The following is a 230,686-nucleotide window of genomic DNA, read 5'->3' as shown; positions in this document are numbered from 1 at the left end:
GCGTTTAGATATGAATTCAAATCGTTGAAAAATTTCTTTTTTTACTTAGTAGCTTCAGGAGCCGGTGTAGGAGGAGTAATCTCCGGAGCCTTGGTCTCCTCGGCTTTAGGAGCCTCTTCCTTGCTCAATTCAGGGAAGCTAAATTCTTTATCTAGATATTTTTCAAGATCGAACTTATCGTTATGTTTGATAGCGACAGTTTCTTTAATTCTATCTAGAACAGATTTATAAACTTCTTCCGATTTTCTGCCTTTGATCTGAGCTCTTGCAGCATCATAACACTGCTCCAAAGTTAGAGACTCTGCTTGTTTGTATTTAGTACGGAGTTCTTGGCAACCTTGGTTTAATTCTTGCTCGGTGATCTTAATTCTGGATTCGATCTGCTCGGCGATATACATTCCGTAAATCAACTGCATCTCTTGGAACTTTAAGATTTCTTTAATATCGGATCTTTTGCTGAAACCACTTTTGTCTGCGGCCGATTTAACAACCATCATCTCATGATAACGATCGAAAAACTTTCTTTTTCTGAACTCGTTTCTGAGTTGAAGAAAGCTTTGAGGAACTTTGCTTTCTTCTTCGGTTAAAAATTTAATAACGTTCTTTTTTTCGATGTTTTGAGTACGGCTTAAAGTATCTAAAGCTGTGTCGAATGCACTTTCAAAACCTGCAGTAGTGATCTTATTGCCGTCGATGGACTCGATAACCGGAGTCCCGTCTCCACAATAAGCGAATGAGAAAAAAGATAAGAGTAAAGTGAGTGAGAAATATAGCTTTTTCATCTGTGTTGGAATTCCTACGCAAAAAATAGGAGAACCGGGCCTGGCGTCCATTACTTTTTGTCGGGTAACATTTCCGTTAAGAAGTACACAAGTTTCACAAGTTTGTCCTTTTGATTGGCTTTCCCCGGAACATATATTAGGACATTCGGTTCTCTAGGATTCATGGTAAGACCCATCCGAGCGGAGATCAAGTTTACGATTTTGTCATAACTGCCTAAGAAATGTGTTCCTAATTTTAGTCGGATTTCCTCCCCTAACTCGGATACAGATTCAAAGCCTAAAACAGACGCCAAGGTCCTGATCTTCTCCAACATTAAGAAAGTTTTCGCCTCTTCCGGAGGCTCACCGAATCGATCCGTCATTTCCTGGGTGACTTCTTCTATTTCGTCCAGGTCTCTTGCGCCTTCAAATCGTTTGTAAAATTCTATTTTCTGTCTTGTATCCGGTATGTAAGATTCAGGTATGAAGAAGTTAGAATCCAAATTGATAGCAGTACGAACTTCGATTTTGACTTCTTCTCCTTTGATCCTGGCGATCGCTTCTTCCAACATCTGCACATACAGATCGAAGCCCACTTCCATGATATCACCGGATTGTTCTTTGCCTAAAAGATTTCCCGCTCCCCGGATCTCCAAGTCTCTCATCGCAACCTTAAATCCGGAACCTAGTTCTTGGTATTCATAGATTGTGTTCAGACGTTTTTCGGCATCTTCCGTTACCACTCTGTCTTTAGGAAGAAGAAGGTATGCAAACGCTTTTCGGTCACTTCTTCCTACCCTGCCTCGGATCTGATACAATTGAGAAAGACCGAATAGATCCGCTCTTTTTACGATCAGAGTATTCACATTTGGGATATCAATCCCGGATTCTATGATGGTAGTGGTGACCAGAATATCAAATTTACGCGCGTAAAAATCCACCAAAGTTTCTTCGATCTCGTCCTCAGTCATCTGGCCATGAAGAACTCCGATGGCTGCCTCAGGTACGATCTCGTTTAATCTTTTAGTCTCTTGTTCAATAGATTCTACTCTATTATAAAGATAGAATACTTGTCCTTCTCTAGCAAGTTCCGTGCGGATTGCGTCTCTTAGGACCTCTTCGTCCTCTTCGATCACATACGTTTCCACACTTTGTCTATTCTTAGGAGGAGTCGCAATGATAGAAAGTTCTCTAATCCCGGTCAAAGCCATATGAAGCGTGCGCGGTATCGGAGTCGCAGTCAAAGTCAGAACATCCACAAGGTTTTTGATCTTCTTTATGGATTCCTTATGGTTCACTCCGAATCTTTGCTCTTCATCTATGATAAGTAATCCCAGATTTTTAGGTTGGACTGAATTTGCCAAAACCGCATGAGTCCCGATGAGCATATCCACTTTTCCGGAAGCAAAACGTTTCAGAACGTCTCGAGTCTCCGCCGCAGTCCTAAGTCGAGAAACGAGTTCCACAGTGATCGGATAGTTCTCAAATCTCTTTTTCATATTATTATAATGTTGTAAGGCAAGGATTGTGGTAGGAGCAAGCATCAGAATCTGCTTGCCAGCCATCGCCACCTTGAATGCGGCACGGATAGCAACTTCCGTTTTTCCGTAACCTACATCTCCGCAGATCAGACGATCCATAGGTTTTATAGATTCTAGATCTTTTTTAACGGCTTCTATCGCTTCAATCTGATCAGGGGTTTCCTCGTATTCGAATTCAGCTTCGAACTCTTCTTGGTAAATTGTATCGGGAGGAAAAGCATACCCTTGTAATTTGATCCGATTGGAATACATATGGACCAAATCTTCCGCGAGACCTTCGACCGCTTTCTGGACTCTGTCCTTTGTTTTTTTCCAAGTACTTTTACCAAGACTGTCTAATCTTGGTCTCTCGGTCCCACCTATGAATCTTTGGACCAAAGAAATCTGGTCCAAAGGAACAAATAACGTGTCACCGCCATAATATTCTAATTTTAGAAAGTCCCTTTCTTTTCCGCCCGCATTTACTCTTTCTATTTTGAGGAATTTTCCGACCCCGTGGTTTACATGAACCACGAAATCCCCTTCTTTCAGGTCTAGAAAACTTTGGATGGCCTTGCTGTTCTGTTTTTTGAACCTGGTCTTACGTTTGTATTCCCTTCCGAATACATCATTCTCCGATAAGAATAAAAGTTTTTCGTCTTCCCATAAGAAACCGTTTCTTATTTCAGAAACCGCTAAATACACTTCTTCTTTCGATTTATTAGGGAGAAGAATAGGTTCAGGTTCGGAAGCTTCCTGGTTTAATAAACGAATTCCTTCCGATTCGAAAAGTCCTAATAATCTTTGGGTTTGAGCCTCGAATGAAGAAGTAAGGATGATCTTCCATTCGCCTTCCGTTTTCAAATCTTTCAGTTTTTCCCGGACTTCTCTAATCTTTCCTTTAAAAGAAGGAGCCTGATGCAAAGGACAGACCAGATCTTCTCCCTTACTTGGTGGAAGTTGTGTAAATTTAATACCGGTTAGGTTTTCTAAAATTTCAGATTCGTCTTTATCTCTTAAAAGAAAAGAAGGAGGAGCGCATAAGATCTCTTTACTTCTTTTTTCGTATAAAGCATCATATTCTCTCAATAGATGAGAATATCTTTCTTTTGCCCCATTAGGATCCGGAAAAATTAGGCCAGGTTTAGATTTAAAAAAAGATAATATTCCCTTGTTTTCCCGGACCATCGGAATCAATTCTTCGTAATAAGTCCCGCCTGCATCATCCGGGATCTCAGGTAAATGAAGAGATTTGTCTGCATTTGTGATCAGATTTCTATACTGCTCTTTTTGAGAATCCGTCAGAATAAATTCATCTGCAGGAAGTAAAAATGCTTCTTCCAGATTTTCCAAAGATCTCTGGGTTTCCGGATCAAATGTTCGAATGGATTCTATTTCATCTCCGAAAAAATCGATCCGAATAGGATCAGCGGAGAAGGAAGAAAATACATCCAAGATTCCTCCCTTCAAACTAAACTCACCGAATGCTTGGCACATATCCACTCTGTGATAGCCAAGTCGGATAAGATCTCTCATTAGATTTTCAGGTTGGATCTCCTGCCCTAATTTTACGGACAAAGACCTTTCCATCAAGGCGGAAGCTTCCGGAAGAGTTTTCAAAAATCCGGAAACAGAAGTGAATACTAAAACTTTTTCTCCGGATAAGATACGAGCGAGAGCCTGTATCCTCTCTCTTTTCATTTCCCCCGGATACCGCATATACTCGTAAGGCAAAACTTCCTGGCCCGGAAGATAACAAACCAGATCCGGCTCTAAATAACTTAAAGATTCCCTATATAAAAACTCCGATTCTGTGTTCGTGGGAGAGATTACAATTTTGGAATTTTTCTGGGACTGGAATATAACGGAAGATAGAAGAGAGTGAACTGAATTAGGAACGGAAGAAATTTTAACATTCTCTTTTGCAGAAGAGAAAAGATCCTCCAGAGATTTTTTCCAATCGGATTGAGTGGAAACAGACTTAGCCATATTAAATCAAGATACCTTTACGGTTATATTATCGATCAATCTTATCTGCCCTAAAAAGGCAGCTACAGCGAGAAGCACTTCTCCCTTTAGAATAGAAAGTTCTTCTAATGTATTCGCATCCAATACTTCCAGATAATCCGTTTGTATTTTAGAAGAAGAATCTAAGACATCTTTCATCACTGTCAGAACTTCTGCAGGATCTTTTTCCCCTTGTCGGATCAGGCTTTCACCCAAACGTAAAGCTCGGATTAATAGTAATGCTTCTTCTTTTTCAGGTCCGGTCAAACGAGCGTTTCTGGAACTAAGTGCCAAACCTTCCGGGGAGCGAACCGTATCCACTCCTATGATCTCCATAGGAAAACCGAGTGCTCTAACAAAATCTTTTACAACCAGATATTGTTGGTAATCCTTCTTACCGAAATAAGAACGATCCGCAGGAATTATATGGAATAAACGAGAAAGGACCAAAAGAACACCTTCAAAATGTCCAGGCCTAGTAGTAGCATCCAGATTTTTCATCAAATGAGGAATACGTAATTCTACTTTAGGGATCCCACCCGGATACATCGTATCCTTGTCCGGTAAAAATACAAGATCCACCTTGGATGATTTACAAATTTCTAAATCACCTTCCGTATTGATCGGATATTTTGCATAATCTTCAGGATCGTTGAATTGAGCGGGATTTACAAAAATAGAAACCACTGTTTTGGAATTTTCGGAAGCCGAACGAACGAATAAATTCGAATGCCCTTCATGCAAAAATCCCATGGTAGGAGCAAAACCCACTGAAAGTTTTTCGGACTTCCAGGAGAGTATTTGGTTTCTGACTTCGTTTGGATCCTTGGATACGATCATGGTTTACTATTTTGAGAAAGACGCACTTTTACTGAATTTCCATGTTCTTCATCCAAACCTTCGAATTCGGAGAGAACTTTTACGTACGGATATAATTTTTCTAAAGAGTCCCTGGTCACCTCTTGGTAGGTCACTCTTTTTAAAAAAGTAAGAACACCTAGGGAAGAAAAGATCCTACTTCCCCCTGCTGTAGGAAGAATATGATTTGTTCCGCTAATATAATCCCCCATGGCAACTGGAGAATAAGGCCCTAAAAATACGGAGCCCGCATGTTTGATCTTTTTGAATAATTCCTGATAATTTTTAGTTTGGATCTCCAGGTGCTCAGGAGCATACAGATTAGAGAAGTTTACACATTCTTCTAAATTAGGAAAAACTAATATCCAACTTTCATTTTCTATCGATGCTCTTTTGATAGATTCTCTTTTAGGTCTTTCTTTTAATGCCTTATCTATTTCAGCAGAGACTTTTTTTGCAAATTCCAAAGAATCAGTGCAAAGAATTGCTGCGGAATCCTCTCCATGTTCTGCTTGGGAAAGTAGATCTGCCGCTACCCAATTTGGATTTGCAGAATCGTCTGCGATCACAAGAACTTCACTTGGACCGGCGGGACTATCTATTCCGATCACACCTTGTCCGCTTAATAAAACTTTTGCAGCAGTCACAAATTTGTTCCCAGGTCCGATCACAAATTCGGAACGAGGGATCGTTTCCGTTCCATAAGATGCGGCCGCAATTCCTTGCGCACCACCCACAGTTACGATCGCATCCGCGCCTGCAATTTTTGCGGCAGCATACAATCCGTCAGGGATCCCATCTTTTTGTGGAGGAGTAACTATCTGAATATGTTTTACACCCGCAATTTTCGCAGGGATCACTCCCATCAAAATGGTAGAAGGATATAATGCTTTTCCACCGGGAGCATATACCGTCACAGACTCTATTGGAGTATAACGAATTCCTAATGTATTTCCGGAGACATTTACATCTAGGTTGGGAGGAATTTGAGCCTTATGGAATGTTTCAATATTCTCTTTGGCCTTTTCTAATGCGGCCTTAAGCTCCGGGTCCACTTTTCCATTCCATTCCGAGACTGGATGAACCAATTTTTCAGGTTTGAGTCCGTCGAATTTTTGGGTGAGCTCATAAACTGCCTTATCCCCACCTTCTTTCACTTGGTCCAAAATGGGACGTACCAGGGCCAAAGTATCATTTAGATCCTGCTTTGCTCTCTGGAGAATGGGTTCTAAGGAAAAATCCTTGCCTACTTCCCTGATACGAATGCTCATACGGACATTTTTTTTCTTTGCCCGGACTTAGCATCCCGAAAATCCTGGGAACTCTTAAACGCCTATGAAAGTTTTCTGTCTGAACTGTAATGGAATCCGATCCGCCTGGGGTAAGGGCCTAGGGGATGTAATCTCTTCCGAAAAACCCGATTTTGTATGTTTCCAAGAAACAAAGGCACAACCGGACCAACTCAGTTCGGAAATTTGGGAAAAACTGGGATACAAGGCATACTTCCATTCCGCTGTTAAAAAAGGTTATTCTGGAGTTTCTATTTGGAGCAAACAAGAACCTAAAAAAGTAACGTATGGATTGGGCCTGGATGAATTCGATAAAGAAGGAAGAAGTGTCCTCGTCGAATTCGATTCATACGCTATCTGGACAGTATATTTTCCTTCTGGAACCACAGGTGACGTAAGGCAAGCTGCCAAGATGAGATTTTTGGATGAATTCCTAAAAATTTCCGCAAAGTTAAAAAAGAAACATTCCAATATCATTCTATGCGGTGATGTAAATATCGCTCATACTGAAATAGATATACATGATCCGAAAGGAAATGCAAAGAATAGCGGTTTCCTTCCGGAAGAAAGAGCCTGGGTGACTAAATTTCTTTCCACAGGTTGGGTAGACAGTTTTAGGGAATTATATCCGACTAAACAAGAATATACATGGTGGACTTTCAGAGCCGGAGCAAGAGGGAATAATAAAGGTTGGAGGATCGATTACTTCTTCGTGACTCCCGAGCTTAAATCCAAACTCAAAAAACTCACAGTGAAAAAAGATCCTATTCTTTCAGATCATGCGGCGATGATCTTAGAAGTAGATCTTCCTAAAAAGTAAAATTACTTTTTAGGAAGTGTTAGATCTATCTTTGGAAGATTCTTTTTTAAAAATTCAGAAAGTTCCGATTCGAATACCAAAACAGTATCCGTAATCCGTTCAGAAGATTTGGATTTTACCACTTTCTTATCCAAAAGTTTTCCGGAGAATAATAACGGTTCCTTCCAAAAAGGAACACGTATCTCGATTACAGCGTTGCTTCCTTCCGGATCCGGATGAAAACGATCTAAGGTAAAGCTAAGTGCCGTACCTTGGATGCCCTCCCAAGTAGCTTGAAAATCTCCGGAAGAAGAATGCACCTGCACCGGAACCTTTACGGTTTCAAAAAACCTAGTTTTGAATTCCTGTACTATTTTATCCAATATAGCCATTTCTATCTCTATATATCGTTTATTAAGTTATAAGACTTAGTGCGATGCAAACAAATTTCCAATTTTAGGAAAAAAATGAAGAAGATTCGTTACAATCTAAGAAAAAAAGATGAAATAAGACCCCGGTTGGTCCTAAGCCCAATGGTTTAATCTTTGAAGACAGTGCTTCTATTTCTTCCATCTTCTTTGGATTTATAGAGTGCCTTGTCTGCTTCTTCCAAAAACTTTTTGCTTTCTTTATCTTTTCCGGACATACGAGTGCTGATCCCGATACTCACGGAAACAAATTCGGAAGTTTGGGAAGCTTCATGAGAGATCTTTAGTTCTTGGACGCGAGTTCGGATATTCTCCGCCACGATCATCGCTTTCTCCGAATCGGTTTCAGGCAAGATCACCGCAAACTCTTCTCCACCATAACGAGCGGGAAAATCCCCTGCTCTTCTTGCAGTATTTTTTAAAACACCTGCAACCTGACGGATACATTCATCCCCAGCTTGGTGACCGTATGTATCATTATACTTTTTGAAAAAATCTATATCTAATAAAAGTAAAGAGATCGGTTTTTCGGAACGACATGCTCTCTTCCATTCTACTTCTAAGATCTCGTCGAAAAATCTTCTATTCCAAATTCCGGACAGACCGTCTGTTCTAGAGACTCTAAGCAAAGTTTGATACGCTTCCGAAAGTTTGTCCGTAATCTCTTCTAGGTCTCTTTCTCTTTGTTTTCTTTGGAGCATCTCATGACGAAGTCTTAAAGTAGATCGAACCCTTGCTCTTAATTCATGAGCATCAAAAGGTTTTGTAACGTAATCGATTGCACCTAATTCAAAAGCGGACTCCAAGGTTTGTGTATCATGGATTGCAGTGATGATAATAACAGGTAAGTCCGAAAATTCTTCCTTAGAACTTAAGGTACGAAGAATGTCCAAACCGTTCATTCCTCCAGGTAGAAGAATGTCCAAAAGTAAAAGTGAAATATCTTTTTTGTTTTCAGGGTTTCCTTGTAGGCCTAACCATTCCAAGGCGGTTTCGGGAGATTGGGTGGAAATCACATCCCCGTATCCTGCTTTTTTAAGGATCCTTTCTACGAGCTGGCAGTTTTCAGGTGCATCGTCCAGAATGAGAATTTTGTCCGATTCGCCAATCGTCGCGGATGATTCGCTTTTTTCTTTCGTGGGTCCGAACATTTTAACTGGCTTAATTCATCCGACGAGTCTTTTCAATTAGAGCAACTTAGCTGGAAGAATTTTCCAAACCTTTTCTAAAAGTTCCGAAAAGAAAGCGGTTTTTTTAGGGTTTTCAACCTATTTTCAGGCGACGAAAAGCGGATTCTGGAATAATTTAGAGCACCGAGGGAGGTTCCTTTGGAACAGAAAATATCTAGAAAACAAATCCTTGGCCTGGGTGCAACTACCATGGCTCTACTTGCAAGCTCCTCCGTTTTAGGGCATGACCACGGAGATAAAAAAACTTCTAAAAAGAAGAAGGCCGACAAAATTTCCGTGCCTGGTTCCGCGATTGAAGCCTCCTCTGCTTGCATTTTAAAAGGCAGAGTTTGTATCAATATGTGTGTGGACATGTTGGCAGAAGGTCATAAGGAAATGGCGGATTGCCTTAGATCTGTAGAAGAGACAGTGGCACTTTGCGACGCATTCGTTGTATTGTCTTCATTAGGTTCTGCTTCTACTAAAAAATTAGCGTCCATCTGTTTGGAGTCTTGCGAAAGATGTGCAGTTCAATGTGATAAACACGCAGACCATCACGAAGAATGTAAGGCATGTTCCGAAGCCTGCAAATCTTGTATTTCCGAATTCAAAAAGTTGCTAGCCGCTTAATACGAGAACTCTATTTGGAATCGGGTTCCTGGAGCCGAAGTATTGATGTCCAATTTTGCCTTCAACTGTTTGGATAAGATCCGGATCAGTTGTAAACCTAAGGTTTCTTTGGCTTCAATCTGAGGATAATCCGGGATCCCCTTTCCATCGTCCCCGACCTCTAAATGAAATATCCCATTTCCGGATTTTGCTTTTATATAGAACTGACCCTTTTTCTTTTCTGAATAAGCATACTTAATTGAATTTGTAGCGATCTCATTGATCATCATTCCGATCGGAAGTGCTTTCTCCACCGCCAAACTTAAATTTCCTACATCTACTACTCTTCCGATCTCTGCACCTATTCCATAAACATTCCAAAGATTATCCAATAATTTATCCACATAAGAACCTAGGCCGATCTCTGCCAGATTTTTAGAATTATAAAGTTCGTTATGAACTAGAGACATGGAATAGATCCTACTTTCGGTATCCCTAAGTTCTCGAGTTACTTCTTTGTTCTTTGCGTAATTCGCTTGGAGGTTTAGAAGGCTCGCCATGATCTGGAGATTGTTTTTTACTCTATGATGGATTTCCTGGAGAAGAGCTTCTTTATCTCTCAATGATTGTATTAAATTATCTTCGGACTGTTTCCATTTAGTCATATCCACTAAGATTGCAAGGACCACTTCTTTTCCTTCTAATCTGAATCTATAAGAAGTAATCTCCATTAGGAGCGGTGTTCCTTCCTTGGATCTATGCACATGTGTTTCCGGAATATTTTTACCGTTATGAAGAGCTAAATACTGCCTACGCTCTCCGGAAGAAGTTCCAATAAACAGATCCGAAAATTTCATATGAAGTAATTCTTCCCTATCATAACCATAAATACGTTCAGTTTCTTGGTTTAGATCCAAAACACTTTCGCATTCATAATTATACAAAACGATCGGATGAGGATTATGTTCGAATATAAGCCTATATCTTTTTTCATTTTCTTTAATCAAGAACGCCTGCTCTTCCAATTTGGATAACATGTCCTGTCTTTCTATTGCATAAAGAATAGATCTAAAAAGAAGATGAGAATCGAATTTTCCTTTGATCAGATAATCTTGGCCACCCGACTGTAAGGCTTCCATCGCAACAGTTTCGTCCTGGGTCCCGGAACAGATCACGATAGGTATCTTAGGATGAGATTTTTTAATAGCTTCGAAACCATCCAAACCGAAACTATCCGGCAATGTCAGATCCAAAAGAATACAATCTATCTCCTCTCCATGATCTTTCAATACTTCTAAAGCATCAGCAACTGTAGGAGAATGTTTCAAACGTACCCCGGAAGGGTCTGCTTCTTTTAAAAATATCTCGAACAAACGGGAATCGTCCTCGTTGTCCTCTACTACTAAAATTTGTTTTACCCGAACGGATACTACTCTTGCATTCATTTTGGTGGTAACCTCGAAGTTTTGAACCAATAGATGCGTAACGTATCCATTGCTTCCAAAAAATTATCGTATTCCACCGGTTTCTGTATATATGAGTTCGCGTGTAAATTGAAAGTGGCTATAATATCCCTTTCAGATCCGGAAGTAGTCAATACCACAACAGGGATCCTTTTGTATTCAGGATCCGATTTAAGTTCCTCCAAAACTTCCAATCCGTTCTTTTTAGGAAGGTTCAGATCTAAAAGGATCAGATCAGGGCGCCTTGCTCCTACGAATTCACCTTCTCCTTTTACGAAGTCGATCGCTTCCTCTCCGTCTTTTGCTACAAAAAGTCTTTTTTCCGATTTAAGATCGTTCAATGCTTCTATGGTGAGGCGAACATCCGCAGGATTGTCCTCTACCAAAAGAATATCAAAATATTGTTTAGAAGAAGCACTCATAATTAAACCTCTGGCAGGGAGAAAAAAAACTCGGACCCTTTTCCAACGGAAGACTGGACCCAAATTTTTCCGCCGTGATTTTCTACGATTTTTTTGCAAATAGACAACCCGATCCCTGTTCCGGGATATTCCGATCTTGTATGCAATTTTTGGAATATGATAAAAATACGATCGAAGTATTTGGAATCCATACCTATCCCGTTATCGGCAACCGAAAACACGTTAGCGCCGGGGACATTTTTGACTTTGATCCGGATCTCCGGACTTCTAGTTGGAGAACGGAACTTGATCCCGTTGGAGATCAGATTACTGAATAAACGCCTAATCTGGTCTTGGTCCGCATACACTTCCGGAAAAGGACCTTCTAAAACCAGATTCGCCTTGGTTTCCTGTATTACGGAAGAAAGATCCTTTTTTATCTCGTCCAAAATCAGATTCGTATTCCCTTTTGATTTTTTTACGGAATCGGAACCCACTCTGGAATAACTCAAAAGGCTTTCGATTAACCCCTGTTGTCTTTTTGCGGCTTCTACAGATACATGGATGAATTCCCTCATCTCGGGTTTTATTTCTTCCGAAAATTTTCTCTCCAATAATTGCAGATAACTTGCGATAGTCCTAAGCGGTTCTTGTAGATCGTGAGAAGCAATATATGCAAATTGTTCCAGCTCTTTATTCGTTTTCGCTAAACCATAAAGTGCTTCTTCTAGGGATTTTCTGGATTCTATTTTTTCGGAAATGTCCCGATTTACCATGATAAGCCCCGGAACCAGATAACCTTCTGCATTAATCTTTTTGAAATTACTTTCGATCGTGATTTTTCTACCGGATCTTAAGGTATGGATCAGCTCCCTTTTGGAAGCTCCAAGGTTTTTCCAATCTTCCATAGCGGATTTGTAATTTTCCTCGGAGATCCAATCCTCTTCAAAAAGAGAAGTATAATGTTTTCCTAAACATTCCCCCTCTTCTACCTCGTACATTTTCGCGGCATAACTATTATAATAAGTGATTTTCATATCACCGTCTAATGCGATGATCGCATCGTTGATTTGAGAGATAACTTCCAAATTAAAACGATTTTCTTTTGTCATCTTAACTCTTTCAGAAACATCGATTGCGGAGGCCAGAACCGCCTCAGTTTCTTGGAATTGGATGGGGGATGAAACTATATCTAAATAAATGATACTTCCGTCTTTTCTAATATGTTTCAATTCTTGGAAGAAATTCAGACCGGTTTTTAGTCCCTTGATCTTCTCCCTCATCGACTCCCTATCTTCCGGAAGCCTAAGATCCGAAACGTCTTTTCCAATAAATTCTTTTTCAGAATATCCATAAGTCTGGATAGCTGTTTGGTTCACCGCCAGTATCTGAAGAGAAGATCTTTCAAATACGAACATGATCTGAGGATTATTTTGGAATAAATTCCGATACTTCTCCTCGTTCTTACGAATTCTATCCTCGTATTCTTTTCGATCGGAAATATCATAAACAATTCCTAATATTTCTTGGATACGACCGTTCTTCCCTATCCTTGGATACATTCTCGTTTCCAAGAGAAGACCATTCTGATTCGTATGATAGATACTCTCTTCTCCCTGAAGAGATTTAGAGAATGCTTCCATGACCTCGGGTCTATTCCCTGCCCGTTCAAAAATGGTTTTGCCTACCACTTCCTTAGGATTGATCTTTAATCTTTCTAATCCTTTTCCGTCGGCGAGTATGATCCTTCCTTCCGGAGAAATGGAAAATACAACAACCGGTAACGCACCTATCAGTGTCTGAAAATCTACAGTACGTTTTTCTAATATGTCTTCCGCGATCCTACGATCCGTAATATCTAAAGAAACTCCTACGAGTCCTCTTATGTTTCCGTCATCCCCGATCGCGGGAGAGATCCTTACGGCAAAATGCCTTCCTAAAAAAACCGTTTCTGCACTGATCTCTTTCCCTGAAAGTACTAACCTTAGAGCGTCCGTTTGTTCCAGACTACGGACAGTCCCGTCTTCTTCCCTTAATTCTGCGTTCCATTCATGTTGTACAAAGTTAGTCCCTATGAATGCGCTTGAATCCAAACCAAGCATGTCTAACGCCTTGCCCGAGGCGAAGTTCATGAGCCCGGTTTCGTCAGCGGAAAATAATACGATGGGAGAATTGGAGAGGATATAATCCAGTAAGGACTTGGGATTGCCTGGGCTTGAATCTGAAATAATAGTAGAACGAGAACCCATAAATAGATCCGCCCGGAATAGATATTCCGGGCAGAGGCCTCTAATTATGGCGAAATATAGATATTTTCAAGCATATTTCGACTTTTTATGGAGTTTGTGGAATTGGTATCCCACAAGGGATGCGTTAGATGATCTCTATCGTCTCAATTACCACTGGCTGGAGAGGACGATCTCCTGGAGCGGTAGGAGTTTCGGAGATACTTTGGACTATGTCTTCTCCCTCACTCACATGGCCAAAAACCGCGTGGCGATTGTCTAGATATAGATTGTCTCTCACATTGATGAAAAACTGAGAACCACCAGTATTCGGTCCTGCGTTTGCCATGGAGATCGTATACTTTTTGTTTTTAAGTTCTGGATGAAACTCGTCTTGGATCTTATACCCCGGTCCACCAGTTCCGGTTCCTTGAGGGCAACCGCCTTGTATCATAAAGTTTGCAATAATTCTGTGAAAGATCAGGCCATTATAAAAGCCTTTTTGAGCCAATTGGATGAAATTCCCGGCAGTGATCGGAGCCTTCTCATCTTCCAATAAAACGGAGAAGGTCCCGCGGTTGGTGGTAAACTTAGCAGTTGCCATAAATATCCTCAAAGTCCAAATTCTCAACAATGTCCGTATAAGCAACCAAATAGGTATCCTAGATTAGGAAGAACGCATTCGACTTGTTTTCAATATAGAATGCCGTTGTTCCGATAATTTAACGGAGGATTTCCAGAATCTACTTTCCGCTAGACGGATCGATTTTTTAGCTTTCTAAAAGAGAATTTTTATTCCGGAACTTCCTTAGGAACAAAATGCCATCATCTACAAAATACATTCCGTTCGGACCAAATGGTGCGGTCGCCTTCTGGGCCAGAGCAAAGGATCAGGTTCAAAACCAGGACGAATTAAGAGCCTGGGCAGATCTGGGGATCAAAACTGTAGTCTGCGTATTCTCGGAAAAAGGTTCTTCATTAGTTACTAATTTAGAAGAAGTTTTGCATGCAGGAGAATGGAAATTATTCGCATTAGAAATTCCTCCCGGACCTGAAACAAACGAGTCGGTATTCTACTCTGCTTGGAAATTAATCTCAGCAGCAGCCAAATCTAATATCTTATTTTTAATCCCCGAAGAATTAGAAGAAAGATGGGAAGTGATACTTTCCAAAATGGTAATTTCTTCTTATCCACATATCGCCTCCGGTGAGTTAGGTGCTTGGTTTCCTAGCTTACAAGGAGAAGCAGAGGCGACATTCTTAGGAGAATTTAAAACCTATGCTTCCCGCAAAAAAGCTCCTAAAGAAATTCCCGATTCTAGCAGAGGAGAATTTTCTCTTTTTCTAAAAGAACTTCCTTTGGCAGTTTCCGGAATCGAACTAGGAGTTTTCAAAAACGGTCATAAAGATTCCAACGGAAAGAAGAAGGTCCCGAAATTCCAAGAGGCAGAGAATTTCCGCACACTAGAAAGTAAGCCTGTAATTTCATTTGATACGGTATTCTCGGGAGAAAAACAGGAGACTGAAACTACGGAGACTGTTTCAGAAGCACCACAACCTCCTGTAATATCAGAAAAGAAGAATATTCCAAAAAAAGAATCCACCCCCAACCCTTCTGCGGATATGGGAGATTTAGCAACGACCGCGAAATTCCCTCTTCAGCTAAAATTGATGGCGGTGATCTCTCTTTTACTCACTGTTACGGTTTCCACGGTTATTTTATATGCGTCTAGCGAGTTCAAAAAGAATTACGAAGTCAGAGTATTAGAGACTAACTTTTCTTTGGTGAATATTTTAGGGATCAAAGTAAAATCGGATCTAAAAGATATTCGAGATAAAGGAAAAACTCTCACGGAAAAACTTTTGGATCCGAAGGGTCCAGGTGCTTATGCGGATCTATTTTTCAGGAACGAACCTGATTTCCTTTTAGCGGGGATTTATTCCGCAGAAGGAGATAAGCTTAAAAAAAGAACGGTTCTTTATAATGATTCCTACTTGGAAGGGATTTCTTCTAATAGAGATGAATTAGATGCAGCAGTTTCCCAAAAAGAATCTTCTTTTTTAAAGACGATCCAATCAGGCGGAAGAATAGACAATCTCACCGCTAATTTTAAAGAGCCTACTTTTTCTATTTCAGTATATGATTCCCAAAGTAAGTCTATTTTACTCTATATCATCAGAGCAGAGAGACTATTATCCGTATTCCAAAAACAAGATATTAACGTGCCATTTTTGATCAACGGAGACGGAGATCTCATCGCACATTACGATCTCCAACTTCTTGCGGCCCAAACAAATTGGTCGGATCTCCCTATTTTCGAGACCATGCTTTCTTCCGTAAGAGAGGACAGCCAACAAACTAGATATGAGGATTCAACTAAGACTAGATATTACGGTTCTTACCAAAAACTAGGTTTTGGTGGAGCAGGAGTAATCGTATCCGTTCCGGAAGAAAAAGTTTTTGAGATGGTATATCGTATCCAGACCAAAAACCTTTTAATCATGGCGATCGCACTTTGTGTCGCACTTATCATCGTATTCTTCTTAGCCAGAACCATTACCATTCCGGTATTAAAACTTCTGACTGCAACGGTAGAGATTGCCAAAGGAAATTTCAGGATAGGGATCAAGTCTTCCACAAGGGACGAGATCGGCGTTCTAACGGATTATTTCGTAAGTATGGGAAAAGGTCTGGAAGAAAGGGAAAAGGTGAAGGACGCACTTGGCCGTTTCGTAAACAAAGAGATCGCCGAAATGGTCCTGAACAAGGAACTCACTCTGGGTGGGGAAAGAAAGATGTGTGCTATCTTCTTCTCGGATATTCGTTCCTTCACAGCTATATCGGAAAAACTACAACCGGAAGAAGTAGTAGAATTCTTAAACGAGTACATGACCGAGATGGTTCGTTGTGTGAACGATACCCATGGGATTGTGGATAAGTTTATCGGTGACGCGATCATGGCAACCTGGGGAGCAGTTCGCACCTCGGAACAAGACGCAGAAAATGCAGTGAACGGCGCACTTTTAATGAGAGCGGCACTTATTAAGTTTAACGAAGGAAGAGGCGGAGATAAAAAACCGATCATCCGTATCGGTTGTGGTCTTAATTTTGGACCGGTGATCGCAGGTCAGATCGGTTCGGAAGAAAGATTAGAATATACCGTAATCGGTGACGCAGTGAACCTCGCCTCTCGAGTGGAAGCGTTGAACAAACCGTTTGGTACGGATATTTTAATTACACAAGATCTACTGAATCATGTAAAAGATATTTTTGCGGTCGAAAAAATGCAATCTATCAAGGTGAAGGGAAAAGAAGAACCCCAAACCATTTACGCAGTTCTAGGTAGAAAAGACGATATGGATCGCCCGAGGGATCTAAATGATCTGAGAAGAAAACTCGGAATAGAATACGAATCTAAGAAAAAAACAAAAACAGGAGATGAAGAAGAGGAATTAAAGTATGAAATACTTGAATGACGGCAGAGTCGTCGTTACTGCTTTAGTTCTACTACTGTTCTTTTTTTCGGGACTATTATATCTATATGCCAATGCAGGCCCTAAAACAGGGACGAATAAGATAGTTGGCGAACTCAAAACGAAACAACTCAAAATATTAAGAAAACTTGATTCTGAAGTTATCTGGGAAGAATTGGATGAGTCTGATCCGATCAGATACAGGGATACAATTCGTACAGAAGAAGGTTCCGAAGCAGTATTACTTTTTACCGATGGTGAAAATACTGCGGAGATCAGGATGGATGAAAGAAGTATGATCCTTGTGGAAGATACGGACAAGATCAGTTTTGTATCAGGTTCACTTTCAGCTACCGGTGGAGGTTCCGGCAGTCTGCAGATCAGCTCCGGAGATACTAAGATCTCTTTAGGAAATTCCGATCTAAAAATTTCCAAAGACGAAAACAACAAGGGCCTAAATCTGGAAGTAAAACAAGGAGAAGCTAAAGTATCCTCCTCATCCGGAGAAAATACAGTAGGTAAAAATCAGTCTGCAGATCTAAAAGACGGAAAAGTAGAAGTTCATACATTAAATCTGGAAACCGTCTCCCCTCCGGATAAAGCTTATTTCCCTATCGCTGCGGAAACTTTACCTGTTAGATTCGAATGGAAAAATTCCCCAACGGTTAAAACTTTCAGATTGGAAGTCGCCAAAGATTCCGGATTCAGAACAGGTTTAAAAAAATTGAATGCAGGCGGAACAAACGCCTCCATTTCCCTTCCTAACGGTTCTTATTATTGGAGACTTGCAGGCAAAAATCCCGAGTCGGGCAAAGACGAGTTCAGTTCTTCAAAAAACTTTAAATTAGTTTCCTGGAATAAACCAAGACTGGTCTCCCCTACCAATAAAGAAACATTCTCCTATACTGAGGCTGCGCCGCCTGTCCGTTTCCAATGGAATACATTCGATTCTCAGACAAAATATAAACTAGAAGTTTCTTCAGACACGAACTTTAAACAAATCGTATATACCGGGGATTCTTCCGCAGGATTTTTAAAATGGGAGCCTAAGAACGAAGGCCAATTTTTCGCCCGTGTAAAAATGAATTCCGACAAACAAGGATTCACCGAACTGAGTTCGGATACAATTTCTTTTGTTTTGCGTAAATCTGAACAAGCGGAACCTCCTAAACTTCTTAAACCTTTGCAAGGGGAAGAAATAGGAATTCGTATCTTTAAGGTCGGTTCCTTCTTCAGTTGGAGTTCCAACAAGGAATTTAAATCTTATTCCCTGGATATTGCCGCTGATTCCGATTTCAAAAATATACTTTTCTCCAAATCGACTAACTCCAATTTTATGAAACCTGATCTGGACTGGAAAGAAGGTACGTACTTCTGGAGAATTAAAGCAAGTTCCAATTCGGAAGAGGCAATTTCTTCTTCTGTTGGTAAGTTTATATTAAAACCGCTTGGTTCAATTCGACTCTCTTTCCCTAAAGACGGATCAGAGTTAGGTCATCCTGTGGACGGCAAATTACAATTCAGATGGGACAGACCGGATCCAAGCGGAACTTATAAATTAGAAGTTTCTAAAGATCCTAATTTTGCTTCTAAAATATTCGAAACGTCCGTACGTTCAGGGCAAAACTCAGTGCCACTTGCGGGTCCTGGTGATTATTATTGGAAAGTTACTCTTCTTTCTCCTGAGGGAGAGGTTTTGACGAGCAGCCCTTCTTCCGGATTTAAGACCTCGGATTCTGCACCTTTTGTCTCTCCTGTATATCCAAGGGATAGAGATAAGATAGACCTGGATGAGAAAGCAAGTTTGTCTTTTTATTGGGAAATTGAAGGCAAATCCGAGGCATACATTTTGGAGCTTTTAGAAGCAGACCAAAAAACCCTAAAAACAGTATTTAAAAAGGAAATTAAGGGAGAATCCTTCGACTATCGAGAGTTGTATAAGTTAAGGGAAGGAAAATACCAGTGGAGACTGAGCGCAAAATACAGGGACAGCTCCGGACAAATCCGCACCACCCTTCCTCTAACCAGGGATTTCGAAGTAATCATGTCCGCTACTTTCAAGGCACCGGAGATTTTGACTCCTAAGGAATTCTATGTTGAGTAAAAGATTCCAAAAATCTAATACGATTGCAGTCCTTTTGGTCGGATTCCTTTTATTCTCCCTTCCAATTTTTGGAAAGGAAGAAGGTGTCAAATTAGAATGGAAAGCTATTCCTGATGCCGGCGGTTACCAGGTAGAGATCAAAGATTCTCGCGGAAAGGTGACCAGGGAAAAAACAAACGGAACCCAGATCCAAATAGAATTACCACCAGGTGCTTATGAACATAGGATAGGTGTATTAAATAAGTACGGTAGAGTTTCCGTATTCTCCGCTTGGATCCCGTTCGAGGTCATTCTTTCCCAAAAACCTGAAGTAATCGCTGCCGAAAAGAATAAGTTCCTGACTAAGGACATGCCAGAAACTTTCGAGATCAAGGGTAAACATTTTACGGAAGCCACTAAAGTAATATTAAAAGATTCTAAAGGGAATGAGATCCCCGTTAAGTCCGTAGATCTCAAAAATCCGGAAACTATGGTAGTCACTATAGACAAGAAGAAGTCTCCGGAAGGACCAGTCACTTTACGTTTGGAAAATCCTCGTAACAAGTCCACAGAAAGGGAAAATTATTTCCTAGTAGCGGACACAGAAGATGAACTTGCCGCTTTAGACTCCAAGTCCTCTTATTCCGGATCTAGTTCCGGGTCTTCTTTCTTTGATCTGGGAGCTGCCGCAAGATCTGCGGTCCTTCCTGGATGGGGACAATATTACCAAAAGAAGTCTACATTTAGAACAGCAATCTTTCCTAGTTTGATCATTGTTGCGGGCGGTTATGCAGCCGCAAAAGGAAATTCATATCTGAATGCAACTCACGAATTGGATGCAGCAAGACAGAGTAATATTATGTATAACTCTGCATTTTTACAATCCGGGAACCCTGCACTATTCAGCCTTGCTTTATATAATTATTCTCAAATCTCTCCTAAATATTCTAATGCTGTTGGAGAATATAACCAATTAGGAGTGGCATTAGGAGTATTAGGATTCTTTTATCTAATCAATGTGCTCGACGCAGGATTTTTCCCAGGCCCTAAACAAGTAAAGGTAGAAGGAACTAATACTCCTGTGACTGTCTCTCCACTACTAAGAAATGCGAGGGAGTCTGATAGAGCAGCTACATTTGCTTCCGGAAGTTCTTATCTTCTTCAACAAAGAATGGAATTAGGAGTGGAATTCACATGGTAAATCTCAAGAATTTTCTCCCAAAATTATATTCAGCTCTGCTGATCCTATTCACTTTGAGCACGATGGGTTGTTATACCCGTCCTAAAAAATCGGGCATTTTAGATTTTATGAATATATCTAATTTTGTGTCCTATTTAACCGGTTCTTCCTTTCCGTTAAATGTACAAGTAAATGGACTTACTAACTCAGGCGTTTTGGTAGTAGAATTAGCAAGCACTGGAGAACAACTTACATTCTCCGCTGCCGGAACAGACTCCTTTTCCGGTTATTACGATCCGAATATCGTTTATACTTTAAACATTATAACCCCACCCGCTACACTTCCTACTCAGACCTGTATCATCAGTAACCCGAATCTCACTCTTACTTTTGCAAGCACAACCTTCGTGGTAAACTGTGCGGAAAATTGGTACAAAGCAAATGTAGCAGTTACAGGGATCGACAGTACAAATACAGTCGATTTAGAAGTTCTAAATAATGGAACAGAACTCAAAATGAGGAATTCCAACGGAACCATTAGTTTTGATGTGGGAGATGGACTTCCTTATGATATCACTATAGGCGCCGTTCCTACAGTACCTTCTACCCATATCTGCCAGGTGGTTACTTCTCCAGCAAATGGAACTATTGCAGGTGCAGACGTAAATCTACAGATCAGTTGTTTGAGTCTGATGAAAACAAGTGTGCCTGCTGCAGGTTCCTTCTTCCCTGCGACTAAGGCCATGAATTTTACATTCTCCGGTCCTGTAACAGGTTGTGTCTTGGACGCAACCGGAGGTGGTCCTCCTTATTCTGCAGGAACTGCTAGTGGAAGCCCTGGCATAACTTATGTTGGAAATACTGCGAGAGTAGCACCTACTGCTCTGCCTTGGTCTTTCGGAGCATTGACCTTCCCTCTAAATGTAGTATTCATACTCACTGGATGTAAGGATGCTGTGGCTCTTGCAAACGGTGGAGCAACCATATCTCTAAATGTTAAGATGATGGAAGGTGATGTTTATTTCATAAGCGATACTTCCGGTAACGATAGTAATAGTTGCACGGACCCAAGCGATTCTTGTAAGACCATCCAAACTGGCGTAAATCAATGTAATTCTGCAAGCGTTTGTACTGTGTTTGTAGAAGGTGGAAACTATATCATTTCAGGAGCAGCATCTCCGATTTCCATGACCTCGTCTGGAGGAGTTCGTCTTGTGGGAAGTTTCGACTCTTCATTTTCCACTCAGGATTTGACAGGTACTCCAACTAGGATCTTAGATAACCGAACTGTAATTCAATGCCCAGGAACAGTTTTAAGCTCGAATGAGTGTGCTCCGATCACAATTACTGCATCCGGAATGGCCGGAGATACGACTAAAGCTCATACAATCCAAGGCTTTAGTATATTTGCCGACGAATCAAAACCTAACGCTTTTGCGATTCGGATCCTCAATGGGGATGCGAATAGTTATGTATATATCTATGGAAATTATATTTCTGGCGGAGAAGGAGGACTAGGAGTCGAGGATGCTACTGGAACTCGGGGCGGGATCTACCTTCTTTCATCTCGTTCGAATAACCAGATTGATACAAATGTGATCAAGGGCGGCTTCGGTGCATTAAGCTCTTCGGCAGTTTATAGTTATAATTCTAACGTATATTTACTTCGAAATAGGATCAGCGGAGATAAGGCTGTAAACGATTCTCATTCTGTCTTACTTGTGAATTTTATAGATTCGTTAGTAGCAATCATAAATAATACGATGAATTTCCGCCAATACTCGGATGCTTCCGTAACTTCTCAGTTTACATATGGAATTCGTAATGAAGAGAGTACGGCTCTAATTAAGCACTATATAGCAGGAAATACGATTTACTCTAACAGAGCTACTACAGGTTCAAATTACGGTATATATATGCTGGGAAGCGTTGCAACAAACGCTCAAATTGCGAATAATATCGTCCAGGCCCCAGGAAGTAATGGAATCTGTGCTTCCTTCAATACTACTCCGAGTGCCAGTGCAATATTCCGCGGTAACGATTTAGATTGTAACACTGGTAAGTACATTACAGTAGGTGCAACCAATTATGCATACTATTGTTCGGATGGAACTTTTAACTCTTTCAGTCTTCTTTGTTTGGTTGGTAATACATTCTTAGATGCAACCAGAGGAAGTCAAAATTTTACCAATACTCCGTCCTTTAATGGATACCCTGCCCTTCAACCATGGTTAGCTTTAAGTCCTGCCAATGGAGGTCCATGTAATATCGCTTTCGGCGGAGTGGAGACTTCGGCGTATCTGAATAGCTTTGATCCGATTTATAAAGTAGATGCAGTCATAGCCGCTCCTGTAACTAGAACAACATCCTCAGGCGGAACCACTCCTTCCGGCTCCGCAGGTTATTCTATAGGCGCATTCGAGTTGGACGATTCAGGATGCGCCCCTTAAATTGGGTGATCTATTATTTTTTATTCAAAGCAGTTTAGATTTTAGCTACACAAACAAAACTCCCGACTGAAGTCGTTGAAGGGGCTGTAGTAAAGAACCTCTGGGTTGCATTCGCATATGAATTTACAATGCTATATGAAGTCGTTTGCGTAGTAGACCAGGAACCTCCCACTCTGACTAATGATTTTTTGGTTCCAAAAGAACTCAAAGCGAACGGAGTGGTTGCGGAATATAAGGAAAACAATTGTATCGAATCAGGTAATCCCCAATCGGAATGACCTGCAAAAGTTAAACTATTGCAGAATGATTCTGCCTGAGCAAAAGTAATATTAATATCATCGGATGTAGGTGTAGAGGCGGCATTACAATCTGAGGAAGTATAATCGTATTTCAAAATGGTTCCAGAGGAATTGTATCCAGTGCATAAAGTCCATAAAAAATGATTCGCGGTATCCGTTACAGTTCCATTATCATTATCTACTAAAGCCGCCGATTCGCAGTTATTCCCGCCCAATGCAGTGACAAAAGCATCATTGTTTACATTTGCAACATAGCTATTTGGGCTAGTAGAAAAACCTACATTCACCGGATTTGCTACCGTCTGACCGCAATGGAAAGAATTACCTCCACCGCCACCTGCTAATAATAATAGCAAGCCGCTCAAATCATCTTGTTTCGGACCTGCGCAGTTTAAAATAGAGATTATAGAAAAAAGAAGTATTGCAGATAGATGTTTCATAGGAAGGAAGATGCACCTAGTTCTTTTCCCGTCAAGCATCGAGTGACACTAAGGAACAAAAATCATAGAATTAGGAGCATTCAATAGTGAAAACTAATCACTTTGGATTAGTTCGTTTAACACTGTTTAATGCGGGTATAAGATTTACATAATCATTACAGAATGTTTGGTGATTATAGATTAGAGCAAATTCTATTCTTTAGAAGCAAGCTCTTCCCATTCAGTGACCTTCTTCTGTAATTCGTCCTGTAATTGGGTTAAACGTTCTCCTGATTTTCTGGAAAGTTCAGGGTCAGGCGATTGTAGGTTTTGGACCAGCTCCTTCTCCTCTGTTTCCAAGGAAAGGATCTCCTTTTCCAAGATCTCCAGTTTTCTTTTGTCTTGGTAGCTTAGGCCCTTCTTCTTATTGTCCGTTTGTTTTTCAGTCGGTTTAGAAGAACTAGCTTTGGTTTCCTTTTCTTCATATTCTCTGTATTCCAGATATTCCGAATAGTTGCCTGGGAATCTATCGATCTTCCCTTCACCTTTGAATACGAATAGATAATCTGTGACACGGTCCATGAAGTAACGATCGTGGGAAACGACGAGCACCACTCCTGGAAAATCATCCAGGAATTCCTCAAGTACTGAAAGTGTAGGAATATCCAGATCGTTTGTAGGCTCGTCCAAAACTAAGAAGTTCGGATTTCTCATAAGAAGTAGAATTAGATAAAGTCTTTTCTTTTCGCCACCTGAAAGCCTTTCAATCTTAGTTTGTTGCAATTGAGGTGGAAACAAAAACCTTTCCAAAAACTGAGATGCGGTCCAGGAAGATCCATCGTTCATCTTGATCGTAGGCGCAATTTCTTCTTTAACATAATCTATTACTTTTTTAGGACCAGGGAGTTCCTTTCCAAGCTGGTCGAAATATCCGAAACTTGTGTTGAGACCTGCCGCTACATCTCCAGAATCCGTTTTTTCCCTTCCTGTGATCAGATTCAAAAGTGTGGTTTTTCCTGCGCCATTAGGTCCCACAACTCCGATCCTTTCTTTACCCTTAAATACATAGGAGAATCCGGAGATCAGTTCTTGTTTAGTATAAGATTTTTTAATATTCTTTAATTCTAATATTTTGCCACCTAACCTTCTGCCAGAAACGGAAATATCCAGGACGATATCCTTGCCCGCCTTCTTTCTTTCCATTACTTCGATCACACGGTCCGTTCTTGCTTTTTGTTTGGTGCCTCTTGCCTTCGGTTGGCGTTTCAGCCATTCGAGTTCCGTTCTAAGAAATGATTTTCGTTTTGCTTCTTCCTTTTCTTCTATTACCTGCATCTCTACTTTTTTTTCCAGATACAGATCATAATTTCCTGGATATACTCTGAAGTTTCCTCGATCTATTTCTAAGATACGATTTGCGATCTCTTCCAAAAAGTATCTGTCGTGAGTAACGAGTAAAACCGCTTTGTCGGTACTTTTTAAGAAGTCCTGGAGCCAAAGGATTGCATCTATATCCAGATGGTTAGTAGGTTCGTCTAATACCAAAAAATTGGATTCGTCGGTTAGAGCCTGTGCCAGGGAAACTTTTTTAGCCATTCCTCCCGAAAGTTCTCCCATTTTTCTGGAAAGATCAGGTATATTCAGTTCTCTTAATATATTTTTGAGTTTGGATTCCAGTTCCCAAGCCTGTTTGGAATCCATTTCTTCCATTGCGAGATGGTATTCTTTTTCGGCTTCTTCTCCGCCTTTTTCCAATTCGATACATGCTTTTTCGTATCTTCTGACCGTATCTAAAAGAATTCCTGAGCCTGAAAGTATATGTTCTAATACAGTTTTATCCGGATCGAACTCCGGAAATTGAGATAAAAATGAAATTTTGAGTTCTCTGTTTCGGACTACTTTGCCGGTGTCCGGCTCTTCTATTCCGAGTAAGATCCTAAGTAAGGTGGATTTTCCGGATCCGTTGATCCCGAGTAACCCTGTTTTTTCTCCCTCGTCTATTCCGAAGCTCAAACCTTGGAAGAGTTGTTTTTCGCCGATGGATTTACCGACCTTATCTATGGAGATTAGATTCATCGCTTCCAGCCTTTTTGAAACCAGATGAGAAGCAATTCTTTTAAGAGACTATTTTGGGATCGGAAGTTCTATTTTGTATCTGGTTCCTATTTCTACTGTTTCTAGTCCCCATTTTGCTTTTAGCTTATCCAATAACATTCCTACCAATTGTAATCCGAGTCCTTCCGACTTTCTAACATCCACTGTTTTAGGAAGTCCTACTCCATTATCTCCTATTGAAATGGAAAGCCCGTCTTCCTTTTTGGAAATGGAGATAAATATCTCTCCATTTTGGTTTCCAGGGAATGCGTATTTTAAGGAATTTGAAACTAGTTCATTGAATACTAATGCAAGTGGGATCGCAAAATCCAAATTTAAACGTATATCTTGAGATTCTATAGAATAACCCACTCTTTTGTTTGCACCGAATGATTGTACGAGTGCCACAAGTAGATTGTTTAAATATTCGGTGAAGTCCGCATCCGCGATCGTGTCATTTTGATAAAGTTCCTTATGAACGAGAGCCATGGATTGGATCCTTCTCTCACATTCTTTCAGAATAGAGACTAGTTTCGGATCATCGGTAAAATCCGTTTGTAAACTTAAAAGGCTGGAAACCACCTGTAGATTATTCTTAACCCTATGATGGATCTCCTTCAACATTACTTCTTTTTCGTCCAAGGATTTTCGTAAGGTTTCTTCGTATTGGTATCTATCGGTTACATCCCGGATGATCTGAGTAGCACCTATCATATTATGGCTTTCGTCCCTAATAGAACTGTAATTTATCTCAAGCACGATGGAATCTTTGACTAGGCCTGAAATTTTTCTCTCCATTTTGAAAACTTCACCGGTCAGGGCCCTACTCCAATTTCGGATAATCCTTTCTCTTTCTTCCGGATTATCGATTGCGATATCCCATATCGTTTGGCCGACTGTGATCCTTTTTCCATATAATTTCCAAACCATAAGTTCAAATGCGGTATTACAAGAGATGACTCTTAGATCCATATCCACAGCACATATGGAATCTTTTACACCTTCTATGATCGCTTGTAATCTATCGTTTGTTTGTAGGATCTTTTTTCTTAGTTCTCCTAATTCGAGTTCCGCCTTTTTTCTTTCAGTGATATCTCTTACAATCACCTGCATTAATTTTTGGCCTCTTTGCTCGAATGCGATTCCGGAAACCTCTACAGAGATCTCCGTTCCGTCCTTACGGATGAACTTCTCCTCTATCGGTTCCAACGGTTCCGATTTGAGCATTGCTTTGAGAACTCTTTCTGCCACAACCTGTCTGGATTCAGGATGTATAAATTCTACAATTGGTCTTCCTTCCACTTCTTCCAAGGTCTCATAACCGAGCATTTTAAGACCGGTCTGGTTGATATAGAGTACTTTTCCGTCTGCGTGAAGACCAATCGCATCCGGAGATACTTCTACCAATTTTCTATATTTCTCTTCGCTTGCAAGTAGCGCTGTTTCCCAGACAGTTCTGAGAGTTACGTCTTTTAGGAATATTACGACTTCTTTAATTGCCCCTTCTTTAGATAAGGGAGCGAAAGAAACTTCTAATTCAGAATTAGGCTGAACAGGAAAAAGTTTGGAGAAATGCCATTTGACCTTTGCTCCGGAAAATGCCTTATTTAATTGTGCTTGGAAAATTTCCTTATGAGTTTCTGAGATCAAGGATAAGATCTTAGAATCAGGAAGTAATTCTATTCCGAATTGCCTTCTTACCTCGGATCTTCCGGAAGAATTTACATATTGTATTTTCCCCGCTTGGTTTACCCGAATTACCCATTCTTCCGTACTATCCAACAGGATATTCGTGTAGGAAAGTTGGTCTTGTAATACAATTTCACTTTTTCTTAATGGAGTTAGGTCCTGGACCGAACCGTAGATCTGAGCCACTCTTTTTTTGACAGGGTCCCAAATTGGGTGAGCATGGTCTCTCAACCATCTAATCTGTCCATCAGGACCATAAACTCTATATTCATCCGCCCTAGGGGAACCGGATAATAAGGACCGTGTCCTTTGTTTAATTAAATCATGGTCGTCAGGATGAAAGTATTTTGGATCCGCAGCAGGCCATGGATTATTCAGATCATCTATACTGATGCCGCAGAATTTTAAAAATCCTTCGTTTGCCCAGCTTAATAGTAGATCTCCATTATCTAATACATCTACTCTGTAAAGATAATCGTTAAATACTTCGGGCGCGAGGGCACGGATTTCTTTTTCTATTTTTTTTCGAAGATTCCGATTTTGAAACCATTTTAAAAGTTTGGCAAGAGCCATCGCAACTCCGAACAACTCATAAGAAAAACAAAGTTTTCTTAGAGATTACTTCACTAAAAATTCTTTGTAAGTATTCGCTACTTCTTCAGGTCTTTCCAGCATAGGAACATGGCCCATATCTTTCAAGATAACCTTTTTAGATCCTTTGATACCCTTCTCCAATACTCCAGCTCCGGAGACACTCAATACTCTATCAGTATCTCCCCAAAGAACTAAGGTTCTCGCTTGGATCTTATTCATATTTTCCTGCAGAGGAAATCCAGTAGATCGGATCTGTTTAAATATGTATTTATTAAATTCGGAATTTTTGATAGCCTTCTCCGCAAAATAAGAAGCTAAAAAAGAAGGAATCGGAGGAGGAGTTACAAAAATGAATTTCATCAATTCTTGAAATTCTTCTGCGTTAGTCGCAACTAAGTTATTCTTCCCCTTCTCCAAATTTTTGGACAATTCACTTTTTTCGGGACTGTTCACACCGGAAGGAGCGAATAATCCTAGAGATATAACCTTTTGAGGATAAGTTGCTGCATACACTCCAGAGATTGCTCCGCCCATAGAGTTTCCTACGATATGGAACTTTTCCCAACCAAGTTTAGTAACGAACTCATCCAATCGTTTTACTTGCTCAGCAATATTATAATTCTGATCCGCAATTCTATCATTTTCCCCAAAACCTGGAAGATCCACAGCTACTACAGTGTAAGAAGGTGTAAGCCATTTGGAAAATCTAGTCCAATTGTCTTTATCTCCTCCGAATCCGTGGACCATCAGGATTTTTTCGCTACCTTGTCCGCCTTCTAAATATACCCAGTTCCAAGGTTCTAACTTGGTTTGTTTTTTTTCGAGGCCCGCTTTCCATCTTTCATAACCGATGCCGGTTTTGACGAGGGTCTCAGAACAATAGGTTAGCCCGAATAATATTAGAAAAAGATAGATTGGAAAAAATTTGCGGTTCATAGTCAGATCACGAATAACGTTTTTTTAATTCTCTAGCGTAAGCCAAGTCATGAGTCAGAAGTCTCATTCTTTTCACCAGATAATTGGTGATCCCTTTATAAAACTTTAGAGCGAGTTCCTTATCTGAATCCAAGATATGTTGTAGATGGTCGAAAGGAATTTCCAAAAGTTCGCAACGTTCCATTGCTTCCACTGTTCCGGCTCTTTTCCCCTGGTCCAAAAACGGGAATTCTCCGAAATGATCGCCTGTTGCAATCGTGGTTACGTTTACATCGTCCCCTTTTTCAGTGGAGGTCAAAATTTTCAGAGTTCCGTACATTACCACATAGAACGCTTTTGCTTCGTTCCCTTCTTGGTAAACCGCGTCCCCTTGTTCAAGCACCTTGTATTTTGTCTTCTCAGCTATTTTAGCCAATTCATCCATAGAGAAGCTGGAAAATAAATAAATCTGGTGTAGGATTTCTTCTGTAGTGTGTTGCATGTGTTCCTTACCAAAGACCGAGTATTGAGCCTAGAAAAAAACCATCAAGCTACTTTCCTGGATTCCGGTCCGGAATTCTAAGACGAAAAACAACTCCATTTTCCGAAGTAAATTCCGAGTTTGCCTTAAGCTGCCTGGATAAGATCTCTATGAGCTGGATACCTATGGTCCCGGAGCCGTTTTGATTTTCTTTTTTAAAACCCACCCCGTCGTCTGAGTATGAGAAGACGATATTCTGATCTTCCTTAAAGATCTTAACTTGTATTCTTCCGGAACGATCTTCCGGAAACGCATATTTTAAGGAGTTGGTGAGAAGTTCATTTAAGATCAGCCCGAGAGGGATCGCTCTTTCGATACTTACTTCCAAAGAACTTAGGTCCAGCTGTAGTTGGATTCGAGGAACTCCTCCATAAGCTCTGATCAGATTAGAAGAAACTGTGGTAAAATAATTCTCCAAGTCGACTGCCGCAAAGTTTTCAGACCTATATAATTCAGCGTGAACAAATCCCATGGACTTGACTCGATTCTCACATTCCTGCAGGATCCTTTTTAGATTTGGATCTTCCGTATTCTCATATTGCAGGCCAAGAAGGCTAGAAATCACTTGTAGGTTATTTTTGACCCTATGATGGATCTCTTGGAGCATAGCCTCTTTTTCTTTTAGGGACTTTTCCAAAGTTCTGGTCATAAAATTCCTTTCTGTTACATCTCTTACGATCCCCATATAGCGGGAATCATCAATCCGGACGGCGTTTACCTCTGCTTCTATAATTTTTCCCGATTTAGTTTTGAACTTCCTGTTCAAAATAACAGGTTTGCCTATTTCTAAAGATGGAATTCTATAAATTGCATCTGCATAACTTTCCTCGTCTAGAATATCTTTTAAGGTGAATGTTTGGAGTTCTTCTTTGGTATACTCCAAAAGTTCGGACATTCTTCGGTTCACTTCTAAAATTTTAGTTCCAAAATTTGTAATGATGATGGAATCAGAGGCGCTTTCCACTAAAGAACGATATCTTCTTTCACTTTCTTCTAATGAAGAGATCGCTTTCACTCTTTCTGTGACATCGTATAAGATAGAGAATAATACTCTTTTACCTCCGAACTGCAAAGGCCCGCTATAAACTTCCATCTCGCGGATCTCTCCACTTTTTAATTTATGCCTAAATCTGAAATATTGTCTAGCCTCGATTGCAGCTTGTCTCATCTCTTCGAAAATTTGTTCTTTCGTAAAAATGTTAATATCAGTGATCTTCATTTTCAGGATTTCTTCTTGGCTATATCCGTAAAATTGGCTCGCTGCTTGGTTCGCGTATAAAATATCTCCTGAGTCGGGATCTAAGATCCATTTGATGGCTTGGTTGGTCTCGAATATTTGTCGGAAAGGTCGATCGCTGGATAAAAATTCTTTCCAAAAAGAATTTTCAAGAAGAGAAGCGGAACCTTCTTCCATCGGTTCCATCTTGATCCAAAACATCCCGTGTGTAAGCGACCAACTTGCGAGTAATACGGTGCTCCCCGGAAATGAAAGAGGGCTTTTTCCTGGCTGCCAAGAAAGTACAGCACTTCCGTTCTCCCCTTCGATCTTCTCCGTTCCATGCAAAAAATAGGAGAGAGGATTTTGTCTCCAGGAATCCAGAGGAAGATTGGTCTCAACGATCAATCCGGAAGGATCCATTAAAATACACCAGTATGGAAAGAATGAGGACTTCATATTTCAAAACTTGGGAGGACCATTCCTTAGGTATTATTCGACTCTGAAAAATCTTTTTTCAAAACCAAAGGATAAGATCCCAAAAAGTCGGGAAAAATAACTTGCAGTGCACTGGGTCGAAAAGGACTTTGCAATAGAACCGAATAGTATAGCGCACGCTACAGGAATTGAAAATATGGATCTGTCCTTCTTCAGTCAAAACAAAGAATTGATCGGGATCATCATGATGCCTTTCACCTACGGATTCGTGGGTTGGTTTACCAACGTGGTAGCCTTAAAAATGACATTCTACCCATTGGAATTTGTAGGAATTCCTCCTTATTTAGGATGGCAAGGTATCGTTCCGAAGAAGGCCCAGAAATTGGCCCTAAAATCGGTGAATATCATGACCGAGAGGCTGATCAAGGTAGAGGATTTTTTCTCCAAAGTGGATCCGGATCAATTAGAAACCGAGTTCCAACCAGTTCTAAACGAACTAATCCCTTCTGCCACTCATGAAATAGTCCATCATATCAATCCAGTTCTTAGAAAACATTTAGAGAACGGACATGGAGAAGAGATAGTAAGAGCCGTCCAAGAAAAATGCGCTCATACTGTTAAGAATATCATGACCCAAGTGAAGGAGAATGTATCCTCCGTTTTCAATTTCAGATCTTTGGTATTACGTAAACTTACTGGTCCGAATGTAGAAAGGATCGTAAACATATTCGAAGAAGTCGGTTCTAAAGAATTCAAATTTATCGAACATTGCGGCTGGGCTCTCGGTGGTGCGCTCGGGATCGCACAGGCATTCCTTTGGAATTATCTTCCTATCTGGTGGACACTTCCTATCCAAGGGATTATCGTAGGATATATTACAAACTGGGTGGCACTCACAATGATCTTCCGCCCTCTTTATGAAAAAAGAGTGGGACCGATCAAATACAGAGGTTTATTCATCGCAAGACAAGAAGAAGTTTCTAAAAAATATTCAAACGTATTCGCAACCCAAGTTCTAACTGCAAGAAACGTTTTAGAAGAAATTTTATACAAAAGAGCCGCAAGAACTCTTGTCGAAACTATCCAAGCAGAAACGGAATCGGCTGCTTCTCGCCTAAACTTAGGCGGACAACTAGATGAGGAGAATAAGGGAGAAGATTCGGATTTCGAGAATACTAAAAAAGAAGTAATCCGCAAGGTAAGCGATTCATTGGCAGGAAGTTCCACTAAACTAGAAACTTATATGGGAAGAGCAATGAGCATAGAAAATAATATGTTCAAACGTATGAAGGATCTCCCACCTGAAGAATTCGAACCAATCTTAAGATCCGCTTTCCAAGAAGACGAGTATGTTCTTATCCTGATCGGTTCCGTTTTAGGAGCAATCGTAGGTCTTATACAAGGGATCTATATGATCGCGGTGTAATATGAATCTGATCAAGGTTACAGATTCTGATCCTGACTCTTTCCTTCGGAAATTAACCAAAGCAATCGCCGGAGGAAGATTGGGTGAAATTACAAAATTCGATCTAAAAGAAGACGATTTTTGTATTCGATTTTCAGGCTTAGGTGAATCCAGGATCTGGTTTAAACTACAAAGAGAAGGTGAAGGATTTTCCGCCGTCAAAAAAAGGGAAAAGATTGCTTTACTACATTTAGCTCTTAGATCAGAAATGGAAAAAAATTTGGAGAATATTCTGATCCGACTAGGGGCAGAAGTTTCCTAAACATTTCAGAATGTTACAATTCGGTTCGGATTCCAAAATAGCAACTCTACCATCCGGAATCCGAATCTCCTATCGGATCTTTCCAGGCAAATCCAAAGTTCCTCTTTTCTGTGTTCATGGCTTAACGGGAAATCTTAAAAACTTCGAACCGATCGCTCAAGGACTCTCCAAAAAAGGGATCACCGTAATCGTATACGATCTAAGAGGAAGAGGAAATTCAGATAAACCGAAAGAGGAATATTCCGCGAGAGTCCATGCCCAGGACCTAAAAGAACTCTCTACTATATTAGGATATTCTAAAATATCTATACTTTCCCATTCATTAGGGGCCTGGATTACCCTTAGATTTGCGGAGAAGTTCTCAAGTTTCCTAGAAAAAGCGGTTTTGATAGATGGAGGAGGAGAACTTTCCATCAAACGTAAAATTTCCAATTTACTCATGATCCAAGGTTCTTTGGCTCGTTTGGGCAGAAGGATCCCCAGTAAGGAAACGTACCTGCAAGAAGCTAAAAAATCCCCTCTACTTTCCGCATGGAATACGAATATTCAGAATTTCTTATTATACGAACTGGAGCCCATCGGAACACTTTCCCCCTCTTTAATGCCGGAGAATACTTTTTACGGACCGGTGCTTTGTTCCATTCCACCATTTGTGATCGATTCCGAACTAAAAAATATGGGCGGGGCAATGAAACCTGCCGGGATCCTAACGAGGCTTTTTAAAGATCCGAAGGAATTTTTCAAAACCCTAAAAGAAAACAAAGTAATGCCATATTCCGCATTACGTTGTCCTGTTCTTGTGATACGTGCTTTAAAACCGAATTTCAAACCTGGAGATGAACTTTTACCTTCTACTGCAATCGAGAAGATGAAAGATAAGATCCAAAACCTGAAAGTTTATGAACTCCCGGATAAAAACCACTACGAATCGGTATTATTGGAAGATAAGGAAAGGGACCAGGAAATATTCAAATTTTTGAGATCTTAAAGAGATTCGTCCCTATCGTCTTCTTCTATAAAATGGTCTCTTTTAAAGAACACATACAATAGTACTAAAATCCCAGCTAAAACAATAGTTGCTAACCTAAGATCATATTCCGATCTTTTGAATATCTTACCTTCTCCAATTTCCGGGATCTTTTTAGGTTGGATTGTAAATCCATTTTGAATTGCAAGCTCTTCTACTCGAACCAAATGAATAATCGGAATTCCTAAATTTGCGAATCGCCTCATGACAGAATCTCTTCCATCTCTAATAACCGGCTGTTTTAGATTTAGACCTGGGGAAAATTCTGCAGAATTCTTCTTAGTTCCTACGGAAACTGTTCCACCACCCACATTGATATAAGCTTTGTATTCAGAAAGAGGGATAACTGCAGAATACAGACGTATTCTTTCTTCCAGGCTTTCCGAGTAATTCTTGGAATGGAGCATTGGGAGTGAATTTATAGAAGCGGAATTTTGTAGGTTCTTCGACCCTTCTTTAGGAATCCCGAATGCTTGGTCTTCTATTCCACCCCAACTATATGCCAGGGACTGATAAGGAAAAATCCGTCGAGTATAGAGCCACTTCTCCATATCTGGCCATAAAAAATCCGGATCATTCGCTCCCCATTGAGAAGAAGTCATACTAGAAATGATTACAAGTTTTAACTCCAAGGTCTTAGCTGCAGAATAAACTGCAATATTCAAGGCAGGAAAAGAACCGGAAAGAGAAACTGCGACTGTATCCCCCTTTTGAATTCCTGCTTGGATTAAATATTCTAAAACCAATGCACCAAAATTCGGATTGATAGAACTTTGTTTTGCTCTAAGTACACCTAAATTGCTCGTAACAGGCGTAAAAAATTCACCGATCAAACCTGAACCGGAAGGATCAAAATCCAAATTAATCTTTTTACCTTTGGATTCTTTATATTGTTTAATCTCCTCGAAAGCTCTTAGAGTGAATTTGGAGGCTTCTATCTTTTCGGAATAATGCTCCTGCATATTTTCGGAACGAAAATGTTCCACCAAATACATTCCAAAAAGTGAAAATACTGCTAAAACCAGATAATAAATAACGGATTTGTTGGACGATTTCCAATACATCCCCTTCAAGGTAGTAACTCCTTTCCAAGAAATAGGATTAGGATCAAACGAACAATTACGGAAGCAGCGAGCAAAGACGCAAGAGTTTCCAGCCAACCCTGCCGATCCATCCAAACGGAGATAAGTCCCGGAATAATATGACCGATCGCTTTTACTTCCGATCCTAAATGGATCATGTCCTTAAAGATTAATGGAAATATCCACTCGTTACCGATCGCATCCAATACGAACCCGAGTAAAAGTAAAACCGCAGTTCGTCTTTTCCCATATAATATTACGAATCTTGAAATTAGTTTTCCTAAACAGAAAACACATAGACTCACGAGTAAGGTAAGAAGGATGCTGATTGGATTTTGGAGCTGTAATGCGAAATATCCCGGAACTACGAGCCCGCCGGCAATTCCGAAAAATTCGGAAAAAAATAAACTGATCCCGAGCCCTAATCCGATGGAAATACTCAATAAATCCATATCAACCTTTCGACATTTCCTTTTGTTTTAAACATTCCAGAAGTTCTAAACCTAATCCGCTTATATTTCCAAGACCAACCACCATTGAATTAGAAGGTAGGGATCTTTCTAAAAATCCTAATACCTCTTTTGCATTCAGATATTTCAGATCTTCTAATTTAGAATTTCCTAAATTTAATTTCGAACAGGTCTTTTTGAATACTTCTGTTTCTTCTCCAATAATCACAATTAAGTCCGGAATATTTTTCTTCCAGGAAAGGATTTCTTTAGCCATTTGTTCGGATCTTTCCGGTCTATCCTTTCTACAATTTACAAGAGCGACTTTATAATCATATTCAGGAAACTCTAAGCTCGCATTTTCCCAAATGCTAGCGGCAGATTTTGGATCGTTTGCTGCAAACCCATTTGCAAACGCGATCTTCTTCTCTCCCAAATCGTATTCTGCAAAAAAGGTAGCTCCTAAATCCGGAGAATGGGACCACATACCACTAATTGCAGTCTCAGGACCTACTCCCAAAGATTCACATACAGCCAAGGCTAAAACTACGTTTTCAGGATGTTCATAATAGGCAAAACCTTGCATATAATCTAGATCAGAATATTGTTCCAGACGAGATGAAATGATTTCCGTATTTTTTCTTTTGCATATCTCTTGGAAGAATGGATAAAATTCCTTTTCCGAAGTGAATAATTTTTGGGACTCCGGAATGGAACCGCTTAAGGCCAATGCTACGTCCTTCTTCTCCGGTCCCATGATTTCCAAATGATCTTCTTTTACATTTGTGATGATCGTATGTGTAGCCTTGATCAATTTCTCTTCTGAAACCTTTTGGTTGAAGGGAACAAGTGCCATACATTCTAAAACGATAACATTTGCTTTTCGTTTAACCGCTTCTTGGATCGCAAACTTCTGTTCTAAAATATTGGGAGCACCATATCTGATTATATTCTTTTCGGAACCGTCGGGCAATATCAATCTTGGAACGGTTCCCGTTGTTTTAGCGAGAACCTGAAACCCACCTTCCTTCAAACCGGAAGCGATCAATCTTGTAACGGAACTTTTTCCTCTTGTTCCGTTTACATGAATGCGGATTGGGATCTTGTTCCTTCTGGAAACATGAAAAATATATTCTACAAATCCGAATCCTAATAAAACCAGAAGTAACGGAAATAGTATGAGAAATTCGGACACGTAAAGAATGTCCTTCTAAATAAGTTTTTAGGTCAACTGAGATTAGGTCAGGTTCAGAGAAATCAGAGTGATATCATCCTGGGGTTCTTTTTCTCCCAAGTGAGCTTTCATTTCTTTTATAATTTGGGAATGTAGCTCTAATCCACTCAGTCCGGACTCTCTGTAAATTTTTTCTATCCTTTCTTCGCCGAATGGATTTTGTTCTGAATCGAATTCTTCAAAGATCCCATCCGTTAACATCAGTATGGAGTCCCCTTCCGAATATTCGTATTCTTCTTCCAAATATTCCATTTTCGAATTCAAACCCAAAAGAGATCCCGTTCTTTCTAAAGGTTTGATCCCGGATTTGGATTTCCATAAGAGTGCCGGATGACCTCCGGACGCGAATCGGATCTTTCTCTCTATCGTATCTATATCCAGGATAAAACAGGAAAAATACATCTGAAGATTTTTGAAATTCCTGCAATAATCAGTATTGATCCCCTTGATCAGTTCCAAAGGAGAATCCGCCAAATATTTTATAGGCTCGTAAACTCCCTTGATTGTCATGGTTACAAGTGCTGCTTGGACCCCGTGACCTGTAGCATCTGCCAAGATCACTCTAAGAACGCCGGGACGAAATTCGAATACATCGAACCAATCGCCCCCCACTTCCATTACCGGAACATAATTTACGAAAGTTTGAACTCCAGGAATGGAATAATCGATCGGAGGTAATAAACTATTCTGTACTCTTTTCGCAAGGTTCAATTCTTCCTTCATCAAACGATAAAATCTGGTAAGTTCATTGGAACGGGACTCCACTTCCGCTTCCAGATTTTGTAGGAGATCCAACCTCTGTCTGTCCACCGTCTTGAGTTCTTCAACGGTTCCTCTAAGTTTTTTTTGGATAAAAATCCTGTCAGTAATGTCCCGTAGTATAAGAGTATAACCTTTTCCGGAAGAGGTATTTACCTTGGAAACGGATGCTTCTAAAATAGGTTCAGTTCCATTTTTTCGCTTGGCCCTAAAAGGTCCGAAAATCCCTCTATCAGGATTTTCTCCTATCTGATACAATACTCTGGAAATATATTTCTTACGTCTTGATGGGAATAGTAAATCTAATGATTTCCCGTTTACTTCCCAAGAGGAATATCCTAACATCTTCTCCGCTGCCGGATTCATCATTACAATTTCCATAGATTCATTCACGGAAAGTATAGAATCCAAAGAAGTTCTCACTAGTTCTGAAAGTCTTTCCTCTGATTCTTTGAGTTTTACTTCTCCTTCTTTTCTGGCAGTTACATCACGCAGATAAACCGCAATATCCTCGATAGAAGGAAAGATACGAACCTCGTACCAGATATTCTCTTTTGGATCCAATATCTCCAGATCTTTCGGAAGTCCAGTGTGCATGGACTCTATCATCGCAGGGAATAAAGAAGTAAAATTAAATTGGGGAAGTATCTCGGGTAATCTTTTGCCCACCAAATTTTCCCGGATAATATCCAGAAGTTTTTCGGCCTCAAAGTTTGCGTATAAGATCCTAAGTTCCCTATCCAGGGACAAGAATGCGTCCGTAATTCTTTCTAAGATCCGAATTACGTCTTTTCTAGAAGCGGATTGGAATGGTGCTCTGGTTCCGGAAGTTTTTTCCTCTGCTTCTGACATAGGAGATCAAAAGTATCTCCTCACCTAAAGCAAGGTCAAGAAATCTTTTCCGAAGCTGGGATCATGATATGAAATGTGGCGTATTCTTCTTCCGAGCTTTCGACCTCTATGTCTCCGCCCATTTCCCGGACGATCTCATAGCTGACTGAAAGTCCAAGCCCGGTTCCGACCGTGGTTGGTTTTGTGGTGAAGAATGGATCAAAAATACGATTCAAATTCTCCTCACAGATTCCTAATCCCCAATCCTTAACGGTAATCCGAACGAAACGAGTATCTCCTCTCTCCAAAATGGACTGAGAAATCTTGATCTTCTTACGATCCGTCTCGAAAGGATATTTTTCGTTCAACGAATCCCTTGCATTCGTGATCAAGTTTAGAAAAACTTGTTTTAGTTTTTGCGGTTCTCCGATCACAAGCGGGATCTCGGAGTCTGCATCTACCAAATTTTCCATTCCTTCTATCTGGATCCCGTCTCGGACCAAAAAAGGTAAAAGAAGTTGGATAGAAGAATATAAGATCTCCCCGGTGGAAACATGGGCCTTGATACCTTCTTCTTTATGAGCAAAACCTAATAGACTTCTTACAATCCCGGAAATTCTCTCGCTCTCCCGGATAATAACTTCCATATTTTTGGAAAGGGATTCGTTCTCTTCTACTTGAGTGCGAACGATCTCGGCATAATTTAAGATACCTGTAAGAGGGTTATTGATCTCGTGTGCAACACCTGCGGCCAAAGTCCCAAGGGCTTCCAATTTTTGGCGATGCCTTTGGGATTCCATTCTTCTCAAACGATCCGAATCGGATTCTTTTTGTTGAGTAGTATCCGAGATCGCAAGTAAGATCGCACTGATCTCTCCCTGTTTTGTTACGGGAGAAATCCTAATATAATAATGGCTTCTTTTGCCGGTAAAACTACTCCATTCTTCGAACGCTTCCGGCTTTCCTGTATTCGAAACTCTGGAAATGACTGCTTGTAGTTTTAATGCATCGGATGTTTTTAATACTTCGAAAAAGTTTTTACCTTGGATCTCATCTGCGGGAACTCCTGTGAATGTTTTATTGATGAATAATACATTCCCGTTCAAGTCCATGATAACCACAAAATCCATCCCTTCCATCAGAAAGGAGCGCCAACGATAATCTGAATCTTCTAAAGAATAATCTTTTAGCAGACCTTCTTCATCTAGTTCTTGGATTTGAACGAGCACTCTACTTTCTTCCGTTGGAATACGGTTAGCTCTTACATATACCTTTTTATATCCGCTCGCTGAAAGTAATCTTGTTCTTGCAGAAAACACTTTTGGGACTTCATTTCTAAATCTGTCCATAAATGCATCAGTCAGACTTTCGGTATCATCCGGATGTGCGAACTGAGACCATTTCATTCTACCTTGGATATCGGATTTTTTTCTTCCGGAGATATCCTCGAACTTCTGGTTTACTAGGGTGATAGTCCCATCTGCTTCTACCAAAAAAGCGGCTAATGGTTGGTGTTCGAATAGTGTACGATATTGGGAAGAAGTTGTACTAGTTAATGTGTTTTCTTGATTCAAAACCTTCTTCCTCCCTATAGTAAATGGGAAGAGTAGGCTTGTTTAAATATTACAGTTTATGAAAAAAAAGAAGAATTAAGATGAGCTAGGATGCAGGTTTGTCGTGAATTGAAGTAAAATCGTGATATTTTTCTACTGTTGCTTCCGGTCCAAAAGAACAGAAGCAACAGATTTAACACAGAAATGTCAGTAAACTTTGAGCAATTCTACTTCAAAAATCAGGGTAGAATTAGGAGGAATACTTCCACCAGCTCCAGCGCTTCCGTAGCCTAATTCAGGAGGGATTGTCAATTTACGCACTCCGCCTTCTTTCATACCTTGGACTCCTTTGTCCCAACCGCGGATCACTTGTCCAGCACCCAAATCAAAACGGAACGGAGTTCCTCTGTCTTTGGAGCTGTCGAATTTTTTTCCGTTGGTAAGCCAGCCGGTATAATGTACGGTTACGTTAGACCCATTGAAGGCCTCTTTTCCTGTTCCCTTTTTGATGTCTTTAATCACAAGACCATTTTGAGCAAATACACCTAGGCTCAAAACGAATGCTGAGATTAAAATTGCAGTTAATATATAGATTCTTTTTATATTCATTTTCCTCTACCTCCAGTACGTCTGACGGAACTTCCAAAACCTCCCGTGGTCTGGCTACCCTGCACCTTATTGTGATTCGGCCCGCCTTTTACGGATTGTTTTTTATCGAATTCTTTTTTCCATTCGTCGGCGTCTACCACCGTTAGAACTTTTCCGGAAACCTCGTACTTGTTTAAAGCTTCCAGGGCTTTTTTTGCCGCTCCATCTTCCATTTCTAAAGAACCGTAACCCAGAGACCGCCCTGTGAGTTTATCCTTTTTGATGGAAATATGTTCGACCTTTCCGTATTTGGAGAATAGTTTTTCCAAATCTTCTTCCTTCCATTCCTGGGGAAGATTGCCCACTGAAATCTTCATACCGCCTCCTTTTGTATATCGTGACGATTGATTAATCGGTCTTCTGCTTTCTAAAAAACCGGTTAGATCACCCATTCTTTCAGGTCGGGGAGAAATCGAAAGCCCATTTCATAATCCATATTTTGAAAAAGAAACTCGCGGAAATTTAGGTTGAGGCTCCTACTTTGCCTTAAATACTACCCAAATCACCCTGCCTGGGGTGCTCTTCTCCAATAATTCCAGGAAATAAGAACATGGATATTTTCTTAATCATAGTAGTCGTCATGGCTGTACTCGGGGTAATGGACTTACTCGTCGGGGTTTCCAATGACGCAGTGAACTTTACGAATTCAGCAGTCGGTTCTAGAGCGGCCTCCAGAAAAATCATCCTAATCGTTTCCGCATTTGGTATCTTACTCGGGGCCTTAAGCTCCAGCGGAATGATGGAAGTTGCAAGAAAAGGGATCTTTCATCCTGAATTTTTCAGCCTAGCGGAGTTAATGTTCTTATTCTTGGCGGTGATGGTCTCCGATATCATCCTTCTGGACTTATATAATACGTTAGGACTTCCCACCTCCACTACCGTGTCCTTAGTTTTTGAATTATTGGGCGCCTCCTTGGTGCTGGCAATTCTCAAAGCAGATTCATTAAACGACGCATTTAAGATCATAAACTCGGAGTCCGCCTTAAAGATCATCTTTGGGATCGCATTGTCTGTGATACTCGCATTCTTTGCGGGACTTATCCTTATGTTCTTTTTCCGACTCATCTTCAGTTTCCGATTGGAAAAAACGATGAAATGGTTCGGTGGGATTTTTTCAGGACTTGCGGTTACGGTTGTGATCTTCTTCATTCTTCTTACCGCAATGAAAGGATCCACTTTCTTAAGCAAAGATGTATTAGCTTGGATCCAAACCAATTTTAAGACCATTCTTGTTTTGAGTTTTATAGGATTTTCTATCCTATTCCAAATCCTGATCTTATCTAAAATTAATGTTCTGAAGATCGTAGTATTATTCGGAACCGCAGCACTTGCAATGGCATTTGCAAGCAATGACTTAGTGAACTTTATTGGAGTTCCAATCGCAAGTTTACAAACGCATGAACTGATCAAAGCGGCAAACTGGGATGCAAATACGATGGCATCGGGTTTAGGAAAAGAAGTTCTTACGGACAATAGGCTTCTGATAGGCGCAGCACTCATCATGATCATTGCGTTATTCAAATCCAAGAAGGCGGAAACCGTAACTAGAACCGAAGTAAGTTTAGGCTCCCAAGGTGAAACCGTAGAAGCTTATCAATCTAGTCTGGTCGCAAGAGTATTCGTTCAGATCGCAGTGGGGATCTATTATCCCATAAAAAGATTTTTACCTTCTATACTCAGAAATTGGATCTCTTCCAGGTTCAAACAAAGTGGAACATTGGAATTAGTTCGTTTGCATGAAAGTGATGCTTTCGATTTACTCAGAGCTTCCGTAAACATACTTATCGCTTCCGCACTTATACTCATCGGAACCATTGAAAAACTACCACTTTCGACTACATTCGTAACCTTCATGGTGGCAATGGGAACCTCTCTCGCAGATGGAGCCTGGCAGAAAGAAAACGCAGTCAATCGTGTAAGCGGAGTTTTAACAGTTGTAGGCGGATGGTTTATGACCGCGGTATTCGCTTCCTTTACAGGTGGATTTATCGCTGCCCTATTCTATTATTTCGGATTTGCAGCGGTAGTAGTGGTCTTAGTATTTACATTCTTCTTGGTACTTGCATTCAATCGAATCCATAAAAAAAGAAAGGCGGAATATGATGAGAATTTGGAAAAACTACTTCTACTTTCCAAACATCCGGAAAAGGCACTTTCTAAATCACTTTCTTCCCTTTTAGGAAATCTATTATTAGAGAAGAAGGCGATGAATACACTTTCTTCCGGTTATATCGGAGGAAAGAAGAAGGACTTCAAACAAGCCTCTAAAATATTAAAGAACTTAAAGAAAAATTATGAATCTTCTATCTCCGGTTTTTTAAGTCTTGTAGATAGACATTTTGACGAGTCAGATTTCCAATCCATCCACCCATTCACAAATGCACTTGGTTATATTGATCGTATCGCAGAAAATCTTGCAAACATCCATAGGAACACTTCCGAAAAGATAGATCGTTTCCAAACCGGACTGACCAAGGATGAAAGAGAAGATCTAAAAGAACTTCGTAAACTCGCAGAAGATCTTTTTGAACTTTTGGCTCAATCCGACAAGGTACCCGGTTTAGTGGAAAAGGCAAGATCAGGCAAAAAAGCAAAAGAACTTTCGGATATCAAAGTCCGTATCTACAAAAACCAGATGAAACGTATCCGCAAAGGTGATAGCAAATTAAAATCCAGCGTGGCCTATTTCTTAGTGGTAGAAGAGCTTGTAGATATTAACGAAAACTTATTTGCTCTGGCTGAAGAATTAGTTTGGGTTCTACCTTGGATTGAAACCAAGAAGAAACAATTTGCGAAAGGTAATTTCGGTCCTTCTAAACTGGAATTCCCAAAGTCAAAAGGTAAGAAAAAAAAGAAGAAGTAAGACTTCTTGGAAATCCGATGTAGGAGTTCCTACATCGGATATTTAATCAACTCTGCGGCTTTTTATCCGGCGTATTTAGAATACAGGATCGGCCCGAAAGCGGTCACAAGCAAGGTAAGTGTTAGAACAATAATCGGAATTACGATATGTTCATGCCTTGCAAAGAAACCTTTTCCTTCTAAACTTTTATCCTCTACTAGTAAGTCTCTTACTACGTGTTTCGTCAACAAGTGGTTGAGTGCAACAGGCGGAGTCAAATAACCCAACTCGAAGGAAACAAGGGCAGTCATCCAGAAATTCAAAGGATGAATACCGTTTGCCTTAGCGATCGGATACAAGGTTACTGAAACTAAGATCACGGCTCCATACGGGTCCATAAGCATTCCAATGATCACAAGAGCAAATGTCAAAATCAACATCGCAGACATTGGAGAACCTAGTTGAGTCGGGAATAGATTGATCACTTCCGATCTTTCAAAAACCCCACCCATACAAGCGGATAATCCCATGAGGAGAAGAAGTGCTCCTAAATGTGAACCTGCATCATAAGAAGTTCTGGAAAGTTCCACTTCTTCGTTATGAGTTTCTCCTTTTTCCAATTTTTCCTTTTTGGAAATTTTATAATCGATAAACAGAAGCGCCAACATCGCGATCGGCAGGATATACGGTGCAGTTCTTTCATCGAAATGGGTTCCAAGTGCAAGAACGATCGTAAGAACGATTGCAATGGAGATCACCAAATACACTGAGAAAGATTTGAATGCCAATAAAGATTTTTTAAATGCATCTTGTTCAGGCTTGATCTTCCAGGATTCGGTTCTACTAAACCAACTAACGATCAAGAATAAAGTGGAAGAAAGTGCAAACACCCTCCAACCCCAATGGAATAATTCGTCAGTAGTCACTTCTAAGTTCAAAGAAGCAACGATCACCACGAGTAAACATGGAGGAAGAACTACTCCTAAACTTCCTGACATTGCAGTAGCAGCGAGTGCTCTCTCTTGGCTTGCACCTGCTCTTCTCAATTCTTTAAAAATTGTAGCACCTAATGCTAAAACCACGATCCCGGATGCGCCGCTATAAGCTGTAGGAAGAGCCGCGACAACAACGATAATCACCGCCAATAATTCGGAAGGAAGTTTCCATGGGTTCAAAAGATCGAAAAATCTTTTTCCTAAAGAAGTATCTCTTAAAAGAATTCCAGTCCAAACATAAAGACCAATCTGGATATAAAGCTGAGCGTGTGCCGTCAATTTTTGCAGATAGATCGCAAGTCCAGCTGGATGTTTCTCTAAAATAAAGAAGTACAATCCGCAAATCAGCGCCATCCAAGCATAAAGAGGAACGCATAATAATGCATTGGAAAGTTTAGTGTTCTGCTTACCTTCTCCGTTTTTAAATACAGGATTTTTTAAATTATAAAAATTTAATCCTGCTAAAAGTATAAGCCCACCGACCCAAAGCACTTGGATCTGAGCTTCCACACCTTTTTGAAGAGGATACATGAATGCAGCGGACACCATAATGATCGTATTCGCGATGATCTGGCTCCACTCCGTGATCTTTTCCTCTTTTGAGTTTTCAGGATTCCTAAGAGCAATATGGTATCTTCTGGTAGTGGAAACAGTTCCAGCTACGATCAGTAGAAATACCATTGTCATTGGAATATAATCTATGGCCGAGATAGTAATCCAAGAAAGCCTACGTTCGAATCCGCAATATAATTTCTGCCCTGTAGTTAGGGAGCCGGCCAGCTTCTCTAACTCTAATTGGGTCTCAGTAGGTCCTGTTGGAACTCCTACATTCTTCCCACCGGTTGTATCTCCAAGACCGATATCATCCAAAGCGTCCATATCCGCTTGGCTGACTTCTGCTTTTGTATCTGCTTCCGCATTCGGATCCGCGATACAAACATTTCGGATCATTGCATAATTCGGCCAAATACTGCCGCCTAAGCCCAGTAGCCTAGCTTGGACTAACTGGCTTCCACTTTGAACAAGGGGTACGAATAAAAAGAATAATACCGCCCAGGAAACGATTTTTCTCCACATAGAATATCCTCTGGAATCTGCGATTGATTGATATAAGAGTAGCGGGAAAGATTTTTCCCGCCTTTTTTGTGTTAGTTTTAGAAATTATTCCAGGTTATCCGCGCACTCAGCGGCTTCTTTATCCGCGCTGCAACGAACCCTTTTCATTAATTTCAGAATGGTAGGATGATATACTTTTTTGTCTCTCAGCCTAATTCTAACTTCTCTGAATTTTTCGAAATAGTTCTTTTGAAGATCTTTAGGAACTTCTATCCAAAACTTAGCCGGAATTTCTTGCTCAGCCTTTTTGGTAAGAGAAAGCATTGCATCAAATTGAGTCGCTGCCCATGCTCTAGAAGTATTTCCGAAACCCTCTGCAAAATCTTTATGACGAGCCACGATCTGGAAAGTCAATTGTCCGATCGGAAAACGAACGATTCCACCATTCGGAGAAATTCCTTTCATTAGTTCCAAAGGTTTGATCCCGATTGCAGGAGAATAACAAGCATCCGCTCTTCCGTTATTGAATATACCGGCAAAAGTAGCAATCTCAGCAGGAACCATAGAAGCTCCTACGATATCCACCATGGTAGTGGCAGCTTGGTCATAAGTTAAAGTAGCGATCTTTCTACCGGCCAAGTCCTTGATATCTTTCAGGTTCTTGTCTCTTAATAAAAGATAAACGGCTCCGCCAGGGAACATAGCCATGGTTTCGTAGTCGCCGTCCGTATTCAGTTCTCTTACTTTAGGATTTGATAATGCTTCGATTGTTTTGCGGAGAAGGTCATAACTTGGCAATGCACCGATCGCTTCGATGGATCCTGATTCATGCACATAACTTCTTACTCTAAGAGAAGTTAAGAATGCCATATTACATTTTCCGGCTTTGAAGTCGGAGTTTGCCACAACTTCGTCAGTATAAGCTTTTAGATCCAGACGGATTCCCCATGTTAAAGCTTGTGCTTGGTATCTTTGTGCCGCTTTAAACACGTCTCCGTGTGCTCCGGAAGGATCGAATACACACATGGATCGATCCACCGTCTCCGCTGCTCCCACACCTACGGACATCCAAGTCCCGAGAATGATTACCGATAGAATGAGAAACTTCTTCATATAGTTTTTTCTCCTTAAGGTCCCTTTTTTTTCGTTTTCCACCCAAGAACCCGCTCAAAGATCTTTTAACAGATCGTCTTCTTCTTTATTGTTTTTCTTTTTTCCCGGGAAAGAGGAGAAGTTAATCGGTCCTCTATGTCCGGTCTCTTTCATCCAAATTTTATCAGATTCATGACGTGATAAATTTTCAGCAAATGCTTCCAAGAAAAGATATTCTTTCTTAGCAGGGATTTGGCTTATAACTTTAGAATGTTCTAATATAAGTTTTTTGATCTTCTCCACATCACCTTTTCCGGCAGCGGCTTGGATCTGGAAGGCCCTGGACATACGAACTCCAGCTTGGTCGCCCTGTTTGACAGCTTCTTCCATTTGTTTATTAGCATCTTTTCCTTCAGGAGTCGCACCCGGAACGGAAAGCCATACAACAGCTTCTAATGCTAAAGGAGTTCCCCACCATTTTTTAGAATCCAAACATTTGGATCCACCTGCTACAACGCTAGGTACTTCACGAGTGATCCCCGCATATCCTTGAGAAGCAAAATCGTGAAGAATTGCTAGTAATCCGGAAGAAAGTCCCACTAAATAATATAACTCTTCGTCTTCGCTGATAGAAGGACATTTCCCTTTCCATTCTCCGAAGTATTGAAGGAATCTATTATGTGCGTCCCCGTATCTTTTGGCAGCAATCCCATGGTAACGGATCTGTCTTGCCTGGTTATCCAGTGCTTCTTCTCCCTTACCTTTACGAACTGCTGCGATATATAAAAGTTCAGCCTCTTGTGCTTGTTTCTCTGCACACATCCCTGCTCCCATTTGCGCTACCATAGTGGCCAGTTCCACAGAAGCTCCTGTCCTTTCGAAAGAAGCTACTAAAGGCCCGAGTGCAGTTCCTCCAGTACAGATCGCATCCAAATCATCGGAAGCCAGATAAAAAGGAACCAAATGGTCTTGGGCGTAAGAGTTTAAAGTTTTACCGGTAACTCTATATACGATGGAACAGTTTGCCAGGGTAATTGTAACAATCGTTACAAAAAAAAGGATTCGTTTATTCATTTTATTTCGGGGGTTATTTTTTACTTAGAATATGGGGGATTCTGGAAGAACGTACAGAAGGGATTTACTTCGTCCAATATTTTTTTTCTAATGAGCGTTTTATTTTATAGTGCAGCGTTTCCAAAACAATCAGCTCACTGGAGAAGTAACTCGTATCTTTTCAATGAGTGAAACTGTCTCTTGGTCAGGTTCCACGCCTAATTCTTTTTTCAGGATCTTCTTCATATCCTCGAATTTGCGTAGAGCTTCATTCTTACGATCAAGAGATTGTAAAGATTCGAAATGGAATCTCCAAGCTCTTTCATCCAGATCATCCAGACGGATCCAGCTTTCCGAATCGGAAAGTAGAGAATTTGTATCTCCTGATTTCTGAGAATATTCACATAAAATTCTATAAATTTCGATCAGGTTCTTACGTAGATATTCACGTTTTAATTCCGATTCCGGGAAATACAGATCGAATTCGAAAAAGTCCCCAGTATATAGTTCTTGTGCTTCTCTATAAGATTGCACCGCTTCTTCTTCTTTTTTGTTTCGAAGAAGTTTCCCTGCTGCCTCGAATTTTTTCTCGAATTCCACAAAGTCGGCTTCTACCAGATCAGAATGGAAGAATAATCTATCCTCAGCAAATACAACCGCTTCCGGATTTCCGAGTATCTTGCGAAGACGGAAAAGTAATGCATGCAAACTGTTTAGAGCATTTTTCTCGGACATCCCAGGCCAAAGATTCTCTAATAATTCTTCTTTATGGACACCTTTGCCAAAACGAACTAATAATAGTTTAATAAGTTTGAGAAGTTTTTTCTTACTGGAATATTCGGCTGCAGGGATCTTCTTTCCATCCAAATCCAATTCTAACGGACCTAAAGCTCGAACACTTAACTTTTTAGGATTACGGCCCTTCTCATTATTAACCTTAGATTCGGAACCTTCTCCGCTTGTGTTCTTTGTTTGTGAGCCAAAAGAAGAAGTTTCCGGCTTAATAAGCCATTTGGAAACCGATTCCTTGAATTCCATTCTGACTTCCCTTTCGGACTTATTTACCGTAAGGAAACTATCCACACAGAACATCAGGATCAAAAAGCTAAAATGAGAAGTATAAGGAATTCCGATTATATCGCTCGCAACCAAGATATCCGCGATCAAACTCGCGAAGAATAATACCAATCCGTAAAATAAGAAATGGTTCCTGAATCGATTCTTGCGAAATTGATTCATTACCTTGATTAAAGTCCATATAATCATCAAAATACTAGAAAGGAAGATAAATTGCATGCTAGTAGGCTGGTCTGTTTCGTAGATCACGATGCCTAAAGAAGGAAAATGTTTAGGATGAGCAACGCTCATCGTATACGCGTTTGGATCCTGTAAAAGTATCCCTACCAGGATCAGGTTCATAAACACGTAGAGTAGAATGAAATCTCTGCTAAAAAGTTTTTTATAATTATTCACGAATAACGCGATAAACGTGGCAAATACTACTGCTGTAGCATTCTCCACCCTTTCCCAGATCAGAGCCTTTTCAGGGTTGTCTACGTTGATGGTTTGGATAAAACAAAATAGATAGGCGCCATACGCAACTTGTAGTAAGGCGAAGTATAGAAGGTATGACTGTTTCCGATTTCTAAAATATAAAACTAAATTATGAATCGTACGGTATACTAATACAGTCACGACCAAATAACATGAAAGCTGATAATACGTCATATCCACTTTTCGTTTCCTATCTTATCCGGATTCCTGCAACCCATTTATGAAAACGGGACAAAAATTGTGACTAAATGCTCACTATTTTTAAATGCAAGTATTTGAATGAGTTTCCTTTTCTTTTTTATAAAATTATATAGCACGTTCTAACGATCGTTATGAAATAATGAATGCCGTTCGATAAAAATCGAACGAAAACTTTTGCGAAACTGTAGCAAAAGAAAATCAAAATTACACAATCCTAATTGAGTGAAGACTCACTCATAAGCTTTTTCTAATTTAGTAATCCAAGAAGCTCCTTAAAAAAAAACCGAAAGGGGAAACCCTTTCGGTCATTTCGACATCTAGTTTTTCGAAATAGCTAGGAGTGTTTAAGGGCAGACAATCAGAGATGCAGGATCTGTTACAGCTTGTCCTACAAATCTCATTCCTCCTAACAGATACGGATCCGCAACTTGAGGAGTAGTCAAGGTGAAGAATTGTACCTTATCACTCTTCGCACTGATCGCACAGGATTGAGTTCCTGCAGGGTTGATCAATTTAGGGAAGGTGATATCCGGAGGCATAGGTATCTCTTTCATAATACTGTTTACCATTGGAATTACCAAAGTGGTGACTAACGGAGCGATCACCGACTTAATACCTTCAGGATCCAAACCGAATGGATTGTAAGTTTGTCCTTCCAAAACTTCTACTGCATAATCCAAGTTATTCACTGGATCCAAGATCACCTGAAGTGCATTCAAGTTAGCAAATGCAGGGTTATTGGTCGGGTTAGAGAACATTTTGAAACGGAAGTCTGCATCCGCAGCAAAACTGATCCTAACTGTTCCAAGAGTTTGTTGGTAACCGTTCGCTCTTGTATCCGCTTGGCATTCGGTAAGTTCGGAATCCACAAGCCCTGTGCAGGAAGTCGGTTTTTTAGCGACGATCTGTAATTGCATTTCAGTGAAATACAATCTCATCTTAGGTACTCCAGCGGAAGTCATAGGTTTGAACTTCACGTTAGGAGCATGGATTGGAGACATCACCATATCGATATCATCAAAAGATTTTACCGGAGGTGCAATTGCGTTAGAACCATTTAGACCTTGTAATTTGTTTCTTCCTGGCACGAGGATCGTAACCAAAGGAGAAGCTTTTAAGAAGGAAGTCGTTAACGCAAATAGAGGGTCAGCACCTGCAAAAGCGTTCATTCCATCAATGAATGCTTTATTCAGAACGATATCCAATCCCCTTCTCTGCCATAAATGGAATGCAGCCTGAGAAATTGTATCAGTATGCATGGAGATCAAGAATCCAGGGTTCGCAGCGGATTGACTGAACTGATAAGTAGAAGGCGGTGGATTCGCAGCAGTCCAAGTCCTGGTCGTAACCATTCCGGTTTTTCCGGATTGGGTCCTTAGTCCGCCTGGCGGGTTATAACCGCTTGTGAACGCGAAGTCCAGAGAAGTTACAAGTCCTTTATTCGTTCCATCATGTTTGATAGAAGCATCCGTATTTAACTTAAACTTCACAGTTAATGGGAAGTTTCCAAGAGGTGCAGGAAGATAACTTGGTAAAGTGATGGTCACTCCAGTATCTCTTAAGTCTGCAATTACAGAGTTCAGAACGTTCGGAGCGATCCTTTGTACTATATCTCTCAACATGTATTGAGTGATGATCTGTTTCACCTGGTCCACAGTCAAGTTCGCCATATTACTCAACTCTGCTCTACCTACGAGTGCTTCGATGATAGTGTTAAATCCTTCACTACCATGAATATAGGTCATCGGTTCCGTATACATAAAGTCAGAAGTATCTTCTCCAGGATATAAACCCGCTAAAGACATATGTAAAGGGTTTGCCCATGGACGAATGAAGAAGTTATTCGTATTCGAAAGTATCTGAGCTATGCTAGGATTATCAGGGAAATAGTCATCATTTACTGTGAAAGGAGTTTTAACGGTCATATTGATCAAACCGTCGGAAGTCACAGTCATATTATTACGAGTACGAGCTAAGGCCAAACGAGGCTTAGAAAGTTTGACGTCGTTCCAATCGTAACCTGCCGGGTTCAACACTCCTTCTACTGCAGGATCCCAGTTCAACTTAGCAGTTGTTCTGAATACAAGCAAAGCTCCCGGTCCGTTAAATGCTCCATACCAGTCTTCGAAACGAGATACGACTAAAAGATCCACCTCTGTGTATCTGGATTTTAGATCCAGACCTAATCCAGGATTTACTCCTCCAGAACCAGGGTTCACTTTTAAGTCTGCAACAACGTTTCCTAATTGGGTTCCAGTTCCTGCGGCACAACCATGAGTTGCATTATTCGAACCGCAACGAACTAATTTAGGAAGTCTCATATCCGTTACGTATACGTCTAATGTGATCGCCGCACTTCCGTCCGCAATTCCACCGGAAGCTACGTTTAAGATAGCACTGTATTTAGAGAAAGGTCCCGGAGCTATTTTTTCGATATGATATGAATCGAAGAAACATGCAGGGAAGGCACAATCTAATAGGTCTTCTCCTGCCGATCCGATATCCCCTTCCGGTCTACCGAATGGAGAGAATACTGTAGAAGTATATCCACCGTTCTTATAAGACTTCACGTCGGTAGGATAATGGCAAAGACTCCAAGCAGCCTCGCCCCAATGGAATAAGTTCTTACAAGCCTGAGGATAATTCGCGTTATTCTGATTTTGGCCGCAATTATTACTATTGTATATATTCCACCATTGGTCTCTATCGATCCCATTTCTTTTTTTAGGGTGATAAGGAGGACCGTTATCCGTAACACAATCAGGGTGTCTTACCCAACAATATCCCCTTCCTGCACCACCGGATTTAGCTCCGAACACAGGAATATAGTCGAAATCTTTAAATGCCGCTACGTTCGCATCCCCAGACATTTTAGCGTCTTGTCTCATACAAGCTTCGCCGATAGTCCATGCGTTGTTCTCGAAAAATTTCTTTTTAGGAAAATCTGGCATTCCCAATAAGAATTCTTGGAAGGTACGAGGTGTTCCGTTTGAATCTTTTACTTTAAAAGCGCCTGTAGTATATTTCTGGATGGCTTTCCCTAAGAATGGAAGCATTTGTGCCTCATCCATTACGCCGTTTGCTACGTAAGGAAGAACACCATTCGCATTCTCCAATTTACCGTAGTTAAAGCTGAAATACTTGCGGAAAGTTTTTCCGTTAGCAGTAATAATCTCATAATAGTAGGTATTCCCACCAACGGTAGGAGGAACCTGAGAAGTATTTAAGTTCAAAGAGATTGTAGCACTCATTGAACAAGGAGGAGTGGTACAAATATCTTGAGAATTATTAGAACCGACCTTTTTCAAAGAAACCGATTGGATGTAATTTTCACCTGTTACCGGATTTACGTAAGTTGAAGCCAATTGTAATACAGCAGACTGATCGAATGTCATATCATTCGATCCATTTAGAGTATATTGGCTTCCTTGAGTAATTTTATTAGTCAGACTATAATCAGCGGTCGTTCTAAAGTTAATATTATAATTTTCTAAAGCAACTCCTGCGATAGTAGCCGCATTCGGATTAATTGTAAGAGTATAGGTCTCTGTAGGTTTTAACTCGCGATAAGGGTTAAAGAATAATCTTTGCGGACTTTTCCAGTAAAATTCTCCACCTGGATTAGGCCCGATCAAATTCCCTGAATTCCCTGTAATCGTAAAATTTTGTTCGACAGTGGTCTTATTCATCGGATGAGAAAAGCGGATCTCTAATTCCTTGTATCTGTCCACATTCTCGACGGAATTAATGAATAAGGTAGCCTGAGGACTGGTAGAGCCGAAATCTACCGGAAGAACGGCGGTATCATTATCCACACTGTTATACGGAGGTTGAAGATTAGGATTCGCATCAAATATCCTTCCCCCAGAAAAGAATCCCAGGTCGAATACATCCGACATTGCAAATCCTTTCATTTTCTCCGGGCTACACCCTAGGACTACCGCCCACAAAATAGAAAGGATTGCGAGTTTGATTCCCTTATCGACATTAGAAACTTTTATATTTTTCAGATTCATTTCCAGCCCTCGACTTATTTTTCCCAAAAAAATTCTCTTCATTATTCTCACCGGGTGAATACCGTAACGAACCTATCCCAATAGGTGTCCGAGTTTTCATCTTCGTTAAATCTGTCGTAGAATACGAATCCATCCGGGAATTGTTTTTTACCCGTCGAAGCAAGATCCGCAAAAATACCCATCAACACTCCTGCCGTATAGATCAGTGAGCTTTCGTCTTCTCTTTGTGTTTGTATCATATCCGACACCAAAAGTCTTTTAGCGTCTTTGAATATGGATTTGAGTGAATGAGGACTTCTCATGTCCGTTTCTAAATAAGAATAGAATTCTCCGGTCTTAACGATCCCCATCAACACTCCCACGGTGCTTCTTCCGTAAGGTGCGGAGACTTGCGCCAAGTCAGCCGTATCTACACTTAATAAATTCGTAATTAAATAATCCTGGGTATTGGTATTATCACGAACAAGTCCTCCCAAAAGATCCACAACAGAGGTCAATTGAGCGTTTGTAGGAACATTGTCTATGATCATATCCATAGAAAAATCCAAGGTGGAGATAAGACTATAAACGGAATCCGGATCGAAATAATCTCGGATACGGACCGCCCATACTCCTAACCTATCCCATTCCGGATCATAAATATTCACCACTCTCGAATCAGGGAAAGCAGCGACCATATCTCGGATCTCACCCAGATACGCTTGCAGATTGAATTGGATCGGAGTAGGACTTTCGTTTGAAAGTTTTATCTCCCCTATCAGATCTGCAATCGCTTGGAAAGTAATTTGAGCTCCGCTTGCTCTTTCCGGTTTTCCCATTTCAGCCAGCATTTGCACAAAAGTGCTTAAAAGATCCGTTCTTGAGATAAGATTCAAAAGACCGTCTTGGTATCTTCTTTCATTCTCGGCGAGGATAGAAAGAGGAGAACGTACCGGTTTACTTGTAATTGGATCCAAATAACGGAAGAAATACTCTCCTTCGGTAGAGGAGTTACTTCTTATATCAGAATCAACATTGATTGTTTTCACAACGTCGATCGTAGTATTCGGGGTACTTGATGAAGGATCTTGGATACGAGCAAGTAAAGGTCTAGTTAAAGCAGCACTCAGCCCTGTTAAAATTTGGAACGGATTTTTATTCAAGCTTGGACTTGCTTGGTCATCTAGAGTCCATGCAAGAGAAAGTATCAAAGGTAAAAGTCTATTTCTCTGTTCCCAAGATTCATCTACCGATTTTCCATATAGAGCTACATTTGGTCCGGAAGGTAAAATTTTGTCCGGAGACAAAAAGGATAATCTTTCCATAACGGCGAAGTTTGCCGCAATTACCTGAGGTAGAACACCGTAACCATCCGGATCCGGATAGAAGATACTATAAACGGAAGCATCTCCTAAGCTATTGAATGTTAGAGAACCGGTTCCGCTTGTACCATAATCCCAAGCTTCCAAATAGAATAGGCTATCACCAGGAACATCTGAAAAGTTTTCTTGGAGAATTGGCACCCCAGGAGCTTTAAAGTCAGGCTTACTTGCCGGAGTTGCACATCCAGGTTTTAAGAATGCATTCTTAATTTTCCAAATCGCATTCAGATTGTCCGAACAATTTGATCCACTAGCTAAAACCGGTCTTGCGTTCATTAAACCAGTCAACCCGTTTGCAATCACGGTCACGAAAGCAGCCATCTTGTATGGTACTCCAGTGCCCAGGGAGGCACGAAGAGGGATTACAGCTACCATACGTTTTTCATGAAGTAACCACTGGAAGTTCTTATAGATCGCTTCCTCGTCTGTGTTTACTGCTCTTTCCGTAGCATTATCTTTTGCAATTTCCCAAACAGGAATGCTCCATCCTTTCACGCCGGAAGCATTTACCCCTGCAGCAACCTGAGTGAAAGAGTTATTTGCTACAACCGCGTTTGTTTCTCTTCCTCCAGGACCTACCCATTTACAAATTGTTCCACCAGAACAAGAACCGTTTGCAGTATTGGATACTTTGATCCTATATTCTGAGGTATTCCAAGATTCTTTGTAGATCTGATCTATACCGTTCGAATCTTTATATAACTTTCCATCGATGGTAAACACGTTTCCATTCGAGTCTGTGCGATTTTTATTATAATATGGACCACCGCCGGAAATCAAAATCGTCCGGATTAATTTCATAATAAATGGAATTGTTTTAGTATAAACCGGATCGTTCGCAGCAGGAATAATGTTTGGATCCGGAGCTTCTAACAGAGTTAAAGTGGGAGTATTCAAACCGATTGTCAAAGCTGAAGGAGTACTTGCATCCCCGTTTTTGAAAACGGCTCCGTCATTCGCACTTTGTTTCATGAATTCTTTGATCCCGATCGATCCAGTCATAGCAGAATTCATAGAATGAATACTATCACCTACAGTGAGAACACCACCTGTCATCGGTCCACCATTCGAACCATTCGTTTCCAATGCTTTCGTAGTGTTATCAGTTAGGTTTGCCCAGCGATATCCGTATACATCCGACAAAGTCAGAATGAACATCAAAGATTCAAGAGCAGTAACAGGGCTACTGGTTATATTCGCTGGATTAGATCTATCCAAGCCGTTTGCATCTAATCGGATTAACTCTCTTAAAGAGTGGTCCACACCGGTAATGCTAGTTGCGAAATCAAACTTCGCGAAATTTTTAGCCATCTCTAAGGAAAGAAGAACATTCGGATCTGCAGTAAAGTTTCCGCCCTTCCCAAGCATTGGTCTTAAATAACGGAATGATTCGGATAGAATGGAAGAAAGTTCTGCCGGGTAAGTAGCATCCCTATAATCTGCAAAGGCAGGATCAGAGTATAAGTTTACGTCGTCGCCAGTTGGCGCAGAAGCAGTAAAATAATATTCTAAATTGACTACTAAGTTCTTTAATACTGTTTCAGAAGACTTAGCGTCGCTAAATCCTGCTCTTTGGCGAAAGGACTTTCCTATCGCAGAGATCATCTGAATCAATTTTTCTTTCATTACTCTATCAGCAATGAGAGAAGGATCCACCATCCCTTGAAGTAATCCTTTAATCGCGGCTTTCGCATTCGCGTTTTGGTTGATCGCCTTGTCTAGTACATCCTCTAATTCCACAAAAAGGATCTTAATTTCAGGATCTTTTAATATTGTAGAAACCTCTTTAAATTTGGTTTCCATAGCCTCTTTGGAATAAGTAGTATACATATACTTCAAAGCGGTCTGGCTAAGTGGTGCCATATTACGAAGTACAGGTTTACGATAATTACGTAATGCTTCCAACCAAGGTTGAAGTGTATCGAATGCGTTATTCGGTGCGTTCTCTATACGATCTAAAAGAGAATGAACTCTAAGGAGAGACTGACGCACATGAGCTTCCGGCTTAAGAAGAAGATCTCCGGAAACTCTTAAAAATCCTACGATATCCTCTCTATAAGGAATAGTCATAGAAGATTCTAATTTAAGATTGAAACTAATAGGTTCTAAACTTTGGAAACCTGATTTGATAGAAGGATAATCATCGAACAAATTAAAAAGGCGAATTCCCTTATAATCGATATTATCGTAAAAAGTATCCGCGCTTGATTTATCTCCACCTGCCTGACAGCCCATCCCCAGAGCCAAACAAAGCAAGAAAAGAATGTGTGCTTTCTTTATATTCATATCTATTAGCTTATCCTAACAGTTTCTTTCCAAGTGTGGACAGCATAGCGATCGCTACATAAAGCGGGCTTATATCAGGCTTATATTTCCGGCGCATTTGAAAAAAAATAAGCGAGACTCTATAAAAAGTTTCCGGCTGGTTTTCGGTTCTTTTTAAAATAACAATTGTTATTCAATATAGCATTTTTCGATTGGAGGTCTCAATCTATCTTTTGAGACTTCGATTTTGTCCATTCGAATTAAAACTATATTACAAAAAACGAAACTACCCTTCTATCACTTGGGAGATGGGTTAAACAGAACGAGTGTTTTATAAAATTTATTCTAGATTTCGTTCTAAAATATAGAAGGTACTACAAAATTCATCCCAGTCTGAGCGGCTCTATATCGCGAATGGAATCCTTGACAACTTGCTCAGTTTTTTTCATTCTCCCAGCCATGCCTCCAGATGCAATGGGAAGTCATAGTTTGTACAATCCAGGAATTTGGTTCCAGATCCTTTGGGCGATCACCCAATTCGGAACTGCACTTGGAATTCTAATGTCTTTAGGGCAGCTGGTTATGGAGAATAAATCAGCTCTAAACAGACTTTTGGCCCTGATTTTCCTGATCTTAGGCCTAATACAAGGAAGCTTCCTTCTATTAGTTTCCGGTTTATACGTAGAATTTCCCAGGATTTCTCTTATCCAATTCCCGCTGATTGCATCTGTAGGCCCTATCCTATTCGGGATCCATAATGTAAGCCAGGACAGAGACTCGGAAGAAGTCTCCTATTTGGGATTTGCGAATAAACATCTGATTCTGCCTGGTCTTGTTTGGGTCGTATATTTTCTGGCAGTGTTCCTTCTTCCCCAAGAATGGATCTTAGAAAAGATCTCGGTTTTTTTGAAAGAAACAGGCTGGAATGAGGGGGAAATTCTACTTTCTTCTCCTATTCTAATCCTGGTATTTTATATTTTACTCATCCTAAAAGGAAGTTCCGACCTGCTTAGATGGGAGGTACTACAAGAAGAATGGACCGCCAGGATCTTGGCGTTCATGGTAATTTCTACATTCGTGAATCTTGGGTTCGGTGCGGTATACTTATCCAGTAAGTCGCCTATCTTCCTTCTCGCTTGCTCCTCAATGATGGGGATAAGCCTTTGTCTTGCCTATCTGATCGGGCATAAACGACCGGCATTCTTCCAGGTTCTCCAAGAAGTAAGCCAGGCCACCAGGCAAAAATATGCACGTTCCCTACTCTCAGGAGTGAATCGACACGCACTTAGAGATAGCCTTACCCAGCTTATGGAAAAAGAAAAATTATATAGGGACGAGAAGTTGGGACTTGCAGATCTCGCAGACGAACTTGCACTTTCTACCCACCAGGTCTCCGAATTGATCAACCAGGAGCTTGGAAAAAATTTCTCCGCGTTTGTGAATGATTATAGGATCAAGGAAGCATGTGAACTTCTACAAAAAGAACCGGACAGATCCATCTTGGACATAGCATTCGAAGTTGGATTCGCGACTAAGTCCTCATTTCATAGAGCATTCCAAAAACATACAGGTAAAACACCTTCCGAATTCAGAGGAAGCTAATCAGTTTTATGCCAAACTAAACACTACTTTTGTTAGAAAGATCGGTAAAAATTTATAGATTGGGACGAAATCCGCAGTTGCATTCGATCAATTGAGACGACCGTTTTCAAAAATTCCCGTAAGATATGGACAACCGAAAACAAAAACGGAGGAAACCGATGATCGCCATTGCCGAAAGAGCAACCGCACAGGTTCCAACCAAACTTTATACTAGATTGTCCCAAAAAGAAAAAAGTAAGAAGATCATGAAATGGATCCGATTCAGGGACAGAAAACTACGCGGTAAATTCGAATTCTTAAAACACCAAGATGAATTAGGTCTAACGATCACTTTAGGTTCCGCTGCAGGTATGATCTTATTCGCAGGACTTTATATCGCAGGGATCATTCCTGCTTGGGCATGTATCGTTGCGAATGGAGTCCTTGCTTCCATTCTTCATGAGGTCGAACACGACTTAATTCATAATTTATATTATAAGGATAATCTAAAGGTCCAAAACTTTATGTTCTGGATGGTTTGGATCTTTCGTGGAAACACAGTAAGTCCTTGGTATAGAAGAATGATCCATACTCTTCATCATAAGGTTTCCGGCCATAAAGAAGATATAGAAGAACGTTTGATCGGAAATGGAATGAAATTCGGATTAAAACGTTTTATCACTATGATGGACGGGAATATGTCCTTCTTATTCCAAGCTCATATTCTTCGCAGAGAGGCTCCTAAATTTAAAAGAAGCGAGATCACTCGGTCCAGCTGGCCTTATCTTGTGATCTATTTTCATCTCTGGTATAATTTCCTATTCATCAATCTTTTCTATATCGGAAATGAATTATTAGGAAAACCTGTAGAAGTCCCTGCTTGGTTGGATACTGTACGTCATCTATTGAATATTTCCGCAGTGGTTTATACGATCCCTAACTGGATCAGACAAACAAGCATTCAGATCGTTTCTTCTAATATGCATTATTATGGAGATGTAAAGGGACTTCATGAGCAAACGCAAGTGTTGAATCGTTGGTTCTTATTCCCTCTTCATCTATTCTGTTTTAATTTCGGAAGCACTCATGGAATACATCATTTCGTAGTGAACCAGCCTTTTTATCTCAGACAAGCGGTGGCACCTTTTGTTCATCCTGCTATGAAACGTTACGGGATCAGATTTAATGATTTCGGAAGTATTTTCAGGGGGAATCGTTTGGGGAAAGAGGAAGTCTTAGCAGCGGCTTAAATCAGAATCTTCTTTGGTATGGGATTCGGGTGCAAAGCCCGGATCCTTCTTCTTTTTAGATTATTACAAATCATTGAAATCATTTACAAAGTAAAAGTAATTCCTTTCCGTTCCGAATAGGCATCCGAAATTAGTCCTGCCAGATGCAGGAAAATAGACTTAGAACCTATCTTGAATTCCAAGTTTCCCAAATTTTGATCAGCGGGAACGTATTATTCGCCCAGGTCCTTTCTTATTCCCCTTCCCTCATTACTTGGGGAAGAACATTATTTGCAGCAAGTCTATTAGGTTTCGTTCTTTGGTTTAGAAAAAGGCCATTCTTCTTCCCCACCAAAAAAGAAAATTGGATCTCATTTTCTTTGGGCGTCTTACTCGCTTTTCATTGGGTTACTTTTTTTGCATCAGCACAAGAAGCGACTATAGCAGTGGCGGTTCTTACTCTATTCACTCATCCTGTCTGGACAGTATTACTTGAACCTTTGTTTTTTCCTTCTAAGATCAGAAGCCTGGATCTTGGACTCGCAGTCTTAGTTCTTTTTGGAATGTGGATACTTGTCCCAAGTTTCGACCTAGACAACAAATATCTTTTGGGAGTGGGGTTAGGACTTGCATCATCCTGGGCAATGGCATTCAGAAATATTCTCACCAAAAAATATCTCTCGGGGCATGGATCCACTCAAGTAATGTTCCATCAAACAGCTATTACTTGTTTTGTTTTAAGCCCAGTCTTATTTTTTGAAGATCTATTTGTTACTCCTAAGGATTGGGGACTAGTCATTCTTTTAGGAGTATTTTTTACTGCAGTAGGACATACATTCTATATCAAATCAGTATTTAAGATGAAGGTGAAAACCGCAGGATTATTATCCACCGTTCAGCCCGTATATTCTGCAATCCTTGCCTGGGCAATCTTACACGAAGTTCCCAGAAAAGAAGAATTTATAGGAGGGGCACTGATCTTATTTGCAGCTGCTCTAGAATCATTTAGATACAGGAAAAAAACGGAATAAAAGAATGTTTGCTCTTGTAGACGGATCTGCTCCTTTCTTTCTGGAATCCAAAGAAAAACACCAGAATTGGTCCAAGGCGCCTTTAGCACATTTAGAAAAGTCTTCCCTACCTTCTAAGAAAAAACATAAAAGAGTCAGAGAATCCTTTTATAGATACACTAAAAGAATTTCTAAATTAGGATTTAATGCAGTCAGCCTGGATGAGCTATGTTATCTTTCCGAAAGAGATTTTTATCCGGAAGATCTAAAACGTAAGATCTCTTCTTATCGCAAAAAATATAAAAAACTATTTAAGATCGCTTCTTCTCAAGGATTGAACGTATTTATCACCACGGATTTTTTTTCCATCAATGATTCCATTTTAGAACATACGGACGGAAACTTAGACAAGATCATCCGGCTTTTTAAAGAATCTTTAGAAGATCTATTTTCTAGTTTTACGGAAATTTCAGGAATAGTACTTCGTATCGGTGAATCGGATGGAGTAGATGTTACCGGAGATTTCAGAAGTAAACTTCTTCTAAAAAACCCGAAACAGGCAAACTCATTCCTGAAGGAAATATTACCGGTTTTAGAAAAACATAATAAAACATTAATATTCAGGACCTGGACCTTAGGAGCCTATGAAATAGGAGACCTGATCTGGAATCCAAAAACATATCGTAAAGTATTCCAAGACATAGAAAGTAAATCTCTTATCATTTCTTTAAAATATGGAGAAGGAGATTTTTTCAGATATCTTCCTATCAATCCATTATTCTTCGAAGATGATAAACCTAAACTTTTAGAATTACAGGCCAGAAGAGAATATGAAGGTTTTGGAGAATACCCAAGCTTTGTAGGATGGATGTATGAAAAATACAGATCCGAACTTTTAGGAAAAGCGAATATCGCAGGGATCAGTGTTTGGACACAAACCGGAGGATGGTCTTCCTTCAAAAATATCACATTTTTAAAACGTTCTTCTTATTGGAATGAATTGAATACATTCGTTTCCGTTCAGTTATTTACAAAACCGGAAAGAAGTTTAGAGGAAATACTTCTTAAATTTTATGGCAAAAAGAATTCGGATCTATTTTTGGAATTTTTAAAACTAAGCGAAGAATTGATCTTAAATCTTTTGTATGATCCCGGATTTGCTAGACAAAGTTTTTATATGCATCGTGTTCGGATCCCCCCTATTCTTCATATCACCTGGGACAAGATTACGGTTTCGGATCCTTTCCGGTCCTTATATTTTTTCTTAAATTCGGATCCAAAACAATCATTACAATTAGGAGAAGAAGCTTTTTCAAAACTTTCTAGGATGAAAAAGATTTCCGAGAAACTGGATCTACCTTATGATTCCCAATTCCAAAAAAAGACATTTAGGCTCATCCTAAACGCAAGAAAACTACTCTACACAGAAAACTCAGGCCTATTAGCCGAATCCAAAAGACTCGCAAAAGAATATCATAAGAAATATCCTAAAACTTTCCGCTTCCAGTTCCAGGCATCCAAGTCCAAACCTTCCCCGTTTTTAGGATTTATACTAAAACTATTTTTGAGAAATAGAAGCCGCTACAGGATACGTGACAAAATCTTATTTCATCCTGTTTTGCGTAAAATCTACTATTTGGTATTTTTAGGGATTAAAAACAAACTCCCCGATTTTATCAACCGCCAGGGAATGCCTGTCAGAGAATTATTACAATGAAATCGGATTGACGAATCTAAGTTTAGGGTCAAAAATTTTACTATGGCTCGAATTTTCACAGGTTCCTTAATTCCTATTTTCGCATTTTTTATAATATTCAACTGTTCTTCCGCGGAAACAAAGGATTCTTCAGAATCTTCCGGCAATACGAGTGCAAGCTCATCCAGATCGGAAGGTTCAAATTCCGCTTCCAATAGATCCTTCAGTCCGGACCAAAATACCGAAGATGGTCGTTGCGAAACCGGCGACTGCGAAAACGGCACAGGCACCTATGTATATTCTACGGGAGATATATATACCGGTGGATTCAGTAGCGGGATGAGAGAAGGTAAAGGCAAATTCGTTTACAAAAACGGAGACAAGTTCGAAGGAATTTATGTAAATGATCTGAAAGAAGGAGATGGAATGTATTTCTACTCCAACGGAACCGTGATCCGAGGAAATTTTGCAAAAGGTATCATCAAAGGTTCCGGAAAGGTCACATTCACCGATGGAAGTATTTTAGTGACCGAGTTTACCGACTCCAGCAATTCGAATCCCGGGCCTTATACCAAAAAAGACGGAACAGAAACCGAATGTTATTTGGAAAATAAGGTTTTAGTCTGCGTAAAACCGGACCCTGCTGCCGCACCTAAAACCCAACAATAGAATATTCTCATTCATCTGAATGAGAATGTGTTCCTGAATTACTCCATTCTTTCGCCTGGCTTGGATCAACCCTCACCAAAGTATGAGTGATCTGGAATGGATCACTCGCCCAGTTTGGCATTGTACGAATTTCTACAATTCTATACCAAACAGAACCGGGTTCCACTTGGAATAAATGATTCACACAAAGACATTTGAATTTAAAACCGAAACCGAACTCGGGTGGATTCACTGAATGAGGTGCCGCAAAGAAGTATAATTTTTCCTTTGTTTCATTCTTATATACTAAAGCAAACTTACGGGTTTCTCCCGGACCCAAAATTAATTTTGAATCTTCTATCAAACTAGAAATCGGAGCCTGATTCAGATCCGAAACTGTATTCGTATCCCAGAGTTGAACCGGCCTCTGAGAAGCCAGTTCATAAATTTTCATTTCTCCAGGAAAACCTTTATAGATCCAATCTATACGTACCGGAACTCCCCCCTTTTTCCCGGATAAATTCAAGGAAAAAGAAGGATCGGAAGTTTTATCTTTTTCGCAATAGCTGAGGCTCAAAACGAAAAGAAGAAGAGTAACTTTCTTAAACAAAACTTATTCCTGAACCAATTCCAAAGTAGCAAACTGGAAAACTTTTCCAGGATTTTCATTCTTTATGAAAAGTTTATTTCCGGATTTACGAAGAAGTATTTGTTCTTGGAAAATTTTCTCCCCATTTTCCGAATCCTGGCTATTATTACAGTCTCTTCCACAACCATTACAGTCTCCGCCGTAATAATCTTCGTTATATTCTTTTTGGGTCATTTTACGAACAAGGCCGAATATACGAAGTTTCAAACCGTCAGGTTTGGCTTCTTTCACTTCATAATTTCCTAATGCAAAGAAACTTTTATTAATCTGTCCATCTCCGTCCGTTTCGGTCGTATTTCCTTCAAAAAAAAGACTTCCGTCGGATCTCAAACGTAATGTCCAGTTAGAGGATATAAGACCGGATTCAGGTGTTTGTTCTTCTCCAGTATTTCCTTCTGCGGCTGCTTCAGTATTCACTGCAGGTTGTTCCACATTTGTATTCGTAGAAGTGGGAGCATTTCCAGTATATTCCCCGCCTACGTAACTCCAGTTCAGAACATTATCTATATTGGCCGCGGAGAATTGGAAAAAGTTATTTTTTGCGATCTTCTTCACTTGTTCCATTGGATTCGGTAAGATCCAATCATCTCCGTCTGAAAAACGGATCTCGCTGATTACGAGTCCTTTATAATCTTTTCCTGTATAAATAGAATCTACTTTAAGTTTTAGTTTTTTACCTTCGAAAGTTTTGGAGAACTGGATGGTCTGAGGTCCCATGATATCCGCTACTTCTATCTTCTCCTCGAAACCATTATCACCTGTGAGAGTTGCCACTTTTAATCTTCCGTTTGTCTGGCAATGTCTATCCGATCTTTGGTAACCGTTCCAGATCTTGATAGATTTTATCTTTTGTGTTTCCTTAAAGTCGAAATCTAAAGTCACTCCCGGTCCTTTTTTGTCGGAAGCCCAAGCATATTCGTATCTAGAATCGAATAAGTTCATCACATCATAGGAAAGATTCGGCTTAGCAGTTTCGGATGCGGCAACAGTTGCTTCTACAACCTTTGGTCCCTTCCATTTCATTTTGGAACCTTTGTCATCGTAAAAGTTTACTTTTTGGACACATAAATTCGCATTTTTATGAAAATTGAAAGTCACAGAACGAGTGCTCTTAGGAGCATCAAAGGAAACCGCAGCAGTGGATCCGGTAGAAAGATCCTGGCTATATTCATCAAAGTTAATATAGGCTGTGATTGGATCCGAGAAGTCCCCGTTACAGGATTCAACTTCTATCTTGGATAATAAGAAGGTCTCATCCGGATAAAAATGAAGTTTAACAAATTTGGCACCCTCTTCCGGTCTCCATTTTTTTCCGTCCAGGATCTCGAATGGAAGCCCGCTATCCATGGAAGTGGCGGTGATCATGGAAACCGGCAATTTTTTACCGCAGTGAAAAAAGAACAATGCCCCTACTAATAGAGTCGAATATTTGGCGAACATAGGATTGCCTCCGAGAAATTGCAGAAATCAGAAATATATTTCTTAAACCAGGGGAAAACGAAAAAATAGACTCAAATTTGTTTTTTATTCCCTGTCAGGAGAAGTTCCCGGATATTTCGGCCGTCTGAAAATATGATTGGCGAATCTATTCATATCGCTCAATATCAACTAAGGGGGGAAAGATGTCGATTCCGAGCAGATATTCTATTGCGATCCATATTCTTTCCTTGATCGACAGGGACGGAGAAGAAGCCAGTTCTTCTCAAATTATGGCCGATAGTATCGGAACCAATCCGGTTGTAGTCCGAAACCTATTGGGAAAATTAAAAAAGGCGGGCCTTGTGGTTTCCAAACAAGGTGTGGCGGGAGCAAAACTCGCTAAATCTCCGGAGGAGATCCAACTTTTACAGATATACAAGGCAGTGGAAACGGAGGCTCCTCTATTCTCCATCCATGACAAGCCAAACCCTAAATGCCCTGTGGGTAAAAAGATCCAAACCACTTTGACTGGAATTTTCCAAGAGGCTCAATCCGCTCTCGAGGCAAAACTAGGAGAGTTCCATCTTTCAGATGTGCTCTTCCAATTGGATTCTGAAAAGAAAAAACGAGCTTAAGCACTGTTCATTAAAGAAGAACTCGGTCTAAATCCTCATATTTATTCCAACAAAAATCCTTGCCTCAAAATAAAGGGTTCCTAATATTCTTTTCGTCGCTCATTTCAATCCGCAAAATAATTGGAGAGAAGGATGAAAAAAATATTCAAACGGGTTTCGATTGGCCTAGGTGCTGTGCTTATCGCCTATTTGGGGATCTATTACGCTACATTTCCCAAATATGAATTCCACCCAAAGGCGGACTTAACTCAAAGTTTCGATTCGTTTTATAAAACCAAGTTAGAAGAGACTAAATCACTTCACGGTAGACCGGGCTCGGAAGAAAAACTGATCCGTTATTCTCCAGGTAAAACAGAATATACAATTCTTTACATACATGGTTTCGGCGCTTCCCGCGCAGAAGGAGAAGAAACTGTAGATAAAATTTCCGCCTCACTAAAAGCGAATACATACTACTTAAGACTTCCCGGTCATGGAACCAATAATGAAGATCATAGAGACACTCCTTTTACCGAGTATCTGCGCGTAGCAGAAGAAAGTCTATTAATGATGGATAAATTAGGAAATCAAACTATACTTATGGGAACCAGTATGGGTGGTTTAATCTCAGTTTATCTGGCAGGAAAATATCCGGATAAGATCAAGGATCTGGTATTATTCTCTCCATTCTTTGATTTTGCAGTTCCACTGGCTAAAATATTCTTTTATCCGGGTGGAATGACATTTGGAGAAACAGTCCAAGGAAAGATAAGAAAATCCCCTCCAAAAACACCTGATGATGGAATTGGAGAACATTATTACGAGCATTGGTATAAGGATCAATATTTAGGCGCAATCCAACACGTAAGTAATGCAACTAAATTCGTCCTAAGCCAACATAGCTTGGAGAAGATCAAGGTCCCTACTCTATTAGTATATTATTATAAAGATAAGGATCACCAAGATAAAACCGCAAGCGTTCCTGCGATGCTAAAAGGTTTTGATAAAATAGGCGGAGATACTCCTAATCCACTCAATACAAAGGCTCAAATCGAAAACGGAAGCCATGTTCTAACTTCTAAACATGTATTTTCCGACAAGGAGAAGGTCCAAAAAGAAGTTTTGGACTTCTTACATAAAACCGGAGTAAAATAAGATCTTTACCTTCTTCCTTTTAAAGGGAAGAAGGTATTCTCTCCAATCCCCATTGTTTCGCGGATCTTAAAATTTCCTCGGCAAGTAAGGCAAGTCCCGGTCCGGATTTTTTGCGATAACAAAGATAAAATTTCCTTTCAGTATTCCATTCTTCGAATTTTATTTTTTTAAGTTTTGGGCTAATCGAATATTCGGATAAAAACCCGATCCCAAGCCCTGCTTCCAAAGATTTGATAACCGATTCCACACTTCTCAGCTCCATTGCGATCTTAGGACCGAATTCTTTAGAGAAAGATTTGATCCTCTTCTCCACTGCCTTTCTAAGAGCGGAACCAGGATGGAATAATACAAAGGATTGTTTTTTCAGATCTTCTATCTTTATTTTCTTTTTTAGAAAAATTGGATGATCCTTGGAAGCCACGGGAAAGATCCGATCGGAAAGAAATTCTAAAACATTCAAACTTGGTTCTGAAATAGGGCCAGTTAAAATTCCTAGGTCCACTTCTCCCTTTAATACCGCGTCCTTTGTTTCTTGTGCGTCTCCTTCTCTCACGGAAAGTGAAAGTCCCGGCCTTTTTTTCAGGATCTCTTTTAAGATCTGAGGTAGGATCCAAGCGGAAACGGTTCCTCCCGCTGAAATGGAATAATTTCCTTTTAGCTCATTCTCTCCGGAAAAACCGTCTTGTATCTCTTCCCATAATTCTTTCATCCGGATCGAATATTGGTAGAATCTTTCTCCTTCATGAGTGAGTCGGACAGACCTTCCTCCTCTTTCCAAAACACTAACGCCTAATTCTTTTTCCAAAAGATAGATCTGTTTGGAGAGAGCCGGTTGTGTTAATCCCAAACGAGAAGCTGCCTTTTGGAATGTGCCGGATTCCGAAATTTCCAGGAAATAAACGATCTGTCTGAATTCCATAAGTACATATAACTTTTAGTTATATATTTTATAAAACCAATTTATTTGCATTATATCAGTAAATTTGATACCTTCTTTAACAAGAGGGAAATATGGGACAAACTTTATACGACAAAATTTGGGAAAGCCATCGGATCTCGGAAAATTCCGACTCTGAATCCATTTTATATGTGGACCGTCATATTCTTCATGAAGTGACTTCTGCCCAAGCATTCGAAGGTTTAAGGACTAAGAATAGAAATGTAAGAAGGACAGATCTTACATTCGGAGTTGTGGATCATAATGTTTCCACAAGGGACCGTAAAAATAGAGATGCGGCAGGACCTGTCTCCAGAGTGCAGATAGACACAATGGAAAAAAACTGTGAAAACTTTGGGATCCGTTTATTCGGGCCGGAAGATCCTGAACAAGGGATCGTGCATGTATTGGGACCTGAATTAGGATTTACTATTCCAGGTTCAGTAATCGTATGCGGAGATTCTCATACTGCAACCCATGGAGCATTCGGTGCATTGGCTTTCGGTATTGGAACAAGCGAAGTGGAACATGTGCTTGCCACCCAAACTTTAAAACAGGCAAAAACAAAATCAATGTTGGTACGTTTTATAGGCAAACCGGGTTTTGGCATCACTGCAAAAGATATAGTCTTAGAACTGATTTCAAAGATCGGAACCTCAGGCGGGAGAGGTTTCACCATGGAATATAAAGGAGAATGGATAAATTCCCTTTCTATGGAGGGAAGAATGACTATTTGTAATATGAGTATCGAGGCCGGAGCAAGAGCAAGCCTGATCGCTCCGGATCAAATCACTTTCGATTATTTGAAAGATAGAAAATTGATCCCTAAAGGAAAAAGTTTCGATCAGGCGGTTGAATATTGGAAAACATTCTTCACGGATATAGACGCAGTATATGATGAGATTATAGAATTAGATATTTCTAAAATAGAACCTCAGGTTACCTGGGGGACAAATCCTTCTCAGTCTTTATCTATCGGAGCTGTGGTTCCAAACCCGGAAGAATTCCAGGATGCCAGAGCAAAAGAAACCGCAATGAATGCATTGGAGTATATGGGTTTAAAACCTGGAACACCAATCTCCGAGATCAAAATTGATAAGGTATTCATAGGTTCCTGCACGAATTCCAGGATAGAAGACCTAAGATCTGCGGCAGAAGTTGCCAGAGGAAAAAAAGTACATCCAGGTGTTCAGGCATTGGTCGTTCCAGGTTCCGGTTCAGTAAAACGTCAGGCGGAATCGGAAGGTTTGGATAAAATTTTCAAGGAAGCGGGATTCGAATGGAGAGAGCCGGGTTGTTCCCTTTGTCTTGCAATGAACGACGACGTATTAAAGCCGGGAGAAAGATGCGCTTCTACTTCTAACCGTAATTTTGAAGGAAGGCAAGGAAGAGGAGGAAGAACTCATTTAGTAAGTCCTTCTATGGCAGCGGCAGCAGCGGTAACCGGAAAATTTTCAGACGTGAGGAAATTAGCATGAGCTCAAAAATTTGGACAATACATACTGGAGTTCCGATCTCCATTCCAAGAGAGGATATTGATACCGATCAAATCCTCCCTAAACAATTCATGAAATTGATAGATAAGAAAGGTTTTGGAAAACATCTATTTCATGATTGGAGATATTCTGACTTAGAAGGAAATATTCAAAATCCTGAATTCATTTTGAACCAAGAAGGATTTAAAAATGCAAGTGTTTTGATAGCCGGGAAAAATTTCGGCTGCGGTTCCAGTAGAGAACATGCGCCTTGGGCACTTTCTGATTTCGGATTCAGGGCGATTTTAGCACCTTCTTTCGCGGATATATTCTCCATCAATTCGGCAAAAAACGGGATCGCATTAGTTCGTTTGAAAGAAGAAGAAATCAATTATCTAAACGAATGGGTTACCAAAAACCCGGGATCTCAAATTAGGATCAATTTGGAAAATTTGGAAGTGCAAGCGGGAGATAAAACATTCTTCTTTCATTTGGATTCCGCTTCCGTAAATCGGATCCGAGAAGGTTTAGACGATATTGATATCACTCTGAAAAATGCAAAAGAGATCTTGGATTTCGAACAGAAACGTAAGAAAGAAAAGCCGTTTTTGGAAGTGTATTGGTGACCTTCTCCCAAAAATTTTCTCGACGGTGCTCCGCACAATAGATCTTAAAAAACCTTTTATTAGCTGGAAAAGAATTCGGGGAAAATTAATATGTTCGTCATTCTTTCGCTTCTAAAAGGAACCTAGAGTGAGTTTAACAGAATCCATTCATGATAAGATCACAACACCTATAGTTAAGATCCCTGATTCAGCCCTGAAAACGGGGATCTTCGACTTAACCAAGGATGAGCTGGGACGCAGAATTGAACTAAGGGAAGGAGTTTCCTTAAGATATATCACTCCTCAAAATCGCAGAAGATGGCTTTTAGATCGGATCTTACTCGGTTCGGATCTTACATTTTTATACGGATACTTCCGACAGATCATGATAGCGAGGCAGACTGCCCTTAATGGAAAGTTTTTCGATCCTCGTTGGATTGAATTATCAGGCGGGATCCTAGACTTGATCGAAGGTTGCCAAGGGAAATTCCAAATAGAAAATTTAGAGAATGTTATCTCCCCTAAGGGACCTGTGGTTTTTGCGGGAAACCATATGAGCGTTTTGGAAACTTTCGTATTTTCCTACTTTTTAGTACCTCATAGAAGACTCACTTATGTAGTTAAAGAAAGTTTAATAAAAGGTTATTTCGGCCCAATCATGAGAAGTAGGGATCCGATCGCAGTAGGACGCGACAATCCAAGAGAGGACCTAGTCAAGGTTTTGGAGGAAGGTGCAAATCTCCTGAAAAAAGGGGTTTCTATCGTAGTATTTCCTCAAAGTACAAGAACTAGAACGTTTAACCCTGCGGAATTCAATTCGATCGCCGTTAAACTTGCATCCAGAGCTGGAGTTCCTGTTGTTCCATTCGCGATCAAAACGGACTTTTGGGAGAATGGTAAGGTCTGGAAAGATCTAGGTAGTCTATACAGAGACAGAAAAATCCATATGAAGTTCGGCCCTCAGATAGATACCAAAGATGCCAAAAAGGCCCAAGAAACACTTTTGAATTATGTATTAACTAATTTAAAAGAATGGAATGTAGAAATTCTTTCCAGTAAAGAATAGATCAAAGAAGACGAATCCGATAAAAGTCGGATTCGTCTGATTAGAAGAAGAGAGAATTTTAGATCAATATCCTCCGCCCCCTCCTCCACTTCCCCCACCATAACCACAAGCACCAACGGCTAATAGATATTGGGAAGAACATGCAGTATTCGCATATCCCGGGTTTTCGTTAGAGCAGCTTAAATACAATGCGGCGGCGGCATTACAATTTTTCTTATCACTCTTATCATTTCCCCCGGTTCCGTATAAATCGTTATATGTATTACAATTTATAAAACCGAGCGAAGATAGAACCAATAGTAAGATCAAAATCCTTTTTTTAGTTCGCATAAACATTCTCCATAATATGGCAGATAATTTTTTCAAATATTATCTCATTGATAGGGGATCGCAATGGTTTTAGGATTAGATCACTATTTTTCGGAATCAACAATACAATTTCCGAAATAAATGGGAACCTAGCTAGGGTCATATGGTTTTATTAGGATCGTTAAGTTATGATTTCTAAGAATAAAAACTTACTCTTACTAAAACTCGCCTTAGGGATTTGTTTTTGTATTCTAATCGGTTGTATGGCGTCCCAATACCAAACCAGGGAATACGAACTCGTTTGTTACGATTCTTATTACGAATGTAATCGAATCAACTCATCTAGTGGAACAGGGCGTTATTACAGATCCTCAGGAGGATTTTATCCTTATAGGAATTATCAGAATAATTATTCTTCTCCTACAAGATCCGGGCATAACCCTTTATATATTCCCGCAGGAAGATTTCATAATGTTGGAAGACCTTCCAAATGGAAACTATAGAATTATAAATATAGATACTATCTAAACCAGAATCTATCCCCATCCAAAAATCTCTGCACTCCCTGCTTAGTGCTTTCGCTTTCCATTACTGGAAAAGTATTTCTGGCTTCTAGAGTCAAAGCTTCTTGTAAGGGAAGATTCCAACCTTCTAAAGCGGAATTCAAATCCGCGAACATTGCGTCTCTAGGTTGCCTACAAAGTTGAGTTGCATAAGAAAATGCTCTCTCTAAACCTTTTCCTTTTTTTACTAGTTCCCATACTAAACCTAATTGATAGGCTCTTTCCGCTCGGATCCTTTGTCCCGTTAAGATCAATGGTAATGCGGATCCCCATCCGAGTAATCTAGGAAGATACACAGTCCCTCCGTCTACAAGCGGAACTCCCCATCTTCTACAAGCAACCGAGAAGATGGCCTGAGGTTCAGCAATACGTATATGTCCATGACAAAATAATTCTAAACCTCCTGCATACGTATAACCATGAGATACAGAAATCACAGGTTTTTTCTGGACGATCCTTGATCCGCCTAAGGGTCCAGGATCATTATTAGCATACTCTTCTCTTTCTTCCTGATTTAAATACAAATTAGCCATTTTATCTAAACCGGAAAGATCCGCTCCGGAACAAAATGCCTTATCCCCTGCTCCATGTAAGATAGCTACTGTAAGTTCAGGATCTTTTTGGAAAGTTTTCCATGCTTCTACAAACAGATCCGCCATCTCCTTATTCACTGCATTGTGAACATCCGGGCGATTCATTGTGATCTGGAAAATTTTACCTCCCGCAACTTCGTGAATATTCGTAATTAATGGAAGATCTGACATGCCAAGATAAGGAACTAGATCCATAATTCTGAAAGAACTTTTTGATAACACGAAAACTTACGTTTTCGCAGGAATTCCAACCTTATAATAGGTTCTTGATCCTATTTAAGAATTAAATGTTCCTTTTCATCCGATTTCTTCGAATTCGATCAAATTTCAATTTTTGGAATATTCTATTTATTTTCAAAAGAAGACGAATCAGGTTGCTCCTTTCTTCAAAAAGATCTACACTTAAGGAATGGACAATAGAAGCCAGAAGTCGGACCAAAAGTACCGAATGAGAACCCAGCCGGGCGGCGTCGTGATTCATTCAAGAGCCCAGCCCCAGAAACCAATCAAATACAGAACAGGAAAACCGGAAGAGGAAGAAATAACCTCCTTTTGGGTATTTTATCTTTTCCTATTTATAGGATCGTTAATCCCGATCGTAGGAGTATTCCCTGCGTTTATCCTGTTCTCGTTTGCGAAAAATAAGTTTTTTAAATTTCTACCGCTTGTTTTGAGTATATTAACCAGCAGTTACGCTCTATATATAAGAGCACACTCAGGTTCAGTATTCCAACAACTTAGAAATCTCGTTTACTAATTCGAAAAAACGAATAAGGGCTTAAATTCTTCTTTAGAAAGAATCAATAAGTCCTAAGCAAACTTTATCTTTCTTTTAAAAGCCGGCAAAACCGGCTCCTATCTGCTCATCCTATCAATCAAAACTTTTTACGGCTCCAATACTGAAGGAAGGAATAGCGGCTCTTGCGTTATAAGAATAACCCGTTAGGTTCGCGTTACCCACACTTCCCACAGCATGGGAAAGGTCCCAATCAGTTCCTTTTCCACCTTCTATCGTTTTTCTAGGGATATTATAACTTACCGCCAAATCCAAACTCCAGCTATCGAATAAATAACTGAAACCTGCGGAGACAATATCCGTAAGAGAGAAAAACCCTCCGGTAGTTCCCCCAAGAGCATTACTTTTCACTAATGGAGAATTATAAGAATATCCTCCTCTCAGTATCCAGGAAGAAGAAGCCTTATACTCCACTCCTAAAATGACCGCCCATTGATCCCTGAAATTCAAATGTGCATCTGCAGATCCCGTTTTCCCCAAAGGAGTAGGAAGCCACGGATCTTCCAAAGTCTGGTTGGCTTTTCTTAGATAAGAACCGTAGTTGGTATATACGAAATCCAATGCGAATTTTAGATTTTCCGGTCCGAACGCGAATCCTAATACATGTTTTTCAGGAAGATCGAAATTATAAGAAACTCCGGTTTTACGATAATAATTCGGATCGTTTGTTCCAATCGAATACCCACCATTCAGTGGAATTCCTACATGGGATTGGTACGCGTACGCGATCCTGAAAGAATCCGAAAAAGAATAATTGGCACCTAAAATCCCACCAACAGCAAAAGCGTTTTTGGAACTTTCATAATAATAACCTTGGCCAGGGATCTCGATATTACCTGTGATATCATAATATTTTTGATTTAATTTCTGGGTTCCGTAAGCAAGCTCTACACTTCCACCCAAAGATAAATTCCCAAACTTAATAGAAAGGCCGTTTACTAATTTAAAAACCGCAAACGTATTCGAGTTAGATTCTTTAATCTGTTTAGAATTTCCAAGTGGTCCGGGTAAATTGACATCCGCCCATTGATTTACTGTTTCTCCAGTCGGAGTATTTCTCGTAATCTTATCTACTCCACCGGAAGCTCCTCCCGGCACATAGAATGTTACGCCGTAATTGATAGTTTCAGTAACCGGAAGTTTAAAAGCGATATAAGGACCGGGACCTACTACATTTGTAGACTTATCATTTTCGTAGACCAGCTCCGGGTTCGGATCTTGAAAACGGTCCCTGTATCTGTTTTGAATAATAGAAGCGCCCAAGCCGAATTCCAATTTTTTACCTTTGACCAAAGATAAATTTGCAGGGTTCAACGCAACGTCTACCGGAGAGCCACCGAGTGCATAACCTGCTCCAGCAAGACCTAAATATCTGGAATTGATAGCGTTGAAGTATAATCCATCAACCGCCAAAACTTCTCCGCTCCCAAAAACGAATAGTAAGAATATTATAAAAACCGAATACTTATTTCGGACAAAACCTCTTTGCATTTCTGTTTCCTCCCATGGACCCTGAATAAACAAAAGTCTCCGAAGAGTTTCCGTCATAGCACTCAAAAATTCCAATAAAACGAATTCAAATATCTAAAAGAGACAAATATATTGAGCAATTATCTCATTGTATTAAACCTATTTACGATATTCATACAATTAAAACAGAATTAAATTTAATATATTAAAATAATTCTGGATTTTATAGAATTATGGTCTAAATATATCTATTATAGCAGATTCAATTTTAAAAGGAATCTATTGGGAGAATCTTATGGGAATCCAAGAAACTAACGGAACATCCAAAATCGATCCAAACTTGGAAGATAATTACCGTAATTTCCTGGATTCTATATTCAAAAAACAGAATGAAGATCCTCATCGTTACGGTGGAAGGCAGGTAGCAGGACAATTCGTCCAAGAACTGTTTGATATTCTTTTTGCAGGATTTTTCTCTGATCTAAATTTTAGAGATCAAACTCAGGTAGAAGATAGTATCTCCCGTTTCCTCTTGGACGCAAAGAAGAAGTTACAACCTTATTTAGTAGGAACCAACGGCCCCGAGATAAACTGGGTTCTTTCCGAATTCAAAAAAGAATTACCATTACTATATGATCTGATCTGGAAAGATGCAATCGCAGCTTATGAAGGTGATCCTGCTGCGGAAAGTGTAAAAGAAGTTATACTCGCCTACTCTGGTTTTTATGCGATTGCGGTCCATAGGGTCGCTCATGTATTACATCGTTTGAGAATTCCGATCTTTCCTAGAATGTTGAGTGAATATGCTCACGAAAAAACAGGGATAGATATTCACCCCGGAGCTAAGATAGGAAAATCATTTTTTATGGATCACGGGACCGGGATCGTGATCGGAGGGACTTCCGAAATAGCGGATAATGTTAAAATTTATCAAGGTGTAACCTTAGGAGCATTATCCGTTAGTAAGGATCTGGCCAGTATCAAAAGGCACCCTACGATCGAGGAAAATACGATCATTTATGCTGGGGCCACAATACTAGGAGGAGATACTGTGATCGGAAGAAACAGTATCATAGGAGGAAACACTTGGGTCACACAAAGTGTTCCTCCTTATTCCGTAGTGTATCAGAAAAACGAGATCCGGGTCAGGAATTCCAAAGAACTGGACAATGTGATCGATTTTTCTATCTGAAAAATATTGATCGGATCTTGTTTTATGAGCCGACCCTCAAAGAGGGCCGGATGTCCTTCCACCTTTCAGATCATAAAGAGCTCGGATCAGAGCGTCTATATCTTCGCAAGTATTATAAAATGCTAAAGAAGGTCTGACAGTACTTTCCAATCCGAATCTTCTCAAAATGGGTTGAGCACAATGATGTCCTGATCTGACGGCAATTCCTTCCTGAGCTAAATATCTTCCTACGTCTTCTGTTTTAAAACCTTCCAACACGAAAGATAATACCCCCGCCTTATCAGGAGCAGTTCCGATCATTTTCAGGCCGGGAATTTTTTTAAGTTCCTTGGTCCCGTATTCCAAAAGAGAATGTTCGTATTCTGCAATACGAATCATCCCGAATTTGTTTAGATAATCGATAGCCGCACCTAAACCTACTGCATCCGCGATATTACCTGTTCCTGCCTCAAAACGGAAAGGAGCCGGTTGATAAACTGTTCTTTCGAAAGTAACATCTTGGATCATATTCCCCCCGCCTTGCCAAGGAGTCATTTGATCTAAAATTTCTTTCTTACCGAATAAAACCCCGATTCCAGTTGGAGCGAAAACCTTATGGCCTGAGAACACATAAAAATCGCAATCCAAAGCTTGCACATCCACAGGCATATGTGAGACTGCTTGGGCTCCATCCAATAATACCTTGGCTCCTTGTTTGTGAGCCAGTTCTATCATTGTTCCAGCAGGTGTAACAGTTCCTAATGCATTAGAAACTTGAGTGAACGCAACTATACGAGTCTTAGGAGTGAGTAATCTTTGGTATTCGCTTAGGATAATCTGCCCTGTCTCGTCCACCGGAATTACTTTTAATTTAGCTCCTTTCTCAGAACATAACATCTGCCAGGGAACAATATTCGCATGATGTTCCAACCAGGAGATGAGTATCTCGTCGTCTTTTCCTATATTCTGTCTTCCCCAGGTTTGAGCGACTAGATTGATCGCTTCCGTAGCACCTCTGACAAATACAATCTCCTCGGTAGAAGAAGAATTCAGAAAACCCTTTACCTTCTCCCTGGCAGCCTCGTACGCGTCAGTCGCTCTTGCAGCTAAAGTATGGGCTCCCCTATGAATATTGGAATTTTCATGTTTGTAAAAATAAGAAAGCCTATCGATTACTGCCTGAGGTTTATGAGTGGTAGCAGCATTATCCAACCAAACTAAATTTCTTCCATTCACCTTCTCTTCTAAGATAGGAAAATCTTTTCTGGCATAACTCAGATCAAAATTCCCGGAAGATATATCTACGGAAGGGACAAGACTAGGACTAAAACTGAAAGGATCGGAAATTTGAATATTCTGAGCCTTCGAATCGAAGGATCTAAACTCATCTAAAAAAGAGAATGGAGAGTTCTGCCCGGGTAAACCTTGACCTGCACCCGGGATATTTAATCCTCCCGGATACGTAGGAACTCCAACGCCTGATAATCCCAGATCAGGAACTCGAGTATATCCGGCTCCGGATGTGGAAGTCCAAAAATTTTCTACAGAAGCGGATTCTGCCTGAGAGATAGCTCCCTGGCTATTCGCTGGGATCTCATTCGGTATTTTGGAAGAAGAAAGAACCAACTCGTCCACGTTAGATCCACTTGAAAGAGGTCCAAAAAATTTCTTGGACCATTCTGCGATCAAGTTAGGATCTACAGGAGGAGAAACATCCTTCCTGGAAAATTCTCCGGGTAATTCCGGAGAAAAATCACTTGTACTCATAATAATTGCCTACATCCACGTTTTCTAAAACGGCGATAGCATCGTCGGTAAGAACAGCGGCGGAGCAATAAAGAGAGATCAGATAAGAACCGATTGCAGAACGATTGATCCCCATAAAACGAACGGAAAGACCAGGAGTTTGTTCTCCAGGCAAACCAGGTTGGTATAATCCGATCACACCTTGTTTCTTTTCACCCACTCTTAAAAGTAGAATATTGGTAGTTCCACCAGGAGCCTTAGGAGCAGTCTCTCCTCCTACTAAAAGTTTATCCGTAGGAATGATTGGAAGTCCTCTCCAAGTTAAGAACTGTGCTCCGAAAAGAGATACTGTAGCAGGCGGAACTCCTCTGCGGGTACATTCTCTACCGAAAGCTGCAACCGCTAATGGATGAGCCAAGAAGAAAGAAGGTTCTTTCCAAACTTTAGAAATGAGTTCGTCCAGATCATCCGGTGTAGGAGCCCCTTTTCTAGTTTGGATCCTTTGTTTTTTTGGAACATTCTTAAGAAGGCCATAATCTTCGTTATTGATGAGTTCGTTCTCTTGGCGTTCTTTTACACTTTCTATAGTAAGTCTAAGTTGTTCCTGGATCTGATCGTGAGGATTGCTGAATAGATCGGACACTCTTGTATGAACATCTAATACGGTAGATATCGCGCTTAATGTATATTCTCTAGGTTTTTCTTCGTAGTCTACGAAAGTTTCAGGAAGAGGTTGCTCGTCCTTCTGTCCACAAAGAACTTCTACCGATGTATTATCCTTTACTCGGTTCACTCTTAAGGTCCCGGATTCTAAAGGTTTCCAATCCAATAAACGAACTAACCAACGGGGAGTGATTAAATCATATTGTGCATTTGTTTTAGTTGTATTTGCAAGTTTACGAGCTGCGTTATCTCCCAAAGAATGTTGCGGAATGCTGTTTTCAGCCATATTTAAAACTCCTGATTAGCGGAACGTTCCGATCCCTTGTATTTATTTATCGTTTAGAAACGAATAAAAGGATCCAGATGTCGAAATAACCTTGTTTAATATAATTTAATCATTTATAAGTATATTAAACAAATCAAATATACTAAGATAGATCGAAACATTCGTTCCTGTTGGTATTCGAGAAGTTATGAAATTGGGAAATACTTTTTTATTCTTTTGGGAAATTAATAAAAATAGATGTAGTGTGATGAGTTCAACAAGAGCAAAGTACAATAAAACGAAAAGAAATTTCCAGACGATAAAATGAATCCATTTAGATGGATATTTCGGACAGTTTATTCTATAAAATGCGCCATATTTCCGCGAAAGAAATCGTGAAAATAAAAGTTTTCCAAATGTTTTTTAGTTCCCATCTAACGTTCTTCACTTATTACTCCTAACTACCCTATGGCGAAATATTTCAGGAGATTAGGCTGCCTTTTTCTACTTTTATCCTTCTCCATTTCCTGCTCTTCCCTTTTAAAAAAAGAAGATTACGCTCCTGCAAAAAAAGACTGGTCCAGCCAAAATCCTAAATCCGCCTTAGAAAGTTTCCCTTCCGGCGAAAAAGGGACCTTTATTACGGCTCTCGAAAAGGCAATCATAGGGTTTTATACCCCAAATAATGATATTTCCAAATTGCAAGAAATAGCGGAAGAGAATAAATCCAGGCTAAGATTCAGTGCAAGCAGAGAATTACGTTCCTTCTTCTATTCTGAAACTCCTGAAGGTTATTACGCATCAGAAGCAGAAGTTATTTTCCTTCATATACTTTTAGGTTTTTATTATGCTAAGAAGGAGCAGTATGAAGAAGCTTTAGTAGAAGCAAGATATGCGTCTAACTTATTAAATGGAGAATGGAGTGCGGAAGGACAATTTGATGATCCTAATTTAAGAATATTACTCGCTTCTCTCTGGACTGCATGTGGAGATTGGCAGGAAGCTAAAATAGACTTAAGAGCTGCTTTAAAACTTTCTCCTAAATCTGCTTGGCTCAGACAATATGCTTATTTGGAACAAGCTCCCAAAAATATCTTTTTGGTTTTGGGTGGTCCAGGACCGGAACCTTTTATGGATCCCGAAATAAATTTAAATTTTGTAAGAGGACTTAGAAAGTTAGGATTCGAGTTTAAGGGAGAAAGAAGTGAACTTTTATGGGTTGATCTGGAAGGAAATCAAGGCAAATTATATTTAACACCTTCTACACAAAATTGGTATCAAAGACATTTAGACAGAGATAATTCTATTCATGAGATAATCGATGATTCTAAATATTTTCAGTTGGTTACACTTAGCACTACTAAGCAGGCTTCTATTTTAGCAGCAAAAGTTACAGGGAGTATTCTGACGGGAGCTACTATCGTGGCCTTAGGAGCAGGAATCACATATTTAGGGGTGCAAGCAAATTCATCCGAGATCGGTGGGGCCGGGATCATCATTGCAATATATGGAATCGAATTGGCTGCAAAGATGATAGATAGTTCGATCGAAACTTCTAAAAAGGAATTTTCGGAAGACCTGGATATTTCTTCCAATTATAGATATGTTCGTTTTTTACCCGAGTATCTTTGGTTTGGGACTTCTAAAGATAATTTAAGATTTCCTAAAATAAAAGATAAACAATCGGGAAAAGAAATCTTACGAACCTCCACATTCGGAAAAATTCCCGTAACTATAGGTTTTTATCCGGATATAAAAAAGGAAGATTAAAGTCCGTAACCTTCCGTATCACTTATTTTCAGGAATTTTTTGTCCGTCTGCCAAACGATTTCATTCGATTCTACACTTGTCAGACGAAGAGTGATAAGGATGTATTGAATCTTCTTCCCTTTTTCGTAATTTACTAGATCATTCAATTCTCCACTCAAACGGTAACTTGGAGATTTTAATTTTCCAAAATCCAGTTTGGTGTCAGAAGTGGTGATTCCCGACTTATTCAAACTGATCTCGTCCAAAGATGCCTTTCTTTGGGAAGTATCCACAAATGGGATCTTATTAGAAGTTAAGTTAGTAACAATCTCATTTGCCAAAATTTTAGTATCAATATGTTCTGAAGTATTATTCTTGAATTTTTGAAGTTCTATATAACCTTTAACGGAGTCCTTCTTATAAAAATCGGAAAGTGAAATGCTCATATTCTGAACAGTTTCTCGGACTTCCCTCACCCCCCATTGTTTTGTTCCTTCGATCTGGCTTGGGTCTCGGTATTCCACACTTGCGCAATAATAAAAACTTAATATGATAAATATAGGAAGAAGATAGAATTTCATCTGAGTTAAACGGTATCTTTGCCCAAAAATACGAAAAGCAAAAAACAAAAATCTTGCCAATCTCTTTAAAATGGTGAGTCTAACACAAAACCCGAGAAAACCTATGAAACGTTCCATCATATCCAGAGAAGGGGTCGGACTCTCGGCCACAGTGATCCAAAGAAGAGAATTATATCTTTCCAGAGTAGTCTCCGACTTGCCCACACTTGTATTCGTAAAAAAAGGGATCAAAAGTCTAAAACAGAATGATCTGGAATTGGATATCAAATCGGGAGAGGCGGTAGCGATTGCTGGAGGCCAAGCATTCGACGTGATCAATCGACCGGATAATGGAGAATTTGAGGCAGCATGGATCGCATTCCATCCAAACGTGATCCGAAATTATAAACCCAATATCCAGGATTTGAAAGATATAGAGCCAGCATTCATTTTTTCTAATATAAGCTCCGGATTTTCGGACGCATTCCGACTCGCAAGAGAATCTATTATCACTGACAAATTGATCTCCGACCAAGTTGCGATCCATAGAGCAACAGAAATATTGATCTGGTTAGGAGAATACGGTAGAAAATTTAAGATACCTTCTACTGATAATATATCCCAAAAGGTCCGAGCCTTCTTAAGCGCAAATCCTGCAAAAGATTGGTCCGCCATAGAAATTGCGGAACGCCTGGAAATGAGCGAAGCCACTTTAAGAAGAAGACTATCTTCCGAACTTTCCTCATTTTCGGAAATACTGATCGATGTCAGAATGTCATTGGCCCTTTCCCTATTACAGGCAACGGATCGAAGTATCGGGGAGATCGCAAGGGAAGCAGGATATGATTCAGCTTCCAGATTTGCGGTCCGATTCCGGGACAGATTCGGATATTCTCCCACAATGTTAAGAAGAGAAACTAGTCGTGATCGGAACGGCACAATCCTTGATCGGGTCCGGACATAAGACCCAATTTTTCATAAATTAGGAATGATTACTTAAGCTTCCGGTGTTATTCTGCAACGCGTAGAACTCGGAGGTTTTATGAAGAGATTCCTATCGTTTCGAAACGGTATATTACTTTGTGCTTTATTCTTTGCCGGATCCGCGTTTGCCGGGGACCTAAAAGTCACTAGCTCCGCCCTCAAAGAAGGAGGAACAATCACAAACACTCATGTGTTTTCTGGATTTGGATGTTCGGGAGAAAATAACTCTCCAGACTTACAATGGTCAGGTGCTCCTAAAGAAACTAAGTTTTTCGCCGTAACCGCGTATGATCCGGATGCTCCAACCGGAAGCGGATGGTGGCATTGGACTGTGATCAATATTCCTGCTACTGTCACAAGCCTTCCTGCAAAAGCGGGAAATGATAAAGGACCTCTTCCTGCAGGCGCAGTCCAAGGTAGAACCGATTTTGGTAAACCGGGATATGGTGGACCTTGCCCTCCGAAAGGAGACAAACCTCATCGTTATATCTTTAAGGTATTTGCATTAAAGGATAAGATAGACTTAGATGGCGAAGCTTCCGGCGCGTTAGTCGGGTTTTACATCAATTCCTTAAAACTTGCAGAAGGAAAATTGACCGCGAAATACGGAAGATAAACTTTCTCTCCGAAGTCGGGTGAGCCCGACTTCGGATCTTATATTTTATTTGTAAGTATTAGAAAAACAAAAAGTGAACTAATAAAATTATTCCGCATTCAATAAAGTAAGCGCGATCTCTTTAGAACAATCGTATGCTTCTATATCTAGTACGAAATCGTCTCCGGAAGTGATATTGGTAAGGATCTCAGTCCCACTACTTCTCAATTCTCCGGTGATTACATGATCTAATTGCATGTATTCTACATTACCGATCCCGAATGTATAACCGTGCTCGGTAAGTATGATCATTTTATTCGACTTCTCATTGATGCCGGCAATCCTTCCTTTCATTATTCCTCCCTAATGAAACTAGATAGTAGTGATTACAAATATAGACGGATCTTATAAAAAATCCCTACACTATGTCTTACGATTTAAAAAAATTTCGCAAAAAATATTAAGTTAAGTGTTAAGTAACCGACCTATGCCTATGAGTCTCTTGAGTAATAGATCAACTTTTTATCCTAAGATAGAATATCATAACGCGATCCTAAAATAAAACGTTATGCGTGCTTAATATAGATACATTAGTCCGAATTCCTTTCGACTATATCTGCTTACTTTTCCTCCTTCTTCTTTATTCGTTGGTTGTATAAAAAAAGTTTGACTCATTCCTCTCTTCGAGCACTTTCTGTTATATTATAATATAGTTCAATATGTTAGATATATTACTAGATATATTAGCCGATCCTTCCGATAAGGGAAATTTGGTCTGGAACCAGGAAAAGCGAGTAGTGCATAATCCTCGCCTGGGCTTGGACTACCCTTTCCTGAATGGTTTCTTCCATCTGACCAAACATGACGCCGTCCAAAGTGACGATATCCGATCAGAAGCGCGCTATGAAGGTTTGGCAGAATGGTATGATTCCATTATGCAAGACCAAAACAATCGAGGGGACCTGGCAAATTCTGCGTATTCAATTTTGAGATCCTTGTTAGGTAAAGGAGAAGGGATCGTTTTGGATATAGGATGCGGCACCGGGCTTGCCGCGGATATTACCAAAGAGTTGGGATACTCTCCGATCGGGGTGGACCTTTCTCAAGACCAATTGAGGATCGCAGCAAAAAGACTTCCTGTGGTTTTAGGCGACTCCGCAGAGCTTCCTATCTCGGATCACTCCGTTCATCTCGCATACAGCACTTTTACTACTACCGATTGGGAAAATCTGGAGAGATCCGCGAAGGAAATTTTCAGAGTTTTGGCCCCCGGAGGAAGATACATCGATATTGGAGTTCATCCTTGCTTTTACGGAGCTTATGCAGAACCTCTTTCTCAAGGTGAAATTTTGCAAAAACCGGGATATAATAAGTCCCAGTTCATTGAACCGAATCTTTTGAAAGGAACAGTGAGAAGTAAGGTGGGCGCTTGGCATAGACCTGTTTCGGATGTGATCAATACTTTCTTAGCCGCAGGTTTTAAATTAGTAAAAGTGGTAGAAGGTGGACAAGGAGATCTTCCCCAACTTCTCGCATTAAGCCTACTGAAAGAATAGTTCGTATTAATTTTAAGTTTTTATTATATTAGGAGAATAAAATATGACAACCGCTTCTTTGACCCAAAAAACCTGGCCCTCTCCCGACGTGGTCTTCGACCTGGCGGAAGTCCGTAAAAACGCACCACTCACTCATGTGCTCACAAATATCGTGGTCACGAACTGGACTGCAAACGTCCTTCTGGCCGCAGGTGCCTCCCCTGCAATGGTGATTGCGGAAGAAGAAGTTTCCGATTTCGCTGCGATTGCCGGTGGAGTGCTGATCAACGTAGGTACAATCAATAGTTTTGATGCAAAGGCAATTAAGGCAGCCGCGATTGCTGCTCAAAAAGCAGGAACTCCTTGGGTATTAGATCCTGTAGCAGTTGGTGCTCTTAGATACAGGACTGAAATTGCAAAAGATCTTTTACAATATAAACCTACCGTGATCCGAGGAAACGCTTCTGAGATCTTAGCACTTGCAGGCGCCGTAGGAGGAGGCAAAGGTGTGGATTCTACTGCTGCTTCTTCCGATGCAGTTCCTCTTGCTAAAGAATTAGCGATTAGTACGGGAGCTATTGTTGCTATCAGCGGAGAAGTGGATTATATCACAGACGGAAAGGAGACAATCGCAGTTCCTGGAGGTCATATTCTGATGACCAAGGTCACAGGAGTTGGATGTTCGTTAGGAGCTTTGATCGCTTCCTTCTTAGGTGTTCAAAAAGACTCATTACGTGCCGCAGTTTCCGCATCCGCCGTATTTGCAATTGCAGGTTCCAGAGCCGCAGAAAGATCTTCCGGTACCGGAAGTTTTGCCGTGGCATTTTTAGACGAACTAAGCACAATTTCTGCATGAGTATCACTGTAGCAGTTCCTACTGGAAATATTGGCAAATTCCTTCTACCAAAACTTTTGGAAGAAGGAAAAGATATTACAGTCCTGACAAGAAGCCCGCAGAAATTAGATGTAACTGTCCGAGAAAGAGTGACAATCCGACAAGGCGCCTTGGAAGACGAAAATTTTATCTTAGAAGCTACCAAAGGAACAGAGGCCCTTTACTGGTTGAACCCAGGTAACAAAAAGGCGGAAGATGTTCACGGTTGGTATCGTCTTTACGGAAAGAGCGTGTCTAACGCAGTCCAAAAGAATCGGATAGAATATGTGGTAAATATCTCTACAATCATTCCGGAAGTAGTAGAAGCAGGCGTGGCGGACGGGATCGTCCATGTGGAAGAATACCTGAATAGGACGGATGCAAATGTTGTACATCTTCGTCCAGGTTTCTTTTTGGAAAATCTACTTCCTCAAATTTCGGAACTCAAATCCAGAGGAACGATCACCTTCCCTATTCCTCCGGATAGAGAAGTTGCATTCATTGCCACTTCGGATATCGCGGATGTGGCCGCGGATTATCTTTTAAATAGGAATTGGAAAGGAAAGAAGATCCATGTTTTGCACGGTGGAGAGGACTTAACCTTCGAAGCTGCAGCGAAAAGCCTCGGTGATGCGATCGGAACCACATTAAAATATAATTATATAAGTTTGGAAAATTTTTACAAAGACCTGGTTGCAAAAGGTGTGACAAAGGCTGCCGCAGAAGGTTATACTGATATCTACCGTTCCATGCATCTCCCCAGAGAAGTAGAAGGGATACGTAGTTCTGAGACAACTACTCCCACCACTGTGGGGCTTTGGGGGAAAAGGATATTAAAACCTAAATTGGATTCTTTATGATCGTTAGTTCCGACTGGCTTTATAGGCGCTTAGGTGACCCGAATATCAGGATCGTGGATATACGTGGAAGAGTAGAACATACCGAACCCAGATACCATTCCGAACCCGAACTTTATGCAAAAAGCCATATCCCAGGATCGGTTTTTATAGATTGGACCAAGGATATAGTGGATTTGAACGATCCTGTTCCGGTCAATATCGCCCCTCCTGAAAAATTTTCCGAATTGATGGCCATATTAGGAATTTCTAATGATACTACAGTAGTTGCATACGACGATCATAATCGGATGTTTTCGGGTCGTTTAGCCTGGGCCCTCAGGTATTACGGAAATAACAAAGGACTGGTTTTAGACGGTGGTTTTACAGGCTGGGTTAAAGAAGGGAAACCTATCGATTCTATTTTTCCTAAATATGAAAAAAAGAATTTTATAGCGATTCCTCATCCTGAATTAAAACGAAATGCGGATGAAGTACAATTCAGGTCATCTAATACTCTTTTGCTAGACGGCAGACGTCCAGAAGTTTATGCAAAAGGTTTTATACCTGGTGCGATCAACGTTCCTCATACAAGTTTAACGGATCCGGAAACAGGCAAATTTCTTTCTAAAGACGAACTAAAAGTTTCGTTTAAAAACGCTGGGGTGGACATAGATTCTCTTCCTGAAAAGATCATCTGCTACTGTAATGGAGGAGTTTCTGCAACTGTTGTAGTCACAGCTTTAGGAATTTTAGGAATAGAAAATATTCCAGTCTATGATGGTTCTTGGAACGAATGGGGGAAGGACGAAAAACGACCCAAGGTCCAACCCCCCAATTTCGGATCGTAAAAAAATTAAGGTAATAATCCTATATCACTCGCCTTTCTTACCAATTCAGCCCTATTATGCACATTCAGTTTTTTGTATATATTCTTCACATGATGCTGGACTGTATATTTACTGACTTTTAGGAATTCTGCCACTCTTCCGATGGTTTTTCCTTTTACCATTTCATCCAGGATCTGTTTTTCCTTAGGAGTCAGTTTAAATTCCCCCGAATAATCCTTTTGTTTAAAACTGTTCAATACGCGAAAAGCGATTGTAGGAGTGATGATTGCTCCTCCCTTTAGGACCGTGTCCACTACGTCTGCGATATCCTTCAATTCCGATTTCAGGATATAACCGATCGCACCGTTCTTTAAGGATTCATAAATTAGTTCGTCCGAATTCATATTAGAGAGCATAATTTTGGAGATCTCCGGATCTCTTGCGGAAATTTTCCCTGCAAGCTCTACCCCATTCATCTCAGCCAACATGATATCCAAAAAGATAATATCTAAGGATCTTCCCTTTTCATCTTCCCAAAAGGATTCCGCAGATTCCCAATGGAAAACTCCACCTATCTCAGGAATAGATTCTAAGGTTTTTAGGATCTGATCCTTAAAACTTTCGTCGTTTTCTACGATTCCTACTTTGATATCTGAATTTTTCATGATCGTATTCACACCTTTCTTATTTTACGGAAAAATTTCCGATCGGGATATTTATTTTTATTTTATATATGTTTTCGACTAAGGACATTTCCACTTTTCCCCCCAGGCCGGATATCCTATAGATCAGATTTTCCGTACCTCTTCCTGTTTTATGTTTTTTTAGATGATAAGAAGATTCCCCATTCATTTCCGTGATCAGATCTCCGTTTTCCAAATAGAAATTCCATTTGGCGACTCCCTGTCCGTATTTTAGATCATTATTCGTGATCTCATTCACAATACTATAAAGTTCGATGGTAGAAGTTTCATTTCTTCCTTCTTCAAAAAACTGAAGTATCTCGTCCTGGCATTCGAACTCTAAATCCCTTTCCACATCGGAATATCTTCTGAGTAGGACTAAGTTGATACCGGTGATAAAATTCTCAGATAATAAACCTAAGTCTTCTATCTTCAACATTTGTTCTCTAAGTATATGGATAGATTGGTTCACTGCCTCATTGATCTTTCTGAAGATTGGTTTGTCTTCTTGGTTTTGAGAAAGTAATTCTTCCGACAAAAATTTTAGATCAGTGAGCTTTCCGCCCAGGTGATCATGTAAGTCAATATTGATCCTTTGCCTTACATTATTTACAGCCTCCCTTTTCTCATTCTCCTGATTTAAACGACTTTTATGACCATCCGCTAAAGCGAGCAAATTATTGATCCTTAAGATCAATTCTTCAAAATCGAAAGGTTTGAGTAGATAATCATTTGCACCATTATTCAACGCGGCCATCAGGTCCTTGTCCTGATTTTTTGCAGTCAACATTAAGATAGGAAGTTCCAGCGTACTAAGTGTTTTACGGATCTCCCTGGCAGTGTCTAAACCGGACATTTTAGGCATCATCACATCTAAAATAACAACATCGAAAGCCTTATCTTTTTGTAATATTTCCAAAGCTTCCATTCCACTTTTAGCAGTGACAGAAGAAATATTCCGTAAAGAAAGATAGTTTTGTATCACCTGTAAGTTCACAGGCTCATCATCTACCACTAGAATTCGTGCATTTTTTTCCGAATCCGAAGGTTTATTGTGAAGATCCACAGTCGAACTTGGATGATTCCCTTCTTTATAATTTTTTAACTCTTTTCCGTCCGATCTTGGGATTTTTCCGGAAACCAATGGGATCGTAAAATAAAAACGAGAACCTAAACCTGTGTCGGATTCTACTCCAATTTCTCCACCGTGCAATACAACCAATGCTCGGCTGATAGAAAGTCCAAGTCCTGCACCTGAACTATTTTTGGAATCCCCCCTTTCTACCTGTTCAAAAAATTCGAATATCTTTTGGTGTTCCGAAGGATCTATCCCTATCCCTGTATCTTTTACGCTGATCTCTGCGATTCCAAGCGCTTTGATCCGAGCACTGACTACGATCTCTCCCTTTTCCGTAAATTTAATCGCATTACTCACTAAGTTTTGTAAGATCTGCTGTAACCTATTCTCATCAGCAAGTAAATCCGGAAACTCAGGTAAGATCGCATTAACCAATCTTATCTTAGTTTGGTCCGTAGAGATCCTATTTAATTCCAGAGTGAAATTCACAGCTTGGTATAAATCCACCGATCTTAAATTTAGATTTAAATCTTTATGTTTTAATTTAGAAAAATCTATAATATCATTTACTAAACTAGAAAGTCTTTGCCCGCTTGTGACGATCATCCCTAATTGTCTTTCCACAGACTGGGATAAGGGACCGCCTACCCCTCTTTTCAAAGAATCCGCAATACCGATGATCCCTTGTAAAGGAGTTCTCAACTCATGAGAAGTATTCGCTAAGAATTCATCTTTCAGTTTATCCAAAGAGATCAATCTCTCATTGGAATCCTTTAGATCATAAGCTAATTTTTCCGAAAGTTTATAGGCACTCGTAAACCTCTGAGATACCATAAATGCTTGGGCAACAAAAAAGGAAGCCACTCCATAAGAGGAAAAGTATGCGGTATTTATGACCATATTCGCATACAATATATCATTGGTCACTACTGCAAAAAATAGAAGAAAGAAGAATAATCCTACGTCCGCTCCTAACTTCTTATTTCGCATCGCTTTCCAGAAAACATATACTAAATAAAAGCAAGCTATAGTTACTAAAATCCCAAAAACGGAAATGGTCTTGGAGTATATGACTAAAGGAGTGAATAATACTATAAAAGAAAGACCGATAACGATACTAATTAGAAACCGAATAATTTTTTTATTTATCTCATCCGGATATAAGGTTCGGATAAATAACGGAAAGAATATGGCGATTAAAAAGCTAGCTAGTAATTCAATTCTATATCCCCATTCGAAATCAAAATTCGGAAAAATGGAATATAATATCCTTTCCCCAGTGATCAAAATTCGAATGGTGGAACAGATTGTTAGAATTCCATAATATAGTGTGGAAGTTTCCCTTCTTAAGAATGCGAATAAGCTTAGGTGATATAGACCTAAAACAAAAAGTCCTCCGCCTACGAATAGATCCAATCGAACATTACTTTGGCGTATAGTAACCAGATCTTTTCTTTTTCCTATGAAGATCTTTGCCCAAGGTCCTCCTTTAAAATGGGAAAAATTGGAGATCTCTATCGCAATTTCGTTCTCAACCCCAAGGTCGAAAATTTCACTAACTCCGGGTCTGTATAAAGGTTTGCTTGTCTCGGGAGTTTTCCCAACTACTCCGCTGGAGATTACCTTCTTTCCATTTACATAAAGTGTATAAGATGTGGAGGCCTCCAACATCTTGATCGCCATATCGGTTTCCGGTTTTTCTAAACGAACGAGTATCTTATAAGTTGCATATCCGAAACCGGGATACTTTTGGTCTTTGTATTCATTCCAAACATTCGGAACATCTCCGAATTTGATCAGCTCTTTCGATTTCTGAGAAGGATCCAGATCTGCCTTTAAAGGATTTTTGATCTCCGAAAATAATTGGGACCAATAAAACGCCCAATCACCTTCTATACTCAAGGGTTCTTCCTTTCCGAAATCCCAATCTTTGCTTAGGTCTAATATTCCATTTTCTACTCTCGGTTTTTTCTTAGAAGAAGTTTCTGACTCGCAACCCAAACTAAAAACGAGCAATGAGATCAGTAAAACTCCTTGGATTTTTTGAGAGAAAATGGAAACCATCTACACTGATTCTTCAGACCATTCCGGATTTATAAACCTTTTTAATATTCCAAAAGACTATTCGGGGAATAAATAGAAGGAACAAAATTCTCCCTTATTCTAGGGATTTTTTGGATCCAGCGGACCTTCTTCTTATATTCTTTTTAAAGGCAAAAACTAAGAAATATCAATACGTTCTCCCGAATTTTGTCCCTTGACTTTTACTTGGTAAAAATCGGAAAATTATTTCGATATGGATTTACATTTTGTTTCCCCGAAAGAAGCAGTTTCAGAGATCAAAAACGATCAAAGGGTTTTCATCCACAGCGTATACGCTGCTCCAAAACTTTTAATAGAAGCATTAAGCGCCAGAGCTTCCGAATTACAAAATATCGAGATCGTCCATATTCATACGGAAGGAGAAGTTCCATATGCACAAAATGGAATGGAGTCTTCTTTCCATACAAACGCGCTGTTTGTAGGTGCAAACATGAGAGAAGCAGTGAAAGAAGGTAGAGCGGATTATCTTCCCATTTTCCTAAGCGAATGCCCTTCTCTATTCAGAAAAAAGATACTTCCCTTGGATGTGACTCTAATCACAGTTTCTCCTCCTGACAAACATGGATTTTGCTCCTTAGGAGTTTCCGTAGATACAAGCAAGGCTGCAGTGGATTCCGCGAACGTCGTGATCGCTCAGGTGAATCATTTTATGCCTAGGACCCATGGGGATGGGATCATTCATATAAACAAAATCCATAAATTAGTAGAAGGTAATATTCCGCTATTAGAAGCGAAACATACCGAACCGGACCAGGTGGAAGCTAAGATTGGAGAATATATTGCGGGTCTAGTAGAAGACGGAGCCACTCTGCAAATGGGAATCGGCGCTATTCCGGATGCAGTTCTATCCTGTTTAAAAAATCATAAAGATCTTGGAATTCATACGGAAATGTTTTCTGACGGAGTTATTCCTTTGGTAGAAAAAGGAATTATCACGGGTAAAAACAAAAAGATCCATCCGGGAAAGATCGTGACCGGATTCGTGATGGGGACTAGAAAACTTTATGATTTCGTGGATGATAATCCGGAAGTTGTATTTTTAGATATTGGTTATATCAACGATACCGCAAATATTCGCAAAAACCCGAAGGTAACTGCAATCAATTCGGCGATCGAAGTAGATCTTACCGGCCAAGTATGTGCTGATTCTATCGGAACCAGACAATATTCCGGCGTGGGAGGACAAATGGATTTTATCCGAGGAGCTTCTCTTTCAGAAGGAGGAAAACCGATCATTGCACTTCCTTCCGTTACTTCTCACGGAAAATCCAGAATTGTTCCAATACTACAACCCGGCGCAAGTGTAACTACCACCAGAGCCCATGTTCACTACGTAATCACTGAATACGGTATTGCAGATCTTTATGGCAAAAATCTGAAACAAAGAGCGAAACTTCTTACACAAATTGCCCACCCGAATCACAGAGAATCGTTAGAAAGAGAAGCATTCGAAAGATTTAAAGGATTTTAATTCTCAAAATCGAATATCACTGCGCACTCATAGTATATTATAATTTAGTTAAGCACTAATTTATTTACAATAGCTCTCACCTCTCCATTCCCCAATTGACAATTATCAAGACCGTTTTGAGGGAAGAAGAAGTCGGATTCCTTGCGTTTCGACATTCCAATCTAAATGTGGAATTATCCTTCACGGAAAATACCGGAGAGATCAAGAATGAGTTCTTCAGAACAAAAATATAACGATACGATCGTCAAAGGATTTTTGATATCGGGATTGGTTTGGGGTGTGGCTTCCATGCTTGTAGGAGTATGGATCGCTTTCCAAATGGTATATCCTGAATTGAATTTCGGACCCTACTTCACTTTCGGCAGGCTAAGACCCTTACATACGAATGCGGCAATTTTCGGTTTCGCATTAAGTATCATATTCGCAACAGCTTATCACACGGTACAAAGACTTTGTAGAGTAAGGATTTGGAGCGACAAGCTTTCTAACTTACACTTATTTCTATACAACCTTACAATAATAGCTGCAGCTATCACTCTACCTTTAGGTTTAAACCAATCCAAAGAATACGCCGAATTGGAATGGCCTTTGGACCTTATGGTCGTGATCTGGTTTGTGATATTCCTAATCAATTATTTCGCAACGATCTTTACTCGTGAAGAAAAACAATTATACGCTGCGATCTGGTTTTATATCGCGTCTTGGGTCACCATCCCGATCCTATTTATAGTAAATAACCTTTCCATTCCTGTAAGTTGGATCAAATCATATTCGGTCTATTCCGGTGTATATGATGCCAATATCCAATGGTGGTACGGACACAACGCAGTCGCTTTCGTTCTCACTACTCCTTTTTTGGGATTGATGTACTACTACCTTCCTAAACATATCAAACAACCTATCTACAGTCATAGGCTCTCCATCATTCACTTTTGGAGTTTAATCTTTCTGTATATTTGGGCAGGTCCTCACCACCTACTTTACTCTCCTCTTCCTGATTGGTTACAAACAACAGGTATGGTATTCAGTATAATGTTATGGATGCCTTCTTGGGGTGGAATGTTGAATGGATTTTTAACTCTCACACAGGCAAAGGAAAAAATCAAAACGGATGCTACGTTGAAGATGTTACTCGTTGGACTTACGTTCTACGGTATGTCCACATTCGAAGGTCCACTTCTTTCCATTAGAGCCGTTAGTGGTTTAGGTCATAACACCGACTGGATCATAGGACACGTTCACGGTGGAACCTTAGGTTGGGTTGGAATGATGTCGTTCGCAGTCATCTATTACCTAGTACCAAGATTATGGAATACGAACCTATTCTCTGAGAGACTTGCCAACACTCACTTCTGGGTAGCGACACTCGGGATCTTATTGTATATCGTATCCATGTGGGTATCAGGTATCAGCGAAGGTTCTATGTGGAGAGCGATAGACGAAACAGGTGCCTTAAAATTCCCGAACTGGGTGCAGATCACTGAAACTCTGAAACCTTATAGATTATTCCGAGGTATCGGAGGTGGTTTATACCTGATCGGACTACTCATCATGATCTATAATGTTGTCCGCACTATCCTGAACTCCGGCTCCGGATTCAAGGAAATCGATCTAAGGATCGGATCAAAAGAGGAGAAAGTTGTATGAATTGGTTCGACAAATTATTGGATTGGTTCTCCGGTTTTACCGATCAGTGGGAAAAACACGGAGTTAAATTCACCTTATATACCACGATCGCTATCTTAGCCGGAGGATTATTCGAACTGGTTCCTCCATTCTTCCTCTCAAAAACGGCTGAACCTATTCAGAATGTAAAGCCGTATAACGCATTGGAATTAGCAGGGAGAGACGTTTACCAGAAAGAAGGATGTAATAACTGTCATACTCAGATGATACGTCCTTTCAAATGGGAAGTGGATCGTTTCGACCCGCAACATTCTTACGGAAAAGACGGATATTCCAAAGCGGGAGAATATGTTTACGATCACCCTTTCTTATGGGGATCCAAAAGAACAGGACCGGATCTAGCGCATGAATCCCAGATCCAACCCTCTGCGGAATGGCATAAGACACATTTGATCAATCCAAGAGATACTGCGAAAGGGTCAATTATGCCTGCTTATCCTTGGTTATTCGAAGAATCTTCTATCATAGATGCTTCTAAGATCGCGGACCATATGAGAGGACTCCAAAAGATAGGAGTTCCTTATACCGAGGAAGATATCTCTTCTGCTTCTAGCCTATTGGCGGGTAAAACAGCCGGAGATGCATTAATCGCTTATCTTCTGAAATTGGGAAGAGATACCGCCGAATTGTCCAAAAGTTTACAGTGAGGTACAATATGGATCTAGACACATTACAAATCTATAAATCATTAAGGCTTCCGATCCTGGTGCTTTCCATATTTACGATTATCTTATACGTATATAGAAGTTCCAGAAAGGAAAGAATGGAAAAACCAAAATTCAGAATGTTGGAGGAGGATTAAGATGAGCGACCCAAACAAGGAATTCGACGGGATCAGACAGGCAGACAATCCTCTTCCTGAATGGTGGAAATGGGTGTTCTTAGGATGTGTAATTTTCGCAGGAATTTACGCGGTATACTTCCACGTATTTTCAGATTGGGGAACAAGCGAATATTACGCTGCCCAGATCCAAGAATACGAGAAAGAATTTCCGAATCGTAACGTTGCAGTCGAGTCCACTGATGGCTCCAATCCATTCAGAGGAAACCAAGACGCAATCAATGCAGGACAGAAAACATTCCAAACCTATTGTGTAGCCTGCCACGGTCCAACAGGAGAAGGTTTAGTAGGCCCGAATCTAATGGATAAAGAATGGTTACATGGAAACACCGACAAGGAACTTTATGAAACCGTTATGAAGGGAATTGCTGTAGAAAGAGCTAAACTAGGTAGAGGACCAATGCCTGCACACGAGAACTCTTTAGGTTCCGAAAAAGTATACCAAGTACTGGCATGGTTGGCCTCGAAAAATCCGGAGCTTAAATCTTCCAAATAAATTCAACCGTCTCAGAGGATCCTAAGGAGGAGCAATGATCATTTCAAGGCCAATGCAAGGAAAGATAAGGACTGCCAGAAATTACGTCCAGGTATTCTTAGTTCTTCTCTTTTTTATAACCCCTTGGATTCGCTGGGACGGATTTCAAGTTATCCGATTGGATATACCGGATAGAAAGTTTTTTCTATTCGGTCATATTTTTATTCCTCAAGAAGGATATTTTCTTCATCTATTCCTGATTGCAGCAGGACTTTGCCTCTTCTTCTTTACGACCCTAATCGGCAGAGTTTGGTGCGGATGGGCCTGCCCTCAAACCATCTACTCCGATATTTTCGATTGGATAGGAAGAAGGATCCAAGATTCCAAATATGGAAAACAAGACGCAAACCGAGCATTAGTAGTTTTAACTCATCTAGCTTGGATCTTGGTCAGCTTTGCTGCATCTTTCGCTTGGATCTCATACTTTGCCGATCCATTCAAAATGATCGGTTATTTCCAAAATCCTAATTCAGAATTCCCTACCTGGTCTTTATTTCTAGGATTTTTTACGTTCGCTATGTATGCGGACATTGCCTTTATACGAGAACAATTCTGCAAGTACGGATGTCCATATGCACGTTTCCAAACAGTGATGATGGACAATCATTCGGTCAATATCACTTACGATTACACAAGAGGAGAACCCAGAAGAAAGGGAAAAACCAAGATCGGGGACTGCACTGCTTGTAATATGTGCCTTGTAGTATGTCCTACAGGAATAGATATCAGAGATGGAGCCAATCCTTGGTGTATCGCATGTGGAAAATGTTCGGATGCATGCACAAAACAAATGGCTAAAGAAAATAAAAAATCACTAATAGGTTATTGGTCGGAAAACCAGATCTCAGAAAAAGGGTCCCCCATCCGCTGGGTCCGCCCAAGAACGATTATTTATGCACTTTTCCTAATACTTACGATTTTTTCCATCGGGTTCTTATTATCTAAAAGAGTGCCGCTCTATCTTTCCGTTCTTCCGGATAGGAATATACAACCTATGTTGGTCCAGGACGGGATTGTGCGGAATTTCTATGAAGTACAAATGCAAAACCTGACTTCTAAGGATAGGACCTTAAAATTTGAAATAGAAAACTCAGATCTTCAGGGAGAAAGAAGAATACTCGTCGGTGGAACGGAAGAAGCTACAGTAGAACTAAAAGGTAATTCTGAAGAAAGATACAGACTTTTTATAGAGCTTAAAATAGCGGAACAAGACGCCCAAAAAAGAAGTCATGATATCAAGCTAAAAGTAATAGATATTCAGGATTTTGAATATTCCAAATCCGAAACAGTTCCGTTCCTACTTCCGGTTTCTATATCCGGATGGAAATTACCAAATGATGAGAGGATAGTCCATGGACGTTAGTTTAAAAAGAGCATTTTGGGTGATCAAGATCGCATTTCTGGCATTATTTGTAGCTACATTTTACACTGTAAAACTTGCATTATCAGGACATACACCGGCAATCGACTCGAATTATTACGAAAAAGGACTCAAATACGAAGAGTCCATTCTATCTCAAAGAAAAATGATAGAGGCCGGCTATGGATTCCAAGCGGATTGGATCCAAAAACCAAGTATACTCCAATCAGGAAAACAAGAACTACAGTTGGAATTCAAACATGGACAAGAAAAGATCAAAGGTGCTCAGATCCAAGTTCAGTTAGATAAAACAGCTACCGAAAAATTTAATGAAACGATTACTTTAAAGGAAATAACTCCGGGAAAATACAAAGGAACACTCTCCATTCCGTTTCCGGGAGAATGGAGAGTTTCAATTTCCGCCAAAATCCCGGAAGGAACCTTGGAAAAAACCGTATCGGCTAAGGTAATCCATTGAAAGTATTAGAAAACAAAACATTATGTTTTCATTGTAATACTGAAATTGACGGGATATCTATAATCAGAAAGGAACATGGAGTTGAAAGAGAATATTGTTGTAACGGCTGCTCAGAGATCTCTCATTTATTACTCGAAAACGGATTAGACCAATTTTACCAAATCAGAGGAACACAGTCCTTAGAACCGATCGATAGAGAATTTCAAAAAAATTCTCCTGAAGAATTGGATAATGAATCCGTATATTCGGAATATTTAGAAAAGAAGAATGGTCCGGATTCAAACGTATATATAACTGTCACCAACCTACATTGTTCCGCCTGTGTATGGCTGATCGAGACAGTTCTCACAAAAAAGGAAGGTATCCAAGAAGCCAGGATCAATTTTGGGACAGGAAGACTAAAAATAGGCTTCGATCTTTCTAAGATCACACTCGGAAAAATAATCAAAACAATCGAAAGTTTAGGATATAAAGCCAAACTATATTCTCCATTAAAAGCGGAATCGAAAGTGGAGAAACCGTTTAGAGAACTGAGCATTCGAATGATAGTCGCAGGCTTCTGTTGGGGAAATATCATGTTATTCTCAGCTAGTCTATACGCCGGTTATTTTGAAGGAATGGAATTAAATATTAAAAATTTATTCCATTATATTTCTTGGATATTTGCCACTCCCGTTTATTTTTACTCAGGTTATCCCTTCTGGAAAGGAGCCTATGAATCCTGGAAAAGAAAACTACTGGGAATGGACACATTATTATTCGCAGGAGTCAGTCTCGCCTACTTCTATAGCATTTATGTAACCGTCTCAGGCAAAGGAGAAGTTTATTTCGACTCCGTTTGCACAATCTACTTTTTCATTTTACTCGGAAAATATTTCGAGGCAATGATCCGATACAAAGCAGGCGCCAAAATCGGAGAATTACTCTCCCTTCTACCCGAAGAATACGAAGTTTCCAAAAAGGGAGTTTGGTCCAAACATTCTGCTTCTTTTATTGAAAGAGGAGATTTAGTCAGATTGTCCTTGGGAAGTAAGGCACCTGTAGACGGGATCTTAGAATCCGAAACTGCATTTTTTGATGAATCCGTTTTGACAGGAGAAAGTAAACCGATCCGAAAATCAAGGGGAGCAGAAGTCAAAGCAGGCTCGGTTTCTCTTTCCACCGACGTGAAATTCCAGGCGAAAGGAAATACGAACGAAAGCTCTCTTGCACAAATAGGTAGAATATTAGAAGATTCTTTATTAACAAAACCGAAAATCCAAAGAAGTACCGACAAACTGGCTGCGGTATTTATTAAAATTGTACTATTTGTCGCGATAGGAACATTTATCTATTGGTTTCAATTCCATTCCACAGAAGATGCTATCTTAAATACGATCAGCGTATTGATCGTAGCCTGCCCTTGCGCGTTAGGTTTAAGTGTCCCTGCAGCTCTAGTGATCAGCCATCTACTCCAATCTAAAGAAGGAGTACTTGTCAAAAATCCGGAATCGGTAGAAATTTTAGCAAAAGCAAATCGAATTTTCTTTGATAAAACCGGAACCTTAACTACGGGCAAATTAGAATTAAACGCAGAGAAGTACTTCGTATCAGACAAAAATCCTTCTAGGTTCAGAGAAATCGCAATCAGATTAGAATCCAGATCTTCTCATCCGATCGCAAAATCGATTATAGAAGCGTTCGCAAACCAAACGCCCGAGTTCTTAGAGGAAATATCTACGGATATCATTGCCGATAATTCCTCTAACAATCCCCCTGATTGGACCTCCTACAAAGAAATTCCAGGAGAAGGAATGGAGGCAAAATTTGCAGGCAAAACTTACAGGATCGGTAAAAAGAACTTTGCCTGGGAAAATAAACCCGAAAACGACGGATGGGTTCACCTAGCTGAAAATGGTATTCCTTTAGTCGCCTGGGAATTTAGGGATAAAGCCAGACCGGAAGCAAAAAGTTCCATCCAAGAATTAAGATCATTTTTTTCTAATATGGAAATTTTGTCCGGAGATATTCCATCTAAGGTGGAAACACTTTCCAAAGAACTCGGGATCCAAAACTTCAAAGCAAATCTAACTCCTATCCAAAAAAAAGAAAGGATAATCGAGGCCCAATCTTCCGGAGAAGTGGTTCTAATGTTGGGAGATGGAATTAACGATTCTGCATGTATCGCCCAGGCAGATTTAGGCATTTCCATGGGAATGGGTTCCGATCTTTCTTTGGATAAATCGGATATCATCCTAGTCAAAAACAGATTGGATTCACTCCCAAAATCAGTATTAATCGCCAGAAAAACAAGAAGTGTCATTTTACAAAATATATGTCTTTCTTTAGTTTATAATTCCATAATGATCCCTCTGGCAGCAGGAGGATTGATGCTCCCGGTGATCTGTGCAGGCTTTATGACTTTGAGCTCATTGACAGTAGTATTAAATTCAATTTCTTTAAAACATAGGGTATTTACATGAACGCTTTGTATCTGACAATTCCGATCGCACTTATGATCTCCTTCGGAGCATTTTACATATTCCTACTTAATCTAAAGTCGGGACAATATGAAGATATCGAGGGCCCTAAATATAGAATATTATTCGAAGAAGATAAACAGGACAAATCTAATTAGGAGTTTATTATGGAATTGGTATCTGCGATATTATTCGGATCCTTTTTAAACGGTCTAACAGGTTCTTTTCACTGTTTGGGAATGTGCGGTCCTTTGGCAGGAAGTTTAAATCTTACAATCTCCCCTTCGGATAAAAAGACAAGTTCGGTTCTATTACAAACTTTATATAATCTAGGAAGATTGGTCTCTTATACTTCCATAGGTTTAGGCTTTGGATTTTTGGGGAAGGTTACAAACAAAAGCCTTTCCCTATTACTTCCTGCTCAAGAATTTGCAGCATGGTTCGGTGCAGCGTTTATTCTACTCTTTGGACTTTCCATTATCTTCCAAAAAGATTGGACCCAAAATAGATTTTTCTCCAAGATTTTTTCTAAGCTAGGATCTAAACTTTTAAGATCCAGAGAAAACAAGAGCCCAAGTTTTCAATTAGCGATCGGTTTTATGTTCGGGATGATCACAGGTTTTTTACCCTGCGGGATATTATATCCTGCATTCGTAATGGCATTTGCAACAGGATCTCCTGCATTCGGCGCTTTGAGTATGTTCTTTTTCTTTTTAGGGACCTTCCCTTTACTATTCGGATTCGGATTCGGTTTAGGATTTAGGATGATCTTAACAAAATTCGGAAAGGATAAACTCAAACTCGCAGGTTTTGCGATCATTCTTCTTTCGATTTCCTTGATGTTATTCAGAATGAATCATACTCATAACCATTCTGAACCCGGAGTGAAAATGGAAGAAGGTGGCCATCATCACCACCATCATTAAATTTTAAAATTCGGAGAATTCTAAGGATCTTTTTTCAGGGAATAAATACCATCTTTGGATTGCTTCCGATACCATAAACCATTTGGTATTATCTTCAAAATGACTGGGAGAGCCAGGCACAAAATAGACTTTTTTAACCGTGCTCTCTATCTTAGAAAAAATAGAACGATTCACTATTCTTCCCGTAAAATCAAGCTCTCCTAAAATATTCAAAACGGAAAGGTTTAAAAATTTGCCGTTATATTCCTGGAGGCCATTTCCTATCAGGATTAAACTTTCGACCGGGGAATCCGAACTTCCAGCTGCACGGAACATTCTACCGGCAATTACGGAAGAACCTATATAAGAAATTTTTAAAGAGTCCGCGCCTTCTATATTTTTGATCTGTTTAGTGATCTCTAAAAGACGATCGGATAATAGATTTATATCAGAACGATTTGCGTGGATCTCCCTTTCCTCTTGGGTCAATAAACCTTTTAGAAAAAGAGTGGCCACTCCCCTTTCATTCAGAAAATTTCTCATCTTAGAAAACCGATCCGCAAATTTGTCGTCCTTCTCATCCAAAACCAAAACCGCCAAAAAGGCGGCCTGGCTTGGAATAAAAAGTTCTCCTTTTAGTTGGACCCGATTTACTTGAAAGTCGAGAGTGGTTTGAAAATCATACCGGACCATTTTATAAAACTGTAATTTTCGATTTAGAAAAGGTTCGGATGTTTAATCCAGCAAACGAAGAAGAGCCTCTTCATTTTTAATCACTATTTTTCTTTTGTCTATTTCCACCCAACCTCTGCTTTTAAAATCAGCCAAGGCACGAACCAAGGTTTCTGTAGTCACACCGATCATAGATGCCATGATCTCGCGAGTGAATGGAAGATCTTCTTCCGAGTCTTGGGATTCTGATAATTGTAGTAAAAATTCCGAAAGTTTTGCGTGAACCTGACGAGTTCCTAAAGAATAGATCTTATTCTCCGATTCCACTGCCTCGATGGTAACTTGTCTAAACACTGAGTTTTGAAATTGTGAATCGGAGTTTAGAAGCCTGCGAAGTTCTTCTTCCTCTACGAACAGAACTGTGGATTCAACAAGTGCAACTGCATGGTGCAGATAATTTCCGCCTATAGCCGCATCTCTGATCCCTACCCAGTTACCCGGATGATAAATTTTGAATGTATGCTGTTTTTCTCCGGAACCTGAAGTTCTATAAGATCGGATGGAACCGGTCTCGACTATATAAAATCCGTTGGCCTGCTCTCCTTGGGAGAATAGTATCTCACCTTTGGAAATTTTCCTACGGGTAAAATTAAGTTCATGGTGGTGGAGAAGGTTTTCTTTTAGAAAAATTTCCCTTGGTAAAACTCGGTTTGTTTCAGTTTCGATTTTTACTGCGCTGGTCATGTTTAAGTCCCTTTTATATCTCGATGTTCTTACCATACGTGAGAATAAAGCAAAGGTCAAGGGCCGGTGGGAGATCCTACCGATTGGGGCGGTTTCCTGCGGATTTCCAGGGTGAAAATTCCCGACCCCAAATCATGGATTATACTTCGAATTCGAAAACTTCTCCCCTTTGTGGGATCTGTGTATCCCAACCGTATTCTTTGCGGATACGATTTCCCAAGATCTTGCTTGCGTCTTCTTCTCCATGCACAATGAACACTTCTTTGGGCGGAGTTTTGATCTTGGATAACCAATGAATAAGCTCTGTTTGGTCTGCGTGAGCTGATAAGCCGTCTATATTTTGGACATCACATCTGACTTCGTGATATCTACCTCGGATCTTGATCTCAGTATCTCCTCTGAGCAGTTTATTACCTCTGGTTTCTTTTGCTTGGTAACCTACGAACAATACTAAAGAGTTAGGATCTCCTAAAGAATGTTCCAAATAGGAAAGAACTCTGCCTCCTGTGGCCATTCCACTTCCGGCAATCACAATTTTAGGACCTTTTTTGTTTGCGATCTTTTTAGTCTCAGAAGATTCGGTAATGCAGAATATATCCTCTTTAAGTTCGGCTAATTCATCCTCCTTTAATTTATGCCATTCACTTCCATAAATATTAAATAAATCTAAAACTTTGGAACCCATAGGGGAATCCATATAGACGGGAATATTCGGGATTTCGCCTTCCTTCATCAATTTCCAGATCAAGTACATGACTGCCTGTATTCTCTCTACAGCAAAACATGGAATGATAATAGTTCCTTTAGAAGTGGAGAATTCATGGATCAACTGAGCCAAACGTTTGATTGGATTTCCTCTGTGTATCCGATTTCCGTAAGTGGATTCTATCAGAATAATATCACCTTTCTCCGGCTTTTCAGGAGGAAATAAAAGAGGGTCTTCATCCCTTCCGATATCTCCTGAAAAAATTAGAGTTTTATTACCGATCTTTAATTCTATAAAACTAGCTCCTAAAATATGACCGTTATATCTGAAACGGAATTTTATATTTGGATCTATATCGAACCATTCTCCAATCTCTACCGCATGAAATAGTTTGATAGTCTTCTCCGCATCATCACTATCATATAAAGGAAGAGCGGGCTTATGTTTTGAATATCCCCCGGAATTTGCAAGTTCGGCATCTTCTTCTTGTAATTTTGCGCTGTCTTTTAGGACTATATTAGATACATCTAATGTCGGCTTAGTCCCGAATATTTCGCCTCTAAACCCCTTTTTGACCGCTCTTGGTAGATATCCGCAATGATCCAAATGTCCGTGGGTTAGAAGAATATGATCTATTTCAGTCGGGAAAAATTGGTCGGAGTCCCAATTTAGAAGTCTTAACTTTTTCTCTCCCTGAAAAAGCCCGCAGTCTATCAAGATCGTTTTACCGAAAGCTTTTACGAGATATTTTGAACCTGTAACAGTTCCTACTCCTCCTAAAAATTGTAAACTAGCGAGACGATCCTCTTTCTTGTTTTCCACTTTATATTCCCCTTTAGATACGATTCTTCCCGGTTTGCGGGAAAGAGAGGAGGATATATAAATTTCTTTCTTAAGTCAACGGTTGGAATGGGATACGGGGAATTCCGTTCTTAAACGGTAAAATTACAGGGAGAAATTAGAGAAGTTCTTTGATCTTGGAGATATATTTTCTTCCAACAGGAAGTTGTGTTTCGTCCTCATCCTTTAAATGAACCGAGTAATTTCCCATATTATCACTTTGTAAATGAGATAACTTTTCCAGATTAATTATGTATTGTTTATATATTCTTAAAAACTTGGCAGGAGGAAGTTTTTGTTCCAGGCTTTTTAAGGATTTATAAGTTACATACTGTCTTTTTTCGGTATGGACCACGCTAAAATTATCTCTGGAAGAAATGTAAATGATCTCTCCATAGGGAATTAGAAAATGATTTTCCTTTTCTAAAATAAAAAGCCCATGTTCGTTAAAAACATTTTTGGAAGGTTTGTCCGCCTCATTCCCCAAAATTTCCAAGGCCCGATCCACAGCCTTAAAAAATCTTTCTTTAGAAAATGGTTTGAGTAGATAATCGATTACACCAAATTCAAATGCTTCGATTGCCTTGTCTCTTAATGCAGTGATAAAAATGATATAGGGAGGATTTTCTAGTCTTTCTAAAATATCCAAACCGGAAAGAATAGGAAGATTGATGTCCAAAAATGCGAGATGGAACTCTTCGTTCTGTAAGTATTCGAGAGCTTCCTCTCCGTCTTTTGCGACTTTTACTAATTTTAATTCAGGTCGGGCTAAACAATAATTTACGAGTAGTTCCCTGGTAGGCGCCTCATCCTCAACGATTAGTGTTTTCCATTCTGCCATACGTTATTAATTTTTCGCGGATTTAAAACCGATCGTGACGATTGCGCCACCCTCAGGATGATTTTCAATTTTTACTTCCGAATCGTAAAGATAAAATTTCAGACGTTCCGAGATGTTCGCGATACTTCTGGAATGAATATTTGCATCACTTAGGCCTTTTCCATTGTCTCGGATGGTCACTAAAGTTTTTCCATCTTGGATAGAAGCTTTTACGCTAATCTTTCCTTTTCCTTTTCTATCTCTTAAACCATGGATATAAGAATTTTCCACAAGAGGTTGCAGGGTTAAAGGAGGGATTTGGCATTGTTTAAAATTTCCCAATTTTTCGGATTCCACTTCCAAGAAGTCCGAAAATCTAAGCTTTAGAAGTTGTAGATAGTTCTCCATAAATTCCCATTCTATATCGAAAGGGACAAGTTGTTGGTTCGCTTGATCCATTAGAAATCTATAATTATCTGCAAGCATCAAAATGGCGGAATCCGCAAGCCCGGGATTTGTCTGTAGATAAGAATGGATAATACTCAAAGTATTAAAAAGAAAATGAGGGCTCATCCTATCTTGTAGGATTTTCAGATTATTCTCCGCGTGCCTGGCCTTCTCCTCGGTTTCCTTTCTTTCCGTGATATCGTTCCGAATGGCAAGGTATTGGTACGGTTTTCCATTATCGTCCAAAATTGGAGAAATGGTCGTATCCACCCAATAATATCTTCCGTCTTTCGCTTTGTTTTTAATCTCACCCTTCCAAATTTTTCCTTTCGCGATCGTCTTCCAAAGATCTACAAAAAATTCCTTAGGATGATAACCTGAATTGATGATACGATGGTTATGGCCTAAAAGTTCATCTCTTGAATAACCGCTTATATCGCAGAAGTTCTGATTCACATAAATGATCGTACCGGCTCGATCCGTGATCGCAACGATAGAAACCGCATTAAGTGCAGTTTGAAAATCGGAAAGTTCCTTTAATGAACTTGTTAACTCTCTTTCTATCTCCTTGGTCCTGGTAATATCCACGCCTACGAACCAATTCGTGGAACCGAACAACGGGAATTCCGACGAGATATTCGAAAGGGAGACTAACTTTAATTTTCCCTCCTTAGAAATTAGGTCCAACTCCCAATTCTTGAATTCGGAATTTAAAAGTTCGGGATTAAAACCGGAAGATTCCCCTTCTCCTTTTACCTGGATAAGATTTTTGAAGGAGAAGTTTTTATCGTTTAAAATTTCTTCGGAAGAAAATCCCAAAACTCTTTCACATTCATAGTTCCAGGAAAGAGGCCTAAAGTTCTCATCCAAGGAAAAGAAGAGGATAGGCATATTATCCAAAACTTTTTTCATTTTTACTTCGCTTTCCATAAATCCAGAAACCTAAGGTGTATTAGATCAAGTCTTCATTAAATCCGAAAGCCCGGTTCTTACTCAATCAAAATTATACGTGGATATGTCCTGAAAAAGATTCGAAAACATATCCATAATTACTACATCTATCTTAAGATTTGGACAATTCTAAAATATCTTCCACTTCTACAGTATTCTTACTAAAACCATTTTCACTCGCACGGATCATCGCAACTGCAAGTTGTTTCAAAGTAGAAACTCGTTTTGGGAAAATTGCTCTTAAGATCGGAAAACTCCAACCAATATACTTATAAGCGGACAAAGTATTTTTTGCTCCTGGAGTTGGGTGCATATAACCCGGACGGAAATTATACACCTTCGAAAAAGGAAGTTTTAATAGATCATTTTCAGTTTTTCCTTTTACTCTCGCCCACATTGTTTTTCCCTTTTCAGTGCTATCCGTACCTGCACCTGAAATATAAGAAAAACTCATATTAGGATTTAAAGAAGCCAAGGTACTTGCCACATGTAATGTCAATGTATGAGTTAGTTTAAAAAATTCTTCCTCACTTAATCCTATGGAAGAAACCCCGGAACAAAAAAAACAGGTATTATACCCTTTCAATTTGTCTTTGATTGCGGAAATATCCGAAAAATCGGAATGTAGGACTTCCTCCACTTTAGGATGAGAAATTCCATACGACTTCCTATTCAGCAAAAGTATCTTTTCCACATTTGGATCTTCTAAACATTCTAACAAAACACCTTCTCCCACCATTCCTGTGGAACCTGTGATAATTACTTTTAATTTCATTTGATTACCTCGCACTCGCAGTATTTTCTTCCAGTTGGCTGGATAAGATCGGATCTTCTTTAGCGGAATTATAAGGAAGTTTAGGCCACCAGGCTATATAATCTTTTTTTAAACCAGGCTCCGCACTTTCTCCCGGCTTAGGAGTGATCACAGTAACTCCAAGTTCTTTAGATTTTTCTAAAACTCTTTCTATAGGTTCCGTCCATCCATGAGAAGCAAGAGCAAACAATCCCCAATGGATAGGAAGAAGGACTTTTCCTTTCAGTTGCGAATGAGCGATCACTGCTTGTTCCGGCCCGATATGCCAATCAGGCCAAGCTTGGTTGTATTGCCCTGTTTCTATCATTGTTAGATCGAAAGGTCCGTATTTTTCTCCGATCTCTTTCATCTTAGGGAATAAACCCGTATCTCCCGAAAAATAAACTCTATGTTGATTCCCAAGAAGTGCATAACTGGACCAAAGTTTTTTATCATTATCTAAAAGATATCTACCGGATGCATGTCTTGCTGGAGTACTTACTATTTCAAGATTTTTGATCTTCTTAGTTTCCCACCAATCTAACTCCACTATCTTTTCTGTAGGAACTCCCCAATAGGAAAGATTTGCCCCTAAACCGAGTGGAACCACGAATAATATATTTCTATCTTTGAGTTTAGAAATGGTTCCTAAGTCCATATGATCATAATGATCATGAGAAATTAATACTACATCTATTTCAGGAAGATCTTCCAAAGAGATCAAAGGAGGATACCATCTCTTAGGACCGATCCAAGAAGAAGGTGAAGTTCTTTCCGACCAAACAGGATCTGTTAAGACTCTAACTCCATCCAACTCTATCAAAGAAGAAGAATGTCCAAACCAAGTAACCCTCAAGCCTGAGCTAGGTAATTTAGAAAATCTTGATTTTTCTACAAAAACTACAGGAACAGGATCTTTGGGACTTACATCCACACTTTGTCGGAACATACTTCCTAATGCCATCCAGAAATCGTTGATCAGAGGTTGAGGATTTACGAATTGTCCATCCTTCCATTGAGGAGAGTCTTGCATTCTGATCAATCTTTCTCCTTCTGCTTTTTTACCCATTGCCTGGCAGGTATAAAAAAATGACGCTCCCAAAGCTAAGACCAAGACAGGGAAGAGCCATTTTCGAGAACTGTGTACCTTCTTCATTTTTTATTATTTCCTTACATTTTGACAATTTTAATCTAACTTGTCAATTTTTCAGACCTGGGAACTCAGATAAAGTTGACATTTTTTTATAAATTTGTCAAATAATCTTATGACTCGAAAGGTAGTTCTTCCGGACGAAGATAGAAAAAAGGAAATTTTAGAAGCCGCCTTATATTGTTTTCTTCAATTCGGGTATTCCAAAACTTCAATGGATGATATCGCTAAACAGGCGAATTTGTCCCGCCCACTTCTCTATTTAAAATTTAAGAACAAAGAAGATCTATACGAAGGAATTTTCGATTATACCTTGGAAGGAAGTTATGAAGAAGCGGAGAAGGTTTTAAGCCAAAATATTTCCGCTAAACAAAAACTTCTTCGAGTCTGTGAATTGATACTGATCGAACCCTGGGCCAAAATAGAAGGAAAACCTAAAACTTCCGAGTTTTATGAAACCTGTTCTAAATTATCTCCAAAGAGCACTCAAAAATACGAACGCCAAATTATCAAATTCACAGAACAGATATTAGGGGACAGGGAGAGTGCAAAAGTGTTCTTCTTGGCTTTGGAAGGACTTTCTGCGGACCTTCCGAAAACGAAAGTTTTACGCAAAAGAGTGGAATTGCTCACGGAAAGATTTACACGTTAAGAGATATTTTCGGTTTTCAATAATTTTCCGACCTTTCCGGGTCGAAAATTACAATCATGCTACGTCTTAGGATTTAGCTCTTGCCAATAAATCGGGGTATTATACCCTGCAGCAGACTTTTTACAAGAATCGTAATGACCAAACTGAAATTTCTCATTCCATCTAATTTACACAGATTTGTCTCACAAAAACTTCTTATATTCTGCCTAGTTTTTTTCCTTGGTAATTGTGAGAGAGCCTCTTGGATCGCGGAAGATTCTATTCTCTCCTTGAATGGAGAATGGGAATTTATCTCCGACAATAATACAAATCCCGATTTCAAAAAAGGAACTAAGATCACTGTTCCGTTTGATTTTAGTTCGGATGATGTTTACCAAAATTTTGATGGATGTATTTCTATACGTCATGCGCTACCGGAGAAGATCCGCGCATGGATGAATCAGCAGACCTCGGTTGCAATCGACTCAGGTCATAGTTCTGACTTTGCGGAATTTTATCTAAACGAAACTTCTAAATTAGGTTTAATCGGAAAAACGGGAAGAAGAGATCCTTATCTTTCAGGACAAGACGGAAGGATCGTATCCGTACTTCCTGCTGCTGCATTCCGTCCGGGCGGAGAAAATTTTATATACGCAAAGATCTGCAAGATCCCTGGAAAACCTTTCCATTGGAGCGGGCCTAAAGTTTCCTTAGGACTTTCGGAATCCATTTTTAAAAAATTCGGATTAGAGCTGAGTGTAGCATTTTTACTAGCTGCAGTTTATATCAGCGTAGGACTTTATCATCTTCTTTTAGCGATCAGAAGACCGAGCGATATATTCAATTTATATTTCGGATTGTTCGCGATCTTCTTCTCCATATTCCATCTTACTAATAATTCCACTGCAGAGATACTTTTCGGCTCCCATAGACAATTGCAGTCTAAGGTGGATCAGTTCTCACTCATGATGTTTATAGGAAGCCTTCTATTATTCATTGCAAGGTTCTTCCAAGGAAAACATCCTAAATTTGCGGTATATTCAGCCGCCTTATACGGAATTGTTGGCCTTCTGGATATATTCGTAAATCAATATATTCGGGATTTATTACTTACAATCATTGCGGGACTCACAGTAGTATTTGTTCTTCCTTATATTTCATTCATTACGGGGAGATCCGCATGGAAAGGAAACTCCGACGCAAGATTACTTTTAGGTGGAGTTGCATTGATAGCTCTCGGCGGTTTGCACGATTATGCTGTCACAAACAGACTTATCAATTCGGCACTTATCATGCCTTTTACATTCCTGGCATTTATCTTAGGAATAGCGTTTATATTGGCAAATCGTTTCGTTCGTGTTCACAACGAAGTAGAAGAATTAAACGCTAGTCTCGAGGAGAAGGTCCGTCAAAGAACAAATGACCTTCAAAAAAGCCTAACCGAGATCAAAGAGCTTAAACACCAACAAGACGGGGATTATTTCCTAACTTCTCAATTAATGCAGCCACTCGCCGGAAACTATGGGCATAGCGATATAGTAAGAGCGGAAATACTTTGCCGACAAAAGAAAAGATTCCAGTTCAGAAATTGGCAAGGAGAATTGGGCGGAGATTTATGTGCTGTATATTCCTTAAAATTAAAAGGAAGACCAGTATTAGTGTTCTTTAATGGGGATGCAATGGGTAAATCCATGCAGGGAGCAGGTGGAGCTCTCATCATGGGAACCATTTTTAAGACTATAGTCACAAGAACCCAAAATACTTTAGAAATGCAGGAACTTTTCCCGGAACATTGGCTCAGAAGATGTTACCATGAACTAAAAAGTGTATTCGTGTCTTTTGACGGAAGAATGTTGATCTCCATGGTAGTGGGGATCGTGGACGAAGAATCAGGTCTAATGTATTTTGTGAATGCAGAACATCCTCAAGTAGTGATGTATAGAGACGGAAGAGCAGACTTCTTATCCGAAAATGGAATGTTAAGAAAAGTCGGAGTTGAAGATCCGGAAGAAGTTTTCGTAGTCCAAACACTCCAACTCAAACCGAATGATGTAATCTTAATAGGTTCCGACGGAAGAGACGACGTTCAACTCGGCATCAACGAAGACGGAAACCAGATCATCAACGAAGACGAAAGAGCATTCTTAAGAGACGTAGAAGAAGCTAAAGCAGAACTATTACAGATAGAAGCTCTGATCCATTCCAGAGGAGATATCATAGACGACTTAAGTCTTGTCCGAATTTCTTATAAGGAAGAAATGACTTCTGTTGCGGATATTTTAGACGATCCTTTCCAAAACCAGCAAGCCCCCGATGCAATTTCCGAAAAATCGAACCGAAGAAAAGCACTTAGGAATGCTATCGAAGAGAAGGATTATATCTACGTAGGATCGGAAGGTCAAAAATACCTCGAAAAATATCCGGATGATAGTGCAGTCTATCTCTGGGTTTCTTATGCGCTTGCAAGACTTGGAAATTATGAGAAGGCGATCGACTTCGGAGAAGTTCTTCTAATGAGAGATCCTAACCACTCCAAAAACTTGGAACACTTAAGCAAATTACATTATAAAAATGGAAACAAGGTAAGAGCGGAAGTTTTATTAGCAGCATCTAAATCTAAAATAGATTAAGAAACTGAGACTTCTTTTAACATACTTTTCAGGATTGTGGTTACTTCCAAACGGCAGCTTCCACATCCTGTTCCAGCCCCGGTCCTTCTTCCAATTGCTTCCAAGGTCCTTTCTCCGCCCTGGATAGCTTCCCTGATATTACCCTCTCCTACTCCATTACAGGAACAGACAACTTTTCCTTGGAGAGGTTTCATTATCTCTCCATCATTCAATAAATGTTTCCTGCGATCTCCCAATTCAATCCCGGAAGAAACCCAGTCTTTCATTCTACTAAAAGATGATTTGTCTCCGATCAGTATCGCGGCTACTAATCTGTCGTTTCGGATAATACATTTTTTATAAAAACGTTTTTTACGATCTAAGAATATGATCTCTTCGAATTCTCCCCTTTTGTCCTTAGGGATTTCCATCGGAACATCAGGTAGTCGAATAGTCGCCAGTTCCAAACCTGGAATTTTCAAAATATGTGCATGCAAAGAACCGGTATATTCGTTAAACGCATAACCGAATAGATGCTGAGCGGCAATTTTTGCCTGGTCATCTACAGCAGAAATATTTCCATAAGTTCCGGTTTTATGTTCCGCAATCTCCCCGATACAATATACATCCGGATCACTGGATCTTAAGAAAGAATCCACCAAAACTCCGCTATCACAATCCAATCCACCTTTCACCGCGATCTCAAAATTCGGTTTGGTCCCGATCGCAAAAATGATTCCATCCGGTTCTATAAAATTCCCGTTCGTAAGTTGTACTTTAGAAATTCTTTCTGTTCCTTCTATTTTAGAAATCTCGCATTCAAATATTAATTCTATTCCTCTTGCGAGAATCTCTTCTTTTAAGATATCTGCTCCGACTGAATCCAGTTTTTGGGACATCAAACGGTCCGATCGAACAAGAACAGTCACCTGCACTCCTACACCTTTTAAAGCAGCGGCAAGTTCTAATCCTAAAAGTCCTCCACCTACGATCAATGCATGGGATTTTGGTACAAAAAAACCTTTGATACGATCTGCATCCGCTTTGCTCCTTAAACTGAACACTCCTAACATTTCAGGAGGGACCTTAGTAGGCAAAACAGGAGAACTTCCCATCGCAAGAACGAGTTTATTATAAGAATATAATGTTCCTTCCGTATCACGGACCTTCTTCCCTTCCGTATAGATCATCTGAACGGATTTATTCGGGAACAGATCCAAATTCCAGGATTTGACTTCCTCAGGATCCGCAGGCATCAGATCGTCAAATTCCTTTTCCCCTCCTATATAATCAGGAAGAAGCACCCTATTATAAAACGGATTTTCCTCTCTACACATTACGGTGATATCGTCGCCAGGTGCAAGATCCCTATATTGTTTTAAGAATGCATAAGCTGCAGTCCCGCCGCCAACGATGAGTATTTTCTCTTTGGGTTTTTTATAAGGAGTGATACGGACCGCAGAAATTTTAAAACCTGGCTGCTTGGAAAAAGGGTCGGAAGCGGAACTTGTAAGGTTATTAGATCTGAATATATCTGTTCCATTCTTTCTTCCCCAATGCATGGGTAAAAACACGACACCTCGTTTGATTGATTCGGTCAGAAGTGCCTTTGCCCGAACGGATCCTCTTTTACTCGAAATGGTCACCACCATTCCATCTTTGATATCGTATTTATAAGCATCGTCCAGATGGATCTCTAAAAAAGGTTCAGGCCTATGTTCTCTTAATTTTTTGACCTTACCGGTCCGAGTCATCGTATGCCATTGGTCTCTGATCCTACCTGTGGTAAGTACCAAAGGAAAATCCTCGTCCGGTTTTTCAGAATCGTCTTCCGATCTTACAGAATGAATCTTAGCCTTTTCATTCTTTCTATAAAATTTTCCATCCTCGAACAATCTTATATTATCGGAATGTCCTTTTTGAGGATAAGGCCATCTTACAGTTCTATGTTTACGAATTTCTTCATAATCTAAACCTAATATATCTATCTTAGTTCCTTCCGTTAATCTACAATGTTCCAGAAAAATTTCTTCTTCATCTGAATAGTTAAAAGAAGGACCAAATCCCATTCGTTTTGCAAAATCTTGTATGATCCAAGAATCCGCTCTTGCCTCCCCTGGAGGTTCTAAAATTTTAGAAAGAACCGAAATACTCCTATCGGAGCTTGTCATTGTGCCCTTCTTCTCCGCCCAACCTGCTGCAGGCAGAACAAGATCCGCAAAAGGGATCACACTTGAATCGGCGGAAATATCCTGAACAACCACAAACTCAGCCAAACGAAGACCAGACTCTGCGGATCTCACATCAGGAAGACTTACGGCAGGATTCGTACAGATGATCCAGATTGCCTTCATCCTTCCGGAAGCAAGCTTTTCAAAAATTTCGGTCGCACTATAACCCGGAGTCTCCGAGATAGAATCGACTCCCCAAAATTTTGCGACCTCCTTTCTATGCTCCGGATTTTCCAAATCTCTATGTGCAGGAAGAAGATTACAAAGTCCGCCAACTTCTCTTCCTCCCATTGCATTGGATTGCCCTGTTAAGGAGAATGGACCCGAGCCGGGTTTACCTATATGGCCCGTAAGAAGGGAAAGATTGATAAGAGCTAAATTTTTATTTACTCCGACCACACTTTGGTTCAAACCCATGGCCCATAGACTGATAAAACCTTTTGCTTTAGAAATATATTCCGCAGTCTTATAAATGAGTTCGGAAGAAATTCCGCAGATCTCTGCAGCCTTAGAAACGGAAATTTCAAAAACTTTTGTTTTTAATTCTTCGAATCCTTCCGTGTGATCCTGTATAAACTTAGGATCTATCCAATCCTTCTCTATTAGAATTCTCGCAATTGCATGAAATAAATAAATGTCTGTCCCTGGAGCTATTTGCAGATGAATGTCCGCGTGCTCGCAGGATTCAGTCCTGCGAGGGTCTACCACGATCAACTTAATATTCGGATTCTCTTTTTTTCGAGCTTCAATTCTTCTGAATACGATCGGATGGCACCAGGCAGGATTTGCACCGGCTACCAAAAAACAATCTGCAAGATCCAAGTCCTCGTAACCGACGGGAACTGCATCTTCTCCGAATGCCATCTTATATCCGGTAACCGCAGAACTCATACATAGCCTGGAATTCGTATCTATATTATTTGTTCCGAGAAAACCCTTAGTTAATTTATTTATAATATAATATTCTTCCGTTAGAAGTTGTCCCGAAACATAAAAGCCCACTGAGTCAGGTCCAAATTCTCGAATAAAACTTTTGAATTTTTCCGCGGCTAAGTCGAGAGCCTTGTCCCAACTAGTTCTTTTCAACGTAGCAAAACGATCTTCCCTCATCATGGGGAAAAGAAGTCTGTCCGACCTGTCCATGACGGAATAATGCAAGTTCATCCCTTTTGAACAAAGCATTCCTCTGTTTGTTGGATGATCAGGATCCCCGCTCACGGAAATATCCAGAGGACCGGATTTTTCCACCTTCAGGCCACAACCCACCCCGCAGTACGGACAGGTAGTCTGAAAGGTTTCCGGGTTTTGCATGCCTATATTCATGCAATTATCACGCCAGACCTTGGATTATTTGGAAAACTGGACAAATAGAGGCTTCTGGAATCTGTTTTGAAAGGAATCAGACTATCTTATCCTCAGTTCTAAAGCAGTTTGTGTAGAATTTCTGCAATGTAGTATCTTCGACAAAACACTTACAGCCAAGATTCACGATCCCCTTCCGATCATACGTGTAGAATATACACTGGAATCAGGATTCAAAGAGGCCAGAAACGAATTGCCTTTCTTTTTTAGATCTGGCATTTATCCTGCATATAAAGAAATGGTATCTCTTGGATACCGACGGGTCCCCCAGGCTCGAACCCAAAAAATGAAAGAGAAGAACGAGCATGAAATTTTGTTTTTTTTCTATTCCCAAGCGGATTTTTTAGAAGAAGTCTGGGCGGAATATAAAAGATCTCCCGCAAAACTTTCCTGCTTAAATCTTGTGAATTGGATTTTTGCTGCCTTTCCGATCTATGAAGACATTTCTAAACTTCTCCCTTCCGTGATCTCAAAAACAAAACAGGCTTCCGAAAATGGACACGATCCCGACTTTTCTTACGAATTAAAAAAAGTAGATATAAATGTAAAAACTCCGAGCGAACTTGTTTCGATCCATAAAAGAGTTTCGGAAAGCAAACAAACGGATAAGAAGAAGTCCCTCCAAAACAGTAAATACTTCTGGAATCTTCAAAAAGAAATCCAAGAAGGAAGAAAAGGACCCTTAGTAATTTCACTGGAAGAAACCGCCAAGAGTATAATTCGCTTCAATAACGAACTCGAACTGGAATTGATAGAACATTACGGATTCAATTTCCGTAAAAAACTGAATATAGACATCATCTCTTAATCAGCAAATTTTGTGCCAATATCAGAAAATTTTCAGAAATAGTAGCTTCAAGTGCCGATTCGACTCTATCTAAGAAGTGTCGAAGATACTACAAAAGTATTTTTCCTAGAAAACGTACCTAATTTATACATAACGTATATTTCTAGATCGTATACAAAAGAAAATACTCGAATCGCATTTCAGCAGATTGTTCTAATTCGCCAATTTATTCAACATTCAGATATTTTTATATTATTGGCACGGTAATTGCTAAAAGTTTTAGAAAGATACTTTTACTGTGGGTTGCTCCTGGATGAATGTTATTCCGAAACCGAAATTTAATTTCATACTTCTCTTAATAACTATCGTTATTAGTATTCCAGCATATTCGGAAGAAGATCCGAATAAGAATACGAAGGAAACGATACAAAACCCTCTGCCCCCTTCTTCCGATACGAATAAGGTCGAAGGCACTGACCCAAAAACTAAAAAACAAGAGCCTAAGTATAATTCTCCTTGGAAGGGAAATATTCCGGTAGATCATCTGCGAACTCTTTTGGTCACTCCTGAACAGATGAAGGATACCCAAAAATCGGATCTGTTTTGGTTGGATAATTTGAAATTAGGAGTTTCTCTTCGCCCTAGATTCGAAGCCAGAGAAAATCCTGACTTCAATAAGAAGACAGATGATTACAGCTCTTTTGTGGGACAAAACACCCAGCTTTGGTTCTTATTCGATCCTTCTCCCTATTATGCAATCAAGGTTACCATGCAAGACAGTAGACTTTGGGGAGGAAGCCAAACTCCTCAAAACGCCGGTAATTGGACTTACGGGCTCAGCACCGGCGCCGGAACCACTTTGACTCCGGCTACTTCTACCAATACGAATATTAGGAATAATACTGATATTAGAGAAGCTTATATAGTATTCAAAAAAACTGATAAACTTCCTGTTTCCGTTTTTGTAGGCAGACAGGTATTCGCTTTCGGGGATCTTAAAATTGTGGGTCCATTAAATTGGCTACATACAGGTTTTGCATTCGATGGTGTTAGATTCGTCCATGATTCACAATGGTTTAGATCGCATGTATTCGGAACAATTTTGTCTAACCAATACGACGCGCCTTACGGTTTGACAACAAGCAACGGAAGATCCAAAGGATCCATAGACCAGGCTTATTTTTTCGGCGCATATAATACGATCAAGTTCGGAGAAGAAGCTCACCTGGATCTATATATGTTCGAAGTTTCTAAAAAATGGATCCCTAACGCAAATCCCACAGACTTCGATAATCGTTTAAAACAAAGGGACGATCTATTGACCACAGGTTTCAGATTCACCAATAGAACGAATAATAATCTTTTACCTGCAGGAAAGATCTGGGACTGGACAATAGAATCGGCTTGGCAATCAGGAATGACCGGGGATAGAGTAAAGGCGGATTGGGATATTTTAGACCAAAAAGCGGCTAATGGTAAAAACATTTATACGGAGAAGGTTCAGTATGATACAAAACTTCTCTCTTTGGATACTGGGATCAAGGTTAACGATTGGATCCGCTTAGGTTTAGGCTACACATACGCATCAGGAGATCCTAATAGATCGGATTCCAAGGTGGGAACGTGGCAGAGTTTATTCCCTCAGATCGCAGGCTCTTTCCCAAATTGGAATACTATGAACGGCCAATCTTTAATGGCCGGGTTCGAAAATATTAAATCTTATTCAATCAGGGCAAATCTCAAAACGGAATATGGAATGTTCATATTTGCGATTTACGATACTCAAAAAGCAAATTTGCAGGATGCTTGGTATAAGGTTTCCGGGGTTCCGAATACCGGAGCGAGTACGGAAAATTATTCCAACGATAAGTTCTCTTATGAGAATTCTAGATTAGGAAGAAGATTATTCTATCAGTACGATTTTACCTGGATCTATAATTATACTGAATCTGTTTCGATCTGGATGGGGATTTCTCTTGTGAAGGCTAAAGAGGCGATCGGGAATGAAAGAACAAATCCTTATGCTTCTAATCCTGAGAAGAGATATACATTCGATGATACTTCTAAGTTCTTTTATCTCATGGTCTCCGCCTCCCTATAAGGCAATCCTTTCCTTGGGAGGGGTCGAAGTCTCGACCTCTCCTTTCTTTTTTAGGAGAAGTCGAACTTCTTCATATTCTCTAGAGTAATTTAGACTATGATTTGTTGCTAAATGGATTTCAAAAAAGCTACATAATTTATTAACAATAGTTAAGATGAAAACCTTCACGCTCTATGTCTTAATTAGCATGGAAGAGAAGGTTATGCAAAACTGCGATGAAATTCCTCCAAAAATAAACAAGCCCTCCGGTTATTTAGAGAAGGACTTTTTACCTAAGGAGATGGGCTGGGATGAATGGTACTGCCAGGCGGCACAATTCAAGAATATACTTTATCATTCTCCAAACGGATTTGCGATCATATCCCTGGAAGGAAGGTTTATCAGTTCTAATCCTGCACTTTCTCAAATTTTAGGTTATTCAGAAAACGAATTGGTCGGAATGAGTTTTGATTATATTACTCATCCTGATGATTTGGAAGAAGATCTCCGATCCAGAGACCAATTTCTAAAAGGGCAAATATCTTTATTTAAAAGGAAAAAAAGATACATCCATAAAGACGGACACCAACTCTGGGTTCAGGTGGATGCAACCTTAATACGAAATAGAAAGGGAGATCCGAATTATTTTGCGGCTCAATTCCAAGATATTACAAAACATCATGAATTAGAAAAACAACTCATTCATTCTCAAAGAATGGAATCAATCGGCTCTCTTGCCGGTGGAGTTGCCCACGACTTCAATAATATTCTAACTGTAGTTTTAGGCTACACTACCCTTTTAGAAAAGAATTCAGGACATCCGGAAAAGATCCTACAGTATTCTGAAATTATTAAAAAAACGGCGGAAAGAGGATCTTCGTTAATCAAACAACTTTTGACCTTAGCGAGAAAGGTCGAATCGGATCTCAAACCTTCTATCTTGAACGATCTATTATCTGAAGCAGCCCATATAGCCTCTTCTACTTTTCCTAAATCTATTCGAGTAGTTTCGGATCTTCCCCAAGATCCCATCCTGGTACAAGCCGATCATACTCAGATCCACCAAGTGTTTCTGAATTTATTTTTAAATGCGAAAGATGCAATGCCGAACGGCGGCTTACTTTCCATCAGATTAAGAATGGAAGAAGGAGAATTTATTTCTCCGGAAAAAATCCAAAAAACCGCAGTAATAGAAATTTTAGACAGCGGAACGGGAATAGACAGAAAGACGATCCGTAAAATATTCGATCCATTCTTCACAACCAAAGAACCCGGTAAAGGAACCGGGCTTGGACTTTCCATCGTTTATGGTATTTTAGAAAATCATAAAGGAAAGATCAAAGTAGAAAGTGAACTTGGATCAGGCACAAAATTTTCCATTTATTTTCCGGTTCTGGAATAGAAAAGATTTCGGCTACTTCTACCCTTTAGAAAATTTATAAGAAGTTCATTTTTGTTCCTTCCAGATCCTATTTCGGATCCTACTCAAGGAAACAGGAGTGATCCCCAAAAAAGAAGCAATATAATGTTGAGGGATACGATTCGCGATATCCTGTTGCTCTTTGATAAGATTCAAATATCTTTGTTCCGGACTATCCCTGATCCTGGACAAAAACAAATTCATATAAGTATCAAATCTTTCGGCAACATATTCCAATAAAAAACCTCGGACGTCTTCGTTTTCTTTATAAATAATCTCAGCATCTTCTCCGCTTAAGATCAATAATTCCGTGGGTTCTATACTCTCCACACTAAGTTGGCTATCTTTATAAGTTCCTCTATAACTATGGATAGAAGTGATCGCTCTATTTTCGGGAAAAAACGCGATTGTGATATCTCGACCCTTATCTTCGAATTTTAACCGCAGGCATCCTTTTTTAACGATAAATATGTTTTTGGTATAAACACCTCTTTTGATCAGCACGGTTTTTGCCGGGACCTTCTTTTCTTTTAACATGGAAGTATAACGGTCCCAATTTTTTTCCAAACTTGGGATCTTCTTCCTTAGATTTTCCAGTAATGGTATCTCATGCATCTTGGAGCCTTGAATTCTCCCGTATTCAGTAGTATAGGAATGAAAAGGCAAGATTTGTTTTGGTACCAAACCAGGAATTTATGATTTTGGAGCAAGTTCTCCAATTCTTTATACGAAAAGTTTCGAATTAGATTGAATAGTTTCCTAAAAAGGGAAACCTTGCCCGCATCGAAGAGAATTTTTCAACATGTCATTCAGCAGATACAAAGGTAAAAAAGTATTTATTACAGGCGGTTCCGCGGGTATAGGCAAAGGAATTGCGATCCAATTAGCGAAGGCAGGAGCAAGTGTAATCGTTTCCGCCAGAGGAAAATCCAACTTAGAAAAAACCGTCCAGGAATTAAAGGCAGTAGGAGCTCCAACAGCAGTATTCGGATTCGCAGTCTTAGATGTTTCAGATAAAAAGGCCATCGAAAAAGAAGCCAAAAAGGTAATCCAGACATTAGGAGGATTGGACATTTTAATCTGCAGCAGCGGTTTTGCAAAAGCAGGAGAAGCTTCCGATCTAGACGACGAAGTTTATAGAAATCTAATGGATGTAAACTTTTTCGGCCACGTGAATAGTGCGCTTGCATTTAGTGATCATTTTTCCAAACAAAAAAGTGGTGAGATCGTATTTTTAGCATCCACCCTTGCGTTTTTTTCCATCTACGGATACGGAGCTTATTCGGCTAGTAAGTTTGCGATTGTAGGTTTTGCCCAAGGTTTTCGCCAGGAAATGATGCTTCATGGAGTAAAAGTGAAATTATTCCTTCCTCCTACAACGGATACTCCTGGTTTGGAAAAGGAGAATACCGACAAACCTGAATTGAGTAAGGAAATTGAAATGGGTTCCGCATTAAATAGAATTCATACAATTGATTCCGTAGCAAAGGCCATCCTAAAATGGATACCGAACAAAAAGTTCATCGGTTATACAGGCTGGGATTCTTGGCTCCAATATTTTCTATTTAGACATTTTCCGGAATTCAGCATTAAACTTACCGATTCCGAATTAAAAGCGGCCCAGTCTAGACTGGATAAGAAAAAACAAAAAGTATAACTGTGGATATTCTTAAGGAGACTCTATGAAACCGATTAGCAAGGACTGGAAGGAAGATATTTCCCCGGATGAAGAGATTCGTTTTGCGGAATATGTAAAGGCATTCCAAAAGATCCAAAAAGTAAACTCTTCCAAATTCGGAAAAGGTCGCACATTACATAGAAAGCAGATCTTAGGGCTGCAGGCAAAGTTTGAAGTTTTATCCAATATTCCTGATTATACAAAACAGGGTTTGTTCTCCACTTCCGGCACAAAGGATGTTTGGATCCGATTATCCAGCGGGAGTATGAAACTACAGCCTGATACCACTGGAGACATCAGAGGATTTGCATTAAAAATCCTAGGAGTAAATGGGCCAAGCGCTTTACAAAACGGTAATACTTCTGCCCAAGATTTTCTACTGATCAATTTAGAAGCATTCTCTTCTCCTAAAAGTGAGGAGTTCGTAGGTGTTGTTACCGCAGCAGCTAAAGGAGGAGGTCCGTTATTAAAATATCTTTTTGCCACTTACGGATTTTTCGGTGCATTTGCCAGGATCAAAAAAGTATCAAAAAGTTTTAATAAACCTTTTAGCGGATTTGCAACGGAACCTTTTTATAGCGCGGCACCAATAGCCTTCGGCCCCTACGCTGCGAGAATTAGACTTCTTCCTCCTTCTGGTATAACTCCAAACAAAGATGCCTCAAAGGATTGGGCAAATGATATTAAATCAAAACTTTCAAAAGGTCCTCTGGTTTATACATTCCAAGCCCAATTTTTCACGGATGAAAAAACAACTCCAATCGAAGATGCTTCCGTTGATTGGCCTGAATCAGAAGCTCCTTACGTTACTCTCGCTACTCTTACAATTCCAACTCAAGATTTCGGATCCGAGCCCGGTCTATCTTTGCAAAAAAAGATCGAAGATACAATTTTTGATCCTTGGGAAGCTTTATTAGAGCATAGACCTTTAGGAGATGTAATGAGAGCGAGAAAACATGTATATCTAGCGAGCCAAAAAGGAAGAGGCGCAGTTTAGAGAATTTTGTTAGATTGAAAATAAAATACTATGCAAAATCACTCACCTAAATAGATCCTGAAATCTCAGACTATTTTTGTAGGAACATAGATGTCTCCATCTATGGGAAGACGGTGCAATTCCGTCACGGTACCCGCCGCTGTAAGAGGGACAAAAGGCACAAGATGTCACTGGGTGTAAAAACCTGGGAAGACGTGCTGAGTAGGACGATCTCGAGTCAGAAAACGACCTTACAAAAATCCTGAAGCTACGTGATCCAGTCTCGGATGTAAGACGGTTACGTAACTAAACTCAATTTTTTTCATACGATACTTTGGCTCATTCTTTTGTGCCTTAATATCGTTTATATCTTGTTAGGTGAAGATCTCTTAGGAGGGATTTTTATGCGCTCGATTTCCGTTTCGAAGGATTTTTCAGGAGCCAAATTATGGCTTAGAGCTTCCGTTCTGGTTTTTGCAGGATTTCTTGCTTTTTCTACGATCTATGCAGTAGGCCTGGAACCAATGGTGTATTTGCACGATACTTTTCATGATATAAGACATTCCACAGGATTTCCATGCCATTAAGATCAGAGTTTTCTGATCTTCTGCGGACAGGGATATTTTCCGGTCTGGTGTCAGGTCTTGTTTTAGGGATCATGGTCTGTGTTTGGAATCTTCCGTTGATTTTAGAGGCGGAAAAGTTTGAAGCAAAATCTGCATCAGAAAATTTGAATACAGGTCATACACATGTTCACTCCCATACCCATGGAGAACGCCATTCCCATACAAAAGTGGAATCCGCTTCTTCTGAAAAGATTGAGAGTGATAGTCTCTGGCAAAAAAGAAATTTAGGAACAATCATAGGTTCCGTTCTATTAGGAATTTCTTTTGGAGTTTTGGTTTCCCTTTGGATGGTATTTTTTCCTCCTAACGGCTTTTTAGAGAACCCTTCCCTATCCAAGGCGATCTACCTTAGTATCTTATTTGCAGTCGGTGGATTTCTAATCTTCTTTGGAATTCCATATTTAGGGCTTCCTCCCGAATTACCTGGGAGAGCCTCCGGAAGTTATGATTACCCGGAAAGACAGGCCTGGTGGTATCTTAGTGTTGGGTCCAGCTTGGTCGGTATTTTAGGATCTAGGATCCTTCTATCATATTTAAACATTCATAATTTGCTAAAATGGGCTTTTGCTTTAGTAATGGTCCTATTCTTTTCGGGACTTCCATTCTATATCGGTGTGCCTGATATTTCGGAAGATTTTGCGGCTCCAAAAGAATTAAGGAACCAATTCGAATATGTGACCTTGCTCACGAATCTGATCTTCTGGTATTTATTATCCTCTTTATTTTTCATATTCTGGAAACCAAAGCAGGTATTAGGATTCAAATGAAACCTAAAATTGCGGTTCTGGTGTTGGGTCATGGAAGTAGGGAAATAAATTCCAATCTTGAATTCGTTTCTCTGGTCGAGGCCTATTCCCTTACTCGTCCGGATCTGAAAATTTCACATGCTTATGTAGAACTTGCCAAACCCGATCTGGAAACTGCATTAAGAGAGCTTAGCAAAGAATATTCTAATATAATAATATTTCCTCTGTTTTTATACACTTCAGGTCATATCAAAAACGATGTTCCGATCGTTCTGGATCGAATTAAATCAGAGTTCCCAAGTCATTCTTTCAAAATGGCGAATAGTTTAGGAGTCCATTCTAAAATGGTATCCTTACTTAGAAACCGTGCAGAAGGATTTATACCTCTAAACAAAGAACAATCCTCTAAAACTGGAGTAATCATAGTAAACAGAGGCTCTTCTGATCCTGATGCGAATGGAGACTTCTATAAAACGGTTCGTTTATTCCAAGAAGGAAATCATTTCTCCTTTGTTCTTCCTTCCTTCATAGGGATCACCAGCCCTCTTCTTCTGGAAACTTTGGAGATGGCTTCCAAATTAAGACCGGAAAAACTTCTGGTGGTCCCCTACTTTTTATTCGGAGGACTATTGATCCAAAAAATTTCCTCCTTGGTCAAAAACTTTTCAGAAAAATTCCCTTGGATCAAAACGGAAATGTCCTCATATTTGGGACCGGATCCTGAATTAGTTTCAGTCATGGACGAAAGGATCCAAGATTGTATCTCCGGAAAACTTTCTCTTCCATGTGATACCTGCGAATACAGGGCTCAACTTCCGGGTCTTTCTAAAAAGGTAGGAGGACTTAAGGCTCTTCTTTGGAGCATCCGCCACCTGGAAACTCATAACCAAGCTGCTCCTCATCTATTTCCCCATCGTAATTTACAAAAACATATATTTGTTTGCGATAATATAGATTGTGCAAGCAAAGGAAGTTCGGCTTTAGTCGCTCGAATGAGATCTATCTTGAAATTACAAGGACGACATTTGGATTTTAAAATTTCCCGTTCTTCCTGTATGGGAAGATGCGGAGAAGGCCCCGTAGTGGTGGTCTATCCGGACGGAGTCTGGTATCAAAAAGTAAGTGTAGATGATGCAGAGGATCTTGTTTCAGAACATCTTCTACAAGATAGATTGGTTTCTCGTTTAGTCGATAATATTATGCAATAGGAATATAGTATGGCATGTCATGAAATTGCAGCTTTAAGATTAGGAATGATGAATGTTCTTGGGATAAAGGATGAATCCGTCATTCAACATGAAAAGAATGAAATAGGACCGGAAGCTTTGTCTTCTCCCGGACCGATCCAGTCTTTGACGAATGCGAATAATTTCGAGGATTTGATCCGATTTTTTGAAGCAAGTCTCGTAGAATTAGAACAAACAATTTCGAAGTTAGCTTCCGAAGATCCTAAAACAGGATATTATACTTCTCTTCTGATACTTACCAAAAAAGTGGAATTGGATCTGAAAAATTCCGCTAAGTCATTCCAAACCTTGTATCTGGATTTAGAAGAAATGCATGATTTCGTGCATGAGATCTATCCTTCTTAGGAGGAACATTGAGCCAAAAACTTCTCAAACTAATCCATAAAGAAAATATAAGCGCTTCTTCGGATATATACAGTTTTAAAAAATCGGACGGTTCTCCTTTTGAATTTGTAGGAGGACAATACGTTATCCTAAACGCCGGAATTGACGAAGACGGAAAAGTTATTAAAAGAGCTTATTCCATTTTATCGTCCGATTCTAAAACGGATTCTTTTCAGATCTGCGTAAAACGTTTAGGAACCGGCAAAGCATCTAGCATTCTCCCTGAATTAATATTAGGATCAGAATTAGAATATTCGGGTCCTTGGGGAAAATTTGTGGGAGATCCAATATGGCCTTCTCCAGGTTTTTCTTTGATCCTGGCAACGGATACTGGAATTACCTCTCTTGCAGGACTTCTTCTTTCCAAAAAATTCTCAGGCCGTTTGGACAGCACAATAGCAGTTTGGCTCAAAACAAAAGAGGAAGATTTTCTTTCGGAAAGTGAATTAGCAAAGATCCTCTCAGGAATTCCCAATCTTCCGAATATATTCCAGATCCCACCAATTTCCGATCAGAATAGAATTTCAAACGCATTAGAAATTTTGAAATCGATCTTAGGAGATTGTACCGTTCCCGAGAATGTATTTTTAAGCGGAGATGGAAATGTTTTAAGGGAAGTAAGATCCGAATTAGTTCGTTTAGGAACCTTAGAATCCAGGATCGGAATGGAAGCGTTCTTCAATACACAAAGAAATACTTCACCGGCCATAAGTCTCGGATAAATTTTAATGGCAACCAAGGAACTAAGAGAAGGATTTACCACCGGAGCATGCTCTGCTGCCGCGGCAAAAGCCGCCACCAGAGTCCTGATCTTAGGCCAAACCATTAAAGAAATTGAAACTACCCTTCCTAACAAAAGAAAAGTTACCTTCGAACTAAAACGTTGTGAGATCTCTGATGATAGTGCGGTTTGTAGTATTATCAAGGACGCAGGAGATGATCCGGATTGTACTCACGGTGCGGAATTAACTGCATTAGTAAAACTAAATCAAGAAAACAAAATTATATTAAAGGGTGGAGAAGGAGTAGCTGTAGTTACTAAAGCGGGACTCGGCTTAGAGATCGGAGAACCTGCTATCAATCCGGTCCCAAGAAAAAATATTACTGAAATGATATTAGAAGAACTGATAGGTTCCGCATTCTCAGGTGCGGAAGTTACGATCAGTGTCCCGGGTGGCCAAGAGATGGCCAAAAAAACAATGAATGAACGTCTGGGGCTCATCGGAGGGATCTCGATCTTAGGTACAACCGGGATCGTAAAACCGTATTCCACTGCAGCATATAAGGCAAGTGTAATACAGGCCATACAGGTCGCTAGAGAATACGGAGAACATAGTATTGTTTTAACTACGGGAGGAAAATCGGAAAAGTTCGCAATGGACCTTCTCCCGAACATGAATGAGATCTCATTTATACAAGTCGGTGACTTTATAGGAACCGGTATCAAGACCTCTATTAAAGAAGATATCCAGCATGTGATCATTGTAGGAATGATCGGAAAACTCTCCAAGATGGCCGACGGGGTCATGATGACCCATAGAGGAGGCTCTTCCGTAAATACAAAGATGCTCGCAAATATTGCAAGATCTTTGGAGATCCCCGAGGCGGTCTGCACTAACATAGAAGCGGCAAACACTGCAAGACATGTATTAGATATTTGTAAAGAATCCGGGCATTTTTATATCACTACCAGGATTTGTGAGATCGTCTCCGAAAATTGTTCAAAACATGGATTGGGCCAAAGAGTATCCACTTATATGGTGGATTTTGACGGAACACTATTAGGAAAGTTTGAAGCTCCCGAAGGCTGGGGAATCAAAGGAGAAGTGGAACAATGAACGATATGAGACAAATGACTTCCTTAGGAAGGGAAATCGAAAATAGCTCGTTTGCGATCATAGATGAAGAAGCGGGAAATCATTCTCATCCTCCCGGCGATTGGGAAGTTGTCAGACGGATTATACATGCCACTGCAGATTTTGAATATAGGGATCTGACTAAGATACATTCGAATGCAATAAGGGACGGGATCCAAGCATTAAAAAACGGATGCCCTATTATTTGCGATGTTCAGATGATCATTGCTGGATTAAACAATGAACGTTTAGATTCGTATGGCTGTAAAACTTATAGTTTTATTAGCGATCCGGAAGTAATCCAAAGAGCAAAAGAAAATAACTCCACAAGAGCAATAGAGTCCATGCGTAAGGCATCTAGTTTAGGACTCCTGAACGGAGCCGTAATCGCGATCGGAAATGCTCCCACTGCACTATTAGAGATAGTAAGACTTGTGCAAGAAGAAGGAATTCGTCCTTCTCTTGTGATCGGAGTTCCGGTTGGATTTGTTTCCGCTGCAGAATCTAAGGAAGCATTATTAGATATCAAATTCCAATCCGAATATTCCATCCCTTATATCCTTACGAGAGGAAGAAAAGGTGGAAGCACAATCGCTGTTTCCATCATACATGCACTTCTACTTCTTTCGACGGAGAAAAAATTTTGAAAGCGGTTACCGTTATAGGGATAGGAGACGATGGTTGCGTCGGACTCTCGAGTAAAGCAATGGGCGCTGTTGCAAGAGCAAGGATTCTCGCCGGAGGAGAAAGACATCTGGACTTCTTTCCTCAATTTGATGGAGAAAGGATCATCATCAAAAATGATGTAGTTAAAACTGCGGAGAAGATCGCTGAACTTTCTGCAGAGCATACGATATGTGTACTTGCCTCCGGAGATCCCCTGTTTTTCGGGATAGGAAATTTGATCTTAAAAAAAGTAGGAAGGGATCATGTTGAATTCATTCCGGCTCCAAGTTCGGTGCAAAATGCTTTTTCCAAAATTGGGGTTAAATGGGATGACGCTTCCTTTCTTTCTCTTCATGGAAGACCGATAGAAGGGTTCATTACAAAACTACAAAGTTTATCAAAGGTAGCCTGCCTTACTGACGAGACGAACTCTCCTGCCAATATAGCTAAATATTTATTACATTATTCTGAAATAGATTGGAAAGTATTCGTTTGCGAAAATTTAGGAGGAAAAGAGGAGAAGGTCCGTGAATTTGAACTGGAGACCTTAGCGGAAACCCCTAATATTTCCGATTTAAATGTACTTATCTTCATTAGAAAAGATCCGAATTGGAAACCTTCTCCAGTTCTCCCTTTTTTGGGAGAAGATGAATATGCGAAACGTCTTCCTAAAAAAGGGCTGATCACCAAAAAAGAAATCAGGATACTTTCTCTCTGCGCGTTGGAAATCCGACCAGACTCAGTGGTATGGGACATTGGAGCCGGCTCTGGAGCAGTTTCAATAGAAGCGGCCAGGATCGCAAGAGAAGGAAAAATATACGCCGTCGAAGTAGATTCGGAAGGAATCGAAATCTGCCAACAGAATATTCTCTCTCATAAAACGGATAATGTTTTTTTAATACATGGAAAAGCACCTCAGGCATTGGCCGACCTTCCCTCCCCAGATTGCGTATTCATAGGAGGGTCCAAGGGAAATATGAAAGAGATCATAGAGCTTTCCTGGAAAAGATTAAGCTCGGGCGGATGTTTAGTAGCGAATGCAATCACCTTGGATAATGTGTCCGAGGCTTACAAAACTTTCAAGGACATGGAACTAATCCCGGAAGTAAGCTTAATCAATATCTCCAGAGGCCAAAAACTCGCCGATTACCTCAGATACGAGGCATTAAACCCAATCCATATTTTTAAAATTAGGAAATCTTAATACATTTTATGAATGTAAAAACTAAATACGGAAAATTATACGGGGTCGGAGTTGGCCCTGGGGCAACCGACCTAATCACTCTCAGAGCGGTCAATGTACTCAACACAGTCCCAGTGCTTGCCATTCCAAAAAGTAGTGAGTCACTTCCCTCTTTTTCTTGGAGAGTTTGTTCCCCAGTAGTTCAGGAAAATGAAACACAAGAGAAATTATTTTTACATTTTCCGATGACCAAAGATCCGAATATACTTATCCCGGCTTGGGATAAGGCATTCAAAGAAATAGGTCTTCGATTGGAAAAAGGTTTGGATGTTGCATTCATCACACAAGGAGATCCTTCCGTATATAGCTCCTGGAGTTATCTATTAGATGAGGCACCGGAAAGATGGCCTGGTATCGAGATAGAAATTGTTCCGGCCGTTTCTTCTATTACCGCTATCCCAGCAAGTTTACTTACTCCTCTTGCAGACGGAAGAGAAAGATTCTGCGTTCTTCCTGCAACCTACGGTTTAGAGGATTTAGAAAAACTGATCCAAGATTTTGACACTATCGTTCTCACAAAGGTAGGACAAGTAGTTCCGGAATTAATCAGAATATTAAAAGAGCAGAATATTCTAGAAAATGCAACCTATGTTTCTTACGGAACGACCGACCGCCAAAGGATCGTAAAAGATATAGAATCCATCAAGAATGAAACTTGCGATTATTTCTCTATGGTTGTCATTTCCATCAGAAGACGAAAAGGAGTTCTAAGGGGGATTTCGGATGATTCAGAGTAGAAAACCCTACGCAATCTATGTAATCACCAAACATGGTTTAAAAACGGGAACAGAATTATTTCATTCTCTAAAAGGAGCGGATATATTCGTTTCTCCCAAATTTATCTCGGAAGCTCCTAAAGAATCCAAACTTTTAAGTCTTCCTATGGAACCTACACTTAGGGAAACTTTTATGGAGTACGATTGCCATATTTATGTGATCAGTGTAGGTGCAGTAGTTCGGATGATCTCTCCACTTTTGGTCAGTAAAAAAACGGACCCGGCAGTTCTTTGTATAGATGATCAAGCAAAGTTCACTATCTGCGTTTTGTCCGGCCATGTTGGAAGAGGCAATTTTTTTACTCAGAAAATTTCCGATCTTTTGGAAAATATTCCGGTAATCACAACAGCTTCCGACGTTTCAGGAACTTTGACTGTAGATATTTTGGGCAGAGAGTTAGGCTGGAGTTTAGAGGACCAAGACAGAAATGTAACCAGGGCTTGCGCAGCAGTAGTAAATGAAACAAAGGTTTTGTTCGTACAAGAAACTGGTGAACCGAGTTTTTGGCCCTTAGAAAAAGATCTGCCCAAGGGTGTAGAATATTCTATTAATTTAAAGAATGTAGATCCTAAAGATTATGAAATCCTTTTGATCTCGAGCGATAGAACGGACATTAAAACAAAAACTCCGGAAATATATTCGAATTCCGTGATCTACAGGCCAAAATCCCTGATTTTAGGCTTAGGTTGTGATAAAGGAATTCCAAAAGAAGTAGTAGAGAACGGGATTATAAAAGTATTAAAAGAATATAATCTATCTATTGAATGCATAAAATCTATTGCCAGCGTAGATGCTAAAAAAGAAGAACCTGCGTTTTTGGAAGTTTCAAAAAAATACGGCTGGGATTTTATAACCTTCTCCGCTGAAAAATTGGACCAGGTGGATGGAATTTCAGAAATTTCTAAAGCGGCGTCTGAATATGTCGGAACTCGCTCGGTAAGCGAAGCCTCCGCACTTCTTCTTTCCGGATCAGATAAATTACTCGTTACTAAACAGAAATATAAAGAAACGGAAGGTGGAAAAAATCTAACGGTTGCAGTTTCAAGAATACCGTTTGAAACCAGATCAGAAATCCGCGCTGAAAGTTTGGAGAAAGTATGAACGAAACTCCAAAAGGAAAATTGAATATTGTAGGAATAGGTCCGGGAAACGATTCACATATTACTCCTGCGGCATTATCCGCTATCAAAGAAGCCGATTCCATAATAGGATACACAACTTATATCAATTTAGTAAAACATCATCTAAGCGGAAAACAAGTCACTCGAACAGGAATGACAGAAGAGATCACTCGTGCACAAACAGCTGTAGAGTCGGCAAAGTCAGGACAAACCGTAACATTAATCTCTTCCGGAGATGCAGGCGTGTACGGAATGGCAGGTCTTGTATTTGAAGTTCTAAGAAAGACAGGCTGGAAAAAAGGAGACTCTCCTGAGATCAAAATGATCCCGGGAATAAGTGCCGATAGCTCCTGTGGTTCACTTGTAGGTGCTCCGATGGTGCATGATTCAGCAAGAATTTCACTTTCCGATCTTTTGACTCCTTGGACCGTGATCGAAAATCGTATCGAGTCAGCTGCCAAGGGTGATTTCGTAATCAATCTATACAATCCGGCCTCCGGCAGAAGACAAAGACAGATCGTAGAAGCTGCTCGTATTATCAAAAAATACAGATCTGGTAGCACTCCGGTAGCACTGGTCAAGAGCGCATACCGTAGGCAAGAGAATGTTCAGTTTTCGGATCTGGATCATTTTTTGGAATTCGAGATCGGAATGAATACTACGGTTATTATAGGTTCTTCTCAATCTTTCGTATATGAAGGATTTTTCGTAACTCCGAGAGGATACGGAAATAAATACTCTTTAGAAGATGGATCATTGAAACCAGGACAAAATAGAGCCGTTTCTCTAAGAACGGAAAACGACCTGGCCAGCAGAATACCGAAAGAATCACCTTCTCCTAATTTAAATATCACTAATATACAAGGTGCGTTCGTTAAAACAAGCACCACAGTTTTCGAGCAAGAAAAAGAAGAATTAGTCGAGCACCTGGACTCCTCCGTTTCTACGGCACTAAAGGTTTTGCAATTTTTAGATACAACGCATCAAAAAAAAGATACTCAGATCCCGGAATTAAGATCCGAAGAAAAAATCCAACAACTAGGACGTATAGGCGGATCTATTCTTTACCAAAATGATAAGAACTATTATCTGATTGGAAAATTAAAAAGACCTACCGACCTGGAAATATTCGGTTTTTATAATCCAACCGAACAAGATCAAAAATGGGTACGACTAAACATTAAAGATCATTCTACCCTTTCTCGAAATCAATTCGATGTTCTGATCTCTTTCCCCTCGGAAGGTTCTCCGGAAGAAATTTATGATCTATTTTCCATTTATCGGAATTCATCCATTAGCGAAAGGCTTTGGAATTACGTATTGGATAATAGTAAAAAGACCATCTGGGAAAATAAGAAATATGCGGATGCAAGATGGTTGGGGCATTCTCCCAAACAAGTTTGGTCCTCTTTCAGGGAAAATATTTTAAAATGCGATTGAGAGTAATATTATGAAAGTATATATTATTGGCGCTGGGCCGGGAGATCCTGATCTAATAACTATCAAAGGTGCGAGACTTGTAGAAACCTGTCCTATCGTTCTTTATACCGGTTCTCTCGTACCACAAAGAGTGATAGAAAGAGCCGCATCGACGGCAACAGTATTAGATTCATCTAAAATGACCTTGGAAGATATCATTTCTATCTTAGAGGAAGCTAAGAAGAAGGACCAGGATGTTGCGAGAGTCCATACAGGAGACCCGTCTATTTTCGGGTCCACTGCCGAACAGATGAGAAAAATGGATGAATTAGGAATTCCCTACGAAATAGTCCCGGGAGTCTCCTCGTTTACAGCAGCTGCGGCGATGCTTGGTAAAGAACTCACTCTTCCTGAAGTTTCTCAATCAGTAGTGATTACAAGGGCAGAAGGAAGGACTCCTATGCCGGAAAAAGAAAAATTAGAAACTTTCGCTTCCACTGGAGCCACCCTAGTATTCTTTTTAAGTGTTTTACATATTCGTAAAATTACAGAAGAACTTATTCCTCATTATGGCAAGGATTGCCCTGTATCCGTCGTGCAAAAGGCAACTTGGCCGGAGCAAAAAATAGTAACAGGGACCTTAGAAACTATAGTATCTAAGGTGAAAGAAGAAAAGATCACTGCAACCGCGATCATCTTCGTAGGAAAAGTATTAGACTGCCACGATTTTGCGGATTCCAGACTTTATGCTTCCGACTTCTCCCATAAATTCAGAAAGGCAAACAAGAAAGAAATTACTCGGAAAGCGCATGAATCCCTCTCCTGAAAAAAAAGGACTCATCTTAGTATTTACCGGCCCCGGAAAAGGAAAAACCACTGCTGCTCTCGGAATTCTATTCAGAGCATTAGGAAGGGGAATGAAATGTGGAGTCGTTCAATTTTTAAAAGGAAAATGGGAAACCGGAGAGAGAAAATTCGCCAAAACAATTGCGGATCTGGACTTTCATGTAATGGGATTAGGATTCACTTGGGAAAGTGACGATCTGGACCGGGATAAAAAAGCGGCAAGATTAGCTTGGGAAAAATCATGCGAAATGATATTTTCAGAAAATTATAAAATACTCATATTCGATGAAATTACTTATGCGTTCCATTATGGATGGCTTACTCCGGAGGAAGTTTCGGAGGTCTTATCCAAAAAACCGGCAGACCTACATATTATTCTCACAGGAAGGAACTGTCCTAATCTTTTAACGGATATGGCGGATTTAGTTACTCATATAGAATCTCCGAAACATCCTTATAAAAACGGGATCCCCGCCCAGATCGGGATAGATTATTAAAAAAATATGATACAAGAGATCAAAATACCTAGAATACTGATCTCCGGAACAGGAAGTGGTACGGGAAAGACCACATTTACAATAGCACTTACCAAGGCATTACAAGCTAAAGGTCTAAAAGTTTCTGTATTCAAATGTGGACCGGACTATCTAGATCCAGGCTATCATTCTTTCGTTACAGGTAAAACCTGCCAAAATCTGGATGGATGGCTGATGGGAAAAGAATCCGTAATTTCCAGTTTTGTAAGCGCAAGCCAGGGATCGGACATTTCCATCATAGAAGGAGTGATGGGATTATTCGATGGCCATTCACCCAATTCAGAAACAGGCTCTACTGCCGAAATTGCTAAATGGTTAGAAGTCCCCACAATAATATTGATAGATGCATCGGGAATGGCGGCGACTTTTTCAGCAATTGCTTCCGGTATCAAAAATTACGATCCTCAAGTTCCCATCCAAGGTTTTGTTGCAAATTTTATAGGAAGTAAAAGCCATCTTTCCATTATAGAAACTGCAAGTATTCCTTTACCTGTTTTAGGTGGATTTCCGAAATCCAATGATTATTCCTTTCCTGAAAGACATTTGGGACTTCGCACTGCCGGTCCGGATATTTTAACCGAAGAAAAACTTTCTTATTGGCAAAATTTATCGGAAGAGTGGCTGGATCTAAATAAAATTTTAGAAATTGCAAATTCTGCTCCCCCACTTATAGCGAAAGAATTAGTCGAGACTCAAACAAAGACGAAAGATTGTAAAATCGGAGTCGCCTACGATGAAGCATTTCATTTTTATTATGAAGAAAATTTTAAAAAATTGAGAGAAGAAGGAGCAGAACTCGTCTTTTTCTCTCCACTAAAAGATACTAAACTCCCGGAAGTAGATGGATTATACTTTGGAGGAGGATATCCGGAACTATTCGCAGATCCTTTATCGAAAAATAAAGGCCTAATACAAGAGATCAAAAATTTCGCAAATTCGGAAAGACCTATATATGCAGAATGCGGAGGACTGATGTATCTTTCCTCGGAGATCCAAACGTTAGAAGAGAAAAGTTTCCCCATGGTAGGACTTATTCCTGGCAAAGCGATCATGGGCCCTAAACTCAAAAGTTTAGGTTATGTAGAAGTTCATACCGAAAAAAGGACCATCCTGGGGGAAGCCGGCATCCGATTTAGAGGACATCAATTCAGATATTCCGACCTCATCTTAGAAAACGAAGATGAGTCATTATTCTCCTATCATATCAGAAAGCGAAAATCGGAACAAACAACTAAAGAAGGTTATACCGTTTCAAATGTTTTAGCAAGTTATGTGCATGCGCATTGGGCATCAAATCCTGAAATACCGAAAAACTTTATAGCTTCTTGTAGGAGATTTAAAGTTTGAACTTTTTTCAAAAAGATCAAATCAGAGTTTCCGAAACTTGGCTGGAACTCCAACTTTCGCAACCCCACTCTTCTTTAAGCTGGGCAGTGGTGGGAGGAGGATATTTAACCACGAATAAAGTCTACTGGTTGAAAGTCTCCAATTCCGACTTAAGCCCTGAGATACTTCCGGAAGAATTTTATAGAAACTGTTTAGTAGATAAGGGAGAAAAAGAAGAAGTTTTAGGCTTTATGACAAGTGCTTCTCTTTTAAATTATTCTGTAGCCGAAAAAAGTATGGATAATTTACACGTTAGATCCATCGCAACCGTTGGTTTAGGAAATGCAGTTAGAGTCGGAGATCCTCCAAAACAAAATAAAAAAATAGGAACAATCAACTTACTCGTCCAAACTTCCGAAACAATCACCTTTTCAGCATGTATTGAGGCAATCTCTATAGCGTCCGAGGCAAGGACCTTAGCTGTTTTAGAATCGGAGATCTTGTTACATGGCGAAAACAAACCCGCTACTGGTACAGGCACGGACTGTATCGGGATAATCTCTCCTATTTCAACGAATGGATTAGATTATGTGGGAAAACATACAGTCTTGGGGCATCTGATCGGAGCCGCCTCTTACGAAGCAGTCAAACTAGGCATCCTTAAATGGAAAAAAACCAGAAACCAACTGCTTTCGGAACATGGGATACACGTAAATATATGAAAAAATCATTATGTTTACTTAGGCATCCAAGCATTCCTTCAGAATATGGAGGAAAATATTTGGGAAGAAAAGAAGTCTCTCTCTCCGAAGAAGGGGTCCAAGAAATAGAAAAAATTAAAGTAAAAGTCCAAGAGAAATTCTTGAATGGAAAAGTATATTTAAGCCCAAGCATTCAATGTAAAGAAACTTTTCACACATTAGGATTTCCTAAAGAGATCCATCCTGAACTAAGGGATGAATTACAAGAATTGGATTTTGGGAATTGGGAAGGCAGATCTTTTTCAGAGTTAGCTGAAATAAATTTAGAAGGTTTAAAAAAGTTCGCGAATTTTTCTTCTTCTTTCAGATTTCCGAATGGAGAAAGTTTGAATGAATTCCAGAGGAGAACGGAAATATTCAAAGAACATATTCTCTCCTCACCGGATCGTTACATTTTTATTTTAAGTCATGGAGGAATTCTCTCCAGTTTGCTTTGTTCCTTTTTAGGACTCCCGTATTCTTTCTATACAAAGTTCAAAATTTCTCCTTCTACACTTATTTACTTAGATATATTTCATAATGGCCAAGCAGTCTTAACTGATCTTATTAGAATTCCTGGTATAAGGAGATCGGAATGGCCAGGATAATTTTAGTGACCGGAGGATGTAGAAGTGGAAAAAGCAGATTCGCATTAGAAAAGGCGAATTCTCTAGTAGGAGAAAAATTCTTTTTAGCCACCTGCCCTCGCATAGATTCCGAAATGGATGCAAGGATACAAAGACACCGGCAAGAAAGAATAGATTGGAACACGATAGAGGAAGAATTGGAACTTTCCTCTCTATTTGATTCCATCCCTTCAGGATCTATTGTGCTTCTGGATTGCCTAAGTCTTTGGATCAATAATTTGATGTTTGATGCGAATAATAAAAACCTAAATCTTACTCAAGAACAGATCAACATGACTTGTTTAAATTTAGGAAAACATATCTTGGATTCAAAAGCAAAAAATGTATTTATAGTCACCAATGAAGTCGGAATGGGTCTCGTTCCGGAAAATAAAGAAGGCAGATTGTATAGAGATCTATTAGGGATCTGCAACCAAACATTTGCATCTATCGCAAATGAAGTGTATTTTTTAGTGAGCGGCATACCGATCCGAATCAAAACTTCTACGGATAATAACTTATGAAATCGGATCATATAAGTCCCCATGGAGGAAATTTATTCAGGATGGCGAACATTGCCGGGGTTGATCCTGCAGAAATTCTGGATTTCTCCTCTAACCTAAATCCTCTAGGTTTTCCGGATTGGGTCCGCCCATTGATCCATTCACGGATCAGCGACCTGATACATTATCCGGATCCGAATTACACAAAGGTGAGAATCTCTTTAGAGAAACATTGGAATATTCCAAAAGAAGAAATTGTTTTTGGAAATGGTGCCTCGGAGTTAATCAATATTCTTCCTAAGATAAAAAATTTCGATCTGGGAGTAATCGTCCAACCTTCTTATATCGATTATCAAAAAAGTCTAAAATTAGCCGGGTTACAGATCCAGGAAATACATCTCCAAAAAGGATCCAACTTTGAATTAAATTATGATGAGCTCATCCAAATTTTAGAAAAAAATCCTGAAAAACAAATTTTAGTCCTATTAGGACATCCAAACAATCCCACAGGAAAATTATTAAATAGAGAAAAGATCCTAAAAATCGCTTCCGATCATAAAAATTCGTTTTTTGTAATAGATGAATCTTTTATAGATTTTTGTCCGGGAGATATTTCATTTCGAAATTTTAGATCCGAAAATCTGGCAGTACTTTGGTCTTTGACTAAAATTTTAGCTCTTCCCGGACTTAGGATAGGAGTTTTGTTAACGGATCCCAAGGTTGCCTCCAAAATTTCGGAACTTCTTCCTAGTTGGTCCTTAAATAGTTTAAGCGCTTCCATTCTGGAAAAATTCGGTGAAGACCAGAAATTTCTATTAGAAACCAAAGAAAAAATCACTGAGTGGAAGAACATATTTAAAAAGGACCTGGAAAATTTGGAAATTTTCCGGATCTATGATACAGATACGAATTTTATTCTTCTGGAATTTTCGGATCCAAAAAGGGATATTTCGGAATTAGAGTACCTTCTTCTTAAAGAATTCAAGATCGGAGTTAGAAACTGCGGTAATTTTAGTGGATTAGAAAATAATTATATAAGGATTTCAATCAAAACTCCTGAAGAAAATGAAAGGTTTATACAAACATTCCGCTCCATATTTAAAAAAAATCCAAAACCTTCTAAAATAAAAAAAACAAAACCTGCACTTATGCTCCAAGGTACGGCTTCCAACGTAGGTAAAAGTATATTGGCAACCGCGTTCTGCAGGATCTTTACCCAGGATGGATTTAAAGTAGCACCTTTCAAATCTCAAAACATGGCATTAAACTCTTTTGTGACTTACGAAGGTGCAGAGATAGGAAGAGCACAGGCATTACAAGCCCAAGCATGTAAGATCAGGGCGGATTATAGAATGAACCCTATCCTTCTCAAACCATCCAGTGAAAAAGATTCCCAAGTTATACTAAACGGAAAACCGGTCGAGGCGATGGATTTCAGGGATTATATGAAATTCAAGTTAAGTGCATTTGACGAGGTAAAAAAATCATACAGTTCACTTTCTGAAGAATTCGATATGGTGGTTTTAGAAGGAGCCGGAGGAGTTTCTGAAGTCAATTTAAAAGATAAAGATATTGTAAACATGAGAATGGCGGAATATGCCAAGGCAAAAGTATTATTAGTCGGTAATATAGATCATGGAGGAGTATTCGGCTCATTTGTGGGTGCCATGGAAACTATGTCAGAATGGGAAAGAAAACTAGTTTCAGGTTTCCTGATCAATCGGTTCAGAGGAATAAAAAGTTTACTCGATCCAGGGATCAAATATTTAGAAGAAACTACTCGCAAGAACGTATTTGGAATTGTGCCATTTCTAAACAATCTAAGACTACCTGAAGAAGATTCTCTAGAATTCAAATCAGGCAGTTTAAATGATACCTCCCCACTGGGAGACAGAGTTGATATAGTCCTAATCGACACACCCAGGATCTCAAATCATACAGATCTGGATTCTCTAAGAATAGAACCAGATGTTAGAGTCAGGATTGCCCAGAGAAAAGACGAAATCGGGAACCCGGATGTTTTAATCCTCCCTGGAAGTAAAAATGTGATCACAGATCTGACTTACCTGAAAGAATCAGGAATTTCAGAAACTATTTTAAATTTTCATAAAGAAGGAAAAGTGGAAATTATAGGGATTTGCGGAGGATACCAGATGTTAGGAGAATCCGTCCACGATCCATTCCAAATAGAAAGTAATCTTGGCTCTGCGAAAGGTTTAAATCTGATCGGAGTCAAAACAGTTTTAGAAAAAGAAAAATTACTGAAACAAACCGAAGGTATCCATCTTCTGTCCGGAAAAAAAGTATCCGGTTATGAAATTCATCACGGAAATACGAAAGAAATTTATGCAAAATCCATATTTCAAAATATCTCCGGAGAAAGTTTAGGGCACCAAGGGATTTCGGAAAAAGTTTGGGGAACCTATTTGCATGGAGTATTCGACGAAGACGAGTTTAGAAGAAGTTTTTTAGATAAGATCCGAACCAGAAAAGGAATGAAACCTTTAGTGAACATCCAAGCTAAATATGAATTAGAAACTAATTTAGATCGTTTAGCAGAAGAAGTTAGAAATTCAGTGAATATGAATCGGATTTATAGGATTCTGGGATTAGCATGAATTCCATTTGGATCCTTCCTGCTTCTATACTTCTGGATCTCGGTTTTGGAGACCCCCAAGGTTTTCCGCATCCTGTCAGACTTATTGGCAAGTTTGCAAGATTTATGGAGAAGATTACCAGAAAGTATATATTTTCGGAAAAATTTGCGGGAATAATAACTTCCTTTTCAGTATATTCCATTTCTTTTATATTCCCTTGGGTAATTATTGAATTCTCTCGTTATCTTCATCCTTTTTTAGCAGAACTCACATCCGCATTTATTATATATACCAGTATTGCATTAAAAGACCTTTTGGACCATAGTAAGGACGTATACTCCGCACTCCATGAAAATGATCTGGAAAAAGCAAGACTTATGGTAGGCAGGATCGTAGGTAGAGATACTGCAAATTTAGAAGAACCTGAGATAGTCAGAGCAGGTTTAGAAAGTGTAGGAGAAAGCCTGGTAGACGGGATCACTGCCCCGCTTTTTTTTGCAGCATTGGGAGGACCTTGTCTTGCTATGTTCTATCGTTCAATCAATACACTGGACTCACTCTTCGGCTATAAAAACGAAATTTATCTGAAATTTGGATGGGCCTCTGCCAGAATGGATGATCTTGCAAATTATATTCCAGCAAGACTAACTGCTCCTATACTTTGTATTTCTTCCGCTATTTTAGGTTTTTATCCATTAAGATCCCTTAAAATACTGATCAGAGACGGGAAAAAACATCCAAGTCCTAATTCAGGACTTTGTGAGGCAGCCTTAGCTGGAGCTTTAAAAATACAATTAGGTGGAAGAAATTATTACTCAGGAATCCCAAGTGAAAAACCAAAATTAGGAGATCCGGATCGTAAATTGGTGCCGAATCTGATCTTAGACGCAAACAGGATTATATTTTTGACCTCAATTCTTTCTTCCGTCTTGTTTTTAGGCCTCGGACAAGTAATTCATTTGATAATTGGGGCCTTCTTCCAATCTTAAACTTCCTCTATGAATCAAAAAGAATATCAACTTTTCCTAATCCGACATGGAGAAACGGTATGGAACAAAGAAAGAAGATTACAAGGGCAGACCGATACTCCACTCTCGGAGTTCGGCAAAGAACAAGCTTCTAAATTAGCCGAAAAATTAAAGAATAAAAAAATAGAACTTATCTTTAGCAGCGATTTAAAAAGAGCAAAAGAAACATCAGAACAAATCTCTCATCAATTAGGAATAAAGATCATATATCACCCTGGGCTCAGAGAGATTCATTTAGGAGAAGCGCAAGGAATTTTAGAATCGGATCTTCCTAATAAATTCGGAGAGGAATCTTATTCCGCCTGGAAGAGTTCTGAAAAAGTGTACGACCAATTCAGATTTCCAGGAGGAGAAAGTAAATCGGAAGCTGAACTGAGAATTATAGAATCTATATTAAATTTATTGAAACTACATAGAAAAAATAATATTGCGATCTGTAGTCACGGATTCGTTCTTTCCAGATTTTATGAACATTTTTCACTGAAAAAATTTTCACACTCTAAACTAGGAAATTGTGAAGTGATAGAATTATCTATTCCACTAGAGATTCCGGAAAAAATTATAGGTAAGTAAAATAAATTAGAACGTCCTTTTTTAAATCTTATGAAACTTTTTTCATTGAATAATATGTGAAGGTTCAAAAGATCGTCTTAACTTTCAGGATGAAGTTGGGTGTAACTCCCACGCTGACCCGCAACTGTGATCGGAATAGATCGTAAAGATTTTATCTTTTTGTTCTAATTCCGCAAGCCAGATCTCCCTGCAGACTTAAACCTCGAGGATAGGTAAGTTTGCATTCTCGCCAAGCACGTCCGTGCATCCGCGAAGGGCCCCGGAAGTTAAAAATCGGGGCTCCCGCAAACAAGGGTAAATTCCTAATTGTGTACATTAGAATATCTATATATTCTTATTTTGACATAAATTAGACTAACATTTGTTAGTTTATCTTAGTTTCGGAAGTTTTCCAAAGAAAACGGACGAAAACATGAGGCAAAACATCCTTCGGATTGCCGGTATAGGCATATCCTTATCGTACTTTCTATGTGCGATCTTCTCTCCTATCCTATCTCAGGACCAGGAAACAAAACCGACTAACGGAAAAGAAAGAACGGAAGCCGAAAAATTAGAGCTTAAAAAAAAGATCTCCGAATACAAACCTGATGCAATCGTAATCAGAGATAGAAGATCCAATTTGATCGGGATAGCATCCTCTGCAAGTGAAGGTGTTGTTGGCCCCGACCAGATCAAAACAAGACCAATTATGAGACAGGGAGAAGTTGCCGAGTTAATCCCAGGTGTGATAGTAACTCAACATAGTGGTGGAGGTAAAGCGAACCAATTCTTTCTAAGAGGTTTCAATTTGGACCATGGGACCGACCTGGCTTCCAATGTGGATGGGATGCCTGTAAATAATGTTAGTCATGCTCATGGGCAAGGTTATACGGATCTGAATTTTCTTATCCCGGAACTTGTGGAGCAAATGCAATATAAGAAAGGTGTCTATTATGCAGACCAAGGAGATTTTGCTTCCGCAGGTGCATTCAATATTTCTTATTATAAAAGTTTGGCGAAAGGGATCGCGAATATAGAAGGTGGAACCTTAGGTTATGCGAGGACTCTGATCGCAAAATCCCATAAAATAGGTCCGGGAGATCTTTTGTATGCGTTCGAGGCTTCTCATAATGACGGACCTTGGGTAATTTCGGATAACTTCAGAAGAGTGAATGGTGTTACAAGTTATTCCGTAGGAGACAAACAGAAAGGATTCAGCATCAGTCTCATGGGATATAAAGGTAGTTGGCATTCTACTGGTCAGGCTCCCAAAAGGGCTCTTAGAATGGGTGATTCCTGGTTGGATCCGGATTCAGGCTTAAGCCGATTCGAAAGTGTGGATCACAACGATGGTGGATGGTCTAATAGAGCCAGCATCAATTTCGAAGCACATCGTTTAGAAAAAGGATATGAGGCAAAAACTCAATTTTACGGAATATATTACGATTTACGATTATTCTCCAACTTCACTTATTATTTGGACGATCCAGTAAGAGGTGACCAACACGAACAGGCGGATCGTAGAACGATTGCCGGGAGTAAATCCAGTTATAAGGATATCAGTGAATTTTGGGGAATCCGTATGGAAAATACGATCGGGCTACAAATCAGAAGGGATTATATCCAAAACGGTCTTTTTCATACTGAAAAAAGAGCAAGGTTAGAAACGGTCAGAGAAGACGGAATTATACAATTAAGTTCCGGGATTTATTATGAAAACAAGATACAATGGTCCAAAAAATTCAGAACTGTTTTCGGCCTAAGAGGCGATTATTATAAGTTTAGCGTAGATGATTGGGGAACGAAAGAAAGATCAGACAGAAATGCGAGACTTTATAGCCCGAAAGGAAGTATCATCATCGGGCCTTGGGTTAAAACGGAATTTTATATAAGCGGGGGATACGGATTCCATAGTAACGACGCAAGAGGTGTGGTTCAAAAAACAGATCCAGCAGATCCGTTAGTCCAAACAAGAGGAGGAGAAGTCGGACTTAGAACCGAACCCGTCCATGGTTGGCAATCCACGTTCTCAGTTTGGCAATTGGATATGAATTCTGAACTTCTATTTACAGGAGATAATGGAACAACGGAAGCGAGTAGACCAAGCACCAGAAAAGGATTCGAATGGGCCAATTATTATTCTTATAATTCTTGGCTGATGATAGACGCAGACTTTGCCACTTCCAGATCCAGGTTCAGAGACGATGATCCGTCAGGAAATTATATCCCGGGGTCCATTCGTAACACATTAGCATCAGGAATCACATTAAAAAACACTGATGGTATTTTCGGGTCCCTTAGAGTCAGGTATTTCGGAAATCGTTCTTTAATAGAAGATAATTCCGTTCGCTCCCCTTCGACAACTACAGTGAATCTTCAGTTAGGAAAGAATTTTGGGGAAGACCTGAGTATCGTTTTCGAAGTATTCAATTTATTGAATGCTCATGTAAGTGATATAGATTATTATTATGCTTCCAGATTAAAGAACGAAGTAGTCGGTCCTAATGAAGGAGGATATAATGATATTCATACCCACCCTGCTCAACCTAGGTCGGTACGACTTTCTATGAGAGCTTCCTTTTAGGATCTATTTTTTGACGTAGTCCCGTATTACCAAAATACGATCTACGTCCACTTCCTTATTTTTAGGAACGGACTTAGTAAACGTAAACACTTCAGTACTGAGTCCGTTCTTAGAAAGTAAAAGTCCATGAGAAGGAACCGTCTCTAACGGGATTTTTTCCGCAAAATGACTATCCAACTCGAAACTTTCCATATCTGGAATGTTTTTCATACTCAAAACATCTCCGATAGGTTTTCCTATTGCGTCCGATTCCAACCAACCAGTAAGTTTCTCCGCAGATAAATTCATAAAAGAAATCTGCCCCTTAGAATCAAAGGCAATCACTCCTTCCTGCATATTCCGAAGCTCAGTAGAGACAAGTCTCGCCTTCTCCATTAACTCCTTCTCCACTTCGTGTTTGTAAAGAATAAGCTCGATGACTATCTGCAATTCCCTCGTTTGAAACGGTTTCAGAATATATGCATTCGGTTCCGTTAATTTAGCTCTTGTTAAAGTCTGCGAATCGGAAGAAGCGGTAATATAAACGATTGGAACATCTAAAAACTTTCGGATCCTTTTGGCAGCGTCTATCCCGTCCAAATACCCATTTGCAAGAACTATATCTATTAGGATTAGATCGGGCTGAAGAGCAATTGCCTGTTTGACCGCAGTTTCTCCCGTATTTGCGATGCTAGGCTCCGGATATCCCATCCTTATCAGTCTATGACGGATATCCTGGGCCACAAGCCCTTCGTCCTCTACGATTAAAATTCTGGTATCCCTCATTTCATCTTCCTAAATATTCTAATATCAAAAAATATGAATATTATAATTCATAAAATTAGATTAGACACCCGCCTCTTCCGAGGATTTTTTTATAAGATCTTTTACCCCATGGAGTATGGCGGACATATTCCTTCTTTCCCTTTTTCTTTTTTTATCCAACCCATGTTTATTCAAAGCGATCTCTATCGCTATTTGTAATTCTTTTGTCTGAAAAGGTTTCAACAGATATCCATAAGGCCTCGTGGGTTTACTACGAAGAAGAGTGGATTCATCCGCGTAAGCTGTAAGATAGATCACCGGCAGATCCATTTTATCCAAAATTTCCTGGACTGTCTCTATTCCATCGTAATTTCCTCTGGATAACATGATATCCATGAGTAGAAGGTCCGGTTTATCTAAATAAACTTTTCTTAATGCTTCGTTCCCCGTAGAAGCTATACTTACAAAATCATATCCAAGATCCGACAATTTATGAAGTATATCTTTGGCTACGATACTCTCGTCTTCTACGATCAATATTTTTGCTTCGCTGGAGATCATTTTCGGACTCGGCTCCTTTCTCGAAAGACCAATGTGAACTTAGTCCCTTTGCTCCGATCCAAGATCAAACTTCCATCTATTTGCTGGGTCAAAGTATTGACCAATTGTAAACCCAAAGAATCGGTTTGTCGATAGTCAATTTCTTCCGGAAACCCTACCCCGTCATCTTCCACAGTTAAAGAATACTCTTCGTATTTAGATATAATAGAGATTTGGATTGTCCCTTCATCTCTGTCCCTAAATCCGTATTTTAATGAATTTGTGACAAGTTCCGTTACAATTAACCCGCAATGGATCGCAGTATCTAATGTTAAATGAACAGATTCCGCATGTATTTCGAATTTGATCCTGGAATTTACTCTATAAGTCCTTAGAAGATTGGTAACCAAACTGTTCAGATATTCCTGGAAGTCAGTATGGGCCAGGTCCTCATTTTGGTATAATAACTCGTGAATCAAAGCTATAGATTTGATCCTAGATTGGCAATCTTGGAACATTTCTAAAGATTTACGATCCGTTATATAGTTTCCTTGAAGACTTAGGATACTGGAAACGATCTGAAGATTATTCTTAACCCTATGATGTATCTCCCTAAGCAGAACTTCCTTTTCCTTTAAGGAAGCAGTTAATGCTTCTTCTGCTTTTTTCCTTTCCGCGATTTCAGTCATTAGCTCGTTATTAACTCTATGCAGCTCGAAAGTCCTTTCTTCTACACGTATCTCTAACTCGTCATGGCTTTGTCTCAGAAGTTCTTCTTGGATCCTTAATATTTTGTTTTTCTTATGTAGGTCTACAAATACCGCCGCCTTAGATCTTAGGATCTCCGGCGCTGTAGGTTTTACTAAGAAGTCCACTGCCCCCAAAGAATATCCTTTGAACATTCCGGTTTCGTTATTTGCATAAGCAGTAAGAAAGATGATCGGGATCTTGGCGCATTTTTCCCTTTGTCGGATCAATGCCGCCGCTTCGAATCCGTCCATTCCGGGCATTCTCACGTCCATGAATATCAATGCGACTTCGTCCGGTTCATCTAAAAGTGCCTTTAATGCTGCTTCTCCAGAACCCGCTTTGATCAAATTTAATTCGGGGCTTTTAAGAATATGCTCCATTACTTGCAGATTATCCGCATGATCATCCACTAATAAAATACTCACTTTCATTGGTTGTTCCATATCTTCTACCTGCACAACAACACCCGAAGTAAAGAAAGCAAATGGTCCACACTTACCGGCTTGGTTATATATTCGGTCGCACCGGCTTCTATACATTTTTCCCGATCCCCTTTCATCGCCTTAGCTGTAAGCGCTAAAATAGGGAGATTTGTAAATTCGACTTTTGAACGGATCACTTTCATTGCCTCGTATCCATCCATATCCGGCATCATCACATCCATAAGAACGATCTCTATATCCGGATTTTTTTCCAAAATATTAATTCCGTCTAATGCATTCTCCGCATAATGTATTTTCATCTTATGCAATTCCAACATACTCGTTAATGCGAATATATTCCTTACATCGTCATCCACTATCAGAACCTTATGCCCTTCTAGAGAATATGTATCTCCCGACTTAGAAATGGATTCAGGTTCATGCAAATGGATCTTTATCTCCTCCAAAGAACTCGCAAAAGAATTTACGAATTTTATGATATTCGAACCGTTAAAGGATAGAAGTTTCTGAAAACTTTCCGGCCCGTTCTTATCATCCGAATAGAATAGTATTAATGTTCTTTCCGGATCCAATAGAGTGATCTTAGAAACCAGATCTGAAACGGACATATCCTTAAATTCGTTACCGATCAGAATACAGTCTGGGATCTCTTTTTGCAGAATATCCATAAGTTCCCGGCCCGACTCTATACTTCTCAGAACAAGATCTTTGGAGGTAAGTTTATCCATTAAGAATTCGGAATGTTCCTTCTCTATTCCACAAACATAAATCGTTTTGTCTACTTTATGTAAATAGGTCTTGATCTTCTCGAATGCTTCGTTAAGTGATTCTATTCCTACAGGCTTTCTTAAATGAGAAATGGCTCCGATCTCCAGACTTCTCCTCCAATCATTTTCTCCTGAAAGAACATGAACCGGGAGTTGTCTGAGTTTAGGATTTCGTTTTAACCAGTTCAGGATCAAACTTCCATCCATATCAGAGAGTTGGACGTCCAACAAGACAGCGTTAAAAGAAGATTCTTGTAACGCCGATATTCCGCTCTTTCCATCCAATGCTACGGTCCCCTTGAAACCGTTACTTTTGGCTATTTCTAAAAGTGATTTCGCGAATGTTTCATCTTCTTCTATGATCAAAACCTTTTCTTTAGATTCGTTTTGTGTTTCATCTTCCAAAACTCTTCGAGTGGCCTTAATCTTACTTCTTACATAAGAATCGCCGGAACCTGACAAATCATTGTCCGGGTTCTCGGACCATTTGATCGAATCAGGTTCGATAGGATTTTCTTCTACCTGGATATAATCCAATGGAAGATATAAAGTAAATTTACTTCCTACTTCCGGCTCACTTTCCAGTTTTAATTCTCCACCTAAGATACGAGTAATCTCCTTACTAATAGAAAGCCCGAGTCCTGTTCCTCCATATTTTCTACTAGTACTTCCGTCTGCTTGCCTGAATGCCTCGAAGATCAGACCTTGCTTTTCGAGAGAGATACCTATACCAGTATCTATCACGGAGAATGCGATCACACCACCTGCTTGGCCTAAGATCTTATGATCCTTACTCCAACCCGCAGGAGAAGATTCTATTCTCAATTTTACCCCACCTTTATGAGTAAATTTGAATGCATTGGATAGAAGGTTTTGGAGGACCTGCTGTAATCTTTGCAAGTCAGTGGTGATCCTAGAAGGAAGTTCAGGATCTATTTCTACCTGGAATTTCAGATCCTTATTCCTTGCAGTTTCTCTAAAAGAACGATCTAAATATCCTCCCAATTCTTCTATAGAAACCGAATCCAGATCCACACTCATCTTACCGGATTCAATTTTAGAAAGATCTAATATATCATTAATCAATTGTAATAGATCGTTTCCGGAACTGTGGATTGTTTTTGCGTATTCAGTCTGTTTTTCAGATAGGTTCTTACTCTCGTTATCATACAATAATCGAGAAAGGATCAACATATTATTCAAAGGAGTCCTTAATTCATGGGACATGTTCGCCAAGAACTCCGATTTGTATCTGGAAGTGAGTGCAAGCTGACGAGCCTTTTCCTCTAAGGAATGCCTTGCTTGTTCTACCTCTCTGTTTTTTCTTTCTACCTCGCTATTCTTTTTAGCGAGTAGTCTTGCTTTTTCCTCCAACTCTTCGTTCTTTTCCTGCAACTCTTCCCTTTGGTCTTTGAGCATATCCTCGGAGGCCTTCAGAGATTTGGCCTGTTCTTCCAGACGTTGGTTGGTATTGGTCAATTCTTCTTGTCGTCCTTGCAACTCTTCCGTTAAAGTTTGAGATTGGATCAGAAGTTCTTCCGTTCTCATACCCGCGGCAATCGTGTTCAATACGATCCCGATACTTTCAGTCAACTGATCCAAGAAGTTCAAATGGATGGGAGTAAAGTTAGAGAAGGAAGCAAGTTCGACCACTGCCTTCACTTCTCCCTCGAATAACACCGGTAAAACGACTATATTGATAGGGGGCGCCTCTCCTAAAGCCGAATTGATCATGATATAACTAGAAGGGACTTGAGTAACAAGTATCCTTTCTTTTTCCAAGAAACATTGGCCTATCAGACCTTCTCCCGGATAAAAACGATTGGATACGTTTTTTCTTTCTTGGTAGGCATAACTTACAAGTAGTTTGAGTAGAGGACCTTCTTCCACATTTTCTGTGATGAAGAATGCTCCATGTTGTGCGGAAACAAGAGGCGCAAGTTCGGATAAGATAAGTTTACTTACGTTGACTAAGTTTCTTTGTCCTTGTAATAACCTTGTGAATTTTGCAAGGTTTGTTTTTAACCAGTCTTGCTCAGTGTTGATCCGAGTGGTTTCTCTTAAGTTTCGGATCATTTCGTTAATATTATCCGATAAGGCTGCTACCTCTCCTGCCGCTTGGATGGTTACTGTTCGAGAGAGATCTCCCTTGGTCACACCTGTTGCCACTTCTGCGATCGCCCTTACCTGAGTGGTTAGGTTTGATGCAAGCTGGTTCACGTTATCGGTAAGGTTTCTCCAAAGACCCGCAGCACCAGGCACACTCGCCTGGCCTCCTAATCTTCCTTCGATACCCACTTCTTTTGCAACCGTAGTTACCTGGTCCCCAAAGAGTCCTAATGTATCGATCATATCGTTGATCGTATCCGAGAGTTCTGCAATCTCTCCTTTTGCTTCTAAATATAACTTTTTCTTTAAGTCTCCGTTCGCAACAGAAGTCACAACTTTTGCGATACCCCTTACCTGGGTGGTGAGATTATTCGCCATGAAGTTCACACTATCTGTTAAGTCTTTCCAAGTTCCCGCTACTCCTCGAACGTCCGCTTGTCCACCCAGTTTACCTTCTGTTCCTACTTCTCTTGCAACCCTGGTCACCTCGGAAGCAAATGAATTCAACTGATCCACCATTGTGTTGATGGTATCCTTTAACTCTAGGATCTCTCCTTTAACATCCACTGTGATTTTCTTGGACAAGTCACCACGAGCAACTGCAGTAGTAACTTCTGCAATATTACGAACCTGGCCTGTAAGGTTGGAAGCCATCGAGTTCACACTATCCGTTAAGTCCTTCCAAGTCCCTGCAACTCCTCGAACATCAGCCTGTCCACCTAACTCTCCTTCGGTCCCCACTTCTCGCGCAACCCGAGTTACCTCGGAAGCAAATGAATTCAACTGGTCCACCATCGTGTTGATGGTATCCTTGAGTTCGAGGATCTCTCCTTTAACATCCACTGTGATCTTTTTGGATAAGTCACCACGAGCTACCGCTGTAGTAACTTCGGCAATATTACGCACCTGGCCGGTAAGGTTGGAAGCCATCGAGTTCACACTATCCGTTAAGTCCTTCCAAGTTCCCGCAACTCCTCGAACGTCCGCTTGCCCTCCAAGTTTACCTTCCGTTCCTACTTCTTTCGCAACCCGAGTTACCTCGGAAGCAAACGAGTTCAACTGATCCACCATCGTGTTGATCGTATTTTTGAGTTCTAAGATCTCTCCTTTAACATCCACTGTGATCTTTTTGGATAAGTCACCTGTCGCAACCGCTTTGGTAACCTCTGCAATATCACGAACCTGACCTGTTAAGTTACCAGCCATGAAGTTCACACTATCTGTTAAGTCCTTCCAAGTTCCCGCAACTCCCCGAACGTCGGCTTGTCCTCCAAGTTTACCTTCAGCACCTACCTCTCTCGCAACCCTGGTTACCTCGGAAGCGAATGAGTTCAACTGGTCCACCATTGTATTGATCGTGTTTTTAAGTTCTAGGATCTCTCCCTTAACATCCACTGTGATCTTTTTGGATAAGTCACCAGTCGCAACTGCAGTAGTAACTTCTGCAATATTACGAACCTGGCCGGTCAAGTTAGACGCCATCGAGTTCACACTATCTGTTAAATCCTTCCAAGTTCCCGCAACTCCCCGAACGTTCGCCTGCCCACCCAGTTTACCTTCTGTTCCTACCTCTCTCGCAACCCTGGTTACCTCGGAAGCGAATGAGTTCAACTGGTCCACCATTGTGTTGATGGTATCCTTTAACTCTAGGATCTCTCCTTTAACATCCACTGTGATCTTCTTAGATAAGTCACCGGTTGCAACCGCAGTAGTAACTTCTGCAATATTACGAACCTGACCGGTAAGGTTAGACGCCATCGAGTTTACACTATCTGTTAAGTCCTTCCAAGTTCCCGCCACACCCTGCACATCCGCCTGTCCACCCAGCTTACCTTCCGTTCCCACCTCTCTCGCAACCCTGGTTACCTCGGAAGCAAATGAATTCAACTGGTCCACCATAGTGTTAATGGTATCCTTTAACTCTAGGATCTCTCCTTTAACATCCACTGTGATCTTTTTGGATAAGTCTCCACGAGCTACCGCTGTAGTAACTTCTGCAATATTACGAACCTGACCGGTAAGGTTGGAAGCCATCGAGTTTACACTATCCGTTAAGTCTTTCCAAGTTCCCGCAACACCCTGCACATCTGCCTGACCACCTAATGCCCCTTCTGTTCCTACCTCTCTTGCAACCCTGGTTACCTCGGAAGCAAATGAATTCAACTGGTCCACCATTGTGTTGATCGTGTTTTTGAGTTCTAAGATCTCTCCTTTAACATCCACTGTGATCTTTTTGGATAAGTCACCACGAGCTACCGCCGTAGTAACTTCGGCAATATTACGAACCTGGCCTGTAAGGTTAGACGCCATCGAGTTCACACTATCTGTTAAGTCCTTCCAAGTTCCCGCAACCCCTCGAACGTCCGCCTGTCCACCTAACTCTCCTTCGGTTCCTACCTCTCTTGCAACCCTGGTTACCTCAGAAGCGAATGAGTTCAACTGGTCCACCATGGTGTTGATCGTGTTTTTGAGTTCTAAGATCTCTCCTTTAACATCCACTGTGATCTTTTTGGATAAGTCACCACGAGCTACTGCAGTAGTAACTTCTGCAATATTACGAACTTGGCCTGTAAGGTTGGAAGCCATCGAGTTCACACTATCTGTTAAGTCTTTCCAGGTTCCCGCAACTCCTCGAACGTCCGCTTGTCCACCTAGTTTACCTTCTGTTCCTACTTCTCTCGCTACCCTGGTTACTTCGGACGCGAATGAGTTCAACTGATCCACCATTGTGTTGATCGTGTTTTTGAGTTCTAAGATCTCACCCTTAACATCCACGGTGATCTTCTTAGATAAGTCACCGGTCGCAACTGCCTTGGTAACCTCTGCAATATCACGAACCTGGCCGGTCAAGTTAGACGCCATCGAGTTCACACTATCTGTTAAGTCCTTCCAAGTCCCTGCAACCCCTCGAACGTCGGCTTGTCCTCCAAGTTTACCTTCTGTTCCTACTTCTTTCGCAACCCTGGTTACCTCGGAAGCGAATGAGTTCAACTGGTCCACCATGATGTTTACGATCTTTGCGGTTCTAAAAAATTCTCCCTTAAGAGGTCTTCCCTCTATTTCCAAAGACATGTATTGAGAAAGGTCACCACCTGCTACTGCTCCGATCACTCTCATCACTTCGGTATTCGGTTGTACCAAGTTTCCGATCAGAGAGTTGATTGAATTCATACAAGTTCCCCAAGAACCCGTTGAAGAAATCCCGCTTACCCTTTGGGAAATTTTACCTTCTTGTCCTACCTCGTTACTGATCCGTTCAAACTCTTTGACCATTCTATCGTTTTGGTCCATGATATCGTTTAATAAGTCTGAAATTTTACCGGCGATCCCCACATGATCCAAAGGCATTCGTTTGGAAAAGTCACCTCGCTTAAATGCAGTGAGAACTTCCAATAATTGTTTCGGATTTAGAGAATCTTTATCTTGTTTGGGATCTATAGTTGAGGCATTCTTCATGTCAGGACCTGAACCTATAACAAAAGGTTAATGGGCACGAAGAAGAATGATGACGTAAAATGAATGGAATAACAACAAAAATTATTTCATAAATAGATCGTACGGATTAAGTTAAACGAGGAATTTTTCTGTCACAAGAAATGTGACAGAAATGAAAGGACATTACAAAAACAAGTTATTCCGATCCTGAAAGTCTATTCTAGTAACTTATGATCGTAAGCGTAACGAACAAGCTCTTGTGTGGATTTTAAACTCATCTTCTCGAAGATCCTAGCTCTATATGTGTTTACTGTATTCACACTTAAACCTAGATCTTCCGAAATAGATCGAACGTTTTTACCTTTTACCAAAAGCATAAGTATCTGGAACTCTCTTTCTGAAAGAGTTTCATGAGGAAGTCTGTCCGTTGGTTTGGAAAGTTCTCTTACTAACATCTCTGTTGCTTCCGGACTAATATATCTGGCTCCATCAATTACCTTACGCACCGCAGAGATCAATTCATCCCCTGCGCTTGCCTTAGTGATATAACCGGAGGCTCCCGCTTTTAATGCGCGTACTGCAAATCTATCTTCCGGATACATACTTAGGATCAGAACCCTTGTGTCGGGAGAAAGTTTATGAACATATTTTAATATATCCAAACCGCTCATCATCGGCATATTAATGTCCAAGATCAGAACCTGCACGGATTGACCGGCTAGATAATCCAAAACCTGTTGACCGTTTTCCGCCTCGTAAACGATCTCTATATCTTCCTCCTCCGAAAGGATCTTTCGTAAACCTTCTCGGATCAATAAATGATCATCCGCGATCAATGTGGAAATCATAGGAAATCCTCCTTATTTCGATTTGAGATTGGTATTTTTACGATCACACTTGCGCCCTTCCCTGGCCCACCGGAGATGGAAACTTCTCCGCCTAAAACTACTGCTCTTTCTCTCATCCCGATCAGTCCGAGTGACTTAGATTGATTCATCTTTTTAGGATCTATTCCTATTCCATTGTCCTGGATTTTCAGAATTAGAAATCGACCTTCTTCCAGACAGGAAACCTGAATAGAACTCGCCTTTGAATGCCTTGCTGCGTTAGTTAATGCTTCTTGAAAAATACGGAATAATGCGATAGATGCGTCTTTCTCCAGAGATAGAATTCCTACTGGGATCCTGATTTCGCAGCGAATTCCTGTTCTTTTTTCAAAATCTTTGGCATACCACTCAATTCCTTCTAATAAGCCCAAATCCTCTAAAATTAAGGGTCTAAGTTCGGTGGCGATCCTTTGTACTGATTCGATACCTGAGTCAGCCACTTTGATCATGGATAGAAGTTCAGACACTACGGAATCGGAGCTCTTAGACTTTTGAAAATTATTTTTTAATAATGTAAGATCTATTTTAAGAACAGTTAATAATTGCCCTAATTCGTCGTGGATTTCTCTTGCTACGAGTAATCTTTCTTCTTCCCTTACCTCTTGTAGCCTGGCGGATAATGCTCGTAGCTGCTCGCCTGAGGTTTTAAGATGATTCTCTGCATCCCTTCTTTCAAATACCCTTCCTATCTGAGAGCTGATATGAGAAACAGCTTCAAAAAAAGAAGGGTCAGTAGATTTATTTCCCGAATAAAATTCGAGAACACCTACCAGATTTTCTTTTACTAAGATAGGGATCCCAATCGCTTCTTCGACCCCCGCTTTGAGTGAAAGTTCTTTTATATCTCCTTTTAAATAAGAAGGAAAGTTTTCGAGTAGTATAGGTTTTCTACCGCTTCTAACTCTTTCGGTAAGAATGGATTCTTCTTTTTTGGATTTGCTTCTTAATAAATTCCTAAACTCTTTCAGGAATTTTTCTTCTCTGGAGAAGGAGATGGACGAATATTCCGGCCTTTCAGATTCTTCCAACACTAAACATACAAGACCCAATTTCCAATCTGCAATCGCACAAATCCGATCAACGGAAAATTGAAGTACTGATTCTACATCATTTGCTTCGTTTGCGGCAGTGGCCACTTGTTGTAGAAGATTCAGAACGGAGATCTTTTTTAAAAGTTCGTCTTTAGTGTTTTGATCTTCCGGATTAGATCTATCAATAGGATCATCGTTAGAAAATCCTTCGGATTCGCGAGGAAAAGGTTCGGAGAAGGAACCGTAACTCGGCTCTTGGTCGATATTCGAAAAGCCTTGCACCCCGCGATTATCTAATTAAAATTTTCATCTTTCAATCCGTTTTTTCGCCTAACAGCAAAGAAAAAGAAAATAGTAATGTAATAGATCGAAAGATTTATCTGGATAAATAGAGTGGAATATTCCTATTTTTTAAAGAATAAATGGATATAAGAGGACTTTACCTCTTTTAGAGAAAACTCCAGACCGAAATCTTCCTTTCTTTCTCTAAGTTTCTGATACAAAGCTCCACCGTTATATAATGCTTCAATTTCTAAAACAATCCCATCATTCCGGTCGGAGCCGGAGGTTTCGTTTACCCTATTGACTCCTTGGATTGTTCTTATAATTCCGAGCACATCCTTATCCAAATAATCATTATAACTCAATCCTTCCATTTTGATCCGGATCAGATTCCCGGGTTTCCATTTATCGGAGATTTGTTCTTTTATTTTTGGATACGCCTTTTCCACCGATCTTTTGATAGATTCCTGGATCCCGGTATTCGGATTTATATGAGGAGAAACTCCTGAAGAATTATCCGCTGCGATGATCCGAGCGGTATTTACGTCAAAAATTTTGAATCTAAGAACGGATTGGTAAGAATGAAGATTTGTATCTTCTATCTTTCCTAGATCAGTGACCTCTGTTTGGCCTACGAGTAAAATTTCCGCTTCCGACTCTGAGGCCAGAGATAATATTTTATCCTCAAAGGAGTGTTCGGAAAAAGTGCTCGGTTCCTTCTTCCCTTCTTTATAAAGAATACGATAGAATTGTTTTTTATCTAAAAAATCGAAATCCGAAAAAACTCGTATGATCTCATTCTCAGTGATCCCGACCTTTTCTCTTATATTTTTTTTTCCTAATATTCTTTCTTCTATGAATACTAAAAATTTGGGCTTTCCAATATCTTTATATCTCTCTTTCAAAGCGTCTTGGACTGCTTTTTGGTTCACTTTTCCTTTTGCATCTATCTCTAAGATACCATTAACTAATTTACGAGTGGGACCAATTTTAGAATATTCCAACACGAATCCTTCGACGGAAGAATTTACAATAGTTTCCTTCAATTTGCCGCTGACGACCTGAGAAGATCCTTGGACAAATTCTCCCAATCCATTCTCCAGAATTTTTCGTTTCGCGTTTAATTCTAATTCTTCTTCATTTTTGCCCTGAACGTTTTGTACATACACAAACTCATCTTTTGGATCTTTTACGGAAGAAAGGCAGGAAATTAAAAATACAAGGGTGAAAGATAAGGAAAACGGAATAATCTGAGAGAATTTGAATTTCATACGATCGAAAGGAGATTCGATTTATTGGACCCGGTTTTCCAGCCTTCCGTTTCCTAAAGAAAGGATTAGAAGGCTTGGAAAAAATTTTAATTTAACCCAGTTTGGTCTCTATTTGGATAGGATGGGTCAGGGTTTTGTGAACTGGGCAAGCATTTGCAACTTGTAAAAGTCTTTCTCTTTCCTGCTCGCTCAAATTGCCCGTTAATATTACAGTCCTTTCAATCTCAGTATGATCTGTCCATTTGGTGAGATTTAATTCTACAATCACTTCTTTCAGATCCATCTTCTTTCTTTGGGCATACATTCTGACAGTGATGTCGGTACAAGCTCCCAAGGAAAGAAGAAGGTATTCATGTGGAGAAGGTCCCAGATCTCCTCCTCCATCTTCTTTAGATTCGTCCGCGATTACTTCGTGGTTCTTACTACGAAGGATCGTTTTATAATTTTCCGGAGTGCTGAGTACTGTTACTTCTATGTCGCTCATAAAGTAAAGAGGATAAGAAATCTACTTTTAAATGCAATCTTAAATCGTATCTAGAATTTTCAGAGAAGAAGAGTTTCGCTTCTTCCCTGAAATATAAGCTTATTAGGTTTCTGAAGCGAGAGCCGCTTCGGATTCACTCTTAGCAGGAGCCGGATGTTTAGAAGAAACGTATTCATTCACCTTATACATGATGGCAACAGTGATCAGAATGGCTACAACCACAACATAACCCAAGTTTGGATATCCTTGGATATATCCGCTAGGAGTTTGGACAACGATCAGTCCAGCCGCGTAAGAAGCAATTCCACCGGATAACTGCTGCAGAGAAGAGCTAATCGCCATATAAGCGCCTCTATCTCTAAGCTCAGGCATCGCAGAATTCAATGCTTGAGCAGAGATCACTCTACCCGTAATCACCACGAATAACGCAGAGTTGATCAATATTACAAACCAAAGAGGAGTAATTCCCATAGCAGTGTAATAGAAAAGTATCCCGCAAGCAATTAGAGAGGAGATAAGGAACACAGGATATTTTCCGAATTTGTCCGCTGCTCTACCGATCAAAGGACCTGCTGCCATACTCACGACCCCGGTCACAAAATATACCAAAGGAAGATCTTCTAAAGTAATTCCTAAATTATGAACACTGAATGCAGAACCGAAAGGCATAAGCATATAACCACCGGTCGCAAGGAGCATCGTTGCTAAAAATCCAGGAAGATAATTCGAATTTCCTGCGGTTGTAGCCAAATGTTTGATCGCTCTATTTTCAGTTCTTTCACTCAGGTGAGAAACGATCGGTTCCAACTTAATTAGAGCCGCAACTCCCACAAGACCGCTAATAATAGCAATCATCCAGAAAGGAGACTGCCATCCCCAAAGGTTAGAAAAGAAGACTCCGATCGGAAGACCGAAAACTTGACTGGCCGCAAATGCAGTCATCACAAGTCCCATCACTCTTCCTCTAGCTTCCATTGGAAATAGATCCGCAATGATCGCAAAGCTGATAGAAGCGATTACCCCGCCGAAAAGACCTGTTACAATTCTTGCAAATAGTAGAAATTCGTAATTTGGTGCGATCCCACAAAGAACAGTTCCTAAAACAAAACCGGTATAAAAGAATAGAAGCATCTTTTTACGATCGAATCTGTCCGCAAAACCGGCAGCCAAGATCCCGGAAATCCCCGCGCTAAATGCATAAGCGGAAACTACCAAACCGAACTTGGTTGTGGATATTTTCAGTTGATCCATGACCTGAACTCCTAATGGAGATAAGATCATAAAATCAAGAACCACCGTGAATTGGATAAATGCCAATAAGGCTACTACAAAGATTTGGTATTTACTAAACGTAAATTTCATATTAATTCCTTAAAATCAGGACCTCAGAACGGATCGTGGGAAATTCATTCTAGCTTGTTTCAAAACGTTTCCCCACCAATACAATTCATTCAATAATTTCTCAGCCGAAGATGAGTAACGAAATTCCTCTGTAGGTCTTCCGTTATGGAACCTGGCATGAGCCCAATGAAAACTAACACAGTCTCGAATGGTGGTCATTCTCAATTCCGCAAATACATTACGAAGTTGCTCCACCGCTCTTAAACCGCCGGAACTTCCTCCATAGGAAACAAATCCAAGAGGCTTCGCATTCCATTCTTCATGAAGTGAGTCAATTGCCAACTTTAAATATGCAGGATATCCGTGGTTATACTCCGGTGTAATAACTACAAAAGCATCCGCTTCTGCTATTCTGTCCGAGAATAAAGGAAGATCCGAGTCCATATTCTTTGACATGTCCCAAGGCAAAGAAAATTCAGAAAGATCTATTAAATCAGTCTCGAATCTGTAATCTTGTTTAGAGATATCTTCGAACCATTTCGCTACAGTTTCTCCGAATCTACCCTTTCTAGTACTAGCTAATATAATTCCTAATCTCAGGCCGGAGCCGGTACTGATCTTTTCTAATAACATTATAGAACACCCTTTCTTTATTTAGTTCACGATATTCTACAAGTTAAAGTGAACTTGAAGTAAAGAGTTTGAGGCGGTTTTTTTACGATTTTTCCTGAAAAAATTCGAAAATGTTTGTGCTTAGAATGATGTTTAGATAAAATTCATACTTAAAGTTCACTTTAAGTTTAGATTTGGGAGAATATGGTGGATAAGGATGAATTTTTAAGTATCGGGCAGGTATCCAAAAGAAGCGGGGTCGCTTCTTCTGCATTACGTTTTTATGAAGAAAGAGGACTGATCCGTTCCGTAAGAGCAGGTTCCGGGCATAGACAATATCCAAGACATGTTTTGAGAAGGATCGCTTTCGTAGTATTTGCACAAAGAGTAGGACTCTCCTTGGATGAGATTGCTGCAGAGATCGCGAAACTTCCCGAAGATCATACTCCCAACGGGCAAGATTGGTCCAAACTTTCTAAAACTTGGAGTTTACGTATAGAGGAGAAGATAGCGGAACTTCACAGATTGAAGAACGGACTTTCTGTTTGTATCGGTTGCGGTTGCCTTTCCCTACTTACATGTAAATTGGCAAACCCTCAAGATAAGTTAGGAAGATATGGAAGCGGCCCTTTACGCTGGATGGGCAAACCTAAAAAACAAAATTAAATTTCTTGGATCTGAGGAAGTGTAATATAGAAGGTTGCACCCTTGCCCACTTCGCCTTCCGCCCAAACTTTTCCACCATGCCTAGTAATAATCCTATGTACGATTGCAAGCCCGATACCTATACCTTCGAAGTCCCTATTATCATGTAATCTCTGAAATACTCCGAAAAGTCTATTCTGGTATTTCATATTAAAACCGGCGCCGTTATCCTTTACGAAGTAAACATTCTCTCCATTCGATTGGTTACATCCTATTTCAACGATCGGTTCCTCTTTTTTAGATGAATACTTGATTGCGTTAGATATTAGATTAACGAAAACCTGTGAGAGTAATGATACGTCCCCGAGCGCCGGAGACAATTCACCCACCAGTATCTTAGTTTTTCCATTTTGCGCATGCGATTGGAGTTCGTATAATGTATGCTGCACCAATTCCGAAATATTCACAATCGTTTTGGTGATCTCTTTTTTACCCGTTCTGGAGAGTAAAAGAAGACTATCTATCAGCTGATCCATCTTCTGAGTACTCCCGACGATCACATCCAATAAATGTTTCGCGTCCTCGTTCAGATCCTTGATATGATCTTCATGAAGAATTTTAGCAAAACCTTCGATAGCGCGTAATGGTCCTCTCAGATCATGAGAAACGGAATAACAGAATGCATCCAATTCCTTGTTCGCATTTTCCAATTCGTCGTTTTTTTTCTTTAGATCCTCATTCAGGATATGAAGTGAAATTTCCTGCAAATGTTTATCTACGAAAAACTTTACCTTGTTCCTGAGTATCTGAGGTTCGAAAGGTTTCGTAATAAAGCTGAACGCACCTCTTTCATAACCTTTAAATACGTTCAGGTTATCCGTATATACTGCTGAGATAAAAATAAAGGGAAGTCTTGCAGTCTTCTCCTCTTCTCTTAAAATACTCGCAAGTTCGTATCCGTCCATTTCCGGCATTTGAATATCCAATAATGCCAAAGCAAAATCATTATGTAATGTTGCCTTTAAAGCCTCGTTACCGCTCAAGGCACGGATCAACTCCACATCCAGGTCCTTTAAAACAGTTTCCAAAGCCACAAGATTTTCCGGTCTATCATCTACGATCAGTATTTTAGGTCTGGTATTCATCGGCTTACCTGCTCAACCAAACTCTCATCAAAGAAAGTAACCTTTCTACATCTACAGGTTTGGAGATATAATCGTTTGCACCTGCATCTATACATTTTTGCCGATCATCTTTCATCGCTTTGGCAGTAAGAGCAATGATCGGGAGTTTATCGTATTTTCTTTCGGATCGGATCCTTCTCATAGTTTCGTAACCGTCCATCTCCGGCATCATGATATCCATTAGAACAATATCCATATCCTGCTGAGAATCCAGAGAGCTTAGGGCAGTGTTTCCGTTATCCGCCTTATAAACTTCCATCCCTCTATCCTTTAGAATTTTGGATAACGCGAATACGTTTCTCATATCATCATCTACGAGAAGGACTTTCTTTTTTTGAAAGATCGCTTCCTTATCGTATAGATTGTTTATGATCTTTTGTTTTCCTTCCGGAAGTTTACTGATGGTCCTATGCAGGAAGAGTGCTGTCTCATCCAAAAGTCTTTCTTCCGATTTAACTCCCTTAATGATGATACTCTCCGCATACTTTTGAAGTTCCGCATTCTCTTCCCGAGTAAGCTCTTTGCCCGTATAAATAATGATCGGAGGCATCGTCTGGCCTTTTATCTTCTCAAGTTCATAAATAAGTTCGAATCCGCTCATATCCGGAAGACCTATATCCAGGACTATACAATCGAAATAATTTTCCTGGTAAGCCTTGAGCGCATCCTTACCATTACTCGCTTCGAAACATTTTACGTCCCCGTTTCCTATCAACTTTCTCATCGCCACTCTGGAATTATCGTCGTCCTCAATGATTAGTAGATTTTTCATCTTTCGATTAATGAAATTCTCTATTCTATTGAACGCTTCTTCCAATTCCTTTTTGTTTACAGGCTTAACTAGATATTCCACCGCCCCCTCTTTGATCGGATCAATGGAATACTCATTTCCAGAAATGACATGAACCGGGATATGCCGAACTTTCGGATTAGATTTGAGTTCGTTCAGGACCGTATTTCCGTTTATTCCAGGAAGATTCAGATCCAAAATGATTGCGTTAGGTAAATATTTTTCGGAAAGAATCAGTCCGTCTTCTCCCGTAGAAGCAGATAGACATTTAAAATCCTTATCATGAGCCTGCTTGATCAGAACGGATGCAAATTTTAAATCGTCTTCTATGATAAGTACTACTTTATCATTTTCTGAAATACTTGATCTATCGTCCTCCGCACTCGGAGAATTGATAAATCGGACTTTTTTAGGAATCGGATCCGGCACTTGTTCTGTTAAATGAACTTTCCTTTCGGCCGGAGAAGGTACATTTTCCGGTTTCATCTCTAAAGGTAATAAAAGAGAAAATACGGATCCCTGATTCACCTTACTTTCCAAACTGATATGGCCTCCTAAAATTTTAGCCAATTCTCTGGAGATAGATAATCCAAGACCTGTTCCACCGTATTTACGAGAAGTGCTTCCATCCGCTTGCTGGAATGCCTCGAATATCGACATTTGTTTTTCTTCCGGGATGCCGATCCCTGTATCTGAAACTGATATTAAGATTTTTTGATATCCATCCGGACGGATCTCCAGGCTAATCTTTCCTTTTTCCGTAAATTTTAAAGAATTGGATAATAGATTTTTTAGAATTTGGTTCAAACGTTGGGGATCCGTAGAAATATATTCCGGACAATCCTCCGAAACGGTGCCGATCAAACTTAATTCCTTTTTATCCGCCTGGTGTTTAAAATCCTTTAGCAAAGAATCCACAAATTTTCGGACGGAGATTTTCTCCACATTAACCTGCATTTTTCCGGATTCAATTTTAGAAAGATCTAATACTTCATTTATAAGTACCAATAGATCTTGTCCGCTTTTATAGATGATATTCGCGCTTTCCACCTGATCAGTACTCAGGTTCTTTTTATTGTTTTCGGAAAGATCCTTGGAAAGGATCAAAAGGCTATTCAACGGAGTTCTTAGTTCATGGGACATGTTGGCCAAAAATTCCGATTTGTATTTACTACTGACCTCTAATTGTCTGCTTTTTTGTTCTATATCCGATCTTGCAGCCTCCACTTCCTTATTTTTTATTTCCAAAGCTTGGGTCTGCTCTTCTAATTCTTCGTTAGTGATCCTAAGTTCTTCTTGTTGTTGCCTTAAAACTTGAGTCTGTTCCTCAAGCTCTTCATTCATTTGTTTTAATTCTTCTTGTTGGCTTTGGAGTTCCTCACTTTGGGCTTGGGTTTCTTCGAGTAACTCTTGGATTTTCTTCCTGGAAATTGCGGAGTATACGCTTATCCCGATATTCTCCATACAGTTTTGGCAGAATTCCACCTCCAGTTCTGTGAACTGGCTCAATTTTCCGATCTCGACCACTCCTAAAGTTTGTCCTTCGTATAAGAACGGGATCACTAACACATTCGTCGGCTTAGTATCTAATAATGAAGACATCACTCTTATCTGTTCTTCTTTTAGATCCGTTAATAGAATTGTTTTTTGTTCGAAAGCTGCCTGGCCAACTAGGCCTTCTTTTAGAGAAAATTTTTCGGAAGTTTTTCCACCGCTAAAAGCATACTCTCCGATCAATTTAAGAGACTTATCTCTTTCATCCAAAAGATAGATCACACCTACTCGGACTTCCAAATAATTTCCCAAAAAGGTGATGGTTCCCTGAGCGAGTTCTTCTATACTTTGATCTCCCCTTAATTTTTCATTCAATTGATTTTGGCCTTGGGTCAACCAATTATGCCTATCGTTCTCGGAGGTTGTAAGACGAAGTGCTTGGGTCATCTTCATCAATGCCGTTCCCAAAATATCCTTTTCGGATCTGGGAACTAAATCTATGGAATAATTTCCGGAAGCCACAGTGTTTGCATTATGCGCAACTTCTTTAAAACTTTCGTTTACATTCACTAAAGAATCGAAGATCAATTTTAATTCGTCCTTAGTCGGATCTTCCAATTTCTGATCCGTAAATTCCCTTCCTGCAATTCTTTCCGCCTCATTTGCAATAAAAGTAATCCTATCGGTTATAGTTCTTACGATCCAAAGGAAAATGGAAATAACGATTATGACGGAAACAATAATTAAGAAGATCAAAAAGTAGAATGTATATTGAAAATCAGATATATTTTTCTTTTTCTCCTGATCCATCAGCTTTTCATTCCGTTCTACAATACGAGAGAATTGTTTCGTCGCAAGATCGCGAACGATTAGCCCTTCTCCCGCTGAGATCTCGAACGCTTTGTCATTCTGATTTTTAAGTGCGAAAAAAATGATCTGTTCTTGGTATTTTTTTAATCGTTTCCAACTTTCCTTAAATTCTTCCAACAAGACCTTCCCTTCTGTGTCGGATAACTCGGTTAATTGTACAATTTTATCATCTACTGTATCACTGGCCTTCTGAAAACGGTCTTTAAAATAGAGCATCTCCGCATTGCGTCTCTCTATAATTATATTCTTTTCGTGACGAGTGGAATCAAGTAAGGCGATCATTATCTCGTTCGACAAATTTACTCTTTTAGCGGAACCGTCTACGATCCTCACTAAACGATTATTAGATTCCGAAAACTGATTGATCACAAATACGGAAGTACCCGCGAATATGGCGAGTAAAACTGAAAAACCTAAAGAAAGTCTGGCACGGATCGTTAAGTTTTTGAAATCCACTTCAATCACTCTCGCTTAATTTGATTAATAATTTCTGTATCTCTTCCAAAGGAAGAATATAATCCACGGAAGTAGTGGAGATCGCATGTGCGGGCATAGCGGATGATTCTGCGGTTTCAGGGTCTTGTACGATCGTCAGTCCACCTTCTTCTTTTATTTTTTTCAGACCCAAGGCACCATCGGAATTGGAGCCTGTCAAAATAAGCCCGATCAATTCTTTTCCATAAACTTCCGCAGCAGATTCAAAAAGTACATCTATGGATGGTCTTGCAAAATTCACCTTTGCTTCAGTACTTAGGGAGAATGTTCTATCTTGTTCTACTAATAAATGATAATTTGCGGGAGCCAAATAAATAGTCCCTCTTTCGATACTTTCCTTTTCGTCTGCTTCTTTCACGAATAATTTGCAGACCTTATCCATACTCTCTACCCAATATCCATCCGAACGGGGGCTAACATGTTGTACGATCACTATCGGGATAGGATAATTCTGAGGCAAAGATGGTAGAATTTTCCCAAGAGCATTCAATCCTCCAGAAGAAACTCCGATTACAATTGCACCGTATCGCATAAATTAATTTAAAAATCCTTAATACTTCTTCTTAAATATTTTCTGCCTTGGGTCCAACTCTTGGTATACATCTTTCAGTTCGCTGAAATACATCCCTTCCTTAGAACCCAAACAAAGAACTCCACCATTAATCAAACTTTCATAAAACATACGATGCACCTTATTCTGAAGTTCTCTTTTAAAATATATAAGCACATTCCTACACAATATCATATGAACCTCGGCAAACACGCTATCTGTGACCAGATTATGATTTGCCCAGACTATATTTTTTTTGAGATTTTTATTCATGATCGCCATATTCTCGTCGGCGGTATAATAATCCGAAAAAGACGCCCTTCCCCCCGAAGCTTGGTAATTGAAAGTATATTCCTTTATTAGATTATTCGAAAATATACCTTGTTTAGCATCGTCTAAAGCTCTCTGATTGAAATCGGTCGCGTAAATCGTTGCTCTCTCCATAAGCCCCTCTTCCGTCAGAAGGATCGCCATGGAATATGCTTCTTCGCCAGTGGAACAGCCTGCATGCCAGATCTTTATGAAAGGATATGTTTTTAAGATGGGGATGATCTTTTCACGAACGGATCTATAAAAATTCGGATCTCGGAACATCTCCGTCACTGTAATGGACAGATCATGCAAAAGATCGTTCGCAAAACTCTCATTGTGTAGAAGTTGAAACTGCATCTCCGAAACCGTATTATATCCTGATAATACCATCCGATTCGTGATCCTGCGTTTTATATGAGCATCTGAATATTGCCTAAAGTCGTACCCGTATTTCTGATAGAGAGCCTCCAATAATAAATCGATCTCTATCTCAGTACTATCCTTAGCTGCCATACTTTAATATTTTATAAAACTTCCCTGAGCCAAACCGAGGGGATATTCTACGGTTTTTGGGAAACTGAAAGCAACTATTTATTTCAAATTCGGGTCAAAATAACCCAAATTATGCAATTTTATGCTAAAAATGAAAAGTAGAACGGATCAATAGATCCCGTCTGAATCGTAAAAAAACGATGCTCCGGGCATAATATAAACTTCCGTCAAGGTTTGTTTGGAATGATGACTCATTTGCCCCAGATCTATATTCGGGAAACGTAATAAATAATCGTTGGTAGAGACTGTTCCAATAGTATCCCCAACGTACATGGAATAACTTCTGGTAATATCTTGGCGGATCATTCCTATATCAAGACTAAACCTACAATATCTGAACGAGGACTCGAACATAAAGATAGTACCTTTATCGGAGACCTTACCTCCATAAGCCGGAACTGAAATACTATAAGTTCCAGGCCCTCCGGAAATCGATTCTTGCAAGACCTGAATACCTATCGCTGAAAAATCGCCTTTTCGATCCAAATATTCCAAACGAGAACGGATCTCCCACCATTCGGTAATTTTGAATTTCAAATAGATCCCGGGAAGAATTCCTTTCATAGAAAAATTGGATTCTACATTTCCCCCGACAGACCAGGTTGCTTTATCCGGAACAGGAGCGCCAGGGCGAGAAGTAGAATAAGATCCGTAAGAGCTAGTATCCTGCTCCGTATATCTATGAAAATTTACGGACGGTCCGATCCTAAATCTGGAAGTAAAAGGATGAATATAAGAAAATCTTAAATGATCACTTATTCCATCAAATCTTAATAATCGATTTCCTTCGAATGCGGAAGCCCAGTATAGATCCGTCCTAGGAGTGATAAAATTCGTAGAGGCAGGTTCTTCTTTACCATATTTTCCTAATGAAGAATTTCTGGCAGATTGGATCTCGAAACGATTTTTCCATCCGTAACTGATATCCCAAGCCTGGGTTTGGACTCCCAAAGATTTTGCTTCTTTATAGGGAAAAGAAGGAGGAGAATCAGCATCCACTATATTCCTAAGTATTGAATCCTTAGACCAAGCCGGTCCAGTCTCGTTCAATATCGCAGGAGAAAGATTTCCAATCCCTGCACCTACTCGGAACATCAATCTATGTTCGAAAACCTTGCTAAATTTATCGTTAGGATCGTTAAACCAGGAAGAAGTTTCCTTAGCGGTCTCTTCCTGCTTCGGAACGGAAGGAGGCTGTTCCGTTTTTTCCGGCTCTTGGGAAAAATTCGGACCTACAAAAGAAAAAAATAAGAATAAACTTAATAAAATTCTAAAATTCGAAATCATAAAGAATCTCATTCGAATCCCCTTAGTATACGATCCGAACCGTTCCGACATAAATCTCGGTTCTTCGATTCTTTTTTTCAGAGAAGAAGGTATCAACGATCTTACGCAGGTCCGCGTATCCATCTACTTCCTTAAACCTTTCTTCTCCAATTTCATGGGATTGTTTAAGTTCTTGTTTTACTGCCTGGGATCTTTCCTTACTTAATTTCAGGTTTGAAGTAAAGGAACCGGGAGTATCCGTATGTCCTCCGATCCTTACATTTGTTTCAGGATAAGCAACTAACGCGTCAGCAATTTTAGAAATAAGGTCCCTTGCTTTAGGAGTTAATGTGGATCTACCTGAAGGAAATGCAACGTCCCCATCTATGACGATCAAAAGTTCTTTTAACTTTTTATCTTCTTCTATACGTTTAAGCTCGACTCCCGGGGCTTTTAGGCCTTCTTCCGTTTGTTCGAATGTGGTTCCTGAATACTCAAACGCTTTTTTTAAACCTCGATACATGATCTCCATATAATTAGGAGTTCCTAAATCGTCCAAAGAACCTTCGCTTAATTTACCTAACGCTTCTTCTTTGGAATTTGCGGGGATATCATCTTCCGGAACACATCCACAGAATTTTTGAAATGATTTAGACTCGACGATGGCATATCTAGTCCGAGCACAATCCAGGAAGAAAAAAGATATAATTAGGAAGAGTAAAAAAGATATGCGAGAATTAATAATCACCACTCGAATACGGTTTTAAGAAGAAAGTTATGACCCTTGTGCAGGAAACATCTCGGACAAGATACTACTTTTTTATAATATTCGCGAAGTCTTATGTAAGTTTTAATATTTTATTAAAAACGAAATCATCTCTTGGCACTTAAGGAACAGTCTAAAACTTTTTTCCGAAATTTTTGAAAAAGATTAGAGTTAATATCTATTTGAGAATGCCTAGTCTTAATCCTATAAACACAACTGGACCAAGGTCGATGAAACGAATCCGCAAAAGGTATCCAATTTCCATCTTTATTCTTTCGGTTTTACTTTTGCTCCAATGTAAGGGTTCGACGAATTCTTTGGATTATATACTCTCCGGGGTAAGTGAAAAATTTCCCCAAAGTGCAAACGGGGTTACCGTTTCTTCTCCCAATTATTCCTATGTGGTTCCTGAAAATCCCACAAACGGGACCTTGGACCTAGAGATCCGATTAAACAAGATACCTACGGCAGATGTGACCCTGCCTCTTAGTTTGAGCCATACGGATCGGGCAACAATTTCTGTCCCTACGGTAACTTTTACCGCCAGCAACTGGGATTCTCCTCAGACAATCACGATCACTGGTATAGACAATTTAGCTGTAGAGGGAAATAAGGATATTTCTCTTTATGTAGGCAAAGCAACTAGTGAGGACAAATCCTATAACGGTCTTTATACACCTTCTATCGGAATTACCGTAATTGATGACGATTCCTATAGCATCGTAGTTTCTCCCAAAAAAGATCTGATCACTACCGAAAAAGGGAATACCGCCAGTTTTGCCGTGGTCCTGAGTAAGGCGCCTTCCGGCAATGTTGTAATTCCTAGTATCCAAAGTTCCGATTTGACGGAAGGAACCGTATCCCCTTCTTCTTTAACATTTACCAGCGGGAATTTTAATACTCCTCAGGTAGTAACGATTACCGGAGTGGACGACGTTCTGACAGACGGAAACATCCAGTATAAGATCAACCTAGGAAACTCCACTAGTTCCGATTCAAATTATAATAATTTAATATTACCTTCTGTTTTCGTTACGAATATAGATTACGAGGAACCTGCTATAATAGTCACACCGACTACTCTGAATATCAACGAGGCAGGAGCCGCTAAAACATTTACGGTTACTTTGACTGTAGAACCTCCAGGTAATGTAACTATACCTGTTTCCAGTTCGAATCCATCCAGAGCGAGCGCAGATACTTCTCTACTTACGTTTACTCCTGCAAATTATAATACTCCTCAGACGGTTACGGCCACTCCTGTGAACAACCAAATTGCAGACGGAAATGTGATCGTAAATATAATCTTAGGAACTGCAACGGATTACGGTAATGAAAATCCTCCTGATGTGAAAGTAAATATCACCGATGATGATAGCCCAGGGATCACAGTTTCAACATTAAGCACAAATACGAACGAAGCAGGACAAAACGCATTTTTCACAGTGGTTCTCACAAGTGAACCTACATCTAATGTTACCGTTTCCTTTAACGAAAAGAAAGATTCCGTAAATTCAAATAACAAAGAAGGTACGATCGACCAAACTCAGGTTACATTCACCCCTTCCAACTGGAACACACCTCAGTCGGTCGTGGTCACCGGAGTGGATGATGATGTGATGGATGGGAATGTGCAGTACCAGATCGGAGTGAATAAGGCAACAAGTTCCGATTCCAAATATAATAATAAAACTCCTAGTCCGAATTTTGTTACCGTAAACAATTTGGACGATGACACTGCTGGTTACGTGATCTTTGCAAATGGAATTACCACTCTTACCAGTAATTCTTCCGTTTCTATCAACGGTTTTGCAACTGATGATTCCGCAAAATTAGATCCTCAAACCTATTCCAAGTTCACCATTCGATTGAGGTCCCAACCTCTTTCTAATGTTACCCTGAATCTTTCCAGCGGAAGTACGACTAGCGATGGAGTTTTAAATACTTCTACTTTAGTTTTCACTCCTTCTAAAAACGTAGCGGGAGGATGGAACCAAGACAGGGAAATTACCGTAACAGGAAGTTCGAATGGTGTTAACGAAGGAAATCACGATTATACTGTTTCAACTTCTACTACAACTACAGATAGTAAGTATGGAAGCAGTACATTCGTTAAAAATCCTTCTTTCGTGTATTATAGTTGTGATAATGATGTTTCCAATCTTATCTCTTCTTGCAGAAGGTCCGGAGGTTTCTCTACGAGTGAAGGAGGAGGAACTGCTACGATCTATCTGATTACACAGTCTTCTCCAAGTTCCACCGTAACTGTCCCTGCTTCGAGTGATGATACTACTGAGGGAACTGTGACGGCTTCGGCAAGCATCACTTCAGGGAACTGGAACACAATGATCTCTTCCGGAACGAATAAGATCGTAGCGACCGGTGTGGATGATGCTCTCGTAGATGGAAATGTATTATACAATATAATTTATGGCGCGGCCAGCGGTGGATTAACATATACTGCACCTTCTACCCCTATCCGAAATATAGACGATGAACAAGTATTAACATTCTCGAATATAAGCGGGGATACGAGCGAAGACGGAACAACTGCGACCTTTAAAGTAAAACTGGGACTTTCCTCCCCGCCTACCGGAGATGTTACTTTCACTCTTTCCTGTAAATCAGGAAGCACAGAATGTGCAAGTGTGAGCCCTACAAGCCTGACATTTACCTCTTCCGATTATAATGTGAATAAAACGATAACGATCACGGGTAAGAACGATAATAGAGTGGATGGCACCCAAAGTAGTTGTGTATCTTTCAGTCTTCTCACGAGTAGTGATGCGACTTTCGACCAGTACCAACCTCCTGATTATTGTGGAGTCCAAAACCTAGACAATGATAAGTTGATTTGGGTGACTTCGCTCACTAAGAGCGGAAACTTGAACTCAGGCATGACTGTTGCGGATGATAGTTGTAATGATGGAGCTGATCCGAATAAACCAACGGATATGGGAAGTGCCACATATAAGGCTTTGATCGTAGATGGTTCCACAAGAATAGCCACTACAACCGGAACGAATGCGGCCGGCCAAACGAATTGGGTTCTGGATGCAAGCAGGGATTATTATCTAAAGTCAGGTAGTTTACCTTATTCTAATAAAGTATTTACCACGAATTCTTTCAAACTTTTCAGCTTTGGAAGTTTAACTACTGCATTCAGCGGAAGCGGATCTGATTCTTTCTGGACGGGTTTGAATTCGAATTGGACCACTGCGAGTAACCATTGTAATATGTGGACGGATGATATCACTTCTGGGATCACTGGACAGTACGGTATCGGAAATGCTATAGGATCCGGGGCAATCAGTTCCGGAAATGATAGCTGTTCTGTTTCCAAAAAGTTCATCTGCGTCCAACAATAAGAAGAAGGCTCTCTACTCTTAAAGACCGGAGGGCCATCTTACACATTCTTAAAAATCGAAAATTTCTTTAGACAGAACCGTCTAAAGAATTAAGTATGGAGAGAGTGCCGAACCCTAAACCAGTTAAACTCACAGAAAAGGAATTTACTAAAATTTCTAGAGCCCTTGCTGAGCCTAGGAGATTTCAGCTTTTACAATGTATCGGCTCTACTAAAGAACCTACTGCCTGCAGCACCTTGAACAAATCCCAGGATATTAGCCCTGCTACACTTTCTCATCATATTAAGGAATTAGAGAATGCTGGTCTGATAGAAACCTCTAAAGACGGTAAATTTGTAAATATCATCCTAAGAAGGGATGTATTCAAAGCCTACCTGGACAAACTTTCCCAAATCTAGATCGAACCGACCGACGCTCATTCTATTTTAATTAATTCGATAATTATCGAAATATCTAATTATTTTACCAACAAATACTTCGATACTTGTCTAACTATAAAATTATTAGATCCGAATAATCAGGAGTAATCTTATGAGTCAGTTAAAAGGTAAAGTCGCAGTGGTAACCGGAGCTTCTAAAGGAATTGGAGCGAGTATCGCTAAAACATTAGGTTCCGCAGGAGCTTCCGTAGTGGTAAATTATTCTTCAAGCAAAGAAGGAGCGGATAAGGTTGTTGCGGAGATCGAAAAAAGCGGAGGTAAAGCGATCGCAGTCCAAGGAGATATGTCCAAGTCCTCCGACGTTAAACGTTTATTTTCAGAAACGAAGAAAGCTTTCGGTTCCGTGAATATTCTAGTAAATAATGCAGGCGTATTCGAATTTGCTCCGTTGGAAGCGGTTACGGAAGATGAGTTTCATAGACAGATGAATACGAATGTTCTGGGCCCTATTCTCGCAACTCAGGAATCCCTAAACTATTTTGCTCCTGAAGGTGGATCAGTGATCAATATCAGCTCCATTGTGAGCGATATCCCTGTTCCAAATTCCGTTGTATATGCTTCCACTAAAGGTGCGCTGGATACAGTATCCCAAGTATTAGCTTTAGAACTTAGCGCTAAAAAGATCAGAGTGAATACGATCGCACCCGGTGGTGTGGAAACGGAAGGAGCTCATAGACTTGGAATGATAGGAAGTGATATGGAAAAAATGATCGTTTCCAAAACTCCTTTGGGACGTTTAGGACAACCTGAAGATATCGCGAAGGTTGCGTTGTTTTTAGCTTCCGAAGATTCTTATTGGCTTACCGGAGAAAAGATCAGCGCCTCCGGAGGTTATCGATAAAATTTATTAGTTCGCTTTAGGGCATGATTAGTTTGTGATTTAAACCATAAAATTCGAGTAGATCACTTATGTTGGAGTTCCTAATCATGCTCTATGAACTATTTGCGGGAACCAATCCAATTAAAAAACGGCAGAGCCGAATGTATTAAAATACAAACTAACGATCAGAATTCTTTGACCAGAGAGAATATGATAGAACTGGAAAATATCCTGGCTGAGATCGATAAGGATGATAGTATCCGTGCAGTCCTTTTAAGTTCCGATAATCCTAAATTTTTTTCAAACGGTATCGATGCTGAAAATATCCTAAACACACCTCGAGAAAAACTCACAGCCGAAATGGGCCAGATCGTGATCTTATTCGGTAAACTTTTGAGTTTCGGAAAACCTCTTCTCGCAGAAGTTACCGGTTATGCAATGGGAGGTGGTGCTGTCATGACTTTAGCCTGCGATTTTAAATTTATGTTAGAAGGTAAAGCAAGGATCGCATTCACCGAGGTTCTGGTTGGACTTCCTTTACCGATCAGCTTTATAGATAAATTGAAGATTACCGTTAAGTCGGAATATCTAAACGAAGTTTGCCTTTTAGGAACTGCTTATAAGGCAGGAGAAGCAAGGGAAATATCTTTGATCAATGAAACTGCGGAGAATAAGGAAGATCTACGTAAACTTGTTCTGAAAAAATTGGATGAGGTTATGGCAATCGCACCAAGCGCTTACAGAAGGACCAAGGCTGCGATCAATAAAGAGATCAATGATAAATTCGAATCCCAATTGGAATTCACCAAAAGTAGCTTTGAAGATCCTAAGGTAGTGGCAAATTTGTTGGAAGCAATGAGTGCTCTGAAAGAAAAAAGAAGACCGAAACTCACCTAAATATTCGATTTTCTTAAATTTTGATCCTATACGTTTCTAAACCTCCGAAGGCCCAAACTCCTAAAAATTTAGGATACAGGTCCTTCGGAATATTCGCATCCACTAGATTACTTCCGAATTCGCTTCCTGTACTCCCTGATATAATCGTATTTGCTGAGACTGCGCTTGCAGCCATATAAGCGCTAGAGCCGGCACTATGAAAAATATAAGCTCTTCCGGATAACGTAACTCCGTCCGGATAAGTAACTGCTCCAGCAATCAAGTCTCCTAAACCATCTCCATTTATGTCGGAGATCATAAGAGCATTTCCAAAAGATTGGCTAGTAGATTCCCCCACAATTAGATTTGTAGAACCGTTAGAGGCTTGAGCACCATCGCTTAAATTTACGTAAATTCTTCCTAGCGAAGAAGAATAATTTTGAGCGCCTGTAACAAAATCATCGTATCCATCTCCGTTAATGTCTCCAAGCGCAACAGCGAGCCCCACTGCACTTGTAGAGAAGCCGCTGACTATCGTGTTTGCACTTGTAGCAGAAGTGACAGTGATCCCACTTGTAGTCCCTGTGCTATTGAATACATAACTTCTTCCAAAATAGGAACTATATTGAGGAGCTCCTACAGCGAGATCTGCATATCCATCCCCGTTCACATCTCCGGTATATATACGAATTCCAAAATTACTTGCTGACTCTCCAACTATTGTAGTGTTTGCTGAGGTATAGGAGCTCGCCGTGACTCCGGCTGATCCGGTACTATGGAAAATCCAGACTCCTCCTGTATTACCACCAGCATATGCATTTCCGCCTACGATCAGATCTGAAAATCCATCTCCATTTATATCTCCGAGTCCTATCCCACAGGCAAAATTACTTGAACCAGGACCTGAAATAGTTGTTCCAGCGGTGGAAGAAATCCCTCCAGATCCTGTGCTATAATAAATAAATGCAAGTCCTGAATATCCGGAAACATGATAAGCACCATCAGCAAGATCATCATATCCGTCTCCGTTCACATCCCCGAGTGCAATCGCATAACCGAATTCGTTTGAACCAGTATAATTTAAGATACGGTCTGCACCCGCTGCAGTACTTGTAGTAATCCCTGAAGTACTTCCGTGAAATACATAAGTAATACCTTGCAATCCTGAATAATCGGATGCTCCCACCGCAAGATCTCCGAAACCATCTCCATTTACATCTCCCATCGCGGAAGCATATCCCATTCTTCCTTGTCCTGTGATAGAATGGTCGGCCGCACTCGAAGTAGTCGCAACAATTCCGGAAGAACTACCGTTAAAAATATAAGCCGCTCCCAGTCCAGTAGCATCACCAGGAGCCATGACTACTATATCAGCGTAACCGTCTCCGTTTAGATCTCTATTATATCCTTTTCTAATATTCAGACTTAATACTGTGGAAATATTTGCGCTGGAGTCCACGCTCCTGATATTAACGGAATGAAAAGATCCATGCCTCCAAGTTAAGGAACCTGTAGGCAGAGCGAAACTCCAAGTGGTCGTTCCGGTCGCTGCAGTATAAGCTCCCCCATCAATACTAATCTGCACGGCGGATACTAATATATTATCGGAAGAAGTCCCATAGAGAAATCCAGTCTCCACTGTAGGTCTTCCGGAAGTCGGAAGATTTGTGATCGTAACTGTAGGGATCGTTACATCTCCAGGAGTACTGCTTGCATCTACGCAGGTATCTCCAGTAACTAAGCAGGCGACCTGAGCCTCGAGCATCGCTTCGAATGCTATATTCATGGATTTGAGTGAGCAGGATTCCAAAAAGAAAAGAAGAAGGGCCGCTATCCCGTAAGGAATTCCTTTTTTCAGAAATTTTCGCATGCAAATATATTTACATTCGATCGCGAACCCTGTTACAATCCAATTATAAAAAATTGAGAAACAAATCGGAATTTTAGAAAAAAAATACTCCCTCATTTACGGGATATTTTAAAATTTCTAATCCAAACCCCCATTCCGGAATCAGTAGCGTTCGTTCCAAATCACCCTCCCATCCGTGTTTTCCCATCAAATTTACCCAAACGGCTTGTCTGTTTTTTCAGAAGCCAACCCTAAAACAAACGAGAGTTATACGAGGGAGTTAAGACATGCAAAAATTTCTGAAAGACGAAGAAGTCCAGGATATTCTTCTAAAAGCTGCCCTATTCGTGACCGTTTTACTCTTGGTCGTACTTCTTTTTACTGGATGTAATAACGCAAAAGCAGTTAGTATAGATGCAAGTTCCTCTGCGATAGGTGCAATCGCATTCGATGGAAACATAGGAGTTTTCGGAAGTAATACTCCAGGACCTTCCCTTGTCAAAGTGAACGTTATCGGATACTTGAACAAGTCGGGCAAAGAGATGAATCTAACCCTGACAAACACAGATACTTCTGAAACTCAAACACTTCAAATTTCGGATAATGGAACCTTCTCCTTTCCTGACACTTTAGATCCAGGTACAAATTTTACAATCGATCTCGGGACTTATACAGGAGGACAAAATTGTACTCTCACTGGAGATTCCGGAAAAGCAGGTTTAGTAGCTGCTTCTAAAATCGACTGCGAAAGGAACTTAGCAGTTTTCGGGACCTGGTTTAGCGGAAGTGTTCCGGTGATGAATCTATTCCAGGTAAACCAAAAGACTTCTACAGTGGTAGGAACTCCTATGTTTTTTAGCACCAGTGCAGGAATGCCTATGTTGGATCTAGTCTGGTCTGGTAACAAATACCTAGCAGTTTGGACTTCGACCGGAAATACGATCAAAGCTAGATTTCTGGATATTGAACAAACAACTTTGGGTTCTGATATTACGGTGGCGGGAGTGGTTTCCACTGCCTCCGGTGCCAAGATCAGCACGTTATCTGCCGCTTATAATGCGGATCTAGATGAATTCGTAGTAGTATTTGTAGAATTTGGCGGAAGTACTTCTTTCTCAAATTTAGTGAGATATATCCGTATCCATCCGGATGGCACCTTAATTGGAACCCCTACAACTATCAAATCCGTTCTTGGAACGATAGGATCGACTTTCGGATATTCGGATGTAATTTGGAACGGTAGTAAGTACGCAACTGCATTCGAATTTCATGATAATGATACGGATGATGCACCTAATAATTATTTAGCTGTATATAGTTTTACGAATGGTGTAGCCACTCAGGTGAATCAATTATTCTTATCTTCCGGAACCGGTTCCACTGGAGCAATCTTCCCGGTAAGTTCTGCAGGTGCGGCTTATCCGAAATTTATAAGAACTTCTTCCGATGTATGGCTTTTCTTTAATAGATCCAATATGGGAATTACAGACAACACGATCGATTCTAGCTTAATGGAATGGAGAAATTTATCTGGAGTTCCTGCCCAGATAAGAAGAGACACGGTGCCGAATGGTTGTAATCCGAATGGAACCGGATTTCAAACCTATGTTCCTTCTCCAGGAAATTTAGGCTCAAGAGTATTAATGGGTTACGATCTAAGATGTACCCAAAGCGGTTCCCTGTTCTTTGATGTGTATCATTCTCCTTTGAATTCTAGTAACGGAACCTTGGGAACAGTTACGAATTATTCGGGAAGTACACTTGGGCAGAATTTCACTATGGGAAGTTCCACTACTTGTAGGGCTTCCAGATGTTATACAAGTGCAGGTGCATTAGGGGATGGGATATATATCCTAGATCCTAATTTTGACGGAAGTACTCATACTTTCTATTCGATCAAACTCTCTTCTCCGGGAAATTCTGTGGATTTCCCAGTTCAAACTTCTATCCAGTAAACTTGGGCAAGGATCCTAGTTAAGAAAAATGAAATATTATTCTTACAGGATCCTATTTTTTCTTCTTTTCTTTTTATCAAATATTTATTGCTATAAACCGCCACAAGCATCCACACTTTTAGATCTTTTCAGTTTAAAAATGGATCTGGATGCATTCAATACACCTATCAAAGTTTCGGTCCAAGTTTCAGGTTTAAGTTCGGGAACTCTTAGCATCTCTAATCTATTAGGAGAAACTTTGGATTTTCCTTCTAACGGGACTCAGGCATTCCCTACTCTGGTAAAAATGGGAGACCAATATTCAGTTTCTGTAATAGGAATATCAGGCGCGTCTGCACAGCAAGAATGTAAGATCAGTAATCCGGAGGGACCGATTGTATATCCTAAAACCGTAATTTTTATCAGTTGCGGGAAGATATTTTATGATCTATCCGTGAAGGTGATCGGTCTGGATCCTTCGATCGCCGGGACTTCCCCCTTAATTTTACAGAATATGTCCGACAAAATCACTTTTACTGCGGATGGAACAAAAACATTCGCACATAAAGTAGGAGATTCCGCAAATTATTCCGTTAGTTTTATCTCTATTCCTACAGGACATTCCTGCATTTTCATTCCGAACGGTTCCGGAACCGGAACCATGTCCGGAGGAGCGTTAACTCTAGTCTTAGATTGTATTTCGGTTTTAGAAATTTTTCCTAAGTCCAAGATACTCACTCCGAATGGTAAAGTTTCCATCCGACTTTCTTTTCATGGAGTAGATCCTGGAAGCTGTAGTTTCGATCCGATTGCTATTTCGGGAAAAAACAATGTGGCTTCTCTTGGAAATCCACCTAGTGTCACCTATCCTTCCGCACCGGATGATGATACGATTGTGATCACTCCGAATTCTCCGGATAAATGGGGACCTCCCGGAAATTCATTCTTCGAATTAGTAGGTTGTACTGCCAAAAGTCTTCCGATCCAAAATGGAAATCCGATCCATTATGATTTTGTAACTTCTTCGAATATTCGTTTAGTAGATGCAACTAACGGAATAGACGATCCGGGATGTGGAACAGGTTTCGGTCCAAGTGCTTTTTGTAGAAGTATAGAAAAAGGAGTCCAAGAATGCGACTCAAGCGGATCTATCTGTTCCGTTTTTGTGGCTGAAGGGAGTTACACTCCTATTTCTCAAATTTTCTTGAGCGGAAATACTTCCCTATTCGGCGGCTTTAGTCCTGGATTTCCGGATCTGGATTCTGATCCAAACATTCATCCCACAAGAATTGTAGATGATACACTCTCCAGTTGTGGGACTTCCTTTTCAAATTTTTGTAACGCAATTTTGATCTCTACTACTTCTTTGAGTTCAGCGACCACAAACCTTTCAGTGAGTGGGTTCCAGATACAGATGAATCTAATCGGAGATTATTCTACTGGGATCCAAGTTTTGAATTCAAGGACCAATCTAGGACAGATCATCATCTCTAAAAATATGGTTTTTGGGAATGAAACGAATTCGAACGGTTTTGGGATCCGTGCAGGATTAGTAATAAATCAATCTGATCATGTTATAGTAACAGAAAATTGGTTAAGAGGAGGTTCGGGAAGATCTCATTCCGTAGGGGTAATGTTAGAAGGTTCCGGATCCACTTTACAACCTATCATACTTTCCAGAAATATTTTAGACGGGTTGGTTAGTATAGAACCTGCAGGATTCAGCGCCGGACTTTGGATAGAAACGGGGATTTTTGAAGGAGCAATCGTTTCCGAAAATAAGATCAATGCATATCAATATCTAAATCCTAGTTTGGTTTCTGAAAATTCATACGGGATCGTTTTTACAGATGCAGTAGATTCAAGTAATATAATAAATAACGATATTTATATAGGGAATTCTCAGAATTTTTCTCTCGGAAATTCCGTAGGAATATTTACTCAGGCTGGATTCGGAATTCATAAGATCCTAAATAACCAAATTTTTTCCAGAAATCTTTCCGCAAATAGTGCCGGGATTATTTTTGGAAGTCCTCCTGAGCCGACTTCCGTAGTAAGAGGAAATAATTATTTTGTAAGCGTTCCTATCGTAATAGGCTTCGACCAATATATTTTCTGCGGAAGTACATTAAACCAAGAGGACTGTGTTCATCCGATCTCAGGACAATTAGTAGGAGATTATTCCAATAGTTATGGTGCTGATCCTAAGTTTGTAGATACAGCCGTAATAGAAAAAATCTGGAATTTTAATCTTCCCTTTGGAATTCCAACATCCGCCAATTCTCCTTGTTCTTCTTTATATGGTGGAGTGGATTTAAGTACGATCACACTTCCAATTACTGCGATCCCTTTTTTACAAACCGATTTTTACGGAAGTCCAAGAACAAATTCCTCAAGCCCATTTACTCCATCAGGAGCAGGTTCTATTTCGATTGGCGCAATAGAATCCGATGCAAATTGTTTCTAAACTTTTATACCAAAGGCCAATACAATTTGAAACAATCTGCGCGGATTAAAGACTTGATAGATCCTAATCGGAGCTTTCCATGGAAGTATGTCAGACATTTCGATTTACGAAATCACAGTAACACAAGTAATCAAAAACCTAGAACACCTAAAACGATTTATAGATAAGGGCAAAAGTTTCGCCGAATCTAAAAAGATCGATATAGATGTTTTATTAAATTCAAGACTTGCCCCGGACCAATACAATTTCATCCGACAGATCCAGTTAGCCTGCGATACTGCAAAATTAGGAGCGGCCCGCTTAACCGGAAAACATTTCCAATCTCACGATGATAAGGAAAAAACTCTTTCTGAAATAACTGACAGAATTGATTCAGTTGTTGGTATTTTGAAAGGCCTAAAACCGGAAGATTATAAAGAGGCTTCTGATATCAAAATTTCTCTACCTCGTTGGGAAGGAAAATCCCTTACCGGAAAAGAATACGCCCTCCATCATATGATCCCGAACTTCTTCTTTCATATCGTGACCGCTTACGATATTCTCAGACATAACGGAGTCGAACTGGGGAAAAAGGATTACTTGGGAGACTTTCCTTTTAAATCGTAACGTCGAAGTTACTACATTTAGAGATCTTTGCGCCTTCGCGACTCTGCGTGAATCTAAGCAGCTCGCGCCAGGGATCGATGCGGGGTCGCGAAGCGACCGAAGCGGAGAGCCCGACCGCCTTCAGGCGGGGGCGCCCCCCATTTTTTTCCCAAAATTCTCACATTTTTCAAACTTAGGTATTTACCTAAGTTTATTCTTATGATATAGTTAGGTAAGTGCCTAAGTATAGTAACAGTCTGGATAATATGTTTCATGCTCTAGGGGACCCAACAAGAAGGTCCATTTTAGAACGTTTGAGCATGGGGCCGGCAACTGTAGGAGAACTGGCGGAGCCTTTCAAAATGGCCCTTCCATCTCTCATGCAGCATCTAGGTGTGTTGGAAGATTCCTCTCTGGTTCGTTCCGAAAAAGTGGGTCGTGTAAGAACTTATAAACTTACCCAAGATACCATGAAGGCCGGAGAAGATTGGTTCGTTAGACAACGCACACATTGGGACAGAAGGCTCGACCAACTGGACAGTTACTTACTTGAAATGAAGGAGAAAGAAAATGGCAAAAACTAATTATTACCAACCGGACCCAAAAACAGATCTAGTTCTTGAGAGGATCGTAGATGTTCCTACAGAACTGGTTTGGAAAGCATGGACCACTCCGGAACATATACTCAAATGGTTTACCCCTGCCCCTTGGAAAACTATTGATTGTGAGATCGATCTTAAGCCGGGTGGAATCTTCCGCACGACTATGTTGTCTCCGGAAGGACAAGAGTTCCCGAACAGCGGTTGTTTTTTGGATATCGTAGAAAATGAAAAACTTGTATTCACCGATATTTTCGAACCGGGTTTTAAACCTACTCCAAGTGGCGGATTTTTTACAGCGATACTTACATTAGAAAAACATGGTAATGGAACCAAGTATCATGTTCTTGCTCGTCATAAAGACGAAGAGACCAAAAAGAAACATGAAGAGATGGGTTTCCACGACGGTTGGAACACAGCTCTCGACCAATTAGTAGAACTCATGAAAGCAGTTCGCTAAGATTTCCATATAGACGATCATCTAAAATCGGAATATTATCCCTCTTCCGGTTTTAGTTGGTCTTTCCTAACCCTAAAATGCGATCTTATACGTTGCATGGCATCTAACACAATTTTGAGTAAGCTTATCTAATTCTTTTAGAATACTTTTAGTGTCTTTTTTTTGTCTTAGATCTTCTGCAATCTTATCGAATTGATCATGAGTGCCGAATCCTAATTGTTTAAATTCGATAGGCAATTTAAGAAGGATCGTTTTTTCTTCGTCCTCCAGTTTTTTTACCATTTCCATTCCGCTTGCAGAAGCAGCCAATTCAGCCTTTTTATAATCATCTTCGGCTAACGCGGAAACGATCCCGTTAACGGATGCAAGTAGCCCCCTCATTTCCGTTAGAACTAAATTTTTCTCTTGAGAATTCAAATGGATTGCAACTCTTCCATCTATCGATTCGGACACATTTCCAGATAAGAAAAAATACAAAAAAACGGAAGCTGAAATTGCCCATAATACTAAAGAGATCAATCCTAAGGGAATTTTTTTCACAATTTACTCCATTCTAAAAATAGTAATTTTTGGTAATATAATATCATCTGTTCAGGATCATCTAACTAGTTTAATAAAAAAATCAGTCAGCGCTTCCGGTAATTCTTTTGGATTCGGCAAGATCCTATAGGATTCTTTTCCAAGCATTGCCGGAAGATACTGTTTTGCACTTTTATCTATTGCAAGTGCAAAAACTCCCACATTAGATCTTTCGCATTCTAGGATCGCTTTTTTAACGTCCTCTATTCCGTATTTCCCTTCGTAACGATCATAGTCATTCGGTTTACCGTCCGTCAAAAGTAGGATCCAACGTTTTTGGCTTTTTTCGTTTTGGATCAAAGAGAGAGAATGTCGGATGGCAGGTCCAATTCTAGTGTATCCTTTCGCTTCCATAAGCCCTATCTTCTCTCTGGATCTTTCCCAAGGTTCATCAAAACTTTTTATATTAGAATAATCACAATGATTTCTAGTATTAGAATAAAATGAATCTATCCTAAAACGATCTCCAAATTCGGAACAGATCTGCCCGAATAATACCAAAGAAGCCTTTTCCACATCCAAGATCTTTTGGTTATCCACATAAGAATCGGTGGATAAACTCATGTCGGCAAGTAGAAGTATAGAAACCTCTCTAAGTCTTTTCCTATCGGACAAATACACATTTTCAGTTGGAGTTTGCCCGCAAGACAGATCCGAAAAATATTGTAGAGCGGCGTCCAGATCCAAATCTTCTCCGTAAGTTTGTCTTTTTAGAGAAGTTTTGAGATTAAAGAATCGATTCATTCTAGATCGAAGTGAATTTAGTATATTATAATTTTCTTGGAAAACTTTTTGGGTGAATCCTTGATTTCCATCCGGGAATTTTTTAGGGAATACCTTACAATGATCCTTTCTATATTTCCTTTTTTTGTAATCCCATTCGTCATAAGAGATCGGTTTTTCATGAGAGCGATCATTCTCCACTTCTCCGGCAAATAGTCCGGATAAAAAATCAGTCCTAAAAACGGAATGTGTAGGTTCATTAGAACGAACCGTATGCCTAAGATCTAACTCCCGGATCGCATCTTCTTGTTCCGATAAAGTATCGGATCCATCAAAATCACGCCAATTTCCCTGGAATTCTTCTGCGGTTTCTACCTTTTCGAATTGGTGCATTAGAGTATAATCTTCTTGTGATTTTAGATCCGCCTGAATGGTTTCGATCCTTTCTCTGGGCACACCTTCTATTTCCGTTTCTATCTTATCGTTTTCAGTTTTTTGAGAGAGCAATTCCTGAGATGTGATCCGACTTTCTAATGTAGATGAAGAAGAAGACATCCAGATCCCATATAGTAAAGAAAGATCCTCAGGTGTTTTTTTATTTTTTGACACTGATCTTTGGAATTCTCTTTCTACATTCTCTACAGATCTAAGAAGGGATTTTATATCCGGATAATTTTTCTCTATACTTTCAATAACCTGTGGATAGGTTTCCTTTGCGATCTTTATAGATTCACTCTTGCTCCTTACCTCTCCCTTTTTCCAATAAAATCCTAATCTTCTCTGTTCTGAAATATAAAGTATTCTGAATATATAAAATTGAATATTCGAGAATGAATCCGGTCCATTAGAATAGGACCCGGGCAAAAAATAGAATTGATCCTGAAATCCTCCTTCTTTTTCGGCAGGTAATATTTCTATATTTTCTCCGGTTAAAGACTTTGCTAAAATTGAAAGTCTTGGTTTCATATCGGACAGTTTTATTATTTTATCTTTTAAGGATGGATCTTTTTCAGAAGAGAAAATTTCTCTAACAGTATTATATGTCTTTTTGAATACGAATTCTTCCCAACCCATATCAGATCATCAAAGAGACTAGATCTTTTAATGAACGGATCGTATCCGGATCATCACTTAATGGTTGTACTATTGCGACCTCGCAGGATAATCTAGATGGCAAACCTGTAGAGATCAATTTTGCAGCATCCACTAGCAATCTTGTGGAACAAGATTCCAATAATCCTAACTCCGTAAGATTCCTGATCTTCTCCGCAAGTTTTACAAGTTTAGAAGAAACAGAAGAAGAAATTCCGGTTTCTTTACTCAAAATCTCGCTTTCAGTCTCCTTATCCGGATAATCGAATTGAATAGATATAAATCTTTGTCTTGTAGAAGGTTTTAATTCCTTCCAACCTCTTTGGTAACCTGGATTATAAGAAGCAACAAGTACGAAAGAATCGGGGGCTTTCAAATTTTCATTCTTTCTATCTATAAAAATTTCTCTTCTATGGTCCGTTAAAGGATGGATAGAAACGATCGTATCCGGTCTTGCTTCCGCAATTTCATCAATATATAATATTCCACCGGAACGAACACTTCTTGTCAATGGCCCATCCTGCCAGACAGTCTCCGAACCTTGGATCAGAAATCTTCCCAACAGATCCACAGCGGAAGTTTCCTCATGACAAGATACACTTGTCATGGGAAGATCTAATTTGGACGCCATAAATTCTACAAATCGGGTTTTACCGCAGCCGGTAGGACCTTTTAGCAAGATGGGAAGTTTGTTCTTATAAGCGTGTTCGAATATTTCTATCTCTTGCCCGATCGACTTATAATAAGGGACTTCAGCTTGCACTAACGTCCCATTTTTATGATCTTTTTTAGGATCTACGGGCAAGAGAAATATCTCCCGAAGCCTGCTCCGCACCTAAGGCCTCATCTGTAGGAGCTCCAAAGCGTACGAAGTTTATAATGAATGCGACGATCCCGGAAGTGAAAACGAATGCAGCAAGGACCAAACCTAAGAAATGAACTTGGATCTCTTTTTGAACCGTCAAAAAGTCTAATCCTAATTTTCTTTCTAAGTAAACTTGTGCGATACCCGCCACTGCAAAAGCTCCAGTCATTCCTAACATTCCGATATTGGAGGCCCAGAATGCGAATAGTCCGGTCGGATTATTCCAAAGTTTTCTGCCGGTAAGTAATGGCATCGCATATGTTAAGATCGCAAACACGATCATTGCATAAGCTCCCCAGAATGCTAGGTGTCCATGCATAGCTGTAATCAATGTTCCATGAGTGTATAAGTTTACCTGAGGAAGAGTATGAGCAAATCCTAAAAACCCGGCACCCACAAAAGACATGACTGCACTTCCGATCGTCCAGAATAGAGCGATCGTATTGGGATGATTCCTTCCACTTTTTCTATACATGGAGATTGCAAACATTGCCATCGCAAGAAATGCAAGAGGCTCCAACATGGAGAAAAATCCACCCACCCATTTCCAATATTCAGGAACCCCTATATAATAATAATGGTGACCTGTTCCTAAGATCCCGGACAAAAAAGTTAATCCAACGATCACATATAACCATTTTTCGATAACTTCTCTGTCCACTCCGGTGAGTTTGATAAGAAGGAAAGAAAGGATACCTCCCATGATCAATTCCCAAACACCTTCTACCCAAAGATGAACTACCCACCAACGGAAGTAAGAGTCCACCGTTTGGCTATTAAATTGGATCATTCCGGGAAGATACAAAAGGGCAGCGGAAAAAAGGCCAAAATACAGAACAAGAGAAGTTGTAGTGTATCGTTTAGCTTTCCAAACAGTCATTCCTATATTAAAAAGGAATAATAGGACGTTGACTACCACCAGATAATCCAAAGGACGAGGGATCTCTAAAAACTTTCTCCCCTCCCAAAAATTCAGGTGGAATCCTATGATAGAAACAACTCCCACCAAAATCAGGGAAATTAGCTGGATATATGCCAGCTTTTCCGAATAGATCTCTCTGTCGGATTCGTCAGGAATTATATAATGTGCCGCTCCCATAAAACCAGTGAGTAACCAAACCACTAACAAATTAGTATGAGTCGCCCTGGCAGCATTGAATGGAACCCAATCGTGTAGAACATCGAAACCCATTCTCGCAAATCCCATCACGAATCCATAAACTATTTGCAAGGACAATAAGAGCATGCAGGTAGCAAAAAACCAGTATGCAATTTTTTGAGATTTATATTTCATAAAGAAACCATTATATTCTAATCCTATTTGTTTATTTCAGTTGGGAAAGATAAGAGGACAAATCCTTGATCTCGTTATCACTTAGGGGAAGTTTAGGCATAGCAGTGCCCGGCTTGATCTTTTGCGGATCCCTCAGCCAATTTTGTAGATAAGCGATATCATATTTTTTCCCTACAGAATCTAATGCAGGCCCCACATTCCCTCCAGCACCCCCAACCGAATGGCAAGCGGTGCAAATCTGTTTAAACTTTTCGGGTTGGACAACAGCGGCAGATTCCGCATTTACGAGTTGTGTGGAGGATTTATATTCGGGTTTAGGAGGAAATCCTTTCAGATCCAACTCTCCATTCCATTTTAAAAATGCGATTATATCCGAGATCTGAGATTCGGAAAAATCGTATTTAACCATTTTCCTTTCTCCAGGATACATCGCTTGTGGATCCTTTAAGAAAACACGGATCCATTCCGGACCTCTTCTTTCGTAAACCTTGGTCAACTCAGGTGCGTAATACGCTCCTTCTCCCAAGATCGTATGACACCCCATACAATTATTCTTTTCCCAAAGCTCTTTGCCTCGGATCACTTCTTCACTTAAAGTTTTGGAAGAACTAGAAGAATAAACGTATTTTAAAGAATCATAAGTGAGAAGCAGGAAAACTGCGGAGAATAAAAACGTCCCAACCAGGAAAAATAATTTCGCCTGAAATTTTGTAAGCATACCCTCTTCCTTATCTTTAAAAAAAACCGCGAGCTCGCGGGAAACAGTGATTTAGAAATCGAGAGTATTCTCAGAGATGTTTCAAAAAATTTCCTTGATATAGATCAAGTACGTTTGGAAAATTTTTGAGCTCTTTTGGCTTGAATTATTTTTTAAAATGAACATAAAACAATTGTTATGGCTAAAACGTTAAGCGTTCAAACAAGCGAACATTGGATAGAGATCCAAAGGGAATTCCCAAATGAACTTGCATCTATCGGCATTCGAAAAAAAATTTTAAAAGGTGAAGTAGTTTTCGGAGAAAGAGATCCTTATGACGGATTTTTCGAGATCGTATCCGGTATTTTCAAAGTGTATTCCTTATCCCAAGAAGGAAAGGAAGCGATCCTGAAAGTATTTTATCCGGGAGAATTGATCGCTTCTCATCCGATTTTTCAACCAAATGAACCCTGTTTTTATCCTGCATTCTGCGAAGCGCTAAAAGAAGGAGAATTGATATACTATCCTAAAAGAGAATTTACCTCCTTCTTATTCGAAAACACCAAAGCTCTTTATTTATTTTCAGCTGTAACGATACAACATCTCAATTATTTCAGAAAAAAATTGGTAGAGAATCTGTATCTCTCCGTAAAAGACAGGATTTTGAATTTTTTAAAAGAATGCGGAGCTTCTCAGAAATTTATCACACTTCCTATCAGCAAAAATCAATTGGCCTCGCTGATCGGAACCACCCCGGAATCCGTAAGTAGAGCATTTAGATCTCTTTTGGATGAATGTATCTTGGAGGAAAAAGATTCTTCCTATAGAATACTAAAAGAAAATCACCCGAAACAAATCCATGAGTTTCCTGCTTTGAAACAATAGCCTTGGTTATATAGGCATTTTTAAGCTTGACCTGCGAATAGTGCATACACACTATTTTATTAGAAAATATGAAAAATAAACCTTCCTCTTCTGAACTCAAAAAAATAGGACTCTCCTGTCTGAACGTAAGTTTAAGAAGGACCGCAAGATTAGTTACTTCCTATTATGATTCTATACTCAAACCTTCTGGGCTTAGAATAACACAATTCAGCATCTTAGTGGGAATTGGACACGAAGAAGAATGTAGTATCACGGACCTTTCCAGACTTACGGATATAGACAGAACCACACTACAAAGAAGTCTGGAGATCCTAAAAAGGGATAATCTGATCCGGATCGAAAAAAAAGAAGCCGGGAATATCCGAAATTTGTCTCTCACCAAAAAGGGAGAATCCAAATTGGCGGACGCCATCTTACTTTGGGAAGATGCACAGAGCGAGCTTACTAAATCTTTAGGAAAATCTAAATTCCAAGAAACCTTAAAGATATTATCTGAAGTCAGAAAAATTCCGGTTTTAGAAACCCAAAACCAGGTCTAAAGACTATATTAGATGCGAAGAATCGTAATGTGATATATAGTGTATATACAACATATAGGAAGATAATATGACAGTCATAATAGATGGGGCGAGAACCCCTTTTGGAAAGTTCGGAGGAGGACTAAAAGACTATAGTTCTTCCGATTTGGCGGTAATTACAGCCAAAGAAACAATTCGTAAAACCGGAATAGATCCTTCCAAAATAGAGGAATCTATTTATGGAAATGTAATACAGGACAATAAAGATTCCGCTTATCTTGCTAGACATATCTCTCTCAGATCAGGTCTTTCTGAACAATCCAGTGCGCTTACGGTAAATAGACTTTGTGGTTCCGGATTGGAGAGTATACTGATAGGCGCACGTAAAATCCGATCCAAAGAAAACGATCTCATACTCGCTGGCGGAACAGAATCCATGAGTAATGCTCCCTTTGTATTAAAAGGTGCCAGATGGGGAAATAAATACGGAGATACAATCGCAGAAGATCGACTCGCTCAGAGTCTCACGGATTGTTTTGCGGATCTGACAATGGGAATGACTGCAGAGAATATCTCCCAACATTTCAAAATTTCCAGATCGGAACAAGATGAATGGGCGGGTATTTCTCAAGTTAGAGCGGAGAAGGCCACAAAGACCGGAACCTTCTCCTCCGAAATGATATCCGTCCAAACCGGAGGAAAAAAATCTATCTTATTAGATAGAGATGAACAGATACGAGGCGAAGAATGTTTACCTCAACTGAAAAATCTGCCGACTTCATTTTCAAAAGATGGAACCGTCACAGCAGGAAATGCCTCCGGAATCAACGACGGCGCGGCATCCGTCCTACTTGCTTCCGAGGAGTGGGTCAAAAAGAACGGATCAAATCCTTTAGCATCCATATTAGGTTATGCTAATGTGGGTTGTGATCCAAAAATGATGGGGTTAGGTCCCGTATTTGCGATCCCTAAAGCATTACAAAATTCCGGACTGAGTATAAAAGATATAGATCTATTCGAGATCAACGAAGCTTACGCCTCTCAAACTTTAGCGGTGATCAGAGAATTAGGATTAGATCCGGAAAAAACGAATGTAAACGGAGGAGCGATCGCAATTGGCCATCCTCTAGGAGCCAGTGGAACGAGAGTTACATTAGCATTAGCCTACGAACTTAAACGTAGAAATTTAAGATATGGAGTGGCCTCACTTTGTATAGGAGGAGGACAAGGGATCGCTATCGTATTAGAAAATTATAATTTTAAGAAATGATTTTAGAAAAGAGAGCGAAAGAGATAGTAGCGGAAATATTGCGATGCACCGCCTGTGGTGCATCCGCGAAGCGGGTTCGCTAAAAATCTTTTAAGGGAAAAAGAGGACTCGCCTATTATTAGAATCCATTACCCAAAGGCCGCAAGGAGCGGCTGCCACGGAAACAACGCTTCCAGTATTTTCCGCAGTAGCGGCTGCGTTAAAGCCTGCATTAAAATCCGGTTTACCTAATACTGCATCTGCTCCTTTCCCAAGACTACTAAACGGAGGGGAAAAACGGACGGCCCTTCCATTACCAGTATCTGCTACCCAAACCGCTCCACTGGAATCGATACTAACTGCATTGGGACCTGCTAAGCCAAAACGACCCGACCCTGACGCAGAAGTAGTAAAATTGGGTTGTCCAAGAACCATATTTGCTTGCATTCCAGTTGAAAAAGGAGGGCTAAATCGAAGAACCCTATTATTTCCGTACTCTGCAACCCAAAGATTTCCCGCTGGATCCACAGCAACCCCTGTAGGACGGGTTATCGTAGTATTAGATGCGGGCCCGCCGCTTCCTGCGCCACTTAAACCTAATACACCGAGTGCTTTGTCAGCTGACATACTGTTTGTAATAGGCGCTTGATAATGCGTAACCCTATTATTGAAATAATCTGCGACCCATACCCCCCCGTCAGTGGGATCTACAGCAACTCCATATGGATTATTAAGCTGGTCAGGATTACTTCCGGAACCCCCAGTTCCAAGCATCATATCAGGCGAATCTCCCGAAATCATTCCGGGAGCATAATGGACAACCTTGTTCCCAGTAGAAGTAGTTCCAGCAACCACCCAAAGCCCTCCGCTTAGATCCATGGCGATTAATCTTGCTTCCAGTGGGTTAGCAGTAAGTATAATATCTGCATCTGCATTCGTCTGTATAGGTGAAGGGAAATGCAGGATTCTAGAATCGGCAGGACCGCCGTAAGCATCCGATACCCAAAGCCCCCCTTGAACGTCCATTGCGGCTCCAGCAACACCTCGAAATTGATTTGGAGCTGTCCCAAAAGCACTGTTGTCCGTAAAATCGGCTTGGCCTAGAACTATGGTTGCCGCCTCTCCATTTTTAAAAACATTGCAGGAATTTTCTATAGCTCCACCCCCACAGGTGGAGCTCGTATCGTTTACAAGGAATTTTAAAAGTTGAGTGTTTAAAAACGTATCACTTGAGGGATCACAAGGGTTTTCGGTAGAAATAGCCCCACAACTTATAAACAAAACCGCACAGAAGATATATAATAAATTATTAATATTCCGATTCAAGGGAAGAAATCCTGACATTCGATAAGTAATTTAGACGAACAGCTTTCGATTGCAAAGCAATTTATTTACTAAGTAAGCGAAACCCAGATCCCTCAAACGAGTAGTTTTAGTCTTCTTTTTAGTTTCTCAATCTCTTCCGATTTTTTTTCTGTAGACCAATTCCATTCTTTGCCCGCAATCTCAGTCACTTTGGAGAGCACATCGTCTGTTGGAAGTCCAACAGTTCCGAGACCGGTTCGTCTCAACAAAATATCCTGCAAGTTCATAGCCATTTCGAAACGAATCGCGTATAGAACTTGAGCGGCCAATTCTCCATCTTCATCCAATACTTCTGATAACTGTTTAGAAGAATTTGCTAATTCCAAAATGGATTCATATTCGGTTCCATAATGACGAACCAGATACTCTATAGTATTTTTAGAAACATTAGGATAAGAATTTTTAGCATTTTCTAAATAAGATTCTATGTTTGGAATCTCGCATCCCTTTAAGAATTTTTTCTCAGAAACATTAGGTCCTGTTTTTTTAGGCAGTTTCCTTTGAATGAGTTTGAATATTTTTTCTGCGAAGTGACGACTAGTTGTATATTTTCCACCGCCGGCACTGATGAGTCCCTCTATCCCATCCTTAGAATGATCCTGCAATTCTGATTTTCGGGAAGCTGAATACGTTTCCTTATCTTCTCCTCCAGTTTCTGCAAGAGGCCTAAGTCCACCATAAGCGAACTCAATATCTTTTAATTCTAATTTTTCAGAAATTAAACCGGAAGAATTGATATATTCTAAAAATTCTAAAATACTTTCGGGAGAAAGTTTCCAGTCTTCTACAGGGCCATAATATGCTTTTTCAGTAGGCCCGATCATATTTTTCCCTCTCCAGGGAGCAAAACTGAAATGTCCTTTTTTACCTACATGAAGCACCATGGTGTCGAAGTATTTTTTTGTGATCAGATAAATCCCTTCTGATCTTGTTTTAGGGACCGGGACTTTTATCTTCTTAGTCCCATTCAGAAGGTCCTGGCTCCAAGGTCCGGAAGCGTTCACAACCACAGAAGCATTTAATTTTACGTTTTTATTATGAATGATATCTTTAACAATGGCCCCGATCACTCGGTTTCCTTCGAAAATTAATTCTTCCGCTCTTGTATAATTGGAAACCGACGCACCTTCTTGGACTGCCGATTTTAGAAATGCAAGAGTCAATCTTTCAGGGCTAGGCATGATACAATCGTAAAAATAGATCGCAGAATCCATAGCCAGACCTCGGCTTTGGATCTCCTTTTTAGAAAGGTTTTTATGTGCAGGGATCTTTTTGGATTTGTCCCAAGTCCGGTTTCTATCAAAAGAAAGTAGGTCGTATACAAATAGACCGATTCTTTCCAAAAGACCGGGATTCGGAAGTATCATCGGATAGGGATATACAAGGTTCGGAGCTATATTAGATAGGATCCTTCTTTCTTTAAGTGCTTCCCTGACTAAAGACAGATCAAAACGTTTTAAGTATCTGAGTCCACCATGGATCAGTTTTCCTGTGGCAGATGATGTTGCTCCACCGAAATCTTCTTTTTCGACCAAGGCAACGGAAAGTCCTCTACTCGCTACCTCATAGGCTAAGGCAGAACCTGTGATCCCACCTCCTATAATCAATACATCAAAGAAGGCCTCATCTTTTGCTCTTTCGATAAATCGATCCAATTTTTGAGGATTCATTTACCTGCCTTCGAAGAAGAAATGATCTCTCTGATCTCTTTTTGCAAAGCCGACCTCTCACTCTCGATATTCCAAAGTCCTAAACGAAAAACTAATATAGGAAGTCTCCATTTCTCTATATTCTTCCAATCCATTCCGGAAACGGAGAGATATCTTTTTAAATAACCTTTTAAGATGAACTTTCGAACCACTGTATAGAATAAAACTTTTAAGAATGGAGTTCCCGGCCAAAGTTCCGCGTCTTGGAATAAAAAGACAGTAGAAGCGACATCAGCTGCCGGATCTCCTTTTAAAGCAGTCATCCAATCTATGATCACAAATGAATCCTTTGTAACGACCACATTTTCAGGATGAAAATCCAGATGTAAAATAGAAGAACCTTCAGGTAGATTTTCTATAAGTCGTTTTGCGACCTTCTTCTCTTCTTTGTTCAAAAAAGAAAGTGGTTCTCGAGAAAGAACCTTCACAGCTTCTGCTCTGATATCGTTCATCTTCTTGGTTTTTTTATTATGCAAATCCAGATGAAGGTCTGCGAGTATTTTAGAAAGACTGAAAAGTGCCAGAGGGTTTTTGTCTGGAAGTTTGGTGAGAGAAATTCCATCCAATCTATCAAAGATCAATCCGTGCCTATCTCCGACCTTGACCTTCTCATAACATTTCATAGAAGTGGCATTAGACGAGAAAGCAATTACGGAATTGGAATATTCAGTATCTACTTCAGAAGCAGGGAATTCTTTAAAAAATAATTTTAGGATTTTGTCTTGTCCGTATTCCGAAATTTCGGCGGACCTACCTATTGCGAGTGATTTTCCAGGGCTTGGTCGGTTTGATTTTTTGGCAGGCATGATTCTCTTCTCTATTTATTAAACAAAAACTGATTCTATAACTATACATGCATGAGCAAGAAGTAATTTCGAGAAACTTAAATAAGTTTGATGCCGAATTTTTCAAGAACGTAATTGAAAGAAATGAAAAGTAAAATAGTAAGTAGAACGCAAGATCCAAGTGCAGACCAAAAACCGAATGTAGAATACAGTTTAGGAAATACCAAGAACATTGGCAAAGTAGGGATCACAAACCAAAAAGTATAATATGCATGATTAGATATTTTTTCAGGATCTGTTTTTTCAAACTGCAACCATAATAATGTCAAAATGGTCACCAAAGGAAGAGAAGCAATCAAGGCTCCTACTCGATCATTTCTACGAGCAATTTCAGAAATTAAAACCACTAATGCAGAAGTCACTGCGTATTTAAGTATAAGATATAACATAGATCTTGAGAATTATCATAGTAGTAACTCAAGGGTTTTTCACAAGTTTATAACCGTAATATAAATTTCTATTTTTTGATTTTTCTGCTGATCCCTAAAACTGAGATATCATCTTGTTTTGGAGAGCCGTCCAAAAATTCATCCAATTTCTTTAATATTTGATCGATCCCGTCTCCGATCGGGATTCCTTTTAGGTTTCCTATGATCGCCTCTACTCTTTTTTCTCCAAACTCCTCTTTATTTGAATTCCATTGTTCAAAAAGACCATCTGTAAAAAGTATCAGCTTAGAATCTTGGGTAAATTCCATCTCATTGGAAGTGTATTTTGTATTCGGAATAACCCCCATGATCCTTCCGGTTTTTTCCAAAGAGTGGATCTCTCTGTCTTGGATCAAATATTGAGGAACATGTCCCGCAGAGGAATACCGGATCAAATTCAAATTTGTGTCTATATCGACCACTATACAGGTAAAAAATTGATTCAAATTTTTGAATGTATGTAAGAACTCATTGTTTAAATGATACAAAATTTCAGTAACACTATAAATCCCACGTTTTAGAGATTCATAAATCGCTTTGATTGCCATAGTCAAAAGAGCAGCCTGCACTCCATGTCCGGTCGCATCCGCAAGAAATACTCTGGTCAGGCCTGGACGAAGTTCCATGATATCGAAAAAATCCCCTCCTACTTCTGTAAGAGGAAGATATCTTACCGTAATTTCTAAATCGACTGTGAGCTTATCTTCCTGAGATATGATCCCGGATTGGATCTTTCGAGCAGTGGATAGATCACTTTGGAGTAAACTTAAGTTATGCTCCAACTCAATAGCCAAAGTTTCTTTTTCTTTAATATTGGTCCTGATTTTATCCAGCACTAGGTTATATCTTTCAGCGATCTGCCCTACTTCCGTAAATGGTTCTATCGAAAGATCTTGGCTTAGGTCACCTGTCTGTTTCTGATATTCCATTTCTAAAAATAGATCTATTAGCTCAGTAGTGGCTCTATGTTCTGTATAATTCAGGCCTTGGTATTCATTCTGAGGAGAAACTCTCAGGCTATAAAAACGATGTATAACAAAAAGAAGAGGATAACTCACACCGAAAGAAAGAATTGCACAAGAAACGACGCCGAGTAACTGAATGAGAATCTGAGTATTCCTATCTAATCCAGTGCCTAAAATAGCCAGATCACCAAAAAATCCCACTGCTAAGGTGCCCCAGATACCGGAAACAAGATGAACAGGAATAGCTCCAACAGCGTCATCCAGCTTAAGTTTGTCTAAAAGAACTCCTGCTTCAAACATTAAAATTCCAGCAATTAGTCCGATCAAAAGTGATTCCAAAGAATTAACCGCATTACAAGGAGCAGTGATTGCAACAAGTCCTGCTAAGGTTCCGTTTAAAGGAAGAGTAGCTTCTGCATATTTTAATCGGATCCAACCGTAAATCAAACTGGAAGCCATTCCGCCCGACGCTGCAAACATAGTATTCGCAATAATCTTTGGAACTTCGGATGTGAATGCAAGAGTACTTCCCCCATTAAATCCTATCCAACCAAACCAAAGGATCAATGTTCCAAGCATAGCAAGTGGAAGATTATGCCCTGTGATCTTTCGAACTGATCCGTCTTTACCGTATTTTCCAGTTCTGTTACCGATGAGTATCATCGCAGAAAGGCCGACCCATCCGCCTACGCTATGAACCGCAGTGGAGCCGGCAAAATCCATAAAACCAAGATGGGTGAGCCAACCGGTAAATTGATTCCAATCTTCTAAACTTCTTCCCCAAACCCAATGGCCGAAAATCGGATAGATCAAAGAGGAAATGATCGTGGTGACTATAATATAGGCACCGAATTTCATTCTTTCTGCAACTGCACCAGAAACTATAGTGGCAGCGGTCCCACAGAACATAAGTTGAAATAGGAAAAAAACGGAAGTTTCAGGACTCGTTTTGGAAAAATCAGGAAAGAACATATCCTTTCCGATCCAACCATAATAAGTTGAACCAAACATAAGCCCGAATCCTATCGAATAGAAGACAAGCGTAGCGATCCCGAAGTCGGTAATATTCTTAATGGCTACGTTAATCGAATTCTTGGTGCGCGTTAGGCCGGATTCCAAACATAAGAACCCGGCCTGCATGAAAAAGACCAATCCCGAAGAAAGAATGATCCAAAGAATATCGAAATTCGTTTTAGGCATCGAATTTCTTATTTCAGAAAATGATAAGCGAATTGGCAAGAAGCATTTCTTCTAATTCCTAAAGTACGCCAGGCTTCAAAGATGTGAAATAAACTCCGGCTCCCTGTCCCAGCGATCATGTAACCCATCAAAGTAACTAATTGGAGCCCCCGCCCATTCCTTAGGGTCTAGATCATCCAATGCGCCCAGATTAATAGCGATATTTTTACCACCCGCTTCGGGGACATCCCCCCATCCACCGATACCTACTCCACAATGTTTACAAAATATTCCGTCGATCCGCGTGGAATATATAGTAACTTCTTCCTCTCCCTCTAGATATTTAAAGTTTTCAGGTTTTACAGAGACTCCCCAAAATCTCCCTTTAACACAACTGGTACAGTTACATTTAAAAGTTCCTTGAGTGAGATCTATCCATGCCTCGAAACGGACCTTTTTACAACGACAGCTTCCTAAATATTTTCTTAAAGCCATAACACTCTCAAAATAATTGAAGCTCAAGGTTTTCCAAAGTACTGATCCAGCCTTCTTTATGACCTTCCATAGAACTTTCACTAGAAAGTCTTTCGTGAGTAAGTAAAACTTCGGTCCCTTCTCCCTTGTCCTTAAATACAACTGTAACAAGAGTGTTACCTTGGTCCGGCCCTTCCCAACCGTGAGTAAAAACAAGCTTTTCGTTTAATATGATTTCTTGATATATCCCTGTAGCGATGTAAACATCCCCATTTCCAAGCATTGAGGTCCTATATTTGCCTCCAACCCTGAAATCCATCTGGATTTCTCCGATCTTTAGTTCCTTGGGACATCCCCATTTTTTCATAATTTCAGGTTGAACCCATGCCTCGAAGACCTTCTCTCTTTTGGCCTTGATAAATTTAGATACTTGCAGTTTATATTCTGCTGTTTTCATTCTATTTCCTCCAACAATTCCTTGAGAGAATCCAACTGATCCTCCCAGAATTTCCTATAATGCTGAATCCATCTATCCGCACTCATCATCGCCTTACCGTTCAGAGTTAAATAGGAGAAGGAACCTTCCTTTCTTCTATTCACTAACTTTGCCTTTTCCAAAACCTTAATATGTTTGGAAGCGGCAGCCAATGACATTTCGAACGGTTTTGCGATCTCCGTAATCACCCTCTCCTTTTTAGAAAGGCTTCTAAGCATTGCCCTTCTGGTAGGATCTGACAATGCCTGGAAGATCAAATTGAGATCGTATTTCCTGGATTCAACCATATGGTTAAATGTATATCATAGGCCTAAATAAGAGTCAACCATTTGGTTAAATGTTTTTGGTTTTTTTATCGGAAAAATCATTGCAATAGACCATTGGTTAATAAAATTCCTGCATGCGTTTCTGCCTGATCATATCCCTACTCATTTCTATATTTGCATTTTCCGCTTTTTCGAAGACACCCGAACCTATAGATATTTGCTCTAAGATCAAAAACAAGAGTGATCAGAAAAAATGTTATTCCAAAGAATACCAATCTGCAGACAATGAACTGAATGTAACTTATAAGAAGATAAGAGAAGGTTTATCTGAATCCCAAAGGGAAGATTTAAAAAAACTGCAAGTTCTTTGGATAGGATACAGAGATGGGGTTTGTGAAGGACCTATGTATGCCTCGGATGAATCCGGTATAGAAACAATTATCTGCAAATCCGGAACGACTACAGAAAGAACTAAATATTTAAATCATGTTTGGAAATTCGGCACAGCTTCTAAGGAAGGGTTAGGTTCTTATACGGATGGTTTCGGAGGTAGTTTAAAACTTTTCAGAGATAAATCGAACAAGAATATCCAATTTTCTTTCGAAGTTGTTAGAGGTCCTACGGCTCATTTGGGAGAAGTAAACGGAAATTGGACTCCAAGTAAAGAAGGCAAATGGAGCTGGGCTTCTACTGAAGGTTGTAAGTCGGAAGACCCTGATTGCTGCTTATTGGAATTCGAATATTTTCAAAATAGGATCGAAGTGGAGGAAGTTTCTTGTTCTGCATATCATGGGGCAAGAGCCTATTTTGGTGGAAGTTATAGATACGAATTCAAGTAAAAATAGAACGCGAAACAGTTTGATTACTAACTGAAATTTGAATACGATTTTCATTCTTTAAATATTCCTTATATATTACATATATAAGTTATTTATAACAGTTACATCTCATCTATCTATTCTTTTGCATTTTATATTCCTACAGATTGTCACAGTCATATTTTTAGTTTCTTCTTGCTCTGCTTATGCAGCTCCAATATATTCGCCGCTGTTTGGATTATTTCTGTAATCAGTTTACAAAAATTTTTCAAACGAACTTTCAGATGAAAAAAATATTTGGAGATCCCTATGCGATTCTTTTTGTTAGCCTTGTGCTTAACTGCGTTCTCAGTCGGTCTTTGGGCAGATTGTCCGGACTATACAACTCCTTCTAACCCTCCTACCTTCTCAAAACCTACCAAAAGAAGTTTTCGTAATTTCGGAAATACGATCTTGGCCGGTTTGTATGTACCTTATCATATGGTTTACGATACGATCGTGAAATCAGGATCGAATGCAACCATGGTTGGAAAATTCGATTATGATGCCGTATTTCATAAAGATTTGGAAGGCGAATATATTCACGTTTATATTTATGGAACTGCATTGAGCGGTTGGACCTATGTAGGTCGTTATACTACGAATGGTGATGGGAAGATCACTGCAAACTTAGGTATCCGTGCAACCGGTGACTATATTGTTCGTATGGTGGTAGAAGGTGATCTTTCTAGTGCTGACGGTTATTTAACCGTGGCTGACCCTGGTCGCCAAACTGTTTTATTCGATGTGGATGGAACCTTGACCACAAATGATTTCGAAGCTCTTGCAGATTACGCAGGTATCAAAATTGCGGACGCTTATTATTACGCTCCTGAAACTGTGAATGCATATCGTAATAAAGGTTATCAGATTATTTATTTAACCGGTCGTCCTTATTGGAATACCAAAGATACTCGCGAGTGGTTCCCTTCCAAAGGAATGAAATCTTGGCATTATCACCCTAGTTCAGATTATTTAGGTGCGAATGTTCAGGCCTACAAAACCGATTATATCAATTATTTGCGTAATACTGTTGGTTTGGATATTATCCGCGCCTATGGAAATGCAACTACTGATATCGCAGCATATGCGGCAGGTGGTATTCCAAAATCGAATACTTGGATCATAGGAGAAAATGCGGGTAAAGAAGGAACCCAGTCGATTACTGGAAATTATTCTCTTCATTACAATACTGTAGTAGCAAGCACTCCTCAATCTTCTTCCTGCTATTAAAAATTTACTCGATATGGAATGCCTTCCTAAAAAAGGCATTCCTAAGAAGAATTTTAGAGAAACATAAACTAAGATTGACCTTCGGTCTATAGACGTACTTATCTTTACAATCCACAAAAAGAGAAATATTCTGGATCGGAATTAAGGAGAACTTATGCAATCCATCCAGAATTTCTTTCCAGGTAAGAGAATTATCACCTCTCTCATCCTTGCTTTTACTCTCGCCTACTGCGCTACGGTAGAACCAAAACCTAAAATCGAGATCCCAAGTTCTAAAACTTCTATCCAAATCCAACCAATCTTTCATGGAAGTTTAGTTCTGACGATTGGAGATAAGACAATTTATGTAGATCCTTCTTGGGGAGGAGAAAAGTATAAGGATCAGAAAAAACCGGACCTGATCCTAATTACCGATATTCATCCGGATCATATGGATCTAAAAACTTTAGGAGAAATCGCCACTAAGGAGACTCAGATCATAGCTCCAGAAGCAGTTGCGAAAGAAGCAAAAGAATATACCAATATCACTCGTTTGAAGAATGGACAATCCACTTCAGTAGGTGATATAAACTTCTCCGCTATTCCTATGTATAATATTACCAAAGAACATTTGGATAAACATACGAAAGGAAGAGGAAACGGTTATTTGATCAAGTTCGGCGGAAAGACGATCTATATTTCCGGTGACACTGAAGATATTAAAGAAATGAGATCTTTGAAGAATATCGACATCGCATTTCTTTGTATGAATCAGCCTTATACTATGACTGTAGAAAAAGCGGCAGATGCAGTGAAAGACTTTAAACCGAAAGTTGTGTATCCTTATCACTATCGTGGAAAGGACGGCTTAAGTGATACTGAAAAGTTTAAGGCGCTTGTAAAAGAGTCCAGTCCTTCTACAGAAGTTGAATTGATCAACTGGTATTGATCTATTAATCAATAGTTTCGAAAAAGAGAATCTGATTTTTCTTTTTCGGAACTTCTTCCTTTAACCTTCCCAATCTAATCATTCCTCAGAAGAATCAGGCGAAGCCGATTTTTTAAATTCCTGAGGGGTCTGTCCTGTATGTTTCTTAAAAGTATCATAGAAGGAAGACTTGGATTGGAAACCCACAGAGAATGCTAGATCCAGTATGTTTGCAGAAGGATCGGTTAGAATAATACGTTTAGCTTCTTCTATCCTATATTTTTTAAGCAAATCAGGAAAAGAAATATTCAAAACTTGATTTAGAAGTTCTGAAACCTGATGCACAGATAATCCTAAAACAGCGGCAAGATCACTAATCCTCAATTCTTCTTCTAAATAGATTTTGTCCTCATCCAGAAGTTTATTCAATCGAGCCAGTGCTTCTTCTACATTAATACCGATGATGGTAGACTTTTTCTTCCCGGATATGTCCGAAGATGTCTTATCCACTTGAAAATTCTGAAGTTCTTCCCTTCTTAATGCAATCTCGTGTTCTAATTCTCGGATCCTCGTCCTAACCGATCGACTGGTCAGGAATATATTTATTGGAACGAAGAAGGCTATAAAGAATAAGAAACTTTTCCCATCGAAAGAAAAGAATGCTTTATATGAAATGATATTTAATACTTCAATCGCAAGTAAGGAGAACATTCCGAATACAAACCAACGAGTTTGGATTGTTTTACGTTTTGTAGCGACCAAACTGAGAACGATCGCCGTCCCGGTCACAGCCAAATAGAAAATAGTAAAAGTGCGAGAAATGAACTGTCTCGGGAATTTAGTAAAACTTAAAACAATCATGATCGCGGTCAGAATGTTCACTATATTATAAAAATACCAAACAGGTTTAAAATTCTGCCTGATCTTCAAAAAATGAGACACCCATAGAGTACCGGAAATGATCAGATACCCTATCATGATCTTCTTACCTAGGGAAAGAGGAAAACCAAATCCAGGGAATAGATATCTGGAAGCGATGCCGGAAACGAATAAGAAAGTAAGCCCAATTCCAAAGGAAAATAGGATCTGATACAAGATCCACTTAGAACGAAGACGAATATAGGAATTGATCAAATAAGCAATCTGAACGATCACAAGCGCGAGAAGTGAGAATACAATCCCTGAATAAACTGTGGAAATGGAATATAACTCTTCTGCGCTTACTAATCGAACTTCTGAGAGTATATAATTCCTAGACTGGATCCTAATATTGATCTCTTGGCTATTCTCTAAAAATTTTCTGAGAGGAAAAACCGGGAATATCCCAGGGATCAGCCATTCATTCACCGGATGAATAAAACCGGCCTGTAGACAATCCCCTTTCAAATCACAAACCTGAACCGAATCCAAAAGACTCCAAGGGAAGATCAAAAATTCAGTTTTGGATTCCTCGGGTAAATTACCGATCCGAAAGCGCAGATCTATCGGCTCCGGGTAGAATCCCCAGTCAAGCAGCACCGAAAAATCATCTAGCTGCTTCCAATGAGTTTGGTCGGAGTCCTGGATACGAAGATGTCCTATATTCTTTTCATCCCCTTGGGAATAGATTTGAGTAGAAATTACCAAAATCAGGATCCAAATCAGAAATACTTTTATTCTAGACATATTGATCATTCAAGATTCCTGTCCAAACTTATAAACCGGGACGATTTTCTCCACTTTAAATGCTACTAATATATGAGGAAACAAAATGAATGAAATCGTTCTCATTGCTCTAAAAAGACCCTACACCTTCGTGGTCCTCGCTATTCTAATCCTGTTCTTCGGGATACAATCCATTTTCAAGGCCCCTACGGATGTTTTTCCAAACATCAAGATACCGGTGATTTCGGTAGTATGGGGATACCAAGGTATGCTTCCTGAAGATGTTGCTGGAAGGATCACCTACTTTTTCGAAAGAGCTTTAACTAGTACTGTAGAAGGGATCAAAAGTATTAATAGCAGATCCTACTACGGAAGCAGCATTATTAATATAGAATTGCAACCTCATACCGATCTTGCAGGTGCGGAAGCGGAGGTGGCTGCGATTTCGCAGACAGTAGTCACGTCCTTGCCTCCGGATATTTCTCCTCCTATGATCATGCGATTGGAGGCTTCTTCCGTTCCGGTGGCAATGCTCCAAGTCACATCGGAGAAGATGACTCCAGCAGAACTGTATAACCTCGCATTCATGAGGATACGTTCTTTGCTCGTTACTATCCCAGGGGCAATTATTCCTCAGCCTTATGGTGGAACCCCAATGCAATTATTGGTATCCCTAGATAAACAAAAACTTTTGTCTAGGAACCTTTCTCCCATGGATGTATTCAAGGCGTTTAATGAACAAAGCGCCGTGTTACCTGCGGGAGACCAGAAAATCGGTAAGACAGATTGGATGGTAATGACGAATGCAATTCCGATCCAAGTAGAAGATTTTAATAATATTCCAATCAAGAGAGTCGGTAATAGCACATTCTTCATGAGAGATGTTGCGAATGTTGCATTAGGCGGCCCTCCTCAATTGAACTCCGTGCTCGTAGATGGAAAACAATCCGTATTGATCGTAGTTATGAAAAGTGGGGATGCATCCACTCTAGATGTGGTAGATGGAATTCGTAAGACCATGCCTAGGATCAAAGAAATTTCTCCGGACGATGTAGAGATAAAATTATTAAACGATGCTTCCGTATTTGTTAAAGATTCCATCGAGAACGTTGTCCATGAAATGATATTGGCTGCTGCCCTAACCGGCTTAGTTGTATTACTCTTTTTAGGTTCTTGGAGAGCGACAACGATTATCGCCACTTCTATCCCTCTTTCTCTTTTAAGTTCCATCATAGGCCTTCATTTGATAGGAGAATCTATCAACGTAATGACTTTGGGAGGCCTTGCTTTAGCAGTGGGTATCCTTGTGGATGATGCTACTGTGATGATAGAGAATATCGATACTCATATCGAAATGGGTAAACCCTTGGAGAAGGCGATCATAGATGCAGCCAACGAGATCGTAATTCCTACATTCGTAGCAACTCTTGCGATCGTAATCGTTTGGTTCCCTCTGTTTCAATTGAGCGGAGTATCAGGCTGGTTATTCAAGCCGATGGCAGAAGCGGTAGCACTCGCAATGATAGCTTCCTTCATTCTTTCACGGACACTTGTTCCTACCATGGCGAAATATTTGTTAACCGCTCATCATTCTCCGGAAACTCATAACCATGGATCTCATTCCAAAGGAGCGGCTAAACATCATATCACGCCTACTCTTCCTAAAAAATCGAACTCTCGTTTTGCTTTTATTAAGGAATGGATCGATTTCTTAATCCGTTTTCAAAAGGGATTCGAGCGTAATTTCACCGAATTCAGAGAACGTTATTATATTCTTCTACAGAAAGTAATAGCAGATCGTAAAAGATTTGTGAAGATATTCTTAGCTATAGCGACCGGGTCACTTCTTCTATTCTATCTGAATGGTAGAGACTTCTTCCCTGAGATTAAGGCAGGCACTTTACAGATGCATATGCGTGCACCTTTAGGAACTAGGATAGAAGTTTCGGGAAGGATTGCCACTCTGGTTTCGGAAGACATTAAAAAATTACTTCCTGGTAAGGTGGAAAGTGTTCTGAGTAACTGCGGTCTCCCTGTAGGACCTCATAACCTTGCATTCATTCCTACTCCTACGATCGGTTCTCAGGATTGTGACTTAACAATTTCATTAAAGGATGAAGAATCCCCTGTATGGGATTATAGACAAACACTTAGAAAAGGACTAAGTGAACTTTACCCAGGAACGGTATTTACATTCCAACCTGCGGACTTAACTGCAAAGATCCTGAACTTCGGCTCACCTTCTCCAATTGATATTCAGATCAATGGAATGGATCTGGAGAAAAATTTTGAATTTGCTCAAAAACTTCAGGGCAAATTGAAAACGATCCCTGGTGCAGCGGACGTTGTGATCCAACAAACTATGAGTACACCTACCCTTCTTGTAGATGGAAATAGAAGTTTAGGGATCAATCTTGATCTTCCAATGAAGTCGGTGGCAGAAAATATGTTACTCGCAACTTCGGGAAGCCAACAGATAGACCAAGAATATTGGATGGATCGTAAAACAGGTCTTTCTTACCAGATCAATATCTACGTGCCTCAACCTCAAATGAGAAGGACCGAAGACTTACTCACTGTTCCAGTCAATCGAGGAGACTTGCAGGAAAATTCTGAAAACGGAATACAACTCTTAGGGAACGTAGCAAATATCACTCCTACAGGTACTCCGGGTTTAGTTACTCACCAAAACCTTTTGCCTCTGATTGACGTATATGTTTCCGCAGAAGGTAGAGACCTTGGAGGAGTTTTAAGTGACGCTCAAAAGATAATGGACTCAATGAAGAGCGAACTTCCAAGAGGAGCTGCAATCGAGATCCTTGGCCAGGCAGAGACGATGAGAAGTGCTTATATAGAACTGATCGGCGGACTCTTTGTCGCAATTCTTCTGGTTTATCTTCTGATCGTGGTAAACTTCCAATCCTGGACGGATCCGTTCATCATCATTACTGCATTGCCTGGCGCATTAGCGGGAATTGCTTGGTCCTTATTCCTAACACGCACATATATCTCAGTGCCTGCGTTAACCGGAGCGATCATGTGTATGGGAACTGCGACCGCAAACTCTATATTAGTAGTTTCTTATGCAAGAGATCGTTTAGAAGTTCATGGCGACGCAATAAGAGCCGCTATCGAAGCAGGATATTCCAGGATCAGACCTGTGCTTATGACTGCATCCGCGATGATCATAGGAATGGTGCCTATGTCCATAAGTAACTCTCAAAATGCTCCATTAGGCAGAGCGGTGATCGGAGGATTGGCTGTTGCTACATTCGCAACATTATTCTTCGTGCCTTGTATCTACGCGATCATCTATAACAACCGTGCAAAAATCCAAAAGGAAAGTTCAAAATGATTCCAACAGTACCTAAAAAGAAACTTTTAACACTATCTACAATCTCATTCGGAGTTATATTCCTGTGCTATATATTCTATCAACAAATACATAGCGCGGAAGAATTCCGAAAGGAAGCTTTGGAAGCATCCATTCCGAATGTTTCCGTAGTAAATCCGGAACCTCCCAACCCTTTGGAAACGATTACTCTGCCGGGAACAGTCAGAGCATGGTATGAGGCTGTCATCTATGCTCAGGTCCCGGGTTACGTGAAGATGTGGTATAAAGACTATGGAGCAGAAGTAAACGAAGGAGATGTACTTGCTCGTATCAAGGTCCCTGCTTTGGACGCAGAATATGCACAAGCAGAAGCGGACCTAGACTCTCAAAAAGCAAAATACAAACTGGCGGCCGTTACCGCGGATAGATATCTAGCATTAAGAAGTTCTCATGCAGTTTCGGAACAGTCCATTTCTGTGGCGGTAGCCGATAAAAATTCGGAAGAAGCAAAACTGAAATCCGCAGAGAAGAATGTGGATAAGTATAAGGCTAAGATCAATTTTAAAACGATAGTAGCCCCGTTCAAAGGAGTAGTGATCCAAAGAAATATTAACGTAGGCGATTACGTAACCCAAGAAGGAAATATTGATGATAGCAAAACACCTTCTAACCTATTTACAGTAGCGGATATCCATAAGATGAGATTATTCGTTTCTGTTCCGGGAACATTCGCTTACTTATTAAAACCCGGATTAGCTGCAGAACTCACTGTACAACAATTCCCGAATCGAAAATTCATAGCGAACTTCCTGACGATCTCTAAAGGTTTCGACCTGAATATGAGAACCGTAATTGCGGAATTCACCATAGATAATAAGGACAGATCCTTATGGCCAGGTTCTTACGCACAAGTGACTCTCACTGCTCCCGTTAAAAAAGATCTTCTTACTATACCATCCAGCTCTTTGGTCTTTGATGAAAATGGTACACAAGTAGCGACCGTCACTCAAGACAATAAGGTCCACTTCAAACCGATCACTGTAAACAAGATCATAGACTCTGTGATAGAAGTAAGAGATGGAGTTAGCACAAACGACCGAATCGTGAATAACCCTTCTGCTTCTTTACTGGAAGGTGATCAGGTAAGAGTAGTAGAACCAAGAACGGGATATTCAGATATGAATATTTCTAAAAAAGCAGGTTCAAAATTAGAACCAGTAGCATCCAAATGAACCGATCTCAAAAAATAAATAAAACAAAGAAGCGAATCATCGTCTTAGGACGATGGATCGTATTTCTACCATTGGCTGTCTTATTGGTTTCTTGTTTGAATGGCCCTGCATTCGATCTTGCTCCTAAATATTTAAGCCCGGAATATGTGGTTCCGGATTCTTGGAGCGGATCAGGTCCTTTTGTAAAAGCAAATCCTTCTGAAGGAGAAGCAATACAAGCAGATTGGTGGAAACTTTTTAATGATCCCGTTTTGAATCAATTAGAAGAGCAAGCAATCACTGCGAATCCGGATCTACAAGCTGCTGCAGAAAGATTTGTGCAAGCAAGAGATGCAATGCTTAAAGTTCGTTCTCAGTTGATACCGCATTTAGGAGTCGGGTTAAGCGGATCCAATAATAGACAATCCGATAATCGACTTTTTAGAGGAGCGGGAGAAGCAAACCAAGAAGGAACAGCATCCCTAGGAGGAATAGCTTCTTGGGAACCTGACTTTTGGTCTTCTATCAGAAATTCTACAAGAGCACAAATTTATAATGCACAGTCTGTAGCTGCAGATTTTGCCTTAGCTCGATTAAGCTTACAAGCGGAACTTGCCGCTGATTATTTTACTTTCAGAGGTTTGAATGCTCAGGATACAACTTACCGTCAATCCATAGAATTTTATGAACAATCTTTAAATCTTGTAAATGAAAGATATAAAGGTGGTATAGCTCCAGAGTTGGATGTGCAAAGAGCACAGTATCTTCTATCAAGCACCCAAGCAAAACGTTTAGATATTCAAGCTAAGATGAGAGTAACTGAGAATGCGATTGCTATCTTACTCAATCGAGCCCCTACCGGATTCAACATCCCTCCAGTAGAAGAAGTCCATGTTGTTGCATTTAAGGTACCAACCACTCTTCCTTCTACCCTACTAGAACGTAGACCTGATATTGCTTCTATGGAACGCAAAATGGCAATAGCAAATCGTAATATAGGAATAGCTCGTGCAGCATTCTTTCCGAATATTTCATTTAGCGGAGGCGGAGGATTCGAAGGAGGAGTCAACTTAGTCCAACTCTCAAATAGTTTTTGGTCTTATGGTTCCACGGTCTCTCTTCCTATTTTTCAAGGTGGTTATCGTAGAGCCCAATTACAACAAGCATGGTCTGCTTATAGAGAAACGGAAGATGTATATCGCTCAACTGTCTTAAATGCGTTTAGAGAAGTGGAGAACGGACTTACAGAGACCACATTCATGTCGGAACAATCCCGACGACAAGACCAAGCTGTAGAAGCAGCCTCACAAGTTCAGAATATGACTATGGCATTGTATAAAGGGGGCTTAAGTAATAGTTTGGAATTGATTTATGCTCAGGTAAATACTCTGGAAGCTCGAATAGACGCAATTTTAGTTAAGACTGAATTAAACAGGGCATCTGTTCGATTGATAAGAGCGCTGGGTGGTGGCTGGAAAAATACCCAATTGCCTGCGGATGATGAGATCCAACCTTTCAATATATTTGATTTTAGTAATTCTAAAAAACCTGATGCAGCAGGCGGAATAGACGTAAATGCGGACGATGATAATCCTCAAAATAAGAATTTGACTGCACCTATTCTAAACAAATGATCCCGCGCTGATAAAAGTAATAACCGGAGAAAGATCAGTCACTTTCTCTGGTTTTAAACTCTTCTATATCGATAAGCGTGTGGTATTTACGAATTACGTCCTCGTCGAATCCGGAATCATGATTTAGATCATTTAAAACATCTCTTTGGAATTGAAGAAGTTCCAAATATACGTCTCCGTATTCTTTTCTTTCTCCTCTATGGGCTCCGGACATTCCTTTCAACTCTTCTTCGAAATACCCTAGTTCGGTTTTCAAACGGGAGATCAGATTTTTGAGATGTTTATTTTTGCCAGGGCCTGTTTTACTTTTTTCTTCTAAATAATGAAGAGACTCTGTAGCCAATTTTTTCTGGATCATCACTTCTTGTCTATGAACCGGAATAGGAGTTTGGAAATCCATTACATTCAATTTCCGGATCAGCCAAGGAAGAGTTAATCCATTAAAGATCATAGTTATTAAGATCACTATAAATGTAATAAACAAAATTAAATTTCGATAAGGGAAAGGAGTTTCTCCATTTATATATATCGGAATAGAAAGTGCTGCGGCGAGAGATACAACTCCTCGGATCCCTGCCCAACCTAAAACAAGAGGGATCTTCCATCCAGGATTCACTTCCGAGACTTCTATAAAATTGCTCATGACCCGAGTAAAACCGGAAGTAAAAAGTGTAATGATGATCCTTGTAACGATTAAAGCCAATGAGATCAATATTCCGTAGAGAATTGCGCTCGTTAAACTAATATCCCCTAATTGGTTTACGATGGATGGCAACTGCAAACCAATCAGCAAAAAAACGAGTCCATTCAAAATGAATACGATACTATTCCAAACATTCTCACCTTGGATACGGCTGGCATAACTCAAAAGGCCTTGGCGTTTACTGGAGAGAAGAAGTCCTCCACATACTACTGCAAGAACGCCGGACACATGAAAATGTTCCGCCAAATAATACATACAATAAGGGGTCACAAACGTTAAAATGATCTCGATACTTGGTGTAAGTGGAAGCCAACGATGAATCCCATAAAACACAAGACCTACTGCGAGACCTATCAATGAACCTGCAATCACTACCCAAACAAAACTTAATGTTGCCTCTTGGAGATTAAACTGCCCTGTGATCACCGCGGCCAAAGCGAATCTAAAAACGATCAAAGAAGAAGCATCATTTAGTAAACTTTCTCCTTCTGCTACACTTATTGCAGACTTAGGAGCTTTTGTTTGTTTCATGATCGTAACGGAAGAAATAGAATCAGGAGGAGAGATAATTCCTCCTAATAAAAATCCGATCGCTAATGTGAATCCAGGGATCAAGGAACTAGAGATCAAAGCAATTAAACAAGAAGTAATGATAACGATCGGAAATGCGAAACCTGCTATGATCCTTCTCCATTTCCAAAACTCTTTCCAGGAAATTTGCCAAGCGGCTTCATACAATAATGGAGGAAGGAATATTAGAAAAACAAGTTCCGGTGTGATCGTAATATTTTGGAAAAATGGAATTGCACTGACGGCAAGTCCTCCGATCAAAAGAACGATCGGATATGCAAGTCCAAGTCGATTGGCAATCACAACCAATCCAAGAATGATCAAAATCAAATAGACGTATTCAACTAGGATATTTTCCATCTGTTCCTGTTCGAGCGAGCGGTTTTACAGATCATCATAAACCTTTTCATCTACTCAACAACTTTACAGCATAATTTCTCTCCGTCAGTTTGTGTTGACTTCTCCTGCTAATCTAGAATTCTTTGGTGTGCTCAAATATTACTCTAGTCTAATCTTTATCGCATCACTTAGTTTGTTTGCTACACCTGCAGAAGCATGGTGGAATCACTTTCTATTCAATCGGCCTGCACTCGAAGCCATGCCGGAATTGGTATCCGCTCCTAAGGTAAAAGTTGAATCCTTAGAAGATTTTTTACTTAAAGAACAGGATAAACTTATCCCTCTTATGAGGGATATGGAGAAGGAAGCAAATCTAAACTACGATAAAAGTGCCCCTCTTCCGGAAGCGCTCTCATTCAAAGGTGGGGACAAAAAGACGATCCGTAATCATTTTTTAAGAGCACTTAGACTGAATACCGGAACACCGTTAGGTTATTTTTTACAGAATCTTCCTGGGAATCCCTTACCCGCAAAAAAATCAAATCCGATGACGGTTAGTATTTATGGAGAGAAGGATCTAAAACAAGATTACGAATTTTATGATATTCGAATAGGAGAACTTGTTAGTCCTCTCGAAGTATTGGCGACTGCAGGAGACGAACCGGATTTCGGATTAGATCTCAATTTATTCGAAGATAATGGGGAAAGTTTCGGTAAAGATTATGGTTTTGGAATACAATCCTTTGGGGATTCTAGGATCTATTATGCGACCCAAGTGCCATTTCATATAGGATATTATCATGAATCTCCGATTATTTTTGCAGCAGCAGGATTTCTAACCCGCACCTATCCTAAATATAGAGTTCATCAGTTTATGACACTTTCTCGTTATGCTTTTGAGTCCGGTCATCCATATTGGGGTTATCGTTTTTTAGGTTGGGGAATGCATTATGTTGTGGATCTTACTCAGCCTTATCACTCCAGAGTCCTTCCGAATTTCGGGACAATCAGTATGCTTTGGATCAATTTAAAGGCGATTCTTGGATTTGAAAGCGCCAAAAATGAAGCAATCGATAGAATTGCCAGCCGACATACCACTATCGAGAAATATCATTTTAGTACATTAAGAAATTCTTATAAAAATAAGGAACTGACCCATCCTTTTATCCTAAGCGTAAAACAAACCAATTTGGATAATAACTACGGCAAATACGATAATTCCTATATTGTAGATATTGTATCCAAACAAAGTTACGACATTTCGGATCGAATCGATACCCTGATAGATGAATCGAATTTATTGAACGGTTTTGCAGAAGGTAAACTGCTTCCGGAGATCAATCATAAATCTCTAGCGGAATTAGATTCTACAATTTCGGAGCATATGAAAAGTGTAGGTTCCCATATCCGTAATTATGTTAGGACCGGATTGAAACAAAACTAAGAAAAAATTTAGGCTGAGGATACAAAAGTAAAATCAGCCTATCATTCGATTAATAGAACGAATGATATTTTTCGTGAAACACTCTATTAGGGACTTTTCCATCCGTTAAAGAATATTCTTCCCTAAGTCCTTCTAAGAAATACATAGCCATATAACCCTTGTTCTTAACCGGTACTGTCCCTCTATATTCCGTTTTAAAAAAATCGTCTACTAATTCGAAAGTATTCTGGGAGATATTGACCTTACCCACTTCTCCTCCGGACTCCAAACGTGAGGCTGTGTTAACCGCATCTCCCCATACATCGAATGCGAATTTTTTCTTTCCGATCACACCTCCGATGACCGGACCCGTATGAATACCTATCCTCATCTGCCAATATGGTAATCCCAATTGTTTCTTAATCGATTGCATTTGATTCATGAACGCCTGCAATTCCAAAGCGGCCAAACAAGCATCGATCGCGTGAGTTCTATTTTTTGCAGGGATCCCACCCACGCACATATAGGAATCCCCGATCGTTTTCAATTTTTCTAATTTATAACGATGTACTATTTCATCGAATTGAGTAAAACAACTATCCAATTCTCGGATCAGATCTGATGGAGAGAGTGTCTCCGCAATTTGTGTAAATCCTTTAAAATCGGTAAATAGAATCGTAGCAGATTCGTACAAGATAGGTCGAACTTCTCCCTTTTCCTTTAATTCCTCAGCAATCTCCGAAGGAAGAATATTCAGAAGTAATGAATCCGCTTTTTCACGAGAGGTCTCCGCTTCCGTAAAAAGATTTTTGATCTGGTCGTACAAGGAAGCATTATGCAATGCAGTAGTAATCTGTTCGCAGATCCGCATTATCTTCTCCCTCGCCTTAACGCTTAAACCTATCTTCTTTTCGAAAGCGGTTAGATTAAGAATACCTATCACCTCATGGTTTAATATGAGAGGAATTTGGAACATAGAATACAGATGGCAGTTTTTTGCGATCCTGAGATCGATTTTAGAAAAGTTCACCGTACTTCCATTGAGTAAATTCGTAAAACCTTGTTCCGATCGTATATCATCTATATATAATGGAACTTTTTCCGAATAAGTATGATAGATACTTCCTCCCGTTTCATTCAAAGGAATTTCCAGATCACGAAAATATTGCATTTCCTTTTCGGTAAGTCCAGGCATTGCGGAATTGCCGGAATAAGTCCTTAACACTCCGTTTTCCTTATCCTTTAGCAATAACCATATAGTATCAACAGTACTATGATCGACGATATAATCGAATGCTGACTGAAATACTTGATCAAGATCCAAAGAAGAATTCAGAATTCTTGCGAATCGATTCAACTCTTCTATTTCTTCCGCAGAATCTTTTGTTTCCTGCAATAGAATCGCGTTTTGAACTGCGCCTGCAATCTGATCTCCCAAAGACGCGATCTCCTTTAGATCTTTCTGAGCTAAAAATTGGACTTTTGACCAGGTTACAGAAAGAACTCCAAGCGTTTTTCCTTGTACGATCAGAGGAACATGAAGAACGGATTCCAAATTAAACGTTCGAACTAGTATCGCATCATACGGAGAAGCATCCAGCCACTCAGGTTTAATTTCCGCCAAATAGATCGGCTTTTGTTTTTTCGAGGTCCTTGCAAGAACTCCTCCTTCTAACGCTAATGGGATCTTAAGATCGGCTATCTTATCCTTAATATCCGAATCCGCGTTTGAAGTCAGGTGATACAATACCAATGATTGCTGAGCATCATTGATCGTAAATAGAGCGAGTATGGAATCTTCTCCGAATCTTAAAGAAATATGATCCTTAACAAATTGTAAAATTTCGGTCAGATCGCTCGTTGAATTGATCTTCTTAGCAAGTTCGGTCAGCACTTCCGCTTCGTTTTTAGAATTTTCAGCCTCTTCTCTTGCCCGATCCAATCTATGTAATAGAATATCCAGCTCCGACGAAATTGGTCTCGTCAAAAAGAAGGCAAGTTGATATCCCAGAAGAAGGATTGGAAAGCATATTAAAAGAATATAAAGTATTCTTGAATCTATCGGACTACTTTTAGACAAAAAAGGAAAAAGAAGAAATGAAAATAACGGGATCAAGGAAAGGGATAATAAAGAGATCCTGTGACTTATCCTAAAAGCCTGTTGAGCTTCCAGTCTTGTAGAATTCCGCAGAACTCCGTAGGCTAATATTCCAGTCGGTATAATACTTAAATTTCCAAGTGGATAGATATGAAATCCTTGTGTTGCGGGCAAATTTAAAAGAAGCATAATACTTCCTACAATTAAGAATAGAACCGCCAAATTTCCTAAAAAATCGGATTCTTTCTTCCTGAATGCGGAGAACCATTCCGACAAAACCGCTAGGATCCCGATAAAACCGACTACTCCAAATCCTTGTACAACCGGTCCGGATGCAAGTATCCTTCCCCAAGCGAATTCGTAATATCCCACGAACAACCAAGGCGAGAGTGCGGCGACACTTAATAAAAACACAAGCGCATCGAAGATCGGAAAATATTTTGGCAACGGTTTCTTTAAGGCAAGATACGCAAAACGTATATGAATAGAAGGTGCAAGAAAAAAGATCATATAACAGACTTGAGTGACTCTAAGACCTATTATAGGATCCGAAATTATATTGATAGAAAGCACAGAGATCAATTGTGCTCCATAGATATAAAGGGAAAATGCCGCGATCTGATTTAGAGGGGAAGCAGGGTTTGTTCCTCCTACAATAATCCCTAACCAGAAAACCGCCAAAGTAGAGACTAGTGGAATAAAAAGCCATTGTATGTTCTGGGATTTAGCAAGTTCATCCGGAGAAATAAGATAAACAAATGCTCCTGATATTCCCAAAAATAAGAGTGCGATTATCGCATTCAAAAAATAGAATAAAGCATTTTTATTAAATAAGAAATCACTCAAGTTCAGAAAGTCTGATCGAAATACTCCGTATGCAAGAATAAGCATAGGAATAAAAGAAAAATTACCGCCCGGAAAGAAAGGGATTCCTATAAAACTAGGTAGATTGGATGCAGCCAGAATGATAAGGAGGTTTTGTCCGAGTACAAGTGTTTTTTTATTTTTTAAAGAATTATGTTTTAGAAAATGAAGAATACATGGAACACCAATGAGAAAGTAAGTAGATACTCCTATGATTCCCCAAGGTTTTAAGAAGAAAGTGGATACAGGATATTTTCCGAACGGATAATGTATAAAATCTCCAGTAAAGGCCCGATTTAAAACGATGCCGGACAATGCAAATATGACTGCTCCCCAATTCAACCAGTTCATCCAAGAAAGGATCTTATATTTTTTTCCTAGGATATGATGTAGAATATGACCACTCATAGGAGTGAATAAAAGAACGATCGGGTACAAGAGCGTATTAACGGATAATAAAAAACTCTTATCCAAAATAACCGCTCTTAGTCCCAAAAGAAGCCCGAGAGTTCCGAAGGCAAGGCAGCTAATTGCAAAACTAATTAAAAGAGCTTGAGAACCTTCTTTTCGAGCTCTTATCATACCTGCGACAAATAACAAAAAACCTACGACAAAGGTAGTGAGCCCTGGAACTGCAAAAGGGAATTGGTACCAAAAATACTGAAAATCAGTAGGATCCGAAGAGATGATTGGCCAAGCGTTCTGTGGTAAAGCTTCCATATTCGGGACAATATAATAGGCATAAAACGTCATCCGTCGTCTGTGGTTATAATTCTGGACATTTATTTCCAATAAGGAATTGCCATCTTTTGGATATCTGAAAGAACTCGCCGTGAATGTGGAGATCCAATTATAAAGCATGTTTATTGATCCTGCTTCTTTCGATGAGCGCTTGTAAGTCCTCAAACCAAGCGGAGAAGGAAGCAGATTGTAGAAATGAGACTCTACAGATTAGAACAAGCCTTAGCGGGGAAAGAGATCCGAATCTACAATCTGCTCAAACTTTTGAGGATCTAAACCAGCCATATATTGATCTTGGATATACCGATCGTACTATTTGGATCAAACTGCAGAGTAAACCTTTTGCTGCGGAAAAAAAATGTTATATGGTCTTAGAATGGCCTACTCTTACCAATGTTGACTTCTTCTTAGAAACAGATGCTGGTAATTGGAACCTGTATGGTCAGGCAGGAGCAGTTTTAGAAAGAAGCAAATGGAAAGTTGCTTGGTTGGATTATCCGAGTATTCCACTTCTTCGAAACAAAGAAATATTAGTACGGATCAATACTCGTTCATTAGTTCGTATTCCTTTTTTTATCTTATCCGAAGAAGAAGTCAGAAACAAAACCAATGACCGCACCATGTACACCTCCTTTTATGCGGGGTTCATGCTCGCGATATGTTTGTTTTCTTTATTTTTCTTTTTTACCCTCAACGACCAAATCTATCTTTGGTATGGAGGTTATATATTTTTTGTAACAATGAACTTTAGCCTAATGTATTCTTCCGCACCTAGGATTCTCTTGTCAGAAACTCCTTATTGGCTCAATCATGGATTCTTCTTCAGTCAGGCACTCACCTTATTCTTCGGAGTTGCATTCTTTAGGGAATTTGTGGATTTGAGATCCTATTATCCTCGTTTTGATAAAATTGCGATCGCCATACTTATTTTTGCTGCGTTAAGTTCAATTGCTTCTGTGCTTTCGGATTGGAACCAATTATTTTCCGGAGTATTCTCCCTGATTTATATGATTTGGATCCCAGCTTTTTTGATCGTTACGATTAGAATGTTGATTCAGGGACAAAAACATCTTTTAACATTCGTTATCACTTGGGGTACGTTTTATTCGGCAGCATTCGTATATATATTATGGATCACGCGAGTACTTCAGCCTAATCCTATTTACTTTTATTTACCGGTTTGGGCACTTCCTTTGGAAGTTATATTTTTTGCGGCGAGTATCTACGAGCGATACAAAAGTATAGATTCAAGAAGAAAAATATTAGAAATCGAAATGAAGACTGCAGTGGATCGGTTATCTGAATTTTCTCTGAAGCCAGAAAAATCCCAAACATCGGACGGAAAAACTTCTAAATACATCAGAAGTAAGATCCACAATACAAATGTAAATGCAATACTGGGAGAAATCGAAAGATTATTTACGCAAGAAATGATATTCAAGGAAGAGAATCTTTCCTTAGCGACTCTCGCTACGAGGTTGGAGTTAAATCCTCACCAACTTTCGGAAATATGTAATACTCAATTAAACACGACATTCCCGAGACTATTATCCTATTATAGAATACAACATTCAATCCATCTTCTAAAAGAAAAATCCGAATGGAATATTTTAGAAATTGCTTATGAATCCGGATTTGGCTCCAAGGCTGCGTTTAACGCCGAATTCAAACGGATCACTGGACAAACTCCCAAACAATTCAGAATCTTCGAATTAACTTAACGAAAACTCCTCCTTTAGGCTAAACATCGTAAAAAAGAGACCTCTCGCTCAAAGTAGAAAACTTTTTTGTCAATACCGGATTCGTTCAAGCGCAGGAGAGAATGATTATGCTATCCTTTCGAATATATGAAGAAGTTTCTGATCGTTCTATTCTCCATACTTTTTTTCATTATAATCTGGTGGATTTTAACTCCTTCTCCCCATGAATACAAAAGAATCCCAAATTCAGAATTTTCGTTTGAGACCGTAATTTTCAGGAGCCCAGATCCGAAACGTCTTGCTGATTTTTACAAGAACGTATTCAAAGCAAAAGAAACTGAAAATGAGTCTGACTGGGCCCTCGGAGATCCACTCTCTTCTGTCATTAGTCTCAGAAGTCCTGATTACCAAGAAGAAGGACCAATATTTACGATATTAAAATCTGAGAAATCGAATCACGGAACATCTGCTGCAAACGATCTGGGTTACGCTCATATCTGTTTTGAAACGGATAATGTTCCCGGTCTTATCCAAACAATCCAAAAGAACGGAGGACATATTGATAGCCGTTTCGAGGATTTGCAAAAAGTGCCTGCAATCTATGGAAGGGATCCGGATGGAAATATATTTGAGATCCATATTCCATTCCCAACTCCTCTTAGTCCGAGCAATATCTTTCGTAGTTTAAATTCATTAATAAGAACTCGTTTTAAACTGGATCCGCCGGAAATCGATAAGATCAGATTCCTTCACGTAAATATAAATTCCAGAGATTGGACCAGGACTCTTTCATTTTATAGTAAGATATTGGAAACAAATGCCACCGGTTTCGAACGGGATTATAAGGGAAAATTTATAGAAGATCTGACGGGACTTACCGGAATAGAAGTAAAAGGCTGCCATCTTCCTCTACCCGGTTACGAGGACGGTGGACCCACATTCGAGATATTCACTTACAATCATTTCAGTGAAAGAGGCCCATTAGATAAATCTGATATAGGAAGAATTGCAGTAGGACTCCGAGTATTCGATTTACGATCATCTATAAAAAAAATACTCCAAGAAGGCGGGACCTTATTAGATGAAAAAGATAATACCGCAATACTCAAAGATCCAGAAGGTAATCTTATACTTGTATCCCAAAAAAATCTAACTTCTAAAAAACCAATCTATGAAAATTAATCTTCCCCAAAAAATGAAAGCGGTCCGCCAGATCGGTCCCTTACCTGAAAACTCGATCTCGGATCCAAAAGAAATATTAAAAGTTCTTGAATTGACTGAATTAGATCTTCCGAAACCGGGACCAGGCCAAGTTCTCATAAAAGTCAATCGAGGCTCTATGAATCCGAACGATCTTTATCATATTAAAGGTGTATATAGTTCTACCTTGAATTATCCATATCCAAGAGGAGTAGGATTCGAAGGAGCGGGAACAGTAGTCGCGAACGGGGGCGGAATCGTTGGAAGAATGAGGCTTGGGAAAAGAGTCGCCTTCTATACGAAGAACGGGCTCTTCGCAGAATACGTTTTAGCTGATGCACTGAAATTAATCGTATTACCTAATGATGTTGAATTCCAAGAAGCGGCATCTTCCGTAGCGAATCCTATCACTGGTATCGGGATGGCGAGATGGGCCAAGGCTTCCGGTTCTAAATATTTCTTTATTACTGCGGCAGCAGGAGCAGTCGCCAGAATGACGATGAGAGCTGCGAGTAAATATGGATTAAAGAGTATCGCCATTGTACGCAGAGAGGAACAAAAAGAAATCTGCAAAGAAGAAGGTGCTTCCTACGTATTAAACCAATCCGATCCTGATTTTGAAAAACAATTAACGGAACTTTGTAAAGAAGTCAATTGCAGATGCGGTTTCGATTGTATCGGAGGGGATATGCCTTTGACACTTATCCGCTCCATGCCCCAAGGTTCCACCTTATGTATGTACGGGTATTTCAATACAGGACCTATGCTATTCCAGCCCCAAAAACTATTCAACGGCTGGAAGATACAATTCTTCGAAACGGAATACTATATCAATTCCCTATCCCTCCCCTCAAGATTTCTATTATCTAGAGAAGTCATCCGAAATGTAAACGGGATCTTCCGACCTAAAATCCAACGTCAATTTCCTATGGATCAGATACAGGATGCTTATGCGTATTACAGCCAGAATATGACGGATGGGAAGATACAGATCCTCTGCGAATCGACAATGCGCCAGGGATAGTAGCGATATACTGCGCCGCAACACATGTGGTGAGGCGCAGATACAAGCGGATAGCCCAGCCTGAGCGAAAGCGAAGGGGCGCCCAAGATATCCATGAATATATATTAAATATTTATAATATATAAGAATTTGTAATAAATAGATTTTAAATATATGGACTGTTCGTTCAATATTTTTTGTCATAACGAACGCTTTAAAAAGAAAAAACTTCAGTTATAAAACAAAATCTTGGGAAAAAATAAACGGTATATAAGTATGCCCTGTTTAATATCCCCACACATATAAAAAACAATCCGTGATTGATTGGGAATTCAATGGAGAGAATTCAAAATGTTTAACAGAAGGAAAATGAAAATTTTTAGTTCTGTTTTGGTGGTCTTTGCTATCCTAGCAAGTTGCTCCCCTGAAACGGACCAAGCGTATCTACCTTTCTCGCTTCCAAAATCGGCAAAGTCCACGTACAACTCCGTGAGAGCTTTTTTAGTAACTACCAATCCTCCGGTCGTTCCTCTGAGCACAAACGGTAGATATATCGTAGATTCTAATAATAACCGTTTCAAATTGAAAGCGGTGAATTGGTATGGAGCAAGTGATACTCGTCAGGTAGTGGGAGGCTTGGACAAGCAGCCTATCTCTCATATTATTTCTTTGATCCAGGAATGGGGTTTTAACTCGGTTCGTTTGCCTTTTTCCAATCTAATGCTTCATGATGCAAATATCGTTCCGAACGAATATGTGGCAGCTAACCCGCAATTTTTCGGTAAAACGGCATTACAGATCTATGATGAAACTGTTGCCGCTTTGACTGCTGCAGGGATCGTAGTGGTTCTAAATAACCATACTACTTTCTCCGAATGGTGCTGTGGATTCGACTATAACGGTCAATGGTATCATACAGGATCTTCCTTCGCTTATAACCAAACTCCTGAAATGTGGAAAGCGGATTGGGTCTTCTTAGTAAATCGTTATAAGAATAATAAGTTAGTCGCTGCTGCGGATCTTAGAAACGAAGTGCGCACCCAACGTTTTAACGATACTCATCTACCTAATAGCCCTAACTGGGGTTGGAATAATATAGACGATTGGCGTAAGGTCGCAGGTGAAGCAGGAAATGATATCTTACGTGCAAACCCGGATATGGTTATTGTTGTAGAAGGTATCAACTGGTGGGGAGCGATCCCGATCTTAGGTTCAGGAGAACGTCCTCACCTAAAACCTGTTAGAGATCTTCAAGTTCATATTCGTAATGTGAATAAACTTGTTTATGCAGCTCATAACTACGGATTTATCGGACCTAAACATAACGGTGACGATGCAACGTCAGGCGGAAATATCAAATACAAGGACATGGATTTAAATACATTCCGAAACACTATCACAGACGAATGGGGTTACGTTACTGATCCTGACGCAGTTACTACTGCTCCTGTTTGGGTAAGTGAATTCGGTGCTTCTCCAGGAGAAACAAATCCTGCTGATAGAGAGTGGCTCAAAAGACTCGTGGATTATTTAATCGAGAAGGATCTTGATTTCGCATTCTGGCCTCTAAACGGAGAAGATGAATGGGGACTTGTAACTTCCGATTGGTCTCAAACCAAAAGAGGTAACTGGCGTGATGAACATATGGATCGCCTTCTTGCATCCAATGGTAAGACCGGAGCTGTTGCATATGTAGATCATTTGACCAAGATCGGATTTAACGGTGTAGATGATAACGTAAGTACGATCGATAACGATTGGCTATCAGGTGCAAACAAAGGAACCTGTCCAGATGGGGAACGTCTATTGGGTTTAAGCCGTGACCAAAGAGCACTTTGTAGTGATACAAAATACGGAAAACTTTGGCATGCTGACCGCGCGATTAACGTACAAGCCGTTTATGAGACTGGTACTCGTTACCATGGCACTGGAGATTGGGCAGGCGGATTTACAAAATACGAATGTCCTAACGACTACTATGTTGCAGGAGCGACTAAACACTCCTGGGGAACTAGTGGTATCCTTTGTGCGCACAGTAAGGTCCCTCTTGCTAACTCTTGCCGCACTATCTGGTTCGACAGAGGAGATAGCCGTTCTTCTCAACGTGGAGGAGACTGGGCTCCAGGTTCTTATAAAGGACAATGTGCTGATACTGAATATGTAGCCGGGGTCGCTCAAAGAGACGGAGGAGGAGCTGCACTACTTTGTTGTTCTTCTCCATTGAGCGGAGAATTACCTTTAGTATATAAGGCAAAAAATCTTTCTCACCGTACCGGATTCGCAGAAGGTGATGCTTGGGTAGTAACTACGGCTGATCATTGGGCGGATCATATTATCTATGGCCCTTATGACAGAGGTCGTTGGGGAACCGGTAACAAACGAGCTGTATTCCGTATGTTAGTAGATGTTACTAACGCGAATAACGATAAGATTGTGACCATAGATGTTTATGATGGCCAAGAAGTATTGGCAAGAAGAGATGTCTACAGAAACGAGTTTGTTGGTCCAGGCCAATATACTAACTTCTCATTAGATTTCAACATAGCACCTGACAAAGCGGATCGCCCTATGGAAGTTCGCGCATGGTGGTTTGATACTTCTTATGTGAAAACTGAAAACGTGACCATTCAAAATAGATAACAAATATCAAACTTTCCTCCGCCGGTCCTTCCTGCGGAGGAGGTTTTACGAATGAATTAGTACTTTTCTAAGAATCCTGGGATCTCAACCTAAGAGAATGGAATCCCGGAAAATATCCCCCAATTACTGGACTTATACTTCGGAGAAGATGTTCTCTGAAATCGGTTCCGGGCAGAGTGGCCTCGACAAATCCGAAGCCAGAAAACGATTGGGAATCTACGGGAAAAATAGTTTCGGTTCTGGCCAAAAAGTCGCCGGGATCGTATTGTTCCTAAGACAATTTGCAAACCCAATCACTATCATTTTACTTTTTGCGTCGGCCTTGTCATGGTTCCTGCGCGACCCAACGGATGGGATCATCATCCAATGTATCGTTTTATTAAGTAGTGTACTAGGTTACTGGCAGGAGAAGAGCGCGAGTGATTCACTACATTCCTTATTGTCCATGGTTAGATTAAACGCGTCTACGATCAGGGATAACGTTGAATCCGAATTGGATTCACAATCATTAGTACCTGGTGATTTAATCCGATTAAGAGTTGGGGACATCATACCTGCAGATGCTTATCTTATTAATTCGGACCGTTTGTTTTTAGATGAGGCCGCTTTTACAGGAGAAACTTTTCCAGTGGAAAAAACCATTGGACCGTTACCCGAAGAAACTGCTTTATCCAAACGATCCAATTTATTATACATGGGTTCCCATGTAGTCAGCGGTTCCGGTTTAGCTCTCATCTATGCTACAGGGAAAAATACACAATTCGGAGAGATCTATAAACGATTGAACGAAAGAAAGCCGGAAACGGATTTCGAAAAAGGGATCCGCAAATTCGGTAACCTTCTACTTGAAATCACTTTGGGCTTAGTATTGGTAATTCTTGGAATCAATATATTACTGGAAAAACCGATCTTAGATTCCTTTTTATTCGCATTAGCGATCGCCGTCGGACTCACACCTCAATTATTACCGGCAATCATCAATATAAATTTGGCAAAAGGCGCCAAACAAATGAGCCAGAAAAAGGTGATCGTAAAACGTCTGAACTCAATTGAAAACTTCGGCAGTATGGATGTACTATGCTCCGATAAAACGGGAACCCTAACGGAAGGAGTGATCCAAGTACATACAAGCGTAGATCCGAATGGAAATCCAAACCAAGATGTATTAAAATTTGCATCGATCAACTCTAACCTACAGAGCGGTTTCCAAAACCCAATGGATCTAGCGATTAGCAAAGCATGGCCGATCTCAGCGGATACGGTCCCTAAATCAGGAGAACTCTCTTATGATTTTCATAGAAAAAGGATCACGATAATCGCTGAGATAGATGGAAAACGTACGGCAATTTGTAAAGGTGCCTGCGGTCCTCTTTTAGACATTTGTGATCGATACATAGATCCGCAAGGACAGATACGACCAATATCAAAAGAATTAGAATCCATTCAAAAGGTATACGAAACCTTTAGTCGGGACGGGTATCGTATGATCGGGATCTCTATTAAGGAGATTCAAGAGAACGATCCGGTAGACTATGAAATTGAATCTGAAATGGTGTTCTTAGGATTCGTAGCTTTTTCAGATTCTGCAAAAGCAGGGATACAGGATACAGTCCGTAACTTAGGTGATTTGGGTATTCGTCTGAAAATGATTACAGGCGATAATAGATGGATTGCAGGACAGGTTGCCAAGTCCGTAGGAATTTCCAATACAACGATACTTACCGGGGAAGAATTACAAAGTATCGGAGAAGAAGCCTTGAGGGTAAAGGCGGAAGAAACTGATGTATTTGCCGAGATAGAACCGAATCAAAAACAAAGGATCATATTAGCTCTAAAAAAAGCAGGCCATGTTGTCGGGTATATTGGAGACGGGATCAATGACGCTTCTGCACTCCATTCTGCGGACGTGGGTATATCTGTTGACTCGGCAGTAGATGTCGCAAAAGAAGCAGCGGATATCGTTTTATTGGAGAAAAATTTGGCGGTTTTATTGGATGGAGTCAAAGAAGGACGCATAACGTTTGCAAATACTTTAAAATACGTGTTTATGGCAACCAGCGCGAATTTTGGAAATATGTTCAGCGTGGCAGGGGCCTCAGCATTCTTAAGTTACCTCCCGCTCCTACCTAAACAGATCTTATTGACAAATTTGTTAACTGATCTACCCGAAATGACAATTGCCTCGGACGAGGTAGATAAAGATTGGATCATCCGTCCTCGTAAATGGGACATCAAATTTATAGGAAGATTTATGCTGATGTTCGGCTTCCTAAGTTCCCTTTTCGATTATGCTACATTCGGTTTATTATTATTCGGATTGGGCGCGAACGAAACCCAATTCCAAACCGGATGGTTTATTGAATCCGTGGTTTCCGCAAGTCTGATCGTACTCGTGATCCGTACTAAAAACGTATTTTACCGGAGCAAACCGGGAAAATTACTATTAGGAGCAACCTTACTCTGCATTTGCTTCGTATTTGCGATCCCCTATCTTCCTTTGGCTAAAACATTCGGCTTCGACCATTTGCCGTTATTATTCTATGGCTACTTACTTGGAATTATAGTATTGTACATTGGCTCCGCAGAAGTTGCAAAATTTTTCTTTTATAAAAAAGAAAAATGAAAGAGCCGATGTAAGTCTTCTCGTTATACTTCCACAATCACTCTCAAAAAAGTGGCAGGAATTGAGATCCCAGTACCGGTACTTCGATTCTCTGAATTTGCGAGTTCGATCAGTTGTTCACGTAACTTATCAACCTTCCCATTTTTTTCAGCAGATTCAAAAGCGTTCATCGTAGGACCATAATATTTTCTTAATGATTCTATCAGATCTTCAGGAGTTTTATCGGGAGAAATAAAACTATATGTATCTTTCAGTAAGGAGATCTTTTCCGCCTTCACTCCTGCCTTAGCAAAATAATCCATAATATACGCTTTCATTCCCCAAGTCATAGGATTTACAAAACCTTCCGGGGGCGGAGGTGAGAAAGAAGAACTTATCTTTAATAACTGAGAAACAAACGAACTAGGATCATTCGGGATCCAGTTCCCCATCACAATACGACCGCCGGGTTTTGTGACTCTTACCATTTCACTTGCAACATCGAACGGTTTCGGGGCAAACATCGCACCAAACATTGAAAGAGTTAGATTAAAAGAATGATCCGGGACTTCTTGTAAATTACATGCATCTCCTTCTTGGAATTTTAAATTAGAAAGCCCTTCTTCTTTTGCCCTTCTATTGCCTGCTTCTACTAGATTTTTTGCAATATCTATCCCAAGCACTTCTGCTCCGGTTCTTGCTAGCGGGATAGCTGTAGTTCCATCTCCGCTTCCTAAATCTAAAATCCTTTGCGAAGATGTAATTCCTAAATTCGTTACCAGCTCTTCTCCTGATCTGCGCATCAATAAGGCAATCTCCGTAAAATCACCCTTCTCCCATAATATCTTGTTTGGATTTTCTGTTTTGGATTCCAAGGCCTGTTTTATCATATAAGTGTAAATCCTATTATAAAGTAGTATGTTCTTTCCAACCTTCCACCCGATATCAGGCAGAATAAATTCTCAGTGACAGGATGATTATATTTGCAGATGATGAAAGCTCCTTGTATAATTCTGCAACTTATGGAAATTAATTCTCACCCACTTGATCGACAGGAAAGGATTTGTATTTGGGGAAGTCGTTGTCTGTTTGCAGGCCATCTTCCCGACCTAACCTTACGTCGAAGAGCGGCAGCAACAGTTTGTATTAGTTTAGATGGAGAATTCCAAGTTTCCTTAAATAATTCCGATTGGATTAGTTTCCGTTCTGCACTCATTCCTCCTATGGTAGATCATTCTATTAGATTTTCGGGAAAGTTCTGCGTATTACTTTTTATGGATTTAAGCAGTCCGAATTATGAATCTTTAAGAGCATCCAATTTAGAAAGTGAAACAGACGGTATATTTATTTCTTTAAGGGAAGAAGAACAATTATTCTCTAAGATCAATCAAGTCCTATCTACTGATCCAGGCTCGGAAGAGGTTATATTAGAATTATTAAATCAAATCCCGCCGATCGTGGAAAACAACGTTAGAACGATCGATCCTCGTATCCAAAAAATAGTGGAATTGATCACCACAATGCCTCATGAAGATCATTCAGCAAAAGATCTGGCGGAATTTGCAGGTATGTCCGTTTCTAATCTGGAACATCAATTTAAGAAAGAGATCGGTATTCCATTCCATTCTTTTCGCACTTGGTTCAGACTTAAGTTAACCGTGTATTCTCTTTTGCATGGGATGAGCCATACGGATTCGGCCCATCGCGCAGGATTTTTCGACTCCGCTCATTTTACCAGAACCTTTCGCTCCACGTTCGGATTACCTCCTTCTGAAATATTTAGAAGCACAAGGCATCTGAAATCATTTATAGAAGTACCTGCAAGTTATGCAGAAGCTTAATAATTTAATTGTATAATAAAAATATTAAGTCTTCTTATTCATAACTAAGATAAGTTCTCATTTCACCCTTACCTTTCACATTTATCAATCTTCGAATTTCTAGCTGAGATGTATCTTCAAGTAGATCGTAGGTTGTTTCCGAGATTTGGATCCGACCCGGCACACCATGCGATTCCAATCTACTAGCGGTATTCACAGCATCGCCCCAAAGATCATATGCGAATTTTTTCTTGCCGATCACCCCGGCAACAACGGGACCGGAATGGATACCAATCCTCATCCTCAAAGGATTTCCGGAAGGATCATGCAATGTCTTTACAAACTTTTGCATTTCGATGGCCATTTTCATCGCATTTTCTGCGTGATCTTCATTCCAAATCGGAATACCGGAAACTGCCATATACGCGTCTCCGATCGTTTTGATTTTTTCCATTCCGTATTTTTCAGCCAGAAGATCAAAATGGGAAAACACATCATTCAAAAAATGAACCAAAGTTTCAGGAGATACCTTTTGAGAGATTACGGTGAAATTTTCTATATCCGCAAATAATATAGAAACCAGTTTGTATCCATCGGCGATGGTAGACGGATTTCGTTTTAATCTTTCCGCTATCGGTTCCGGTAGAATATTCAAAAGAAGATTTTCAGCTCTATCATGCTCTTGTTTATTTTTGGAAATAAAATAGTATAAGCTGAAAAAAGTAAGGGTTCCTGCTCCTACAATATTGATCACAAAAAATAATATCTGCATATTGCGTTCTACCTTTGGCACAGGTAGATGTAGATAAAATTCGGAGAGTCCAGTTAAGACCAAAACGACAAGGAATAATCCGAACCATACCAAACCTTGGCGGATTGGAGCGAAAGAAAGAGCTCCAAGTGGACAAAGTATTGCCCAAATAATCACTGCTCCGGAATTCTCAAAACCTCCTAAGCTCAATTGTAAAAGTACAGGAAGTATTAGGATAAAAAGAAATTGAAGAAATCTAAAAGCTAAATACTTACCTGTAACAAAAACAAAAAACAGGCTTAACAAACTTAAGACCGCGTAACCTCCGGGGATCAAGGCAGATTGCGGAAACCCTAACATAAAATACAAAAAGCTCCATAAAAATCCCGCAGCAGTAAACGCCATCGAAAAATTGATGAGCCCATCTTTGTGAAGTTTATCTCTTTCTTTTGTTCTCATGTCTTAACTCCCTTTTCCTTAATCGACTGATGTAGAAAGGCCCGGTGTTTGTATAATTCTGCAAAACTTCCAAAAAATCGAATAGCCTCTATAATTTTTTTCCAATCGTCTGCAGGATTATACAAGGTTCGAAAATAGAAGTGTCGTATATTGATGTATATGCACGTTACAAAGGATAAAATTTAAAAAAATGAAAGATATTCTTTTTTACCAGCTATTCGAATCCCAATCTTCTACTTACACTTACTTGATTGCGGATATGGAAACCAAGGAAGCGGCAATCATAGATCCAGTTTGGGAAACTGTAGATAGAGATCTAAAACTGATCAGAGAGTTGGGTCTTTATTTAATGTATATTTTAGAAACCCATATACATGCAGATCATATTACTGGAGCCTCCGAAATCCGTAAAAACACTATGGCCCAAACAGCTGTAAGTGCATTAACGGAAATCGATTGTGTAGATATTCTGCTCGAAGACGGACGTATTCTTCCGCTTGGGAACAAAAATATAAAAGCGATCGCGACTCCAGGACATACCAATGCGTGTATGAGTTTCCTATTCGAAGGAATGGTATTTACAGGAGATTCACTTCTGATCCGAGGCACCGGTAGAACGGACTTCCAAGAAGGATCCGCCTCCAAACTATACGATAGCATCATTCAAAAACTATTCTCCCTGCCTGATGAAACCAAAGTTTATCCGGCACATGATTATAAAGGTTTAACAAGCACTACAATCGGATTGGAAAAAAGATTAAACCCGAGGATAGGAGGGAACCGTTCAAAAGAAGAATTCCAGAAGATCATGGAAGAATTACAATTTACAACTCCTAAAAAAATGCACTTGGCACTTCCTGCAAATACCGGATGTGGAAGTTTGGAAATCGTAAGAACGATGAATCCTCAAAGTATATCAGGAATTCCTACTGTACTGAATGAAGACGTATTTAAAAAAATTGGAAATATAAAAATTATAGATGTACGTTCTCCGGATGAATTTCACGGGGAGTTAGGACATATTCGGACTTCTCAACTTGTAACTCTCGGACCTGATTTAACTAAATATTTAGAAGCAGGCGATCGTTTTGAAGAGATCATCTTCGTATGTCGAAGCGGAAAACGTTCCAAACAAGCAACGGAAGAAAGTATTCGTTTAGGTTATAAATTCACATCCAATATGGCAGGAGGGATGGTGAATTGGAATGAGAAGTACCTGCCCAGAGGGGAATAAGAATGGCAACAGAATGGATAATGGGCCTTATAGGTGGAGTGGTGATTGGTATCGCCGTTTCTTTAATGCTTTTATGGAACGGAAGAGTAACCGGAGTCAGCAGCATTGTATATGGAGTATTGGTACCGATCAAAGGTGATATAGAATGGAGATGGTATTTTATAGTAGGATTACTTATCGGAGGTCTTTCTTTAAAAATCACAGCGCCTGAACTTTTAGCAGCGGAACTACAAACAACAGCATGGATCGGTTCTGTTGCAGGAGTACTCGTAGGATTCGGCGCAATGTTAGGAGGAGGTTGTACAAGCGGACATGGAGTTTGTGGAGTAAGTAGAGTTTCTCCTAGATCCATAGTAGCAACAATCGTATTCATGGCTGCGGGAATGGCAGCAGTAGTATTACTCAGAAAAACAGGGCTAATTATATGAAATATAATATAGGAGCCTTGATTGTAGGTTTATTATTCGCGATCGGTCTCGGCATGTCCGGAATTTTACAACCTGCAAACATAATAGGATTTCTAGATATATTCGGAAAATGGAACCCTACCCTACTATTCACGATGGCTGGAGCAGTAGGAGTTCATTTTATCACTTACAAATTGATACGAAAAAGAAAAACTCCAATGTTCTCCAAGGATTGGTTTATTCCAACTCGCCAAGAGATCACCCCTGCATTGATTATCGGGAGTTTGATTTTTGGAATCGGCTGGGGATTGGGCGGTTATTGCCCTACCGTTTCAGTCACCACTCTTGCAAGCTTTGAAACAAGGCCAATTATCGTTTTTGTAAGTATAATTTCAGGAATGTTATTATTTTGGCTCCTAGATAAGAAAACGAATTTGAAAAGCAAATTAGAATAAGCTAATGCTTATCCTAGGATATATATCTTCCTTTATTATGGGAACTATGCTCGGCCTGATTGGTGCAGGAGGTTCAATTCTCACAGTTCCCATACTTTTTTATTTTTTCGGACAAGATGCAATTTTTGCGACAACAAACTCACTCTTCGTGGTCGGCATAGCAGCCTTAACCGGATCAATCTTTCAGATAAAAAAAGGAGATACGAATCTAAAAATTGGAATGTATTTCGCGGCACCAAGCTTTATAGGTATTTATATTGCGAGAAACTTACTTCTTCCTTCCATTCCAAACATCTTAATTTCCAATTTTGGGATCACATTAACAAAACCTTTGTTTATAATGATCATTTTCTCGATCATAATGGTTTTTAGTTCTTGGACTATGATTCGCTCCAGCAGCTCTATTCCTGCAGAAACAGAAACGACTAAATTGAATACGATACAAACGAACTTCTTATCGATTGGTATCAAAGGATTGATGGTAGGAATGATTACCGGATTTGTAGGAGCAGGAGGAGGATTTCTAATCATTCCTGCTCTTGTAATTTTGCTCAAGTTTCCCATCAGGAAGGCAGTAGGAACATCACTAATTATTATTTCAGCAAATTCTCTTTTCGGATTCGGAATCAGTTTCAGATCGGTGCAAACTGAAAATTGCCCATTACTTCTAATAATTTGTGGCCTGGGAATTGCAGGAATGTATTTAGGACAAAAGCTTTCGCACAAAATAAGTGAAAGATCTCTGAAAATTGGTTTCGGTTATTTTGCATTAGTCATCGCTTCCCTGATCTTGTGGGATCAGGGGTTGAAGCTATGATCCATGACCGAGTTATTCCTCTGAATTTTTTCTCTTTTCGTAATCCTTATTTTAAATTCGAGTTTATATGAAAATTACATAATACATTAAATCAACTATATTCTAAAATCTGCTTGTCCGAATCCGTTTTCAATTCCAAAAATGATCGTCATGAAGTATACAGAAAATGGTTTGGAAGAAGCGGGCATGTGAATGCGCTACAAACGTGTAATCATCGCACCCGATAAATTCAAAGGGACACTTAGTGCAACACGCGCTGCAAGTGCAATGTATTCCGGTGTTCGCTCTGCTTTGGGTGATTCAATCCAGGTGCTCAAACTCCCTCTGGCTGACGGGGGCGAAGGAAGTCTTGTCGCTCTACACTCACTGCGGCCAAAGTTAAATCTTCGCGCAGATATTCTCCCTAACGCGAGTGGGTTCAACCGTTCCATTTGTTACCTTGTCAACGAGACCGATGCTTACTTTGAATCGGCACGACTACTTTCCTTAAACTTCAGAGATAATCGCCGACTTCCTATTCTCGATCGCAGGAGCAGCGGTCTTGGTCGCTGGGTTCTGCATATGCTCACTCAGCAAAAAAGGAATTTGTTTTTGTTCCTCGGAGGTACGGCAGTATGCGATGGAGGACTAGGAATCTTACAAGAATTCGGATTTCAGTTATTAGACGGAAAAGGTAACTCGGTGAATTCTCTGCGAAATTTATCTAATGTGAGAAGGCTCGTACCTCCTGACACATTTACCTCGATACAAGCCAATATCAAAATGTTTTCTGATGTAACCAATCCTCTACTTGGTCCAACAGGCGCTCCAAAATTGTTTGGCCCTCAAAAAGGAGCGACGCCAAATGATGTGGCCTTATTAGAAGATGGGCTTGGTCAACTCTCCCGCTTGTGGGCAGAGTTCGCTAAACAAAGCGACACAAATTGGCCGGACGGTGTCGGTGCAGGAGGAGGAATTGCACTCCCATTTCTTGGAATGGCAAGAAAGCAAGTAACGCTCGGCTCAGGTTCTCATTTTTTTCTAGAAGAATCCAGATTAGTTGATACAATCCGTCCAGGCGATTTAGTCTTAACCGGAGAAGGCAGAACTGATGCAGGTACTCTGGCAGGCAAACTTGTAGATGCAGTGGTTCATCTTTGTCGTAAGGTTGGTGCTGACTGTTTGGTAATCAGCGGAGCCGTAGCCGATCGCGATAGATTGGAAGCAGCCAATTATCCTAAGACAATAGCGGTTTCAAACAACGGTAGTGTGCCGTCACGTAAAGTAGCGGCGGATGAGCTGTCTCGGGCTGTTACGAGAGCGCTTGCTGGGGTGAAGTAATTTTATTTAAGGTGATAATATTAGAGAATACTTTCCAAATGAAATTCGAACTACTTTGGAAATTCTAAAGCTTAGCCTATATTACTCACGAAGGTTTGACTATATACAGGCAAGCGGTTTTAAAGAAAAGGAGAGAAATGGAAAATCTTTCTACATTTGATTATAGCTATGTTGGCTTTAACTTCTAGACAAAAGAATTCGGTTAAGCTTCGATAGAAAAAGAAAGGTTCGAGTTCGAGAGTAAGTTATGTTGAACTAAATAAGAATTTCTTTGAGCTCAAAAAAAACAGTCGCGAAAGAGATTACCATACTAATTACAATCTTCTTACATACACACGCAAGAGGATAAGATCAGTAGGTCGTATAGCAATTATCTTATCACAAATTTGCAGAGTAGATTTACTCTCTGCCATTTAGCATTAACTACATATCTCCATCAATGATGTATGCCAATACCTAGCATACGAATAAAACGAAACCAACGACAAATTAAACTTAAAGGAAGTTAAATCATTATAGTAACCTCTCGTGTCCGTCACATAAATCATATTAAACATAAAGGAGACGATTACGGGAGGATTTCAAGAATTTTCACCTAACTCCTCGATCTGTAAACCTCTAAATTTTACTTCCACATGCAACATATCTGAATCTAATTTCCCAGACAATATTCCATCAGAAGTAGAAATATCCATCACATATATTTCATTAGCCTTAACGTGATCGCCTTTCCGATCATAAGGTAGCGAAAGGTCATGATCAAATTCACTTGTTTTTCGAATATTTAACTCTATCAACTGCCCAAAAGTGACTTTCAATAAGCCTTTTTTTCGAATGCTATTTAAAACCTCCGAGTAATAGGCCTCCGTAATTACTATTAAGTCTGTAGCTGTCGGACTCAAAGAAAAGTCCACCAATATGCAATCAATAAAAAGGTATTCCTGAAGGTTATCTTTATGCATAATACTTAGTCGGGATCAAGTGGCATATGGCCATACTCTGCCTTAGTTCCAGTTTTCCCTGTTGTTGGATCCAAGTAACTTCCTGATTCCGACCTTGCAGAAAATCTATACTTCTTACTATCGGGATGAATATCTTCATATTTTGATGGTTCCTTCAATTTTAACATCCAATCTCCTTTTTCACCGTTTTTACCTTTTACACCCCATGTCTCAATTCCATTTTCATGACTTAACTTTTCGTATCCTTGCTCTTTTGCCCAACTTCTTAATTCTGATGATTTTGGTATCTGTGAAAATCTAGAATTGGCACCCGATGCTCCACTGCCTCCAGCCTCTCCAGTTGCAGGAGAATTACCCGGACTCGTTTCTGGAGTTCCCATCCTAAGTTTTGCAACTTTGCTCGCCCCCCATTTAAAGCCGAATTTAGCCCCAATACCTCCACTCAAAGTACTGCCTATTAGATTTCCGGAACGTTCATAGGTTTCTAATTCCCCTATTTTCCGCCCATTCTCTTCACCTTTCAAAAGAGTATGAATCTCTGATCCGATTGCATAAATTCCAAACCCAAGAAGGCCGATACCAACTGCAAGGGCAATAGCGGGGCTTGCGACTACACTCAATCCACCTAAAGCAACCCCCCCGACAAATCCTAAAACTCCTCCAATAACTGCGCCGGTAAGCAATCCTTTTCCAAAAGCCCAAGCTCTATCACTGTTGGATGGGGAAGGATTCCTGCTTCCAATAACATTTATAGGCGCTGACTCTAAAGATTTGTATTCAGACTTACTTCCTTCATGTCCAGTTGGATCTTTCGTATTGATCGGATTGCCCTTTACATAAGAAAACCGGTTCCAGCCTTGGGTATCATCTGCACCATCAATAATCGAATCCGCAGTTACAAAC

At 39.9% G+C, this 230,686-nt stretch carries 186 protein-coding genes and 1 riboswitch (1 of these 187 cut by a window edge); of the genes, 98 read left to right on the top strand and 88 right to left on the bottom strand.

Translation table 11 applies throughout. The features are described from left to right. The 5 genes in view from EHO58_RS16145 to hisD are tightly spaced (at most 50 nt apart) and all read right to left on the bottom strand, a layout consistent with a single transcriptional unit that may run on beyond the window. A protein-coding gene (locus tag EHO58_RS16145) for an undecaprenyl-diphosphate phosphatase (protein ID WP_135680616.1) crosses the window boundary here: on the bottom strand, positions 1 to 20 show its 5' end (the start). Its footprint begins 826 nt before the window's first position; 20 of the gene's 846 nt are visible here — the first part of the coding sequence; its start codon is at positions 18 to 20; its stop codon lies off the left edge, out of view. Between the two features lie 21 nt (positions 21 to 41). Further along, complete coding sequence (locus EHO58_RS16140) at positions 42 to 782, bottom strand: lipoprotein LipL31 (RefSeq protein WP_135627076.1); 741 nt, start codon at positions 780 to 782, stop codon at positions 42 to 44. A gap of 50 nt (positions 783 to 832) precedes the next feature. Further along, complete coding sequence (mfd, locus tag EHO58_RS16135; protein WP_135680615.1) at positions 833 to 4,270, bottom strand: transcription-repair coupling factor; 3,438 nt, start codon at positions 4,268 to 4,270, stop codon at positions 833 to 835. Positions 4,271 to 4,276: 6 nt separating this feature from the next. Then, positions 4,277 to 5,128: a pantoate--beta-alanine ligase gene (gene panC, locus EHO58_RS16130; protein WP_135627078.1), complete on the bottom strand. Its 852-nt coding sequence runs from the start codon at positions 5,126 to 5,128 to the stop codon at positions 4,277 to 4,279. Then, positions 5,125 to 6,417 carry a histidinol dehydrogenase gene (hisD, locus tag EHO58_RS16125; RefSeq protein WP_135680614.1) on the bottom strand — a complete coding sequence of 431 codons (1,293 nt, stop codon included), beginning with the start codon at positions 6,415 to 6,417 and terminating at the stop codon, positions 5,125 to 5,127. The genes panC and hisD overlap by 4 nt, the downstream gene beginning before the upstream one ends. Before the next feature lie 64 nt (positions 6,418 to 6,481). On the opposite strand from hisD, the gene EHO58_RS16120 reads away from it, so the two are divergent. Continuing rightward, positions 6,482 to 7,255 (top strand): exodeoxyribonuclease III, encoded by a 774-nt coding sequence (locus tag EHO58_RS16120; RefSeq protein WP_135627080.1) that lies wholly within the window; start codon positions 6,482 to 6,484, stop codon positions 7,253 to 7,255. Positions 7,256 to 7,257: 2 nt separating this feature from the next. Here EHO58_RS16120 and EHO58_RS16115 read toward each other — a convergent pair whose 3' ends face one another. Both EHO58_RS16115 and EHO58_RS16110 read right to left on the bottom strand, forming a co-directional pair. Next, positions 7,258 to 7,626: a hypothetical protein gene (locus tag EHO58_RS16115; protein WP_207797648.1), complete on the bottom strand. Its 369-nt coding sequence runs from the start codon at positions 7,624 to 7,626 to the stop codon at positions 7,258 to 7,260. Between the two features lie 146 nt (positions 7,627 to 7,772). Continuing rightward, the gene (locus EHO58_RS16110; RefSeq protein ID WP_135680613.1) at positions 7,773 to 8,813 is read right to left on the bottom strand and encodes a GGDEF domain-containing response regulator; all 1,041 of its coding nucleotides are present in this window, start codon (positions 8,811 to 8,813) and stop codon (positions 7,773 to 7,775) included. Between the two features lie 177 nt (positions 8,814 to 8,990). Between EHO58_RS16110 and EHO58_RS16105 the strand changes: the two genes are divergently transcribed. Next, positions 8,991 to 9,461, top strand: a complete 471-nt coding sequence (locus tag EHO58_RS16105) for a four-helix bundle copper-binding protein (protein ID WP_135627082.1) — start codon at positions 8,991 to 8,993, stop codon at positions 9,459 to 9,461. Here EHO58_RS16105 and EHO58_RS16100 read toward each other — a convergent pair. The 4 genes from EHO58_RS16100 to EHO58_RS16085 all read right to left on the bottom strand — a co-directional run bounded on the left by EHO58_RS16100 (position 9,458) and on the right by EHO58_RS16085 (position 14,133). After that, positions 9,458 to 10,885, bottom strand: a complete 1,428-nt coding sequence (locus tag EHO58_RS16100; protein ID WP_135680612.1) for a histidine kinase dimerization/phosphoacceptor domain -containing protein — start codon at positions 10,883 to 10,885, stop codon at positions 9,458 to 9,460. The two genes, EHO58_RS16105 and EHO58_RS16100, sit on opposite strands and share 4 nt — an antisense overlap. After that, positions 10,882 to 11,325 (bottom strand): response regulator, encoded by a 444-nt coding sequence (locus tag EHO58_RS16095; protein WP_100723319.1) that lies wholly within the window; start codon positions 11,323 to 11,325, stop codon positions 10,882 to 10,884. The genes EHO58_RS16100 and EHO58_RS16095 overlap by 4 nt, the downstream gene beginning before the upstream one ends. A gap of 2 nt (positions 11,326 to 11,327) precedes the next feature. Continuing rightward, positions 11,328 to 13,553, bottom strand: a complete 2,226-nt coding sequence (locus EHO58_RS16090; protein WP_135680611.1) for a PAS domain S-box protein — start codon at positions 13,551 to 13,553, stop codon at positions 11,328 to 11,330. Positions 13,554 to 13,677: 124 nt separating this feature from the next. After that, positions 13,678 to 14,133, bottom strand: coding sequence for a peptidylprolyl isomerase (locus EHO58_RS16085; RefSeq protein ID WP_135627085.1), 456 nt, complete (start codon positions 14,131 to 14,133; stop codon positions 13,678 to 13,680). Between the two features lie 215 nt (positions 14,134 to 14,348). On the opposite strand from EHO58_RS16085, the gene EHO58_RS16080 reads away from it, so the two are divergent. From EHO58_RS16080 to EHO58_RS16065, 4 genes are read left to right on the top strand one after another with little or no spacing between them, the layout of a single operon-like run. Beyond that, positions 14,349 to 17,006, top strand: coding sequence for an adenylate/guanylate cyclase domain-containing protein (locus EHO58_RS16080; RefSeq protein WP_135680610.1), 2,658 nt, complete (start codon positions 14,349 to 14,351; stop codon positions 17,004 to 17,006). Next, a complete protein-coding gene (locus tag EHO58_RS16075) occupies positions 16,990 to 19,107 on the top strand; it encodes a FecR family protein (protein ID WP_135680609.1) in 2,118 nt (705 codons plus the stop codon). The genes EHO58_RS16080 and EHO58_RS16075 overlap by 17 nt, the downstream gene beginning before the upstream one ends. After that, positions 19,097 to 20,287, top strand: a complete 1,191-nt coding sequence (locus tag EHO58_RS16070) for an LIC11435 family protein (RefSeq protein ID WP_135680608.1) — start codon at positions 19,097 to 19,099, stop codon at positions 20,285 to 20,287. Before EHO58_RS16075 ends, EHO58_RS16070 begins: the two co-directional genes overlap by 11 nt. Then, positions 20,281 to 22,716 carry a right-handed parallel beta-helix repeat-containing protein gene (locus tag EHO58_RS16065; protein ID WP_135680607.1) on the top strand — a complete coding sequence of 812 codons (2,436 nt, stop codon included), beginning with the start codon at positions 20,281 to 20,283 and terminating at the stop codon, positions 22,714 to 22,716. Before EHO58_RS16070 ends, EHO58_RS16065 begins: the two co-directional genes overlap by 7 nt. A 34-nt stretch (positions 22,717 to 22,750) precedes the next feature. Here the strand turns inward: EHO58_RS16065 and EHO58_RS16060 are convergent, their stop codons facing one another. From EHO58_RS16060 to EHO58_RS16035, 6 genes are all read right to left on the bottom strand, one after another. Next, complete coding sequence (locus tag EHO58_RS16060; RefSeq protein WP_135680606.1) at positions 22,751 to 23,455, bottom strand: Lcl domain-containing protein; 705 nt, start codon at positions 23,453 to 23,455, stop codon at positions 22,751 to 22,753. Positions 23,456 to 23,647: 192 nt separating this feature from the next. After that, entirely contained in the window at positions 23,648 to 25,510 is a 1,863-nt protein-coding gene (locus EHO58_RS16055; protein WP_135680605.1) for an ABC-F family ATP-binding cassette domain-containing protein, read from the bottom strand. Positions 25,511 to 25,558: 48 nt separating this feature from the next. Next, positions 25,559 to 27,790 carry a PAS domain S-box protein gene (locus EHO58_RS16050; RefSeq protein ID WP_135627092.1) on the bottom strand — a complete coding sequence of 744 codons (2,232 nt, stop codon included), beginning with the start codon at positions 27,788 to 27,790 and terminating at the stop codon, positions 25,559 to 25,561. Positions 27,791 to 27,835: 45 nt separating this feature from the next. Next, the gene (locus EHO58_RS16045) at positions 27,836 to 28,747 is read right to left on the bottom strand and encodes an alpha/beta fold hydrolase (RefSeq protein WP_135680604.1); all 912 of its coding nucleotides are present in this window, start codon (positions 28,745 to 28,747) and stop codon (positions 27,836 to 27,838) included. 7 nt (positions 28,748 to 28,754) lie between these two features. Continuing rightward, on the bottom strand, positions 28,755 to 29,228 hold the full coding sequence (locus EHO58_RS16040; protein WP_086448991.1) for a cyclic nucleotide-binding domain-containing protein: 474 nt from the start codon (positions 29,226 to 29,228) through the stop codon (positions 28,755 to 28,757). A gap of 49 nt (positions 29,229 to 29,277) precedes the next feature. Next, positions 29,278 to 30,942 (bottom strand): sensor histidine kinase, encoded by a 1,665-nt coding sequence (locus EHO58_RS16035; RefSeq protein ID WP_135680603.1) that lies wholly within the window; start codon positions 30,940 to 30,942, stop codon positions 29,278 to 29,280. Positions 30,943 to 31,117: 175 nt separating this feature from the next. Here EHO58_RS16035 and EHO58_RS16030 point away from each other — a divergent pair, with 175 nt between their 5' ends. The 3 genes from EHO58_RS16030 to EHO58_RS16020 are packed head-to-tail and all read left to right on the top strand — an operon-like array spanning position 31,118 to position 33,636. After that, positions 31,118 to 32,347, top strand: a complete 1,230-nt coding sequence (locus EHO58_RS16030) for a DUF445 domain-containing protein (protein ID WP_135627095.1) — start codon at positions 31,118 to 31,120, stop codon at positions 32,345 to 32,347. Position 32,348: 1 nt separating this feature from the next. Further along, positions 32,349 to 32,648 carry a hypothetical protein gene (locus tag EHO58_RS16025; protein ID WP_135627096.1) on the top strand — a complete coding sequence of 100 codons (300 nt, stop codon included), beginning with the start codon at positions 32,349 to 32,351 and terminating at the stop codon, positions 32,646 to 32,648. A 10-nt stretch (positions 32,649 to 32,658) separates the two neighbouring features. Next, positions 32,659 to 33,636, top strand: a complete 978-nt coding sequence (locus EHO58_RS16020) for an alpha/beta hydrolase (protein ID WP_135680602.1) — start codon at positions 32,659 to 32,661, stop codon at positions 33,634 to 33,636. Here the strand turns inward: EHO58_RS16020 and pgsW are convergent. The 7 genes from pgsW to EHO58_RS15985 all read right to left on the bottom strand — a co-directional run bounded on the left by pgsW (position 33,633) and on the right by EHO58_RS15985 (position 40,548). After that, positions 33,633 to 34,739, bottom strand: coding sequence for a poly-gamma-glutamate system protein (gene pgsW, locus EHO58_RS16015; protein ID WP_244241219.1), 1,107 nt, complete (start codon positions 34,737 to 34,739; stop codon positions 33,633 to 33,635). The two genes, EHO58_RS16020 and pgsW, sit on opposite strands and share 4 nt — an antisense overlap. Before the next feature lie 5 nt (positions 34,740 to 34,744). Beyond that, the gene (gene pgsC, locus EHO58_RS16010) at positions 34,745 to 35,209 is read right to left on the bottom strand and encodes a poly-gamma-glutamate biosynthesis protein PgsC (protein WP_135680600.1); all 465 of its coding nucleotides are present in this window, start codon (positions 35,207 to 35,209) and stop codon (positions 34,745 to 34,747) included. A gap of 1 nt (position 35,210) precedes the next feature. Further along, a complete protein-coding gene (pgsB, locus tag EHO58_RS16005; RefSeq protein ID WP_135680599.1) occupies positions 35,211 to 36,401 on the bottom strand; it encodes a poly-gamma-glutamate synthase PgsB in 1,191 nt (396 codons plus the stop codon). A gap of 42 nt (positions 36,402 to 36,443) precedes the next feature. Next, positions 36,444 to 38,051, bottom strand: coding sequence for a SpoIIE family protein phosphatase (locus tag EHO58_RS16000; protein ID WP_135627101.1), 1,608 nt, complete (start codon positions 38,049 to 38,051; stop codon positions 36,444 to 36,446). Positions 38,052 to 38,086: 35 nt separating this feature from the next. After that, positions 38,087 to 39,604, bottom strand: coding sequence for a PAS domain-containing sensor histidine kinase (locus EHO58_RS15995; RefSeq protein ID WP_135627102.1), 1,518 nt, complete (start codon positions 39,602 to 39,604; stop codon positions 38,087 to 38,089). A 186-nt stretch (positions 39,605 to 39,790) separates the two neighbouring features. Then, positions 39,791 to 40,192 carry an FKBP-type peptidyl-prolyl cis-trans isomerase gene (locus tag EHO58_RS15990; RefSeq protein ID WP_167483228.1) on the bottom strand — a complete coding sequence of 134 codons (402 nt, stop codon included), beginning with the start codon at positions 40,190 to 40,192 and terminating at the stop codon, positions 39,791 to 39,793. After that, the gene (locus tag EHO58_RS15985; protein ID WP_135627103.1) at positions 40,189 to 40,548 is read right to left on the bottom strand and encodes an RNA recognition motif domain-containing protein; all 360 of its coding nucleotides are present in this window, start codon (positions 40,546 to 40,548) and stop codon (positions 40,189 to 40,191) included. The genes EHO58_RS15990 and EHO58_RS15985 overlap by 4 nt, the downstream gene beginning before the upstream one ends. 233 nt (positions 40,549 to 40,781) lie before the next feature. Between EHO58_RS15985 and EHO58_RS15980 the strand changes: the two genes are divergently transcribed. After that, positions 40,782 to 43,094 (top strand): inorganic phosphate transporter, encoded by a 2,313-nt coding sequence (locus tag EHO58_RS15980; RefSeq protein ID WP_135627104.1) that lies wholly within the window; start codon positions 40,782 to 40,784, stop codon positions 43,092 to 43,094. Positions 43,095 to 43,156: 62 nt separating this feature from the next. On the opposite strand, the gene EHO58_RS15975 is transcribed toward EHO58_RS15980, so the two are convergent. From EHO58_RS15975 to EHO58_RS15950, 6 genes are all read right to left on the bottom strand, one after another. Further along, positions 43,157 to 45,145 (bottom strand): TRAP transporter large permease subunit, encoded by a 1,989-nt coding sequence (locus EHO58_RS15975; protein ID WP_135627105.1) that lies wholly within the window; start codon positions 45,143 to 45,145, stop codon positions 43,157 to 43,159. Positions 45,146 to 45,229: 84 nt separating this feature from the next. Further along, complete coding sequence (locus tag EHO58_RS15970) at positions 45,230 to 46,237, bottom strand: putative solute-binding protein (protein WP_100710240.1); 1,008 nt, start codon at positions 46,235 to 46,237, stop codon at positions 45,230 to 45,232. 54 nt (positions 46,238 to 46,291) lie between these two features. Then, positions 46,292 to 47,290 (bottom strand): hypothetical protein, encoded by a 999-nt coding sequence (locus tag EHO58_RS15965; protein ID WP_135627106.1) that lies wholly within the window; start codon positions 47,288 to 47,290, stop codon positions 46,292 to 46,294. 129 nt (positions 47,291 to 47,419) lie between these two features. Continuing rightward, a complete protein-coding gene (locus EHO58_RS15960; RefSeq protein ID WP_135627107.1) occupies positions 47,420 to 48,997 on the bottom strand; it encodes a BTAD domain-containing putative transcriptional regulator in 1,578 nt (525 codons plus the stop codon). Between the two features lie 371 nt (positions 48,998 to 49,368). Then, positions 49,369 to 53,082: an Ig-like domain-containing domain gene (locus EHO58_RS15955; protein WP_135680598.1), complete on the bottom strand. Its 3,714-nt coding sequence runs from the start codon at positions 53,080 to 53,082 to the stop codon at positions 49,369 to 49,371. Positions 53,083 to 53,087: 5 nt separating this feature from the next. Further along, positions 53,088 to 56,687, bottom strand: coding sequence for a tryptophan 2,3-dioxygenase (locus EHO58_RS15950; RefSeq protein ID WP_135680597.1), 3,600 nt, complete (start codon positions 56,685 to 56,687; stop codon positions 53,088 to 53,090). Between the two features lie 438 nt (positions 56,688 to 57,125). On the opposite strand from EHO58_RS15950, the gene EHO58_RS15945 reads away from it, so the two are divergent. The 5 genes from EHO58_RS15945 to EHO58_RS15925 all read left to right on the top strand — a co-directional run bounded on the left by EHO58_RS15945 (position 57,126) and on the right by EHO58_RS15925 (position 62,851). Beyond that, on the top strand, positions 57,126 to 58,268 hold the full coding sequence (locus EHO58_RS15945; protein ID WP_135680826.1) for an AraC family transcriptional regulator: 1,143 nt from the start codon (positions 57,126 to 57,128) through the stop codon (positions 58,266 to 58,268). A gap of 158 nt (positions 58,269 to 58,426) precedes the next feature. After that, entirely contained in the window at positions 58,427 to 59,497 is a 1,071-nt protein-coding gene (locus tag EHO58_RS15940; protein ID WP_135680596.1) for a fatty acid desaturase, read from the top strand. A gap of 143 nt (positions 59,498 to 59,640) precedes the next feature. Beyond that, positions 59,641 to 60,507 (top strand): DMT family transporter, encoded by an 867-nt coding sequence (locus tag EHO58_RS15935; RefSeq protein ID WP_135627111.1) that lies wholly within the window; start codon positions 59,641 to 59,643, stop codon positions 60,505 to 60,507. Between the two features lie 4 nt (positions 60,508 to 60,511). Continuing rightward, complete coding sequence (locus tag EHO58_RS15930; protein ID WP_135680595.1) at positions 60,512 to 62,203, top strand: glycosyl hydrolase family 67; 1,692 nt, start codon at positions 60,512 to 60,514, stop codon at positions 62,201 to 62,203. Between the two features lie 42 nt (positions 62,204 to 62,245). Then, positions 62,246 to 62,851: an MORN repeat-containing protein gene (locus EHO58_RS15925; RefSeq protein WP_135680594.1), complete on the top strand. Its 606-nt coding sequence runs from the start codon at positions 62,246 to 62,248 to the stop codon at positions 62,849 to 62,851. Between the two features lie 7 nt (positions 62,852 to 62,858). Here EHO58_RS15925 and lsa20 read toward each other — a convergent pair whose 3' ends face one another. Next, entirely contained in the window at positions 62,859 to 63,440 is a 582-nt protein-coding gene (gene lsa20, locus EHO58_RS15920) for an LIC11469 family lipoprotein adhesin Lsa20 (protein ID WP_135680593.1), read from the bottom strand. A 3-nt stretch (positions 63,441 to 63,443) separates the two neighbouring features. After that, a complete protein-coding gene (locus EHO58_RS15915; protein ID WP_135680592.1) occupies positions 63,444 to 64,919 on the bottom strand; it encodes an NADase-type glycan-binding domain-containing protein in 1,476 nt (491 codons plus the stop codon). A gap of 182 nt (positions 64,920 to 65,101) precedes the next feature. Between EHO58_RS15915 and EHO58_RS15910 the strand changes: the two genes are divergently transcribed. Next, positions 65,102 to 65,533, top strand: coding sequence for an Rrf2 family transcriptional regulator (locus EHO58_RS15910; protein ID WP_100723285.1), 432 nt, complete (start codon positions 65,102 to 65,104; stop codon positions 65,531 to 65,533). 132 nt (positions 65,534 to 65,665) lie between these two features. Beyond that, entirely contained in the window at positions 65,666 to 66,667 is a 1,002-nt protein-coding gene (locus EHO58_RS15905; protein ID WP_135680591.1) for an alpha/beta hydrolase, read from the top strand. A 19-nt stretch (positions 66,668 to 66,686) separates the two neighbouring features. Here the strand turns inward: EHO58_RS15905 and EHO58_RS15900 are convergent, their stop codons facing one another. After that, positions 66,687 to 67,586, bottom strand: coding sequence for a LysR family transcriptional regulator (locus tag EHO58_RS15900; protein ID WP_135680590.1), 900 nt, complete (start codon positions 67,584 to 67,586; stop codon positions 66,687 to 66,689). A 92-nt stretch (positions 67,587 to 67,678) separates the two neighbouring features. On the opposite strand from EHO58_RS15900, the gene leuC reads away from it, so the two are divergent. The 3 genes from leuC to EHO58_RS15885 all read left to right on the top strand — a co-directional run bounded on the left by leuC (position 67,679) and on the right by EHO58_RS15885 (position 70,750). Then, entirely contained in the window at positions 67,679 to 69,082 is a 1,404-nt protein-coding gene (gene leuC, locus EHO58_RS15895) for a 3-isopropylmalate dehydratase large subunit (protein WP_135680589.1), read from the top strand. Next, the gene (gene leuD, locus EHO58_RS15890) at positions 69,079 to 69,705 is read left to right on the top strand and encodes a 3-isopropylmalate dehydratase small subunit (RefSeq protein WP_135680588.1); all 627 of its coding nucleotides are present in this window, start codon (positions 69,079 to 69,081) and stop codon (positions 69,703 to 69,705) included. Before leuC ends, leuD begins: the two co-directional genes overlap by 4 nt. A 127-nt stretch (positions 69,706 to 69,832) precedes the next feature. Continuing rightward, entirely contained in the window at positions 69,833 to 70,750 is a 918-nt protein-coding gene (locus EHO58_RS15885) for a lysophospholipid acyltransferase family protein (protein WP_135680587.1), read from the top strand. 63 nt (positions 70,751 to 70,813) lie between these two features. Here EHO58_RS15885 and EHO58_RS15880 read toward each other — a convergent pair whose 3' ends face one another. Continuing rightward, a complete protein-coding gene (locus EHO58_RS15880; RefSeq protein ID WP_135627121.1) occupies positions 70,814 to 71,080 on the bottom strand; it encodes a hypothetical protein in 267 nt (88 codons plus the stop codon). A 167-nt stretch (positions 71,081 to 71,247) separates the two neighbouring features. Between EHO58_RS15880 and EHO58_RS15875 the strand changes: the two genes are divergently transcribed. After that, entirely contained in the window at positions 71,248 to 71,562 is a 315-nt protein-coding gene (locus tag EHO58_RS15875; protein ID WP_135680586.1) for a hypothetical protein, read from the top strand. A gap of 17 nt (positions 71,563 to 71,579) precedes the next feature. Here the strand turns inward: EHO58_RS15875 and EHO58_RS15870 are convergent, their stop codons facing one another. Both EHO58_RS15870 and EHO58_RS15860 read right to left on the bottom strand, forming a co-directional pair. Then, positions 71,580 to 72,410: an enoyl-CoA hydratase-related protein gene (locus EHO58_RS15870; protein WP_135680825.1), complete on the bottom strand. Its 831-nt coding sequence runs from the start codon at positions 72,408 to 72,410 to the stop codon at positions 71,580 to 71,582. A gap of 676 nt (positions 72,411 to 73,086) precedes the next feature. Then, entirely contained in the window at positions 73,087 to 74,502 is a 1,416-nt protein-coding gene (locus EHO58_RS15860) for an OmpP1/FadL family transporter (protein WP_135680585.1), read from the bottom strand. Positions 74,503 to 74,776: 274 nt separating this feature from the next. On the opposite strand from EHO58_RS15860, the gene epsC reads away from it, so the two are divergent. Next, positions 74,777 to 75,673 (top strand): serine O-acetyltransferase EpsC, encoded by an 897-nt coding sequence (gene epsC / locus EHO58_RS15855; RefSeq protein ID WP_135680584.1) that lies wholly within the window; start codon positions 74,777 to 74,779, stop codon positions 75,671 to 75,673. 36 nt (positions 75,674 to 75,709) lie between these two features. Here the strand turns inward: epsC and EHO58_RS15850 are convergent, their stop codons facing one another. After that, on the bottom strand, positions 75,710 to 77,419 hold the full coding sequence (locus tag EHO58_RS15850) for a family 2A encapsulin nanocompartment cargo protein cysteine desulfurase (protein ID WP_135680583.1): 1,710 nt from the start codon (positions 77,417 to 77,419) through the stop codon (positions 75,710 to 75,712). After that, positions 77,406 to 78,347, bottom strand: a complete 942-nt coding sequence (locus tag EHO58_RS15845) for a family 2A encapsulin nanocompartment shell protein (RefSeq protein ID WP_100709910.1) — start codon at positions 78,345 to 78,347, stop codon at positions 77,406 to 77,408. Before EHO58_RS15845 ends, EHO58_RS15850 begins: the two co-directional genes overlap by 14 nt. Before the next feature lie 447 nt (positions 78,348 to 78,794). On the opposite strand from EHO58_RS15845, the gene EHO58_RS15840 reads away from it, so the two are divergent. After that, the gene (locus EHO58_RS15840; RefSeq protein WP_135680582.1) at positions 78,795 to 80,096 is read left to right on the top strand and encodes a COG3014 family protein; all 1,302 of its coding nucleotides are present in this window, start codon (positions 78,795 to 78,797) and stop codon (positions 80,094 to 80,096) included. Here the strand turns inward: EHO58_RS15840 and EHO58_RS15835 are convergent. Next, positions 80,093 to 80,656 (bottom strand): penicillin-binding protein activator LpoB, encoded by a 564-nt coding sequence (locus EHO58_RS15835; protein ID WP_135680581.1) that lies wholly within the window; start codon positions 80,654 to 80,656, stop codon positions 80,093 to 80,095. The genes EHO58_RS15840 and EHO58_RS15835 overlap by 4 nt on opposite strands. Before the next feature lie 103 nt (positions 80,657 to 80,759). On the opposite strand from EHO58_RS15835, the gene EHO58_RS15830 reads away from it, so the two are divergent. Then, complete coding sequence (locus tag EHO58_RS15830; RefSeq protein WP_135680580.1) at positions 80,760 to 81,599, top strand: helix-turn-helix domain-containing protein; 840 nt, start codon at positions 80,760 to 80,762, stop codon at positions 81,597 to 81,599. Positions 81,600 to 81,677: 78 nt separating this feature from the next. Next, positions 81,678 to 82,235: a YbhB/YbcL family Raf kinase inhibitor-like protein gene (locus EHO58_RS15825; protein ID WP_135627131.1), complete on the top strand. Its 558-nt coding sequence runs from the start codon at positions 81,678 to 81,680 to the stop codon at positions 82,233 to 82,235. A gap of 87 nt (positions 82,236 to 82,322) precedes the next feature. Here the strand turns inward: EHO58_RS15825 and EHO58_RS15820 are convergent, their stop codons facing one another. After that, positions 82,323 to 82,568: a hypothetical protein gene (locus EHO58_RS15820; RefSeq protein WP_100706153.1), complete on the bottom strand. Its 246-nt coding sequence runs from the start codon at positions 82,566 to 82,568 to the stop codon at positions 82,323 to 82,325. Between the two features lie 365 nt (positions 82,569 to 82,933). Between EHO58_RS15820 and EHO58_RS15815 the strand changes: the two genes are divergently transcribed. Genes EHO58_RS15815 through EHO58_RS15800 form a run of 4 tightly spaced genes read left to right on the top strand, consistent with a single transcriptional unit; the run spans position 82,934 to position 86,310 of the window. After that, positions 82,934 to 83,770 carry a class I SAM-dependent methyltransferase gene (locus tag EHO58_RS15815; RefSeq protein WP_135680579.1) on the top strand — a complete coding sequence of 279 codons (837 nt, stop codon included), beginning with the start codon at positions 82,934 to 82,936 and terminating at the stop codon, positions 83,768 to 83,770. Positions 83,771 to 83,813: 43 nt separating this feature from the next. Continuing rightward, complete coding sequence (thiM, locus tag EHO58_RS15810) at positions 83,814 to 84,605, top strand: hydroxyethylthiazole kinase (protein ID WP_135680578.1); 792 nt, start codon at positions 83,814 to 83,816, stop codon at positions 84,603 to 84,605. Further along, positions 84,602 to 85,483: an NmrA family NAD(P)-binding protein gene (locus EHO58_RS15805; RefSeq protein WP_135680577.1), complete on the top strand. Its 882-nt coding sequence runs from the start codon at positions 84,602 to 84,604 to the stop codon at positions 85,481 to 85,483. Before thiM ends, EHO58_RS15805 begins: the two co-directional genes overlap by 4 nt. Further along, positions 85,480 to 86,310, top strand: a complete 831-nt coding sequence (locus tag EHO58_RS15800; protein ID WP_135680576.1) for a sulfurtransferase — start codon at positions 85,480 to 85,482, stop codon at positions 86,308 to 86,310. Before EHO58_RS15805 ends, EHO58_RS15800 begins: the two co-directional genes overlap by 4 nt. A gap of 5 nt (positions 86,311 to 86,315) precedes the next feature. Here the strand turns inward: EHO58_RS15800 and EHO58_RS15795 are convergent, their stop codons facing one another. Together EHO58_RS15795 and EHO58_RS15790 are read right to left on the bottom strand one after the other, a co-directional pair. Next, positions 86,316 to 86,954 carry a LuxR C-terminal-related transcriptional regulator gene (locus EHO58_RS15795; protein ID WP_086449354.1) on the bottom strand — a complete coding sequence of 213 codons (639 nt, stop codon included), beginning with the start codon at positions 86,952 to 86,954 and terminating at the stop codon, positions 86,316 to 86,318. Positions 86,955 to 86,973: 19 nt separating this feature from the next. Then, positions 86,974 to 90,114, bottom strand: coding sequence for a response regulator (locus EHO58_RS15790; protein WP_135680575.1), 3,141 nt, complete (start codon positions 90,112 to 90,114; stop codon positions 86,974 to 86,976). 232 nt (positions 90,115 to 90,346) lie between these two features. On the opposite strand from EHO58_RS15790, the gene EHO58_RS15785 reads away from it, so the two are divergent. From EHO58_RS15785 to EHO58_RS15740, 10 genes are all read left to right on the top strand, one after another. Beyond that, positions 90,347 to 91,624, top strand: coding sequence for an acetyl-CoA hydrolase/transferase family protein (locus EHO58_RS15785; protein WP_135680574.1), 1,278 nt, complete (start codon positions 90,347 to 90,349; stop codon positions 91,622 to 91,624). A 207-nt stretch (positions 91,625 to 91,831) separates the two neighbouring features. Then, positions 91,832 to 93,271 (top strand): cytochrome-c oxidase, cbb3-type subunit I, encoded by a 1,440-nt coding sequence (ccoN, locus tag EHO58_RS15780; protein WP_135680573.1) that lies wholly within the window; start codon positions 91,832 to 91,834, stop codon positions 93,269 to 93,271. After that, on the top strand, positions 93,268 to 93,957 hold the full coding sequence (gene ccoO, locus EHO58_RS15775) for a cytochrome-c oxidase, cbb3-type subunit II (RefSeq protein ID WP_135680572.1): 690 nt from the start codon (positions 93,268 to 93,270) through the stop codon (positions 93,955 to 93,957). The genes ccoN and ccoO overlap by 4 nt, the downstream gene beginning before the upstream one ends. Before the next feature lie 8 nt (positions 93,958 to 93,965). After that, the gene (locus EHO58_RS15770; RefSeq protein ID WP_020768294.1) at positions 93,966 to 94,112 is read left to right on the top strand and encodes a cbb3-type cytochrome c oxidase subunit 3; all 147 of its coding nucleotides are present in this window, start codon (positions 93,966 to 93,968) and stop codon (positions 94,110 to 94,112) included. Position 94,113: 1 nt separating this feature from the next. Continuing rightward, on the top strand, positions 94,114 to 94,647 hold the full coding sequence (locus EHO58_RS15765; RefSeq protein ID WP_135680571.1) for a cbb3-type cytochrome c oxidase N-terminal domain-containing protein: 534 nt from the start codon (positions 94,114 to 94,116) through the stop codon (positions 94,645 to 94,647). Positions 94,648 to 94,681: 34 nt separating this feature from the next. Beyond that, positions 94,682 to 96,049, top strand: coding sequence for a cytochrome c oxidase accessory protein CcoG (gene ccoG / locus EHO58_RS15760; protein ID WP_135680570.1), 1,368 nt, complete (start codon positions 94,682 to 94,684; stop codon positions 96,047 to 96,049). Then, positions 96,039 to 96,524, top strand: a complete 486-nt coding sequence (locus tag EHO58_RS15755; RefSeq protein WP_135680569.1) for a FixH family protein — start codon at positions 96,039 to 96,041, stop codon at positions 96,522 to 96,524. The genes ccoG and EHO58_RS15755 overlap by 11 nt, the downstream gene beginning before the upstream one ends. Continuing rightward, complete coding sequence (locus EHO58_RS15750; protein WP_135680568.1) at positions 96,521 to 98,986, top strand: heavy metal translocating P-type ATPase; 2,466 nt, start codon at positions 96,521 to 96,523, stop codon at positions 98,984 to 98,986. The genes EHO58_RS15755 and EHO58_RS15750 overlap by 4 nt, the downstream gene beginning before the upstream one ends. Further along, entirely contained in the window at positions 98,983 to 99,141 is a 159-nt protein-coding gene (gene ccoS / locus EHO58_RS15745; RefSeq protein ID WP_135680567.1) for a cbb3-type cytochrome oxidase assembly protein CcoS, read from the top strand. Before EHO58_RS15750 ends, ccoS begins: the two co-directional genes overlap by 4 nt. A gap of 9 nt (positions 99,142 to 99,150) precedes the next feature. Continuing rightward, entirely contained in the window at positions 99,151 to 99,909 is a 759-nt protein-coding gene (locus EHO58_RS15740) for a sulfite exporter TauE/SafE family protein (protein ID WP_135680566.1), read from the top strand. 3 nt (positions 99,910 to 99,912) lie between these two features. Here EHO58_RS15740 and EHO58_RS15735 read toward each other — a convergent pair whose 3' ends face one another. The 7 genes from EHO58_RS15735 to EHO58_RS15705 form a co-directional block, all read right to left on the bottom strand. Continuing rightward, complete coding sequence (locus EHO58_RS15735; protein ID WP_135680565.1) at positions 99,913 to 100,581, bottom strand: dienelactone hydrolase; 669 nt, start codon at positions 100,579 to 100,581, stop codon at positions 99,913 to 99,915. 42 nt (positions 100,582 to 100,623) lie between these two features. Continuing rightward, the gene (locus tag EHO58_RS15730; protein WP_135680564.1) at positions 100,624 to 101,304 is read right to left on the bottom strand and encodes a Crp/Fnr family transcriptional regulator; all 681 of its coding nucleotides are present in this window, start codon (positions 101,302 to 101,304) and stop codon (positions 100,624 to 100,626) included. A gap of 139 nt (positions 101,305 to 101,443) precedes the next feature. Then, entirely contained in the window at positions 101,444 to 102,832 is a 1,389-nt protein-coding gene (locus tag EHO58_RS15725; protein ID WP_135680563.1) for an MBL fold metallo-hydrolase RNA specificity domain-containing protein, read from the bottom strand. Positions 102,833 to 102,968: 136 nt separating this feature from the next. Continuing rightward, entirely contained in the window at positions 102,969 to 103,691 is a 723-nt protein-coding gene (locus tag EHO58_RS15720; RefSeq protein ID WP_135627148.1) for a LytR/AlgR family response regulator transcription factor, read from the bottom strand. 6 nt (positions 103,692 to 103,697) lie between these two features. Continuing rightward, positions 103,698 to 105,047 (bottom strand): PAS domain S-box protein, encoded by a 1,350-nt coding sequence (locus tag EHO58_RS15715; protein WP_135680562.1) that lies wholly within the window; start codon positions 105,045 to 105,047, stop codon positions 103,698 to 103,700. A gap of 133 nt (positions 105,048 to 105,180) precedes the next feature. Next, the gene (locus EHO58_RS15710) at positions 105,181 to 105,843 is read right to left on the bottom strand and encodes an NAD-dependent epimerase/dehydratase family protein (RefSeq protein ID WP_135680561.1); all 663 of its coding nucleotides are present in this window, start codon (positions 105,841 to 105,843) and stop codon (positions 105,181 to 105,183) included. Between the two features lie 4 nt (positions 105,844 to 105,847). Then, positions 105,848 to 107,017, bottom strand: coding sequence for an MBL fold metallo-hydrolase (locus tag EHO58_RS15705; protein ID WP_135680560.1), 1,170 nt, complete (start codon positions 107,015 to 107,017; stop codon positions 105,848 to 105,850). Positions 107,018 to 107,126: 109 nt separating this feature from the next. Between EHO58_RS15705 and EHO58_RS15700 the strand changes: the two genes are divergently transcribed. Further along, complete coding sequence (locus EHO58_RS15700) at positions 107,127 to 107,663, top strand: TetR/AcrR family transcriptional regulator (RefSeq protein ID WP_135680559.1); 537 nt, start codon at positions 107,127 to 107,129, stop codon at positions 107,661 to 107,663. 134 nt (positions 107,664 to 107,797) lie between these two features. Next, positions 107,798 to 110,272, top strand: a complete 2,475-nt coding sequence (locus EHO58_RS15695; RefSeq protein WP_135680558.1) for a SpoIIE family protein phosphatase — start codon at positions 107,798 to 107,800, stop codon at positions 110,270 to 110,272. On the opposite strand, the gene EHO58_RS15690 is transcribed toward EHO58_RS15695, so the two are convergent. Then, positions 110,269 to 113,793, bottom strand: a complete 3,525-nt coding sequence (locus EHO58_RS15690; RefSeq protein WP_208728834.1) for a nitrate reductase — start codon at positions 113,791 to 113,793, stop codon at positions 110,269 to 110,271. The two genes, EHO58_RS15695 and EHO58_RS15690, sit on opposite strands and share 4 nt — an antisense overlap. 337 nt (positions 113,794 to 114,130) lie before the next feature. Between EHO58_RS15690 and EHO58_RS15685 the strand changes: the two genes are divergently transcribed. The 3 genes from EHO58_RS15685 (at position 114,131) to EHO58_RS15675 (ending at position 118,113) form a co-directional block, all read left to right on the top strand. Then, positions 114,131 to 114,652, top strand: coding sequence for a hypothetical protein (locus EHO58_RS15685; RefSeq protein WP_135680556.1), 522 nt, complete (start codon positions 114,131 to 114,133; stop codon positions 114,650 to 114,652). 292 nt (positions 114,653 to 114,944) lie between these two features. Beyond that, the gene (locus tag EHO58_RS15680; protein ID WP_208728832.1) at positions 114,945 to 116,732 is read left to right on the top strand and encodes an alginate export family protein; all 1,788 of its coding nucleotides are present in this window, start codon (positions 114,945 to 114,947) and stop codon (positions 116,730 to 116,732) included. 202 nt (positions 116,733 to 116,934) lie between these two features. Beyond that, a complete protein-coding gene (locus EHO58_RS15675) occupies positions 116,935 to 118,113 on the top strand; it encodes a two-component system sensor histidine kinase NtrB (RefSeq protein ID WP_244241207.1) in 1,179 nt (392 codons plus the stop codon). A gap of 45 nt (positions 118,114 to 118,158) precedes the next feature. On the opposite strand, the gene EHO58_RS15670 is transcribed toward EHO58_RS15675, so the two are convergent. Then, complete coding sequence (locus EHO58_RS15670; RefSeq protein ID WP_100724447.1) at positions 118,159 to 118,746, bottom strand: Crp/Fnr family transcriptional regulator; 588 nt, start codon at positions 118,744 to 118,746, stop codon at positions 118,159 to 118,161. Between the two features lie 187 nt (positions 118,747 to 118,933). On the opposite strand from EHO58_RS15670, the gene EHO58_RS15665 reads away from it, so the two are divergent. The 23 genes from EHO58_RS15665 to EHO58_RS15555 all read left to right on the top strand — a co-directional run bounded on the left by EHO58_RS15665 (position 118,934) and on the right by EHO58_RS15555 (position 142,208). Continuing rightward, positions 118,934 to 119,788 carry an SDR family NAD(P)-dependent oxidoreductase gene (locus tag EHO58_RS15665; RefSeq protein WP_135680554.1) on the top strand — a complete coding sequence of 285 codons (855 nt, stop codon included), beginning with the start codon at positions 118,934 to 118,936 and terminating at the stop codon, positions 119,786 to 119,788. Positions 119,789 to 119,813: 25 nt separating this feature from the next. Next, on the top strand, positions 119,814 to 120,806 hold the full coding sequence (locus tag EHO58_RS15660) for a catalase (protein WP_135627158.1): 993 nt from the start codon (positions 119,814 to 119,816) through the stop codon (positions 120,804 to 120,806). A gap of 63 nt (positions 120,807 to 120,869) precedes the next feature. Beyond that, a riboswitch (cobalamin riboswitch) is annotated at positions 120,870 to 121,054 on the top strand. Between the two features lie 135 nt (positions 121,055 to 121,189). Continuing rightward, positions 121,190 to 121,372, top strand: a complete 183-nt coding sequence (locus EHO58_RS15655; protein WP_135680553.1) for a CbtB domain-containing protein — start codon at positions 121,190 to 121,192, stop codon at positions 121,370 to 121,372. After that, positions 121,363 to 122,178 (top strand): CbtA family protein, encoded by an 816-nt coding sequence (locus tag EHO58_RS15650; RefSeq protein ID WP_135680552.1) that lies wholly within the window; start codon positions 121,363 to 121,365, stop codon positions 122,176 to 122,178. Before EHO58_RS15655 ends, EHO58_RS15650 begins: the two co-directional genes overlap by 10 nt. Next, entirely contained in the window at positions 122,175 to 123,365 is a 1,191-nt protein-coding gene (locus tag EHO58_RS15645; protein WP_135680551.1) for a CbiX/SirB N-terminal domain-containing protein, read from the top strand. The genes EHO58_RS15650 and EHO58_RS15645 overlap by 4 nt, the downstream gene beginning before the upstream one ends. Positions 123,366 to 123,374: 9 nt before the next feature. Continuing rightward, the gene (locus EHO58_RS15640) at positions 123,375 to 123,749 is read left to right on the top strand and encodes a DUF3209 family protein (RefSeq protein ID WP_135680550.1); all 375 of its coding nucleotides are present in this window, start codon (positions 123,375 to 123,377) and stop codon (positions 123,747 to 123,749) included. Positions 123,750 to 123,757: 8 nt separating this feature from the next. After that, positions 123,758 to 124,510: an FAD-dependent oxidoreductase gene (locus EHO58_RS15635; RefSeq protein ID WP_135680549.1), complete on the top strand. Its 753-nt coding sequence runs from the start codon at positions 123,758 to 123,760 to the stop codon at positions 124,508 to 124,510. Positions 124,511 to 124,516: 6 nt separating this feature from the next. Then, complete coding sequence (locus tag EHO58_RS15630) at positions 124,517 to 125,626, top strand: cobalt-precorrin-5B (C(1))-methyltransferase (protein ID WP_135680548.1); 1,110 nt, start codon at positions 124,517 to 124,519, stop codon at positions 125,624 to 125,626. Next, positions 125,623 to 126,291 (top strand): precorrin-8X methylmutase, encoded by a 669-nt coding sequence (locus EHO58_RS15625; RefSeq protein WP_135680547.1) that lies wholly within the window; start codon positions 125,623 to 125,625, stop codon positions 126,289 to 126,291. The genes EHO58_RS15630 and EHO58_RS15625 overlap by 4 nt, the downstream gene beginning before the upstream one ends. After that, entirely contained in the window at positions 126,288 to 127,514 is a 1,227-nt protein-coding gene (cbiE, locus tag EHO58_RS15620) for a precorrin-6y C5,15-methyltransferase (decarboxylating) subunit CbiE (RefSeq protein WP_135680546.1), read from the top strand. The genes EHO58_RS15625 and cbiE overlap by 4 nt, the downstream gene beginning before the upstream one ends. Positions 127,515 to 127,522: 8 nt before the next feature. Further along, positions 127,523 to 128,290 carry a precorrin-2 C(20)-methyltransferase gene (gene cobI, locus EHO58_RS15615; RefSeq protein WP_135680545.1) on the top strand — a complete coding sequence of 256 codons (768 nt, stop codon included), beginning with the start codon at positions 127,523 to 127,525 and terminating at the stop codon, positions 128,288 to 128,290. Beyond that, the gene (locus tag EHO58_RS15610; RefSeq protein WP_135680544.1) at positions 128,277 to 129,431 is read left to right on the top strand and encodes a cobalt-precorrin 5A hydrolase; all 1,155 of its coding nucleotides are present in this window, start codon (positions 128,277 to 128,279) and stop codon (positions 129,429 to 129,431) included. Before cobI ends, EHO58_RS15610 begins: the two co-directional genes overlap by 14 nt. Continuing rightward, complete coding sequence (cobJ, locus tag EHO58_RS15605) at positions 129,428 to 130,891, top strand: precorrin-3B C(17)-methyltransferase (protein ID WP_135680543.1); 1,464 nt, start codon at positions 129,428 to 129,430, stop codon at positions 130,889 to 130,891. The genes EHO58_RS15610 and cobJ overlap by 4 nt, the downstream gene beginning before the upstream one ends. Before the next feature lie 10 nt (positions 130,892 to 130,901). Then, positions 130,902 to 131,696, top strand: coding sequence for a precorrin-4 C(11)-methyltransferase (gene cobM, locus EHO58_RS15600; protein ID WP_135680542.1), 795 nt, complete (start codon positions 130,902 to 130,904; stop codon positions 131,694 to 131,696). After that, positions 131,680 to 132,213, top strand: coding sequence for a cob(I)yrinic acid a,c-diamide adenosyltransferase (gene cobO, locus EHO58_RS15595; RefSeq protein WP_135627171.1), 534 nt, complete (start codon positions 131,680 to 131,682; stop codon positions 132,211 to 132,213). The genes cobM and cobO overlap by 17 nt, the downstream gene beginning before the upstream one ends. A 6-nt stretch (positions 132,214 to 132,219) precedes the next feature. Beyond that, positions 132,220 to 133,599 carry a cobyrinic acid a,c-diamide synthase CobB gene (locus tag EHO58_RS15590; protein ID WP_135680541.1) on the top strand — a complete coding sequence of 460 codons (1,380 nt, stop codon included), beginning with the start codon at positions 132,220 to 132,222 and terminating at the stop codon, positions 133,597 to 133,599. Then, positions 133,596 to 134,300 (top strand): adenosylcobinamide amidohydrolase, encoded by a 705-nt coding sequence (locus EHO58_RS15585; protein WP_135680540.1) that lies wholly within the window; start codon positions 133,596 to 133,598, stop codon positions 134,298 to 134,300. Before EHO58_RS15590 ends, EHO58_RS15585 begins: the two co-directional genes overlap by 4 nt. Next, positions 134,297 to 134,926 (top strand): histidine phosphatase family protein, encoded by a 630-nt coding sequence (locus tag EHO58_RS15580; protein WP_135680539.1) that lies wholly within the window; start codon positions 134,297 to 134,299, stop codon positions 134,924 to 134,926. Before EHO58_RS15585 ends, EHO58_RS15580 begins: the two co-directional genes overlap by 4 nt. Then, positions 134,914 to 135,468 carry a bifunctional adenosylcobinamide kinase/adenosylcobinamide-phosphate guanylyltransferase gene (cobU, locus tag EHO58_RS15575; protein ID WP_135680538.1) on the top strand — a complete coding sequence of 185 codons (555 nt, stop codon included), beginning with the start codon at positions 134,914 to 134,916 and terminating at the stop codon, positions 135,466 to 135,468. The genes EHO58_RS15580 and cobU overlap by 13 nt, the downstream gene beginning before the upstream one ends. After that, positions 135,465 to 138,065, top strand: a complete 2,601-nt coding sequence (locus EHO58_RS15570) for a cobyric acid synthase (RefSeq protein ID WP_135680537.1) — start codon at positions 135,465 to 135,467, stop codon at positions 138,063 to 138,065. The genes cobU and EHO58_RS15570 overlap by 4 nt, the downstream gene beginning before the upstream one ends. Next, positions 138,062 to 139,033 carry an adenosylcobinamide-phosphate synthase CbiB gene (gene cbiB, locus EHO58_RS15565; protein ID WP_135680536.1) on the top strand — a complete coding sequence of 324 codons (972 nt, stop codon included), beginning with the start codon at positions 138,062 to 138,064 and terminating at the stop codon, positions 139,031 to 139,033. Before EHO58_RS15570 ends, cbiB begins: the two co-directional genes overlap by 4 nt. Positions 139,034 to 139,042: 9 nt before the next feature. After that, positions 139,043 to 139,645 (top strand): histidine phosphatase family protein, encoded by a 603-nt coding sequence (locus EHO58_RS15560; protein ID WP_135627178.1) that lies wholly within the window; start codon positions 139,043 to 139,045, stop codon positions 139,643 to 139,645. A gap of 412 nt (positions 139,646 to 140,057) precedes the next feature. Beyond that, entirely contained in the window at positions 140,058 to 142,208 is a 2,151-nt protein-coding gene (locus EHO58_RS15555) for a TonB-dependent receptor (RefSeq protein ID WP_135680535.1), read from the top strand. A 3-nt stretch (positions 142,209 to 142,211) separates the two neighbouring features. Here the strand turns inward: EHO58_RS15555 and EHO58_RS15550 are convergent, their stop codons facing one another. From EHO58_RS15550 to EHO58_RS15505, 10 genes are all read right to left on the bottom strand, one after another. Next, positions 142,212 to 142,973, bottom strand: coding sequence for a response regulator (locus EHO58_RS15550; RefSeq protein WP_135627180.1), 762 nt, complete (start codon positions 142,971 to 142,973; stop codon positions 142,212 to 142,214). A 60-nt stretch (positions 142,974 to 143,033) separates the two neighbouring features. Further along, the gene (locus tag EHO58_RS15545; RefSeq protein WP_135627181.1) at positions 143,034 to 143,513 is read right to left on the bottom strand and encodes a response regulator; all 480 of its coding nucleotides are present in this window, start codon (positions 143,511 to 143,513) and stop codon (positions 143,034 to 143,036) included. Next, positions 143,510 to 144,685, bottom strand: coding sequence for a sensor histidine kinase (locus EHO58_RS15540; RefSeq protein WP_244241206.1), 1,176 nt, complete (start codon positions 144,683 to 144,685; stop codon positions 143,510 to 143,512). Before EHO58_RS15540 ends, EHO58_RS15545 begins: the two co-directional genes overlap by 4 nt. 5 nt (positions 144,686 to 144,690) lie before the next feature. Beyond that, positions 144,691 to 151,017: a HAMP domain-containing protein gene (locus tag EHO58_RS15535; protein ID WP_135680534.1), complete on the bottom strand. Its 6,327-nt coding sequence runs from the start codon at positions 151,015 to 151,017 to the stop codon at positions 144,691 to 144,693. Between the two features lie 194 nt (positions 151,018 to 151,211). Further along, entirely contained in the window at positions 151,212 to 151,844 is a 633-nt protein-coding gene (locus tag EHO58_RS15530) for a response regulator (RefSeq protein WP_135627183.1), read from the bottom strand. Beyond that, positions 151,841 to 153,196, bottom strand: coding sequence for a GAF domain-containing sensor histidine kinase (locus EHO58_RS15525; protein WP_135627184.1), 1,356 nt, complete (start codon positions 153,194 to 153,196; stop codon positions 151,841 to 151,843). The genes EHO58_RS15530 and EHO58_RS15525 overlap by 4 nt, the downstream gene beginning before the upstream one ends. 122 nt (positions 153,197 to 153,318) lie before the next feature. Continuing rightward, positions 153,319 to 154,467, bottom strand: coding sequence for a hypothetical protein (locus EHO58_RS15520; protein ID WP_135680533.1), 1,149 nt, complete (start codon positions 154,465 to 154,467; stop codon positions 153,319 to 153,321). A gap of 91 nt (positions 154,468 to 154,558) precedes the next feature. Beyond that, positions 154,559 to 154,951, bottom strand: coding sequence for an OsmC family protein (locus EHO58_RS15515; protein ID WP_135627186.1), 393 nt, complete (start codon positions 154,949 to 154,951; stop codon positions 154,559 to 154,561). Positions 154,952 to 155,053: 102 nt separating this feature from the next. Then, on the bottom strand, positions 155,054 to 156,313 hold the full coding sequence (locus tag EHO58_RS15510) for an MFS transporter (RefSeq protein WP_135680532.1): 1,260 nt from the start codon (positions 156,311 to 156,313) through the stop codon (positions 155,054 to 155,056). 15 nt (positions 156,314 to 156,328) lie between these two features. After that, positions 156,329 to 156,925 carry an NADPH-dependent FMN reductase gene (locus EHO58_RS15505; protein WP_135627188.1) on the bottom strand — a complete coding sequence of 199 codons (597 nt, stop codon included), beginning with the start codon at positions 156,923 to 156,925 and terminating at the stop codon, positions 156,329 to 156,331. A 183-nt stretch (positions 156,926 to 157,108) separates the two neighbouring features. On the opposite strand from EHO58_RS15505, the gene soxR reads away from it, so the two are divergent. Next, entirely contained in the window at positions 157,109 to 157,570 is a 462-nt protein-coding gene (soxR, locus tag EHO58_RS15500; protein WP_244241205.1) for a redox-sensitive transcriptional activator SoxR, read from the top strand. Here soxR and EHO58_RS15495 read toward each other — a convergent pair. The 6 genes from EHO58_RS15495 to EHO58_RS15470 form a co-directional block, all read right to left on the bottom strand. Continuing rightward, the gene (locus EHO58_RS15495) at positions 157,567 to 158,694 is read right to left on the bottom strand and encodes a sensor histidine kinase (protein ID WP_135627189.1); all 1,128 of its coding nucleotides are present in this window, start codon (positions 158,692 to 158,694) and stop codon (positions 157,567 to 157,569) included. The two genes, soxR and EHO58_RS15495, sit on opposite strands and share 4 nt — an antisense overlap. Positions 158,695 to 158,698: 4 nt before the next feature. Next, on the bottom strand, positions 158,699 to 162,343 hold the full coding sequence (locus tag EHO58_RS15490; protein WP_135680821.1) for a response regulator: 3,645 nt from the start codon (positions 162,341 to 162,343) through the stop codon (positions 158,699 to 158,701). 1 nt (position 162,344) lies between these two features. Then, positions 162,345 to 162,914: a chemotaxis protein CheB gene (locus tag EHO58_RS15485; protein ID WP_135680531.1), complete on the bottom strand. Its 570-nt coding sequence runs from the start codon at positions 162,912 to 162,914 to the stop codon at positions 162,345 to 162,347. Between the two features lie 18 nt (positions 162,915 to 162,932). Next, positions 162,933 to 163,757, bottom strand: a complete 825-nt coding sequence (locus EHO58_RS15480; protein WP_135627192.1) for a CheR family methyltransferase — start codon at positions 163,755 to 163,757, stop codon at positions 162,933 to 162,935. A 147-nt stretch (positions 163,758 to 163,904) separates the two neighbouring features. Continuing rightward, a complete protein-coding gene (locus tag EHO58_RS15475; protein WP_135680530.1) occupies positions 163,905 to 165,095 on the bottom strand; it encodes a hypothetical protein in 1,191 nt (396 codons plus the stop codon). 10 nt (positions 165,096 to 165,105) lie between these two features. After that, positions 165,106 to 165,810, bottom strand: a complete 705-nt coding sequence (locus tag EHO58_RS15470) for an OmpA family protein (protein ID WP_244241204.1) — start codon at positions 165,808 to 165,810, stop codon at positions 165,106 to 165,108. A gap of 248 nt (positions 165,811 to 166,058) precedes the next feature. Here EHO58_RS15470 and EHO58_RS15465 point away from each other — a divergent pair, with 248 nt between their 5' ends. The 4 genes from EHO58_RS15465 (at position 166,059) to EHO58_RS15450 (ending at position 171,353) form a co-directional block, all read left to right on the top strand. Continuing rightward, complete coding sequence (locus tag EHO58_RS15465) at positions 166,059 to 169,196, top strand: DUF1554 domain-containing protein (RefSeq protein ID WP_167483227.1); 3,138 nt, start codon at positions 166,059 to 166,061, stop codon at positions 169,194 to 169,196. Between the two features lie 95 nt (positions 169,197 to 169,291). Then, positions 169,292 to 169,594, top strand: coding sequence for an ArsR/SmtB family transcription factor (locus EHO58_RS15460; RefSeq protein ID WP_135680528.1), 303 nt, complete (start codon positions 169,292 to 169,294; stop codon positions 169,592 to 169,594). Positions 169,595 to 169,727: 133 nt separating this feature from the next. Then, entirely contained in the window at positions 169,728 to 170,477 is a 750-nt protein-coding gene (locus EHO58_RS15455; RefSeq protein ID WP_135680527.1) for an SDR family NAD(P)-dependent oxidoreductase, read from the top strand. Positions 170,478 to 170,570: 93 nt separating this feature from the next. Next, positions 170,571 to 171,353 (top strand): enoyl-CoA hydratase/isomerase family protein, encoded by a 783-nt coding sequence (locus EHO58_RS15450; RefSeq protein WP_135627197.1) that lies wholly within the window; start codon positions 170,571 to 170,573, stop codon positions 171,351 to 171,353. A 13-nt stretch (positions 171,354 to 171,366) separates the two neighbouring features. Here EHO58_RS15450 and EHO58_RS15445 read toward each other — a convergent pair whose 3' ends face one another. Next, on the bottom strand, positions 171,367 to 173,202 hold the full coding sequence (locus EHO58_RS15445; RefSeq protein WP_135680526.1) for a beta strand repeat-containing protein: 1,836 nt from the start codon (positions 173,200 to 173,202) through the stop codon (positions 171,367 to 171,369). Positions 173,203 to 173,468: 266 nt separating this feature from the next. Between EHO58_RS15445 and EHO58_RS15440 the strand changes: the two genes are divergently transcribed. The 5 genes from EHO58_RS15440 (at position 173,469) to EHO58_RS15420 (ending at position 179,226) form a co-directional block, all read left to right on the top strand. Beyond that, positions 173,469 to 175,136 (top strand): hypothetical protein, encoded by a 1,668-nt coding sequence (locus EHO58_RS15440; protein ID WP_135680525.1) that lies wholly within the window; start codon positions 173,469 to 173,471, stop codon positions 175,134 to 175,136. Positions 175,137 to 175,164: 28 nt separating this feature from the next. Further along, positions 175,165 to 177,582: a hypothetical protein gene (locus EHO58_RS15435; protein WP_135680524.1), complete on the top strand. Its 2,418-nt coding sequence runs from the start codon at positions 175,165 to 175,167 to the stop codon at positions 177,580 to 177,582. A gap of 87 nt (positions 177,583 to 177,669) precedes the next feature. Then, positions 177,670 to 178,188: a DUF1993 domain-containing protein gene (locus EHO58_RS15430; RefSeq protein ID WP_135627201.1), complete on the top strand. Its 519-nt coding sequence runs from the start codon at positions 177,670 to 177,672 to the stop codon at positions 178,186 to 178,188. Between the two features lie 245 nt (positions 178,189 to 178,433). After that, complete coding sequence (locus EHO58_RS15425; protein ID WP_100709826.1) at positions 178,434 to 178,751, top strand: ArsR/SmtB family transcription factor; 318 nt, start codon at positions 178,434 to 178,436, stop codon at positions 178,749 to 178,751. Further along, entirely contained in the window at positions 178,738 to 179,226 is a 489-nt protein-coding gene (locus tag EHO58_RS15420; protein ID WP_135680523.1) for an SRPBCC family protein, read from the top strand. Before EHO58_RS15425 ends, EHO58_RS15420 begins: the two co-directional genes overlap by 14 nt. 72 nt (positions 179,227 to 179,298) lie before the next feature. Here EHO58_RS15420 and EHO58_RS15415 read toward each other — a convergent pair whose 3' ends face one another. The 5 genes from EHO58_RS15415 to EHO58_RS15395 are packed head-to-tail and all read right to left on the bottom strand — an operon-like array spanning position 179,299 to position 184,497. Further along, positions 179,299 to 179,766, bottom strand: a complete 468-nt coding sequence (locus EHO58_RS15415) for a hypothetical protein (RefSeq protein ID WP_135680522.1) — start codon at positions 179,764 to 179,766, stop codon at positions 179,299 to 179,301. 57 nt (positions 179,767 to 179,823) lie between these two features. Beyond that, positions 179,824 to 181,602 (bottom strand): nitric oxide reductase activation protein NorD, encoded by a 1,779-nt coding sequence (locus EHO58_RS15410; protein ID WP_135680521.1) that lies wholly within the window; start codon positions 181,600 to 181,602, stop codon positions 179,824 to 179,826. Position 181,603: 1 nt separating this feature from the next. After that, positions 181,604 to 182,425, bottom strand: a complete 822-nt coding sequence (locus EHO58_RS15405; RefSeq protein WP_135680520.1) for a CbbQ/NirQ/NorQ/GpvN family protein — start codon at positions 182,423 to 182,425, stop codon at positions 181,604 to 181,606. Next, on the bottom strand, positions 182,409 to 183,779 hold the full coding sequence (locus EHO58_RS15400) for a cbb3-type cytochrome c oxidase subunit I (protein WP_135627206.1): 1,371 nt from the start codon (positions 183,777 to 183,779) through the stop codon (positions 182,409 to 182,411). The genes EHO58_RS15405 and EHO58_RS15400 overlap by 17 nt, the downstream gene beginning before the upstream one ends. 31 nt (positions 183,780 to 183,810) lie before the next feature. Beyond that, a complete protein-coding gene (locus EHO58_RS15395) occupies positions 183,811 to 184,497 on the bottom strand; it encodes a c-type cytochrome (protein WP_135680519.1) in 687 nt (228 codons plus the stop codon). 177 nt (positions 184,498 to 184,674) lie between these two features. Here EHO58_RS15395 and EHO58_RS15390 point away from each other — a divergent pair, with 177 nt between their 5' ends. The 3 genes from EHO58_RS15390 to EHO58_RS15380 all read left to right on the top strand — a co-directional run bounded on the left by EHO58_RS15390 (position 184,675) and on the right by EHO58_RS15380 (position 187,149). Beyond that, positions 184,675 to 185,361, top strand: coding sequence for a Crp/Fnr family transcriptional regulator (locus EHO58_RS15390; protein ID WP_135680518.1), 687 nt, complete (start codon positions 184,675 to 184,677; stop codon positions 185,359 to 185,361). 68 nt (positions 185,362 to 185,429) lie between these two features. Continuing rightward, the gene (locus EHO58_RS15385; RefSeq protein WP_135627209.1) at positions 185,430 to 185,900 is read left to right on the top strand and encodes a MarR family winged helix-turn-helix transcriptional regulator; all 471 of its coding nucleotides are present in this window, start codon (positions 185,430 to 185,432) and stop codon (positions 185,898 to 185,900) included. A 67-nt stretch (positions 185,901 to 185,967) separates the two neighbouring features. Then, a complete protein-coding gene (locus EHO58_RS15380) occupies positions 185,968 to 187,149 on the top strand; it encodes a thiolase family protein (protein ID WP_135680517.1) in 1,182 nt (393 codons plus the stop codon). Positions 187,150 to 187,239: 90 nt separating this feature from the next. On the opposite strand, the gene EHO58_RS15375 is transcribed toward EHO58_RS15380, so the two are convergent. The 8 genes from EHO58_RS15375 to EHO58_RS15340 form a co-directional block, all read right to left on the bottom strand. Next, on the bottom strand, positions 187,240 to 188,454 hold the full coding sequence (locus EHO58_RS15375) for an NHL repeat-containing protein (protein ID WP_244241203.1): 1,215 nt from the start codon (positions 188,452 to 188,454) through the stop codon (positions 187,240 to 187,242). A 92-nt stretch (positions 188,455 to 188,546) separates the two neighbouring features. Continuing rightward, positions 188,547 to 190,163 carry a glycerol-3-phosphate dehydrogenase/oxidase gene (locus EHO58_RS15370; RefSeq protein ID WP_135680515.1) on the bottom strand — a complete coding sequence of 539 codons (1,617 nt, stop codon included), beginning with the start codon at positions 190,161 to 190,163 and terminating at the stop codon, positions 188,547 to 188,549. Further along, on the bottom strand, positions 190,160 to 191,008 hold the full coding sequence (locus tag EHO58_RS15365) for a phosphotransferase family protein (protein WP_135627213.1): 849 nt from the start codon (positions 191,006 to 191,008) through the stop codon (positions 190,160 to 190,162). Before EHO58_RS15365 ends, EHO58_RS15370 begins: the two co-directional genes overlap by 4 nt. 77 nt (positions 191,009 to 191,085) lie before the next feature. After that, the gene (locus tag EHO58_RS15360) at positions 191,086 to 191,436 is read right to left on the bottom strand and encodes a DUF3147 family protein (protein WP_135627214.1); all 351 of its coding nucleotides are present in this window, start codon (positions 191,434 to 191,436) and stop codon (positions 191,086 to 191,088) included. 68 nt (positions 191,437 to 191,504) lie between these two features. After that, the gene (amt, locus tag EHO58_RS15355; RefSeq protein WP_135680514.1) at positions 191,505 to 193,640 is read right to left on the bottom strand and encodes an ammonium transporter; all 2,136 of its coding nucleotides are present in this window, start codon (positions 193,638 to 193,640) and stop codon (positions 191,505 to 191,507) included. Positions 193,641 to 193,715: 75 nt separating this feature from the next. Beyond that, positions 193,716 to 194,114, bottom strand: coding sequence for a GFA family protein (locus EHO58_RS15350; protein ID WP_135680513.1), 399 nt, complete (start codon positions 194,112 to 194,114; stop codon positions 193,716 to 193,718). 7 nt (positions 194,115 to 194,121) lie between these two features. Further along, entirely contained in the window at positions 194,122 to 194,550 is a 429-nt protein-coding gene (locus tag EHO58_RS15345; protein ID WP_135627217.1) for an SRPBCC family protein, read from the bottom strand. Then, entirely contained in the window at positions 194,547 to 194,846 is a 300-nt protein-coding gene (locus tag EHO58_RS15340; RefSeq protein WP_208728830.1) for an ArsR/SmtB family transcription factor, read from the bottom strand. Before EHO58_RS15340 ends, EHO58_RS15345 begins: the two co-directional genes overlap by 4 nt. A gap of 143 nt (positions 194,847 to 194,989) precedes the next feature. On the opposite strand from EHO58_RS15340, the gene EHO58_RS15335 reads away from it, so the two are divergent. From EHO58_RS15335 to EHO58_RS15325, 3 genes are all read left to right on the top strand, one after another. Then, the gene (locus EHO58_RS15335; RefSeq protein WP_135680512.1) at positions 194,990 to 195,694 is read left to right on the top strand and encodes a lysozyme inhibitor LprI family protein; all 705 of its coding nucleotides are present in this window, start codon (positions 194,990 to 194,992) and stop codon (positions 195,692 to 195,694) included. A gap of 288 nt (positions 195,695 to 195,982) precedes the next feature. Next, a complete protein-coding gene (locus tag EHO58_RS15330) occupies positions 195,983 to 196,945 on the top strand; it encodes a lipin/Ned1/Smp2 family protein (RefSeq protein ID WP_135680511.1) in 963 nt (320 codons plus the stop codon). A gap of 154 nt (positions 196,946 to 197,099) precedes the next feature. Then, positions 197,100 to 197,873, top strand: coding sequence for an MBL fold metallo-hydrolase (locus EHO58_RS15325; protein ID WP_135627221.1), 774 nt, complete (start codon positions 197,100 to 197,102; stop codon positions 197,871 to 197,873). A 78-nt stretch (positions 197,874 to 197,951) separates the two neighbouring features. Here EHO58_RS15325 and EHO58_RS15320 read toward each other — a convergent pair whose 3' ends face one another. Continuing rightward, positions 197,952 to 199,517 (bottom strand): helix-turn-helix domain-containing protein, encoded by a 1,566-nt coding sequence (locus EHO58_RS15320; protein WP_135627222.1) that lies wholly within the window; start codon positions 199,515 to 199,517, stop codon positions 197,952 to 197,954. Between the two features lie 85 nt (positions 199,518 to 199,602). Here EHO58_RS15320 and EHO58_RS15315 point away from each other — a divergent pair, with 85 nt between their 5' ends. From EHO58_RS15315 to EHO58_RS15305, 3 genes are read left to right on the top strand one after another with little or no spacing between them, the layout of a single operon-like run. After that, positions 199,603 to 202,851, top strand: a complete 3,249-nt coding sequence (locus EHO58_RS15315) for an efflux RND transporter permease subunit (protein ID WP_135680510.1) — start codon at positions 199,603 to 199,605, stop codon at positions 202,849 to 202,851. Continuing rightward, positions 202,848 to 204,062: an efflux RND transporter periplasmic adaptor subunit gene (locus EHO58_RS15310; protein ID WP_135627224.1), complete on the top strand. Its 1,215-nt coding sequence runs from the start codon at positions 202,848 to 202,850 to the stop codon at positions 204,060 to 204,062. Before EHO58_RS15315 ends, EHO58_RS15310 begins: the two co-directional genes overlap by 4 nt. Next, positions 204,059 to 205,675: an efflux transporter outer membrane subunit gene (locus EHO58_RS15305; protein WP_135680509.1), complete on the top strand. Its 1,617-nt coding sequence runs from the start codon at positions 204,059 to 204,061 to the stop codon at positions 205,673 to 205,675. The genes EHO58_RS15310 and EHO58_RS15305 overlap by 4 nt, the downstream gene beginning before the upstream one ends. 34 nt (positions 205,676 to 205,709) lie before the next feature. Here the strand turns inward: EHO58_RS15305 and EHO58_RS15300 are convergent, their stop codons facing one another. Then, positions 205,710 to 207,308, bottom strand: coding sequence for a Na+/H+ antiporter (locus EHO58_RS15300; protein ID WP_135680508.1), 1,599 nt, complete (start codon positions 207,306 to 207,308; stop codon positions 205,710 to 205,712). Between the two features lie 127 nt (positions 207,309 to 207,435). On the opposite strand from EHO58_RS15300, the gene EHO58_RS15295 reads away from it, so the two are divergent. Continuing rightward, positions 207,436 to 208,731, top strand: a complete 1,296-nt coding sequence (locus EHO58_RS15295; RefSeq protein WP_244241202.1) for a phospholipase C/P1 nuclease family protein — start codon at positions 207,436 to 207,438, stop codon at positions 208,729 to 208,731. A gap of 49 nt (positions 208,732 to 208,780) precedes the next feature. Here the strand turns inward: EHO58_RS15295 and EHO58_RS15290 are convergent, their stop codons facing one another. Next, positions 208,781 to 212,392 (bottom strand): adenylate/guanylate cyclase domain-containing protein, encoded by a 3,612-nt coding sequence (locus EHO58_RS15290; protein ID WP_167483226.1) that lies wholly within the window; start codon positions 212,390 to 212,392, stop codon positions 208,781 to 208,783. Between the two features lie 116 nt (positions 212,393 to 212,508). Between EHO58_RS15290 and EHO58_RS15285 the strand changes: the two genes are divergently transcribed. From EHO58_RS15285 to mgtA, 5 genes are all read left to right on the top strand, one after another. Further along, positions 212,509 to 214,134: a 7TM diverse intracellular signaling domain-containing protein gene (locus EHO58_RS15285; RefSeq protein WP_135680506.1), complete on the top strand. Its 1,626-nt coding sequence runs from the start codon at positions 212,509 to 212,511 to the stop codon at positions 214,132 to 214,134. Positions 214,135 to 214,260: 126 nt separating this feature from the next. Further along, positions 214,261 to 215,295 carry a VOC family protein gene (locus tag EHO58_RS15280; RefSeq protein ID WP_135680505.1) on the top strand — a complete coding sequence of 345 codons (1,035 nt, stop codon included), beginning with the start codon at positions 214,261 to 214,263 and terminating at the stop codon, positions 215,293 to 215,295. After that, on the top strand, positions 215,285 to 216,337 hold the full coding sequence (locus tag EHO58_RS15275; RefSeq protein ID WP_135680504.1) for an alcohol dehydrogenase catalytic domain-containing protein: 1,053 nt from the start codon (positions 215,285 to 215,287) through the stop codon (positions 216,335 to 216,337). Before EHO58_RS15280 ends, EHO58_RS15275 begins: the two co-directional genes overlap by 11 nt. Positions 216,338 to 216,667: 330 nt before the next feature. Beyond that, positions 216,668 to 218,956: a glycoside hydrolase family 5 protein gene (locus EHO58_RS15270; RefSeq protein ID WP_135627231.1), complete on the top strand. Its 2,289-nt coding sequence runs from the start codon at positions 216,668 to 216,670 to the stop codon at positions 218,954 to 218,956. A 97-nt stretch (positions 218,957 to 219,053) separates the two neighbouring features. Then, a complete protein-coding gene (mgtA, locus tag EHO58_RS15265; RefSeq protein ID WP_135680503.1) occupies positions 219,054 to 221,579 on the top strand; it encodes a magnesium-translocating P-type ATPase in 2,526 nt (841 codons plus the stop codon). 23 nt (positions 221,580 to 221,602) lie between these two features. On the opposite strand, the gene EHO58_RS15260 is transcribed toward mgtA, so the two are convergent. Then, positions 221,603 to 222,448, bottom strand: coding sequence for a class I SAM-dependent methyltransferase (locus EHO58_RS15260; protein ID WP_135680502.1), 846 nt, complete (start codon positions 222,446 to 222,448; stop codon positions 221,603 to 221,605). Between the two features lie 99 nt (positions 222,449 to 222,547). Here EHO58_RS15260 and EHO58_RS15255 point away from each other — a divergent pair, with 99 nt between their 5' ends. Continuing rightward, entirely contained in the window at positions 222,548 to 223,399 is an 852-nt protein-coding gene (locus tag EHO58_RS15255; protein ID WP_135680501.1) for a helix-turn-helix domain-containing protein, read from the top strand. Between the two features lie 34 nt (positions 223,400 to 223,433). On the opposite strand, the gene EHO58_RS15250 is transcribed toward EHO58_RS15255, so the two are convergent. Beyond that, positions 223,434 to 224,588 (bottom strand): adenylate/guanylate cyclase domain-containing protein, encoded by a 1,155-nt coding sequence (locus tag EHO58_RS15250; protein WP_135680500.1) that lies wholly within the window; start codon positions 224,586 to 224,588, stop codon positions 223,434 to 223,436. Positions 224,589 to 224,778: 190 nt separating this feature from the next. Here EHO58_RS15250 and EHO58_RS15245 point away from each other — a divergent pair, with 190 nt between their 5' ends. The 5 genes from EHO58_RS15245 to EHO58_RS15225 all read left to right on the top strand — a co-directional run bounded on the left by EHO58_RS15245 (position 224,779) and on the right by EHO58_RS15225 (position 228,821). Then, complete coding sequence (locus EHO58_RS15245; RefSeq protein ID WP_135627236.1) at positions 224,779 to 225,822, top strand: MBL fold metallo-hydrolase; 1,044 nt, start codon at positions 224,779 to 224,781, stop codon at positions 225,820 to 225,822. 2 nt (positions 225,823 to 225,824) lie between these two features. After that, positions 225,825 to 226,250: a YeeE/YedE family protein gene (locus tag EHO58_RS15240; RefSeq protein ID WP_135680499.1), complete on the top strand. Its 426-nt coding sequence runs from the start codon at positions 225,825 to 225,827 to the stop codon at positions 226,248 to 226,250. Further along, positions 226,247 to 226,684, top strand: coding sequence for a DUF6691 family protein (locus tag EHO58_RS15235; RefSeq protein ID WP_135680498.1), 438 nt, complete (start codon positions 226,247 to 226,249; stop codon positions 226,682 to 226,684). The genes EHO58_RS15240 and EHO58_RS15235 overlap by 4 nt, the downstream gene beginning before the upstream one ends. A 4-nt stretch (positions 226,685 to 226,688) precedes the next feature. Then, entirely contained in the window at positions 226,689 to 227,501 is an 813-nt protein-coding gene (locus tag EHO58_RS15230) for a sulfite exporter TauE/SafE family protein (protein ID WP_135680497.1), read from the top strand. A gap of 192 nt (positions 227,502 to 227,693) precedes the next feature. After that, the gene (locus tag EHO58_RS15225) at positions 227,694 to 228,821 is read left to right on the top strand and encodes a glycerate kinase (protein WP_135680496.1); all 1,128 of its coding nucleotides are present in this window, start codon (positions 227,694 to 227,696) and stop codon (positions 228,819 to 228,821) included. Between the two features lie 581 nt (positions 228,822 to 229,402). Here EHO58_RS15225 and EHO58_RS15220 read toward each other — a convergent pair. Together EHO58_RS15220 and EHO58_RS19585 are read right to left on the bottom strand one after the other, a co-directional pair. Then, the gene (locus EHO58_RS15220) at positions 229,403 to 229,723 is read right to left on the bottom strand and encodes a hypothetical protein (protein ID WP_135680495.1); all 321 of its coding nucleotides are present in this window, start codon (positions 229,721 to 229,723) and stop codon (positions 229,403 to 229,405) included. A gap of 65 nt (positions 229,724 to 229,788) precedes the next feature. Continuing rightward, on the bottom strand, positions 229,789 to 230,686 hold an 898-nt coding region (locus tag EHO58_RS19585), incomplete at its 5' end, for an RHS repeat-associated core domain-containing protein (protein WP_476737864.1).

Source organism: Leptospira selangorensis (assembly GCF_004769405.1).
GTDB classification, from domain to species: domain Bacteria; phylum Spirochaetota; class Leptospiria; order Leptospirales; family Leptospiraceae; genus Leptospira_B; species Leptospira_B selangorensis.
Note: the sequence above shows the minus strand (reverse complement) of the source record. Positions and strands in the feature narration are given on the sequence as shown.

Coding starts and splice junctions, on each gene's coding strand:
- EHO58_RS15530 (WP_135627183.1), bottom strand. CDS start 151,844: ATGATTTCCACATTGATCGCGGATGATCATTTATTGATCCGAGAAGGT.
- EHO58_RS15350 (WP_135680513.1), bottom strand. CDS start 194,114: ATGGCTTTAAGAAAATATTTAGGAAGCTGTCGTTGTAAAAAGGTCCGT.
- EHO58_RS15245 (WP_135627236.1), top strand. CDS start 224,779: ATGAAAGATATTCTTTTTTACCAGCTATTCGAATCCCAATCTTCTACT.
- EHO58_RS15875 (WP_135680586.1), top strand. CDS start 71,248: ATGATTTCTAAGAATAAAAACTTACTCTTACTAAAACTCGCCTTAGGG.
- EHO58_RS15945 (WP_135680826.1), top strand. CDS start 57,126: ATGCCTCCAGATGCAATGGGAAGTCATAGTTTGTACAATCCAGGAATT.
- EHO58_RS15230 (WP_135680497.1), top strand. CDS start 226,689: ATGCTTATCCTAGGATATATATCTTCCTTTATTATGGGAACTATGCTC.
- thiM (WP_135680578.1), top strand. CDS start 83,814: ATGACAACCGCTTCTTTGACCCAAAAAACCTGGCCCTCTCCCGACGTG.
- EHO58_RS15940 (WP_135680596.1), top strand. CDS start 58,427: ATGATCGCCATTGCCGAAAGAGCAACCGCACAGGTTCCAACCAAACTT.
- EHO58_RS15820 (WP_100706153.1), bottom strand. CDS start 82,568: ATGAAAGGAAGGATTGCCGGCATCAATGAGAAGTCGAATAAAATGATC.
- ccoS (WP_135680567.1), top strand. CDS start 98,983: ATGAACGCTTTGTATCTGACAATTCCGATCGCACTTATGATCTCCTTC.
- EHO58_RS15735 (WP_135680565.1), bottom strand. CDS start 100,581: ATGGTCCGGTATGATTTTCAAACCACTCTCGACTTTCAAGTAAATCGG.
- EHO58_RS15400 (WP_135627206.1), bottom strand. CDS start 183,779: ATGAAATATAAATCTCAAAAAATTGCATACTGGTTTTTTGCTACCTGC.
- EHO58_RS15655 (WP_135680553.1), top strand. CDS start 121,190: ATGCGCTCGATTTCCGTTTCGAAGGATTTTTCAGGAGCCAAATTATGG.
- EHO58_RS15410 (WP_135680521.1), bottom strand. CDS start 181,602: ATGGGTTGGGAAGAATTCGTATTCAAAAAGACATATAATACTGTTAGA.
- EHO58_RS15900 (WP_135680590.1), bottom strand. CDS start 67,586: ATGGAATTCAGACAGATCGTTTATTTCCTGGAAATTTCGGAATCCGGC.
- EHO58_RS15455 (WP_135680527.1), top strand. CDS start 169,728: ATGAGTCAGTTAAAAGGTAAAGTCGCAGTGGTAACCGGAGCTTCTAAA.
- EHO58_RS16000 (WP_135627101.1), bottom strand. CDS start 38,051: ATGTCAGAAGCAGAGGAAAAAACTTCCGGAACCAGAGCACCATTCCAA.
- EHO58_RS15705 (WP_135680560.1), bottom strand. CDS start 107,017: ATGAAGAAGGTACACAGTTCTCGAAAATGGCTCTTCCCTGTCTTGGTC.
- EHO58_RS15435 (WP_135680524.1), top strand. CDS start 175,165: ATGAAATATTATTCTTACAGGATCCTATTTTTTCTTCTTTTCTTTTTA.
- EHO58_RS15360 (WP_135627214.1), bottom strand. CDS start 191,436: ATGTTATATCTTATACTTAAATACGCAGTGACTTCTGCATTAGTGGTT.
- EHO58_RS15380 (WP_135680517.1), top strand. CDS start 185,968: ATGACAGTCATAATAGATGGGGCGAGAACCCCTTTTGGAAAGTTCGGA.
- EHO58_RS15520 (WP_135680533.1), bottom strand. CDS start 154,467: ATGAAATTCAAATTCTCTCAGATTATTCCGTTTTCCTTATCTTTCACC.
- EHO58_RS15960 (WP_135627107.1), bottom strand. CDS start 48,997: ATGACGTATTATCAGCTTTCATGTTATTTGGTCGTGACTGTATTAGTA.
- EHO58_RS15390 (WP_135680518.1), top strand. CDS start 184,675: ATGGCTAAAACGTTAAGCGTTCAAACAAGCGAACATTGGATAGAGATC.
- EHO58_RS16090 (WP_135680611.1), bottom strand. CDS start 13,553: ATGGGTTCTCGTTCTACTATTATTTCAGATTCAAGCCCAGGCAATCCC.
- EHO58_RS15590 (WP_135680541.1), top strand. CDS start 132,220: ATGATACAAGAGATCAAAATACCTAGAATACTGATCTCCGGAACAGGA.
- EHO58_RS15485 (WP_135680531.1), bottom strand. CDS start 162,914: ATGCGATACGGTGCAATTGTAATCGGAGTTTCTTCTGGAGGATTGAAT.
- EHO58_RS15770 (WP_020768294.1), top strand. CDS start 93,966: ATGGATCTAGACACATTACAAATCTATAAATCATTAAGGCTTCCGATC.
- EHO58_RS15610 (WP_135680544.1), top strand. CDS start 128,277: ATGATTCAGAGTAGAAAACCCTACGCAATCTATGTAATCACCAAACAT.
- pgsC (WP_135680600.1), bottom strand. CDS start 35,209: ATGGATTTATTGAGTATTTCCATCGGATTAGGGCTCGGGATCAGTTTA.
- EHO58_RS15675 (WP_244241207.1), top strand. CDS start 116,935: ATGCAAAACTGCGATGAAATTCCTCCAAAAATAAACAAGCCCTCCGGT.
- EHO58_RS15235 (WP_135680498.1), top strand. CDS start 226,247: ATGAAATATAATATAGGAGCCTTGATTGTAGGTTTATTATTCGCGATC.
- EHO58_RS16115 (WP_207797648.1), bottom strand. CDS start 7,626: ATGGCTATATTGGATAAAATAGTACAGGAATTCAAAACTAGGTTTTTT.
- EHO58_RS15755 (WP_135680569.1), top strand. CDS start 96,039: ATGGACGTTAGTTTAAAAAGAGCATTTTGGGTGATCAAGATCGCATTT.
- EHO58_RS15720 (WP_135627148.1), bottom strand. CDS start 103,691: ATGGCAGAATGGAAAACACTAATCGTTGAGGATGAGGCGCCTACCAGG.
- panC (WP_135627078.1), bottom strand. CDS start 5,128: ATGATCGTATCCAAGGATCCAAACGAAGTCAGAAACCAAATACTCTCC.
- EHO58_RS15835 (WP_135680581.1), bottom strand. CDS start 80,656: ATGAAATTCTATCTTCTTCCTATATTTATCATATTAAGTTTTTATTAT.
- EHO58_RS16055 (WP_135680605.1), bottom strand. CDS start 25,510: ATGAATCTAATCTCCATAGATAAGGTCGGTAAATCCATCGGCGAAAAA.
- EHO58_RS15645 (WP_135680551.1), top strand. CDS start 122,175: ATGAAACCTAAAATTGCGGTTCTGGTGTTGGGTCATGGAAGTAGGGAA.
- EHO58_RS15560 (WP_135627178.1), top strand. CDS start 139,043: ATGAATCAAAAAGAATATCAACTTTTCCTAATCCGACATGGAGAAACG.
- EHO58_RS15475 (WP_135680530.1), bottom strand. CDS start 165,095: ATGAGATTCTTTATGATTTCGAATTTTAGAATTTTATTAAGTTTATTC.
- EHO58_RS15965 (WP_135627106.1), bottom strand. CDS start 47,290: ATGAATAAACGAATCCTTTTTTTTGTAACGATTGTTACAATTACCCTG.
- epsC (WP_135680584.1), top strand. CDS start 74,777: ATGGGAATCCAAGAAACTAACGGAACATCCAAAATCGATCCAAACTTG.
- EHO58_RS15545 (WP_135627181.1), bottom strand. CDS start 143,513: ATGATCTCCAGCGAAGCAAAAATATTGATCGTAGAAGACGAGAGTATC.
- EHO58_RS15460 (WP_135680528.1), top strand. CDS start 169,292: ATGGAGAGAGTGCCGAACCCTAAACCAGTTAAACTCACAGAAAAGGAA.
- EHO58_RS15870 (WP_135680825.1), bottom strand. CDS start 72,410: ATGGATCTAGTTCCTTATCTTGGCATGTCAGATCTTCCATTAATTACG.
- EHO58_RS16040 (WP_086448991.1), bottom strand. CDS start 29,228: ATGCAACACACTACAGAAGAAATCCTACACCAGATTTATTTATTTTCC.
- EHO58_RS15795 (WP_086449354.1), bottom strand. CDS start 86,954: ATGAAAAATTCAGATATCAAAGTAGGAATCGTAGAAAACGACGAAAGT.
- EHO58_RS15420 (WP_135680523.1), top strand. CDS start 178,738: ATGGCAAAAACTAATTATTACCAACCGGACCCAAAAACAGATCTAGTT.
- EHO58_RS15225 (WP_135680496.1), top strand. CDS start 227,694: ATGCGCTACAAACGTGTAATCATCGCACCCGATAAATTCAAAGGGACA.
- EHO58_RS15660 (WP_135627158.1), top strand. CDS start 119,814: ATGAAACCGATTAGCAAGGACTGGAAGGAAGATATTTCCCCGGATGAA.
- EHO58_RS15825 (WP_135627131.1), top strand. CDS start 81,678: ATGAAGAGATTCCTATCGTTTCGAAACGGTATATTACTTTGTGCTTTA.
- EHO58_RS16120 (WP_135627080.1), top strand. CDS start 6,482: ATGAAAGTTTTCTGTCTGAACTGTAATGGAATCCGATCCGCCTGGGGT.
- EHO58_RS15625 (WP_135680547.1), top strand. CDS start 125,623: ATGAACGATATGAGACAAATGACTTCCTTAGGAAGGGAAATCGAAAAT.
- EHO58_RS15505 (WP_135627188.1), bottom strand. CDS start 156,925: ATGTTATTAGAAAAGATCAGTACCGGCTCCGGCCTGAGATTAGGAATT.
- EHO58_RS15640 (WP_135680550.1), top strand. CDS start 123,375: ATGGCATGTCATGAAATTGCAGCTTTAAGATTAGGAATGATGAATGTT.
- EHO58_RS15840 (WP_135680582.1), top strand. CDS start 78,795: ATGGCGAAATATTTCAGGAGATTAGGCTGCCTTTTTCTACTTTTATCC.
- EHO58_RS15715 (WP_135680562.1), bottom strand. CDS start 105,047: ATGGAAAGCGAAGTAAAAATGAAAAAAGTTTTGGATAATATGCCTATC.
- EHO58_RS15345 (WP_135627217.1), bottom strand. CDS start 194,550: ATGAAAACAGCAGAATATAAACTGCAAGTATCTAAATTTATCAAGGCC.
- ccoG (WP_135680570.1), top strand. CDS start 94,682: ATGATCATTTCAAGGCCAATGCAAGGAAAGATAAGGACTGCCAGAAAT.
- hisD (WP_135680614.1), bottom strand. CDS start 6,417: ATGAGCATTCGTATCAGGGAAGTAGGCAAGGATTTTTCCTTAGAACCC.
- EHO58_RS15320 (WP_135627222.1), bottom strand. CDS start 199,517: ATGTCTAGAATAAAAGTATTTCTGATTTGGATCCTGATTTTGGTAATT.
- EHO58_RS15280 (WP_135680505.1), top strand. CDS start 214,261: ATGAAGAAGTTTCTGATCGTTCTATTCTCCATACTTTTTTTCATTATA.
- EHO58_RS15550 (WP_135627180.1), bottom strand. CDS start 142,973: ATGAGGGATACCAGAATTTTAATCGTAGAGGACGAAGGGCTTGTGGCC.
- cobI (WP_135680545.1), top strand. CDS start 127,523: ATGAATGTAAAAACTAAATACGGAAAATTATACGGGGTCGGAGTTGGC.
- cobU (WP_135680538.1), top strand. CDS start 134,914: ATGGCCAGGATAATTTTAGTGACCGGAGGATGTAGAAGTGGAAAAAGC.
- EHO58_RS15785 (WP_135680574.1), top strand. CDS start 90,347: ATGGATTTACATTTTGTTTCCCCGAAAGAAGCAGTTTCAGAGATCAAA.
- EHO58_RS15845 (WP_100709910.1), bottom strand. CDS start 78,347: ATGGCTGAAAACAGCATTCCGCAACATTCTTTGGGAGATAACGCAGCT.
- EHO58_RS15730 (WP_135680564.1), bottom strand. CDS start 101,304: ATGACCAGCGCAGTAAAAATCGAAACTGAAACAAACCGAGTTTTACCA.
- soxR (WP_244241205.1), top strand. CDS start 157,109: ATGGTGGATAAGGATGAATTTTTAAGTATCGGGCAGGTATCCAAAAGA.
- mfd (WP_135680615.1), bottom strand. CDS start 4,270: ATGGCTAAGTCTGTTTCCACTCAATCCGATTGGAAAAAATCTCTGGAG.
- cobM (WP_135680542.1), top strand. CDS start 130,902: ATGAAAGTATATATTATTGGCGCTGGGCCGGGAGATCCTGATCTAATA.
- EHO58_RS15285 (WP_135680506.1), top strand. CDS start 212,509: ATGTGGAGATCCAATTATAAAGCATGTTTATTGATCCTGCTTCTTTCG.
- EHO58_RS16085 (WP_135627085.1), bottom strand. CDS start 14,133: ATGGCAACTGCTAAGTTTACCACCAACCGCGGGACCTTCTCCGTTTTA.
- EHO58_RS15880 (WP_135627121.1), bottom strand. CDS start 71,080: ATGCGAACTAAAAAAAGGATTTTGATCTTACTATTGGTTCTATCTTCG.
- EHO58_RS15255 (WP_135680501.1), top strand. CDS start 222,548: ATGATGAAAGCTCCTTGTATAATTCTGCAACTTATGGAAATTAATTCT.
- EHO58_RS15510 (WP_135680532.1), bottom strand. CDS start 156,313: ATGAAATTTACGTTTAGTAAATACCAAATCTTTGTAGTAGCCTTATTG.
- EHO58_RS15300 (WP_135680508.1), bottom strand. CDS start 207,308: ATGGAAAATATCCTAGTTGAATACGTCTATTTGATTTTGATCATTCTT.
- EHO58_RS15990 (WP_167483228.1), bottom strand. CDS start 40,192: ATGAATATAAAAAGAATCTATATATTAACTGCAATTTTAATCTCAGCA.
- EHO58_RS15240 (WP_135680499.1), top strand. CDS start 225,825: ATGGCAACAGAATGGATAATGGGCCTTATAGGTGGAGTGGTGATTGGT.
- EHO58_RS16080 (WP_135680610.1), top strand. CDS start 14,349: ATGCCATCATCTACAAAATACATTCCGTTCGGACCAAATGGTGCGGTC.
- EHO58_RS15395 (WP_135680519.1), bottom strand. CDS start 184,497: ATGCTTACAAAATTTCAGGCGAAATTATTTTTCCTGGTTGGGACGTTT.
- EHO58_RS15315 (WP_135680510.1), top strand. CDS start 199,603: ATGAATGAAATCGTTCTCATTGCTCTAAAAAGACCCTACACCTTCGTG.
- pgsW (WP_244241219.1), bottom strand. CDS start 34,739: ATGTATTGGAAATCGTCCAACAAATCCGTTATTTATTATCTGGTTTTA.
- EHO58_RS15975 (WP_135627105.1), bottom strand. CDS start 45,145: ATGTGGAGAAAAATCGTTTCCTGGGCGGTATTATTCTTTTTATTCGTA.
- cobO (WP_135627171.1), top strand. CDS start 131,680: ATGAATCCCTCTCCTGAAAAAAAAGGACTCATCTTAGTATTTACCGGC.
- EHO58_RS16140 (WP_135627076.1), bottom strand. CDS start 782: ATGAAAAAGCTATATTTCTCACTCACTTTACTCTTATCTTTTTTCTCA.
- EHO58_RS16065 (WP_135680607.1), top strand. CDS start 20,281: ATGGTAAATCTCAAGAATTTTCTCCCAAAATTATATTCAGCTCTGCTG.
- EHO58_RS15450 (WP_135627197.1), top strand. CDS start 170,571: ATGAACTATTTGCGGGAACCAATCCAATTAAAAAACGGCAGAGCCGAA.
- EHO58_RS15555 (WP_135680535.1), top strand. CDS start 140,058: ATGAGGCAAAACATCCTTCGGATTGCCGGTATAGGCATATCCTTATCG.
- EHO58_RS15465 (WP_167483227.1), top strand. CDS start 166,059: ATGAAACGAATCCGCAAAAGGTATCCAATTTCCATCTTTATTCTTTCG.
- EHO58_RS15425 (WP_100709826.1), top strand. CDS start 178,434: ATGTTTCATGCTCTAGGGGACCCAACAAGAAGGTCCATTTTAGAACGT.
- EHO58_RS15815 (WP_135680579.1), top strand. CDS start 82,934: ATGTTAGATATATTACTAGATATATTAGCCGATCCTTCCGATAAGGGA.
- EHO58_RS15275 (WP_135680504.1), top strand. CDS start 215,285: ATGAAAATTAATCTTCCCCAAAAAATGAAAGCGGTCCGCCAGATCGGT.
- EHO58_RS16050 (WP_135627092.1), bottom strand. CDS start 27,790: ATGGCTCTTGCCAAACTTTTAAAATGGTTTCAAAATCGGAATCTTCGA.
- EHO58_RS15445 (WP_135680526.1), bottom strand. CDS start 173,202: ATGCGAAAATTTCTGAAAAAAGGAATTCCTTACGGGATAGCGGCCCTT.
- EHO58_RS15310 (WP_135627224.1), top strand. CDS start 202,848: ATGATTCCAACAGTACCTAAAAAGAAACTTTTAACACTATCTACAATC.
- EHO58_RS15935 (WP_135627111.1), top strand. CDS start 59,641: ATGCAGGAAAATAGACTTAGAACCTATCTTGAATTCCAAGTTTCCCAA.
- cobJ (WP_135680543.1), top strand. CDS start 129,428: ATGAACGAAACTCCAAAAGGAAAATTGAATATTGTAGGAATAGGTCCG.
- EHO58_RS15250 (WP_135680500.1), bottom strand. CDS start 224,588: ATGAGAACAAAAGAAAGAGATAAACTTCACAAAGATGGGCTCATCAAT.
- EHO58_RS16045 (WP_135680604.1), bottom strand. CDS start 28,747: ATGAACCGCAAATTTTTTCCAATCTATCTTTTTCTAATATTATTCGGG.
- EHO58_RS15980 (WP_135627104.1), top strand. CDS start 40,782: ATGGATATTTTCTTAATCATAGTAGTCGTCATGGCTGTACTCGGGGTA.
- EHO58_RS15800 (WP_135680576.1), top strand. CDS start 85,480: ATGATCGTTAGTTCCGACTGGCTTTATAGGCGCTTAGGTGACCCGAAT.
- EHO58_RS15630 (WP_135680548.1), top strand. CDS start 124,517: ATGGCAACCAAGGAACTAAGAGAAGGATTTACCACCGGAGCATGCTCT.
- EHO58_RS15325 (WP_135627221.1), top strand. CDS start 197,100: ATGCAATCCATCCAGAATTTCTTTCCAGGTAAGAGAATTATCACCTCT.
- ccoN (WP_135680573.1), top strand. CDS start 91,832: ATGAGTTCTTCAGAACAAAAATATAACGATACGATCGTCAAAGGATTT.
- EHO58_RS16110 (WP_135680613.1), bottom strand. CDS start 8,813: ATGTTCGGACCCACGAAAGAAAAAAGCGAATCATCCGCGACGATTGGC.
- EHO58_RS16075 (WP_135680609.1), top strand. CDS start 16,990: ATGAAATACTTGAATGACGGCAGAGTCGTCGTTACTGCTTTAGTTCTA.
- EHO58_RS15925 (WP_135680594.1), top strand. CDS start 62,246: ATGGCTCGAATTTTCACAGGTTCCTTAATTCCTATTTTCGCATTTTTT.
- EHO58_RS15910 (WP_100723285.1), top strand. CDS start 65,102: ATGTCGATTCCGAGCAGATATTCTATTGCGATCCATATTCTTTCCTTG.
- EHO58_RS15535 (WP_135680534.1), bottom strand. CDS start 151,017: ATGAAGAATGCCTCAACTATAGATCCCAAACAAGATAAAGATTCTCTA.
- EHO58_RS16020 (WP_135680602.1), top strand. CDS start 32,659: ATGTTACAATTCGGTTCGGATTCCAAAATAGCAACTCTACCATCCGGA.
- EHO58_RS15440 (WP_135680525.1), top strand. CDS start 173,469: ATGCAAAAATTTCTGAAAGACGAAGAAGTCCAGGATATTCTTCTAAAA.
- EHO58_RS15850 (WP_135680583.1), bottom strand. CDS start 77,419: ATGAGTACAAGTGATTTTTCTCCGGAATTACCCGGAGAATTTTCCAGG.
- EHO58_RS15515 (WP_135627186.1), bottom strand. CDS start 154,951: ATGAGCGACATAGAAGTAACAGTACTCAGCACTCCGGAAAATTATAAA.
- EHO58_RS15930 (WP_135680595.1), top strand. CDS start 60,512: ATGTTTGCTCTTGTAGACGGATCTGCTCCTTTCTTTCTGGAATCCAAA.
- EHO58_RS15985 (WP_135627103.1), bottom strand. CDS start 40,548: ATGAAGATTTCAGTGGGCAATCTTCCCCAGGAATGGAAGGAAGAAGAT.
- EHO58_RS16030 (WP_135627095.1), top strand. CDS start 31,118: ATGGATCTGTCCTTCTTCAGTCAAAACAAAGAATTGATCGGGATCATC.
- EHO58_RS16070 (WP_135680608.1), top strand. CDS start 19,097: ATGTTGAGTAAAAGATTCCAAAAATCTAATACGATTGCAGTCCTTTTG.
- EHO58_RS15805 (WP_135680577.1), top strand. CDS start 84,602: ATGAGTATCACTGTAGCAGTTCCTACTGGAAATATTGGCAAATTCCTT.
- EHO58_RS15915 (WP_135680592.1), bottom strand. CDS start 64,919: ATGTTCGCCAAATATTCGACTCTATTAGTAGGGGCATTGTTCTTTTTT.
- EHO58_RS16095 (WP_100723319.1), bottom strand. CDS start 11,325: ATGAGTGCTTCTTCTAAACAATATTTTGATATTCTTTTGGTAGAGGAC.
- mgtA (WP_135680503.1), top strand. CDS start 219,054: ATGGAATCCCGGAAAATATCCCCCAATTACTGGACTTATACTTCGGAG.
- EHO58_RS15695 (WP_135680558.1), top strand. CDS start 107,798: ATGACCAAACTGAAATTTCTCATTCCATCTAATTTACACAGATTTGTC.
- EHO58_RS15430 (WP_135627201.1), top strand. CDS start 177,670: ATGTCAGACATTTCGATTTACGAAATCACAGTAACACAAGTAATCAAA.
- EHO58_RS15335 (WP_135680512.1), top strand. CDS start 194,990: ATGCGTTTCTGCCTGATCATATCCCTACTCATTTCTATATTTGCATTT.
- EHO58_RS15580 (WP_135680539.1), top strand. CDS start 134,297: ATGAAAAAATCATTATGTTTACTTAGGCATCCAAGCATTCCTTCAGAA.
- EHO58_RS15740 (WP_135680566.1), top strand. CDS start 99,151: ATGGAATTGGTATCTGCGATATTATTCGGATCCTTTTTAAACGGTCTA.
- EHO58_RS15950 (WP_135680597.1), bottom strand. CDS start 56,687: ATGAATATAAAGAAAGCACACATTCTTTTCTTGCTTTGTTTGGCTCTG.
- EHO58_RS15540 (WP_244241206.1), bottom strand. CDS start 144,685: ATGGAACAACCAATGAAAGTGAGTATTTTATTAGTGGATGATCATGCG.
- leuD (WP_135680588.1), top strand. CDS start 69,079: ATGAGCTCAAAAATTTGGACAATACATACTGGAGTTCCGATCTCCATT.
- EHO58_RS15710 (WP_135680561.1), bottom strand. CDS start 105,843: ATGAAATTAAAAGTAATTATCACAGGTTCCACAGGAATGGTGGGAGAA.
- EHO58_RS15570 (WP_135680537.1), top strand. CDS start 135,465: ATGAAATCGGATCATATAAGTCCCCATGGAGGAAATTTATTCAGGATG.
- EHO58_RS15365 (WP_135627213.1), bottom strand. CDS start 191,008: ATGCCTGCCAAAAAATCAAACCGACCAAGCCCTGGAAAATCACTCGCA.
- cbiB (WP_135680536.1), top strand. CDS start 138,062: ATGAATTCCATTTGGATCCTTCCTGCTTCTATACTTCTGGATCTCGGT.
- EHO58_RS16100 (WP_135680612.1), bottom strand. CDS start 10,885: ATGAATGCAAGAGTAGTATCCGTTCGGGTAAAACAAATTTTAGTAGTA.
- EHO58_RS15480 (WP_135627192.1), bottom strand. CDS start 163,757: ATGGCAGCTAAGGATAGTACTGAGATAGAGATCGATTTATTATTGGAG.
- EHO58_RS15860 (WP_135680585.1), bottom strand. CDS start 74,502: ATGCAAAGAGGTTTTGTCCGAAATAAGTATTCGGTTTTTATAATATTC.
- EHO58_RS15270 (WP_135627231.1), top strand. CDS start 216,668: ATGTTTAACAGAAGGAAAATGAAAATTTTTAGTTCTGTTTTGGTGGTC.
- EHO58_RS16060 (WP_135680606.1), bottom strand. CDS start 23,455: ATGAAACATCTATCTGCAATACTTCTTTTTTCTATAATCTCTATTTTA.
- EHO58_RS15305 (WP_135680509.1), top strand. CDS start 204,059: ATGAACCGATCTCAAAAAATAAATAAAACAAAGAAGCGAATCATCGTC.
- EHO58_RS15700 (WP_135680559.1), top strand. CDS start 107,127: ATGACTCGAAAGGTAGTTCTTCCGGACGAAGATAGAAAAAAGGAAATT.
- EHO58_RS15830 (WP_135680580.1), top strand. CDS start 80,760: ATGAAACGTTCCATCATATCCAGAGAAGGGGTCGGACTCTCGGCCACA.
- amt (WP_135680514.1), bottom strand. CDS start 193,640: ATGCCTAAAACGAATTTCGATATTCTTTGGATCATTCTTTCTTCGGGA.
- EHO58_RS15260 (WP_135680502.1), bottom strand. CDS start 222,448: ATGATAAAACAGGCCTTGGAATCCAAAACAGAAAATCCAAACAAGATA.
- EHO58_RS15370 (WP_135680515.1), bottom strand. CDS start 190,163: ATGAATCCTCAAAAATTGGATCGATTTATCGAAAGAGCAAAAGATGAG.
- EHO58_RS15955 (WP_135680598.1), bottom strand. CDS start 53,082: ATGAAGAGAATTTTTTTGGGAAAAATAAGTCGAGGGCTGGAAATGAAT.
- EHO58_RS15905 (WP_135680591.1), top strand. CDS start 65,666: ATGAAAAAAATATTCAAACGGGTTTCGATTGGCCTAGGTGCTGTGCTT.
- EHO58_RS16035 (WP_135680603.1), bottom strand. CDS start 30,942: ATGAAGTCCTCATTCTTTCCATACTGGTGTATTTTAATGGATCCTTCC.
- EHO58_RS15690 (WP_208728834.1), bottom strand. CDS start 113,793: ATGCAAAACCCGGAAACCTTTCAGACTACCTGTCCGTACTGCGGGGTG.
- EHO58_RS15790 (WP_135680575.1), bottom strand. CDS start 90,114: ATGGTTTCCATTTTCTCTCAAAAAATCCAAGGAGTTTTACTGATCTCA.
- EHO58_RS15650 (WP_135680552.1), top strand. CDS start 121,363: ATGCCATTAAGATCAGAGTTTTCTGATCTTCTGCGGACAGGGATATTT.
- EHO58_RS15290 (WP_167483226.1), bottom strand. CDS start 212,392: ATGGAAGCTTTACCACAGAACGCTTGGCCAATCATCTCTTCGGATCCT.
- EHO58_RS15765 (WP_135680571.1), top strand. CDS start 94,114: ATGAGCGACCCAAACAAGGAATTCGACGGGATCAGACAGGCAGACAAT.
- EHO58_RS15670 (WP_100724447.1), bottom strand. CDS start 118,746: ATGCATGAGATACCATTACTGGAAAATCTAAGGAAGAAGATCCCAAGT.
- EHO58_RS16025 (WP_135627096.1), top strand. CDS start 32,349: ATGAATCTGATCAAGGTTACAGATTCTGATCCTGACTCTTTCCTTCGG.
- EHO58_RS15385 (WP_135627209.1), top strand. CDS start 185,430: ATGAAAAATAAACCTTCCTCTTCTGAACTCAAAAAAATAGGACTCTCC.
- leuC (WP_135680589.1), top strand. CDS start 67,679: ATGGGACAAACTTTATACGACAAAATTTGGGAAAGCCATCGGATCTCG.
- EHO58_RS15330 (WP_135680511.1), top strand. CDS start 195,983: ATGCGATTCTTTTTGTTAGCCTTGTGCTTAACTGCGTTCTCAGTCGGT.
- EHO58_RS15970 (WP_100710240.1), bottom strand. CDS start 46,237: ATGAAGAAGTTTCTCATTCTATCGGTAATCATTCTCGGGACTTGGATG.
- EHO58_RS15665 (WP_135680554.1), top strand. CDS start 118,934: ATGTCATTCAGCAGATACAAAGGTAAAAAAGTATTTATTACAGGCGGT.
- EHO58_RS15685 (WP_135680556.1), top strand. CDS start 114,131: ATGAAAGAGAAGAACGAGCATGAAATTTTGTTTTTTTTCTATTCCCAA.
- EHO58_RS15680 (WP_208728832.1), top strand. CDS start 114,945: ATGAATGTTATTCCGAAACCGAAATTTAATTTCATACTTCTCTTAATA.
- EHO58_RS15495 (WP_135627189.1), bottom strand. CDS start 158,694: ATGAATACCAGACCTAAAATACTGATCGTAGATGATAGACCGGAAAAT.
- ccoO (WP_135680572.1), top strand. CDS start 93,268: ATGAATTGGTTCGACAAATTATTGGATTGGTTCTCCGGTTTTACCGAT.